Here is a 228,763-nt window from a genome sequence, read left to right as displayed (position 1 = left end):
CCGATGCAAGGTGTTCGCGCCCGCCGGCGTCCACCAGCACACGCACCGCGCGCGAAGCGACGGTGAGGCCGTCGACACTGATCGCGGTCTCGACCTCGGCGCCTTCCTTGATGAGTTCAATGACTTCGGCGGCTGCGGCCGTCGTGGGCTCCGAGATCCAGCCGGGAACGCCACGCACGGCCTGCCCCCAGCGCACGTAGGCGATATGGCCACTTCCGGCCTCTTTGCGCACGGCGACGATCACATACAAAGACATCCAGGCCTCCCTAATGTTTGGCCTGGATCGTATAACAGCTTGGCGGCCGTGTGATGACCGCAAGCGCGTCAGGGTTCGATGTCGATCGGCGCAAAGGACTTCACCAGGTCGTCGAGCTGCTTGAGTTGCGTCAGGAAGGGCTCGAGCTTGTCCAGCGGCAACGCGCTGGGGCCATCGCATTTAGCGTTCTTGGGATCGGGGTGGGCTTCCAGGAAAAGGCCCGCCAGCCCGACCGCCATGCCGGCGCGCGCCAGGTCTGCGACCTGTTCACGACGACCGCCGGATGCCGCGTCCAGCGACGAACGCTGCTGCAGCGCGTGGGTGACGTCGAAGATCAGCGGGCGGTTGCCGGACACCTTTTTCATGACGCCGAAACCCAGCATGTCGACGACCAGATTGTCGTAGCCAAAGCTGGTGCCGCGATCACACAGAATCAGCTTGTCGTTGCCGGCCTCGGTGAACTTCTCGACGATGTTCAGCATCTGCGCGGGGCTGAGGAACTGCGGCTTCTTGATGTTGACCACGCGCTGCGTCTTGGCAAGCGCGACGACCAGATCGGTCTGGCGCGCCAGAAAGGCCGGCAGTTGCAGGATATCGGCAACTTCGGCCACCGGCGCCGCCTGCCACGGTTCGTGGACGTCGGTGATGACCGGCACGCCGAATTCCTTTTTCACGGCTTCGAAGATCTTCATGCCTTCTTCGAGGCCAGGGCCGCGGTACGAATGGATGGACGAGCGATTGGCCTTGTCGAACGACGCCTTGAATACGTAGGGAATGCCCAGTTTGCGGGTGACGCGTTGGTATTCCTCGCACGCGCGCAGCGCCAGATCCTTGGATTCCAGCACATTGATGCCGCCGAACAGCACGAAGGGCCGGTCGTTCGCGCAGGCGATCGAAGGGGAGATAACGACTTCTGGGGCGGTCATGATGGGCGATCCTGTAAAGGTGAAGCAGGTGATAGTGCGTAATGTACAACCTGCTTCCTCGCGCCATCATCTGACCGGCCCCATTTTCAGCTCACAGGGGCTCTGAAGTGATCCCTCGCGCCGCGTTTCCGCCCTGTCAGGCGCGTTCGATCGCCGGGTCGCTGACCAGCCGGTAGGCCACCGCGCCGATGACCGCGCCGACGATAGGCGCCAGCCAGAACAGCCACAACTGTTCCAACGCCCAGCCACCCACGAACAGCGCCGGTCCGGTCGAGCGTGCCGGGTTCACCGATGTGTTGGTGACCGGGATGCTGATGAGGTGAATGAGGGTCAGCGCAAAGCCGATGGGAATGGCCGCAAAGCCGGCCGGCGCCCGCCTGCTGGTGGCGCCGAGAATCACGAAGATAAAGCCGGCCGTCAGCACCACTTCGGTCACCATCGCGGCCAGCAGCGTGTACTTGCCCGGTGAATAGGCGCCATAGCCATTGGCGGCGAAGTGGCTGGCCCTCAGGTCGAAACCCAGCTTGCCGTTGGCGATGCAGGCCAGGACCGCCGCAGCGGCGATGGCGCCCAGGACCTGAACGATGACGTACGGCAGGATTTCTCGGGCGGGGAAGCGTCCGCCGGCCACCAGGCCGACTGTGACAGCAGGATTGAAGTGCCCGCCAGATATGTGGCCCACAGCGAAGACCATCGTCAGGACGGTCAGGCCGAACGCCAGCGCAACGCCCGCGAATCCGATGCCCAGTTGGGGAAAACCGGCGGCAAGCACGGCCGCGCCGCAACCGCCCAGCACCAGCCAGAAGGTGCCGAAGAACTCTGCGCCGCAACGCTTGGGTAGTGAATACATGTCCATCCCTCAGTAACGAAAGCCCTAAGGTATCGGCAAGCGCGCGAGGCAATATTCAAGAATCGAAAATCTTGACGATTCTTGTACGCCGGCGCGTCAGGCGTGACGCTGCTCGACAACATAGCCGGGGCGCACGCCGCTTGGGATCGTTCGGATGGCGGATGGGACTGCATTCGCTGGCTGGGTTGGCGGGCGCGATTTCGTTGGCGGAAACAAACAGCGGATGCTAATTTCAGCGGGACGCCTTCGCCGGAGGATCACCGTGAAACTGCTGCTCGCCTTTGTTCCCTTCATCACCTTTGCGCTGTTGGAGCACCGGGTCGGCACCCACGCCGCGCTCGTGGCCGCCACGGCCGTTTCCGCCCTGCTGGTCATCCGGGACCGGTTCATTCTTCACGTTTCGCCCAAGACACTCGAGGTCGGATCGCTGATCCTGTTCGGGGCGCTTGCCTTCGCGACCCGCTTCCCGGCGTTCAGTCCGTCGCTGTTGAGCGTTCGGCTGCTGGTGGACGCGGGGCTGCTGGCCATCGTGCTGGGTTCGATCTTTGCCGGCCGTCCCTTCACGCTTCAGTACGCAATGGAACGGGTGTCGCCCGAGGTGGCCGCCCGCCCGGCGTTCCGGCGCACCGCGGAACGGATCGCGTGGGCTTGGGCAGGCGCGTTCCTCGTCATCGTGCTGACGGATCTGGCGATGATGTACGTGCCGGCTTTCACCACCACCGTGGGCACGGTGGTCATCCTGGCGGCGCTTGGCGCAGCGGCCTGGTTCACGGCGTGGTTGCCCAAAGCGGGCAGGCGGTAAAGTGCGCTGTCTGAGCCGAATCAGTCCAGCCGGACGCGTTCAGGCCACTGCACTTCAGGAACGGCATTGAGCGCTGGTTTGGCAAACAGATAGCCCTGGAACCGTTCGATTCCAGCAGCCTGCAACCAGCACCACTCCTCGATCCGCTCCACGCCTTCGGCGACGGGCGTGATGCCCATTGCGCTGCACGTGCGGGCAATGCCGCAGACGATTGCCTGGCGCGGTCCGTCCTGATGAATGTTCTGAATGAGCTGCCGGTCGATCTTGAGCTTGTCCGGCTGAAACTCGGCCAGCAGCGACAGGCCCGCATAGCCAGCCCCGAAATCATCGATCGCAACGCCGATGCCGGCGCGGCGCAGCCGTTCGATCGCATCCCTGAAGGCGCGCGGCCGCTCGATCGCTTCCTGTTCGGTGATTTCGACGATCACATGCTGTGGCAACAGCGCGCACGCCGCAATCTGATCCACCAGGCGGTCGACCGCGGCCGGATCTTCAATCAGTGACATGGGCAACAGATTGACCGACAGCTTTACATCGGTCAGGCCCAGCCGCCGCGCCAGCTCAAATGCCGAGGCCTTGGATTCCAGATCCACGCGATAACGGTCCGCAGGATTCAGGCTGGCGAACAACTGTTCCGGCGATCCGCCCGATTGACCGCGGATCAGGAATTCAAGGGAGGTTATCTCACGCCGCAGGGGATCGACGATGGGTTGCAGCGCAAAGGGATATGGCCGCGCAGGCGCTGCGGGATCTTCATGCGCCAACCGAACACCGCTGGCCGCAAACCGCCAGTTGGCCGCGTCGTCGCCTTCGACGATATGGTCCGTGCCATGCGCATCGGCATACCAGCCAAGAATCTTCACCACCCGGTCGTCACCGCCCGGCCAGCGCCCCGGCTTTTTCATCTTGGCCAGAATGCGCGCAGAAACCTGTTGGGGATCGAGCGCTCGCAGGTCAAGCAGCGCCATCGCATCCCCCCCAAACCGGCGGGTAGGCCCGTGATCCTGCATGAGCAGCACGACGTTCTTGTGGGCATCGTCGCGCCGGATGGCATCGAATATCAGGTTGACCGCCTCGTCGGGGCCTTCCAGCAACTGGACGAAATGAACGCCGTCAAAGAGCAATATGCCGGTCACCTACAGGGCGGCGTTGCGAGCTCGGGCGGGCGTCAGCAGGTCGGTCAGATCCTGCGCGTTCATCGAAGTGACAGCACGGCTGCGGTATATCAGTGTCGATAGCATGGCGTGCTCTATGCAAACGGGTCGGACGGGGAAGGCTCGCGGCAAGGCTAATGTTCAAGCGAGCAGGCGTGATCTGTGGGGAATCTGTTCGATCGGGCCGTCACTGCGGCACGTCGATGGATCGGCGGTCAACGCGGCGCATGAATCGCTGCCGACGGACTGCGTGGATGGGGCCACGGCTTAATGGCGCCACTGGGCGCCACCCTCGCCTAGGAATTCCAGAGTGGGTCTGGACGAACCGGCCTGAAAAGCTCAGGGAAACCGGCGGGTAACCGGACACTTTCCACGAACTGAAGCGGGTTTGGCCTGACCGGTCCAATCATTCAGGAAATGATAGGTGTAAAACCTAAATCATTGAAATCATGGGGGGATTTGGTGGTGCGAAGGAGGGGACTCGAACCCCTACACCTGTTACGGCGTCAGGACCTAAACCTGGTGCGTCTACCAATTTCGCCACCTTCGCAATAGGCCAAGCCCGCTATTGTAGCTTGCTTGTTAAAATCTTGCGTCATGAATCCGCGCCTCGATGCCCTACACCCCTACCCGTTCGAAAAATTGCGGGCTTTGCTGGCCTCCGCCAGCTCGCAACCGGACGGTATTGCGCCCATCAACCTGTCGATCGGCGAGCCCAAACACGCCGCGCCGGAGCGCGTCGCGCAAGCCATCCGCGACAGCATGGCCGGGCTGTCGGTCTACCCCTCCACGAAGGGCGATCCGGCATTGCGCCGGGCGATTTCCGAATGGCTGGCGCGCCGCTACAGCATCCCGGCGCCTGATGCCGACACGCAGGTGCTGCCGGCACTCGGATCGCGCGAGGCGCTGTTTGCATTCACCCAAACCGTGATCGATCCGTCGGCGGGTTCGGTGGTGATCTGCCCCAATCCGTTCTATCAGATCTACGAAGGCGCCACGCTGCTGGCGGGCGCAACGCCCTACTTCGTCAACGCCGATCCGGTGCGCAATTTCGGCAGCGACTGGAACCAGGTGCCGGACGACGTCTGGAAGAAGACGCGCCTGGTGTTCGTGTGTTCGCCGGGCAATCCCGCGGGCAACGTGATGTCGCTGGAAGAATGGAAAACCCTGTTCGAATTGTCCGACCGCTACGGCTTCGTGATTGCGTCGGACGAGTGTTATTCCGAGATCTACCTGGACGAAGGCGATCCCCCGCTGGGCGGTTTGCAGGCGGCCCGCCGTCTGGGCCGGGACGACTACCGCAATCTGGTGGCGTTTTCCAGCCTGTCCAAGCGCTCCAACGTGCCGGGCCTGCGCTCCGGGTTCGTGGCCGGCGATGCCGCGCTGATCGGCCGTTTTCTGCTGTATCGCACGTATCATGGCAGTGCGATGAGCCCGATCGTGTCCGCGGCCAGTATTGCCGCGTGGACGGACGAGACCCACGTGAAGGAAAACCGGCGCCAGTACCGCGAGAAATTCGATGCGGTCGTGCCCATCCTGCAGAAGGTGCTGGATGTGTCACGGCCGCAAGCTTCGTTTTATCTGTGGGCGGCAACGCCCGGTTCGGATACGGCGTTCGTGCGCGACCTCTATGGCCGCACCGGTGTTACCGTGCTGCCGGGCAGTTTCCTGGCACGCGAGGCCCATGGCTTCAATCCGGGCCAGGGACGCATCCGCATCGCCCTGGTGGCGCCTTTGGCCGACTGCGTGCAGGCGGCCGAGCGCATCGCCCATTTTGTACATACCTCTGTTTGACCAACCTTTAAAAGCTGAGCCGATATGACTCTCGACCTGCAGACCACCATTGAACAAGCCTGGGAAAACCGGACCAACCTGTCGCCCGTCGACGCCAGCGCCGAAGTGCGCGAAGCCGTCGAGCACACCATCGACGGTCTGGATCTGGGCCGCCTGCGCGTGGCCGAGAAGATCAATGACGACTGGGTCGTGCACCAGTGGATCAAAAAGGCCGTGCTGCTGTCGTTCCGTCTGAACGAGAACGCCATCATGGGCCAGGCGCCCCTGCAGTTCTACGACAAGGTGCCGCTCAAGTTTTCGGAATTCGGCGACAACGCGTTCAAGCAAGGCGGCTACCGCGTGGTGCCGCCGGCCGTCGCCCGCCGCGGCTCGTTCATTGGTCGCAACGTGGTGCTGATGCCCTCGTACGTGAACATCGGCGCCTACGTTGACGAAGGCACCATGGTCGACACGTGGGCCACCGTCGGTTCGTGCGCCCAGATCGGCAAGAACGTCCACCTGTCGGGCGGCGTCGGCATCGGCGGCGTGCTCGAGCCCCTGCAGGCCAACCCCACCATCATCGAAGACAACTGCTTCATCGGCGCGCGCTCCGAAGTCGTGGAAGGCGTCGTGGTCGAAGAGAACTCGGTGCTGGCCATGGGCGTGTTCCTGTCGCAAAGCACCAAGATCTACGACCGCGCCACCGGCAAGATCACGTACGGCCGCGTGCCGTCCGGCTCGGTCGTGGTGCCCGGTTCGCTGCCGTCGGCTGACGGTTCGCATAGCCTGGCCTGCGCCGTGATCGTCAAGCGTGTCGATGCGCAGACCCGCGCCAAGACCAGCATCAACGATCTGCTGAGGGCTTGATGAGCAATTCGGCCGTACTGGATCTGGTCAAGGACCTGATCGCCCGTCCCTCGGTGACGCCCGCGGACGAAGACTGCCAGGCGGCGCTTGCCGCCCGGCTCGAACGCATCGGCTTCACCTGCGAGACCATCGCGCAGGGCGGCGTGACCAATCTGTGGGCCCGGCGCGGCAGCACCGCCCCGCTGACGGTCTTTGCCGGCCACACCGACGTGGTGCCCCCGGGCCCGCGCGAAAAGTGGAACAGCGATCCCTTCGTTCCCACCGAACGCGACGGCTGGCTGTATGGCCGCGGCGCGGCCGACATGAAAAGCTCGATCGCCGCCTTTGTGGTGGCGGCCGAGGAGTTCGTGGCGGCCCATCCGGACCATGGCGGTTCGATCGCGCTGCTGATCACGTCCGACGAGGAAGGCCCGTCCATCGATGGCACCGCCATCGTCTGCGACGCTTTGAAAGCGCGCGGCGAGCAGCTGGATTACTGCATCGTCGGCGAGCCCACGTCGGGCGACGTGCTGGGCGACACCTGCAAGAACGGCCGCCGCGGCTCGTTGTCGGGCAAGCTCACGGTCAAGGGCATCCAGGGCCACGTGGCCTACCCGCATCTGGCGCGCAACCCCGTGCACCAGCTTGCGCCCGCGCTGGCCGACATCGTGAACATCGAATGGGACCAGGGCAATGAATACTTCCCGCCCACGACGTTCCAGGTGTCGAACCTGAACTCCGGTACGGGCGCCACGAACGTGGTGCCGGGCGAGGCTGTGGCGTTGTTCAACTTCCGCTTCTCGACCGCCAGCACGCCGGAAAGCCTGAAGCAGCGGGTTCATGCCGTGCTGGACAAGCATGGCCTGGAATACGACCTGGAGTGGGAACTGGGCGGCGAGCCGTTCCTGACCCCGCGCGGATCGTTGACGGATGCACTGGTCAAGGCGATCCATGCCGAAACCGGCGTGACCGCCGAGCTGTCGACCACGGGCGGCACGTCGGATGGCCGCTTCATCGCCAAGATCTGCCCGCAGGTCATCGAGTTCGGCCCCGGCAACGCCACGATCCACAAGGTGAATGAGCGCATCGAGGTCGCCTCGCTGGAACCGCTCAAGAACATCTATCGGCGCACGCTGGAAAACCTGCTGTTGCCCGCATGATGCACGCGCCGGCGGGATTCAAGTCCCGCCGCGCGATCTTTTTAGCCCCCCTCCCGGGGGCGTTTTTCCGTTTTCCCCCTGGGGCGGTGAATTGAATGCCTGATACGAACGCAACCTCCCGCGAAGAACTGCAGACCGTGCGCGACCTGATCCGCTACGGCGTGTCGCGCCTGAATGGCGCCCAGGTCTCGCTGGGACACGGCAGCGACAATGCCTGGGACGAGGCGGTCTACCTGACACTGCACGCGCTGCACCTGCCGCTGGACACGCTGGATCCGTTCCTGGATGCCCGGGTGGTGCGCGAAGAGCGCGAGCGCGTGCTAGACCTGCTGGACCGCCGCGTGACCGAGCGCGTGCCCGCCGCCTACCTGACCAACGAAGCGTGGCTTCGCGGTCATCGGTTCTACGTCGACAAGCGGGTCATCGTGCCGCGCTCGCCGATCGCCGAGCTGCTGGACCAGGGGCTGTCGCCGTGGGTGCAGGATGCGCTGGCGGTGGAGAACGTGCTGGACATGTGCACCGGCTCGGGCTGCCTGGCGATCCTGTCGGCGCTGGCCTTTCCCTACGCGCACGTGGACGCCGTGGATGTTTCCGCCGACGCGCTGGAAGTCGCCCGCCGCAACGTCGACGACTACGGGCTTTCCGATCGCCTGGACCTGCACGCCAGCAATCTCTTCGACAACCTGCCCGCGCGCGAATACGACGTGATCGTCTGCAATCCGCCCTACGTGAACAGCGGTTCGATGCGCGCCCTGCCCCAGGAGTATTTGCACGAACCGCAACTGGCGCTGGCCGGCGGCGACGACGGCATGGACCTCGTGCGCCGCATCCTGGACGCCGCGCCACGCTACCTGTCGGAAAACGGCGTGCTGGTGCTGGAAATCGGCCACGAGCGCGATTTCTTCGAGGCCGCCTTCCCGCAGCTTTCGCCCATCTGGCTGGACACCGAGGAAGCCTCGGACCAGCTCCTGCTGCTTACCCGCGAGCAACTGAGCCTGTGATACGCGCCTCTGGATTGACCCTGCGCCGCGGCACGAAAGTGCTGCTGGACGGCGCCGAATTCGTTGTAAACCCCGGTGAACGGGTCGGCATCGTAGGCAAGAACGGCGCGGGCAAGTCCTCGCTGTTCGCGCTGCTGACCGGCGCGCTGGACCTGGACGCCGGCACCTTGTCGCTGCCCGCCGGCTGGCGCATCGCCAGCGTCGAGCAGGAACTTCACGCCGACGACCGCCCTGCCCGCGAGTTCGTCATCGACGGCGACACGCACCTGCGCGCGTTGCAGGCGCAGCGCGCGACGCTGTCCGACGACCAGGGCACGCAGATCGCGGAAGTGGAAGCCGCGCTGGTGGAAGCCGGCGCCTGGAGCGCCGCCGCGCGCGCCGAGCAACTGCTGGCCGGCCTGGGCTTCAAGCCTGCCGAATGGACGCAGCCCGTCGAGAGCTTTTCCGGCGGCTGGCGCATGCGTCTAGCGCTGGCCCGCGCGCTGATGGCTCCGTCCGAATTGCTGCTGCTGGACGAGCCCACCAACCACTTGGACCTGGACGCCATGTTGTGGCTGGAGAAGTGGCTCGGCGCCTACGAAGGCACCGTCATGCTGATCTCCCATGACACCGAATTCCTGGATGCCGTCGCGCGGTCCATTCTGCATTTCGACCATGCCAAGCTGACGCGGTATCGCGGCGGTTATGGCGACTTCCTGACGCAACGCGCCGAGCGCCTGCGTCAATCCAACATTGCCTATGAGCGCCAGACGCGCGAGACGGCCCGGCTGCAAGGCTTCATCGACCGCTTCAAGGCCAAGGCCTCCAAGGCCAAGCAGGCGCAGAGCCGCGTGAAGGCGCTGGCGCGCATGCAGGTGCTGGCGCCGCTGCAGGCCGAAGCGGGCATCGACATCCGCATTCCGTCACCGGAACAGGTGCCCGATCCGCTGATGACGCTGGAACACCTGTCCGCAGGCTACACGGACGCCGAAGGCAACGCCGTGCCCATCCTGCGCGACGTGACGCTGATGGTGCGCGCCGGCAGCCGCGTGGGCGTGTTGGGCGCCAACGGGGCCGGCAAGAGCACGCTGATCAAGACCCTGGCCGAAGAGATCCCCGTGCAGGCGGGCGAGCGCCGCGCCTCGCGTGGCCTGGCTATCGGGTATTTCCACCAGCACCAGCTGGACATGCTGGACGTGGACAGCACGCCGATCGCGCACCTGGCCCGCCTGGCGCCCGAGGCGCGCGAGCAGGAGCTGCGCAATTACCTTGGGGGGTTCGGGTTTTCGGGCGACACGGTCACCAGCAAGGTCGGCCCGATGTCGGGCGGCGAAAAGGCGCGGCTGGCGCTGTCGCTGATCGTCTGGCAAAAGCCCAACCTGCTGCTGCTGGACGAACCCAGCAACCACTTGGACGTGGAGACGCGCGAGGCCCTGGCCACCGCGCTGGCGGACTTCGGCGGCAGCATGCTGCTGGTGTCGCACGACCGGCACCTCTTGCGGACTACGGTGGACAGCTTCTGGATCGTGGCGGACGGTGCGGTGCGCGAGTTCGACGGCGACCTTGAGGACTACCGCGACTGGCTGGCCGCGCGCAACGCGGACGAGCGGGCCGAGGCGCGTGAAAACGCTGAAAGCGGCGGCGAGCCTGTCGTGGATCGCAAGGCGCAACGCCGCGCCGAGGCCGAACAGCGGCAACGCCTGTCTGCACTGCGCAAGCCGCTGGAGTCCAAGCTGGCCAAGGTCGAAACCGAGATGGAAAAGCTGCGCGGCAAATTGGCCGCCCTGGATGCGGTGATCGCCGATCCGGACCTGTATTCCGACGCGCGTCGCGCTGAACGCCAGAAGGTCATGGCGGAACATGGCGAACACGGCAAGCGGATGGGGGAACTGGAAGAGCAGTGGCTTGAGCTGCAAGGCTCGCTGGAAGAGATAGACCAGAGCGAAGCCTGATCCAAATGAAATCGGCCCCAATCCGGGGCCGATTTCTTTGGGTTTGAGCGTGCTGCGCGCTTGCGTGGGAAGCGCTGGCGCGCGCCTGCGGTTACGAGTACGGACGCTCGCGCAAGCGGGTATGGTTGTCGATTACCGTGTCGATGACTTCGCGCAGGATGGTTTCAGCCAGATCGGGCGGAACGCCCGCTTCCAGCGCCAAACGGCGGATGCGTTCGACCTGCTGGGCTTCGCGCTTGGGATCGACGAGGTCCATGCCGTGGTTGGTCTTGAGTTCGCCGATCATGTCGGTGCAACGGAATCGCACGCCAAGCAGCAACATGATCTGCTGATCGATCTCGTCGACTTCGGCGCGCAGGGCCGCCAGCTCGGCTTTGGGGGAATCGTTGGTAGCCATATGTAGTCAACCCTGAACAATGTCGAGCTTGGCGATGCCCAGCGCCAACGTTTTGGCGCCTACGTCGCGGAAGTGGATTTCCGCCTGTGCGTCCTGACCCGCGCCGCTCAGACCGATGATGGTGCCGTCGCCGAAACGCGCGTGACGGACGCCCTGACCCACACGATACTGCTTGTCGCCCACCGTGACGCCGGTTGCGACGCCACGGGGTTGACGCGGCGCAATGGTGTTGGTTGGCTTGCGGCCGAAGGCATCGCCCCGGTTGCCGCCACCCCAGCCCGCGCCCGTGGCGCTGATGGGCGCCAGTCCGGCCTTGGGCGTCAGCCACTTCAGATGCTGCTCGGGAATTTCGTCCAGGAAGCGCGAGCGCATCGCATAGCGCGTCTGGCCATGCAGCATCCGGCTTTGCGCCAGGCTGATGTACAGGCGCTGGCGCGCGCGGGTGATCGCCACGTACATCAGGCGGCGTTCTTCTTCGAGGCCGGCGGGCTCGAGGATGCTGTTCTCGTGCGGGAACAGTCCTTCCTCCAGGCCGGTGATGAAGACGGCGTCGAACTCCAGGCCCTTCGCAGCATGCACCGTCATGAGCTGGACGGCGTCCTGGCCTTGCTGGGCCTGGTTGTCGCCGGCCTCGAGCGCCGCATGTGACAGGAACGCGGCCAGCGGCGTCAGGTTGTCTCCCGCAACCGCCGGCGCGTCCACCACGCCCGGCATGAGCGTCGACGACGTGTCGTGGTCGGGCACCACGCCGGCGGGCATGCCGTCGTAGTTTTCCTCGGACGCGAACACGGCCGCGGCCGTGATCAGTTCGTTCAGGTTCTCCAGCCGCTCGGCGCCTTCGCGCTCGGCCTTGTAGTGCGCATTCAGGCCACTGGCTTCGAGCATGTGCTCGACCATTTCGGGCAGCGGCAGCTCGCGCGTTTCTTCGATCAGGCGATGAATCAGTTGCGCAAACTGCGCCAGATTCGAACCGCCCTTGCCGCCGACCAGCGCCACCGCGCCATACAGGCTGGTGTCATGCTGCCGGGCGGCGTCGGCCAACTGCTCGAGCGTGCGCGCCCCGATGCCGCGCGTCGGGAAGTTGACCACCCGCATCCACGACGTGTCGTCGTGCGGATTGGCCATCAGGCGCAGGTAGGCGAGCGCGTGCTTGATTTCCTGGCGTTCAAAGAAGCGCAGGCCGCCGTAGACCTTGTACGGAATGCCGGCGGAAAAGATGGCGTGTTCGATGACGCGCGACTGCGCGTTGCTGCGATACAGCACCGCGATTTCGCGGCGGTCGCTGCCTTCGTGGATGAGCGAACGGATTTCGTCCACGATCCACTGCGCTTCCATGCCATCGGACGGCTGTTCGATGACGCGGACCGGCTCGCCTTCGCCCTGGTCGGTCCAGAGATTCTTGCCCAGGCGGCCCGAGTTGTGACCGATGAGCGCGTTGGCCGAATCCAGGATGTGACCGTAGGACCGGTAGTTCTGCTCCAGGCGGATGACGGTGCCATGCGCGTAGTCGCGCTCGAAGTCGGCCATGTTGCCGACGTTCGCGCCGCGGAACGCGTAGATGGACTGGTCGTCGTCGCCCACGGCAAAAATGGCCGCGCCGCCGCCGGCCAACAGGCGCAGCCACTTGTACTGCAGCGTGTTGGTGTCCTGGAACTCGTCGACCAGGATGTGCCGGAAACGGCGTTGATAATGTTCGCGTACGGGCGCGTTGCGCGACAGCAATTCGTAGGCGCGCAGCAGCAATTCGGCGAAGTCGACCACGCCTTCGCGCTGGCACTGGGCTTCGTAGAGCTGGTAGATCTCGATCAGGCGGCGGCGATGGGCGTCGTAGGCTTCGACGTCCGGCGGACGCAGGCCCTCTTCCTTGGCGCCGTTGATGAAGCGCTGCACATCGCGGGGCGGGTATTTTTCGTCGTCGACGCCGTTGGCCTTCATTAGGCGCTTGATGGCCGCAAGCTGGTCCGTGACGTCGAGGATCTGAAAGCTCTGGGGCAGACCGGCGTCGCGATGATGCGCGCGCAGCATGCGGTTGCACAGGCCGTGGAACGTGCCGATCCAGAGGCCGCGCGTATCGATCGGCAGGATCGCCGACATGCGCGCCAGCATCTCGCGGGCGGCCTTGTTGGTGAACGTAACCGCCAGCAGCCCAAAAGGCGAAGCCTGGCCGGTTTGAATCAGCCAGGCCATGCGGGTGGTGAGCACCCGGGTCTTCCCGCTGCCCGCCCCGGCCAAGACCAGGGCGTGCTGCGGTTCTAACGTTACTGCGGCGCGTTGTTCAGGATTTAGCTTCTCTAGCATCATGCCGCGTAGCGGCGCAGATGTTGAGCGAACTGCTCAAGCCCAGCGATGCCGCTTTGCTGGGCGCGCTGGCACCAGGCCTGCAGGTCGTGAAGAAGCTGTTCGCTGCTGGCGCTGGAGCTTTCCCAGATGCGGCCGAGTTCGCGGCGCATCTGCACCAGCGTCGACAGCGACTTGTTCTGGGCGATGGCCTTGTCCACGGCAGCCAGTTGCTCGGGCTGCAGGATATCTTCGTTGCGATGGATGGCGCGACGCACGCTGTGCAGCTTGGTGTAGCCGCATTCGGCGTTGCCTTCCTGGCGCGAAGCCTTCAGCTTGGCAAGTTCTTCGCGGGCGGCGCTCTTGATCACGTCCGCATAGCGGGCCATGACTTCGTAGCGGTGCGTGATCACGCCTTGCAGCGTGCGCAGGTCGATGCCCGTGCGGGAGTCGTCCAGCTTGAGCTTGGGCGCAACCTTCTTGATCTTGGCCAGGCCAAAGAACTTCAGGATGTTGATGTAGCACCAGCCGATGTCGAACTCGTACCACTTGGCCGAAAACTTGGCCGACGTGCCGTGGGCGTGGTGGTTGTTGTGCAGCTCTTCGCCGCCGATCACGATGCCCCACGGGAACACGTTGGTGCTGGTGTCCGGGCTGTTGTAGTTGCGGTAGCCCCAGAAATGGCCGATGCCGTTGACGACGCCGGCGGCCCAGAAGGGAATCCAGGCCATCTGGACAGCCCAGACCGTGACGCCGATCGCGCCGAACAGGGCGACGTCGATGGCGAGCATGGTCAGCACGCCCCACAGGCTGTGCTTGCTGTAGACGTTGCGCTCGAGCCAGTCGTCAGGCGTGCCGTGGCCGAACTTGGCCATGGTTTCCTTGTTGTTCGATTCTTCGCGGTACAGCTCGGCGCCGCGGAACAGAACCTTCCAGATGCCGAACAGCATGGGCGAGTGCGGGTCACCTTCCTTTTCGCATTTGGCGTGATGCTTGCGGTGAATAGCCACCCATTCCTTGGTGACCATACCGGTCGTCATCCAGAGCCAGAAGCGGAAGAAGTGCATGACAGCCGGATGGAGATCCAGACCGCGGTGCGCTTGGCTGCGATGGAGAAAAACCGTGACCGCAACAATCGTGATGTGCGTCACGACCAAAGTGAAAACGACGATCTGCCACCAAGTCGCTTGGGTCAGGCCGCCGGCAATGAAGGAGAGGATGTAATCCATAAAGCTGTTATGAGCCTCGCATGAGAAGGTGGCTGAAAGTTTAGCGTACCTTAGCCGTCTGATGACAATCTAGTTTCAAAATAGTTATTGAGAGAAATCAAGGACTAAGGCGCGGTTTTGAGCCAAAAAGCCGCCCTGCGAGCGCTTTGAGCGCGCGCAGAGGCTTTACTTGTGCAGTTGCGGCGGCTTTGCCCAGAGGGGGACGGCCTGAAAATCGCAGTCGCACCGGGTTTTGGCACCATTTGGCGTTTAAAGTTCCAGTCAGGCAACCCCGCAGTCTTGAAGGCGCCACGATACCGGGGCACACTGCACCCCGTTCCGCCCGCCCACTGTCTCTTTTCTCCCACGAATGTCGCCCACCACAATGCGTCACCGTTTTTTAACCGTTTTGGCCGCGCTCGGTGTGGCGATATCCGCCCCGGCTTCAGCGCAAACGCTGAAGTCTGGGGACGTCGCCGTCCTGGCTTCTTACTATGAGATCCGCGGGTCGGACTGCCTGGCGCTGCGGGCGCCGCGCGTGTCGATCACCCAGATGCCGACACTGGGCAAGGCCAGCATCCAGCAGACACGCGGGCAGTCCAGTAATTCCGGGCGCTGCGCGTACAAATCGGTGCCGGTGGCGCAGGTTGTCTACCAGGCCGACCAGCCGGGTTCCGACACCCTGTCCTGGGAAGTGAAGTACCAGAACAAGACCATCGGAACCCGCCGCTACAGTGCAACGGTGGGCGTTACGCCGGGTCCTTGACCGCAGTTTCCGTTTCTTTGACGTCGGAAGCTTTTACTTCGGCTTCCTCGACGGTGGTTTCCTCGGCAGTAACGGTCTGAGCGTCGGCGCCCGCTTGGGCTTCGGCCTCAGCGCCATCGGCCGCGTCGATCTGGTCGTCCTCGTCGGCGAGGTTGGCTTCAGCAGCCTCGGCGGCATCCGTCCCGGCGCCCTTCTTCTTGCGTTCGAACACAGCGGCAAAGAAGCCGTCGGTGCCGTGCAGATCCGGACGCAGTTGCACGTACGGGCCTTCCAGTTTCAGGGACTCGCAACGCGCGCCCAGGATTTCGGCGGCATCCACGCGTTCGAAGTCCGGATGGCTGGCCAGGAAGCGGTCAGCCTGGACTTCGTTTTCCTCGGCCAGCAGGCTGCACGTGGCGTAGACCAGGCGGCCGCCGGGCGCAACGCAGCGCGCGGCGCTGTTCAGGATGCGTTCCTGGAGCTGCCCCAGTTCCGCCAGCGCCTCGGGGTGCTGGCGCCACTTCAGGTCCGGATTGCGGCGCAGGGTGCCGATGCCGCTGCAAGGCGCGTCGACCAGCACGCGCTGGGCTTTGCCGGCCAGGCGCTTCACACGCGCGTCGTTCTCGTTGTCGATCACCACCGGGACCACATTCGAGAGGCCGCTACGGGCAAAGCGCGGCTTGGCGCGCGCCAGGCGGGCCGCCGAGACGTCGAAGGCGTACAGCCGGCCGGTCGAACGCATCAGTGCACCCAGCAGCAGCGTCTTGCCGCCGGCGCCTGCGCAGAAATCGATGATCATTTCGCCACGGCGCGGGGCGACCAGCAGGGCCAGCAGTTGGCTGCCTTCGTCCTGGACCTCAATGCTGCCGTTTTCGAACTGGGGCCACCGGTTGATGGCGGGGCGGCCTTCCATCCGGATGCCCCAGGGCGAAAAAGGCATGGCCGTGGGCTCATAACGGCCCGCCCCTTGTTGCAGTTCCGCCAGCATGGCGTCGCGCTCGGCCTTGAGCGGGTTCACGCGCAGGTCCAGGCTGGCCTGGCGGTTCAGGGCTTCCACCAGCGTTTCGGGGCTTTCCATGGCGCTCAGGCGCTCGTCCAGCCAGTCGGGGATGCTGCCGCGCACGGCACGGGGCAAGGTCGCGACGTCGATACGCGTGACCCGTTGCAGCCACTCTGCCTCGGCGGCATCCATGCCCTCCTGCAGGAACGCGGCGCCCAGGGTCGCGTTCAGGCCCAGGATGGCAAGACGGCGCGACGCGGGGCCGACACCGCTTTCGCCGTACTGGCGGTAGCGGCGCAGGTGGCGTAGCACGTCATAGACGGCCTCGGCGACTTCGGAACGGTCGCGCGCGCCCAGGTTCGGGTGATGGCGCAGCCAGTGCGAGAGCGCGGCGTCGGCCGGATAGGTCCATTGCAGGATTTCGCCCAGCACGCGCTGCACCTGATCGATGCGGATGGCCGCATGCGACAGGCGGGGTCGATTGGACTGGGGCTTTTGCGGGGCGTGATCGCGCTCGCCGCCGCGCGACTCGCCGCGCGGGCCGCCGAAAGAGGAGCGGGAGTCCGAACGTCCCTGCTCATCACGGCGGTCCTGGCCGTACGAATGGCGTTCACCGCCTCGGCTTTCGCTGCGATCCTGTCCATTCGAACCGCGTTCGCCGCCACGGGCACCGCCGCGATCTTGTCCATAGGAGCCGCGACCTTCGCCTCGCTGGCCGCCGAACGACGAGCGCGAGTCCGGGCGCCCCTGACCTTCACGACGATCCTGGCCGTACGAACCGCGATCACCGCCACGGCCTTCGCCACGATCCTGGCCGAAGGAGCCGCGACCTTCGCCGCGCTGGCCGCCGAACGACGAGCGCGAGTCCGCGCGTCCCTGACCTTCACGGCGGTCCTGGCTGTAAGAACCGCGTTCGCCGCCACGGCTTTCGCCGCGATCCTGGCCGAAGGAGCCGCGACCTTCGCCGCGCTGGCCGCCGAACGACGAGCGCGAGTCCGGGCGTCCCTGACCTTCACGGCGGTCCTGGCTGTACGAACCGCGCTCGCTGCCTCGGCCTTCGCCGCGATCCTGTCCATAGGAACCACGCCCTTCGCCCCGCTGACCGCCAAACGAGGAACGCGAATCCGGGCGTCCCTGCCCTTCGCGGCGGTCCTGCGTGTACGAACCGCGTTCGCTGCCGCGCCCTTCATTGCGCTGTCCGCCAAACGACGAGCGGGAATCGGGGCGGCCCCGGCCCTCGCCGCGGTCCTGGCCGTAGCCGCCGCGATCGCTCGTGCGCTCGTCGCGCGCGCGGTCGCCGGATTCGGCCCGGTCACGCGGCGCCGGTTTGCGGGCGTCGCCCTTGGGACGCGAGAAAAAAGACCGGCCGTCGCGGCCTTCCGAGGCGGCGCCGAAGGAGCCGGCCGGGCGGGAACGCGGGGATTGGGGTTTAGTCATGGTGTATTCCAATAGGGCGGAAGCGTTCCGCCCGAAAAATGCTTTTCAGGGCCGTTCAAGCGGCCGGCGACCAGGAAAAAAGGCGCACGGGGTCGCCCTGGACGGCCACGCGGTGATCGTTTGTCAGGGTAACCCGCCCTTCGGCAAGCCAGCGAACGGCAGCCGGAAAGGCCTGGTGCTCAACGGCCAGCACGCGCTCGGCCAGCAATTCAGGCGTGTCGCCCGCCAGGACCGGCACGCAGCCCTGGGCGATGATGGGCCCGTGGTCCAGCACCGGGGTGACGAAATGCACCGTGCAGCCATGCACGCGCACGCCGGTGGCCAGCGCCTGCGCATGGGTGTGCAGGCCGGGGAATGCGGGCAGCAGCGAGGGGTGGATGTTGACCAGGCGGCCGGCGTAATGATTGACGAAACCGGGCGTCAGCACGCGCATGAACCCGGCCAGGATGACGTAGTCGGGCGCATAGCGATCGATTTCGGCGGCCAGCGCGGTATCGAAGGCTTCGCGGCTGGCGTAGTCCTTGTGATACAGGGCCGCTGTGGGGATGCCCTGCGCGGCGGCCCATTCGAGGCCGCCGGCGTCGGGACGGCTGGCGATGACGGCGGCGATTTCCGCCGGCCAGTGTTCGTCGCGGCAGGCCTCGGCCAGCGCCTGCATGTTGCTGCCCCGCCCCGAGATCAGGATGACGAGGCGGCGCTTGATAGAAGAAGTTTCCGGCAAGATGAACAATTCCAAGGGAAAACGGGCGGTTCCGGTCCCGAAATCAGGCGCACGCCCTGCGCACGCCGTGCCCGCAAAGGCGGCTGAGCCCCCCCCTGCGGGCGGGATACGAACAAACCCGTAATCCAAAATTGTAAACTCTCGCTCGTGAAACCATCGCTGCGCATCTACCGATCCCTGCCCCCGCCCGAACGGCGCGCCCCTTGCGCGCTGACAATCGGCAATTTCGACGGCGTCCATCGCGGGCACCAGGCCATGCTTGCCCGCGTCTGCCAGGTGGCCCGCGAACGCGGGCTGACGCCGGCCGTGATGACGTTCGAGCCGCACCCGCGGGAGTATTTCGCCACCCTCAACCAACGTCCGGAACTGGCGCCGACCCGCATTTCGGGGTTGCGCGACAAGCTGGCCGCGCTGGCGCGCTACGGCATATCGCAGGTCGTGGTCGAGCGGTTCAATGCCCGGCTGGCTGAAATGTCGGCCAACGCCTTCATCGAGCACCTTCTGGTGCAGGGCCTGCAGACCAAATGGCTGCTCGTGGGCGAAGATTTTCGCTTCGGGCACAAGCGCAGCGGCGATATCGACCTGCTGCGCGAAGCCGGCATGGTGCATGGCTTCGAGGTCCAGACGCTGGCGGACGTGACCGACCGTCAAGGTCACCGCATTTCCAGTTCCGAGGTGCGCACCGCGCTGGCCGTGGGCGACCTGGAGCGCGCGCGCCATCTGCTGGGCCATCCGTTCCATATCAGCGGGCACGTGATCCACGGCCAGAAGCTCGGCCGTACGCTCGGCTATCCCACCATGAACCTGCGTGTGGCCGAACGATGCGCCGCGCGGTCGGGCATCTACGTGGTGCAGGTTCATGGGCTGGCCGACCGCGCACTGCCGGCGGTGGCGAGCCTGGGCGTGCGCCCGACGGTCGAGGACCGCGGCAGAGTGCTGCTTGAGTCACACCTGCTCGACGAGTCCGTCAACGCTTACGGTAAACTCGTACGCGTTGAATTCCTGCAAAAGCTGCGGGACGAAGAAAAATTTCCTGATCTCCCTTCCCTGACTGCCGCCATCGCCGAAGACGCGCGAAACGCGCGCGCCTATTTTGCCGTTCATGGACTATAAAAAGACCCTCAACCTGCCCGATACCCCCTTCCCCATGCGGGGCGACCTCGCCAAGCGCGAGCCCGCCTGGATTGCGCAATGGGAGGAAAACCACGTCTACCAGGCGATCCGTGCGGCCAGCCGCGGCCGGCCGCGCTTCGTGCTGCATGACGGCCCGCCCTATGCGAACGGCGACATCCACATCGGCCACGCGGTCAACAAGATCCTGAAGGACATCATCGTCAAGAGCCGCAACATGGCCGGCTATGACGCGCACTACGTGCCGGGCTGGGACTGCCACGGCATGCCCATCGAGATCCAGATCGAAAAGAAGTACGGAAAGCACCTGCCCGTGGCGGAAGTGCAATCCAAGGCCCGCGCCTACGCCCTCGAACAGATCGATCGCCAGCGCAAGGACTTCAAGCGCCTGGGCGTGCTGGGCGAGTGGGATCGTCCGTACATGACGATGAACTACAGCAACGAGGCCGACGAGATCCGTGCGCTGGGCCGCATCCTGGACAAGGGCTACGTGTTCCGTGGCCTGAAGCCGGTGAACTGGTGTTTTGACTGTGGCTCGGCGCTGGCCGAGGCTGAAGTCGAATACGCGGATCGCGTGGATCCCGCCGTCGACGTCGCGTTCCCGTTCGCCGACCACAAGCGGCTGGCCCAAGCCTTCGGCCTGGATTCGGTGGACGACGGCGCCATCGTGATCTGGACGACCACGCCCTGGACCATTCCGTCCAACCAGGCGCTGAACGTCCATCCCGAAATCGAATACGCGCTGGTGCGGGTCACTTCGGCTGCCACGCCCAAGTTCGGTCCCCTGCTGCTCATCGCCAAGGAACGCGTCGAAGCCTGCCTGAAATCGTGGGACCTCGAAGGCGAAGTCATCGCCACGGCGCCCGGCGAGGCCCTGTCAGGCATCGAGTTCCGCCATCCGCTGGCGCAGTTCAACGCTGCCTACGATCGCAAGGCGCCCGTGTACCTGGGCGACTACGTGACGGCAGACTCCGGCACCGGCGTGGTGCACTCGGCACCGGCTTACGGTATCGAAGACTTTGTGTCGTGCAAGGAGCACGGCATGAAGGACACCGACTTCATCAGCCCGGTGATGGGCGACGGCAAGTACGTGGACAGCCTGGCGCTTTTTGGCGGCCTGTCGATCTGGGACGCAAACCCCAAGATCGTCGAAGCGCTCAAGGAAGCCGGCGCGCTGATGCACGTCGAAAAGCACAAGCACAGCTATATGCACTGCTGGCGCCACAAGACGCCGATCATCTACCGCGCGACCAGCCAATGGTTCGCGGGCATGGATGTCGCGCCCAAGGACGGCAGCCCGACCCTGCGCGAATCGGCGCTGGCCGGCATCGACGCCACGGCGTTCTACCCCGCATGGGGCCGCGCCCGTCTGCATGCCATGATCGCCAACCGTCCGGACTGGACCCTGTCGCGCCAGCGCCAGTGGGGCGTCCCGATGGCGTTCTTCGTGCACAAGGAAACCGGCGAACTGCATCCGCGCACGTCCGAATTGCTGGAACAGGTGGCGCAGCGCGTCGAACAGGGCGGCATCGAGGCCTGGCAGGCGCTCGATCCCCGCGAGCTTCTCGGCGACGAAGCCGACCAGTACGAAAAGAACCGCGACACGCTGGACGTATGGTTCGACTCGGGCAGCACGCACGCCACGGTGCTGGGCGGCAAGGACGGCGAATTCGCCGGTTCGCATGGCGCTGAACTCGCCTGGCCCGCCGACCTCTACCTGGAAGGCTCGGACCAGCATCGCGGCTGGTTCCATTCGTCGCTCCTGACCGGCTGCATGCTGTACGGCCAGCCGCCCTACAAGGCCCTGCTGACGCACGGCTTCGTGGTGGACGGCCAGGGCCGCAAGATGAGCAAGTCGGTCGGCAACGTGATTGCCCCGCAGAAGGTCTCCGATTCCCTGGGCGCCGAAATCCTGCGCCTGTGGGTGGCCTCCACCGACTACTCGGGTGAGCTGTCGATCTCGGACGAGATCCTCAAGCGTGTGGTGGAAGGCTATCGCCGCATCCGCAACACCCTGCGCTTCCTGTTGGCCAACCTGGCTGACTTCGATGCGGTGTCGCAATCGGTGCCTTACGGCGAGCTCTTCGAGATCGACCGTTACGCGCTGGCCATGACGGCGCAGATGCAGTCGGAAGTGCAGGCCAACTACGAACGCTACGATTTCCATCCGGCCGTCTCGCGTTTGCAGACGTTCTGCTCGGAAGACCTGGGTGCGTTCTACCTGGACATCCTGAAAGATCGCCTTTACACGTCGGCCCCCGACAGCCGCGCCCGCCGCTCGGCGCAGACGGCCCTGCTGGATATCACGCAGACGCTGCTCAAGCTGATGGCGCCCATCCTGTCGTTCACGGCGGAAGAGGCCTGGAAGGAACTGGTTGCGTCCGCCCTGAAGAACCAGGCCGACGCCGCCCGCGCCACGATCTTCACCGAGGTCTATCACGTGCTGCCGCCGTTTGCGGACGCCGATGCTCTGACCGCCAAGTGGACGCGCCTGCGCGCCATCCGCGCCGAGGTCCAGCGCAAGCTGGAAGAAGTGCGTACGGCGGGCGATATCGGTTCGTCGCTGCAGGCCGAAGTCGACCTGTACGCCAACGGCGAAGACCAGCAACTGCTGGCCAGCCTGGGCGACGACCTGCGCTTCGTCCTGATCGTCTCGCGCGCCGCGGTGCACGCGGGCGAAGGTGACACCCGCATCGAGGTCACGCCGTCGGCCCACAAGAAGTGCGAACGTTGCTGGCACTGGCGTCTTGACGTCGGCCAGGACGCCGATCATCCCGAGATCTGCGGCCGCTGCGTGTCCAACCTGTTCGGCTCGGGCGAAGCCCGCGACAAGGCTTGAACATGGCCCGCCCCGCCGAACCCGGAGTGACGGGCACTGCCCCCGCCCGCGCCGCGCCCGCGCGCGTGGGTGGCTGGCTGGCGCTGGCGTTGCTGATCATCGTGCTGGACCAGTTGACGAAGGTCTACTTCAACACGTCATTCCAGTACGGCGAGCGCGTCAACATCCTGCCCTTCTTCGACTTCACGCTGGTGTTCAACCGCGGCGCCGCCTTCAGCTTCCTGGCGTCCGAAGAAGGCTGGCAGCGCTGGTTGTTCACCGGGCTCGGTGTCGTGGCGGCGGTGGTCATCGTATGGATGCTGCGCCGTACGCACGGCCAGCCGCGTTTCAGCCTGGCGCTCACGCTCATCCTGGGCGGCGCCATCGGCAACGTCATCGACCGCGTGGTGTATGGCCACGTGGTGGACTTTCTGCTCTTCTACTGGAACGACTGGCAGTTCCCCGCTTTCAACATTGCGGACGTCGGTATCACCTGCGGCGCCGTGCTGCTGGTGCTGGACGAACTGCTTCGTGCCCGCAAGCCACAAGCGTGACGCGACGGGGGGAGGGCAACGCCCCCCCTTTTTTCACCGCCTTTTTGCAGTGCCTCTTCGCAACGCCTTTTCGAAGCGCCTGTTTGCGCCCCCATTCAGCAGCCCTCTTTGCGCCCCTTTCTGCTTTCATCAGGCCTACCCATGCTGCGCCTTCCGCGGCTTTCGTCCGGTTTGATGCCCCCTCTAATGCATGACGAACGGCGCATTGCGGCAATGCAGAATAAAATCCCTCTCACTTCCACGATTATGCGGCGTTAACCCGCCGTCCCGTCCTCATGCTCGATCTCGCCCGCAAACGCATCGTCCTCGGTCTGACCGGGGGCATCGCCTGCTACAAAATCGCCGAGCTGGTGCGGCGCATGACCGAACAAGGCGCCACGGTGGATGTGGTGATGACCGAGGCGGCCACGCACTTCATCACGCCGGTCACCATGCAGGCACTGTCGGGCCGACCCGTGTTCGTGGACGCCTGGGATGCGCGCGTGCCCAACAACATGGCGCACATCGACCTGACGCGCGGGGCGGACGCCGTGTTGATCGCGCCCGCCAGCGCCGACTTCATGGCCAAGGTGGCACACGGCATGGCCGACGACCTGTTGTCCACGCTGTGCGTGGCCCGCGCCTGTCCGCTGCTGGTGGCGCCCGCCATGAACCGCGAAATGTGGGCCAACCCGGCCACGCAGCGCAACGTCGAAACCCTCCGCGGCGACGGCGTCACCGTGCTGGGCCCCTCGGCGGGCGAACAGGCCTGCGGCGAAACCGGCGACGGTCGGATGCTCGAAGCCCATGAGATCCTGACCGACCTGATCGCCTTCTTCCAGCCCAAGCTCTTGGCCGGCCGCCACGTGCTGCTGACCGCAGGCCCCACCTCTGAACCCGTGGACCCGGTGCGTGTGCTGAGCAACCGGTCTTCCGGCAAGACGGGCTATGCACTGGCGCGCGCCGCCCGCGAGGCCGGCGCCCGCGTCACCCTCATCACCGGTGCCACATTCCTGCCCATCCCGCGAGGCGTAACCGCCCTGCCCGTCACCACCGCGCGCCAAATGCACGACGCCGTGATGGCCAGTGCGGGCGATGCCGATATCTTCATCGCCGTGGCCGCTGTAGCCGACTGGCGGGTCAAGAACGTCAGCACGCAGAAGCTGAAGAAAACCAGCGAAGGCGGCGGCGCGCCGCTGATGGAATTCGAGCCCAATCCGGACATCCTTGCCGAAGTGGCCAAGCTCGAAAATGGCCCCTGGTGCGTGGGCTTTGCCGCCGAAACGGAAAAGCTGGCCGAGCACGCCGAAGCCAAGCGCACGCGCAAAGGCATCCCGCTGCTGGTCGGCAATCTGGCGCACAAGGTCATGGACGCCGACACCACCGAACTGGTGCTGTTCGACGCGCAAGGCACACACCCGCTGCCCGCCGGCAACAAGCTGGATGCCGCGCGCCGTCTCATCGCGGAGATCGCGGCGCGCATGCCGGCCTGACGCGGTGGCGCATTGCCGCGCGTCATGCTCCGACAAGCCGCCGCCTCTTCTCCGGCGCTCCAAAAAAAACGCCAGGCCCTCTCGGGTCTGGCGTTTTGCTTTGCAGCGGTTCAAGCCGCTTGCGGCGCCTTACTGCTCCAGGCTGATGTTCGCGGCTTTAACGATGTCCGCCCATTGCTTGCGGTCGTTTTCAAGAAACTCGCTGAACTTCTCGGGCGTCATGCCGGTGACGGGCTCCGAACCCAGGCCGGCCATCTTCTCGATCAGCGCCGGTTGCTTCAGCACGTCCTGCAGTGCGGCGTAATAGGCGGCCAGCACGTCGGCGGGCAGACCGGCGGGCGCGAACACGCCTTGCCACGTCGGCATGTCAAAGCCCTTCAGGCCTTGCTCGTCCAGCGTCGGCACGTTGGGCAATTGCGCGGCGCGCTTGATCGACGCTACCGCAATTGCCTTGACCTTGCCTTGCGACGCCAACGGTGCAGCGGTCGAAATGTTGTCCATCGTCATGGCGATGTGGCCGCCGAGCAGGTCGGTGATCACGGGCGCGGCGCCGCGATAGGCGGCGTGCGGCACCTTGACGCCCAGCTTGTACAGCATGGTCTCAGCGATCAGGTGGTTGGAGATGCCGACGCCCGCGGTGCCGTACGTAGCCGTCGGCGTCTTCTGGAAATATTCCTTCAGTTCGGCCAGGTTGTTGGCCGGCACGTCCTTGTTCACGATGACCACATTGGGCTGCACCGCGGCCAGCGTGATGGGCGTGAAGTCGGCGGGCTTGTAGTTCGTGCCCTTGGGATTCAGGACATGGGTGATGGCCATGGAACCGGCCGCGGCGATACCGATGGTGTAGCCGTCGGCGGGCGCCTGGCTCAGGCGGTACGCCATGATGTTGCCGCCGGCGCCGGCCAGGTTCTCGACGACGACAGGCTGGCCCAGGCGGGCTGACAGCGGCTCGGCCAGCAGGCGGGCCAGCGTATCGGCCGAACCGCCCGGCGCGAAGCCCACGAGCAGGCGCACGGGTTTGGCGGGCTTCCAGGCGTCGGCGGCATACGCCGAAGTGGCCGACAGCGCGGCGACGGCGAATAGAGCGCCAGCGGCGCGGTGCAAGGTACGGCTGATCATAAAAAACTCCCAACGATTGATTGACGAAGTCGGCTTCGTCTCCTCTCGCCGCTCGCCCGGACCGGCCGCGCGAACCTGTGCGGCCGGAACTTCGGGATTGCGTCCGGCGGCGTTATTCCAGTATTTGTGCCAAGGCCTGTGCGACCAGGCGGTTGGACAACAGCACGGGGCGGCCCGATGCCTGCGCCACGGCTTGGCGCATGGACTGCGCGTAGCCCATGCAGTGCATGACGATCAGATCGCACGACGCCAGTTCGCGTCCGGCGGCCTCGAAGTTGCGGGCGGCGTGCTGCGCGTCGGCCTCGTACGGCGACGCGTGCACGACCTGCGTTTCGCATTCCAGCGGCACGGCCATATGAAAAGCGTCGACCTGCGCTTCCAGCGGAACCACCAGCCCGACCTTGCGGCAATGCTGCGCCAGGCCCGCGACCAGGTGATCCACGACCTGCTGCGGCTCGACCACCAGGGTGCGCATCGGCGCGATGGCCGTGCCGGTGCACAGCGGGACCAGGATGTCGTAGCCCTGGCCGTCCGCCTGGCGCATCACGTCGGCCAAGCGCGCCTCGGCAGCGGCTGCGTCCAGTTCGATCTGGGAACCGTCGCGCATGCGCGTGGCGAAGCGGTATTCGCGCGGTCGCGGCGCCAGCGCGGCCAAAGCGGCGGCGTCCAGGCCATCGAGCGCGCCGAACTCATCGATGCGCACATGGGCGCCGAGCACGGGCGCCATCTCCGGCACCACGTCGCTACGCGGCGATTGACCGATGGTGAAGAACGCGACGCGGCGCGGTGTGAGGGCCCTCATTGCGCGGCTCCGTCTTCGCGGCCGACGGTCTGCAGGTGCGCCATCGAACCGTAGCGGGCCTGCAGCGCGCCCCACTCGGCGGCGTCGAAGAAGGTCATGGCGCGCTGCCCGTAGAGCTTGGCGACCTCGATGCAAAAGCGCATGGCGACGTCGGCATCCACGGCGTTGGTGACGCCCGTGGCGCAACCCGGCACGGTGGTCTGCGCCGTCAAGGCCACGCCGACGACCGGCGCGTCCGTGACGATGGCCGGCTGCATCAGGGAGTTCACGTGCCACAACCCGTTTTCGTAGGGCGTGATGTCCTGCGTGGTCAAGGGCAGCGTCACCGGCAGTTCGCCGCTGACCCAACCCATGACGTCGAGCATGGTCTCGGGAATGCGCAGCAGGTAGCCCTGCTTGGCGACCGGCGTGAGCGCCACGCCGCGCTTGTTGACCAGGCGGTTGCCGCGGGTCGTGTCCACCGACAGGATCGCGTCCATGCGCGGATCCACTTCGTGCGACATCATCTCGCGCATGGGGAACGGCGAGCGCATCATCGGCACCGGATGATGCGGGCGCGTGCCGGCGCGCGGGCAGATGTGGGTGCGGATGCGGACCGTGCCGGGCAGCACGTCGCCCTGCTTCGCCATCGCCATCAGCTTAAGCGCGGCGGCAATCGCCACGACCGCACCGTCGCTGTCGGACACCAGGCCCGTCACCGCGGGGCGCGCACCGATGCCGCCCAGCCGGCCGACGATGCCCAATTGCGGAGCCGAATCATCCAGGCCGGGAATCACGATGGACAGAAAATCCGTGGCCAAGCCGTCACGCGCAAGAGGCGTGACCTCGACTTCGCAATTGCCCGCGTCGCGTAGCACCCGTGCCACGGATTCGCCCGTGACGTGCGCGGACGACAGCAATTCGATGGCGTCGATCACCTGCTTCATGCCGGGATCTCCACCGGGCCAGGACGGAACATGCGCGGTTCTTCGCGGCCCAGGAAGAGCGGCGCGTCGTGCGGGCCAACCAGCGCGATCTTGGCGCCGCGCACGCGCAGGCCTGCGCCTTCGGGCAGGCCCAGCACCGGCATGGCCGGATTCAGCGTGCAGAACTCGGCAAGGCGCTGGGCGCGCGTTTCGCCGCGGTGGCCGGGAGGATGCGCGTTGGTGTAGTGCGGATTGATCTGGAAGGACACCAGCCCCAGCGCGTCGAAGCCTTTCGGGTCGGTGATGGGCATGTCGTTCGTCGTGCAGATGGTGGGGCAGGTCAGGTTGGAACCCGCGCTCCAGCCCAGGTAGGCCGCGCCCTCGCGCACGCGGCGCGCCACGACGTCGAGCAGGCCCTGGCGGCGCAATTCGCCCAGCAGGTTGAACGTGTTGCCGCCGCCCACGATGATGACCGATGCGCCTTCCAGTGCCGCGACCGGATCCTGCGCGGTGTGCAGGCCCTGGATGGCCAGGCCCGTGTCGACCAATGCCGACGTGACCAGCGCCGTGTAGTCGTCCCAGTTGCGCGTGACCCCCGCGAACGGCACGAACACGGCCGGCGCGCCTTGCGGCAGGGATTCGATCAGTTCGCGGATGTCGGCCATGGCGTGCACCAGATAGCCGGCGTCGCTGCTGGAATTGCTGAGGAGCAGAAGGTTCATGAATGAAGTCCGATAGGTGATGGTTCTGGATGCGGCGGCGAGGCCGCCGCAAGGCATTCGGTAGGTCAGTTCAGCCAGTAGGGATCGTTGAGCTCGCGCCCAAGCGCACCGACGTGCTGCAGCACGGATTCGCGCAGCACCGCAACGCGCGCCGCATCAGCCTGGAACGAGACAAACGACAGGCAGAGCCCGCGCAGTTCGCCGGTGGCGGGGTCGCGCACGGCCGCCGCGACGGCGCCGATGCCCGGCATAGCCTGGTCGATCGCCACGCCGCAGTGGTCCGCGCGCGTCTGCGCCACCAACGCGGCCAGGTCGCCGACGGTGGCCGGGCAGTCTCGTCCTTCCATCGGCAGCGACTGGGCGGGATCGGCGCCATACAGGGCCAGGAATTCGGTGTCGGTCAGGCGCGACAGCAGCGCCCGGCCCATCGCCGTGCCCGACGCGGCGCGGCGCGATCCGGGCGGCGACAGCACCTGCACGGGGTGCGAGCCATTCAGCCGTTGCAGCACGACGGTCTCGCGCTGATTCAGCGTGGACAGATACGCCGTGAGTCCGCTGTCGTCCGACAGCCGGGCCAGGACGGCGCGGCAGGCCTCGTCCAGCGGCGTGGCGGCCATACCGGCACGCACGGCCTGCGCGAGCAGCGCGCCAGGCCGATAGCGGCGCGTGGCGGCGTCCTGATCGAGCATGCCGTAGTTCTGCATCTGGTTCAGCAGACGCGAAGCCGTGCTTTTGGGCATGGCCAGCCGCGCGGCGACCTCGGTAAAGCTCAGTTCGGCCGCGCCCTCTGCGTACAGCGACAGCACGCGTTGAACGCCGTCAAGAATACTCATGCTTGTTCCATTTAACGGAACCGAAGTTCCTTATTAGCGAACAAGAATAATGCAAGCAGCGGAAACAGGTCAATACGGCCGCACAAGAAAAAAGGCTCCCGGGTCGCGGGAGCCTTGTTCGTGCGAGCCGTCAGCCCGACTTCAGCCTACTGCTTCGTCAGCTCGGACCACTCGGCCAGCGGCAGCGGCGGTTGCGCATGCAGGATGCGACCGAGCACCAGCTTCATCTCATTCCAGCCGCCGCGGCTGGTCGGCCAAACGGACGGCGTAACCGCGCGCCACGTGCCATCCGTCGCACGCTCGGCCATCTTGAACCGGAAGGTGTAGTGACCCGCCATGCCCATGCGCAGGTCCGACACGACCAGCGCATCGCCGATCACGTCATACCGCAGCCAGTCATCCGTGAACCAACGCAGCCGTTCGTGCAGCGGCTCGCCCGCCAGCACGCGTCCGGCGTCCAGATTGAGCGGCAAACGCACCCATTCCGGCGGATCGCGGTCGAACAGGCTGCTGACCGATTCGTAATAGTCGCCATCGCCGGTCTTGGCAAACACCCGCCACACCAAGGTGTTGAACGGCATGGGGACCGCGCGCAATTGCGTCACCGTAACGCCTTGTTCCTGCATGGCGTCCCGCACGCGATGCTCGGCCGCCATGCGGCCAGCCAGCCCGAAACCAAGGTATAGCGTGCTGAAGACCAGCGCCCCCACCATGAAGCGGCGCGCGTTGCGGGTCATTCCGACCGCGATGGCAAACAGGACGCCCAACAGCAGCGGCACGGTGTAGACCGGATCGATGATGAACACGGTCGACCAGCTTTCCGGCGTGAGGGCCAGCGGCCAGAACAACTGGGTGCCGTAGACGGTGAACGCATCCAGAATGGGATGCGTCACCAGCACCAGCCATATCGTCAGGAACAGCCTTCGCCCGCCATAGGGCGCATTGGGCCAATACTTGCGTATCAGCCAGGCCAGCAGCATCGCCAGGCCGGTCAGCACGAAAACGGAATGCGAGAAGCCGCGGTGATAGGTCATGAGCGACACCGGGTCCGGGTAGCTCATCAGGACATCCAGATCCGGCAAGGTGGCCAGCGCCGCGCCATAGATGAGGGCGCGTCTGCCCTGCACGCGCCCCAGCATGGCGCCTTGAATGCTGGCGCCCAGCACCGCTTGTGTAACTGAATCCATGTTTCTCCAACGTCGAGCGTTCCGCCAAATGGCCTAGCCGCCTCACGGCCGGCCGCGCAGGCGTTAACATACCCGATTGCGTTCAGCTAATTTTCAACTTTGCATCATGGATGAATACATCACCCAGATCGGCCAGTTCATCGAAGCCAACCAGGCTTGGGCCGGACCGATCACCTTCCTGCTCACGCTGGGCGAGTCCATGGTACTCCTGGGACTTTTCATTCCCGCGACCGCCCTGATGCTGCTGACGGGCGGCCTGATCGGCGCCGGCACGCTCGCGCCCTGGGGCGTGATCGCCTGGGGCATCGCCGGCGCGATCGTGGGCGACGCGCTCTCGTACTATCTGGGCCGCTGGGCGGGGCCCAGCGTGCTGCGGCGCTGGCCGCTCAAGCAGCAGCGCACCGGCGTGGCACGGGCTCGGCTGTTCTTCTACCGCTACGGCTTTGCGTCGGTGCTGATCGGCCGCTTTCTGGGCCCCATCCGCTCCACCATTCCCACGGTGGCGGGCGTGATGGGCATGGCGCATGGCCGCTTCCAGCTCGCCAACGTGCTGTCCGCAGTGCTGTGGATGCCGCTGATGCTGGCGCCCGGCTACATCACCGCGCGCAGCCTGGGCACGGCGCAGAACGCGCAGCAGATCGCCATGATGATCGGCGCGGGGCTCTCGGTTTTGCTAGGATGCGGGCTTCTCCTCGCCATGGTGCGCAAGCGCCGCCAACCGGTGCGCGCGCGGCGGGGCAATTGATCCGGAGAGCGTCATGGCCATTGATGCCGAGCCCAAGAACGGCGATTTCGCGCGCTATATAGAAGAGTTGACCAACGCGAAGGGCGCCTCGCCGGGCCGCATCGCCAGCCGGCGCGAAACGCGCAGGCAGACGGCGCCGGTTGCCGTGCCGATGCCCGTGGCCGTCCCGCCCTCCCCGACGTCCGGTTCGCTGTCCGACGCGCCTTGGGGCAATACCGCGTCGCCATCCCCGCGTGCGCGTTCGGCATCCGAAGCGCCCCTGGCGACGTTCCCGGGCCAGCCCGACGAGGCCAACATCACGCTCGCCCGCCAGGCGCGGTCACGCAAGATCGGCGCCGTGCTGACGGTGGCCGGCATCATGGCAGGCTGGGCCGCGGCCAACATCGCTTTCCGCGCGTTTCACAGCCCCCGGTTTGAACTGGACGAACTGATGCCCGCCGTGTTCCTGGCCTTCTTTGCCTTCATGCTGTTCAAGGCGGCCAGCAGCGCGCGCAACCCGCGCAAGTCGCCGCTGAACAAGCTGCCGCCCCTGACGCCGTCGTCATACCGCAAGGACGGCGCCTGACACGCTGCGGCTTGGCTGGTTGGCGTTGGTGCTAACATTTCCGGCCATTGAACCAGCCCCTCCCGGAGTGAAAGTGAACAACGTAGTCGGATTGAACCAGGCCCAGGCGGCCACGATGCTGAAGCTGCAAGGCCATCTGAACAGCATGATCAATCCGGACTGGATCAACGGCGGCGCCCGCTTCCTGCGCGCCGCGTTCGTCGAATCGGCCGAAGCCCTGGAGCACTACGGCTGGAAGTGGTGGAAGAAGCAGACCATCGACCTGCCGCAGGTCCAGATGGAACTGGTCGACATCCTGCATTTCTATCTGTCGCACACGATCGTCCAGTCGGCTGGCGACGTCGAAGCCGCCGCCCGCGCGCTTGTGGCCGATCTGGCCACGCCGGCCTCCGTCGTCCTGGACGGCAAGACCTACGCGCTGGACTCACTGAACGTGCCGGAACTGCTCGAATTGATCGGCGGACTGGCCGTGTGCGGACGCGCCAGCTTCAAGGTCCTGGAGCAGACGATGACTGCCTGCGAGATGACCTGGAACGACGCCTACACGCAATACGTGTCCAAGAACGTGTTGAACATTTTCCGCCAGCAGCACGGCTACAAGGAAGGCACCTACATCAAGATCTGGAACGGCGAGGAAGACAACGTCGTGCTGGCGCGGCTGCTGTCGCAGCAGGATCCCGCCAGCGCGGACTTTGCCGACGTGTTGCATCACGAGCTGGAAGCCGCATACGCCAAGCTGTAGACGGCGTGGCCGATGACGGCCGGCGCTGCTCGCAAACCGTTGGCGCGAAAAGCTGCCCGCAGAATTCTGACGAAAAAAACGCCGCGATCGCGGCGTTTTTTCATGGACCTTGCCTGGCAGCCTATCGCTGTCCGAAGCGCGTCTCGCCAAACAGCGCCTTCAGCTCACGCGGCTGCGACCGCCAGTATTGCTTCGGCGCGCTGACCTGGCCGTCCAGTTCGGCCGCCGCATGCCACGGCCAGCGCGGGTCGTACAGCATGCCGCGCGCCAGCGCGACCATGTCTGCCTTGCCCTGCGCCAGGATGTCCTCGGCCTGCTGGGCCTCGGTGATCAATCCCACCGTGATGGTCGGCATGCCGATCCGGCGCTTGATCTCTTGGGCGAACGGGACCTGGTAATTCGGCCCCACCGGAATCTTCTGCTGCGGCGACACGCCGCCGCTGGACACGTCGATGAATTCACAGCCGCGCGCTTTCAGCGCCTCGGCGAACACCAGGGTTTGCTCAAGGTCCCAGCCGCCCTCCACCCAGTCCGTCGCCGATACGCGCACGCCCAGCGCCACGGAAGGCGGCGTGATGTCGCGCAGGGCCTGGAAGATTTCCAGCGGAAAGCGCATGCGGTTTTCCAGCGATCCCCCGTACGCGTCGTCGCGCCGATTCGATAGCGGCGACAGGAACTGATGCAGCAGATAACCGTGCGCGGCGTGCACCTCGATGGCATCGAAACCCAGGCGCAGCGCGCGGTGGGCACTGTCGACAAACGCATTGCGGACGCGCTCAAGACCCGCTTCGTCCAGTGCATGCGGCGCGGGCTCGTGCGCGTTGTGCGGCACAGCCGACGGCGCCCAGCCCAGCCAGCCGCCGTCGCTTTCGGGCACCAGTTGCCCGCCGTTCCAGGGCGCATCGCTGGATGCCTTGCGCCCGGCGTGTCCCAATTGGATGCCCAGTTTGATCGGCGAGTAGCGGCGCACGGCGGCGACCACCTTGCCCAGTGCGGCTTCGGTCTCGTCGGACCACAGGCCCAGGTCTCCCGGCGAGATGCGGCCATCGGCCTCGACTGCGGTGGCTTCGGTAAACAGGAGCGCCGCGCCCGATAGCGCCAGATGTCCCAGGTGAATCATGTGCCAGTCGGTGGCACGGCCCTCTTCCGCCGAGTATTCGCACATGGGTGCGATGACGATGCGGTTGGGCAGTTCGACGTTGCCGATTGACGTGGGGCTGAACAGATGGCTCATGCTAGGGGGCTCCGGGAGCGTTGGACGACACAGCATAGCGCCCGGACACGCAAACGCCCCCAAATCCCAACGCCCCCGGCAGGGTTTAAGCGCGCGCCTACTGTCCTTCGATCACCGAATCCAGGAACTGGCGCGTGCGCGCCTCCTTGGGCTGGCTGAACAGCACCGACGATTCGGCGTCTTCGACGATGTTGCCCTGATCGAAGAACAGCGTGCGGTCCGAGCTGCGTTCGGCGAACTTCATCTGGTGCGTGACGATGATCATCGTCATGCTGCGGCGGGCGGACAGGTCGCGCAGGATCTGCAGGATGCCGCCGACCAGCTCCGGATCCAGCGCGGACGTGACCTCATCGAAGAGCATGACCTGCGGACACATCGCCAGCGCGCGCGCGATGCCGACGCGCTGCTTCTGCCCGCCCGACAGTTGCGCCGGATAGACGTCCAGCTTGTCGCCCAGCCCCACCATCTCCAGATACTCGACGGCGCGATCGCGGGCCTGGTCGCGCGGCATGCCCAGCACGTGCAGCGGCGCCTCCATGGCGTTGCCCAGCGCCGTCATGTGCGGGAACAGGTTGAAGTGCTGGAACACCATGCCGATCTTGCCGCGCACGTTGCGCAGGTGTTCGGAGTTGACGCCCGCGGGGCGGCCCTGCGCATCGGTCCACATGGGTTCGCCGTCGATCTCGATCTCGCCGCTCGTGGGCGGGTCCAGCGTCATCAGCACGCGCAGCAACGTGGATTTGCCCGAGCCCGACGGACCGATGACGGCCACCGTCTGCCCCGCCGGAATCTCGAGATTGATGCCGCGCAGGACTTCCACGTCTCCAAAACGCTTGTGCAGATTCTTGATGCTTACGCTGGCGCTCATCGCTTTCCTCCAAATCGTTGCAGGCGGGCCTCCAGGCCGCGCACGCCCCAGGCCGCGACCAGGCTCAGCGCCAGGAACAGCAGGCCCACCAGGGTCAGGGGTTCGGTGTACCGGAACGTCGCCGATCCGATCATCTTGCTTTGCTGCAGCAGTTCGACCACCGTGATGGCCGACAGCAGCGGGGTGTCCTTGAACATGGCCACCAGGTAGTTGCCCAACGCGGGCACCACGGGCGGAATCGCCTGCGGCAGCACCACGCCCACCGTCGTGCGCCAGCGCGACATGTTCAATGCCGTGGCGGCTTCCCATTGGCCGCGCGGCACGGCCTCGATGCCGGCGCGGTAGACCTCGGCGCAATAGGTGGCATAGTGCAACCCCAGCGCCACGATCCCCGTCATCAGCGGCGACATCTGCGCCCCCGTCAGCGGCAGGACGTAGAACAGGAAGTACATCTGCACCAGCAGCGGCGTGCTGCGCACGAACTCGATGAAGAACGCCGTGGGCAGCGACACGATGCGCAGCTTCGATCGACGAAGCATCGCAAGCACCAGGCCCAACGTGACCGCCACCAGCATGCCGAGCACGGTGGCCTGGATGGTGATGACGAGCGCCGAACCCAGCGTGGGCAGGATTTCCAGTGCGAAAGACCAGTCGAATATCGGTGTCATCGGACTCGGACCCTCCGCTCAAGCAGGCGCACGCCCGCGGTGATCAGCAGCGCCACGCCGAAGTACATCAGCAGCATCAGCGTGAAGATCTCGGTCGTGCGCAGCGTTTCGCTGCGCAGCAACTGGCCGCGGAAGGTCAGGTCGGTGATGGTGATCAGCGACACCAGCGCGGTGTTCTTCAACAGCTCGATGAGCAGGTTGCCCGCCGGCGGCAACATGGCGGGCACCGCTTGCGGCAGCACGATGCGCTGCATGATCTGGCGGCGCGTCAGGTTAAGCGCCACGCCCGCTTCACGCTGCCCGGGCGGAACGGCCCGGATGGCGCCGCGCACCACTTCCGCGCCGTACGCGCCCGCGTTCAGCGCCAGCACCACGATGCCGACCAGCATGGCCGGCAGTTGCACGCCAAACAGCGGCAGCACGAAGTAGAACCAGAAGAGCTGCACCAGGGCGGACGTGCCGCGAAAGACCTCGACGTACACCGACGCCGTCCACCGCACCGGCCGCAGGGAAGACAGCCGCCCGATCCCGGACAGCAGCGCAAGCGGCACCGCCAGGACCACCGCGCCCGCCATGATCTGGAGCGTGACGGCCAACCCCTCAAGCAGGGGCGGCACCAGCTCCGCGATATGTTCAGACATCAGCTGCATCGGCGCCCCTTACTGTCCGCTGCAGAGCTTGTCCGCGGTCACCCCTTGGGGCAGTTCGTCGGCGGTAAAGCCGAAAGGCGCCACAAGCTGCTTGTGCTCGTCGGTGCCAATGAATTTGGCCAGTTCGGCGTTGAAGGCATCCACGAAGGCCTTGTCGTCCGTGCGGAAGGCATAGGCGCCGTAGCCGCGAACGCCCTTGCCGTCGATGACCGGATCAGTGAACGGATCGGCCTTCTCCAGCCCGCTGCCCTCCTGCGTCTTGCCCATCAGGTCGTTGACGGTGAGCGCGGTGGCGGCATAGGCATCGGCGCGGCCCGCCTGCACGCCGGACAACGCGCTGACGGCATCCGGAAACACGACCACCTGGCCGGCCGGAATCTTGACCTTTTCGGCGTACTCGCCCTCGATCGCGCCAACCACGACGCCCAGCTTGGCGTCCGGATTCTTGAGCACGTCTTCGTAGCTGTGGAGATTCTTGGGATTGCCCTGCTTGACCAGGAACGCTTCGCCAACGCCATACGTCGGATTGGAAAACGCGACTTGCTGGCAGCGACTGGGCGTGACGTACATGCCGGCCGCGATGATATCGAAGCGCTTGGCGGCCAGGCCGGGGATCAGCGATCCGAACTCGGTCAGGACGCCTTCGACTTCGTTGATGCCCATGCGCTTGAGCACCACGCGGGCAATCTCCACGGATTCCCCGGTGACCTTGGCCTCTTTGCTATCCATGTACGCGAACGGCGCCTCATTGGCATAGCCGATGCGGATCTTGCCCGCTGCCTTCGCCGCTTCCAGGGTGCTGGCGTTACTGGCGGTCTCGCCGCCGCCGGCCGCGGACTTGTCGCCACCCGAGTCCGAACATGCGGCAAGCACGCCCAGGCTCAGGGCCAGCAACAGTCGTCTGGATTGGATGAGGGTCATGAATTATTTCTCCCGAATTTATTTCTAGGTGCATGGCTTCACTAAAAATAATACGCTAAGAAATGATTCGGACACGAATGATATAGGCATGAAAAAGCAGGCCTAAGCCTGCTTTTGCCGTCCGTTGCCCTATGGAGCGTTAGAACACGTTACGAACGGTACAGAGATATGGCACCAATTATTCTGCGTACGAAAAACGCCCGTTTTTGACCGTGCCCATCACGCGGGCGCGCTCGTCGAAGCCCTGGTGATTGTCCTTGGTGATGTTCAGGACGCCATTGGGCACGACCAGATCGCGGGTGTTTTCCAGCGCGTCGCGCAGCGCCAGGCGGAATTCCGGCGTGCCGGGCTTGGCGCCGGTTTTCAAGGCGCGCGACACGGCCGAGTCCAGCAGCATCCAGGCGCCGTAGGCATCACCGGCGAACTGCGTCAGCGTGTTCGGGCCGTATTGCTGTTCATACTTGTCGGCAAATTCCACGGCCACCTTCTTGACCGGATTGGAATCGGGCAGCTCGCGCGCCACGACGCCCGGGCCCGTGGGGAACAACGTCCCTTCCACGTCCTTGCCGCCCACCTGCAGGAACTCGAGCGTGCCGATGCCGTGCGTCTGGTAGACAGCGCCGGTGAAACCGCGCTCCAGCAGCGTCTTTTGCGGCAGCGCCGCCGGCGTGCCGGAGCCGGCAATCAGCACCGCGTCGGGCTTGGCGGCAATGACCTTGAGCACCTGCCCGACGACCGAGGCGTCGGTGCGCTGGAAACGTTCCTGCGCCACGATCTTCAGGTCCGAGCCGGCGGCGGCCGAAAACTCTTTCCACCAGCTATCGCCGTAGGAATCCGCAAAGCCGATGAAGGCCACGTTCTTCAGGCCCTTTTTCTTCATGTCCTCGACCAGCACGGTCGCCATGAGCGAGTCGTTCTGCGGCATCTTGAAGGCCCAGGTGCGCTTGGGATCCGACTGCGGCTCGACGATGACGCTGGACGCCGCCAACGCAATCATCGGCGTCTTGGTCTCGGCCAGCACGTCCAGTCCGGCCAATGCAGACGCCGTAATGTTGGGGCCGACGATGGCGTCTACCTTGTCTTCGGACGTCAGCTTGCGCATGTTCTTGACCGCGCGGCTCACGTCCGTGCCGTCGTCCAGCACCACGTAACGAGCAGGCTCGCCGCCCAGCGTGTTGGGCCACAGCCGGATCGCGTTGTTGGTCTGGATGCCGATGGCGGCGGCGGGGCCCGTGGTGGACACGTCCACGCCGATCACGATTTCGGCTTGAGCGGACAGGACGGGAACAGCCAGCGCGACAGCGCAGGCGTAGCGGGCAAGGATGCGAGGCATGACTACGGCTCTTGGGTAGGAGTGAAGGAGATGCCGCTATTTTGCCTGATGCGCTCACGCGGCCTCTTGATGTGGCCGGCCCATCTCAATCGGCCGGGGCGCGCGACCGGCACCCGTGGCCGAACTGCCGTTACATCGGCTTGCCGTTGCGTACCGGCGTTTTCCGCGCCGGGCGGGGTGACGGGCCGTATCATCGACGGTGCCGCCTGAGGCAAGGCGCGCCGTCCGCGAGACGGCGCCTCTCACCCACCCCGGACGCGCCGCGCACGGCCGCGTTCCCACACAGGAGTCCTGTATGAAGAAAACCGCATCCGCCGCCTGGTCGGGCGATCTGAAGACTGGCAAAGGCACGATTTCCACGCAGAGCGGCGCGCTCAAGAGCCAACCCTACGGTTTCAATACCCGCTTCGGCGACACGCCGGGCACCAACCCCGAAGAACTGCTGGGCGCGGCGCACGCCGGCTGCTTCACCATGGCGCTGTCCAACATTCTTTCCGAAGCCGGCCTGGTCGCGGACAGCCTGGACACCAAGGCCGAAGTCACGCTGGACAAGCTCGACGATGGGTTTGCCATCACCGCCGTCCATCTGACCGTCGAGGCGGTCATTCCGGGCGCCTCCGCCGAGGCCTTTGAGGACGCCGCGCGCAAGGCCGAAAAGGGCTGCCCGGTTTCCAAGGTGCTGAACGCCAAGATCTCGATGGACGCCAAGCTCAAGTCCTGATCAACGCGGGCGATCCGGCCTCTGAACCGGGGCCGGATCATTGGCGCGCCCTATTCCCGGCGTGGCCAAAATCAATTGGACGATGCAAAGTCGCTTCCGGACAATGAGAACCATTCTCAGGAGCGACGCATGACCGGATTCATCTACGCGATTTCAGGCGGCAATGCCGCCCTGGCGCAGGACGCGCGGACTTCCGCCAACCTGCGCCGCATGGTCGGGTCCGGCATCCTCGTGGCCGTCGGCTACATCGACCCGGGCAACTGGGCCACCGACATCGCTGGCGGCAGCGGCTTCGGCTACGGGCTGTTGATGGTCGTCATCACATCGGCCTTTCTGGCCCTGGGCTTTCAAGTGCTGGTGTCGCGTCTGGCGCTGGCAACCGGCCAGGATCTGGCCACCCTCACCGCCCGCCATCTGTCGCCCCGTCTGGCCAAAGCCGCCTGGCTGGCCGGCGAGGCCGCCATCCTGGCCACCGCGCTGGCCGAACTGATTGGCGGCGCGATTGCACTGCGGCTGCTGTTCAATCTGCCGCTCATCGCCGGGGTTGCCGTCACGGGCATCGGCACCTTCGCCGTGCTGGCCATGACGCGTGGCAATGCCGATCGGCACGAACGCGTGATCGCCCTGCTCTTGTCCGTTGTGGCGCTGTCGTTCATATTTTTGCTGTTCAAGGCCAACCCGGCCTGGACGGAAGTGGCGCATGGCGTGACCGAGACCGGCAAGGCACTGCGCGATCCGCAAGGTTTCCTGATTGCGCTGGGGATTCTTGGCGCGACCCTCATGCCCCACAACCTGTACCTGCATTCCGGCACGCTGGCGCAACGGGCGCAAGGCTTGCCCCAGCAGGCGCGCGGCATGGCGATGCGCGTGGCGCGCAACGACACCATCGTGTCCTTGGGTGTGGCGATGCTGATCAATGCGGCGATCATGATCGTCGCTGCGGCGTCGCTGTCCGGTTCCGGGATGGTGGTGTCCAGCCTGGACGACGCCCACGCGGTGATCGGCCATACGTTAGGGATCGGCGCAGCGGTGGTGTTCGCCGTGGCCTTGTATGCCGCCGGACAAAGCTCCACCATCACGGGCGTGCTGGCTGGCCGCATCCTGTCGCAGGGATTCCAGGTGGGCAGCAACTGGTCGGACCGGCGCCGTGCGTTGATGACGCGCGTGGTGGCAGGCGCCGCCGCCGTGGGTCTGCTTGCGTTCACGGGTGGCAAGGATCCCGACGGATTGCTGGTGCTCAGCCAGGTCGTCCTGAGCCTGGCGTTGCCCTTCGCCCTGGGACCGCTGGTGGTGCTGGCATGCCGCAAACGCCTGATGGGCACCTATGTGCTGCGGGGCGCCTGGGGCTGGGCCGCGATCGGGGCAACCGTGGGCATCATCGTGCTGGACGGCTACCTGCTGCTTGATCTCGTCGCCTGAAAGGGCCAAACCGTCCTCTGCGGCGGACACAAAAAAAACGCCAGCGATCAAAGCTGGCGTTTTTTTTGGCGGGGTACTTCAGTGGTAGGCGGAGACTACCGGGTGCTGACGACGGCCGGCGTCCATATTGTGCAGGACCTCGCCGACGGCACCGCCCAGTGCGGCCATGCGCAGCTTCAGGCGCAACCAGCGCGAGCCTGCGTGGGGACCGGACAGGGTTTCCGCCTTGATGGCCTCGCGGATCAGGGACCGCTCCAGCGCATCCGACATACGGGCATTTTTCAACGCGGTATCGCTCATGATTCTCTCCTTGAGAAAAGCGATGTGGAACAACGTGAAGCCATCTTAGATCCACGTATGCTGCGTTGCAATAAAAATCACAAACATTTTTTTCGGCGTTGCGCAATGGGGACAAACACCACCAAAACGGTGCGCGCCGCACAGGGTTACGCACCGCTTTTGTGCGATGACCTAGCCCGTCCGGCGGGGCAGATGCGCCTGGATCAGCTTGTCGGCCATCGCCGCCACCCTGCCCGCCGGTCCGCCTTCACCAAAAAGCTGGCTTGAGACGAACGCGCCCTCGATCAACAGCAGCAATCCGTCTGCCAACGCTTCCGGGTCCTCCGCCCCCATCCCGGCAGCCATGGCGTTCAGCCGGCGGCGCAGTTCGCGCTTGTGTTCCACGGCGACGGCGCGGGCGGGATGCTCCGATTCCGGGTACTCGACGGCCGCGTTCGTCAGCCCGCAACCCCGATAGCCGTTCTGCACCGCGCGGCCGGCCATGCCGGTCAGATAGTCGAGCAACTGGGCGCGCGGGTCGCCCGGATGCGCGGCGCAGGCGGCGTCGAAGCGTGCCCAGAATTCGGCGTCGTAGTCGCGCAGGTACGCAGCAGCCAGTTCGTCCTTCGAGGAAAAGCTGCGGTACAGACTGGGCTTGGTCACGCCCGCCTGGGTGACGATGGCGTCCACACCCACCGCGCGGATGCCGTCGCGGTAGAACATCTCGCGAGCGGTCTTGCGGATGCGGTCGGCCGCCAGAAGCGGCTTGGACGCGGATTTGCCGGCCTTGCCGGTGGCGGCGGCGGAAGGGGTCTTGCTGGCCATACAGGGGCTCCTTTTTTGCGGAACGACACGCACGGCCGCTCCGGAAACAGGGTCGCCAAAAAACGCTTGACGATGTTACTGACCGGTACGTACTATGCGCAAACCCTAATACGTACCGGTCAGTAACATGAGTATAGCCCAGCCTCCCTTTCCCTTCCGCCGCGCCGGCCAAAAGTATGCGTTCGTCGTCGTCGGCGTGATCTTTCTGTCGCTGCTGGTCGCGGCCGGCTTGCGGTCTTCGCCCAGTGTGCTGCTGGTGCCGCTGGAGGAGACGTTCGGATGGAGCCGAAGCTCCATTTCGTTTGCCGCGGCGCTGGGCATTTTTCTGTACGGATTGGTGGGCCCGTTCGCGGCCGCCGCGATGGAACGCTTTGGGCTGCGGCGCGTGCTGATCACCGCGCTGATCCTGATGTCGGCGTCCAGCGCCGTCAGTGCCTATATGACCGAGCCCTGGCATTTGATCATGACCTGGGGCGTGTTCTCGGGCCTGAGTTCGGGCGCCGTGGCGATCGTCATGGGCGCCACCGTGGTCAACCGCTGGTTCGTCAAGCACCGCGGGCTGATGATGGGCCTGCTGACCGCCAGCGCCGCCACCGGCACGCTTGTATTTCTGCCAGTCCTGGCCGCGCTGGCCTCGTCCGGCGATTGGACGCGCGTGGTCTGGACGGTGGCGGGCGCCGCAGCCGCGCTGGTGCCATTGGCCTGGTGGCTGGTGCCCGACCGTCCGTCCAGCGTGGGCCTTGTGCCGTTCGGCAGCGATCCGCACGCACCGCCCGCGCCCGCCGCGCCGCGCACGGGCATGGTGGCCGCCACGTTCGGCACGCTGGCCCGGGCGGCCAAGACCCGCACGTTCTGGTATCTGTTCGCCACGTTTTTCGTGTGCGGCTTCACGACGAACGGCTTGGTCGGCACGCACCTGATCGCGCTTTGCGGCGACCACGGCATGCCCGAGGTGCAGGCTGCCGGACTGCTGGCCATGATGGGCATCTTTGACCTGCTCGGCACCACGGCATCCGGGTGGCTGACCGACCGCTACGACCCGCGCAAGCTGCTGTTCGTTTACTACGCCTTGCGCGGCCTGTCGCTCATGTACCTGCCCTACTCCGATTTCTCGTTCTACAGCCTGTCGATCTTCGCGATCTTCTTCGGCCTTGACTGGATCGCCACGGTGCCGCCGACGCTGCGCCTGACGACGGAAGCGTTCGGCGAACGCGACGCGTCGATCGTCTTCGGGTGGATCGTGGCGGGTCACCAGATGGGCGCGGCCAGCGCCGCCTGGATGGCGGGCGCGCTGCGCGAGGCACAGGGCAACTACCTGATGGCTTTCGTGGTGTCAGGCGCGACGGGCATCATCGCCGCCGTGCTTGCCTTGATGATCGGCCGAAAGCGCGTGGTCGCGCAGCCCGCCTGATTCCCAATCGCATGGCGGCGCAGGCCGCCATGCCGTCATGCCACGCCGTTCCCGGACCGGCCGCGCAGGTTGTAGGCTTTCTTGCCGCCGACATGCTTGCGAATCAGCGCTTCGGCGCGTTCGCCATCACGTGCCAACAGCGCCTGCACGAAGGCCTCGTGGTCGGCCACCGCCGTCGTCCATTCATCCAGGTCGAAATTGGACTTGTAGCGCAGCGCCTGCACCTGAAGGTTCAACCGGTCGTAGGAATGCGACAACGCCGGATTGTGCGCGGCGCGGTTGATTGCGATGTGCGTGCCCATGCTGGCCGCGAAATACGCGCGGATATCGCGTTTCTCAAAGTTTTCAAGCATCTGCGCATGCAGACGCGCGATCTGGGCAAGCTCCGCCTCGGACGCGCGCTCCGCTGCGCTACGCACTGCCAGCCCCTCCAGCACCGACAACACGTCGAAGATGTTTTCGATGTCTTCGGCTGACAGCTCGATCACCATCGCCCCGCGCTTGGGCTGCAGGGTCACCAGGCCATCCGAGGCCAGCATCCGGTACGCCTCGCGCAGCGGCGTGCGGGAAATCTTCAGTTGATCGCACAGATCCCGTTCGTTCAGCCAGGTGCCCGGCTTCAGGGTGCCATCGATGATCAATTGGCGTAGCCGTTCCGCCACGACCGCCGGCAAGGTGGGATGGTGGATGGCCAAATCGGGGACGGACACGTCGGCAATCAGGGGTTCAGGGTTAGCCATGGGTTGTTCATGCTCGCGACTTCGACTATTTTTGTATCTGGTATACCAAACACCAACGGCATACCAACCTGACCCAAATCATAGAGCAAGCAGCCCCTGGGCAGGATTCATCCACCAAAGGAGACCCTATGAAAAAGCATGCTCGCGCCTGGATCGGCGTACTGACGCTGTCCGCCGGACTGTCGGCCGCCACCCCCGCCCTGGCGCAGGACTACTCGAAATGGCCGGAACGTCCCATTCGCCTGGTCGTGGGTTTCGTTCCGGGCGGCGGCACCGACGTGTCGGCCCGGATTCTGTCGGCACGGCTCTCCACCCTGCTCGGCCAGCAGGTCGTGGTCGAGAACAAGCCGGGCGCCTCCGGCCTGATCGCGGCCGATTACGTGGTCAAGGCCGACCCGGACGGCTACACGCTGCTCCTGGCCAACATGCAATCCACTGTCGCGGCCCCCTATGTCGTGCAGTCCAACATCGACCCCAACAAGGATTTCACGGCGGTGCGGTACATCGGATCCGTGCCCAACGTGCTGGTCGTAAACCCCACCAAGCATGCCTACACCACCGTGCAGAACCTGGTGGACGACGCCCGGGCCAAGCCCAAGCAACTGCTGTACGCCTCATCCGGCATGGGAAGTCCGCAGCACCTGAGCGCCGCACGGTTTTCGCAGATTGCCGGCGTGTCCATGGAGCACGTGCCCTACAAAGGCAGCGGTCAGGCCATGACCGACCTGCTCGGCGGCAACGTCGACCTGAACTTCGACACGCTGCCCGGGGCAATCAACCAGATCCAGGCGGGCAAGCTGCGTCCGCTGGCCGTGACCAGCCCCGAACGCAGCAAGCGGCTGCCCGACGTGCCGACGCTGGCCGAATCCGGCATCAAGGGTCTGGACGTCGTGCAGTGGTACGCCGTCCTCGCGCCTGCCCAACTGCCCCGTCCGATCATGGACAAGCTGGATCGGGCACTCGCCCAGACGCTCGCGGACCCCGAGATCGCCGCCAAGTTGGCCGACCAGGGCATGGACCTGGGCGGCGGCCCGCAAACCCCCGCGGCCTTCGCGTCCTACGTGCGGGATGAATGGAGCAAGTACGGCAAGCTCACCGCGAGCCTGGGCCTGAAGAAGCAATAAGCCTCGACGCTGAACCCGATCCATCCGGCGGGGACCGCCCCGCGCAAGCAAAAGGAACCTCATGACTGCTACCGCTACCCCCATCCTGCTCGAGCGCAACGGCGACATCGCGACCGTGGTGCTGAACCGGCCCGAAAAGCTCAACGCGTTCACCATCGACAGTTGGCGGCTGCTGGGCGACACGTTTCTCGAACTGGACCGCGACGACGGCGTGCGCTGCGTGCTGCTGCGCGGCGCGGGCGAGAAGGCGTTTTCGCCCGGCAACGACATCGGCGAATTCGAGACCGCGCGCAGCAACAAGCGCCAGGCGGTGGAATACGGCGCCGTCATGCGCCGCACGATCGAGGCGATCGGCGGCTGCCGTCACCCCGTGGTCGCGCAGATCCACGGCATCTGCGTGGGCGGCGGGCTGGAGATCGCCAGCCTGGCCGACCTGCGCATCTGCGGCGAAAGCTCGCGGTTCGGCGTGCCCATCAAGAATCTGGGTCTCGTGATGTCGTACTCGGAGCTGGCCCCGCTGGTTCGGCTGGTCGGTCCGACCGTCGCGCTGCAGGTCTTGCTGGAAGGCAACATCTTCGACGCCGCCGAAGCCTTGCGCCTGGGCGTCGTCTCGCGCGTGGTCGCGGACGACAAGGTGGCCGACGAGGCGCAGGCGGCCGCACGCCGGATCGCCGATGGCGCGCCGCTGGTGGCCCGCTGGCACAAGAAGTTCGTGCGCAATCTGGTGCAGGGCAAGACGCTGACGGACGCCGACCGCGACGAGGCTTTCGACTGCTTCGACACCGAAGACTTCCGCGCGGGCTATCGCGCCTTCCTGGCCAAGGCCAAGCCGCAATTCACCGGCCGCTGAACGAGAGATCGAGGAATACGCATGCACAACGACACCCGCGGCTCCGGCCGCCCGCCCTTCCCTGGTTCTGATGCCCCCGCCGGCGCGCTGGCCGGCATGCGCGTCATCGAGCTGTCCCAGATCATGGCTGGCCCCACCTGCGGCATGATGCTGGCCGACTTGGGAGCCGACGTCATCAAGGTCGAAAAGATCGACGGTGGCGACGATTCGCGCCAGTATCGCGACCCGCAGATCAACGGCATCTCGGCGCCATACCTGATGCTCAACCGCAACAAGCGCGCCATCGCGCTGGACCTCAAACATCCGGAAGGCAAGAAGGTCCTGTTGCGCATGATCCGCGACGCCGACGTGGTGACCGAGAACTTCCGCAAGGGCACGATGGAGAAGCTGGGCCTGGGCTACGAGACCCTGCGCAAGGAGAACCCGGGCCTGATCTATTGCGCCGTGTCCGGCTACGGCACGACCGGCCCCTTTGCGGATAAAGGCGGCTTCGATCTCGTGGCGCAAGGGTTTTCAGGCTTGATGGCCATCACCGGTGAGCCTGGCGGCCCGCCGCTGCGCACCGGCAATTCGGTGGCCGACATCAACGCGGGCCTGCTGGCGGCCTTCGGCGTGCTGGCCGCGTACCAGCACAAGCAACGCACCGGCGAAGGCCAGATCGTCGAAACCTCGCTGCTGGAAGCCAGCCTGCAGCAGCTCTACTGGCACGCCGCCATCTATTTCGGCAGCGGCGTCTCGCCCGGTCCCACGGGATCGGCGCATGTGCTGAGCGCGCCGTACCAGGCGTTTCCCACGCGCACGGACTGGATCATCATCGGCGGCGCCAATGAAAAGAACTGGCAGCGCATCGCGCAGGCGCTGGACCGGCCCGAGTGGGCGGAAGATCCGCGCTTTGCCCGCAATCGCGACCGCATGCAGAACCGCGATGAATTGGTGGAGGAAATCTCCGCCATCCTGAAGACCCGTGATGCGCAGGAATGGCTGAACATCTTCGACGACGCGGGTGTTCCGGCGGGCCCCGTGCACTCGATCGCGCAGGCGTTATCGCACCCGCAGACGCTGGCGCGTGAAATGGTGGTGGAACAGGATCATCCGGTGGCCGGCAAGGTCCGCACCGTGGGCATGCCCGTGAAACTGTCGGCCACGCCCGCCCGCTACCATCGCGCCGCGCCGCGGCTGGGCGAGGACTCCATCGCGATCCTGGGGGAATTCGGCTATGGCAAGGAAGAGATCGACGCGCTGATCGGCGCCGGGGTGGTCGCGGCCGTGGACCGCGAGCCGGTGCAGGCCTGAAGCAGCAAGAACGCAAGGCGGCAAGACCGCCTTGCGTCCGCCCGATTACTCCACTTCGCCCAGATACGCCGCGCGCACCTTGGGATCGTGCAGCATGTCGCGCGCGGGGCCGGACAAGGTGATCTCGCCCGACTCCATCACGTAGCCGCGATGGCTGTTTTCCAGGGCCAGGCGCGCGTTCTGCTCGATGAGCAGAATGGTGACGCCTTCGCTGGCGATGGTGCGAACCACTTCGAACACCTTTTCCACCATCAAGGGCGCCAAGCCCATCGACGGCTCGTCCAGCAGCAGCAGCTTGGGACGCGCGATCATCGCGCGTCCCATCGCCACCATCTGCTGCTCGCCGCCAGACAACGTGCCGGCGGCCTGCTTGCGGCGTTCGGCCAGACGCGGAAACAAGGTGAAGACGCGATCCGTGTCCTGGCGGATCTGGGCCGCGTCGCGGCGGATGTAGCCGCCCATCGCCAGGTTCTCTTCGATGGTCAGTTGCCCGAAGATGCCGCGGCCTTCGGGCACCATGACGAGGCCCTTGCGGACCAGTTCATGCGACTTCTGGCCGCCGATGGATTGCCCGGCGTAGACGACTTCGCCGCCGGCGAGCGGCACCAGTCCGCAGATGGCGCGCAGCGTCGTGCTCTTGCCCGCGCCGTTGGCGCCGATCAGGCAGACCAGTTCGCCTTCGTCCACGCGCAGGTCGATGCCGCGCACTGCACGGATGCCGCCGTAGGACACTTGCAGGCCCCGCAGCTCGAGCAGGGGTTGGGATGCCGTCATGTTGCCTGGCCCTCGTTGTGGATGAGCGGATCCTGCGCGGCGCCCGCGCCCAGATACGCTTCAATGACCTTGGGATCGCGCTGCACCTGGGCGGGTTTGCCCATCGCCAGCACTTTCCCGTACTCCAGCACCAGCACGCGATCGCACAGGCCCATGACGAGCTTCATGTCGTGTTCGATCAGCAGCACGGTGACACCGTCCGCGCGGATCTTTTCGACCAGCTTGCGCAGCACTACCGTTTCCGAGGCATTCATGCCCGCGGCCGGTTCGTCCAGCGCCAGCAACTTGGGATCCGTCGCCAGCGCACGCGCGATCTCCAGGCGCCGCTGGTCGCCATACGGCAGCGACCGCGCGACGTCGTTGGCGCGATGGCCGATGCCGACGTAGTCCAGCAGTTCCTGAGCGCGCGCTTCGATGGCGGCCTCTTCGGCACGCGTTGCGCGCGTGCGCAGCACCGCGCCCAGCACGCCGGCGCGGGTGCGCATGTGGCGGCCGATCATCACGTTCTCGATCGCGCTCAGGTTGGCGAACAGGCGGATGTTCTGGAAGGTGCGCGCCAGGCCCGCGTAGGCGACCTCGTGCGGCTTCTTGCCCGACATGGATTCGCCGTTGAACGTGCAGGTGCCTTCCTCGGGGATGTAGAGGCCGGTCAGCACGTTGAACAGCGTGGTTTTGCCCGCGCCGTTCGGGCCGATCAGGCCGTAGATCTCGCCCTGTTCGATATCGAAACTGACGCCCGACAAGGCCTGCAGGCCGCCAAAGCGCTTGCCCAGTCCCTGGGCTTGCAGCAGTTTGCTCATGCCGCGCCTCCTTGCGTCTTGGTCGCCAGTTCGCGCTTGCGCACCGCCGACGGCCAAAGGCCCGCCGGACGGAACAGCATCACGCACACCATGGCCAGGCCGAACAGCAGCATGCGGATGCCTTCCGGATCCAGCACCACGGCGCCGAACAGCATGTGCTGCACGGGCTCCACGACGGCGCGCAGAAACTCCGGCAACGCAGCCAGGATCAGCGCGCCCAGGATGACGCCCGGAATGTGGCCCATGCCGCCCAGCACCACCATGCACAGGATCGAAATGGACTCCATGAGCGAGAAGCTTTCGGGGCTGACGAATCCTTGCATCGATGCGAACAGCGCGCCGGCCACGCCACCGAACGATGCGCCCATCGCGAAGGCCAGCAGCTTGATGTTGCGGGTGTTGATGCCCATCGCCTTGGCGGCGATTTCATCTTCGCGAATGGCTTCCCACGCACGGCCGATGCGGGAATTCTGCAGGCGCACGCAGACCACGATGATGATGAGCGTCAGCGCGAGCAGCAGGTAGTAGTACTTTTCCGGCCCGGTGAAGCGGATGCCCAGCAGGTTCTGGGTACGCCCGAACGCAAACTCGCCAACCTTGAACGTGTCGATGCGGTTGATGCCCTGCGGCCCGTTGGTGATGTTGATGGGCGCGTTCAGGTTGTTCAGGAAGATGCGGATGATCTCGCCGAACCCTAACGTGACGATGGCCAGGTAGTCGCCTCGCAACTTCAATGTCGGCGCCCCCAACAGCACGCCGAACAGGCATGCCACCGCCAGCGCGATCGGCAGGATTGCCCAGAACGGCAGGTGCAGCCCGAAATGCGGCGACGCAAGCAATGCCCAGGTGTAGGCGCCCACCGCGTAGAACGCGATGTAGCCCAGGTCCAGCAGACCCGCAAAGCCGACCACGATGTTCAGGCCCAACGCCAGCATCACGTACAGCAGCGCAAAGTTCAGGATGCGAACCCAGCTTTGGCCGGCCATGCCGATCACGAACGGCAGCACCGCGAGCACGACGCCGATCAGCGCGATGCCGATCAGCGTGCGGGTGGAGAACCCGCTTTTCTTCAGATGCGTGCTCATGCGCGATCCCCCACCCGTTCACCCAGCAGACCCGAGGGACGGAAGATCAGGACCAGCACCAGCACGAAGAACGCGAACACGTCCTGGTAATGGCTGCCCAGGAAGCCGCCCGTCAGGTCGCCGATGTAGCCCGCGCCCAGCGACTCGATGATGCCCAGCAGCAGACCGCCAGCCATCGCGCCCACCAGATTGCCGATGCCGCCCAGCACCGCGGCGGTGAAGGCCTTCAGGCCCAGCATGAAGCCCATCGTGTATTGCGACACGCCGTAATACGTGGCGACCATCATGCCGGCCACGGCTGCGAGCGCCGAGCCGATCAGGAAGGCGGCCGAGATCACGGTATTGATGTTCACGCCCATCAGACCCGCAACCTCGCGGTTCTGCGCGGTGGCGCGCATCGCGGTGCCGAGGCGGGTCTTGTGCACGACCGCCAGCAGTCCGCCCATGATCAGCGCCGCAATCACCACGATGGCGATCTGCAGCGAACTCATGCGCGCGCCGCCAAACTCGAACACTTGCGGCGACAGCACCTGCGGGAAGTTCAGGTAGTTGCGGCCCCAGGCCATCATCGCGACGTTCTGCAGGATGATGGACACGCCGATCGCGGTGATCAGCGCTGCCAGACGCGGCGCGCGGCGCAGCGGCCGGTAGGCCACGCGTTCGGCCGTCCAGCCCACCGCCATGCACAGCGGGACGGAGACCAGCAGGCCGACGCCGAGCACCACGAAGGCCGAGGCGCCGGGATCGCCGCCCACCAGCGTGATGGCGACCGTGGTGGCCGCCATTGCGCCAATCATGACGACGTCGCCATGCGCGAAGTTGATCAGCCCGATGATGCCGTACACCATGGTGTAGCCAAGGGCGACCAGGGCGTACACGCTGCCGAGCGTGACGCCGTTAATCAGTTGTTGAATGAAGATATCCATAGGGGCCGCTGAATAAGCCTGGAAGAATCGCGCGGGGCGGCCAGGGCGCAAAGGCCTGGCCGCGCGTCGCGCGCCGCTGCGCCGGACGGCGCGTGCCGAAAAGAGCGGGCGGAACGTGGCGCGCGGCTAGCGGCGCGCGGCTAGCGGCGCGCGGCTAGCGGCGCGCGGCTAGCGGCGCGCGGCTAGCGGCGCGCGGCCAGCTCCGCCCTGGTTTCAAGCCGGCTTAGTTAGCCTGGCTGACCATCGTTTCAACCATCTCCCACTTGCCGTTCTTGACTTCGTAGATGGTGACCGAGATTTCCTTCAGATCGCCCTTGTCGTCGTAGGAAATGTGCTCGCTCGTCGCGCCCTTGCGGTTCAGCTTGGCCAGCTTGGGCAGGTACTTTTCGGGGTCGGCGGAACCGGCCTCTTCGATGGCCGTGATCATGTTCCAGGCGCCGTCGTAGGCGTAAGGCGCGTACACGCCGGGGGCCTTCTTGAAGCGGGCCTGGTATTTCTGATCGAAGTCCTTGCCCGCGGCCATCTTGTCCAGCGGCACGCCGGCCAGCGAGGCATAGGTGCCGTCGGCGGCGTCGCCCGCCAGCTTGATGAAGGTGTCGCTACGCGTCATTTCGCCGGACACCAGCGGGGCCTTCAGGCCCAGCGTGGCGAGCTGGCGCTTCATCGGGCCGGACTGGGCGTCCAGGCCGCCGTAGAAGATGGCGTCAGGCGCGGAACCCTTGATGTTGGTCAGGATGGCCGTGAAGTCGTTGGCCTTGTCGGTGGTGTATTCGCGGCGCACGACCTGGCCGCCGGCGGCCTTGACGGCCTTCTCGACTTCGTCCGCCAGACCCTGGCCGTAGGCGGTGCGGTCATCGATGATCGCGACCTTCTTGGCCTTCAGGTTCTGCACGATGAACTTGCCGACCGCGGCGCCCTGCTGGGTGTCGCTGGTCATCATGCGGAACGTGGTTTCGTAGCCCTGCTTGGTGTATTCGGGCGAGGTCGCCATGGCGATCTGCGGCAGGCCGGCTTCGTGGTAGACGCGCGACGCGGGAATCGTGGTGCCCGAGTTGAAGTGCCCCAGGATGCCCACAACGTCCTGGTCGACGAGTTGCTGGGCGACCTGCACGCCCACGCGCGGATCAGCCTGGTCGTCGCGCGAAACCAGCACGAACTTGGCCGTCTCGCCGTCGATCTTGATGCCCTTCTTGTTCGCTTCTTCGAGGGCCAGGTTCAGGCCATTCTGCATGTCCTCGCCGTAGTGCGATTGCGGACCGGTCAGCGGGGCTGCGAAGCCGAACTTGACGTCGGCGGCCTGCACGGCGGCCGTCATGCCGGCGGCGGCGATGCTTGCAGCGAGAAGCTTCAAAGTGGTGCGGAACTTCATGGGGAATCCTCCGAAATATCGGACTAAGGCCTTGTTATACCTGAGCTTTTAGCCAGGCTTTTGGTTTTTTACTACCGCGGGCCCAGTGATATCCGGGTCCCGCGCATGCATTTTCTGCAGAGCCTGAATGCCGGATTGCGGCAGCCAGACCAGAGGTGCGACCGGATTTTCGTTCCAGTGCAACCTAGCCCGATATTGGAGATAACCCTCAGTTTGCTGAGGGTTACCCCTGGTCACGCTTAACCGATGGTCATGAGGCTGGCGTTGCCGCCCGCGGCCGCCGTGTTGACGCTGACGGAACGCTCGGTCAGGAGGCGTTCAGGCACGTAGCTGGCGCCCGCCGCCAAGGCGTCGGAGGTCAGGCCGTGCACCGCCAGGATGGGACCCGGACGCCGCGCGATGCGCTGGTTCAGCGCCTTGAGCGCGTCGCCGTCGCCTTCGAACAGCACGGCCTGGTAGTCGGCCTCGTCCACGTCAGCATCCGACAGGATGCCGGCCTGGCCCTGCTGATCGGCATCCAGCGTCGCCAGCAGCGCCTGCGCGGCCGGCGTGTCCGCAAACCACGCGTGGTTGCCGGTCAGACGGGCCACGGACCATTGCGCCCGCGCGCCGGCCTCGGTGGCGGCCACGCAGTACACGGCGCCTCGCGGCTCGACCATATAGGTGTTGGTCTCGCCCGTCGGGCCGGGCAGCGCGATGCGCTGCGGCAGCGGCGCCGCGGCGTCCAGCGCCGGCGGCAGCCCTGCGGGGCGCGTACCCAGCAGGCGGTACATGTACAACGGACCGCCCGCCTTCGGACCCGTGCCCGACAGCGCTTCGCCGCCGAACGGCTGCACGCCCACCACGGCGCCCACGATGTTGCGGTTGACGTAGACGTTGCCGGCGTGGACCTGGCCCGTCACGTGCGCGATGGTCTCGTCGATACGCGTGTGCACGCCAAACGTCAGTCCGTAACCCGTGCCGTTGACGGCGTCGAGCAGCGCGTCGAGTTCGTCGCGTTTGTAGCGCACCACGTGCAGCACCGGCCCGAAGACTTCACGGGTCAGCTCGCTGACGTTGTCGATTTCGATGATGGTCGGCGGCACGAAGGTGCCGTGGCGGCATTCGCCGTTCAGTTCGACCTGGTCGACGCGATGACCGGCCGTGCGCATGGACTCGATGTGACGCTGGATGCCGTTGCGGGCCTCGGTGTCGATCACGGGACCCACGTCAACCGACAGGCGATCCGGATTGCCGACGGCCAGCTCGCGCATCGCGCCGCGCAGCATCGTCAGCACGTGATCCGCGTTGTCTTCCTGCACGCACAGCACGCGCAGCGCCGAGCAACGCTGGCCGGCCGAATCGAAGGCCGAACTGAGCACGTCGAACACAACCTGCTCGGACAAGGCCGACGAATCCACCACCATGGCGTTCTGGCCACCGGTCTCTGCGATCAGCGGGATGGTGTGGCCGTTATCGTCCAGGCGGTCGGCCAGGGTGCGCGCGATGATGCGGGCGACGTCGGTCGAACCCGTGAACATCACGCCGCGTACACCAGGATTGGCCACCAGTTGCGCACCGATGGTTTCGCCGCGGCCCGGCAGCAGCTGCACGGCGCCGGCGGGCACGCCGGCCGCGCGCAGGATGGCCACGGCTTGCGCCGCGATCAGCGGGGTCTGCTCGGCCGGCTTGGCCAGCACGGTGTTGCCCGCCGCCAGCGCAGCCGCCACTTGACCGGTGAAGATCGCCAGCGGGAAGTTCCACGGGCTGATGCACAGCACGGTGCCCAGCGGACGATGCGTGTCGTTGCTGAATTCCTGCTCGGCCTGGTCGGCGTAGTAGCGCAGGAAGTCCACGGCCTCGCGCACTTCCGCGATGGCGTTCGGCAGCGATTTGCCGGCTTCGCGCACGATGAGGCCCAGCAGGGTCTGCATCTGCTCTTCCAGCAATTGCGCCGCGCGGCGCAAGCACTGCGCGCGCTCGGCGACCGGCGTGGACTGCCAGATCGGCGCGGCATTGGCGGCGGCGCGCAGGGCGACTTCGGCGTCGGCCGAATCGGCTTCGATGACATGGCCGACCACGTCGCGCAGATTGGCGGGGTTGCGCACTTCGATTGCCTTGGCGGCATCCCAGTGTTCACCGCCTTCGCCCAACATGGGACCGGCGCGCCACGGCGTGCCGGCGCTGGCCAGGAGGGCCGCCGACAGCGAGCCCAGGCGATGTTCGTTGCTGAGGTCCAGGCCCGCCGAGTTGGCACGGGCGCCGTCCTGCGGATTGCCGTAAAGCTCGCGCGGCAGCGGAATCTTCTCGTGCGGGGCGCCCAGCGGCGTGATGCGCGAGGCGGCTTCCACCGGGTCGGCAACCAGCGTTTCGACCGGGATGGTCTCATCGCCGATCAGGTTCACGAACGAGGTGTTGGCGCCGTTTTCCAGCAGGCGGCGCACCAGGTACGCCAGCAGCGTTTCGTGCGTGCCGACCGGCGCGTAGATGCGGCACGGACGATTGAGCTTGCCCTGGGTCAGCGGGCCGACCACTTCTTCGTACAGCGGCTCGCCCATGCCGTGCAGGCACTGGAACTCGTATTGACCGGGGTAGTAGTTCTGGCCGGCAAGCTGGTAGATCGCTGCCAGCGTGTAGGCGTTGTGCGTGGCGAATTGCGGATACACGGCTTCGGGCGCGGCCAGCAGCTTGCGGGCGCAGGCAATGTACGCCACGTCCGTGTACAACTTGCGGGTGTAGACCGGATAGCCTTCCAGGCCGTCGACCTGGGCGCGCTTGATTTCGCTATCCCAGTACGCGCCCTTCACCAGTCGCACCATCACGCGATGGCGGCTGCGGCGGGCCAGGTCGATCACGTAATCGATGACGAACGGCGCGCGCTTCTGGTAAGCCTGGATGACGAAGCCGATGCCGCTCCAGCCTTCGAGTTCAGGCGTGAAGCACAGCGCTTCCAGCAGGTCCAGCGAGATCTCCAGGCGGTCGGCTTCTTCGGCGTCGATGTTCAGGCCGATGTCGTAGCTGCGCGCCAGGATGGTCAGCGCCTTCACGCGCGGCAGCAGTTCCGCCATGACGCGCTCGCGCTGGGCACGCGAATAACGCGGATGCAGGGCGGACAGCTTGATCGAGATCCCGGGGCCTTCGTAGATACCGCGGCCCGCAGCGGCCTTGCCGATCGCGTGGATGGCCTGCTCATACGAGGCGTAGTAGCGCTCGGCGTCTTCCGCCGTGGTCGCCGCTTCGCCGAGCATGTCGTACGAATAGCGGAAACCGCGCGATTCCATCTTGCGGTTGTTGGCCAGGGCTTCGGAAATCGTCTGACCGGACACGAACTGTTCGCCCATCATGCGCATGGCCATGTTCACGCCCTTGCGCACCAGCGGCTCACCGCCCTTGCCGATCAGGCGCGTCAGCGCCTTGGACAGCGACTGCTCGCTGCTCACGGCCACCAGCTTGCCCGTGATCATCAGACCCCAGGTGGCCGCGTTGACGAACAGCGACTGCGAACCGCCCATATGCGACTTCCAGTCGCCGCGGGCGACCTTGTCGCGGATCAGCGCGTCGCGCGTGGCGCGGTCGGGAATGCGCAGCAGCGCTTCGGCCAGGCACATCAGCGCCACGCCTTCCTGGCTGGACAGCGAGAATTCCTGGATCAGGCCTTCGACCCCGCCACCGGTGCGCTTGCCGCGCAGCTTCTTGACCAGGCCGGCCGCCATCGCGTGCACCTTTTCCAGGTTGGGCACACGGGCCTGGCCCAACAGCAGCGGCACGCACTCGGGTTCGGGGCGGCGATAGGCCGCCGTGATGGCGGCGCGCAGCACGGATTGCGGCTGCACGTCCTGGCCGAATTCGTAGAACGGCGGCGTGGGTGCGGCATGGGATTCGGCCGCATCCTCTTCGCCCGCGGCATCCGCGCTCAGGTGGGACATCTCGGCGGGCAGATGGCCGCGCTCGATCTTGTCCAGATAGGACAGGATCGCCTGCTTATGCAGCCAGTGCGGCGTGCAGTTGAGCTTGGTGGCGGCGGCTTTCAGGCGGTCGCGGAGTGCGTCGTCGACTTTGACGCCGAGGGTCGTGCTGGCCATAAGAGATTGCTTCCTGTCGCATGGCAAAGGTGTAACTGGGCCCGGACAGGACCCAGTATGGGTAGGACCGTATGCTAGACAGGTTGCAACCGCGTTTGTATTAAGGTTAACCCTAGGTTGAACCCAGTTAACCGCTTGAGATCGCGAGGTTTATCCGGGAAACCCGGGCGGATCATTCCTTCAGCGCGGAACATCCCATCATCTGGACCGAGCCGGAACCCGCCGGATTCTGGCCGCGAATGGCAGCCGCCATGACGCCCGCCAGGCTCACCACCGCGCGCTGCTGCGCCGCGATCAGGCTGCCGACGGCCTCGTCCGGCACGTTTTCGGTGACGACGCTGCGGCACAAGAGGCCCCTGCCCTTGGTATCGACGGGCCGTACCCGCCAGGTGGCGTCCAGTTGCGCCATGCTGCCCGACACCATCTCGAAGCGTTGCACGTCGGTCTGGACGCGCCAGATCGGCGCCCCCGGACCCGGCTTGACCATCTGCACGTCGAGTGCGCCAAGGTCACGCTTGAGCGCATCGGACAAGGCATTGCGCAACTCGTCGCCCAGCGGCGAACTCCAGCGTTCGGAATACAAGGCAGAAATGCTGCCGTCGCCGGTGCGGACCATCAACTGCGGTTGGTCGGCTTGCGTGGACAGCGTGACGGGCTGCACCTCGATCAGGAACGAGGCGGAACCCGGCGCCGCGGCGGGCGCACCCGACCGCTCGGGCGTCTGCAGCGTGTAGTAGTGGACGGGCGGCGACGACCCGCACGCGGCCAGCGCGCCGGACAGCGCCAGCACGGTCAGCGCGGCGCGGGCGCGTTTGCTGCGGGACGGGGTTGCGGAGCAAGAGAGTCGGCTTTTCATGAGCGTCTAATTCCTGACTGGGCCGGCGCCCGGGATGGGGTCTTCGCCTCTGCCGCGCAGCAGGGCTTCGGGATTCGATTGCAGGAAGTCGGCCAGCGCGCGCAGCGAACGCGCCGCGCGGCTCAGTTCCTGCATCGCCCGTTCGGTGTTGACCGGCAGCGAGGCGTCAGAGGCCAGCAGCGAATTGATGTTCGCCATCGAGTCCTTGGCTGCCTTGAGCGCCTTCTGGGCTTCGGGCGCCACCTGCTTGTCCAGACGATTCATCAGCTTGGACGTGCTGGCCAGCGTGGCGCGCAGGTCCTCGCCGATCTTGTCGAACGGAATCTTCTCGATCTTGGTGACGATGTTGGTGACCTGCTGCTGGAGCTGATCCAGGTTGCCCGGCACCGTCGGAATGATCGCCGGTTCCGACATCTCGAACTCAACCGGCTTGGCGTTCGGCACGTTGTCCAGCACCACGTAGAGCTGGCCGGTCAGCAGGTTGGCCGTGCGCAGTTGCGCGCGCAGGCCATGCTTGATCATCACGCCCAGCAAGCGGCCGCCTGCCACGTCGCCTTCCTTGATCGCTCGTTCGCGGACTTCTTCGTAGACGCGGCCCAGGCGTTCCGGATACAGGGTGGCGTCCACCAGCGAATAGAAGCGCTTGGTGGCGGGATCGAAGTCCAGCGTGATCTGCGTGACGTCGCCCAGCGTGATGCCGTTGAAGTCGATCGGTGCCCCCACGGTCAGCCCGCGGATCGACTGGTCAAAGCGCATGCGGATCGGGAAGGCCTCGCCGTCAGGGTTGGCCTTGGCTGCGGCCTCGGTGGCGTACAAGTCGAACTCGGTGTCGGCCTTGGCCGCCGCATCGCCATCGCGAGCGTTCTGCACGGTTGCGAACGCCACGCCGCCCACCGCCATGGAGACGAGCGACTGCGTGCGCACCTTCAGGCCATCGGCATTGACGCTGAAATCCACGCCGCTGGCGTTCCAGAAGCGGGTGCCGTTGGTGACGAATTTGTCGTTGGGCGCATCGACGAACACCTCGACGTTCACGGCGCTGCCGTTCTCGTCCAGGGCGTAACCGATCACGCGGCCCACGTTGATGCGGCGGTAATAGACGGGCGAGCCGATATCCAGAGAGCCCAGGTCCGAGGCCTTGAGCATGAAGCGCTTGCCCGCGCGGTCGTGGGTCACGGCGGGCGGGGTTTCCAGACCTTCAAAAGACAGCTTCGTGGCGCGGTTGCTGTTGTCCTTGCCCTCTTCCGCGTCCACGCCGATATAGGCGCCCGACAGCAGAGTGCCCAGGCCCGACACGCCGCTTACGTCCAGCCGCGGCCGCACCACCCAGAAGTTGGTGCCTTCGCGCGCCAGGTCGGAGACCTGCTTGGAGAGCTCGGCTTTCACGACCACCTTGCTGCGGTCGGCATTGAAGCCGATGGACTTGACCGTGCCGATGTTCACGTCCTTGTAGCGAAGCTGGGTCTTGCCCACTTCCAGGCCTTCGGCAGTGTTGAAAGAAATGGAAATGTCGGGTCCGGCCTGCATCCAGGTCCGCACGACCAGCGACAGGCCCATCAATGCGGCCACGACAGGGACCAGCCAGATCCAGGAGATCCGGCTCTTCTTCTTGCGCGAGATCGCGGGCGACGCGAATTTCTCTTCACCAGATCCGGGGGCTTGCTCGGACATCTACTTTTTCCTTTTCTGAGCGGAAAACAACGGCGGGAGGCCTTTCCTAGCCCACTTGCTTGCCGGAGACGGACGCCGGCGCATGCCGGCCCTCCACCGGCGCTGATTCGATTTCGGTCTGACCTTCAAGGTCCCAGCTACGACGCAGGTCGAAGCTCATGGCAGCCAGCATGGTCAGGATGACAACCACGCCGAATGCGGCGGCGCCGGCACCGGCGCTGATTTCCATCAAGCCCTGAAAGTCGGCCAGGGCCGCCAGCAATATAACGACAAATACATCCAGCATGGACCACTGGCCAATGAATTCAACCATCTGATACAACCGCGTACGCGCCCCCAGATTGGTTGTGCTACGCCATTGCTCAGTCAGCAGCAGCAAGATAAGTGCCAGCAGCTTGGTCAGCGGCACCGCCACACTGGCGATGAACACGATCAGCGCAATGTCCCACGAGCCCATCTGCCAGAGTTCCACCACGCCACCCAGAATGGTGTGCGCGCTGTCGCCCAGCAGCGAATTGACGTTCATGACCGGCAGCACATTAGCAGGGATGTAGAAGACGACGGCCGCAAGCAGCAGCGCCCAGGTGCGCGCCACATGGTCGGGCTTGCGGTAATGCACCACCGCGTCGCAGCGCACGCAGTGATGATGCGCCTCGGGGTCGGCGTCCTTCGGCAGCGCCTGCACCTGGCCGCAGACGTGGCACCCGGTCAACACGACGTCGGGCCCGGCTTCGGGCACATGCACGGGCACCACGCCGACGGATTCGGCATACCGCCACAGCACATGGGGCGACAGTTTGCCGAGCATCGTCAGCAGCACAGTCAGGATGCCAAACGCTGCCAGACCGATGCCGGGCGCCACCGCGGCCATCCCGGCCAGTTTCACGACCGCAACCAGCACGCCAAGCAGGAAAACCGGCACCATGCACCACGGCCGCAGCACACCCAAAAGACGCATGGCGGCGTGGAAATCCGCAGGCTCGCGGCCCCGCGACAGCGGACCCAGCACCCACAGCAGCACGATCAGTTGCAACAGAGGCAGCGCGAAGCCCGCCAGGCCGGTCATGATGGAGACGACCCAATGGCCCTGACGCCAGGTAATGGAGATGGAATCCAGCAGGGAAGCTTCTTGGACCATGCCCTGCACGGACATCGAAGCGACCGGGTAGGCGTTGGCCACCCCGAAGACGATCAGGGCAGTGATGGCGAGCGCCAGCCAATTGGACAAAGTAAGCCCGCTGTAGCGCCAGAGCACGGCGCCGCAGCGGGCACAATTGGCGGTCTCGCCAGGTTCAAGCTGATGTCGGCGATAGATGCTTGCGCAATGTTCGCATTCGATCAGCGGCTGGCGGTCCGCGGTCATCAGTCGACGAGTTCGACTTCCTGCTTATCCGGCGCGTCCGACGAAGGCGGCTTGCCGCTATCGTCAAAGTCCAGCGTAACCTTGCCCGACTCGTCCAGATCCACCGTGACCGAACCGCCGTCGACCAGCTTGCCGAACAGCAGCTCGTCGGCCAGCGCGCGCCGGATGGTGTCCTGAATAAGACGTTGCATGGGACGCGCGCCCATGAGCGGATCGAACCCCTCCTTGGCAAGGTGTTCACGCAGGCGCGTGGTGAATACGGCCTCCACGCGGCGCTCGTGCAACTGGTCTTCAAGCTGCATGAGGAACTTGTCCACCACGCGCATGATGACCTCGTGGTCCAGCGCGGCAAAGGGAATGATCGCGTCCAGGCGGTTGCGGAATTCGGGCGTGAACATGCGGCGGATTTCCGCCATTTCGTCGCCGACCATCCGCGAGTTCGCAAAACCGATCGACGGACGGTTCAAGGTCTCGGCGCCCGCGTTGGTCGTCATGATGAGGATGACGTTGCGGAAGTCTGCCTTGCGGCCGTTGTTGTCGGTCAGCGTGCCGTGGTCCATGACCTGCAGCAGGATGTTGAACACATCCGGGTGCGCCTTTTCGATTTCGTCGAGCAGCAGCACGCAATGCGGCTGCTTGGTGATTGCCTCGGTAAGCAGGCCGCCCTGGTCGAAACCCACGTATCCGGGCGGCGCGCCGATCAGGCGCGATACCGCGTGGCGCTCCATGTATTCGGACATGTCGAAGCGCAGCAGTTCGACACCCAGCGTGAACGCCAGCTGGCGTGCAACTTCGGTCTTGCCGACGCCCGTGGGGCCGGACAACAGGAAGGCGCCGATCGGCTTTTCCGGCTTGCCCAGGCCCGAGCGCGCCATCTTGATGGCGGCCGACAGCGCGTCGATGGCGCCGTCCTGGCCGAACACCACCGTCTTCAAGTCGCGGTCCAACGTGGCGAGCTTGCTGCGGTCGTCGTTGGAGACGGACTGCGGCGGAATGCGCGCGATCTTGGAAACGATGTTTTCGATATCGACCTTGCCGATCACCTTCTTCTGGCGCGAACGCGGCAACAGGCGTTGCGCGGCGCCGGCCTCGTCGATCACGTCGATGGCCTTATCGGGCAGGTGGCGATCATTGATGAAGCGCGCCGACAGCTCGGCGGCAGCCGACAGCGCCGCGGCCGAATAGCGCACGCTGTGGTGCTCTTCGAAGCGGCTTTTCAGGCCCCGCAGGATCTGCACGGTCTGTTCGATGCTGGGCTCGGGCACGTCGATCTTCTGGAACCGGCGCGACAGCGCGTGATCCTTTTCGAAGACGCCGCGGTATTCGGTGTAGGTGGTGGCGCCGATGCACTTGAGCTGCCCCGACGACAACGCCGGCTTGAGCAGGTTGGAGGCATCCAGCGTACCGCCCGACGCCGAACCGGCGCCGATCAGCGTGTGGATTTCGTCGATGAACAGGATCGCGTCGGGGTTGCCGCGGATCTGCTTGAGCACGCCTTTCAGACGCTGTTCGAAATCGCCGCGGTACTTGGTGCCGGCCAGCAGCGCGCCCATGTCCAGCGAATAGACCTGAGCGGCCTGCAGGACTTCGGGCACTTCGCCGCGCGTAATGCGCCAGGCCAGGCCTTCCGCGATGGCGGTCTTGCCAACGCCGGCCTCGCCCACCAGCAGCGGGTTGTTCTTGCGGCGGCGGCACAGCACCTGGATGACGCGCTCGACTTCGTGCTCGCGGCCGATCAGGGGATCGATGCGGCCGGCCAGCGCGGCGGCGTTCAGGTCGGTGGCGTACTGATCCAGCGGCGACTGACGCGAGTCGCCCTGCTCTTCACCATTGGGCTGTTGCTCTTTCTGCACGGCGGCGGACTCCACCTGCGGCTGTTTGGTAATGCCATGGGACAGGAAATTGACCACGTCCAGGCGTGTGACGCCCTGCTGTTGCAGGTAGTACACGGCGTGCGAGTCCTTTTCGCCAAAAATGGCCACCAGCACGTTCGCGCCCGTCACAGGCTTCTTGCCCGTGCCACCGGCGGAAACGTGCATGATCGCGCGCTGAATGACGCGCTGGAAACCCAACGTGGGTTGCGTGTCGACTTCGGCGCCGCTGGGGATCACCGGGGTGTTTTCCGATACGAACTGGCGCAGGTTGCGACGCAGGTCGTCCAGGTTGGCCGCGCAGGCGCGCAGGACCTCGACCGCCGAAGCGTTGTCGAGCAACGCCAACAGCAGGTGCTCGACGGTAATAAATTCGTGCCGGGCCGAACGGGCCTCGACGAAAGCCATATGCAGGCTGACTTCAAGCTCTTGAGAAATCACGCTTCCTCCGTAACGCATCGAAGCGGGCTAATACACGATTCATATTCTATGCCGATCATGGCGTAACGCCAGCGATTTCAAAAACCACGCTGTCGTGCCGGCCATGTGTATCCATGACGGTTAGCGTATACCGGCCGTCGTGCGCCAGCACCAAATTAAACGGATGACCCGCGGCGCCATGACTTGCGACACGACCATCGAGCATCCACCAGACTTCGCCTTCAGCGCCCTGGACGTCGACGTCCAGCGCAACTTGCCGCATGCCGGGCACGGGCCGCAGCACCGAGCCGTTGGCCACACCCCCGAGCCGAAGCGGTCCCTGGGTGGCATCGGCATAGCCGGCAAACGAGGGCGGCGCCGTTTCATTGAGCATCCAGGCCGCCCGCTGTTCGGGACACGCGCCCGAGGGCTCGCTGCCCAGCCTGTAACCCAAGGGCCAGCATGTCACCACCGCCTGCACCGTTTCGGGCCTGACGCGGACCTGCTGGGCGCCTTCCGGCAATGCCGCCACGATATCCTGCAGTAGCGGCGCCGCCACATTCGCCCCAAAAAATCCTGGATTCGGCGTACCGTCGGGCCTGCCGACCCATACGCCGATCGTCCATCTGTCGGTCACGCCGACCGCCCAGGCATCCCGGAATCCGAAACTGGTCCCGGTTTTCCAGGCCAGTTGCCGGCCGGGGTTGCCCGACTGGTAAAACGGCCGGTCCGGGTGTCCACCGCCTTCGAGGATGTCCCGGACGATCCAGGCCGCGCCAGGACTCATCATACGGGACTCGACAACCGGCTGCTCCGCCGTCAAGCGGGGCCGCCCCGAGATGCCGTCCCGGGCCAGCGCACGATACGCGCCGACCAGTTCTTCCAATGTGGTGCCACCCCCGCCCAAAATCAAGCTCAGATTTGGCTCGGCGCCCGCGGGCATTCGTAACTTCACGCCGCCCGTCAGCATAACCGAGGCAAAACTGGCCGGTCCGACCCGGTCCAGCAGGTCCACCGCAGGCACATTGAGCGACCGCTGCAACGCCTGCGCCACGCTGATCGGCCCGGCGAAGGCCGCCTGGAAATTCCCGGGTGCGTAGCCGCCGAACGACATGGGCGCGTCGATCAGCAGGCTTTCAGAATGGATCAGTCCCTCGTCCAGGGCCTGGGCATACAGAAACGGCTTGAGCGTCGACCCCGGCGATCGCACGCCGCGCACCATGTCCACATGCGAGTACCGGGAATCGTCGGAAAAATCTGCCGACCCGGCGTAAGCCTTGACCTCCAGGGAATCGTTGTCCATCACAAGCACGGCCATCGACACCTTGGGCGGAAGGTTATCGACCCGGTCCAGCAACATTTGTTCCACCGACGCCTGCATATCCGCATCCAGCGTGGAGGTGACCAGCGGTGGCCGGCCGCCCGCGCGGCGCGCGCCGCCCGCTTCCAGCAGCAGGCGCTGCGCCGCCAGGGGCGCCAGCCAGCGCGCCCGCAACGGCGGCGCGATGACGGTTTCTATCTTGGCGTCAGCCACCTCGGCCGGAGTCCAGCGGCCGAGTTCGGCCATGCGGTCCAGCACCTTGTCGCGGGCGGCCTGCGCGGCCTCGGGGTGACGGTCGGGACGCAGCCGTGACGGGGCCTGCGGCAAGGCGGTCAGCATCGCCGCTTCTGCCGGGCCCAGGTCGCGGGCCGGCTTGCCCAGCCACAGCCGTGAGCCCATCTCGACGCCCTCGACGATGCCGCCCATCGGCGCGTGGGTCAGGTACAGGGAAAGGATCTCGTCCTTGCTGTAGTGCATTTCCAGCTGCACGGCGCGCCACGCCTGCCGCAGCTTGGCCGACATCGTGCGCGACGGCTTGCCCGCCAGTTGCGGATCGATCAGCCGCGCCACCTGCATGGTCAGCGTGGAGCCGCCGGACACGATGCGGCGGTTGGTGGCCCACTGCCAGCCCGCACGCGCGAGCGCCACGGGGTTCACCCCGGGGTGCCAGTAGAACCAGCGGTCCTCGTAGGTGAGCAGCGTCTCCAGGTAGCGGGGCGAAACCTGATCGGGCTGGACCGGGTAGCGCCAGATGCCGTCGCGGCTGGGATAGTTGCGCAGCGGCGTGCCATCGGCGGCGACGACAACCGCCGCCCCGCCCGAATCGATGGGAGGCAGCGGATACAGACGGTCGAGCGCGAATAACAACGCGGCCAGCGCTGACAACGCGCTGGCCGCGAAGATGCCGCGCCGCCGCCAGCGGCGGGCGCGCGATGCGCCCGCCTGGCAAGCGGCGGCGGCGTTCAAGGACGCTTGGCGCCGCGATCGCGGATTTCGACCGTGCTCCATTGCTCACCCACGCCGCGGATTTCGGGGCGGTACATATCCTCGGCCACCGTCGACGGCACCGCGTAGCGGCCCGGCGTCACGACGCGCACCAGATAGAACACGTCCACCTTGCCACGGCCCAGCGACACTGCGGCGACGTAGCGGTCGTCGCGGAACTCGCGATGTTTGATGTTGGAATCCGACATGGCGTCGGCCACGCGGCGCCCGCCGATCTTCCAGTCCTGCATTTCCGGGCTCTGCGACAGGTTGAGGTTTTCGACCTCGAAGCCCGCCGGAACGCGGTCAACCAGCAGACCATCGGGGATGTTCTGGTTGGCGCTGGCCTGGACCCACACCACCAGCATGTCGCCGGTCTGCAGGGTGCCGCCGTCCCACGGGCGGCCGTCCGGACGGTACCAGCCACGCTTGAGCTGGATGATGTCGTTGCGCGGCGCGGGCGTCGCGGTCGGGCTGCCCTGGATGTCGTATTCGACGAACAGCGATTGGCTGCCCGTGTTCTGCAACTGCGTGCCCGCCAGATCCGCCGCCGACAGCGACACGGTCTGGTCGCTCTTGCCGCCCGTCAGCGGCTTGCGCTCGCCATTGACGGTCAGCACCGCTTCCCACGGCGTGTTCTTGTTGCCGCCCGCGGCGCGCGCGGCCAGCAGCAAAGCCATCTGCTCCTGCGTGGACAGGTACGAACGGTTGCCCAGGCGGCTGGAGAGCTGATTCAGCAGGTTCTCGCTGCGTTCGTGGCGCAGCTCGTATTGCGAGACCAGCGCGTAGGACAACGCGTAGTCGCGCACGCTGCTGCCGTAGTCGCCCATCCATTCGTCGTAGTAGGCGCTGCTGCGGTTGTTGATGTTGATGCCATAGGTGCGCGTCATGGCCAGGTCAAGCGCCTGCTTCATGCGCCCTTCGTCGCCCATCAGTTTGAACGCGGCGGCCAGTTGCACCAGCGGCAGCGGCGAGCGCGCGCGCTCCTGATAGTTGTCGAACAGCTGACGCACGGTCGACAACGGCGCCTTCTTGTCGCGCGCCAGCACCAGCGCGGCGGTGGCCAGGCCGGCAAAGCGGCGATGGTCTTCGCGCAGCACGTTGGCGTCGCTGCTGTCGATGCGGTTGGTCTCGACGTTGCGGCGCAGGTTGGCCGACCACGTACCGAATGCGCCGGCGCTCTGCTGCACCTGCTCCAGCAGCCACGTCCGCGAACGATCCAGCGACGCCTCGGGCACATCGAAGCCACGATCGCGTGCGTCCTGCATGAAGCCCACGGCGTAGGCCGTCAGCCACACGTCGCGCGAGGACGCGCCGCTCCAGAGGTTGTACGAACCGACCGAGTTGCGCATGCCCGACAGGCGGCTGATGGCGCCGGCGACCTTGGCGGCGCGTTCGGCCTCGGTGCGCGGCTTCAGGCCGAACTGCTTGGCGGCGTCTTCATCCAGCATCACCCACGGCATGGCCGCGCTGATGGTCTGCTCGGTGCATCCATACGGATAGTTGAGCAGGTCCTCGACCAGACGGTTGACGTTGAACGGCGGACGATTGGACACGGTCAGGCTGACGGTCGTCGAGTCCGGGTAATAGGAAGCGACCCACGACGCCTGCGCCGGTTGCGACTCGCCCGGATTCAGGCGCAGACGCCGCACCTGGCGCTCGGGCGCATGCGCGGGCTGCACCTGCAGCACGGACTCGCGCACGATGCGGATCGGCTTGGCGCCGCCCTGCCCGTCCACGGTCAGACGCATCAGGCCCAGGCCGTACGAACCGGTGGTGGTCGCCGTGAACCGCAGCGTCGTGCGCTGCTTGTCTTTCAACGTGACAGTGCGCACGCCGTCGACGATGGCCAGCGGATCCAGGGCCTCGAGCTTGACCGAGATCTTTTGTTCGGCGCCGCTCATGTTGGTAACGTCCAGCGCAATGGCGGCCTGGTCGCCCGGCGTGATGAAACGCGGGGTGTTCAGTTCCGCCACGATGGGCGCTGCCACGACCATTTCGGCGTCGGTGCTGCCGTAGTTGTCGGGCGTGAACGCGACGGCCATCAGGCGCAGCGTGCCATTGAAGTCCGGCAGGTCCAGCGGGATGTCCGCTTCGCCCTGCGCATTGAGCGCAACGGGACCCGAGAACAGATCCACCAGCTTGACCTTCTTGGGCAGGCTCTTGCTGTCGCCGCGCATCGCGGCGTCGCCGCCCCACTTCAGCTTGCCCTTCGTGCCGTCCATCTTCTCGATGAGCTTGCCGTACATGTCCAGCAGCTCGGGCGCGTAGCGGTGCTTGCCGAAGAAATAATCCAGCGGATCGGGCGTGGCGTACTGGTTGATGTTGAGAATGCCCACGTCGACCGCGGACAGCGTCACCATCGCCTGCTTGCCCTGCGCGCCATCGACCTTGACGCGCACGGTCGTCTTGGTCTCCGGCACGGCCTTGGGCGCGGCGGTGAGCTTGACGTCCAGCTTGCGGTCGGCGCTGGCGATCGGCAGGAACGCCAGGCCCAGCGCGCGGGCCGGCGTGACGCGGTCGCCTTCGCTGCCGGGGCGGAACACCGCCGCGGCCACGTACAGGTCGTGGCGCTTCCATTCCTTGTCGACCGGAATCTCGACCTCGGTGCCCGTGGCCTTCACGGCCACCCACTTGGACCACAGCATGCGGTCGCCTTCGACGGTGATGAGCGCCTGGCCATCATGCGGCGGCGTCAGCGTCAGCTTGACGGTGTCGCCCGGCTTGGCGGGCACGCCTTCCAGCTTCATCTGCACGCGGTCGGGACGGTTGCCCATGGCATCGGCGTCCTGCGCGTTCCAGCCGGCATAGAAGCGATAGCGCATCGTTTCGCCGGTTTCCGGATCCGTGATTTCCAGACGGTAGCGGCCCCACTTGACCGGCACGGTCAGCTGGGTGCGATCGTTCAGCGCAATTTCGCGTGAGTCGACCAGTTCTTCGGTTTCGGTATAGCCGCTGTTCCAGCCGCGCTGGTCGTCGAATCGCCAGTAGTACTGGCGCTCTTCGCGGAACAGACGCATCTGCGCCTGCGCGAGCGGTTCGATCTTGCCTTGCGCGTTGGCGCGAATGACTTCAAAACCGGCCGGCGCGTTCTCGCGGGCCACGTCGCTGTCGAACTGCGGACGGACGGCGATCAGCTTGTCGGCGGGCCAGACGGTGCGTTCGATGGAGCGGACCACCGGGCGGCCGCCGGATTCCAGCAGGCTGGCGGACACACGGACCTTCATCGGCGAATGCGTGCCGGCGGCGTTCGGGTTCACGTCGAGCTGCGCGCGGCCCTTGTCGTCCAGCGCGGATTCCGGCAGTTCACCGAAGCTGCGGCGCGTATCGTCGGCCACATCCCCAAAGATGAAGCCGGGCCATTGCTGGGCCAGCGCAAAACGATCACGTTTGACCTGGAAGGTGGCCAGCAGACGGTTGCCGGCAGCCGGCGCGCCATACAGGTAGTCGCCCTGCACATCGACGGTCAGCTCCTCGTCGGGGGACAAAACGTCCTGGCCCGAGGTCAGCGCCATCTTCATACGTTCGGGCAGGAACTCTTCGACCTGGAACTTCCACGAGGCATCCGGCGCGCGCGAGGACGGATCGACGCGCAGTTCCAGCAGCCACGTGCCGGTCTGGGCATCCAGCGGCAGATCAATCGCGCGTTCGACGTAACCGGGCAGATCCTTCTGCGGTTGCCACAGCGCGGTCTGCATCGTGCGGCCATCCGGACGCTTGATGGTGGCAGTCAGCGGCGACGGCGTCAGCACGCGGCCGTCGAGGTCGCGCGGCAGCACCGATACGTGGAAGGTTTCGCCGGGGCGATACAGGTTGCGGCCGGCGTAGACGAACAGATTGTTGGCGCGCGACGCATGGCCGCCCGTATCGAATTCGGACAGATCCAGGGCCGGTTCGCCCAGCGCCAGCACGGTCATTTCCTTGTCGCGCGAGGCGCGGATGACGCGGGCATTGGCAAAGCTGCCGTCAAAGCGGACATGGCCCTGCGCATCGGCGGCCGCCTTGGCCAGCGGCTTGCCGGCGCCGTCCACCAGTTCAAACACCGCGCCGGAAATGGCCTGGCCGGACTTCAGCGACACCGAATACGCTTCGATGCGGTCGCTGTAGCGGCGGGCGTGCAGCCCGATGTCGCTGACGTAGAAATAGGTGACCTGGTACTCATAGCGGAAACGGCCAGGTTGGCTCATGACCGCAACGTAGATGCCCGGCTCCTGCAGTTCCTTGATGCCCTCGACGGGCAGGAACGTGACGTGACGGCGGTTCGGCTTGTCGTCGGTGACGAAGCGGCCCTGATAGACGCTGGTCGTCAGCGAATTCAGCCGGTCCAGGTCCCAGTTGCTGACCGAGCCCTTCAGGCTGCGGTTACCGGCGTAGCGCCAGTCGTTCTCGTCATAGTTGCCGTCGTCCTCGTCTTCCGAGGCGGCCGGCGTGCGGCCCACGCCCAGCACGGTGTCGAAGAGTTCGGGCACGCGGTCGGGGGACACGCGCAGGAACTGCACGTCAACCTCGGGCACATTGACCGTGGCGACCGGCAGGCCGCCGTTCTGGCCGGCGGGCAGCACGACGCCGCGGCTGGCGAAGTAAAACGACGGCGGCATGGCCTGCGTGCTGACTTCGCAATGCGACGCCTCGGTCAGCGCGACCTTTTCGCCCGCGCCGGGCAGGCCCGAGCGGACCGTGATCGCGTAGGAGCGCTGCGGCTGCACATACGGGAAGTACACCACGCGCGGGTTGTCGCCGACGACCCAGTTGCCCTTGAGGATCTTGCCCTTGGGCGCGGAATCGCCAGGACGCACCGAGGCCGGCTGCTGGCCCGGCGCGGCGGCCGATTCGCTGTCCTCGTCGGCCTTGCCGGCCGTCGAACCCGTATCGGTCACCTGAAGGAAAGCGTCCAGATTGCTCTTGGCATCCACCGGCTGCGTGAAGGTCACGGCCAGCGACAAGGCATCGTTGTATTGGCGGGGTTGGCAATTCAAGGCCGCGAAGGGATCCGCGGCGCCCACGGTCGCGGTGGCAGGCAGTGCTGGCGCCGCGTTGTTCGCCGCCTGCGGAGCCGCGGCGGTCGCTGTCTGCGCCGCCGGAACCGCTGCCGGACTTGCCGGCTGCTGCCCCTTGCCCATCCACCAGCCCACGCCAATAGCGCCGGCCACCACCGCGATCCCGGCTACAGCCAGCCAGGTCTTGTTGAACTTTCCACTCACGGCGAAACCTCCCCGCCCACTAGAACGCAACGCTCCTTAGCGGCGGAGCTGCCGACCCGCATGTGCCGCGCGCTTCCCGTTACGCGGCAAAACCGTTCATCCCTGTGCCCGGGATGCAACCGGCAGCACAACGCCGCCATTGCTGGCGGCGCCATTGTGTTTTGTCGAGATCAAACCGGTTCCATCACGCACTGCAGCGGGTGTTGACGCGCCCGCGCATACTGACCGACCTGCGCGATCCGTGTGGCGGCGAGGTCACGGGGGTAAACCCCGCAGACGCCACGGCCTTCGTGATGCACTTGCAGCATGATGCGCGTCGCCTCTTCCTGGTTTTTATTGAAGAATTTCTGCAGCACTTTCACGACGAACTCCATCGGGGTGTAGTCGTCATTAAGCAGCAACACCTGGTACATCGGCGGCGGCGCAGTACGTGCCGGCGCCTTCTCGACGACCAAGTCATGCTGGGAATCCAAGGTAGAACTCATAGGGCGGGTATTCTATTTAAACTGGGGACGGCAACCACTCAACTTACTGAAAATTACACGCAGAAATACGTAGTATCCATACTTGACTAGGTCAAGAAAAGCGGCGCATTATCCACGCATTCTGGGGTTTTCAATTTACCGAAAATCTGCCAGGAAGCCGGAGGGGGGACAGGGGTCTAGACCACAATGCCCTTCTGTCAACATACGATTCAATGAGGCAGGCCGCATGTCTGATACGACCGCAACCGCCGTCCAAGGGGACAATCCCAAATCGACGGGCACCGTCAAATGGTTCAACGATGCAAAGGGGTTTGGCTTCATTACGCCCGACGATGGCGGTGAAGATCTGTTCGCCCACTTCTCGTCCATCCAGATGAATGGTTTTAAAACCCTGAAAGAAGGCCAGAAAGTGGCCTTCGAGATTATCCAGGGGCCTAAAGGAAAACAGGCGCTCAATATTACGGCTGCCTGAGTTACCCTTTAAAGCGCAACGGTAAGGTTGCGCCATTATCCAGGCGGGGCTTTCGGGCCCCGCCTTGTTATTTTTCTTAATACTCCGCCGGGCCATGCTGAAGATTGCCGTTTTGTTTCCCATTGTTCGTACGCTGTTCAAAACAACCTTCAACAAGGCAACGTCAGCGGCAAACGCGGGCGGCCGCAAGGCGCCGGTGATCGCCGCCGCCGCCATCGCGATCGCAGCCGCCCTGCCCCTGCCCGCCAGCGCCCAGCAGCAGACCGGCCCGCAGCCGCGTCTGCCCACGACGCAATTGTCGGCCGGAATCCATATTATCCGCGCAGAAGTTGCAAACACGGACGCCACGCGGCGCGACGGTCTGATGTTCCGCAGGGAGCTGCCGGGCAACGACGGCATGCTGTTCGTCTTCGACCAGCCGGACGTGCAGTGCTTCTGGATGCGCAACACGCTGCTGCCCCTGTCGATTGCCTTTATCGCCGACGACGGCACGATCGTCAACATTGAAGACATGGCGCCGCAGACCGAAGACCCGCATTGCGCAAAGAAGCCGGTGCGCTACGCGCTGGAAATGGCGCAAGGCTGGTTCGGCAAGCACGGCATCACTGCCGGGAAAAAGCTCGACGGCCTGCCCTGACGCCTTCCGGCAGACCGCCCCGGCAGGTAATGACAAAGGGAGCCCGAGGGCTCCCTTGTTGTTTGCCGGACAGCGCGACGCGCGCCGCCGGCCGTACCACGCGCCTTACACGCGTTCGATGATCAGCGCGATGCCTTGGCCGACGCCGATGCACATCGTGCACAGCGCGTAGCGGCCGCCGGTGCGATGCAACTGGTTGATGGCCGTGGTGGCCAGACGCGCGCCGCTGGCGCCCAGCGGGTGGCCCAGGGCGATCGCGCCGCCGTTGGGGTTCACGCGCGGATCGTTGTCGGCGATGCCAAGCTGGCGCAGCACGGCCAGACCTTGCGCGGCGAACGCTTCGTTCAGTTCGATCACGTCCATCTGATCCAGCGTCAGGCCGGTCTGGGCCAGCACCTTCTGCGTGGCGGGCGCCGGACCGATGCCCATGATGCGCGGCGCGACGCCAGCGGTTGCCATGCCGACGACGCGGGCACGCGGGGTCAGACCATGGCGGGCGGCGGCCTTTTCATCGGCCAGCAGCAGCGCGGCGGCGCCGTCGTTCACGCCCGACGCGTTGCCGGCCGTGACGCTGCCGCCTTCGCGGACCACGCCCTTGAGCTTGGCCAGCGATTCCAGCGACGTTTCACGCGGGTGCTCGTCCTTGGAGACGATGATCGGGTCCCCCTTTTTCTGGGCGATCGACACGGGCACGATCTCGGCGTCGAAGAATCCTTCCTTCTGAGCGCGCGCGGTCTTTTCCTGGCTGGCCAGCGCGAACAGATCCTGGTCGGCGCGGCTGATGTTGAAATCGTCGGCGACGTTTTCGGCGGTCTCGGGCATCGAGTCCACGCCGTATTGCGCCTTCATCAGCTTGTTGATGAAACGCCAGCCGATGGTGGTGTCATAAATGGCGGCGCTGCGCGAGAAGGCGCTGTCGGCCTTGCCCATGACGAACGGGGCGCGGCTCATGCTTTCCACGCCGCCGGCCAGCATCAGGCCGGCTTCTCCGGCGCGGATGGCGCGCGCGGCGGTGCCGATGGCGTCCAGACCCGAGCCGCACAAGCGGTTGACCGTGGCGCCGGGCACTTCGACCGGCAGGCCGGCCAACAGCGTGGCCATGCGGGCCACGTTGCGGTTGTCTTCGCCCGCCTGGTTGGCGCAACCCATGATGGCGTCGTCGAGTTCTTCCCAGCGCACGCCAGGATTGCGCGCCGCCAGCGCCTTGATGGCTACGGCAGCCAGATCGTCGGGCCGCACGGAAGCCAGCGCACCGCCGTAGCGGCCGAAGGGGGTACGAATCGCATCACAGATAAAGGCATTCACGGTCATGGGAAGCTCGAAGTGAAGTGAAAGAACTCGGGATCGGACGATGTTAACGCAGCGGTTTCGCGCCAAGTTGGTGCGTTACCCGGATGTCCGCAGAACGGACAGTGTCCAGTAGACGTTCACATTGGACCGGCGCGCGCGTGCACGGAACCGGGCCGCCATGCCCAGGATCAGTGCGCGCCGGCCTTGGCCGCGCGGCCCGCGTCGACGATGGCCTGACGGCGGAAACGGCCGGCCGCCAGATGGTAGAACGGCTGCGGGCAGAATTGGCGCGACACGCCCGACGCCAGCAATGACCCGACCAGCAGCCAGAACAGCATCGGCTGGCTGCCCGTCATTTCCATCACCACGACGCTCGCCGTCAAGGGCGCCTGGGTAGCGGCCGCCAGAAAGGCCGCCATGGACAGCAGCACCAGCACGCGCTGGTCGACGCCCTCGCCTGCCAACTCCCAGATGTGATGGCCGATGCCCGCGCCCGTGGTCAGCGCCGGCGTGAAGATGCCGCCGGGAATGCCCGCCCAATAGGACGCGACGGTGGCCGCCAGCTTGGCCAGGCCAAAGCCGTCCGGCACCGCGTCCTTGCCGTTGAGCAGGTCAGCCGCGACGGCGTAGCCGGTGCCGTACACGCTGCCCGCGGTGCACAGGCCGATCACCGCCAGCGCCAGGCCCATGATGAACGCCGTCCAGATCGGATGCATCCGGATCCACGCGCGCCACGACTGCGGCGCCGCGCCGATCGGGCCCTTGCCCAGCAGGCGGGCGAAGATGCCGCCCAGCGCGCCGTTGAGGGCGCCGCAGATGACGATCCACATCACCATGTTCTGCGACAGGGGTGCGCCGGCAAAGACGCCGAAATAAGGATTGTTGCCTTCCACCGCCACCACCAGGAAGCCGGCGGCCAGCACGCCGATCAGCACCAGCCGCTGCCAGCGCAGCACGGTGCCGCGCCCCAGTTCCTCGATGGCGAAGATGACGCCGGCCAGCGGCGCGTTGAAGGCCGCCGCCAGGCCGCCGGCGGCGCCCGCTGCGATCAGCTCGTTGGCGTGAAAGCCGCGCAGCTGCAAACCGCGGCGTTTCCAGAAATCGCCCCACGCCAGCATCAGCGCCGCGCCGACCTGCACGGAAGGACCCTCGCGGCCGATCGACGCGCCGCACAGCATGCCGAAGAACGCCAGCGGTATCTTCCAAAGGCTTTGGGCCAGCGACACCAGGCTGTTCTGGCTGGGGCCCGGCGGCAGCGACAAGGCGCCGATGACTTGCGGAATGCCGCTGCCGGAAGCGTTGGGCGCGAAACGCAGCGTGAGCCAGCGCAGCGCGGCCAGCCCAAACGGCATGACCAGCAACGCCAGCCAGCCGTTGTAGGCGACCCACTGGCGGTTCCAGGCCAGCGCCTTGTCGGCCAGATAGGTAAAGCCCAGCGACATGAGCGCCACCAACGCGGCGCCGCCGAGCAACAGCCCGAGCTGCACGCTCTTCCTGGACAGACGGTTGATCTGGCGCACCTTGCGGCGCGCCAGCCGGCGTGTTCGGGCGATGACGCGACGGACGGGGTCGGGCAGACTCATGGACGGGGACAGGGCGGCGTGGGGAGGTTGCCAACCTTACCATCCCATCCTGACCCGTAGCCGAAAGAATGCAGCGTTGCGCACGCGCAAGCGCGGACGGGAACGGCCGGTCAACGGCCGTCCATCACGACGCGGCAAGGCTTCAGAACGACGACCACTCGTCCTGAGAAGCGCCTGCCAGCGCGGGCCGGGCCTGCGCCACACGGGCTGCCGGCGCGGCGGGCTTGCGCACCGCCTCCCGTTCGGCCGGCAGCAGCCGGGCTTGCGCCTGAACCGCAGATCCACTGCCTGCATCCACCTTGAAGCGGCGCACTTCCTGCGCCAGACGCGTGGCCTGCTCCTGCATGCTGGCTGCGGCGGCCGCGGCTTCCTCGACCAGGGCGGCGTTCTGCTGAGTCACCGTGTCCATCTGCGAGACGGCCTGGTTCACCTGCCCGATGCCGGTCGATTGCTCTTCCGATGCGCCCGAGATCTCGCGCACCAGCGTCGCGACCTGGCGCACGCTGTCCACCACTTCGCGCATCGTGCGTCCGGCCTCGTCGACCTGACGCGAGCCGCCTTCGACGCGCGTCACGGATTCGTCGATCAGGGCCTTGATTTCCTTTGCAGCTACAGCGGAACGCTGGGCCAGCGTGCGCACCTCGCCCGCCACGACCGCGAAGCCGCGGCCTTGCTCGCCCGCGCGCGCCGCTTCCACGGCGGCATTGAGCGCGAGGATGTTGGTCTGGAACGCGATGCCGTCGATCACGCCCGTGATGTCGGCAATGCGGCGCGAACTGTCCGAGATCGCGCTCATGGTCTGCACCACGCCCTCGACCACCTCGCCGCCGCGCACGGCGACGTTCGACGCCTGGCTGACCAGGCGGTCGGCCTCGCTGGCGTTGTTGGCGTTCTGCTGCACCGTGCTGGTCAGCTCTTCCATCGAGGCCGCGGTTTCCTCGAGCGAGGAGGCCTGCTCTTCCGTGCGTTGCGACAGATCGGCGTTGCCCTGCGCAATCTGCGACGACGCCGACGCAATGTTTTCACAGCCGTCGCGCACGTCCTTGACGATACGGGCCAGGCTTTCGTTCATGGCCTTGAGCGCGCCCATCAGATCGCCGGTCTCGTCGCGCGTGACCACGCGGATATCGGTGGTCAGGTCGCCCGCGGCCACCTGGCGTGCGGCCGATACGGCCTCGGTCAGCGGGCGAACGATGCCGCGCGTTACCAGCAAACCGAGCAGCATGCCGATCGCCACACCCGCGACAGCCAGCGCAATCATGATCGCGCGGACGGTGCCATAAAGGTCCGTGCCTTCTTGCACCGAGCGCTCGGCAGACTTTTCCTTGCTGATGGCCAGACTGGTCATCAGGTCGTCCAGCTTTTGCGACGCGACGATGACGCGCTTCTCGATCTCGGCCACGCGCGGATCGCTCTGCGTCAGCGGCTGCGACTTGGCCGCGTCGAAGAATGCCGTCGCCTCGCGCTTCCAGACCTGCTCGGTTTCCCTGAACTGCGCCAGCAGTTCGCGGGTCTGTGCTTCCTGGAAGTTCGCGGCTGCCTTCTCGCGCAGCACGTCCATGTTCTTGACCGCGTCGTCGAACTGCTTGCGCAGCGCCTGCCGGTCTGCCTCGGTCGACGCCGCCAGATATGCGTTGCGCGCACGTCCTGCGTAGATCAGATTGATGTTGGCTTCCTTCAGATCCGAAATGCCGCGCAATTCGGTGTCGTAAAGCCTGTCATTCATTTCATTGATACGCGACAGCCCCCATACCCCGAAGGCCCCGATCGCACCGCCTATCACCGCCACCAGCAAAAACGCGCCTGTCAGGCGAGCGCCGATACGCATCCCCTTAAATAACCGCAACATGCTTCCCTTCCCTGTATGTGCCCCGGCTTGTGGCGGCGTTGCCGCAGCCAGGCGCTCCGGGGTGCAAGCGCTGACCGGGGAGGAACGATATCGACGTTTGGTCTAGGGCTTACCCGGAGAAAAAGCCAGTTCAGGCGTCAGTTCCGTGTAATGAACGCGACAGTCGACAGGGTTTTCGAAACTGACTTTTTGCTGAACAAAAGAAAACCCCTCGCCGGGGCGAGGGGTCGTGTTTCCGGGCATGCGGCGCTAAGACCGCATGCGCGCCGGAACCGCCGATCAGGCGAAGTTCTTGGCAGCGAAATCCCAGTTCGCCAGGGCCCAGAAGTTTTCCAGGTACTTGGGACGCGCGTTACGGTAGTCGATGTAGTACGCGTGTTCCCAGACATCACAGGTGAGCAGCGGCTTGTCGGCCGTCGTGAGCGGGGTGGCGGCGTTGCTGGTGTTGACGATGTCGACCGAACCGTCGGCCTTCTTGACCAGCCAGGTCCAGCCCGAACCGAAGTTGCCGGCAGCCGACTTGTTGAAGGCTTCCTTGAAGGCGTCGAAGCTGCCCCACTTGGCGTTGATGGCGTCAGCCAGCGCGCCCGTCGGTGCGCCGCCGGCCTTGGGAGCCAGGCTGTTCCAGTAGAACGTGTGGTTCCAGACCTGGGCAGCGTTGTTGAAGATGCCGCCCGAGGACTTCTTCACGATGTCTTCCAGCGACAGCGTTTCGAATTCCGTACCCGGGATCAGGTTGTTCAGATTCGTGACGTACGTCTGGTGATGCTTGCCGTAGTGGAACTCCAGCGTTTCCTTGGAGATGTGCGGCGCCAGAGCGTCGAGTTCGTAAGGCAGGGGGGGAAGAGTATGTGCCATGTGATGGTTCCTTCTGTTGAGAGCACGATCAAGCCGGTCAATTGTATCGGCAACTCCTGAGGATACCGTGTTAACCCCGCGCTGGCGCGGGGTTAACGGGCACATGCTTATGACCGCATGTTGTTGCGCCCGCGCGCGGCGGCGCGCACGGCCTCACTGCATGGCCTCACCGCATGGCCTCACCGCATGGCCTCACCACATGGCCTCACCACATGGCCTCACCGCATGGCGTCACCACATAGCGTCACTTCACGTAACGTAGCTCCTGCCCGCTGCCGGTTTCGACCAGCGCGCCGTCCTTATCCATGGCCAGGACCTTGTGCAGCGGCGCGCTGCCCGCGTCGTCGGGCACGTCGACGTCGATGCGCACGGCCCGCGTGGCGGCGTCGATGCGGGCCACGTCCACCTCGTGCCAACGTCCACCAGACGGCGCCGGCACGAAGACGGCCAGCGCCTTCAACGCGCCTGCCGCGATGGGCACGGAGACGCCGTCCGCCCCTTCCGATTGGCGCGGCCCGCCGCCGTAGTCCTGATCGGCCGATGACACCGCCACGTCGATATTGACCGGACGGCCACGGTGATACACGCGCACCGTCAGCATGCCGGGTTCGGCCGGCCTGGTGTCCGCGCGCACGTTCGCGATGGCGGAGTACGGCCGCAGCGGCGGCGTGTCCAGGAACACCTGTTTGCCGTCGCTGCGCCAGACGCCCCGCGCGTTGATGTCGACGGCGCCATAACTCAGGAAGTACTCGAAGCTGCCGTCTTCCAGAAGCAGCAATTCGCTGCCGACTTCCCGCACGCCGCGCAGGTAGTAATGACCCGGAACGCGCACGGCTTCCGAAGACTTGCTGGCGGCTTTGGATCCCACACGCCGGCCTTGCGCGGGCGGCGGCGCGCAGTCCGCCCGCAGCGTGATGCCCGCATCCTGCAGGACGCGCGCAAAGGCCGGATCGGATTGGCAGGCAAGCGCCGTGCGGAACGACTGGCCCGGCGGCGCCACCGCCGCGTCGAAGCGCGCGTGGTGCTGCGCCAATAAGGACAGCATGGCGGGCTGGCCGGTTTCAAGTGCGATCCACGCAGGACCGCGGCCCGAGCCGTCGCCGGCATCAGGGCTGGCGCCGGCGTCGAGCAACGCTTGGGCGAGGTCCCGGCGTCCCAGCCGGATGGCAGCGTTCAGGGGCGTATCGCCGTCGGGCAGCGGCGCATCCAGATCCGTGCCCGACGCCTTCAACAGACGCAATACCTGCACCACAGTGTCATGCCGCGCGGTGACCAGCTCCCGGCTATGCAGCAGCATCGACACGATGCGATCGGGCAAGGTACGTCCATCCCGCGCGCATGACGATGGCTGACCGGTGAAACCGGCCGCATGCAGTGCTGCAAAGTAGCCAGGCTTGTCGATCAGCACGAACTCCCCGTTGTCTGGCATGCACGCTTGCGCAACCGACTGGCGGTTCGCCGCGCTCACGCGGCGCACCGTTTCCATGTCGCCGGACGCCACGGCGGCATTGAGCAGTGCGTACGGGTTGGGCGCGACCGGCAGCCGCGGGTCGTCCAACCGCGCGCCGGCGCGCAGCAGCCGATCCAGCATGGCGGTGTCCTGACGACCGATCAGCCAATACAAAGCGCTCTCGCCGTCCGGCGCGATGGCGGCGGGGTCCGCGCCCCTGGCCAGCAATGCATCGACGACCGCCACCTGGCCCGAGGTCGCCGCCAGGAGTAGCGGCGGCGTGCCGCGCGGATCGTCCGGGCTTGGCGGCCAGGCATCGCGGTCGGCCCCGTCCCCGGACGCTTTATCGTCCGCCGTTACCGCGGGGTCCACGTACGGATTCACCGGCACGCCCGCCTCGATCAGCATCAAGGCCAGCGCCGTATCGCGGCTTTCGAGCGCCTGGCGAATGGCGCTTGCGTCCAGCGTCTTCATGTCGAATCCCGCGTCCGCGAACATGCGCAGCACTGCCGCGCCCTGCCCGCCCGGCTGCCGCAGCAGTTGCGCGACAGGCGAGTCGGCGGGGTTCTGCAGTGCCGCGCGCAGCGCGTCGGGTTTCATCGCCGCCAACAGGGTGCGCAGCAGCGCGGTGTCTCGGGCCCGCACCGCAACCTCCAGCGCCGACCGGCGGTCGTAGCCTTCGCGCCGCAAGCCCGGATCGGCGCCCCCGGCCAGCAGCGCCTTCACGACGCCGGAATTGCCGGCTTCGACGGCATCGGCCAGCGGCGTGTTGCCATGCGGTTCCGCGGGATCGCCGTCGACCGGCGCACCGAGGGCCAGGAGGCGCTGCACGGTCTGCGTGTCGCCGCGCTGGGCCGCCAGGTTCAGGATCGGCCGATTGCCCATCTGGGGCTTGGCGAATGTCAGGCCGCCCGAGCCCACTTGCGGGCCGCGTTGCGCGAAGGGCATGCCCGCGCGCAGCAATTGTTCGGCGATTGCGGGGTGGCCGCCTTCGACCGCTGCTTGCGCCGCATCCAGCCACACGTCACGGTCGCCGGTTTCTCCGTACGCCGTGGCCGGGATCGTGCGAGGGCCCACCTCCATCAGGTACGACACGGCCTGCGCATCGCCTTCATAGGCGGCGAACGCCAGGGCGGTCAGTTCCTCTTCATAGGCAGGCCGGCTGCCCGTGGCGGCCAGCGCTCGCAGCGCCTCTGCACCTTCCGTCAGTTCCACCAGGGGCAACCACGCAAGGAAGTCCGCCGCGGGCCGCGTCTTGCCCTGTCCGTCCTTCAAGACACTTGACGCGGCGGTATCGGCGTCGAGCGCCGCATACGGGCGGCTGGCGCCGGCGCCGAACAAGGCCACCACCATGCGCGTCAGGCTCTTGCGGTCGACGAGGCGCGGCAGGTAGGTCTGGCGCACCGCGAATTCGAAATCGCGGTGCAGCAGGAATTCCAGCGGGGTGTTGTTCTGATCACCCCGCTGGTCGGGGTTGGCGCCCGCGGCCAGCAACGCCTCCATGATGGCTGGAGTGCCATACAACAGCGCCAGGTGGAGCGGCGGCCGGCGCGATTCGTACGTGATGTCGTTCAGGTCCGGCTTGGTGGCCAGCAGCGCGGCCAGCATGCGCGCGCGGGCCGGCAGGCCGGTCTCGTGCGCCTGGCGCAACCGCGCCGCGTCTTCCGGCGTCATGTCCCAATACACGTACTGCGACCGCAGATCACGTGGCGGCATCAGCAAGGCGTGCAGCAAGGGGACGCCGTCACGGGCATAGTCGCCGGGCCGTTCGACTTGCGCCAGCGCGGCCAGGAATGCCGCCTCGTCGTTGCGCCCGGCTGCTGCGAACAGGGCCTCCGACTCCGGCGTGTCGGCGCTTTTGTATTCGCGGTACGGTGACGCGCAGTTGCAATCGGCGGCTGCGGCTGAGGGTGGCGTGATTGAGGGTGCGGTGGCTGCGGGCGCTGTCGGGGAAGCGGCTGCGTTTTCCGCGTAGGCCACGGAGCCAACCCCGGTCGCCCAGATCGCCGCGGCCAGTCCGGTGGCCGCCCAATTCAGATTTCTGTCGTGGAACATCCTGCCGCCATGATTCGGGTGGAGAGGATTTGCGTGCGATCGCGCCGCGCGCAGTCCCCTGTCGGGGCTCGCGGAAAAACTAGCTTGGGTCGCGCGTGGAACGCGTGGATTGCACCTGGACCTGAGCCCCGCCCTGCGCGAAGCTCAGGTCGAGCGGCTGGCCCGCCGACAGCGCGGCCGCGTCACGAACAATGCGGCCCTCCGCGTCGCGGGCGATCGCGTAACCGCGCGCCAGCGTATTGCCCGGATCCAGGGCGCGCAGTTGCGCCGAGGCGGCGGCAAGGCGATTGCGCCGCTGCACCAGCAGGCGGGCATGGGCCTGCCCCAGTTGACGCACGGCGCCCGCCAGACGTTCGGCGGCCCTGCCCGTGTCCGGCACGCGATGGCCAAGGCGCTGCGCCAGCAGATTGACGCGCGCGGCGCGCCGGCCTTGCGGCGCGGACCAGGCCGAGGCCAGTCGGTATTGCAGGCTGTTCAAGCGCTCGCGCTGGTGTTGCAGGCGTTGTGCCGGGGACACCAACTGCGCGGTGGCGCGGTCCAGGCGCTGCGCTGCCCGCTCCAGCCGGCGCTGCTGGCCGCGCACCAGGGTTTGCAGTGTCTGCATGACGCGGCCCAGCAATTCGGCGCGCGGCGCGCAGGCCAGTTCGGCCGCGGCGGTGGGCGTGGGCGCCCGCAGGTCGGACACGAAGTCCACGATGGTGAAGTCGGTTTCGTGACCCACGCCGCTGATGACGGGAATCTCACTGACCGCCACCTGGCGCGCCAGGTCTTCGTCGTTGAAGCTCCAGAGGTCTTCGATGCTGCCGCCGCCCCGCACCAGCAGGAGCGTATCGACCTCGGCCCGCTCGTTGGCCAGACGCAACTGCGCGGCCAGCTTGTTGGCGGCATCCGCCCCCTGAACCGGGGCCGGATAGATGATGACCGGCACCTGCGGCGCCCGCCGGGCCAGGGCCGACAGCACATCACGCAGCGCTGCCGCATGCAGCGAGGTGATCACCCCGATCGCACGGGGCAGACGGACGGGCTCGCGCTTGCGGGCCGGATCGAACAGCCCCTCGGAGGCCAGTTGCTCTTTGAGGCGCAAAAAAGCCTCGTACAGATTCCCTAATCCTGCCCGCCGCATGGCGTCAGCCTGGAGCTGATAGTCGCCCCGCGGTTCGTACAGGGAAACGCGCGCCCGGATCTCGACCTGGTCGCCCGCCCGGGGCACGAAGCCCACGGCGCTGGCGCGGCTGCGGAACATGACGGCCCGCACGGAGGCCCGGCTGTCCTTGAGCGTGAAGTACCAATGCCCGGACGCCGCCTGCGTGAAATTGGAAATCTCGCCGCGAACCCACAGCGCCGGGATGCTGCGTTCCAGCAACTGCCCCACTGCTTGGTTTAGCTGGGCAACTGTAAGGATTTCCCGCGCAAATGCGTTGTTTGTGACTGGGAGCTCAATTGTCATGGGGCTTTCCGATGCGAACCTGTCCACAGGGCAGGCGGAGCGGGGCGCAATGATACCGCGTTCGCAGAAATTTGCACGAACTGCCCAGAAAGCCAGCAAATTCGGTGCAAATCATTGATTTATAAGGACTTATATAGGACACGGCAGTGCGCGCATTTGAAGCAAACAAGCGCAAGCCCCGTGCCCATAAGCCTTCCGGCTGAGTTCTACACAGAATTATCCACAGATTCTGTGGATAATTCGGGTCTTCCCCTGCCTTGCCACATACGCGCCGCACCGTTACAGTTTCGGCTTGTTCAGATGCCACTGAGCGCCGCTTGCGGCGCCTTCGGCTCCTCAGGAGTTGACCGCTTTGCTTTCCATTCTGCGCGAGGCCGGCTGGCCCATCTGGCCCCTGCTGGCGACATCCGTGCTGGGCCTGGCGCTGATCTTCGAGCGCTTTTTGTCCCTGCGCCGAAACCTGGTGATGCCGCGCGGCCTGAACGAGCAGGTCGCCGAAATGCTGCGCAACCACCAGGACACGCCAGACTCGATCCACCGGCTGGAACGCAATTCGCCGCTGGGCCGCGTGCTGGCCGAAGTGATGCGCCACCGCCACTTGCCCCGCGAAGAACTGCGCAACGTGGTCGAAGACACTGGCCGCGCCGTCGCGCATGATCTCAGCCGCTACATTTCCGCCATCGGCACCATCGCCGTCGTCGCCCCGCTGATGGGCCTGTTCGGCACGGTCGTCGGCATGATCGAAATCTTCGGCTCCTACACGCCCGGCGGCGGCGACCCCGCCCAACTGGCGCGCGGCATTTCGATCGCGCTCTACAACACCGGTTTCGGCATTCTGATCGCCATTCCCGCCATGATCGCGCACCGCTATCTGCGCGGCCGCGTGGATGGCTACCTCAACGCCATGGAACAGGCTGCATCGCGCTTGATCCGCGCCCTTGCGCCGGCGCGCGCCTCCCGCGAGGCCCGCCCATGAATTTCCGCGGTTCCCGGGGCGACCGCGATGAGCTGGACATCAACCTGATTCCGCTCATCGACGTCCTGCTGGTCATCCTCATCTTCCTGGCGGCCACCACGTCGTTCACCCGGTTCACGCAGTTGAAGGTGACGTTGCCCCAGGCATCGTCCGAACAGGACACGCCGCCCGCGCTGGAAGTCGCGGTCAGCCAGGATGGCCGCTACGCCCTGAACGGCACCCTGATCGACGTCTCCACGCCGCCCGAAATCGCCGACGCCCTGCGCCAGGCCGCGGCCGGCAAGACCGAGCCGCTCGTCATCATCAATGCCGACGCCCAGGCCACCCACCAGTCCGTGATCAACATCATGGAAGCCGCGCGCCTTGCCGGCATCGGCCGCGTCAATTTCGCCGCCCAGACCAACCGTTGAAAACCCGACGCGCATCACTGCTGGCCCGCCAATGGCAGCGCGGCGGCTGGCTGTCCACCGCCCTGCGCCCGTTGTCCGCGCTGACCGCCTGGGCGGTCGAGCGCAAGCGCGCGCGCTACGCCAGCGGCGCCAAGGTGTCCTACCGGCCGCCCGTGCCCGTGGTCGTGATCGGCAATATCTTCGTGGGCGGCACGGGCAAGACGCCCATGGTGATCGCCACCGTCGAAAACCTGCGGGCCCGCGGCTACACGCCGGGCGTGGTCAGCCGGGGTTATGGCGTCAAGGTCGGTCCCCATCCGCGGGTCGGGCTGGGCGACCTGGAAGCCGCTCGATTCGGCGACGAACCCGCGCTGATCGCGCGCGCCACCGGCGCCCCCGTGTGCATCCACCCCAAGCGCGCCCTCGCCGCCCAGGTGTTGCTGCAGGCGCATCCGAAGGTCGATGTCATCGTCTCGGACGACGGCCTGCAACATCTGGCGTTAGCTCGGGACATCGAAATCGTCGTGCAGGACCAGCGCGGCGTGGGCAACCGGCGCCTGCTGCCCGCCGGCCCGCTGCGCGAACCCGCCAGCCGTCTGGCCGACGTGGACGCCGTGGTCACGAATATCGGTACGCCCGGCGCCTCGACTGCAGTGTCTGACACCGTTGAGGCGCCTTCGCAGCATGACGGCCGCCTCCCAACGGTGGCAGACACCCGGCCGCGCCATATCCAGATGTGGCTTGAACCCGGCCTGGCGCGCCATATCGGGGGACACGCCACGCAGCCGCTATCGGCCTTTGCCGGGCAGCCGCGCATCGCGGCCGCGGCCGGCATCGGCAATCCGGAGCGCTTTTTTGCCACGCTGCGGGCAGCCAGCATCACGCTATCCGCGACGCTTCCCCTGCCCGATCACCACGACTACGCTTCGTCCCCCTTCCAGGCGCTGGATGCCGACGTCATCCTGGTGACCGCCAAGGACGCCATCAAATGCGGCGCCTTGAACGATCCCCGCTTGTGGGAAGTGCCGGTGCAAGCCGCGTTCTCCGACCCGAGGCTCTTTGACTGGCTGGCCGACGCGCTGCGCGCTCGCAAAGAGCGCCCGGGTCGTGAGCAGAACGGTGCGAGCGAAAACCGGGGCCGCAACCCAACGGCGTAACAGGCCGCTTGCCGCAACCCCGACGCGCCGCGCGCTGTCCGGCGGCAAAACTGTTTTAGAATCGCGGTCATGGAATCCCGCCTTCTCGACATCCTCGTTTGCCCCTTGTGCAAGGGCCGCCTCGAACACGACCGGCAGCAGGCCGAACTGGTCTGCCGTGCGGACCGGCTGGCCTTCCCGCTGCGCGACGGCATTCCGGTCATGCTGGAATCCGAGGCCCGCGCGCTGGACGACACCGCCGCCCCTCGCTGAACGCCGCATCGTGAGCTTCATCGCCATCATCCCGGCACGCACCGCGTCGACCCGGTTGCCTGACAAGCCGCTGGCCGACATCGCCGGCAAGCCGATGGTCGTGCGCACCGCCGACCGTGCTGCCCTGTCCCGCGCCTCGCAGATCTTCATCGCCACCGATGACGGGCGCGTGCAGCAGGCGGCGCAGGCGCACGGCTTGCGCGCCCTGATGACCCGTGGCGATCACCCCACCGGCACCGACCGGTTGGCCGAAGCGGTCGAGCAGCTTGGCCTGCCCGACGACGCCATCGTGGTGAACGTGCAGGGCGACGAGCCCCTGATCGAACCCGAACTCATCGACGCGGTGGCGGCCAAGCTGCAAGCGTATCCGCAGGCTGACATCGCCACCTGTGCCTGCCCTCTGGCCGATGCCGAGGCGCTGTTCAATCCCAACGTCGTCAAGCTGGTCTGCGCCGCCGACGACCGCGCGCTGTATTTTTCGCGCGCCCCCATTCCCTGGGCGCGGGACGCGCTGGCCGGCGGCGAACGCGTGCTGGCGCAGGGACTGCCCGCCTGGCATCACATCGGCCTGTACGCCTACCGCGCGTCGTTCCTGCGCCGCTTCCCGACCCTGCCGCAAGGCGCGCTGGAACGCTTCGAATCGCTGGAGCAATTGCGGGCCATGGAACACGGCCACGTCATCGTCGTCCATCGGGCGTCGACGCCTCCTGCGGGTGGGGTAGATACCCCGGCCGATCTCGAGCGCGTCCGCTTGATCTACAGCAATCAGATATAAGGGTTATTTCCCATGGCGCAGCCCCGCATTGGCTGCTGCGTTGCGGCATAATCCCCCGGATCACAAAAAATAAACCCCTTCAGGAGCACTCATGCGTCTCATCTTGCTCGGACCCCCCGGCGCCGGCAAAGGCACCCAGGCCGCGTTTCTAACGCAGCACTTCGGCATTCCCCAGATCTCCACCGGCGACATGCTGCGCGCCGCGGTGAAAGCGGGCACCCCGCTGGGTATTGAAGCCAAGAAGGTCATGGACGCCGGCGGCCTGGTTTCCGACGAGATCATCATCGGCCTCGTGCAAGACCGCCTGACGCAGCCCGACTGCGCCAACGGTTACCTGTTCGACGGCTTTCCCCGCACCATCCCGCAGGCCGACGCGCTCAAGAGCGCCGGCGTCAAGCTGGACTACGTCGTGGAAATCGCCGTGCCCGAAGAAGACATCATCGAACGCATGAGCGGACGCCGCGTGCACCAGCCCAGCGGTCGCAGCTATCACGTGCGCTTCAACCCGCCCAAGATCGAAGGCAAGGACGACGTCACCGGCGAGGACCTGGTCCAGCGCGACGACGACCGCGAGGAAACCGTGCGCCATCGCCTGTCGGTGTACCGCGAGCAGACGCGTCCGCTGGTCGACTACTACTCGGCCTGGGCGCAGCAAGATTCCGCCGCTGCCCCGAAGTACCGCAAGATCTCGGGCGTGGGCGCCGTCGACGAAATCAAGTCGCGCCTGTTCGAAGCCGTTCAAAGCTGATCGGCGTCTCGATGGCCCGAAGGCCTTCGGCGCCGGCCGGACGCAGCGCGTCCCGGCCCAGGCCCGAAGGCCTTGTTGCATCCGGCGCCCGGCGCGCCGCCTTCCTTCCCTTGAACTGATCTGGTGGTACACACATGGAAATCGCGAACAAGGTATTCATCGTTACCGGCGGCGCATCCGGCCTGGGCGCCGGCACCGCCCGCATGCTGGTCGAACATGGCGCCAAGGTCGTCATTGCCGACCTGCAGGACGAGCCGGGCGAAGCCCTCGCCAAGGAACTCGGCCAGCGCTACGTGCACTGCGACGTGACGCAGGAAGCCGACGGCAAGAAGGTCGTGGCCGCCGCGCTGGAACTGGGCTCGCTGTTTGGTCTGGTCAACTGCGCGGGTGTGGCTCCCGCCGCCAAGATTGTCGGCAAGAATGGCGCGCACCCGCTGGAACTCTTTCAGAAAGTCGTGTCGATCAACCTGATCGGCAGCTTCAACATGATGCGTCTGGCCGCCGAGGCCATGAGCGCCAATACGCCCGAGCCCACCGGCGAACGCGGCGTGATGATCAACACGGCATCCGTCGCTGCCTTTGACGGCCAGATCGGCCAGGCGGCCTATGCCGCGTCCAAGGCAGGCGTTGCGGGCATGACGCTGCCGATCGCGCGCGACCTGTCCAAGACCGGCATCCGCTGCATGACCATCGCTCCGGGCATCTTCGGCACCCCGATGATCTTCGGCATGCCGCAGGAAGTGCAGGACTCGCTGGCCGCCAGCATCCCCTTCCCCGCGCGCCTGGGCCGCCCGGAAGACTACGCCAAGCTGGTCCACAGCATCATCACCAACGACATGCTGAACGGCGAAACCATCCGTCTTGACGGCGCGATCCGCATGCCGCCGAAGTAATTCAGCTTCATGGCCGGTCCGTACGGGCCGGTCCAAAGGGGCCGGCCTTGCAATGCCGGCCCAGCAGACGGCCGGCATTCCGTCCCCATCACGCGGCGATCCGGCCGGCATTTCACTTCAGTAGTCCACCCATGAGCCTGTTCCGTTCGGCGGCCACGGTCAGCAGTTTCACCTTGCTGTCCCGCATTTCCGGCCTGATCCGCGACATCCTGGTGGCCCGCGCGTTTGGCGCCGGCCCCATTACCGACGCCTTCTGGGTCGCTTTCCGCATTCCCAATCTGCTGCGCCGCCTGTTCGCCGAGGGCGCCTTCGCCCAGGCCTTCGTCCCCATCCTGGGCGCCGCGCGCAACAACCGCTCCGAAGAAGAAGTCCGCACACTGCTGGACCGCGTGGCCCTGCTGTTGACCGCCGCCTTGATGCTGGTCACGCTGATCGGCATCGTCGCGGCGCCTTGGGTGGTGTCCGCCATGGCCAGCGGCCTGCGGGGTGCGGCGCGCGATACCGAATTCGGCGCGGCGGTCTGGATGACGCGGATGATGTTCCCGTACATCCTCTGCATGTCGCTGATCGCCTTCGCGTCCGGCGTGCTCAATACGTGGCGGCGCTTTGCCGTGCCCGCCTTCACGCCCGTGCTGCTGAACCTGTCCATGATCGGCGCCTGCATCTGGCTTGCGCCGCGCATGGACGTCCCGGTCTACGCGCTGGCCGTCGGCGTCATGATCGGCGGCGTGCTGCAATTGGCGGTGCAATGGATGGCCCTGGCGCGCCTGGGCCTGACGCCACGCTTTTCGCTGCGCTTTGGGCAGGCCTGGGCCGATCCGACCGTGCAGCGCATCCTCAAGCAGATGGCGCCCGCCACGCTGGGCGTGTCGGTGGCGCAGATCTCGCTCTTGATCAACACCAATATCGCGACGTGGCTCACGCCCGGTAGCGTGACGTGGCTGTCGTTCGCCGACCGCCTCATGGAATTTCCCACGGCGCTGCTGGGCGTGGCGCTGGGCACCGTCCTGCTGCCCAGCCTGTCCGCGGCGCATGCCCGCGACGACCACGGCGGCTACAGCGCGCTGCTCGACTGGGGCCTGCGCCTGGTACTGCTGCTGGGGCTGCCCGCGGCGGTGGGCATGGCAATGCTGTCGGACGGCCTTGTCGCCACGCTGTTTCATTACGGCGCCTTCAGCGCGCAGGACGTGCTGCAGACGCGCCTGGCCGTCATCTCCTACTCTGCCGGGCTGATTGGCCTGCTGGCTGTCAAGATCCTGGCCCCCGGCTTCTATGCCAAGCAGGACATCCGCACGCCCGTGAAGATTGCCATCGCCGTGCTGGTGGTGACGCAGCTGCTGAACGTGATGCTCGTGCCGATGCTGGCCCACGCAGGGCTCGCCTTGGCCATTGGACTGGGCGCCTGCCTGAACGCGCTGGCGCTCCTGATCGGGCTGCGGCGGCGGGGCGTGTACATGCCGGGCGCCGGCTGGACTGCGTTTGCCCTGCGCCTGGTGCCCGCGCTGGCCGGGCTCGCGGCGCTGCTCTGGTATGCGGACACACGGATCGACTGGATCGCGCTGCAGACGCATTCCGGCCAGCGCGTCCTCTTGCTGGCCGGCGTGCTGGCGGCAAGCGGCGTGGTGTACTTCGGAATGTTGTTACTGTTTGGATTTCGTCCCAGGGACTTCGGACGACGCCCGAAGCAGTAATTCCGCCTGTTCGGGCTACATTGCCTTCAAAAAGCCGGCCAAACGCCGGCTTTTCGCATTAATTTCGTCAAGAATTGACAACCACCCCGTAATCTTTGGTAAAAAACCTTTATGATTTAAAAATTGCCACTGAGAGGACCCCCTGTAGGCCCCTGCCTGCGGGAAGCACGAATTGAAGTACGCCCAAGGACAACCCATGGCGGACCAGGTGATCAATTGGCTGCTGCTGCTGCGCTCCGGCAAGGCAACGGCCCAAGACTACAACGACTTCCTGGCTTGGCGAGCGGCTGACCCTGTCCATGAAAACGCCTGGCAGCAACTGACGGGCACCCTGGCAGGATCGTCGTTTGGCCGGCTTGGCGACGCCTATGCCACCGGCAGTGGCGACGCCGCTGCCGCTGCCCAGTCGCTGATCCCGCCCCCACCCGCCGCCATCGTGCCGCCCCGCCGCCGTTTTCTGACTGGCGCGCTTGCGCTCGTCAGCACCGGCGCGGCCGCTGCCTATGTCGGCAATGCGTTCTACCCGCTGAACAACGTTGCCGCCGACGCGGCCACTGCAACGGGCGAGCGCCGCCGCTACCTGCTGTCGGACGGCAGCCAGCTTTTGCTCGACGCGCGCAGCCGCGTCAACCTGGACTTCACGCCTGCGTATCGTCAGGTCCGTCTGCTGGATGGCGCCGTGACCGTGTCGGTCGCACCCGATTCCCGCCGTCCTTTCCTGGTGCAGACTGCCCAGGGCACGGTCCGCGCGCTCGGCACCCGCTACATGGTGCGCCAGCAGGCGCAGCGTACGGTCGTCGTGGTGCACGAACACGAAGTCGAGGTCGAGACCATGTCCGGGGCGCACGGCACCATTCGCGCCGGCACCGGCGCCCGCTTCGACAATGCCCGCATGGACACGCCGCGCGCCGAGCTCATGGCCGAAGCCGCTTGGGAATCGGGCTGGGTTGAGGCCCGTGGCCGTCCCCTGGGCGAAGTCATCGCGGCGCTGCGCCCCTATCGCAGCGGCACCTTGCGCGTGTCCATGGCCGCAGGCGGCTTGCCCGTGTCCGGCCATTTTCCGTTGGACGACACCGACGCCGCGCTGGACAGCCTGCAAGACCAGATGCCCATCCAGGTGCGCCGTTTCACGCCCTGGTTCGTCTCCATCAACGTCGCCGCCTGACAACGTCCGCCCCGAAGGTATGCCGGGCGGCGCGGTTTCCGTTGTATACTCGACACCTAGTTTTTATCCAGTGGTTTGTCCATTGGTTTTATCGATAGGCGCCGCGAATTTTCCTCATGTTTTCAAGAGGATCTGACGCAAGGGTTCTCCAACCCGGGAATTCTTCCCAGCAGCGCCCTCCCGCCCGGTTGACGGGCGCTCCATCGGTTAAAGCGACATTAAAAGCTTGCATTCCCCACGGGGCTTGCTACAATGTTCGACTTTGCCGAATTCAACTTACAAAGCAACATGGCCAATACCGCCCAAGCCCGCAAGCGCGCTCGCCAATCCGTTGAGCGCAACAAGCACAATTCCAGCCTGCGCTCGATGCTGCGCACCGCCATCAAGCGCGTTCGCCAATCCATCGCCGCTGGCGACAAGGCTGCGGCTGGCGAAGTGTTCCAGAAGGCCACCAGCGTGATCGATCGCGTGGCTGACAAGAACATCATCCACAAGAACAAGGCCGCTCGCCACAAGAGCCGCCTGGCTGCCGCCATCAAGGCGCTGGCCTAAGCCATTCTGCCGCCCCGGTCTTCCGGGGCGACACGAATACGGCAAATAAAGAAGGATGCCCACGGGCATCCTTTTTTGTTGTCTGCGCCGATTGACTGAGCGGTTCGCTGCGCGCCCCAAGGCCCAGCACCTGCGTCTCAGCCGGCCTACCGGGCCGCCCCCTCTCCGGCGTGCCCTGCCCCGCTTCATGCGGATTCTGCTGCCGCCAGCCTGCCCTTGATGGCTGCCGCGGCGTCGCGCAGCGATTCCATGAACGCGGCGACCAGCGGATTGCCCGGACGGTGTTCCGGAAACACCACATTCACGCGGAACGGAAACGACCGTGTCAGCGGCCGGATGTGCAGCCCTCGCCCCACGAAGTCCAGCGCGGTCAGCGGATTGACGATCGCCAGGCCCAGTCCTTGTCGCACGAATGTGCAAACCGACACCGCAGTAGGTGTTTCCACAATGGAGCGGGGCAAGACGCCCGCCTGGCCGAACGCTTCGTCGATCTGGACGCGGTAGGGATCGCTGGCGGACAGACTGACGAAGGAATGCCCTTCAAAATCCGCCAGCTCGACCGCCGCGCGCGCCAGCAGCGGATGGCCGTCAGGCAGCACGCAGACCTCGTCAACCTGCACCAGCAATTCCAGCCGGGTGCCGGCGGGCGCGGCATCGTGTTCGGTCAAGCCCAGGTCGTAGCGCTGCGCTGTCAGCCACTCTTCGAGCAGCGGAGACTCCTGGGTTTCGACGGACAGGCTCACACCGGGGTGTTGGCCATGAAAACGCTGAAACGCATCAGGCAGAATCGAATGCGAAAACGCCGGCAGGGTGATCACCGACAGCTGCCCCTCGCGAAACGCTCGCAGACGGGCCGCGGCGGACGCCACGCGCTCAAGGCCGGCGTAGGACTGCCGCACCTCTTCAAAGAGCGCCAACGCCGGCATCGTGGCCCGCAGACGCCCCGCAATCCGTTCGAAGAGAGCGAAACCGATCGTTTGCTCCATCCGGGCCAGTTCGCGGCTGACGGTGGGCTGCGACGTGTTGAGCAGATCGGCGGCCTTCGTCACGCTGCCCGCGATCATCACCGCGCGGAAGACTTCGATATGCCGATGCGTGAGCATCGCGCCTCCCATATCAGGAATGAATCGGTGTCGAAAATCAAAGCATTTTACTGGATGGACCAACGCAGGCATCATGCCGCCTTCGCTTCACTTCCCACAGGGTTCCTTTCATCATGACCTTCGATCCGCGCCAGCTCACCCAACTTGCCGCCGAACACGGCACGCCGCTTTGGGTGTACGACGCCGCCGTCATCCGCGAACGCATCGCCCAACTGCGCCGCTTCGACACGATCCGCTACGCGCAGAAGGCGTGCTCGAACCTGCACATCCTGCGCCTGATGCGCGCGCAAGGTGTGGTGGTGGATGCGGTATCCCTGGGCGAGATCGAACGCAGCCTGGCCGCCGGCTTCGACCCGCGCAGCGAACCGGAAGGCATCGTCTTCACGGCCGACCTGATCGACCACGCCACGCTGGCCACCGCGCTCAAGCACGGCATCTCGGTCAACGCCGGGTCGCTGGACATGCTGTCGCGTGTGGGCCAGGCGTCGCCGGGCCATCGCGTCTGGTTGCGCATCAACCCGGGCTTTGGCCACGGCCATAGCAACAAGACCAACACCGGCGGCCCGCAAAGCAAGCACGGCATCTGGATCGGCGATGTGGCCGAGGCGATCTCCATCGTGCGCCGCCACGGCTTGAAGCTGGTGGGCGTGCACATGCACATCGGTTCGGGCGTGGACTACGGCCATCTTTCCAGCGTGTGCGACGCCATGGTGGACGTGGTGAAGTCGCTGGATCACGACATCGAAGCCATTTCGGCGGGCGGCGGGCTGTCGATCCCCTACCGTGACGGCGAGCCGCGCATCGACTGCGATCACTACTTCGAGCAATGGGATGCCGCGCGTCAGCGCATCGCCCAGTATCTGGGTCATGAGATCCGCCTGGAGATCGAACCCGGCCGCTTCCTGATCGCCGAGTCCGGCGTGCTGGTCGCCGAAGTGCATTCGATCAACCGGCGTCCCGAGCGCGACTTCGCGCTGGTTGACGCGGGCTTCAACGATCTGATGCGCCCGGCCATGTATGGCAGCTATCACCGGATCTCGGTGCATGCGCCGGACGGCAGCGACCCGCAGGACGCGCCGCAGACGCGCATCGCGGTGGCCGGCCCGCTGTGCGAATCGGGCGACGTATTCACGCAGAACGAAGGCGGCGTCATGACCGACCAGTTGCTGCCTCGTCCGCGCATCGGCGACTTCATGGTCTTTCACAACGCCGGTGCTTACGGTTCGTCGATGTCCTCGAACTACAACAGCCGACCGCTCGCACCGGAGGTTTTGCTGGACCAGGGCGAGGCACGCCTGATCCGGCGCCGCCAGACCGTGGCCGAGCTGCTCGCGCTGGAAGAGTAAGCCGCCTGTAAATGCAAACGGCGCCGGACAGTTTGCCTGTCCGGCGCCGGCGTAGCGGTTTCGCTCGCAACGGCCAGCGCCCCCACGGGGGCCTGGCGCATCAAGACATCAGGTCGGGAACGCCTCGCGCAACGCGAAGGTTGCCTGCTTGAATACGCCCAGGTCGGTCCCCACGGCCACGAAGTGCATCCCCATGTCCAGATAACGGCGCGCGTCGGCATGCACGGGCGCCAGAATGCCCACCGCCTTGCCTTGCGCAGTCACGCGCTGATGCAGGTGGCGGATCGCCTCCTGCACCTCGGGGTGGCCGGGGTTGCCAATATGACCCAATGCCGCAGCAAGGTCCGACGGGCCAATGAACACGCCATCCACGCCTTCGACAGCGGCGATCTCGTCCACCGCCTCGATGCCCGGACGGCTTTCGATCTGCAGCAGCACGCAGATGTTGTCGTTGATGGTGTGCAGATAGTCCGGCACCGTGCCGTAGCGGTTGCTGCGCATCGCGCCCGCCACGCCGCGGATGCCTTGCGGCGGGTAGCGCGTGGCGGCCACCGCGCGGCGCGCGTCTTCTTCGGATTCGATGAAGGGAATCAAGAGGTTATAGAAGCCGATATCCAGCAGGCGCTTGATCTCGACCGGATCATTCCAGGACGGACGCCCCACGGCCGCGCTGGCGCTGCCCTGCAGGGCCTGGAGCTGCTGCAGGAACATCGGCACCTCGTTGGGCGAGTGTTCGCCATCCAGAAGCAGCCAGTCGAAATCCGCCAGGCCGACGAGTTCGGCGGTGATGTGGCTGGACATGCACATCCAGAATCCGATGAGCCGCTCGCGGGCCAGGATGCGTTGCCGGAAACGATTGGGAAGAGGTGAATTCATTGCTGACCTCATGTCTTGAAAAGTGAACTTGGAATCCGATGGCCACGGGACCGCAAAGCGGCTCGGGCTTCTTGCGCGCGCGCCTCGACCGGTCAGGCGGGATCCAGCAGATACGGCGTGCCAGCGCGCTCGCAGATGGCGCGCAGGCGTTCGGCCAGCGCTGCGGGAATCGGGATGCCCTCGCGCAGCCGGCGCATGCGCTCGGCCGCTTCGGGCTCGCCCGCCACCAGCACGGGTTCGGCGGGATCGGCGGGCGGCGTGTCGTGCATGGCGTCGATCATGTCGTCCATGTCGGTTTCGAACGACCCGGCCGCGCGGAAGGCGTCGGGGTTGAGCGCCAAAAAGAAATGTCCGACGTCGTCGGGCTCGCCGGGACGGCGCGTGCCCGCACGCCGCGCAGCGAACGCGCTGCCGCTGAGCGTGCCGCCCAGGATCTGCGCCATCATCGCCAGGCCATAGCCTTTGTGGCTGCTCATGGCGGTGGTGCCGCCCAACGGCGTGAGGCCGCCCTCGGGGCGCTTGAAGATGTACTGCATGGCCGCATCCGCGTCCGTGACCGGCGCGCCCTGCCCATCCACCGCCCAGCCCGGCGGCAGCGGCTTGTCCAGGAAGTCGTAGACCTTGACCTTGTTGGCCGCGACGGTCGTCGTCGCCATGTCGAGCACGAAGGGTTCGTTGTAGGCGGCGGGCGCACCGAACGCGATGGGATTGGTGCCCAGCATCGGCATCGCGCCGCGCGTGGGCACCATGATGACGCCGTTGGCGCTGCTGGTGACCAGTCCCACCACGCCGCGCTCGACGGCGATGCGCGCATAGACGCCTGCCGCGCCGAAGTGGTGCGAGTTGCAGACCGAGACAGCGCCCACGCCGTGTTCCAGCGCCTTGTCCACGGCCAGGTTCATGGCCTGCGCGGCGACCGGATAGCCCAGGCCGCCCATGCCGTCGATCAGCGCGCTGGCGCCGCCGTCGCGCACCACGCGGGCCCGGGCGTCCAGCCGCAGCGTGCCGGCGCGCCATTTGTCCTCATAGGCGGGCAGCATGGAGATGCCATGCGAATCGATGCCCAGCAGGTCCGTGCGCGCCATCAGGCCCGCGGTGATGTGGGCAAGGTCTTCGGCCATGCCCCATGCCATCAGCACCTGCAGGATCTGTTCTCGCACCTGCTCCACCGGCACGGCCGTGGCGTTTGCTCCGTTCCCTGACACTGTCTGTCTCCTGTCGTCTTGTAGGTGTGGCGGGCGTCGGCAGCGGGGTCAGTCCCGGTCGCGGTCGACCAGTCTGTGCCGCGCCTGACCCAGATGGAATTGCATGGCGACGCGCGCGCGTTCGCCGTCCTGTTCGCGGATGGCGTCCAGGATGGTGGCATGTTCGTCCACAACGCGCTGCGCGCGCTGGCGCGAGCCGGTGCGCGTCAGGTTGAGCGTCAGTCGCATGAAGCCGCTGATGGACTCATGGATGCTTTCCAGCACGCCCAGATAGAAGTCGTTGCCGCTGGCCTCGGCAATGCTGGCATGAAAGGCCAGATCCGCTTCGGCGGACACTTGTCCCTTTGCCAGCGTGTCGGCAAACGCGGCGTGAGCGTCGGCAATCTTTCCAAGCTGATCGTCGGTGCGCCGCAGCGCGGCCAGGCGCGCGGCATCGCCCTCCAGCGCCACACGCACCTCCTGGGCCCGCAGATAGGCGCTGACATTCTGCACATCGTTGAAGGCTTTCAGGCGCGGCGCAGGCTGGTGGCTGACAAACGTGCCCAGGCCCTGGTGCGCGGTGATGAGGCCGTCGGCGCGCAGGCGCAGCAAGGCTTCGCGCACGACGGGCCGCGACACGCCGAAGCGTTCGGAGATTTCGTTTTCGGACGGCAGCTTGTCGCCGACGTTCAGTCCGCCGGACACGATCTGTTCGAAGATCTGCCCGTAAAGCTGGTCCGCCAGCCGCACCCGGTGCCCGCGTTCCAGCACCGGCGCGGCGGGCGCTTGCGCCTCGTCGGGCGCGTGCGGCGTGGATGAGGGGGATGCTTTGGGTCGAGCCACGGAAACTCCTGGTAGTAGGGCCTGTCCTCGCGCGGAGAACAGGCCCTGAAAGACTGCTGCGATGCGCGGACGGCGCTCATCGTACCCGCATTGCGTCCGCTGCGCCGCACGCGGTCATGCCGTGGCGGTTTCGCGGTCCCAGGCGGCCAGCGCGCGCGCCACGGGCGCTACGCGTTCGCGTTCGGTGCTGGAGATGCCGGTCAGGAGCGGCAGCATCGGACCCATGTCCGCCACACCCGACAGCGTCACGGCGTCGTGCAGCACGCGAATGGGGCTGATGCCGTCGCGGCAGTCTTCCAGGCCCATGTACTGCTCACGCACGGCTTCGGCTTCGTCGAAGCGGCCTTCCTGCAAGAGATGAAGGAGGCGCATCGAACCGCGCGGCGCCACGCAGACGGATCCCGACGTGAAGCTCTTCAAGCCGAATTCGCGGTAGTGGACGATGGCCGGGCGCTCGCCGATGCCGCTGACGACCCAGCGCGAATCCACGGCTTGCAGCAACGCGGACAGGTAGGCGTCCTCGGACGGGTTGTCGCGCACGACGGCGTACTTGAAGGCGACGAGACGGCCTTCCTCGATCAGGCGCGCCGCGGTCTCCGGGGCTAGGTAGTCGGCCGACTTGATGTAGACCACCGCAGGCTTGCCCAGCGCATCCGTGAAACGGCGCACGCCGTCGGCCAGCCCGGCGTCGGTATAGGGGAAGGACATGGGCAGCAGCATCGCGGTCGGAAAGGCACGCGATCGCAGGATGGCGGCCTGGTCCATCATCTTGCCGTAGTCGGGCCCCACCGAGGGCAGGATCCAGGTGTCCGGACCCGCCAGGCTTGCCAGCATGTCCACGATGCGTGCATATTCGCTCACACCCACGTTGTAGAAGTTGGCGTTGCCGCCATACATGACGTTGCGCACGCCGCCCGCTTCCAGGTGGCCGAGCAGCGTCTTGTTGGCCGCTTCGTTCAGCGACAGATCGGCGTTGCGGGCCAGCGGCGGCACGGCGATGACCGAGCGCTGCAGATCCTGGGCGGTGACCGGGGTGGTTTTCATGGAAGGGGCTCCTGGCGGGGTGGGTTGTCAGTGCGGTTGTCAGATAAGTAAGGTGAAAAAAGTATACTTGGTTGACAAGCTATAGCTCAATACCTATATTTGTTTTACAAGTAGTTCGGCAGCACACAAGTCGCATGAGGCGCGGGCCGCATGCGGCTTTGAGCTCCCGGCTCGCCGGGAGCGGAATACCCCCAGAAACGATGCGCGGCCACGCGCACACCGAGGAGACGAATTCCATGCATGCAGCCCCTGTGCGAGGCCGGTTTATTGCGGCCGCCCTGCTGACGGCCACCGCCTTTGCCCTGCCGGCCTCGCCGGCCTTCGCGGACTACCCCGAACGCGAAGTCAAGATCATCGTGCCCTTCCCCGCCGGCGGCACTGCCGATATAGCCGCGCGCGTCGTGGCGGCCGAATTGGGCAAGAGCTGGAACAAGCCCGTGGTGGTCGACAACAAGGCGGGCGCCGGCGGCAATGTCGGCTCGGCCGAAGCCGCGCGCGCCACGCCCGACGGCTATACCTTTCTGATGGGCACGGTCAGCACCCACGCCATCAATCAGTCCGTGTACGCCAAGCTGCCCTATGACCCGGTCAAGGACTTCGTGCCGGTGACGCTGGTGATCCCGGTGCCCAACATCCTGGAGGTCAACCCCAAGTTCGCCGACAAGCACGGCATCCGCAACGTGGCGGACCTGATCAAATACCTGAAGGCCAATCCCGACAGCGTCAACATGGCGTCCACGGGCAACGGCACGTCCACGCATCTGTCGGGCGAACTCTTCCAGAGCATGACCGGCACGCGCATGACGCACGTGCCCTACAAGGGCAGCAGCCCCGCCCTCACCGACGTGATGGCCGGGCAGGCGGACCTGATCTTCGACAATCTCCCCTCGTCCATGGGCTTCATCAAGGCCGGCAAACTGCGCCCGCTGGCCGTGACGACCGCCAACCGCTCGCCCGCCCTGCCCGACGTGCCCACGATGGCTGAGGCCGGCGTCAAGGGCTACGAGGCCTCGAGCTGGTTCGGTCTGCTGGCGCCGGCCGGCACGCCGCCCGCCATCGTGGAAAAGGTCCAGCGCGACGTGGCGGCGGCCTTGCAGCAGGAGCCCGTGCGCGCACAGCTTCAGGCGCAAGGCGCGACCCCATCCGGCAACACGCCCGCCCAGTTCAAGCAGTTCATGGCCCAGGAAACCGTCAAGTGGGCCGACGTTGTGAAGAAATCCGGCGCCAAGGTCGACTGACCCTGCGCCGATCCGGGGCCCGTCCGCAACGCGTGAGCGGCGGGCTCTTCATCATCACGCGAACCAGGAGACACCATGAACAAACTGATCAGCGCCGTACTCGCGGCGGGCGCCGTTGTGCTTGGGTCGCCGGCGGCCCTTGCCGCCGGTTACCCGGAAAAGCCCGTCACCATGATCGTGCCCTTCGTGCCAGGCGGTTCTTCCGACATCACCGGGCGCTCGGTCACGCCGGCGCTGGCGAAGATCCTGGGGCAGACCTTCGTCGTCGAGAACAAGCCGGGCGCAAACAGTGCGATCGGCGCCCAGGCGCTGGCCCGCTCCACGCCCGACGGCTACACCATGATGGTCGGATCCATCGGCACCTTCGCCATCAACGAAGCCCTGTACAAGAACCTGTCGTACAACCCCAGCAAGGACTTCACCTACCTGACGCAGGCGGTGCGCAACCCCAACGTGCTGGTCGCGGCGACGTCGTTCCCGGCCAGCACCGTGGCCGAACTGGTCGACTACGCCAAGAAGAATCCGAACCGCGTGTCCTACGCCTCGTCCGGCACGGGATCGTCGGACCACCTGTCGGCCGTGCTGTTCCGGCAGCGCACGCAGAGCACCGGCGTCGACGTGCCGTACAAGGGCGGCGGCGCCGCCATCGCGGACCTGATCGGCGGCCAGGTCAACGTGTCCTTCCAGAATCTGGGCGCGGTGCAGAACCACATCAAGGCGGGCAAGCTGAAGGCGCTGGCCATCACGGGCGACACGCGCGCAACCGACCTGCCCGACGTGCCGACGCTGGCCGAGGCCGGCATCAAGGATATGGTCGTGTATTCCTGGCAGGGCTTTGCCGTGCCCAAGGGTACGCCGCAGCCGGTCGTCGACAAGCTGGCCGAAGCCCTGCGCACCGCGCTGCGCGAACCGCAGACGCAGAAGACGCTGCAAGGCCTGGGCTTTGAAGTGGTCGCCAACACGCCGCAGCAGTTCGCGGAATTCCAGCAGGCCGAGGTCAAGCGCTGGAAGGACGTGATCCAGAAAGCCAACATCCAGCTCGAGTAAAGCGACGGGATGCCCGAAGGCGGGCATCTTTTGTCCGCGGCCCGTCCCGATCCCGCGGATGCGGGGCTGGCCCGCGGTCTTCTGCATGAATCAAGTAGCATGAACCCTTCGCCACCCTACCGTACGACAACATGACCACCAATCAACGCATCATCCAGGTCGGCTCGCTGGCCGGCTCTCCCTCCGCCAACAAGCGCCTGGCCGACGGCTATGACGTCATCGAATTGTGGAAGTACCCGGACCGCAAGGCCGCGCTGGCCGAACATGGCAAGGGCGTCACCGCCGTCGTCACGTCCGCGAATTTCGGCGCCAACGCCGAACTCATCAACGCGCTGCCCGACCTGAAGGCCATCTGCAGTTGGGGCGTGGGTTACGAGACGATCGATGTCGACGCCGCGCGCAAGCGTGGCGTGCTGGTCAGCAATACGCCGGACGTGTTGACGGATTGCGTGGCCGATCTGGCCTGGGGCCTGTTGATCGCAGGCGCGCGCCGCATGGGCCAGGGCGAACGCTTCGTGCGTGCCGGCCAATGGGGTCAGGTGCACGGCAGCATTCCGCTGGGGCTGCGCGTCAGCGGCAAGAAACTGGGCATCGTGGGTCTGGGCCGCATCGGCGAAGCCATCGCCAAGCGCGGTACGGGCTTTGACATGGACGTGCGCTATCACAACCGCAGAAAGCGCGACGACGTCGACTATGGTTACGAGGCCTCGCTGACGGACCTGGCCAAGTGGGCCGATTTCCTGATCGTGGCAACCGTCGGCGGACCGAGCACGCGCCACCTGGTGAACCGCGAGGTGCTCGAGGCGTTGGGACCCAAGGGCATCATCGTCAACATTGCACGCGGGCCGGTCATCGACGAGACGGCGCTGGTCGCCGCGCTTGAAGGCGGCAAGCTGGGCTGCGCCGCGCTCGACGTCTTCGAGCACGAGCCCAAGGTGCCGGAAGCGCTGATCAAGAGCGACAAGGCCGTGCTGCTGCCGCACATCGGCAGCGCCACCGAGGAAACGCGTCTGGCGATGGAAGACATGATGCTGGAGAACCTGCAGTCGTTCTTCGAGAACGGCCGCGTGATCACGCCAGTGGAATAAGCGAATGCGGCCGCCGCCGTCACGGCGCGCGGCTTGAAGCAGAAATGAAAAAGCCTCTCGGCGCCCATACCGAGAGGCTTTCGACCTTCCGGCCCCCGCGTGTCCGGTCAGTCTTTGTCGCGCAAAGGAACGTGGGCGTCGCCGCCCGGCGCGGTTACTTGGTCGGCGTCGTGGCGCCGGACTTGTGGTTGGTCGCTGCGCCTGCTGAATGCTTGGCGGACGACTTGTCAGCCTTGTGATGCTTGTGATGCGCCTGGGTCTTGGTGTCGCCGGTCTTGCTGGCGCCAGCCGCGAACGCCGACGGCGCGGCAGCGAGGCCAAGGCACAGGGCCGAAGTGGAAAGAAACGCAGCAATGCGGGAGTGAGTCGTCATGTAAGTACTCCTGGTTGGTGAAGGGCAGATGCCCTTTTCCGTTACGGGGCGGCACGATGCCGCTAGGCCCGTATGCGGTTGGAAGCTTGCCCGCCAAGAAGGTTCAACACCGAACCACAATTTTTCGGTCTCTAAAAAATTGTTGCCCCCACGCCGCACTCGCTTCGCTCGCTTGCTGCCCCCCGAGGGGGCTGCCCCGCCTTCGGGCGGCCGGGCGGCGGGGCGGCTATTCTTGTCGCCCCCACGCCGCACTCGCTTCGCTCGCTTGCTGCTCCCCGAGGCGTTTGCCCCGGGCGGCGGGGCGGCTATTCTTTTGTCGGTTTAACCTTCAAACGCCAACAGCGCGACGGTGGCAAACAGCATCAGCGCAAAGCAAGCTCTCAGCTTGCGTTCAGGAAGCCGGTACGCAAGCCGCACGCCGATGGGCACGAAGATGAGGCTGCCGATCGCAAGCGGCGCGCCGACCATCCAGTTGGCCTGCCCTGCCCACGTGTAGGTGACGAGCGCGATCATCGAGCCCGGAATCACCATGCTGAGCGCGAGCGCTTGCGCGGCGGTCTGCGGCAGGCGGAAGACCGATGTGATGATGGGAACGGCCAGCACCGCGCCGCCCACGCCGAAGAACCCGCCAAGCGTGCCGCACAGCATGCCCAGCACGCTGGCGCGCCGCGGCGTGAAGACGGGCGTGGCGCGTGTCGGCCGCGGTGCGTGATGGGCCGCCGGGCGCGAGGCGCGCCACGTCTGCCAGACGTAGAACAGCGCGATGAAAAACAGGAACACCGCGAAGCTCTGGCGCAGCAAGGTCGAGTCGATGCCCAGCGCCATCTGCGCGCCCACCCACGTGAACACCACGGCGCCCGCCGCACCGGCCAACGCGACGCGCTTGTCGATGCGCGTCTGCTGGTTGTATTTGCGCACGGCCATCATGATGGTCGGCAAGACCATGATGAGCGCCGTGCCCTGCGCGAGCTGCTGCGACATGCCCATCAGCAGGACAAGGGCCGGAATGGCGATCAGCCCGCCCCCGATACCCAGCACGCCGCCCATGAAACCGATCATGCAGCCGGCGGCCAGGCATGCGGCGATGACGAACAGACTCACGTATTGCTCCAACCAACGACGCCACGCATCAGCGCAGCTTTTCCAGTGCCGCGTCCAGCCGGTCTACCGCCCAGATCTCCAGGCCCTCGATGGGCTGGCGCGGCGCGTTGGCCTTGGGGATGAGGGCCACCGAAAAGCCGAGCTTGGCGGCTTCGCGCAGGCGCTCCTGCCCGCGCGGGGCGGGACGGATCTCGCCGGCCAGACCGACTTCGCCGAACGCGATCAGACCGCGCGGCAGCGGCCGGTCGCGCAGCGAAGACATGATGGCCAGCAGCACCGGCAGGTCGGCCGCGGGTTCGGTGATGCGCACGCCGCCCACCGCGTTGACGAACACGTCCTGGTCGAAGGTGGACACGCCCGCATGCCGGTGCAGCACGGCCAGCAGCATGGCAAGCCGGTTGCCTTCCAGGCCGACCGTCAGGCGGCGCGGATTGGGCGCATGGGAACTGTCGACGAGCGCCTGGATTTCGACCAGCAACGGGCGTGTGCCTTCCTGCGTGGCCATGACGCACGAGCCCGCGACCTGCTGTTCGTGTTGAGACAGGAACAAGGCGGACGGATTGGCCACGCCGCGCAGGCCGCGGTCGGTCATGGCGAACACGCCCAGTTCGTTGACGGCGCCAAAGCGGTTCTTGAACGCGCGCACCAGGCGGAACGACGAATGCGTGTCGCCCTCGAAATACAGCACGGTATCCACGATGTGTTCCAGCACGCGCGGGCCGGCCAGCGCGCCGTCTTTGGTGACATGGCCGATCATGACGATCGCGATGCCCGTCTGCTTGGCCAGCCGCGTCAGTTGCGCGGCACATTCGCGCACCTGCGAGACCGAGCCCGGCGCCGCGGTGAGTTCGCCGCTGTACAGCGTCTGGATCGAGTCGATGACGGCAACCGACGGCTTCTGTTCCGACACCGCGGCCTGGATGGCTTCGAGGCGGATTTCGGCCAGCAAATTGACGTTGCCGGTTTGCAGGCCAAGCCGGCGCGCGCGCAGCGCGACCTGTTCGGCGGACTCTTCGCCCGTGACGTACAGCACGTTGGTGGACTCTGACAGCGAAGCCAGCGCCTGCAATAGCAGCGTCGACTTGCCAATGCCGGGGTCGCCGCCGATCAGCACCACCGCGCCGGCCACCAGGCCGCCACCAAGCACGCGGTCGAATTCGTCCAGGCCGGTGGGCGTGCGCGGGGTTTCGCGGGCCTCGATTTCGGACAGGCTGCGCACCGGGCTGGACGAGGCCAGCGGCGCATAACGATGGGCAGCGGCCGCGGGCGCGGACGATTCCACCGTTTCTTCAAGCGTGTTCCACGCGTTGCAATGCGGGCATTTTCCCTGCCACTTGGGGGTGGTGCCGCCGCAATCGGCGCACACATATACGGTTCGGGTTTTTGCCATGCGCGAAAGTGTACCCGGCAACCTGCGGGCGCTGCGCCAGTACCGAGATCGTTTTGGCACACCGATTGCGCACGGGCGAAAGGCATTTCTTTCAGACAGCTTTCACAAACCGCCCAGCGCAGTGGTTACATGATGCAAACAGAAGAAATTTCCTGCCCGATCCGTTTCAAATCGCGCATAATCGCCAGGTGCAGCGCATATTGTCGAACCGTCCCGACCGGACGGCATACTTCACGACGGACGTCCTTGCGACGCACTGCGTGGGGAATCGCGGCGCAATCACTCGCGGCCTTTCACGAGACCGCTCAAACCGGAACATGACCCCAGCACGACCAGACGCCGGACCACCGGCGCGGCGCTCGCAAAGGTCGAACGCGGATACGCTGTGCCACCCGGCGTATGTGCGAGGAGTACGCGCATGAGCATTACTTATCGCCCCCCTTTTGACGAAGACGATGAACGGGATCTGCGCGCCCTGTACCGCAAGCCGGGTCCCGGCGCCAATCCGGAACTGGATGCCGCGGTACGACGCAGATGGCACCCCGGCCATAGCTGGCATCCCGGTTGGGGCGCCGCCGCCTGCGCCGTGATGGTCGCAGGCCTTTTTGCATGGACCGACATGCGCGAGGCCATCGAGGACACCGAGCCTCAGATGCAACTGGTGGCTGTGCAGGAAAGCGACGCCGCGCAGGCTGCGCCTTCCGCGTCCGCCGCGCCGGCCAGCGATCCGTCGCCCCTGCGCCGCGTCGTCGCCCTGCAACAGGAACCAGCCGTCCCGGCACAGCCGGCGGTGTCGCAACCTGCATCGACCCAACCCGCATCGACCCATCCTGCAGCGGCGCAACCCGCCGCGGCCGCAGCTCCCGCCGAGCCCGCGGCCCCTGAAACGGCTGCGCAGGAATCCGCGCAAGCAGCCGCGCAGGAGGCCCCGGCAGAAGCACAGCAGGTTGCAGCCTTTACCGAACAGGACATCGAGGCGCGCGTGGCCCAGATCCGTGGCCTGATCGTGGACGACCGCGAAGAAGACGCCGTGCAGGCGTTGCGCGAGCTGCAGCGGGGCGCGCCCGATTTTGCGCTGCCTGACGACCTGCAGGAACTGTCCCGTCAGAACCCGGCGTGACGTCCGGGATTGGCCCTCGCCAGTCCCAATGCGGCTTTGGCTTTGCCTCCTGACTGCGGCCTGACTGCGCCGCTGGTCCGCCCCCCTGACCTGCCCCTGCCCCGGCCCGCCGCCGCGCCGGGGCAGGCCTCGTTCAGGCCTGAATAATTGAGCATTTTTTGGGCGGCTTCTTGCTAACATAGCCGCCATGAGTCCGAGCTTCCACCACCGCAATCTTCCCCATTTGCTGCTCTACGCGCGCGAAACGCTGATGGCGCATTTCCGCCCCATCCTGCACGCAGCCGGCGTCACCGAACAGCAATGGCGGGTCTTGCGCACGCTGAGCGAGGTGGGCTCACTGGAACCCAATCAGATCGCCCGGGCCTGTCAGATCCTGAGCCCCAGCCTCACGCGCATGCTGGCCGGCATGGAAGAGCAAGGGCTCATCAAGCGCACGCGGTCCAGCGCCGACCAGCGCCGCCAGGAAATCTCCCTGACCGCCAAAAGCAACAAGCTCATCGACCGCATGCGGCCCCAGGTCGACGCGAAGTACCAGGAAATCGAAGAAAGGATCGGCAAGGAATTGCTGGAGCGCCTGTACACCGATGTGGACGCCATGGTCGACCTCATCAAGCGCGACGGCCCCACCCGCGATGCCGGTACGCCCTGAACGTCAATCCCCTCTCCTCCCTCCACGCGATCCCCAGTCCATGGACCTCCTGACCAATACGTTCAAGCAAGCCCTGCGCGACGGCAAACCCCAGATCGGCCTGTGGGCCGGCCTGGCCAGCGCCTACACCTCGGAAATCCTTGCGGGCGCCGGGTTCGACTGGCTGCTGATCGACGGCGAGCACGCGCCCAATACGCTCGACTCCACCCTCGCCCAATTGCAGTCCGTGGCGGCGTATCCGGTTGCCCCCGTGGTGCGTCCGGCCTGGAATGACCCCGTCCAGATCAAGCAGATCCTGGACACCGGCGCGCAGACCGTGCTGGTGCCCATGATCCAATCGGCACAGGAAGCGGCCGCCGCGGTTGCTGCCGTGCGCTATCCGCCGCAGGGCATCCGCGGCGTGGGCAGTGCGCTGGCGCGCGCGTCGCGCTGGAATCGCATTCCCAACTACCTTGAACGCGCCAACGACCAGATGTGCGTGCTGGTGCAGATCGAAACCCCGGACGGCATCGCGGCGCTTGACGAGATCCTGGCCGTGGACGGCGTGGATGGTGTCTTTATCGGACCCGCCGACCTGTCGGCCAGCATGGGCTACCTGGGCCAGCCGGAGCATCCCGTGGTCGAGAAGACCATCGACGATGCCATCGCGCGCATCGTGCGGTCCGGCAAGGCGGCAGGCATCCTGCACAGCGGCGTGACGCAGGCCAAGCATTACCTGTCCTTGGGCGCGACCTTCGTGGCGGTGGGCGTGGACGCCGTACTGCTGGCGCGCGCGGCCGAGGCGCTGGCCGGCGAGTTCAAGGAACTGGCCGCCGTCGGCGCAAGCAAGGGTCCGTACTGACGTGCGCGGCGGCGCGTCCACCACAGCCAGACCCCGGTCACGCTTAGCGCCAGCGTAACCACGCCGACCAGCGCCACCGTCAGTTGCAACGGCCAGCCCCAGAACGCCGCCATGTGCAGGCTGGTCAGCCAATGCTTGACGGTATCGCCGGCGGCCCTGCCCGTTGGAAGATGGCTGCCCACGAGCTGCCCATTCACCGCATTGAACACGACCGACGTCGCGCCGCTACGCGTGCGCAGATCCCGGCTGCTGCGCACGCTGTAGCGATACAGCTTGCGGCGCGCATCCAGCGCCAGCCAGTGTTCGCCGAGCACGACGAAGCCTTCGCGGGCAGCCAGTTCCGCCATCAGCCGCCGCCCGGCGTCGCGGGCCTGAGCAGGCGGCATCGGGTCACCCGCCGCCACGGCCGCGCCGCGCCGGGGATCGGCCTGATAGGTCAGACCGGCACGCATCACCGGATCGTAAATGGAGGGCAGGTTCAGCGCGACGCTGCTCCATGCCATCAGCGTCAGCGCTGCCCATAGCCACAGCCCGCCGGCACGATGCAGATCGTAGTTGCGCTTATGCGGACCACCCTGCCAGCGGATGCGCCAGGCGGGCGCCCAGCGCTGCCACGCGGAGGACGCCGGCTTGCGCGCTCGGGGCCGGGCAGGCAGCGTAAGCCACGCGCCCACAAATCCATCCAGCGTCCACGCCAAGGCGACGATGCCGAGCAACAGCTCGCCGATACCCTCGAACAGCAGGGCCGTGTGGATCCGATGCAGGAACGGCATCAGGTTGCGCAGCCCTTCCCGCAGATCGCCCCAGCGGCGCTGGCCCAGAATGGCGCCGGAGTACGGGTGGACGAAGACCTCGTGCAGCACCGGCGCGCCCGCGCCTTCCTCGTGCAGCCAGACCGGGAACGGCACGCTGCGGCCGTCCTGTCCACCGAGCGGCGTGGCGGGCATCGCCGCGGCGGGCGCGAGCCGGGCGACGTGTTCCCGCAGGGTCAACGCGTCCAGCCGCGCGGCATCCGCCGAAGGCGGCGCCACGCGATGCAAGGCCGGCGCGGTGGCGGCGTCCAGCGTGTCGTACCACGCCAGCGGGATGCCGGTCAGCGCCACCAGGCAAAGAAAGCCGGCCAGCACCAGGCCGGTCCAGCGATGCAGCCGCAGCAGCGCGGCGCGCACGTTCACCAGCGGTAGCTCACCGTGCCGATGATGCGGCGCGGCTCGCCGTAGTCGCACACGCCGCCGTAGCAGATCGACGGAATGTAGGTCTTGTCCGTCAGGTTGGTGACGTTGAGCGCGTAGAGCCACGGGCCGCTTTCATAACTGACGCGCGCATCGATCAGCGTGTAGCCGGCGCCGCCGAGCGAACCGCTGGACGGCCGGTCGGGACGCGCCGAGACATAGCGCACGCCGGCGCCGGCCTTGAGTCCCATCAGCACCCACTCCGACAGGTTCACGTCGGTCCACAGGGAAGCAGCGTGCAGAGGCGTGTTGAAGCGCTCGCCCTCTTCGCCCGGCAGATTGCTCTTGACCACGCGGGCGTCGGTGTAGGTGTAGGCGGCAATCACATCGATTTGCGGCGTGACGCGTACGCGCGCCTCGAGCTCCAGGCCGCGCGAGCGCACCTTGCCGGTCTGCACCAGAAAGGTCGGATCCACCGGATCCGGCGTGAGCACGTTCTTGCGCTCCAGGTTGAACAGCGCCGCGCTCAGCATGATGTCTTGTCCGGCGGGCTGATATCGTATGCCGACTTCGTACTGCGTCCCGCGGCTGGGCTCGAAGGCGCCTTCGGTGCGGTCGCGTCCGCTGGTGGGTTCGAACGACTGGCTGAAGCTGACGTACGGCGCCAGGCCATTGTCCGCCAGATACACCACGCCGGCGCGGCCGGTGAAGGCGGTGTCCTTGTCGTTCGAATTGGTGGACGGCGCGTGCAAGGCGCGGTTCTCGGCGCGCACGTTGTCATACCGTCCACCCAGCAGCACCACCACCTTGTCCGCAATCTTCAACTGATCCTGAAGGTAGATGCCAAGGCGATGCTCGGTGTTGCGGCGCTGCTGCCAGGGCAGGACCACGACATCGCCGGGCATATAAACCGGATCGAAGACGTCGATGGGCCGCAGATTGCCGCGCAGGCGGTCGCTGTTGTAGGTGGAGCGCGTGTAATCGAAGCCCGCAAGAATCGTCTGCGTCACGGGCCCCGTTTCAAATCGCTTTTCGATGTTGGTATCGATCGTCTGCACCGTGGTGCGGTCATCGAAACCGCGTGCCGAACGCGCCACCCTGCGCTGCGTCGCGGCGTCCACGTCGCCTTGCAGCAGCACGTAGCGCATCGTCAGGTCCGCGTCGTAGTAGCGCATCGACTGGCGGAACTTCAGCGTGTCATTGAACGCATGTTCGATCAGCACGGCCAACGACGTCGATTCGACATCGAAGCGGTTGTTGTTGGGCTCACCCAGAAAGCGCGAACGCGGAACCTGTCCGTTCGGGTTGGTCCAGAGCGAGCCGGTGACCGGCACCTCCGTCGGATTGATCGTCTTGCTGCGCTGATAGTTGGCCAGCAGCGTGACCGAGGTGGCCGCTGACGGGCGCCACGTCAACGCGGGCGCGATGTAGGTGCGATCGTCGGCGCTGTAGTCGATGAACTGCTTGCTCTCGCGGAACAGGCCGGTCAGGCGATAGGACCACACCCCGGCCTCATCGATCGGACCGCCGATGTCCGCCGACACCTGACGGCGATCGAAACTGCCGCCGTCCAGATTGATCTCGCCCATCGTTTCGCCGGGCGGACGCTTCGTCACGGTGTTGACGATGCCACCCGGCGCGGCGGCGCCATACAGCACGGATGACGGCCCGCGCAGCACTTCCACCCGCTCCAGTCCGTACGGCTCCTGCTTGCCGTTGTACTGATTGATCATGTAGCGCATGCCGTCGCGGTAATAGCTGCCGGTCTGCGGGTTGGCTTCGAAGCCGCGGATGCTCATCGTGTCTTCGAACATCGAGCTCTTGGCGACGATGCCGGGCATGATGCCGGGCGTATAGCCCAGCGCCTGCTGCAGGTTTTGCGCCTTCTGATCGCTGATCTGCGCGGCGCTCACCACCGAGATCGACTGCGGCGTTTCGATGATCGGCGTATCGGTCTTGGTGGCCGTGGCGCTGTTCGTGGCGGCGATGCCCAGCACCGGGCCATCCGGGCGTTCGATCTGGGCGGTCACCGCAATCGGCTCCAGCAGCGTCACGTCCTGGCGGCCTTGCCGCAGGACGAAGCCGCCATCGGGCAGACGTTCCGCCACGAGACCAGTGCCGGTCAGCAACGCGGCCATCCCGGCCTCGGGCGTATACCGGCCGCGCACGCCGGGGCTCTGCCGGCCGCTGCTCAGATCGCCGTGGCCGCTGACGAAGAGGCCGGCTTCGGCGGAAAACAGATTGAGCACCTGGCTCAACGGTCCGGCCGGGATGTCGTAGTCGCGGACCTGCGTCTGGATGGACTGCGCGTGCACGACGCCCAGGGGCGCCCCGCCGCTCAGCATCACGCCGATGGCAAGCGCCAGCGGGGCGATGCGCGCGCGGCGGCTCGGAAGGTTGGGGAAAACAGTGAGGGGGTTGGTCATGCCACGAATCCGCGATATGGGTGTTGAATTGCCCATAGGCCGGATGAGCGCGGCAAAAGCGGCAAACTATTTTGTAACAGCGAGGGTTCAGCGGGCTTGGAGGGTCGTCCACCACGGCAGCGGCTGGCTGATGCGCACGGGCAGTGCCTGGCTCAGCAGGCGCAGCGCGCGATCGCTGTCATGCAGCGGAAACGTGCCCGTGACGGGCAGCGCCGCCACGTCATCGGCACAGCCGAGATGCCCGCGGCGGTAACGCGCCAGTTCCGCGACCACCCGCGCCAACGGCGCCTCCTCGAACTGCACGATGCCGCGTGTCCAGTTGTGGTCGTCGGCCCGCAGCGCTGCCGGCGCGTCCATGCCTTGCGATCCGCCACGCATCCGCATGCCGGCATCGACTCGAATCCCGGCGGGCGGCGCCCCCGCAAAATGCGCCTGCACCGCGCCCTCCAGCACGGCGAGCGTGGTTTCGCCGTCAAGGCTGCGCACGTTGAACCGCGTACCCAGCGCCTGCAACCGCCCTTCTGGCGTGTCCACCACGAAGGTGCGCCCGGGGTCGGGCGCGGTGGCGATCATGATCTCGCCGCGCAGCAGCACCAGGCGGCGCTGGTCGCGGGTGTAATCGACCTTCACTGCGGTATCGGTATTGAGTTGGATCAGCGTGCCGTCGGCAAGCCGGATTTCTTTCGATCCGCCCACCGGCGTGACCAGGTCCGCCTGCCAGGCCGCCCAGGTTCGACGGCCGGCTGGCGACTGCGCAATGCCCAGGCCCAGCAATCCCGTCGCGCCTGCAATCAGCGCAACCGTCAGCAGCCGGCGGCGCTCGCGCCGGCCCTGCGCGGCGGCATTAAGGCTGGCCAGGCTGGCCTCACGTCCCATCGGCTGGGCGACCAGCGCATCGAACTGCGCGCCCACATCCTCGACGCGTTGCCACGCCCGGCGATGCGCATTGTCGGCGTCCATCCATGCTTGCCAGCGTGCGCGCTCCTGCTCGCTGGCCGCCCCCGAGCTCAGCAGCGCATACCACTGCGCGGCAGCCTCAAGAATGCGCGGATCGACGGCGGCGGCGCCCATCAACGTCCTGCCTCTTCGCCATACACACCAGCGGGTTGCAGGTCGGTATCGAGCAAAAAGCACAGCATGGCCTGCGCGATGTCGTTGCGCACCGTCCGCTCGGACACGCGCAGCTCCGCTGCAATGGCGGGATGCGTCATGCCGTGGATGCGGTGCATCAGGAAAGCGGCGCGCGCGCGCACGCCCAGGCGATGCAGTTTGCGGTCGATCTCGACCAGCGCCTGGAGCGCCTGGACTTGCACTTCGGGGGATGGGTGGGTGATCTCGGGACGCGCGGCCAGTGTTTCGGCCCAGGCCAGTTCAATGTCCCGGCGCCGCCAGAAATCGATCAGCAGGCCGCGCGCGATGGTGGTCAGGAATGCCCGGGGCTCACGCACATCCGCGATGGCGTGCCGGCGCACCAGCAAGGTCAGAAAGGTGTCCTGGGTCAGGTCGGCGGCCTGGTGATTGTCCTGAAGACGGCGATTCAGCCAATTCTGCAACCAGCCGCAATGCGCGGTGTACAGGGCGGAAAGCGATGCGCCAACTGCGTGCTCTCGGTCCGACACGGCGAGCATCCAAAATGGAAATGATAGTTATTATTATACAAGCCCGGCTGAACGCCGCCATGCTTGCGCCAGCCAAAAAAAACGCACCCCGTGGGGTGCGTTGTTCACACTTGCAGCGGCAAAATTCAGGAGCGGCCCGCCAGGCTGCCGCCGCCGTCCACGCCCAGCACCTGTCCGGTGATGAAACCGGCGTCGTCCGACAGCAGGAAGGCGATGGCCGCGGCCACTTCGGCCGGGGTGCCCAGGCGCTTCATGGGCACGGAAGCCAGCGCGCGCTTTTCGTTGTCGCTGCCGGCAGGCCGGGTGGCGCGGAACATTTCGGTTTCGATGGGACCCGGCGCGACCGCGTTGGCGGTGACGCCGTATTCGGCCAATTCCAGCGCCCACGTGCGGGTGCAACCCACCAGCGCGCTCTTGGCGGCGGAATACGCCGTGCGGTCCAGCGCGCCGTGGATGGAGCGGCTGACCACATTGACGATGCGGCCGGCGCGGCGCACCTTCATGGATTCAATGAAGGCCTGCGTGACCTGCACCGCCACGCGCACGTTCAGGTCCAGCACGTTATACAGGGTGGCCAGATCGATCTCGCCCAGCGGCTGGGGCGACACGATGCCGACATTATTGACGACGGCGTCGACCGGGAATTTTTCGCGGATTTCGCGCAGGACCTCTTCGGTGCGGCCGGCGTCGGCCAGATCACAGGCGTACAGGTAGCCCGGGAAATCGACGTCGGTCGTGTTGCGCGCGATACCAACCACGTGACAGCCCATGTCGGACAACCGCTGAGTAAGCGCCCAGCCTATGCCTTTGGTGGCGCCCGTAATGAGCACGCATTTGTCCTTCATGGATTGAAACCTCGCAGTCTGTTTTCTTGGTCAAAAACGGGCGCCTGAGCGCCCGGTTTCCAAAGTAGACACCATCCGGCGCCGCGTGTCTTGTAATTTGCGTAGCAATTCTTGCCCCCTGGACGCCGTGGCGCGGGGGGATCAGACGTCCCGGGTGACCGGGACGCGCGGCGCCAGGGCGCACAGCAGTTCATAGCCGATGGTTCCGGCCGCGCTGGCGACTTCGTCCACCGAGGGGCCGTCTTCGCCCCATAGCGACACGGGCGAACCGACCCTGGCGGACGGCACGGGCCCCAGATCCACGACCAGCATGTCCATGGACACCCGTCCCAGCAGTTGGGTCCGGATACCCGCCACCACGACCGGGGTGCCGGTGGAGGCGTGACGCGGATAGCCGTCGGCGTAGCCGCAGGCCACGATGCCGATGCGCATGGCGCGTTCGGCGCGGAACAGTGCGCCGTAGCCGACGGAGTCGCCGGCCTTGATTTCCTGGACCCCAATGATTTCCGAGCGGAGCGACATGGCGGGCTTCAGGCCGAAAGAGGACGCTTCGGCATCCGCGAAAGGCGACGCGCCGTAGAGGCAGATGCCCGGCCGCACCCAGTGCGCCTGGCTTTCGGAGCCGACGGCGATGTCGGCAAAGCGCAGGGCGGCGGCCGAGTTGCACACGCTGATCGCGCCGGGCAGCTTATGCGTCACCGAATTGAAGACGCTGAGCTGTTCGTTCACGCCTTGCGGACCATCCGCGCAGGCGAAGTGGGTCATCTTGCCGACCGAGCCCAGCGTGCCCTGCTGTTGCAGCAGCGCGGCGCGCTCGTAGGCGGCGGGAAACGCCGCCGGGCTGAACCCCAGCCGGTTCATGCCGCTGTTGAGCTTGAGCATGATGTCCACGCGCCGGGACAGGCGGGCTCGGGCCAGCATGTCGAGCTGGTCGCGGTGGTGGACCGTGCTGCTGAGATGGTAGCGGTCGACGATGTCGAGGTCGGACGGGTTGAAGAAGCCTTCCAGCAGCAGGATCGGCCCGCCCCAGCCGGCCTCGCGGCAACGCACGGCTTCTTCGAGGTCCAGCATGGCCAGGCCCTGCGCCTTGGAAAAGCCCGCTACCGCCTGCTCGATACCGTGGCCGTAGGCGTTGGCCTTGATGACGGCCCAGATCGACGGCGGCAGCCCGGCGGCCGCGGCGGCGGTCTGGTCCAGGTGGCGGCGCACGGTGGCCAGATTGTGCGCAAGGGCGGAAACGGAAACGGTGGCGGATATTGGGCGCGGCATGGTGTGGGATCCTGTGGCGTCCAAGTCTAACTGATCGCCGCCCCCGGCGGCGGCGCGCCGGATCAAGCGCGGGCGACTACTCTAAAATGAGACCGTTTTCCGCTTTACGCCGTCTTTGCAGGTCCATTCCTGCCCACTGGCCTCTTTTTATGTCCATCGATCACTACGAGAACTTTCCCGTTGCCTCGCTGCTGTTGCCGCGCAGGCTGCGCGGCGCCGTGACCGATATCTACCGGTTCGCCCGCGCCGCGGACGACATTGCCGACGAAGGCAGCGCGACCGACGAGGAGCGCCTGGCCCAGCTCGCCACGTTCCGCACCGAGCTGCACCGCATCGGCGCCGAACCCGGCACGCCCCCGGCGCCGGGCCTGCCGCCCCTGTCCGACATCTTCGGGCCGCTGGCGCAGACGATCGCCCGGCACCAGTTGCCGATCACGCCGTTCTACGACCTCCTTTCCGCCTTCGAGCAGGATCTGACGGTCAAGCGCTACGAGGACTACACCACCCTCATGGATTACTGCAGCCGCTCGGCCAACCCGGTCGGGCGACTGATGCTGCACCTCTTCGATGCCAGCACGCCGCAGAACATCACCGAGTCCGACGCCATCAGCACCGGCCTGCAGCAGGTGAACTTCTGGCAGGACGTGCGGGTGGACTGGCACAAGCACCGCGTCTACCTCCCGCAGGAAGACCTGCGCCGCCACGGCGTGTCGGATGAAGACCTGGCCGCCTGCCGGCTTACGCCGGCGTGGCGCGAGCTGATGGCCTTCCAGGTTGACCGCACACGCGCGCTGCTACACTTCGGCGCTCCGCTGGCGCGCCGCCTTCCGGGCCGCATCGGCCTGGAGTTGCGCCTGGTGGTGCAAGGCGGGCTGCGCGTCCTGGAGCGGATCGAGGCGAGCGGCTACGATGTATTCATGAATCGCCCCGAATTGGGCGCCAAAGACTGGGCCATCATGTTGTGGCGCTCCATCAAGTAACAGGCCGTGCCTAATGACCCCTGACGAGTATTGCCAGGAAAAAGCCGCCAAAAGCGGCTCCAGCTTCTACTACTCCTTCCTGTTCCTGCCTCCCGAGCGCCGGCGCGCCATCACGGCCCTGTATGCGTACTGCCGCGAAGTCGACGACGTGGTCGACGAATGCACCGATCCGTCGCTGGCGCGCATCAAGCTCGCCTGGTGGCGCACGCAGATCGACCAGATGTTCGACGGCAAGCCCGACCATCCCGTCACGCGCGCGTTGCAGCCGCACCTGGAAAGCTGTTCGATCACCCGCGCCCGTCTGCTGGCCGTGATCGACGGCATGGAAATGGACCTGGACCAGACCCGTTATCTGGACTGGCCCGGCCTGCGCAAGTATTGCTGGCACGCGGCCGGCGTCGTGGGCGAGCTGTCCGCCGGCGTGTTCGGCTATTCCGATCCCAAGACGCTGGTCTACGCCGAAAAGCTGGGCCTGGCGTTCCAGATGACCAACATCATCCGCGACGTGGGCGACGACGCCCGTCGCGGCCGCATCTATATCCCGGTCAACGACATGCAGCAGTTCGAGGTCAAGGCCTCGGACATCCTGAATGGCGAGTATTCCGACCGCTTCAGCGCGCTGATGAAGTTCCAGGCCGACCGCGCCCGCGAACTCTACCGCGAGGCGATGAGCAACCTGCCCGAGGCCGACCGCCGCGCGCAGCGTCCGGGACTCATGATGGCCGCCATCTACCATGCGCTGCTCGACGAGATCGAGCGCGACAACTGGCAGGTGCTGCACCAGCGCATTTCGCTCACCCCCTTGCGCAAACTCTGGCTCGCCTGGAAAACCTGGGTGGGCGGCGGACGCGGCCTGGTCCGCCGGTTGGCCCGGTGAAGGCGGCAGTCATTGGCGCAGGCTGGGCCGGCTTGGCGGCCAGCGTCGCCCTGCGTGAAGCCGGCGCCAAGGTCACGGTGTTCGAGGCCGGGCACACCCCCGGCGGCCGCGCGCGGCGCGTGTTCCACGGCGATTTTGAAGCACCGCTCGACAACGGCCAGCATCTCTTGTGCGGCGCCTACAAGGAAACCCTGGCGCTGATGCGCCGCGTGGGCCGCAACCCCGACGCCCTGCTGATGCGGCGCCCCTTGCGGCTGGCAAGCCTGGACGGCCGCTTCAACCTGTCCGCCCCGCGCCTGCCGGCGCCGCTGCACATGGCCATGGCCGTCCTGCGCGCACGTGGCCTGTCTTGGTCCGACCGGCTTGCGATGCTGCGCCTGATGCGCGGCTTGAAGACCATGTCCTGGTCGCCGCCGCGCGACTGGACCGTGCTGCAGTTGCTGCACTATCACGCGCAATCCGACGTGCTGATCCGGCAGATGTGGGAACCGCTTTGCCTGGCCGCGTTGAACACGCCAATCGCCACCGCCAGCGCGGTGCTGTTCGCCCGCGTGCTGCGCGACAGCCTGGCCGGCGCGCGTGAAGACAGCGATCTGCTGCTGCCCTGCACGGACCTGTCGGCGCTATGGCCGGACGCCGCCGCGCGACAGGTCACCATGCGCTATGGCAGCACGGTGCGCCAGCTGCATCCGTCCGTCGACGGCATCGACATCAACCAGGAACGTTTTGACGCGGCCGTGCTGGCCGTGCCGCCCACCTTCGCCGCGCGTCTCCTGGACGGCCCGCTGCGCGAGGCCGGCGCCACGGGGCTGCTCGATGCACTCAAGGCCTTCGACTATCTGCCCATCGCCACGCTGAACATACGGCTGGCTGGGCCGTGGCGGCTGCCCGAGCCAATGATGATGCTGCGCGAGGATGCGGCCCGCGGCCATGCCGGCCAGTGGCTGTTCGACCGCGCCCAGCTCGCGGGCGACACCAAGGCCGGGGAACTGGCCGTGGTGGCCAGCGCTGCCATCGGCATGAGCGAACGCAACCGGCGGCAAACCATTGAAGCCCTGATCGATCAAGTGGCCGAACAGGCAGCCGCGCATCCGCTGCGGCTGCCGCCGATGCCCGAGGTGGCAGCGGCTGAACTGTTCATTGAAAAGCGCGCGACGTTTGCCGCGGTGCCGGGCCTGACCCGCCCGCTGAATACGACGCCGTGGCCCACGCTGGCATTGGCGGGCGACTGGACCGACACCGGCTATCCCGGCGTGCTGGAAGGCGCGGTGCGCAGCGGCCTGCAGGCGGCTCGCGTGCTGAATCCCCGCGCGGACTGAACAGCGTAAGGCGGGCAAGCCGCCCGCCTTACGCAGACCGGTCAGGCCGGCTTTGTCCCGAACAGGTCGGCCTGGCGCGGGTCTGCCGCGGCGAGCTCATAGCCGATCTGCCCCGCAACCTCGCGCAGGATGTTCTGCGCAAGATTGAAGGCCGTGTTGGCCGCCGGCACGCCCGCGTAGATCGCGTTCTGCAGCAGCACTTCCTTGAGTTCATCGGGCGTCAGGCGCGAGGCATCCTGTGCCGTCAACGCGGCGCGCACGTGCAGTTCAAATTCTTCCCAGCGGCCCAGCGACAACGTCACCGCCAGCACCATCATGCGGCGCGCCTTGTGCGGCAGTCCGGGGCGGCTCCAGATATCGTGCCAGGCATAACGCGTGATCATGTTCTGGTAGTCGGCGGTGAACGTGGTGGCGCGATCCAGCGAACGCTGCACCCATTCATCGCCCAGCACGGCGCGGCGGTTTTCCAGGCCGCGCTCGAAATCGTCTTCCCGGCTCATCTGGTCAATCTCCATTCGGATCGGGGGCTGGCGCGTGCAAACGTTGCCGCGCCCGCCCCCGGATGATCAATTCACCTGGATGTTATTGGTTTTCACGACCTCGGCCCAGCGGGTCTGTTCCGCGTCGACAAACTTGGCGAAGTCCTCGGCGCTGCTGCCGACCGGCGACAGGCCCAGCTTGGCGAGCTTCTCGCGGGTCTCAGGACGCGCCAGCGCCTTTTGCACCAGGTCCTGCAGCTTGGCCACCACCTCGGGGCTGGCGCCGGCCGGCAGGAAGAAGCCGTTCCACTCGACCACGTTGAAGTTCTTGATGCCGGCCTCGCCCACCGTCGCCACGTTGGGCAGTTCGGGCATGCGCTGCGACGACGAGACCGCCAGCGCCTTCAGCTTGCCGCCGGTGACGTAGTTCAGGCTGGACGCGGCGTTGGCAAAGTAGACGTCGACCTGACCACCCATGACGTCCACGATGGCCGGTGCGCCGCCCTTGTAGGGCACGTGCACCATATCCAGGTTCGCATCCTTCTTCAGCAGTTCGGCGGCCATCTGGGCCAGGCTGCCCGGTCCGTAGGACGCGAACGTCAGGCGGCCGGGCTTGGCGCGCGCGGCATCGATGAAGTCCTGCAGGTTGTTGAAGCTGGAACCGGGCGCGGCCACCAGGATGTTGGGCACGCTGACGGCCTGCGAGACCGGAACGAAGTCTTTCTTGGCGTCATAGGGCAGCTTGCGCAGCACCGGATTGATCGAGAAGGACGACGCGTCGTACAGCACCGTGTAGCCGTCGGGCTTGGCCCGCGCCACGAACGCCGCGCCGATGGAACCGCTGGCGCCGCCCTTGTTCTCGATCACGACGCTCTGGCCGGCGACTTCGCCCATGCCTTGCGCGATGATGCGCGCGGCGTTGTCCGCGCCGCCGCCGGCGGAATACGGCACCACCACGGTGATGGGCTGCTCGGGGTAGCCGGCTGCGTGCGCGGCGCCAAAGGCGGTGGCCAGACCGATGGCGGCGGCCAGCGGACGAATTGCGGCCAGGGCCGTGCGACGGGTTTTCTTCATGTGTGCTCCTCGGGTCTCCCCTGCGGGGATGTTCGATCGGTCAAGGGTCGTGGCGCGAGCCGTCGTCAGACGGTCGCGATGGGGTTGACCGGCGCGCCGACCAGGCCGGGCACGTACATGGGCGCCGCGGTCAGGAAAAAGGCATGCCGGCCGTGCTGGCGCAACCATTGCGCCAGCGGGGTCAGGTGCCAGAGCTCGCCCAAGGGCAGGCCCAGCTTGAACAGACATTGCTCGTGCAGGGGCAACAGCGCGCCCTTGCCCGTGTCCAGGTGATGGTTGCGCAGTTCGACCGCGTGGTTGTCGGCGGCGATGGCCGCGATCCGGCTGTCCTTGATCCACGCCAGGAGATCCGCGTCGGCGCCGTTCAGCACGCAGCAACTCGTCCTGAGCCGCTCCTGCTCGTCGTCGCCGAGCGTCAGCGCCAGGTCGGCCAGCCCGGTGTGCAGGCACAGCACGTCGCCCGGCCGGACTTCCACGCCATCGGCGCGCATCACGTCCATCAGCTCGCGGTGGGACACCTTGCGCTGCGCGTCACCGAAATGGGCGCGCAGATCCACCAAGACGCCGCGCCCCTGGATGCCGTGGCGCGCCATCGGCGCGATGGACAGGTCGCGGGTGCCGGTAAAGCCCTCAGTGGCGGGCTCGCTGACGGCGAAGCCGTTGTAGCCGGTGGGCTGCGGCTGGCCGGTGCCGTGGGCGTCGTACATCGACCCCACGTGCCCCAGCGCGTCCCATTGCGTGGAATATTGCGGCGACAGCGTGACGCGGTCGTCGCTGATGACATCGGTGGCGCCCGGCACGTCGCGGTCCAGCGGATAGCGGTAGACCGGCACCCCGTTCTTTTCGGCGGGCTGGATCACCGGGCCCTTGCGGCGCGGATTCAGCACCGGCGCGCGCGGCACGGTCAGCGGCAGGCTCAGCGAAAACGAGATCCCGGTGCGGATTTCGGCCACTGCGGCCAGCCGCGCCTGGGCGTCCAGGTGGTTGAGGGTGCCCAGCTGGTCATCGTGTCCGAAATCGCCCCAGTTCGATCCGTCCGGGCGGCGCACATAGCGTTGCGCTTGATTCATGATTCCTGTCTCCTCGCCCTTTTGCCGGACGATTCTTATCTTGGTTGTTACTGCTTATTGCACCACGGAGGTGTGCAGCAATTGGTCGATTTCGCTCGTTGTGTATCCCAGGGCGGACAGAATGGAGCGACTGTGTTCACCCAGACCCGGCGCGGCGCGCACGGCGCCGGCACTGGCTTCGTCTTGCGCGGCGGCTCCGCCAAACTGCGCCCATTGCGCCAGACCGAGGTAATTGCCCGCCTTCTCGCTGTGATACGGGCGCATGAATCCCATCGCCTCCACCTGCGGGTGGTCGAACATGTCCTCGACCGGCCGCACCTCCGCGCAAGGCACGCTCTGGCCGAAGCGCTCGGCCCATTCACGGGCCGACGCCCGCGCCAGCGCCTCGCGCACCAGCGGGATCAGCACCGCTGCCTGCGCCGCGCGCTTTTTCACGGTGTCGTAGTCGGGATGGTCCGCCAGATTCTGCAGGTCCAGGTGATCGCACAGCGCACGCCAGAAATGCGGCGTGTTGGCCGAGATGTAGAGATGGCCTTCGCGCGTGGGATGGATGCCCGTGATGCCGCCCGAGCGCATGTCGCGTTCGATGCGGCGCGGCTCGCCTTCGGCCCAGACCAGGCGAGCGGACTGCATGGCCAGCGCGCTGCCCAGCAGCGACACTTCGATGGCCTGCCCGCGCCCGGTCTTTTCGCGCTGATAGAGCGCGGCGGACACGCTGTTGGAGATCAACGCGGCGCCGTAGTAGTCGACCACCGATCCGTACAGCACCTCGGGCGGGCCGTCGGGCTTGGCCTGCGCCGCGCACATGCCGGTCATGGACTGCAGCACCTGGTCGTAGCCCGCGTGGCGCGCCATCGGACCGGCCGCGCCGTAACCCGTCATCGCGCAATAGATCAGGCGCGGGTTGATGGCGGCCAGCGTGGCGAAGTCGATGCGCAGGCGCTCCGGCACGCCGGGGCGGAAATTGTGAACCAGCACATCGGCCTCGCGCACCAGCCTGACCAGCACCTCGTAACCCGCTTCGTCTTTCAAATTGAGGCACAGTCCGCGCTTGTTGCGGTTGATGCCCAGAAAGGCGCGGCTCTCGGCCGGCAGCGTCGACGGATACTTGCGCAGGTTGTCGCCTTCGGGCGGCTCGACCTTGATCACGTCGGCGCCCATGTCGCCCAGCAAGGCGCAGCCGTACGGACCCGCGATGTAGGCGCTGAGGTCCAGCACCTTGACGCCGGCCAGCGGCAACTGAGCGGAGGTTTCAATTTCCATCATGCAATTCATCCGATAAAAAGCTCGGCCGCGATTCGCGCAGGCCGTTTCAGGCGGCGCGTCCTGCGGCCAGCAGGACGTCGCGGGCGCGCCGCACGAAGGGCGCGTCGATCATCTTGCCGTCCAGCAGAAAAGCGCCCACCCCTTCCTGCGCCTGGCTTGCCGCGACGATCCGTTCGGCCGCATCAATCTCTTCGGCACTGAATCCGAAGACCTCGTTGGCGATGGCGATCTGGCTGGGATGCACGCAGGATTTGCCCAGGAAACCCAGTGAGCGCGCCAGTTGCGCCTCGGCCTGGAAGCCCTCGCCGTCGCGCACGCTGGCATAGGCGGCGTCCATGGCGTACTTGCCCGCGGAACCGGCGCCCAGCCGCAACGCCAGCATCACCGCGCGCAGGGTCTCGGGCTGGTAACGGTCGATGCCCAGGGGTTCGAACAGGTCGGCCAGCCCCAATTGCAGGCCTGCCACGCGGGGGTGCGCGGCCGCCAGCTCGGCCGCGCGGGCCAGCGCCAGCGGCGTTTCAACGGTGACCAGCAGCTCGCCCTCGAAACCGGCCTGGCCGGCGCGGTCCGCGGCCTCGCGCAGCGCGTCGGCGGACTCGACCTTGGGCAGATTCAGCATGTCGATCGGCGATCGTCCCAGCGCGTCCAGGTCGTCCGCGAAATAAGGGGTGTCCGACGCATTGACGCGAACGATAATTTTCTTGGGATGTTGAGCCTGCGCAGTTTGAAAGGCGGGCGACCCGAGCCAGCTGGCCAACTCGGCACGCGCGGCCGCCTTGCGAGGCGGCGCGACCGCGTCCTCCAGATCGAAGGACAGCGCATCGGCAGCGCTGGCCATGGCTTTGTCGAATAGTTCCGGCCGTGACGCCGGCACGAAAAGCTTGCTTCTCATTGTGGTCTCCTGGCCGCATTGTGACCGCGCTGCACGCCGCCAGGGGAAAGCCGCCATACGATAAGAAGATAGAATCCCTATCATCATGAACACCGACTTTCTCCACACGCTGTCCGCCGTGGCGCAGCACGGCTCCATGGCCGAGGCCGCCCGCCGCCTGGGACTGACACACGGCGCCGTCGCCCAGCAGATCCGCAAGCTGGAACAGGAGCTGGGCGTGCCGCTGGTCGCGCGCGCCGGCCGCACCGTGCACCTGACGGCCAAGGCAATCGAACTGATCGGACCGATGCGCGAGGTCCTGGAGCGGATCGAAAAGATCCGCTACCTGGCGCGGTCGGGCGAGATGATGGGCGAGCTCCGGCTGGGCGCCGGCAACACCGCGCTGAACTCCATGGTGCCGGCCATTCTTGAACATCTGGTCGGACGCCATCCGCTGATCAGCGTGGAGATCCAGCCCGGCCACAGCGCCCGCTTCTATCCGGCCATTGAAAGCGGCGAACTCGATGCGGCCATCGCGCTGGAAGCGCCCTATCCGCTGTCCAAAAGCCTGGGCTGGCAGTTGCTGCGCGAAGAACCTTATGTGCTGGCGGCGGCCCCGCGCCACGCCGGCCGTCATCCGCACAGCCTGCTCACCGCGGAGCCGTTCATCCGTTACCAGCGCAACGACTGGAGCGGGCGGCATGTCGACGAGTATCTGCGCCGCGTCGGCATCACGCCGCGGGACCGGTTCGAGCTGAACGCAATCGAATCGATTGCGGTCATGGTGAGCCGGGATCTGGGCGTGGCGATCCTGCCCCGGTCCACCAACGGCACGATCGAACGGCTGGGTCTGCTCGCCCTGCCGCTGCCCGCGCACTGCGAACCGCGCCGCTTCGGACTGATCTGGTCGCGCGTGTCGCCGCGCCTGGCGTTGATCCAGGCGTTCCGGGACATCGCCATCGTGGAGTACGCGAAGGCGGCAGGCGCGCCGGACAATTGACGCCTTTCTACGGGGAAACGATCTGGCGTGCCCGGGAACGTCTTCCTATACTTGTATTGTCCTCAATACAACATATCAGGAGACAACTCATGCCGGGACTTCATCGGATCGCCGCGGGCTGCGCGCTGCTGGCGGCGTTCGCCATGCCAACTGCCCCCGCCCTCGCGCAGGCGGACGCCATCAGGTTGGTCGTCGGCGCACCGCCGGGCGGCACCACCGACACCGTGGCGCGCAGCATCGCGCAGCACATGACGGTGGACTTGAAGCGCCCCGTGGTCGTCGAGAACAAGCCCGGCGCGGGCGGCAACATCGCCGCCGACTATGTCGCCAAGAGCAATCCCGACGGCAATACCTTGCTGGTCACCTTCACCAGCTTTTCCATCAACGCCACGCTGTACCGGAACCTGCCCTTCGACCCCGTGGCCGATTTCACGCCGATCAGCATGCTGGCCAACGTGCCCAGCGTGCTGGTCGTGCGCAAGGATTTCCCGGCGCGCACCATGCCGGAGTTCGTCTCGCTGGTCAAAGCCAGCCCCGGCAAGCACACGATGGCGCTGGGCGCGATCGGGTCGTCGCTGCACATGGCCGGCGAACGTATGAAGATGATGGCGGGCCTGGACATCCTGAACGTGCCGTACAAGGGCACGGCGCCGGCCATCACCGACCTGCTGGGCGGTCAGGTGGACATGATGTTCGCCAGTTCGCTGAACGCGCTGCCGCACATCAAGAGCGGCGCGTTGCGGGCGCTGGGGGTCACCAGTCCGCAGGCGCTGCCGCAGTTTCCCGGCGTGCCGCCCATCGGCGATACCATCAAGGGTTTCGAATCGAACGCGTGGTTCGCGCTGTTTGGTCCGGCCAAGATGCCGGCCGACAAGCTGGCGGCCCTGAACGCCGCGGCGCGCAAGGCGGTCGACACGCCATCGTTCCGCAAGCTGCTCGAAGGCGAGGCCGCCAGCGCGGTCAGCAGCAGCCCCGAGGAACTGGGCGTCTTCGTGCGCGAGGACATCGCGCGCTATGCCGAGATCGTCAAGTTCACCGGCGCGACCGTCGACTGAACGTCAACCAGGAGCCCCACCGTGCCCGACAGCCCGCTGCCGCTTTATCACAAGGTCTATCTGCTGCTGAAGCAACGGCTCGAAGCCGGCGGATTCGCCACGGACAGGGCGATGCCCGGCGAAAACGCGCTGGCCGCCGAATACGGCGTGTCCCGGCTGACGATACGGCGCTCGCTCGATGCGCTGGCGGCCGATGGCCTCATCGAGCGGCGGCAGGGGCGCGGCACGTTCGCGGCCCCGCCGGCGCAGTTTCCGGGCCCGCAGCACGGTGCGGGTATCGACGCGCTGATGGCGCATCTGGCCCGCATGGGCATGCACACGCAGGTGCGCCTGCTGGAACTGGAAACCGCGCCCGCCCCGCCGCCGGTGGCGGCGCGCCTGGAACTGCCGCCCGGCGCACCCGTGCAGCGCGCCGTGCGCGTGCGCAGCCACGAAGGCCAGCCGTTTTCCTACTTGACCACGTTTGTGCCGGATGACATCGGCCAGCGCATCCGCCGCCAGGATCTGGACGCCAAACCGCTCTTGGCCATCTTCCGCGATCTGGGCGTGCGCGTGGCGCGGGCCGAACAGTCGATTTCAGCCGTGCTGGCCGAGCCCGGCATCGCCGAATTGCTGGAGGTGCCGGTGGGTTCGGCCCTGCTCAGCTTGCACCGTGTGGTGCGCGACGAGTCCGGGCGGCCGGTAGAGTGGCTGCATGCCCGCTACCGGCCAGACCGCTACGAATACCGCATGAACATGCAGGCGCACGACATGCCCGGCCAGCCGACGTGGCTGCCCGCGGCGGTCGCCACGCGTGCTGACGGGGCCTGATCGGCGCCGCACGCGCAAGACATCAATGGCGGCGGCACGCCCGCAGCTTCAATCGCCACTTAGGCACATGCGACAACGTGCCTAGCGCAGCAGACTGACCGTGGCCAGCCCCGCCGCCGTCAACGCCAGCGACCCGGCCAGACTGAAACCGGCATAGCCCAGCGCGCTGACATACGCGCCACGCTCCAGCATCGCGACGGTCTCGGCCGAGAAGGTCGAGAACGTGGTCAGCCCGCCCATGAAACCGGTGATGGCCCCAAGCCGCACCCAGGCGGGCCACTCGGGATGCCCGGCCACCAGCGCCAGCACCACGCCTACCAGATACCCGCCCGCCAGATTGACCGCCAGCGTGCCCCACGGCCACGAGCCCGCATTCAGCCACAGACCGACCAGCCAGCGGGACCACGCGCCAAGGATCGCGCCCAGGCCCACGGCCAGGAAATTCAGGGGAACCAGCGTTTGATAGGCGGACATGGAGGTCAGACGGTGCCGTGTTGTTTGAGACGCAGGGAAAAGACCAGCAGCAGTATGCCGAAGAACACGGCATAGATCCCGATCACCCACACCAGCGCCAGCGCGCCGGCGCCCGGCTGCATGACCAGCATGGCGCCGAAGGCCACCGACACCAGCCCGGAAAGGCCCAGCAGCCATTCGTTGCGGATGGCCTTGCGAAAGCGCACGGCGGCGATGATCTGGAACACGCCCGCCACGATCGCCCAGATCGCGATGATGTAGAGCAGGATCAGCGCGGTCAGCCCCGGCCAGAGAAAGGTGACGATACCCGCCGCCACGCCCAGCAGGCCCACGATGATCAGCGCCCATAGCGGTTTGCCGTTGTCGCGGATGCGGAATCCGGCGATCAGCGCCAGCACCCCGTCCACCAGCGCGAAAGCGCCCCACACCAGCACCAGCGCCGACAAGGTGATGGCCGGCATGAACATGGCCATGAACCCGAACAGGATGGCAACGACGCCGCGAAGCGCCACCCATCCCCAATGACGACCGATTTGATCCACGACTTGCTGTTGCAGCATGACGACCTCCGGTGTTTGCAAAGGGTGGCCTATCTTAGTCCCGCTGGTCGGTAGGCGCACCCGTTCAGCCTGCATTCAGCTTCGGCAAACAAGGCGCTTTCCGCCGAAATCGATTGAAATTTCCGTGCGCGAAAAGGCCTCGCTTTTTTAAGAGTAATTCTCATTAAATGCTAGAATCCGGCCGCTTCCTGCCCGACATTCCATGGACACCCAACCCGCTCCCCGCCGCCGCGCCTACTGGCTCAAGACACTGCATCAGTGGCACTGGATCAGTTCTGCGCTTTGCCTGCTGGGCATGCTGTTGTTCGCGGTGACGGGGCTGACGCTGAACAACGCGTCACACATCGAATCGAAGGCCGTGGTGACCAGCCGCGAGGCCCATCTGCCCGAAGCCCAACTCCAGCAGCTTGCCGCCGCGCCCGCGGCAAAAAAGGCGCCCCTGCCCGCCTCGGTCGCCGCCTGGCTGGACGAGACGCTGGACGCCTCGACGGCCGGCAAGACGGCCGAGTGGTCCCCCGACGAGGTCTACCTGTCGCTGCCCCGCGCGGGCGGCGATGCCTGGCTGTCCATCGACCGCGCCAGCGGCGATATCGAATACGAACGTACCGACCGCGGCTGGATCTCGTACCTGAACGACCTGCACAAGGGCCGCAACACGGGTCTGGCCTGGAGCTGGTTCCTGGACATCTTCGCCGTCGCCTGTCTGGTGTTCTCGCTGACCGGACTGGTGCTGCTCAAGATGCACGCCGGCAACCGCAGCGCAACCTGGCCCATGGTGGGGCTGGGCGTTGTGATTCCGCTGGTGCTGGCGCTGCTTTTCATCCACTGATTCCATCGATACGCCCTGGAGATTTCCATGCGCAAGTTGCTGTTGCCGGCGCTGCTCGCCGGCCTGATCGCCCGAACGGCCCACGCCGCAGACATCGGCCTGTCCATCGAGGTGCCGCGCCTGGACGTGGCCGAATACCACCGCCCGTACGTGGCGATCTGGATCGAGAACCCCGACCAGAGCGTGGCCACCGACCTGGCCGTCTGGTACGACGTGGCCAAGAAGAACAACGAAGGCACCGAATGGCTCAAGGACATGCGCCAGTGGTGGCGCCGCAGCGGCCGCAACCAGCAGTTCCCGGTGGACGGCGTCAGCGGCGCGACCAAGCCCGTGGGCAAGCACGCGCTGTCGTTTGACGCGGCCAGCAAGCCGCTCGCGCAGCTCAAGCCCGGCCAGTACGCGGTGGTGGTCGAAGCCGCGCGCGAAGTGGGCGGCCGCGAACTGGTGCGCATCCCCTTCCAATGGCCGCCGCAAAAGGCCGAGCAACTGAGCGCGCGCGGCGAACACGAACTGGGCGCCATCGCGCTCGACCTCAAACCCTGACCGGCCTCGTGACCAGCCCCTTTAGCAACGCAAGAAACGCAAGGAACGCAACGATGAAATCCGCCGCCAAACTGGCCGCCGCCCTGGCGCTGTGCCTGCCCTTTGCCGCTCACGCCCATGACGTCTGGATCGTGCCGTCCTCGACGGTGCTGTCGGGCACCGACAGCTGGATCACCGTGGACGCCGCGGTCGGCAACGACAAGTTCTACTTCAACCACGCGCCGCTGCGCCTGGACGGCCTGACCGTCACCGCGCCGGACGGCAATGCCGCCGAAGCCGAGAACATCAACCGCGGCAAGCTGCGCAGCACGTTCGACCTGCAGTTGAAACAAGCCGGCACCTACCGCGTTGCCGTGGTCAACGACGGCGTGTTCGCGCGCTGGAAGGAAGACGGCAAGAACAAGCGCTACTTCGGCAAGGTGGAAGGCATGGCGCAGGCCGTGCCGGCCAAGGCCGACGAGCTTGAAGTCTCGCAAAGCCTGGGCCGCGTCGAGACCTTCGTCACCGCCGGCAAGCCCTCGGCCGTCAAGCCCGTGGGCCGCGGCCTGGAGCTGGCGCCCGTGACGCACCCGAACGACCTCTTCACGGACGAAGCGGCCACGTTCCAGATGCTGCTGGACGGCAAGCCCGCCGCCGACCTGGACGTGAACGTCGTGCCGGGCGGCAGCCGCTATCGCGACAAGGTCGGCGAAATCCAGATCAAGACCGACAAGGACGGCAAGTTCTCGGTGAAGTGGCCGCAGCCCGGTCTGTACTGGATCGAAGCCGGCATGGAAGACGCCAAGGTCACCGTGCCGCAGGCCAAGAAGCGCCGCCTGTCGTACGCCGGCACTGTCGAAGTGCTGCAACCGTAAGGCAAAGGCGCGCGCGTGGCGACCTCTCCTTCCTTCGCACCGCGCAACGCGGCGGCCCCGGCCGTTCGCGTCGCCTATGGCGCAATGCCAGCGCGCCCGGCCGCGTTGGCCGGCGCCACCATGGGCACCACCTGGTCCGCGCGCCTGGCGCTGCCGGCGGGCGTGACCGAAGCGTCAGCGCGGCAAGGCATCCAGGCCGCGCTGGACCAGGTCGTCGCGCAAATGAGCACCTGGGAAGCAGACTCGGACATCACCCGCTACAACCGCGCCGAGTCCGGCTGGCAGACGCTGCCGCCCGATTTTTTCCATGTGCTGCATCATGCGCTGATGCTGGCCGAGGACAGCGGCGGCGCCTACGACCCCACCGTCGGGCCGCTGGTCAATGCCTGGGGTTTTGGGCCGCACCAGCGCGCCTTTGAACCGCCCTCTCCGGCCGCCATCCAGACCGCGCTTGATCGTTGCGGCTGGCGGCGCGTGCCGCTGGACCAAGACCGCCGCGCGGCCTGGCAGCCCGGCGGCGTCTATCTGGACCTGTCGTCCATCGCCAAGGGGTACGGCGTGGACCGCGCGGCGATGGCGCTCGATGGCCTGGGCATCACCGATTACCTGGTCGAAGTCGGCGGCGAGTTGCGCGCCCGCGGCAAGCGTCCCGACGGACAATCCTGGCGCGTGGCCATCGAAGTCCCCGACGCCAGCGATGACCATGCGCTGGCCTTGCCGCTGCACAACTGCAGCATCGCCACGTCGGGCGACTACCGGCGCCACGCCGGCGACGGCGATGCGCGCTACGCCCACACGATCGACCCGCGCACCGGCCACCCGGTACGCAACGCGGTCGCCTCGGTAACCGTGCTGCACCCCGTCTGCATGCAGGCCGACGCGCTGGCCACCGTGCTGACGGTGCTGGGCGAAGCCGAGGGGCTGGCCTATGCGCGCCGCCATGCCCTCGCCGCGCTGTTCATCGTGCGCGGCGAAGACGCCTGGCGCGTCGTCGCCACCCCGCAGTTTGAAGCCCTGGCCCTGGCCACCTGAATACCCATGTTGCACACCCGATTGATCGCGGCAACGTGCGTGGTGCTGACCTGGCTGCTGCTGTGCCTGTGGGCCTGGCAACGCGCCCGCCGCCAGCATGCGCAACACGCGCTGGCGCTGCAGGCGCTGAGCGCACCCGCGCCCGAAGACGCCGTGCTGGTGGCCTACGCCAGCCAGACCGGCTACGCCGAGTCGCTGGCCATGCAGACTGCGGAATCTCTGCGCGCCGGCGGTCTGACCGTGCGCGTCGCCTCGCTGGACCAACTGGACCTTCAACGCCTGGCCGCCTGCCGGCGCATGCTGTTTGTCGTCAGCACCTACGGCGAAGGCGATCCGCCCGATGCGGCCGCGGCGTTTGCCGGCCAGATGCAACAGACGCCACAGGGCGCCGCGCTGGCCGGTGCGCAATATGCCGTCCTGGCGCTCGGCGACAGCGAGTACGCGCAGTTCTGCGGCTTTGGCCACCGGTTGAACGACTGGCTGCACGCGCAAGGCGCGACGCCGTTGTTCGATCTGGTCGAGGTCGACAACGACGACGCGGCCGCGCTGCGCCACTGGCAGCATCATCTGGGCCTGCTGGCCGGCCGCAGCGATTTGCCCGATTGGGAAGCGCCCGTGTACGACACTTGGCGCCTGGCGGGCCGGACACTGCTGAATCCCGGCAGCCAGGGCGGCCCTTGCTATCTGCTGACGTTGTCGCCGCCGCCCGAGAGCACGGCAGCATGGCAGGCGGGCGACATCGCCGAAATCGGCCCCCGGCGCGAACGCGGCGGCGCGCTGGAGGCGCATCGTGAATACTCCATCGCTTCGCTGCCCGCTGACGGCGCCATCCAGCTGCTGGTGCGCCAGATGCAAGGCGCCGACGGCGCGCTGGGTCTGGGCAGCGGCTGGCTCACGCACATTGCGCAGACCGGCGACGAGATCGCCTTGCGTGTACGCACGAACCGAAATTTCCACCCGCCGGCTGACGACCGCCCGCTGATTCTGATCGGCAACGGCACCGGCCTTGCGGGCCTGCGCGCGCTGATCAAAGCGCGCCGCGCTGCCGGCCACCGCCGCAACTGGCTGGTCTTCGGCGAGCGCAACGCCGCTTGCGACGCGTTCTGCCGCGATGAGATCGACGCCTGGCGGCAAGACGGCACATTGGAACGCGTGGATGCGGTGTTTTCCCGCGACCAGCCCGAGCGCCGCTATGTGCAGCACTGCTTGCGCGAAGAGGCGGACGCCGTGCGCGCCTGGGTGGATGCCGGCGCCGCCGTGTATGTCTGCGGCAGCCTGCAAGGCATGGCGGGCGGCGTGGATGCCGCGCTGCAGGACATCCTGGGCGCGGACCGCCTGCAAGCCCTGCAGCATACGGGCCGCTACCGGCGCGACGTGTATTGACGACGCACGCGGCCCGCGTTTCCCGAGTCCCTACTGCAGCTTGATCTGCGCCCGCTCGATCACCGTCTTCCAGCGATCGCGTTCGGTGCTGATCTGCTCACCAAACTGCGCCGGCGTGTTGCCCAGCGGGAACGCGCCGGTCTCTTCCATCTTTGCCGCGGTCGCCGGATCGCGCACCGCACGCGCAAAGGCATCCGCCAGCTTGTCGCGCACATCGGCCGGCATGTTGGCCGGCCCCACCACGCCGTACCAGGCCGTCACGTCGTAATCCTTGTAGCCCTGCTCGGCAAAGGTCGGCACGTCGGGCAGTCGCGGATTGCGCGCCGTTCCGGTAATCGCCAGGGGTTTCAGGTGATTGCTCTTGACGTACGGCAGCGACGACGGAAAGTTGTCGAAGATCACCGGCACCACGCCGCCCACCGTGTCGGTCAGCGCCGGCGCCGAACCACGATAGGAAATGCTGTTCATCTTGCCGCCGATGATCTGCAGGAACCAGATCATGCCCAGGTCGTTCACGCCGCCTGCACCCGCGTTCGCGTAGCCGTCCTTGCCCGGATTGGCGCGCACGTGGGTCACGAACTCGGCCAGCGTCTTGGCCGGAAAGTTCGGATTCACGCTGAGGATGTTGGGGCTGGTCACCAGATTGCTGATGGGCGTGAAGTCCTTGACCGGGTCATAGGCCAGGTTGGGAAACAGGTGCGGCGCCGTGCCGTGCGTGCTGACGGTGGCCAGGCCCACGGTGTAGCCGTCCGGCTTGGCGCGCGCGGTGGCCGTCATGCCGATGGTGCCCGACGCGCCCGTGCGGTTCTCTACGACAATCTGCTGGCCCAGAATTTCGCCTGCCTTGGCCGCGGCCACGCGGCCGACGATGTCCGTGGGACCGCCCGCCGGGAACGGCACGATCAGCGTGATGGGGCGGTCGGGAAAGGCGGCGTGAGCGGCCGGCAGCGCGGCGGCCAGCGCCAGGGCGGCGCAAGTCTTGCGGATCATGATGTTGGGTCTCCTGGTACGGCTGTTGTTATGGAAGGGGTTGGGCCGCGGCCTGATCGCGGCGAAGAATGCGGCCGGGCCGCGGGGTGTCTGCCGTGGCCGGAAAAACCGGCGTGCCATTGACCAGCACGTGCTCCACACCGGCAGACGCGAGCGTCGGCGCCTCCCAGGTGGCGCGATCGATCACCGTATCGGCATCGAACACCACAATGTCCGCCCACGCGCCCACGGCAATCCGGCCACGGTCCGCCAGCCGGAAGACGCGGGCCGGCAGCGCGGTCATCTTGGCCACCGCCGCCTCCAGCGTGACAAGCTGCGCCTCGCGCACGTAGCGCCCCAGCACGCGCGTGAAACTGCCCCACAGCCGGGGATGCGGATGCGCGTCATTGGGCAGGCCATCGGACCCGACCATGCAGCATTCGTGCTGAAAGATGCGGCGGACCTCGTTCTCGTCCATCGCAAAATAGATCGCCCCGGCCGGGCACAGGCGTTCGGCCGCCGTGGTCTTGTCGCAACCCCAGCGCGCCGCGATGTCGCTCAGGTATTCGCCGTTGCATTCGGGATGCGGCGTTGACCACGTAATGCGGATGTCGTCGATGGTGTCGGCGCGCTCCGGGATCAGAATGGTGGAACTGCCGGGATACGGGTAGATGTCCAAAGCCACGTCCACGCCCTCGGCACGGGCGCGGTCGATGTTGGCCAGCGTGGCGGCGCTTTTGCCCCAATTGCGCGGCATCATGCACTTGTGATGCGACAGCACGGTCGCGCAGCCGGTGTTGCGGCCGATGGCCAGCACCTCGTCGACGGCCGCCTCGACCGCGTCGCCCTCGTTGCGGATGTGGCTGGTATGCATCGCGCCGCGCGCCGCCGCCACGCGGGCCAACCCTTCCAGTTCAGGCGGCTGCGCCACCCCGCCCGGTTGATACGCCAGTCCGGTGCTGAAGCCCACGGCGCCCGCCGCCAGCGCGTCGGCCAGCATCTGCTGCATGGCCGCCTGTTCATCGGGCGTGGGCTGCGCGGTGGGATCGCGCATCGCGGCAAGGCGCAGATTCGCGTGCCCCACCAGCGCGGCCACATTGATGACCGGTTGGCGCTCGCGCAGCTCGTCGAAATAGTGCGTCATGCTGGCAAAAAGCGGCGTCTCGCCCAACAGCGCCAGCGCCGCCGCGGTGTTGCCCGGCAGCGGTGCGGGCGCACCGCTGACGCCGCAATTGCCCACGACAACCGAGGTGATGCCCTGGCTCGTCTTCCACGCCAGATCGGGCTTTTCCACAAACATCAGGTCGTCGTGACCGTGCACATCGATGAAGCCGGGCGCCACGATCTTGCCCGCGACGTTCACGCGCGTGGCCGCGGGCACCTTCGACAGGTCCCCGATCGCCGCAATGCGTTCGCCCGCCACGCCCACATCGGCGCGCCTGCGCGGACCGCCCAGCCCGTCGATGAGCCAGCCGCCTTCGATGATCAGATCCAAAGTCTCCTGCATGGTGTTCCTGCCTTGGTGAAGGACCTAGTATCGTCCGCGCGATCAATCTGGAAAAATTGTTTTTATTGATCTATCTATCGCGTTTTGAAATGCATCGCCTGCCCAAGCACGTCACCTTGAAGCACCTGACCGCCTTTGTGGCGGTAGCCCAGGAGTCCAGCTTCACGCATGCCGCCAAACGCCTGTTCCAGACGCAATCGTCCGTCACCAGCCTGGTTCGCCAGCTTGAAGACGCGCTGGGCACCCAGCTCTTTGCGCGCACCAGCCGGCGCGTGCTGCTGACGCCGGCCGGCGAGGAATTCCTGCCGCGCGTCATGCGCCTGCTTGCGGACTTTGACGGCGTGATCGAGGACGTGGTGCGCTTTGGCGCGCTGGAACGCGGCCGGGTGGGCGTGGCGGCGGCGCCGTCGGCCATCACGCAGCTCATCGCGCCCGCTGCCGCCGTGTTCGCGGCGCAGTATCCGGCGGTGCGGCTTTATCTCAGCGACGACAACTCCGGCCGCATCCAACGCAAAGTGGCCGCGCGCGAGGTCGATTTCGGGCTGACCAGCCGCTGGGCCGACGCCCCCGGCCTGCAATTCGACGCCTTGCTCGAAGACCGCTTCGGTGTGCTCTACCGCCAGGACGACGTCACGCTGCGCCCGGCGCGCGACGGCGCCATGCGCTGGTCCGACCTGACCGGCCGCAAGCTGGTTGGAGTCGTAGATGAAACGGGCATCATGGCCCTGCTGCGCGCCCGCGCCGACCTGCCCATCGAGGCGGCGGCGCCGTTCTATGAAGCATCGAGCACCACGTCGCAGGCCGCGCTGGTCAAGGCAGGCATGGGCGTCGCGCTGCTGCCGGCGCTGGCCGCGCAACGCGTGATGGAGCCGGGGCTGGCCTACGCGCTGCTGGCCCGGCCCACGGTGGTGCGCACGCTATGCATCATCCGCAACAAGGAATATCCGCTGAGCCCGGCCGCGCAGGCGTTGATCGCATCGATCCACGAGTACCTGCGCACGGCCCCGCTTCCCGCAGGCTGCCGCCGCCTGTCCGCCACACGGCGGAAGCACTAGGTGCGCGGGTGTCACCCGCGTGCTGACCGGCGCCGCCCCTGCGCGGGTGTCAGACACCCGATCGCAGCTTCTCGTCCAACGCGGCCAATCCCGCCGCGAACACGTTCTGCCCGACCGCCGCAGCCACATCGTTCAGCGCGGCCCCCTCGACGCGGAAATCGGCCCACCATTGCACCAGCGTGCCGCCGCCTTCGGTGACCGGATGCAGCGACACGCCCGCGACATAATCGCGCATCGGAAGATCCGTCTCGATGATCGAATACCGCAGCTCGGTATTGGGATCGTCCAGCATCAAAAGCTGCTCCCGCACGAAGCCGGAAGGCTTGAGCGTCAGATGCCGCACCGAGCCCACGGCGTCATGGCGGCCGCCCGCTTCCAGCCGGCTCTCCGCGACGCCGGGATGCCAGCCTGCCAGGCCGTTGAAATCCCGGAACAGCGGCCAGACCTTGTTCAATGGCGCGTGGACGACAGCGGTGATGTGTACGGTATGCGGCATACGGGCTCCGTTAAACGCAATGCGTGTCGAATAAGCCGAAAACTGCGGCGATGGGGATCAGAAGGTCAGGTTCTTGAATTCGCGCGTGGCGGCCGTCAGGGCCTGTTCGGTCGGCAGGCGTTCCATCGAGCTGGCGCCATAGAAGCCGTGGCAATGCTTGCACGCGCGCAGCACGTGGGCCGCATCGTCGGGCGTCGCGATCGGGCCGCCGTGGCACAGCACGATGATATCCGGGCGCACCGCCAGCGCGGCCTCGGCAATACGGTCGATGGCGGCGACGCAATCATCCAGCGTCAGCGCCGTTTCCGCGCCAATGGACCCGCCGGTGGTCAGCCCCATGTGCGCCACGATGATGTCAGCCCCCGCGCGGGCCATAGCCACAGCGTCGTCCTCGTTGAAGACGTACGGCGTCGTCAGCATGCCCTTTTGATGCGCCAGACGGATCATGTCGACTTCCAGCGCATAGCCCATGCCGGTCTCTTCAAGATTGGCGCGGAAGTTGCCGTCGATGAGGCCGACAGTGGGAAAGTTCTGCACGCCGGCAAAGCCCTGCCGTTTCAGGTCGTCCAGGAACACGTCGAAGTCGCAGAACGGGTCGGTGCCGTTTACGCCGGCCAGCACCGGCGTCTTCTTGACCACCGGCAGCACTTCGCGGCCCATGTCCACGACGATCTCGTTCGCGTTGCCGTAGGCCAGCAGGCCCGCGAGCGAGCCGCGGCCCGCCATGCGGTAGCGGCCCGAGTTGTAGATCACGATGAGGTCGATGCCGCCCGCTTCCTCGCACTTGGCCGACAGCCCGGTGCCCGCGCCCCCGCCCACGATGGGCGTGCGCGCGCGCACCATGGCGCGAAACTTGTCCAGCAGTTCGTTACGGTCAAAACGCGGCATGGCGGCAGTCCTTCAATGTGCGGCAATTTCAAGAAAGTGGTCGACCGCCGTCCTGGCGAACAGCGGATCGTTGATGTGGCAAGGCACGCGGATCAGGCGGCGGTCCGCCGTCTGCCGCAGGTTGGCCTCCAGCGCGGCAAACAGCGCCGCGTCGGCCTCGGGATCCCAGAACGCCTGGCCCGGCGCATCCAGCGCGGACACGCCGCCCTCGGGAATCAGGAAGCGCACCGGGCCGTCGCAACGGTTCAGCCGGTCGGCGATCCATTCGCCCTGCCGCGTGTTTTCCTCTGCGGTCGTGCGCATCAGCGTGACCTGCGGGTTGTGGGGATAGAAGCGTCGGGCGCGGTAGCGTTCGGGCACGGTGTCCATCGCGCCGAAGTTCACCATGTCCAGCGCGCCGCACGACCCGACATAGGGCGCGCCCGTGCGCGCCACCGCGCCAAAGCGGTCATCGGTGCAGGCCAGCACGCCGCCGAACAGCAGGTCGCAGACTTCAGTCGTGGTCAGGTCCAGCACACCGGCAAGCAGGCGGCTGTCCAGCAGCTTTTCCATCGACTGCCCGCCCGTGCCAGTGGCATGGAACACCAGGCAGTCGAATTGCGATTCCAGAAGCGGCGTGACTTGCTGCACGCAGGCTGTGGTGACGCCGAACATGGTGATGCCCACCGCCGGCCGGCCATCGTCAGCCGCCGCGGCCGACGACTGGCGGAACGCGCCGCCGATCGCGCCGGCCGCATTGGCCAGCACGCGGCGCGAGATGCGGTTCAGGCCCGCCACGTCGGTCACGGAATACATCATCGCGATGTCCGACGGCCCCACATAAGGCGCGACATTGCCGGACGCCATCGTGGACACCATCACCTTGGGCGTGCCGATGGGCAACGCGCGCATGGCCGGCGTGATGAGCGCCGTGCCACCCGAGCCGCCCAGGCCCAGCAGCGCGCCGATTTCCGCGTTACCGGCGGCGTAGCGCTCGAACGCAAGAGCCATGGCCGCAATCGCCGTGCCCCGGTCGCCCGTGAAGACCGCCGCGGCGCCGTCCGGGTGGCTGCGCGCGACCTCTTGCGCCGAGACCTGCGCGGCGCTGGGCGCACCGGAGGTCGAGACATCCACCGATACCACGTCCAGCCCCTCGCGCCGGAGCAGATCCGCCACGTAGTCGGCCTCGTGGCCCTTGGTGTCGTAGGTCGCGGCGACAAAGACCCGCTGCTTGGTATGCGTCATGACTCCTCCGCGGGCGGCTACACTGCGTGCGCGCCTCGATATGTGAGGCCAAAGGCCCGTAGAATCCAGAAATGAGACGAAAGAATCATACTGAGACACCTGTCTCACGTCAATCCGAATCCCCCGCCCGCAAGGCGTCCTCGGCAGCGGCCGGCACGAAGCTGATCGCCCCCGCCAGCCCGCAGGCAGCCGCCAGCGGCGAACCCCCGCACGGGCCGCGCGCACGGATGCGCAAGACCCTGCTCGACGCCGCCCAGCAATTGATGGCGCAAGGCGTCACGCCCTCGGTCGCCGAGCTGGCCGAACACGCGCAAGTCTCGCGCGCCACCGCCTACCGCTACTTTCCCAGCCAGAGCGCGCTGATCGCCGCCGTGGTGGACGAAAGCCTGGGCCCCATCCTCGCGTGGAATTCCGATGCGCCTGACGCGGCGGCGCGCGTCGACGAGCTGCTGCGCTTCGCGTATCCGCGGTTGGCGGCGCACGAGGCGCCGCTGCGCGCTGCCATTCAGGTGTCGCTGCAACAGCATGCGCAGGCCAGCGCCGGCAAAGCCGGCGCCGAGCCCCAACTGGTGCGCGGCCACCGCGTCGACATCCTCAGGCGCGCCATCGCACCCCTGGCCGCCGACCTGACACCGGCGCAGCAGGACCGCGTCGCGCAGGCGCTGTCGCTGGTATACGGCACCGAGGTGTTCCTGGTGCTCAAGGACATCTGGAAGCTCGACCTGCCCGAGGTGACCGATGTGGTGCGCTGGACCGCGAACGCCATCATCACGCAGGCGCTGGCCGAAGCCCGAGCCGCAAAAAAATAGCTGCTGAAGACAACGCCAGGCGCACGGAAATCGACATCCGGCGCGCCACTGTCATTCCCACGTCATTCCCCGCCCGCATAGTTGCGCGCTTTGCGGCTTGCGCGTTGCATGCCGACATGACGTTGGAGTGTTGTAGATGCAGTTCGAAGTATCCCGCCTGCGGCGAGCCATCATGCCCTTGTCGCTGGCTTGCGTGACCCTGCTGAGCGCTTGCGGTGGCAGCGATGACGATGACGAGGTGGTCACCCCTGAGCCGACCCCGCCCGTCGTGACCGACCCGACGCCGCCCGCAGAGCAACCCAAGCCCATCGAAACGGGCGCGTGGTCCACGGGCGATCTGCACGTGCACACGTTCCAGTCGGACGACGCGCAGGTCAGCCTGGAAAGCGCGCTGGATCAGGCGTTCGACCGCTACAAGCTGGACTGGGCCGCCATCTCGAACCATCTGCGCCTGTCCGCCCGCGACCATACCGGCGTCAACCTGCCCGGCGGATCGATCCCGTTCTCGCAAGGCATGGCGCAGTACGAAGTGCCCTACATCAAGCAGGCGCAGGCCGCGGGCCGCTACGCCGGCAAGATCATCTTCTCGTCGTTCGAATGGGACATGCCGACGCATGACCACGTGAACATCGGCATCGGCTACAACGATCCGCAGTCGCCCAAGTCGCTGGAGGCCGTGGCCGAGTTCGAGTACCTGTTCACCAACCGTGATCCCAACCTGTTCGACCCGCTGCTGGTCTCGCGCCTGTCCGGCGAAACGCGCGCGTTCACCACGCACGCCGACTCGCTGGCCGCGCTGAAGTGGCTGCGCGACAAGTACCCCGACAGCTACATGCTGCTGAACCACCCGTCGCGCTACGCGGGCAAGTACACGATCGCCCAGCTGCGCGAGATGAATGACCTGGCCCCGAGCGTCTTCTTCGCGATCGAGGGCATGGTCGGCAACCAGATGGAACCGGACCGTGGCGGCTACGCCACCGCCTACACCAACGCCTTCCTGCCCAACCGCACCTATGGCGGCGCCGATTACCTGGTCGCGCACCTGGGCGGCACGTGGGACGCGCTGCTGGGCGAAGGCCGACGCATCTGGAACGTGGCCGATTCGGACTACCACTTCCGCACGAGCCAGGGTTTGTACAGCAGCGGCTACGCGCCCGGCGAATATTCGAAGACGTACGTCTGGAAGGACGGCGACGACATGGCGGCCGTGGTCACGGGCCTGAAAAGCGGCCGCATGTTCGGTGTCTTCGGCGACCTGATCGACGCGCTGGACTTCCAGGCCAAGGGCGCGGCCGGCGCGGTGCACATGGGCGGCGAACTGCAGGCGGCCAAGGGTGAAACCGTCGAGGTCACGATCCGCTTCCGCAGCCCCGAGCGCAACAACTACGAGTACCCGATCGAAAGCGGCAACCCCACCTACGTCAAGCCCACCGTCAACCACGTGGACCTGATCGTCGGCGACGTGACCGAACGCGCCGCACCCGGCACCCCGGAATACGACGCCGACACCAACCCCACGACGCGCGTGCTGGCCCGCTTCACCAAGGCCGACTGGAAGGTCGACGAAGATGGCTACAACGTCATCACGACCACGATCAAAGCCGACAAGAGCCAATACCTGCGCCTGCGCGGCACCAATCTTGGCGTGGACGTGGCAGGCGAAACCGCAGCGGGCGAACCGCTGCCGGATGCGAAGGTCGATTTTGCCGACAACGCGGCGCGCTTCAACGCCATCAACGCCCGCAACTACAACGATCTGTGGTTCTATTCGAACCCGGTGTTCGTGACGGTCGCGAAGTGATGTGATTGCCCAGCGCCGCGCCGATCTGTTCGGAGCGGCGGCGCTGCGGCGCTACGGCGCAGACAAAAAAATGCCCGGCTACGCGCCGGGCATTTTGCTTATTGCAGCGCGATCACTGCAACGTGCGGGTGAAGACGAACTGGCCATCCTGCCAATCCACCGGGACCACGTCGCGCGGACCGAACCTGCCTTCCAGGATCAGACGCGCCACCGGGTTCTCGATCTGCTGCTGGATCGCACGCTTCAAGGGGCGCGCGCCAAACACCGGATCGAAGCCGGAGCGGGCCAGTTCGGCCAGGGCCGGTTCCGTCACTTCCAGCCGCATCTCCTGCTTTTCCAGGCGCTCGCCCAGACGGCGAAGCTGGATGCGGGCGATGGACTCGATGTGCTGCGCTTCCAGGCCGTGGAACACCACCACTTCGTCGATACGGTTCAGGAATTCGGGCCGCAGCGTCTGCTTCAGTTCATCCCACACCACTTCCTTGACCACGTCGTACGGCTGGCCAGCCAGCGTCTGGATATGGTGCGAACCCAGGTTCGACGTCATGACGATCACCGTGTTGCGGAAATCGACGGTGCGGCCCTGGCCATCGGTCAGGCGGCCGTCGTCCAGCACTTGCAGCAGCACGTTGAACACGTCCGGATGCGCCTTTTCGACTTCATCGAGCAGCACCACGCTGTAGGGCTTGCGCCGCACGGCCTCGGTCAGATAGCCGCCCTCTTCGTAGCCCACGTATCCGGGCGGCGCGCCGATCAGCCGCGCCACCGAATGCTTCTCCATGAACTCGCTCATGTCGATGCGGATCATGTGCTCTTCAGAGTCGAACAGGAACTCGGCGAGCGCACGCGTCAGCTCGGTCTTGCCGACGCCGGTTGGGCCCAGGAACAGGAACGAGCCATACGGCCGCGCCGGATCCGCCAGCCCCGCACGCGAACGGCGGATGGCGTCGGACACGAGACGCACGGCCTCGTCCTGACCCACCACGCGCTTGTGCAGGAACTCTTCCATGTGCAGCAGCTTTTCGCGTTCGCCCTGCATCATCTTCGACACCGGAATGCCGGTGGCGCGCGACACGACTTCGGCGATTTCCTCGGCGCCGACACGCGTGCGCAAGAGGCGCGGACGCGATTCGTCGCCTTCGGCGTTTTCGGCGGCCTCGGCAGCGCCCACCTCGGCGGCCTTCAGACGTGCCTCAAGATCCGGCAGCTTGCCGTATTGCAGTTCGGCCAGCTTGTCGAATTGGCCCTTGCGCTGCAGTTCCGCCATTTCGGCGCGGACGCTGTCGATCTCTTCCTTGATGGCTTGCGTGCCTTGCACCGCGGCCTTCTCGGCCTTCCAGATTTCCTCGAAGTCGTTGTACTCGCGCTGCAGCTTTTGCAGCTCGTCCTCGATGACGCCCAGGCGGCGCTTGGAGGCGTCGTCCGTTTCCTTCTTGACGGCCTCGCGCTCGATCTTGAGCTGGATGATGCGGCGGTCCAGCTTGTCCATCACTTCCGGCTTGGAGTCGATTTCCATGCGGATGCGCGCGCCAGCTTCGTCGATCAGGTCGATAGCCTTGTCGGGCAGGAAGCGGTCGGTGATGTAGCGATGCGACAGCTCGGCGGCCGCGACGATGGCCGGGTCGGTGATCTCGACGCCGTGGTGGATTTCGTAGCGCTCCTGCAAGCCGCGCAGGATGGCGATGGTGGATTCCACGTCGGGCTCGTCGACCAGCACTTTCTGGAAGCGCCGCTCAAGCGCCGCGTCCTTCTCGATGTACTTGCGGTATTCGTCCAGCGTGGTGGCGCCGATGCAGTGCAGCTCGCCGCGCGCGAGCGCCGGCTTGAGCATGTTGCCCGCATCCATCGCGCCTTCGGCCTTGCCCGCACCCACCATGGTGTGCAGCTCGTCGATGAACACGATGTTGCGGCCGTCGTCCTGGCCCAGCTCTTTCAGCACGGCCTTCAGGCGCTCTTCGAACTCGCCGCGGAACTTGGCGCCCGCCAGCAGCGCCGCCAGGTCCAGCGACAGCACGCGCTTGCCGCGCAGGGTCTCGGGCACTTCGTCGTTGACGATGCGCTGCGCCAGGCCTTCGACGATGGCGGTCTTGCCGACGCCGGGTTCGCCGATCAGCACGGGATTGTTCTTGGTCCGGCGCTGCAGGATCTGGATGGTGCGGCGGATTTCGTCGTCGCGGCCGATGACCGGATCCAGCTTGCCCTGGCGGGCGCGCTCGGTCAGATCCAGCGTGTACTTGGAAAGGGCCTCGCGGTTGGCTTCGCCTTCCGCGCCCGACACGTTCTCGCCGCCGCGCACGGCGTCGATCGCCGCTTCCAGGGCCTTTTTCTGCAGGCCCGCGTCGCGCAGGATGCGGCCGGCTTCACCCTTATCGTCGGCCAGCGCAAGCAGGAAGAGTTCGCTGGCGATATAGGTGTCACCGCGGCGCGAGGCTTCCTTGTCGGTACGGGTCAGCACGCCCTGCAGGTCGCGGCCCACCTGCACATTGTCTTCGCCCTGCACCTGCGGCAAGCCCTTCAGGGCGGACTCCAGGGCCGGGCCCAGTCGGTTGACCGCCACACCGGCACGCGCCAGCAAACTGCCCGCGCCGCTGTCGGAATCCGACAACAGGGCGGACAGCACGTGGACAGGTTCGATGTAGGGGTGGTCGTTGCGGGCGGCCAGACTTTGGGCGTCTGCCAACGCTTGTTGAAACTTGGTCGTCAGTTTGTCGAATCGCATAATGGTCGTATTGGCTTGTGGGGAGCCTGACCGATCCGTGCCGGCTGGCTCGATAACCTGAATATGTGGCCGGGTGAGACAATTTCAACACCCGGCGCCTCTCATGGTCTTCTTCGACGTGCACCAGCAAACAGAGCAATGAGCATATACGTTTTTGTGTACGGCACCCTACGGGCCGGCGAAATCAACGACCTCGCCCGGGCGGCCGCAGCGCGCGGTTTGCCGGCCGCCAGCCACGTCGGCGCGGCCAGCGTGCCCGGCATGCTGGTCGATTTTGGCGACTGGCCCGGGCTCATCCCCGTGCAGGACGGCCGGCGCGTGCGCGGCGACGTTTTCCAGGTGGAACCGGCGTTGATCGCCCTGATGGACGAGATCGAAGAATATCAGCCCGGCAAGCCCTGCTGCTTCGTGCGCCGCACGGTTACCGCCAGTCTGGAAGGCGCCGGCCCGACCAGTCTGCTGCCCTGCGAGTACTATCCGATCGACCCCGCGTTTCGGGCCGCGGCGGTCGATATCACCGGGGAAGACTGGATTGCTCATCGCCTTTCCAGAACAAAGCAGGACGCCCGGTAAGACACCCGTAGTAACAACGGACTACAATAGACGCCTGTCTCGTGCTTCACACCCGTTCCGGCGCCCGCCGTGCAATGGGCACTCTAAAGGTCATCGTATGCAAAAACGGGTCCCCATTGCCCCTGATGCCGCCCACTGTTCCACGTGCATGCTGGGTCACGTCTGCGTTCCCGTGGGCATGGCAGCCGCCGAAGTCGAAAAGCTGGACGAACTGGTCAAAGAGCGCGTCCGCGTGGAAAAAGGCAAGACGCTCTTTTCGCTGGATCATCCGCTCGACGCCGTCTACGGCGTGCGCTTCGGCAGCTTGAAAACGCAACTTGAAGACGCCACCGGCCAGATCCAGATCACCGGCTTCCATCTGCCCGGCGAGATCGTCGGCATGGACGGCATGCTGGATGGCAAGCACGTGTCGGCCGCCGTGGCCCTCGAAGATTCCGAGGTCTGCGTCATCCGCCTGAACGAAGTCGATCGCGTCGCGTCGCACCTGCCGTCGCTGCAACAGCAATTCCGCCGCCTCATGAGCCGCGAGATCACCCGCTCGCACCAGATGCTGGCGTCGCTGGGCTCCATGCGGTCGGAACAGCGCCTGGCCGCATTTCTGTTGAACCTCTCGCAGCGCTATGCGTCGCTGGGCTACTCGTCCACCGAGTTCGTGCTGCGCATGAGCCGCGAAGAAATCGGCAACTATCTGGGCCTGACGCTGGAAACGGTCAGCCGTCTGTTCTCGCGCTTTGCCCGCGACGGCCTCATCAAGATCAACCAGCGCGAAGTCCGCATCCTGGACCTGCCCGCGCTCAAGCAACTGCTGGGACTCGAAAGCTGCTGAGCGGTCGCCGCGCCATGCGCCGCGCGCCTGCCACATCCCTGACCCGCACGGCGCTGGCGGCCTCGCTCGCCCTGGCCACCCTGCTGGCTTGCGGCGCTGCGCATGCGCAGACGCCGCTGCCCGACCCCTACGACTACGACGAAGCCACGCCCGTGCCCAAGCGCGCGGCGCCGCTGCGCTGGCAGGCGGTTGAACTGGGCCGCCCCGGAAACCGGTACAAGATGCCGGTCTACGCCAACCGGGATCTGGCCAAGGACGACCTGCGCGGCATCAAGCAGGTGCTCATCGTCATCCACGGCGTCAAGCGCGACGCCGACAACTACTACGAAACCGCCGCCGCGCTGGTCGCCGCCGACCCGGCGCGCGCGGGCGACACGCTGGTGCTTGCCCCGCGGTTTTCCGGCTCGATCGACTCGGGCTTCGCGGGCATGGCCGCCTGGCGCAAGGCCAGCTGGGAAGACGGCCAGGAAAGCGTCCAGGCCACGGGCCGGCCCGCCCCCGTCACCTCGTTCCAGGTTCTGGACGACCTGCTGCGCAGCCTGGACGACCGCAAGCGCCTGCCGTCGCTCGCCGGCCTGGTGCTTGCCGGCCATTCGGCCGGCGCGCAGTTGGTGCACCGGTATGCGGTGCTGAACAACGTGGACGGGGTGTTGCGACGCGACGGCCTGACCCTGCGGTACGTGGTCGCCAACCCCTCTTCCTACCTGTACCTGACCAACGAACGGCCACGCGCCGACGGCAAGGGCTACGCGCCCTACGAGCGCGGCATCTGCCCCACCTACAACCAGTACAAGTACGGCACGGACAAGCTGCCCGCCTACGCCGGCGAATCCGACGATTCCCGCCTCTTCGTGCGCTACGCGGCGCGCGATGTGGTCTACCTGCTGGGCGGCGCGGACAACAACCCCGAGCACCGGCTGCTGGACAAAGCCTGCGGCGCCGAAGCCCAGGGCGCCACCCGGCTGGCGCGCGGCACGGGCTACGTCCAGTACGAGCACGTGCTGGCCGCCCGAGGCTCCAAGCCCGTCCCCCTGCGTCACAGCGCCTTCGAAGTCGGCGGCGTGGGCCACGACGGCAAGCGCATGTTCGGCTCGGTGTGCGGCGTGCGAGCGCTGCTGGGCGCCGAAGCCCCGGCCAGCAACACCGCCGCGGCCTGCGACATCATCAAGCCGCGCGGCAAGTAGCGCGCTTCACCCCTAGGGAAAGTCCGAAGCCATCGCGCTTGACACGCGCTTGTGGCAGACCTAAAACTTAACCTTATGGTTAAGTTAAATGATGATGCTCTCGATGCCATCTTCTCCGCGCTGGCGGATGGCACGCGCCGCCGGGTGCTGGCGGACCTGGAACAGGGCTCGGCCTCGGTCAGCACGCTGGCCCGACCCCACGCCATGTCCCTGCCCGCCTTTATGAAACACCTGCGGGTGCTGGAAGAGGCCGGCCTCATCGCGCGCGCCAAGGACGGGCGGGTCGTGCGCTGCACGCTGTCTCCCGAACCCATGCGCGCCGCCGCCGGCTGGCTGGCACGGTACGAAAGGTTCTGGACCGGCCAACTGGATTCGCTGGCGCGATATCTCTATCACGAAGAGGAAATCCACCCATGGAAAACCGAATCTCCCCCCTCGAGCTGCGGCTCCAGCGCCGCTTCGACGCCCCCGTCGAACGCGTCTGGCGAGCCTGGACCGACCCGCAAGCGCTGATGCGCTGGTTCGGCCCGGCAGGCACGCAACGCGTGTTGCTGGCCGAAACCGATGTGCGGGTGGGCGGCGCTTATGAAGTCGGCTTCATCACCGCAGACGGCGGGGAACACTACGCCAGCGGCCGCTACCAGGAAGTCGCGCTGCATCGCCGTCTGGTGTTCACCTGGGCATGGCGCGACACGCCGCAGGAAACCTCACTGATCACGCTGGACTTCACCTCGGCAGACGGGGGCACCGAGCTTGCCTTCCTGCAGGCACCGTTCGTCGACGAGCCCACCCGCGACGGCCACGAGAATGGCTGGTCCGGCGCCATGGACCGGCTGGCGGACCACCTGGCCGGCAAGGCCTGAACCTGGTGCCCCGGATCTGTACGCCGGATCCGAACTTGACCCCGGGCCCAAGCGCCCGGCACGCAAAGGAGACGCACGATGCAAACCGATCATCCCGTCGTATCCCGCCCCCAATGGACCGTTGCCCGCGAGGCGCTGTTGCGGCGCGAAAAGGAACTGACCCACGCCTCAGACGCCCTGGCCCGCGACCGCATGGCGCTGCCGTGGGTGCGAGTGGACAAGCCCTACCCCTTTGAAGGCGCGCACGGCATGCAAGGCCTGGATGCCCTGTTCCAAGGCAGGCGCCAGCTCATCGTCTATCACTTCATGTTCAGTCCGGACTGGGAGGACGGGTGCGTGGGCTGCTCGCTCCTGGCCGATCATCTGGACAGCGCGCTCATGCACCTGCGGCACCACGACGTGACGGTGGTGGCCGTCTCGCGCGCGCCGTATGCCCGCCTGGCCGCCTTCCAGGCCCGCATGGGCTGGCAGTTTGACTGGTACTCGTCAGCGGGCAGCGATTTCAATTTCGACTTCGAAGCCTCCGTGCCGCAGGCGGATGGCGCCGTCGAGGAACGTCCAGGGGCCAGCGCATTCTTCCGAGATCCCGACGGCGAAATCTTTCACACCTACTCGGCCTTCGAACGCGGCGTGGAGCGCCTGGCGGGGGCCTACAACTACCTCGACATCGCGCCGCTGGGCCGCAACGAAAACGGCCCGTATTTCGATGTTCGCGACTGGGTGCGCCACCATGACCGATACGGCGACACCCCGCGCCAAGCCTGCCACGGCCACCGCTAGGCCGCAGGCCACGGCCGGCATGGCTGGCCTGTGGCTGGTGTGCCTGGCGGCCATGGGCGCCGGACTGATTGTGGACACGTGGCGCACGCCCGCCGCGCTGTTGGCCAGCGAGTGCGGTGCGCCGGGAACGCTGGCGCAACTGGCATGGCGGCACGTCGTGCTGATGCCGGCCAGCTCGGCCGCGATGGCGCTGGCGGCGCTGCTGCCCTGGTCTCAGCTGTCCGGGACTCGATGGCCCTGGGTTCAATTGCTTTGGTCCCGAATGCCTCGGATCCGATGGCCCTGGCTGCGGCTGCAAGCCGGCGAACCGCCGCTGGCAAGCCGGGTGCTCTGCCTGGTCCTCATGGCGATCGGTATGGTGCTGGGCGCGCGCCTGGGCGTTCAGACAGCGCAGGCGCTGGGCGCTGCGCCGTTTTGGGGAATGGTGCTGGGCATGGCGGCAGGAATGGCCGCAGGCATGGCTGCGACCCTGTTGCCGGTCGCCGCGGTCAGCGTCTGGCGCCGGTAAGCGGGCGAACCGCGGGCGGCGCGGTCTCGATCAACGCGGCGCCGGGGGCCTGGATTTCCAGCGCCGACGTCGCCTGGGCCACGCACGGCAGGATCCAGCCCTCTTCCTTTTCGTCGCGCGACAGGCCGGGCCATTCGATGCCGTACACGATCGATCCGTCCAGCATCAGGCACATGCAGGCGCGGCAGGTGCCATTGCGGCACGAACTGGGCAGCTTGATCCCCGCGGCCTGCGCCGCCAGCAGTACGGACGTGCCGGCCGGCGCGTCAAAGCGCAGGCCCGAGGGCTGGACGAGAACCGGGTGCGAGCACATCGTCGTCAGGCTGCCCGCCGCCGCTCAGGCGACGTTGTCCTGCCAGTCCAGCTTCCAGGCGCCGGACAGCACGTTCTGCATCCACAGTACGCAGGTCAGCGTCTTGGCGTCGGTGACCTCACCCTGGCTGCACGCCGCCAGCAGCTCCTCGGGGTGCTTGCTGATGACATCCAGAAATTCATCCTGGTCGAGCTGGCGCTCGCCTGCCCGCAGGCCGCGCGCAAAGAAGATGTGAATGATTTCAGTGGAATAGGCGATGGCCAGATGCAAGGCGCCCGCATGGGCCCATTGGCCGGCGGTATAGCCCGTTTCCTCCAGCAGTTCCCGCTTGGCGCATACCAGCGGATCCTCACCCGGATCCAGCTTGCCCGCGGGAAATTCCGTCATCACGCGGCCGATGGGATATCGGAACTGCCGCTCGAGCAGCACCCGGCCATCGTCGAGCAGCGGAATCACCACCACCGCCCCCGGGTGCACCACGTACTCGCGGATACCGGTATGGCCGTTGGGCAGGCTGACGGTATCGCGGCGGATCTTCAGGAAGCTGCCGTTATACGGAGCCTCGCTTTCGAGGAGCGTTTCGACGAGATGGGTATCGGCGGGTCGGGTCATGAGGACGTCTGAATCGGAAACTGAGAGGGGCGGCGAGCCGTTGCCGGCTCGCCTGGCAGCTTACCACCGCCCCGCCGGCGGCCGGTCAGCCGAACTTGCGCGCGGCATCCAGCGCAAGACCCGCGCCGATGCTGCCGAAGAGATCGCCTTCCACGCTGCGCGCCTCGGGCACCAGCCGGGACACGCTTTCGCGCAGGCGCGGCACACGGCTTGAGCCGCCCGTGAAGAACACGGTATCCACGTCCGCCGTCGACACGCCCGCATCGCGCAGCAACTGGCCCACGGTGGTCTCGACCTTGTCGATCAAGCGTCCCACGCTCGCGTCGAACGACGGGCGCGTCACCTCGACACCCAGATCCGGCGCGACGCGCGACAGGTCGATGCGCGCGGCGGGCGCCTCGGACAGCGCGATCTTGGCTTCTTCCACCTGCACCGCCACCCAGTGGCCCGCACGCTCCTTCACCAGGTTCAGCAGCAGATCGATCTTCTGGCGGTCGCCGGCCTCGGCGCGGATATAGGCAAAATGCTCGGCCGCCTTGCGCGTGTAGGCCTGGTTGATGGTGTGCCAGCAGGCCAGGTTGCCGTATTGCGTCGACGGCACGTCCTTGCCGCTGCGCAACTGGCTGCCCAGGCCCAGCAGCGGCATCACGTGCGCCAGGCTCAATTGCTTGTCAAAATCCACCCCGCCGATATGCACGCCGCCGTAGGCCAGGATGTCGTCGCGGCGGTCCGGCTTGGCCGCGCGGTCCGGCCCCAGCCGGATCAGCGAAAAGTCCGACGTCCCCCCGCCGATGTCGATCACCAGCACCAGTTCCTCGCGGCTGATCTGCGACTCATAGTGGAAAGCGGCGGCCATCGGCTCGAACTGGAACTCGATGTCGGTAAACCCGACGTTGCGCGCGATCTCTTCCAGCGTGTCCTGCGCCATCTTGTCGGACGCGGGATGATCGTCCACGAAAAACACCGGACGGCCCAGCACGGCACGGGTAAAGCCGCGCCCGGCGGCGGTCTCGGCGCGCGCCTTCAATTCAGCGATGAAGCGCGTCAGCAGGACACGGAAAGGGATGGAACGGCCCTGCACTTCCGTAGAGCCGTCGATGAGCGAGCTGCCCAAGAGGCTCTTCATCGAGCGCATCAGGCGCCCGTCGTAACCCGCCAGGTAGTCGGAGATGGCCGCGCGGCCATAGCTGACCTCGGCGTCCTCGTCGTGAAAGAAGATGGCCGACGGCAAGGTGGTCTTGCCGTCCTCCAGCGCGAGGAGCGCGTGTTGGTCGGGACGGCTCCAGCCGACGGTGGAATTGGAGGTGCCGAAGTCGACGCCGCAGGCGGTGGAAATCATGGGAATTCAGGCGCTTAGAGCAAAACGGCGCACAAGTGTACCCGCTCTGGCTCCGGCCCTGGATTCCCCTGGGCGCTTATTGCTGCTGGCGGCGCTGTTCCAGTTCGCGCAGACATTGCTCGACGCCGGCCTGCATCTGCGCATTCGACGTGGCTGCGCGGTCCGACACCGTACGGCAGCGCTGGAACTCGGCCTGGCTTTGGGGCGTGTCGCGGATCGGTGCGGGCGGCGGGGCTTCGGGCGTTACGGTCATGCGCAGCGTCGAGGGTGGCGACAGGCTGCCCTGGGCCGAGGGAAACTGCATCTCCTGCGTGGCGCCGGGCGCGACGTTCTGGGCGTGGGCAGCGCCCGCCGCGCACAGGGCGGCAAACAGGAAAGCGGATACGTGTTTTTTGTTCATGGCGACCTCGGTTAGATGAGTCAGCGCCCGGGCCGAGGGCCGGGCGCACCGCCTAATCGTATCCCCGGTGGATGGCAGGCGTCGTGCCAAGACGCAACATCATCCCCGCCAGTTGTTTCCTGCGGTTTCCGCGGCGGGTCTCAGGACGCGCGCCGGGTCTTGCGCAGCGGATCCAGCAGCGATGACAAGCCGTTGTGATCCAGTTCGTGCATCAAGGCCAGCAAGCGGCCCAGCTCTCCCGACGGAAAGCCCTTGCGCGCGAACCACGCCAGATACGGTCCGGGCAGGTCGGCGATCAACCTGCCCTTGTACTTGCCAAACGGCATGTCGCGCGTCACCAGCAGCGCCAGCAGTTCGGGATCCATCACATTCATCGCGACGCACCGCCCGTAAAGAGATCAGCGGCCGCCACAGCGGCGATCTTCACACCAAAGCTGGAAATTGCCGGCAACGTGGCGTTGTGATGCGCCCGGATCTGGCCGCCGTCCGCATGAGGCTTGTCGTGCGTGGTATGCGCGTCGGCCGCCAGCGTGACCGCCAGCCCCAACCCCGCCGCCCGCCGCACGGTCGTGTCCACGCAGAACTCTGTCGCGTACCCGCACACCACCAGATGCGTAACGCCCCGCTTCGCCAACACCTGCCCCAATTCCGTTCGAAGAAACGAATCAGGCGTCGTCTTGCGGACACGGAAGTCGTCGGCGGCCGGCGCGAGGCGCGTATCCAGGTCCCACCCCGGCTCACCATGCGCCAGATCGGACCCGGGACTTTCATGCTGGACGTAAACAACCGGCGCACCGGCCGCACGGGCACGTTCGGCCAACGCATTGATGCGGGCCAGCACCTGCGCGGCCTCGAAGGGCGGCGGCGAGGTTTCGAACAACGCGCGTTGCACGTCGATCACGATCAGGGCGGATGTCATGGGAATGGCGTCAGGGGGAGGACTGGATCGCAATGCGCGGCTCGCACCGTACCGGAAAATTCACCGAATTGGCAATGAAGCAGCAGTGGTGCGCGCGTTCGTGCAGCTGTTCCGCCAGCGCGGCGTCGTCGCCCGCGCCGATGGTGACCTGGGGCCGCAACGTGACCGATGCAAACGCGCCGCCGCGTTCCGGATCTTCCTGCATGACGCCTTCGGCCTCGTCCCGATAGGCCTGCACGGTCACTCCTTCCACCGCGCACAGGTGCAGATACCAGAGCTTGTGGCACGCCGATAGCGAGGCCACCAGCATGTCTTCGGGATTCCAGCGCGAGGCATCGCCGCGGAAGGCGGGGTCCGACGATCCCGGCACCTCGGGCTTGCCGGCGGCCTGGATGACGTGGTCGCGGGAATAGGCCGCGTAGCCGGCCGTACCGGCGCCGGTGTTGCCGGTCCATTCGACGGTAACGCTGTAGTGATGCTCGCCTTTCATGCTGTAGTCCTGTTGCCTTGTGGTTCCGTTGCCTTGTGGTTCTGTTGCCTTGCGCCTCGCGGCCCTGTCGCCTTGTGCCGCTATCGCTGCGCCGGCAGCCTAATGCCGCCTCACGCGCAAGGAAGGCCGAGCTTAGCGCACGCCTGGCCGCGCCGGTTGGATGTTTATGACACGCATCGGCCTTACATCCCGTTTCAGCATGGGCCCGTTACTGTCCGTATCGTGAGGACGCGTCTGGCCATCTGAGATCAGCCAATAAGCCAGTCCGTCACACAGGAGCTCGCCATGATGAAAACCACCCTGACCTGCACCCTGAGTCTTGCGCTGCTCGCCGGCTGCGCCCCGTCAAAGCCCATCACCGCCCGATCGGTGCCGGTAGACCACCATACCTCCCGCGACTCCCTGGACTGGCCCGGCAGCTACGAAGGCACCCTGCCCTGCGCCGACTGCCCCGGCATCCGCGCCCGCCTGACGCTGATGAAGGATGGCCGCTACGAAAAGCTGACCCAGTACCTGGACCGCCAGCCACAGCCCGAGATCGTGACGGGCACCTTCAGTTGGGAGTCTGACGGCAGCACGATCCGGCTGGACGCCGCAGGCGATAGCCAGCGTTACTTCGTCGGCGAGAACCAGGTAACGATGCTCTACCGCGACGGCACGCGCCCCACCGGCCCGCTCGCGGCGCATTACGTGCTGCGCCGCGTGCAATAAGCCATCGCGCCGCCGCCGCCTTTGAGGCTATCCTCTGGCATCGACCGCGCCCGGCGGCGCGTTTCATCCAGCAAGGAAGCCATGAAGACCGATCACGAAATGCTGTCTGCCTTCGCCCCGACGGGCGCGCTGCGCGCGTCCATCAACCTGGGCAATCCCATCCTCGCCAACACCGATCCCGCCACCGGCCAGCCTGGTGGCGTGTCGGTGGACCTGGCCACTGAACTCGCGCGCCGGCTCAACGTGAAGCTGGAACTGGTGGTCTTCAAGTCCGCCGGCGAATCCGTCAATGCCGTCGCCGCCGAACAGGCCGACGTAGGCTTTTTCGCTATAGACCCGCTGCGCGGCGAACAGATCGCCTTCACCGCGCCGTATGTCGTTATCGAAGGCGCTTATCTGGTGCGCCAGGACTCGCCCATCGTCAACAAAGACGAGGTCGACCGCGCCGGCCACCGCGTCGTGGTCGGCAAGGGCAGCGCCTATGACCTGTACCTGACGCGCGAACTCAAGCAGGCCGAGATCTTTCGCGCCCCTACTTCGCCCGCCGTCGTCGACACCTTCGTGCAGGAAAACATGGAGGTCGCCGCGGGCGTCAAGCAACAACTCGAAGCCGACGCGCAGCGTCTGGGCGGGCTGCGCCTTCTGGACGGTCACTTCATGCTGATCCGCCAGGCCATGGGCGTGCCCAAGAGCCGCGGCGCCAAGGCCAGCGCCTACCTGGCCGCCTACGTGGAAGCCATGAAGAAATCCGGCTTTGTCGCCGAAGCGCTGGCGCGCCACAAGATCCAGGGCGCCGCCGTGGCGCCGCTGGAACCGGCGGCGCAGGCCCAGGCCTAGGCTGCCTCGCGACAACCTGCCGCACCGCAGGCCGGGCGCCATGCAGAGGCGCCCGGGCCGCAGCGTGCGTTAGTGACTGATCATCCAGGGCCGCGCGCCCGCGAATGACTTTGCGCCGTCTCGCGATGTGCGCGTTCTTCCCCGCGAACGCCCGCTGCCGCAGCACCCGCAGTTCATGCCGTGCCCCGCGCGCGTGCTGCGCGGCTCATTGGCGCTGCGCTCGTTCGCCGCGTGCGCCCGGTTCATGGCCGAGGACAGCGCCGACACCGCTGGGGCACCGCCCACAATGCGGTCCGACAACGCCCCGCACTGCGGGCAGGCCGCCGGATCCCGCCACTGCGCCAACCGCCGAAGCGCGGCAAAAGCGCCGCAATCCGCGCACGCATAGTCATACATCGGCATCGTCGTCTCCTACAGATCGCGCGACAGCGGCATGTCCACATCGCCCTTGATGTGCTTGACGGGACCGCTCGCGGACGGCTGGATGTCGAAGTCGAAGATCTCGGTGGGCAGCCAGAGCGTGGCGCACGAATTGGGAATGTCCACCACGCCGCTGATGTGCCCCTGCACCGGCGCGCACCCCAGCAGCGAATAAGCCTGCGCGCCCGAATAGCCGAACTTCTTCAGGTATTCGATGGCGTTCAGACACGCCTGCCGGTAGGCCACATTCACGTCCAGATAATGCTGCTTGCCCGCTTCATCGACGGAAATTCCCTCGAAGATCAGAAAGTCCTTATAGGCCGGCGTGATCGGACTGGGCTTGAAGATGGGGTTGCGGATCGCATACTTGTCCATGCCGCCCTTGATCAGCGATACGCGCATGTGCACCCAGCCGGCCATTTCGATGGCGCCGCAAAACGTGATCTCGCCATCGCCCTGCGAAAAATGCAGATCCCCCACCGACAGGCCGCCGCCCTTCACATACACCGGAAAGAACACCCGCGCCCCGCGCGACAAATCCTTGATGTCGCAATTGCCGCCATGCTCGCGCGGCGGAACCGTGCGCGCCCCCTCGCCCGCTGCGCGGTCGCGGTCGGCGCCCTGCAAGGCCCCCATGTGCGCGGTCTTGGGTGCTGGCGGATTGGCCAGCGGCGGCACGCGATCTGGATTGGTATCGATCAGGGCCTGCTCGCGCCGGTTCCATTCGTCCAGCAGCTTTCTGTCAGGCAGGCAGCCGATCAGCCCAGGATGGATAAGGCCCGCGAAATTGACGCCAGGGATGTGCCGGGACGACGTGAACATGCCGTGAAAGTCCCAGATCGATTTCTGTGCGTGCGGAAAATGGTCCGTCAGGAAGCCGCCGCCATTGTTGCGGCTGAAAAATCCGTTGAATCCCCACAGACTGTCCGGCTTGGCGCCGATATCCAGCAGATCAACCACCAGCAGATCGCCCGGCTCTGCACCCTCCACCCCCACGGGCCCGGACAGAAAATGCACGGTCGACAAATCCACGTCCCTCACGTCATCGGCACTGTCGTCATTCTTGATCGCGCCGCCCGTCCAGTCATAGGTTTCCAAAATGAAATCGTCCCCGGGCTTCACCCACACCGCCATCGGAATATCCGGATGCCAGCGGTTGTGGATCTGCTTGTTTTCGTAGGGGGATTGTTCCAGATCGACACTGATAAGCGTGTTTGTCATTCTCTTTCATCTCCGTCGTCAAGCGTTGATAAAACAGAAGGGGTGACCGCTGGCAGTTTGAAAGGAAGCAGCAACTCGGGCTTCGATAGCCATTGATCTGTTAAGGACGGTAGGACAGATTTTCAGAGCGGTAAACTGGCTTTTTGCACAGTGACTGATGCCTGTGCCACGGCTGCGTTGCGCAGCGCGCCGAGTATTACGCCGTGGGTAGGGTCCCTTATCCCGGACGCGTGCGGGACGCGTGCGGATGAGGCTTGCCGATAGCGCCACGCACCAATCGGCAAATGCGGTGCAGCGATCCGGCATTCTTCGGCCTCCGCACTGCCGCTTCAATGCAATGTCGCTTCAGCCCTGCAGAAGGATTCCCAGCCGGCTATTCCACGTGTCGCCATAGCCCTTTCCAGCGACAGGAATGCGGATCAATGGCCGTTTCAGGTCGTTGGTGGAAAAGTCGAAGTGAACGTTCAGGAACGACAGGTTTCCGCTGCCTGACGTCTCGGTCCATTTGAGCTGCCACTTGCGGATATAGGCAAAGTCCAGGACCTCGCCCGGGTCCTTTGCGCCATCCACCATGCACAGTTTCTGGCTTTGCGGATCGAACGCGATGACGACCTTCTTGTCCTTGTCGCTCAGAATCAACTCGCTGTCGACGCTGTCTTCCGGAAAGGCCGTGCCCAACCGCCGATTGTGTTCGCGAAACTTTGTCAACAACGCCTTGTGCCGCTTCTGCTGACGATGCACGGCCCAGGCGATCAACGCGACGATCGTCAGGACGATGGAAATGATATTGAACATGGAGTTGGCCTCCTGATGGCCGATAAACGCTGTATCGGCGTTAACGGCCGCACCGGCGAGAAACTTTAGCCAGCAGTTATGATGCAAGCCATTCATCACGCACCACGAAGGTTCTTCCGCATGGCCGTCTTGCACCGCCCGTCCCTCGCCATTCTTCTCATCATCGCCGCGTGCGTTAGCACGTCCGCATTTGCCGACGACGGCTGCATCGCGCGCGTCGATACCGAGCTGGCCCGCATCAAACAGGCTCAGGACGTCCAACGCACGCGCGAGGCCTCAAATAATCTGGAACTGAATCGGGAGCTGTGCCAGGGCCGGCTGGACCTGCTGGACGCGCGCTTTGCCTTAAGCGACGACTTCGAGGCGTGCCGCCGCGACGGCGTGCAGTTTTCGGATCAGGTCACGCGCACGTTGACGGGCGCGTCTGATGATCTTAGCGGCATGAAAGCCTCGTGGATCCGGACCTGCGGGCTGCACATGAAGGACTGATGACGGTATTGAAATACCGGCCGGGCATTGCGCCCGCGTTCTCATTCCCGTCGGCGGATACCGGTGCGATTCGCGCCATCGCTGCCGCCGTGTCCTGAAAAGACATCGCGATCGTGGCCGATCCAGCGGCCTCAATCGCGATCATCAACTACCTGGTTCCTATGCCGCCTGCTGGGCGGCATCGCGCGGAAAGAAAATCGCGCGGCTGGGATCAAAGCCATACAGGGATTCGTACTCCGGCGCGTCGGCCGCCAACGCAAGCACCGATTCCAGAATGAAGTCCGCCTTAGCGTCAGACAGCAGCGCGCTGAAATTCAACCGCACAAAGCCGGGCTTCTCGATCTCGCGGCCGTCCATGATCGCCTGCCGCATCTGCAGCGACTGTGCGTCGTCGATATCCAGCAAACGATGCACGTAAGGTCCCGCGCAAGCGCATCCGCCGCGCGCCTGAATGCCGAAGCGATCGCTCAACATGCGCGTCACCAGTTGCTGATGCACAAACCCGCCCTTGCCGTCGCGCACCCGGAAAGAGAAGATCGGCAAACGGTTCGCCGTCAAGGACCCTAGCAGCTCCAGACGCTCCGCGCCCTTCCAGGCGGCAAGCGCGCGCTGCACGAAGTGCGCATGGCGCTCCTGCATGAATTCCGCGCCCAGCGCTTCCTTCACCAGCACCACCAGTGCAGCGCGGATGTCCCCCACCACATTCGGCGTACCCGCTTCTTCCCGAGATTCCAGACTGCCGCTGTAATCATGTCCCACAGGCGAAACAAACTTCACCGTGCCGCCTCCCGGCCAGGTCGGCGTCGTGTCGAGCACCGCGTCGCGGCGCACGATCAATACGCCCGAGGCCCCGGGCCCGCCGATGAACTTGTGGGGTGAAAACACGATAGCGTCGATCTGCGCATCCGGCGCCGGCGACATCATGATGGGCAGGTACGGCGCGCCGCCCGCGTAGTCCCACAACATCTTCGCGCCGGCAGCCTTCACACGTCGCGTGATGCCCGCGACATCCGCCACGATGCCCGTCACGTTCGACGCGGCCGACAGCGCGCAAACCACCAGCGCATCTTTCGGCGCATCCAGCGCCCGCGCCAACTGCGCCAGATCCGGGCCGCCTTCGGGGCTTTCTGCCAGTTCAACGATCTCGGCGCCGCATTCGCGCCACGGCAGGATATTCGAATGATGCTCGTACGGTCCGATGATGACCCGAACCTTCCGGCCGGCAGCCACCGCCGCGTTCACGCCGAACAGATTCACCAGCCGGTTGATACCCGCCGTTGCGCCCGACCCCGAGAAAATCACCGCATGCTCATCGCCGGCGCCGCAGCATCGCGCAATGGCTGCGCGCGCCTCGCGCCGCAGCCGCGTAATGAAGCCCCCGCAGAACGAAGCCTCGGTGTGCGAATTGGCGTAATACGGCAGCACCTGTTCAAGCACAAAGCGTTCGACCTGCATCAGCGCCCGGCCCGACGCGACGTAGTCCGCGTAAACCAGAGGCTTCGAACCAAAAGGCCCGTCAATGCAGGCATCCTTGCCGATAAGCCCGTCGGCAAGCGCCGCCGGGATATCAGAAGTCTTCAGGCTGTCTTGGAACTGCTGCAACGGCGAAGCCGAGACGCGTACGGGCGCCTCGGCAAAAGGCATATTCATGGCGAGAGGGATCCGAAAAGTACGCAAATATCATACGATGGATGCCTTGATGAAACATCACCGTTTTTTTGCCATAAGCACGTGAAAACGGGTCATATGATCGAATCCATGGAAAAAATCGACAAGCTTGATCTAAGCATCATCTCTTGCCTGCAAAAAGACGGCGCGCTCTCGCAACGCGAGCTTGCCGACAGGGTCGGCTTGTCGCAGAACGCCTGCTGGCGCCGGCTTCAACGATTGAACGCCTGCGGCATCATCCGCGGCACCCGGGCCGAAGTCAGCCTGGTTGCGCTGGGTCTGGACCTCACTGTCTTCGTCATGATCCGCACCAGCCACCACGCCAAGGCCTGGGCCGATGGATTCCGAAAGCACGTCGAGCGTCTGCCCGAGGTCACGGAGTTCTATCGCATCGGCGGCGACTGGGACTATCTGATCAAAGTCGTGTGCCGCGGCATGGTCGGGTACGACCGGTTCTATCAGAAGCTGATCACGGACTTTGAGCTGTCCACGGTGACGGGGTTCTTCAGCATGGAAGCGATCATCGAAAACCGGCCGCCGGATCTGCGAATGCTGGAGGATTGAGGCGCGCGCGCGGGGTATCGATGGCGTTGCGTTCTGGTCGCTGGATTTCCTCGGCCTCGCTTTGAAATACACTGCTCGCGATGCGCCTAGGAACTTTCCTTTGGCACATTGCTCGAACCAACCTCATTCCCTCATCGCGGAGACCCGTCCGGCCATGACCCTCTAAGCCCTCCCCCAGATCACCGCTTGAGCTGCGCGCAACGCGTCTTATCGAATCCGGAGAGCTTCATATGGCCCAGTCTTCCCGCGCGCTCGCACCAGCGCATTCCCAGCCGCAATCCTCGGCGCCTTTCCTCAGCCTGCGTCACGTCAGCCACGCGCTGCCGGATGGACGCATCCTGCTCAACGACGTCAGCCACGACTTTGACGGCAGCAACCGCTATGGCCTTATCGGCCGCAACGGTGCGGGCAAATCCGTGCTGCTGCGTTTGGCGAACGGCGCTATGGAAACGCAATCCGGCCGAATTGTCCGCAGCGGCCGCATCGCCTACGTGCCTCAAGAACAACCGCGAACCGACGGCACCACATTGGCGGACATCGCCGGCATTGTGCTGATTCTGCGGGCCTTGTCCAGCATCGAAGCCGGCAGCACTTGCCAGTCAGACTTCGATCTGACCGACGGCCATTGGCGCATCCGCGATGAATGGACCCGCATGCTCGCCGACGCCGGCTTGCCCGCGTGGCAGCCCGATCACCCCGCCTCGATTGCCAGTGGCGGCGAGCTCACTCGCGTCGCGCTCGCTGGCGCCCTGATGCAGACCCCCGATGCCTTGCTGCTGGACGAACCCAGCAATCACCTGGACGCAGGCGCCCGCCGCTGGCTCATGGACCAGATCGACGCCTGGCGCGGCGGCTTGATCGTCGTCAGCCATGACAGAACGCTGCTGGACGCCATGTCCTGCATCGTCGAACTGGATCGCGGCACCCTCTCCGTGCATTCCGGCAACTACACAGCCTACCGTGACCATCGGGACCGTCTGAACGCCGCGCACGAAGCGTCTCTCGCTCACGCACGCAACGAACGCACTGCGACCCTGCGCACGCTGCGCCAACAGCACGACGCCCAACAACAACGTAACGCCCGCGACGCCCGCAAGGCCCGGGATGCGAACCAGGCGCCGATTCTGCTGGGGATGAAGAAGGCGAATGCCGAAGCTCATGCGGGCCGCGAGAACGTGCGGCGGCAGGACACCGTTGCCGCGTTGGACGATGCGGTAAGGCAGGCTGCTGCACAGATCGATCAATCGGCAGGCATTGCGCTCGCGCTGCCCGAAACTGCCGTGCCGCCGGGTCGCCGCGTTCTGCATCTGGAGCATGCGAAACCGCCCTATCCGGCGGACGTATGTGCGCTGACGATGACGCTGTCTGGCCCGTTCCGGTTGGCCATTCGCGGGCCGAACGGGTGCGGCAAGAGTACGTTGCTGTCTATGCTGGCTGGGGAGTTGGCTCCGCACGCGGGTGTATGCGACGTCCGTGTGCCGACGGCCATGCTGGATCAGCGGGCGTCCGTTATTCCGGAAGACAAATCGCTGCTGGAGACGCTGCAGGTGCTGGGCGCCACGTTAGCGGAAGGCGAGCTTCGCAGTCGATTGGCGTTGCTGGGCCTAGGGCCTGAGCTGGTCAATGCGCCCGCAGCGACATTGAGCGGCGGGGAGCGCCTCAAGGCGGCGCTGGCGTGCGCGTTGTGGCGGAAGACGCCTGCGCAGTTGCTATTGCTGGATGAGCCGACAAATCATCTGGATATTGAGTCGGCGGAGGCGATGGAGAAGGCGCTGCGAGCGTATCCCGGGGCGATGGTCGTGGTGTCGCATGATGAGGCGTTTTTGGAAGGGATTGCGCCTACGCATGAAATGGTTTGGGGGATCCAAGGCTGGCGGGTGACTGCGGAATGACGCATCGGCCGATGACGGATCCGTTAGAACCGATGGCCCCGATATGAGCGGGGTGAGGTTGCACTTACTCGCCACGCCTGACATCCCGAGAACAGACGCCAAACCCTCAATTGGAAGAGGAACGATTCAGACGCCACGAGTGGTACGAAAAGAATTGCTCAGGCGAGCGCGTATCAAACGAGTTCGCCTTGTGCGACTTCCTTTGCAGCACGTTTGACTACAGATCTGGTTTTGCCATGGCCCGGTAGCATCGAACACCTCAACGACGGTGAAGAACTCTTCTTAGTCGCAGCGGAAGGTGTCGATGCGTTCGTCCTTGTCCTCGCGGAGTTATCGAATGGACGCAGCAGCCAGAATAAAATCGACCGTCGGGACGTTCTTAACCTTCGAAAAAAGGCCGAGAGCATCTCATTCGCAGAAAACGGCTCGGAACAAGTCGCTCGACGACATCGATTAATCCTGCTTTACCTGAGACGGGGAAGCTTCAGGATACTTCGTCGATAATTCGGTGAACGGCGGCTCCTGAAAAACCTTTTGGTCACGCTCGCGCGCATCTGGTTTGGACTCCCTGATCAACGAGCGAACTTTGTCGACATCCGCCCGCGCCATTTCCGTCTGCTTCATCCGGTCGTAAGCGAGACCACGATAGGCATATGCCCATACATAGTCCGGTTGGTATCTCATGCCCTCAGAAAGCGCTTCTGCGGCACTCGACCAGTGCTGCAGCGCAATGAGCGAGCGTCCGAGATGGTAATAACTCGGCATGCCGGGGGTAGTGCCCTTTCCTCTAAGACCCATGTTGTTTTGGAGCATTGTCCGAAGCAACTCGACCGCCCGTTCCGGTTGTCCATCCTCCCGATAATCGCTGGCAAGTGAGATGATGTCCCAGCCTGTGCGGGGAGGCATCAAGCGCATTGATTCCTCACGGTCTGCGATGGCACGGGTGTAGTCCTTCTTTTGCGCGTGGGCAGCGGCACGCATTTGCAGCGACATCGCCCGAAATTTTGTCGGCGCGTCGGGCCAGCCCGAAAGACAATCGGACAGCAGCCGTATGACCTGGTCCGGATCCTCGAATCCTTCGCCGTCCTTGGTCAATTTCATGTTGCTTGTTTGCATGCAGGTGCGAGCGTGGCTAGTCGGTGAGCCTTCCGCTAAAGCCACCCTCGGCGTGACGGCGCATACCGAAAATAGAGCCAGGGGGACAACCAAGGTTGCTAAGTTGAGGAGTTTCATTGCGGATACTCGGCGTTGGTCAGGTCGGGACGCAAGACTTGGAGCAAAGCTGGCGTCACCGAACCCTGAAGCGTGCAAAAGACGTTCGTTTGGTTGGCGGTGCCACTCTCAAGGAAAAGTACGCGCTCGACGCTTCCATTTGCAGTCACCGTACCAGTCCCAGTGTTATTCGGCCGCCATGAATCTACCGGATCGCCAATCCTACGAATTTCAGCACGAGCCCAGGTATTTCCCGCATCGACGAGTTTCTCCGACGTAGGCAGAACGCTATTTATTTTCTTGGCTACCGCGTTGAGGCTACCCTCCGCGCGGAACCCCCAGAATACGAAACCGCCAAAGTCGATATCATAGGACACTTCGTCGTGCCATGCGATAAGACGTAGCCCGTCAATAATGATTGGCTCGCTAAAGACCTGATCCCGCCCCTTTTCAGCAAGCGGATTTTCCACCGCGATGGTCGCAGCCTTTCCGCGAGTTTTTACCTTTACGCCTGTTCCTAACAAATTAGGATTTTCCTTTAGCGCATTAAAAAGCGAAGCATCGCACCTCGCGAACAGACGGAGCGCCTCAGTTGGCGACACGTGGGAATTAGTTGCCGCAGAAGCTAAGTCGGTAGTAAACAGAAGAGTCGAGGCAAGCAGTGTCGATACAAGTCTGAACATTGAAAATTCTCTTAAATTAATTATTTAATTGGTCCTGCATTAAGAGGTCACTAGCTTCCCATCTTGGCCATCCCACATCAACCCAGCAGTTCGTAAAAACCTCCAGCTCTTCCCGCAAAGACGAAAGTGTTATCTTGGCAAGAGCCAAGCCTTACGCCCTTTGTGATCGCTTGACGACTGTCGGGTACGACGACCTACAGACTTCAGGCATTCAACCAGACAGTTGCGGTTTCTACTGAGGAAATTGAAAAGTGGGAGTTTTGTAAACGTGATCTGCAGAATTACCAGGCCTAAAAAATATATTGTCATCCAAATGATTCTTTACACGGTCTCGCACAGCATCCACCTCGGCATAGCGATCGTGCAAATCAAATAGGGATTCGGTAAGTTGAATATATACCGTTTCCGGCCCCAATTGCTCCACTCGGTATGCTGGTGCCGATAACAGTTTTTCCAGGCCGAAAAGGTTGACGTATGCCGGACCAAATATCTGAGCCCAAAGAATGTCCGGAAGTTTCTTAGACAAGGTGTGGGTAAAGACATGAATATTCCCCGCTGTTGGCGCGAACCCATTTTCGAATCCGACCATTTTGTACTCGGCCGCAACGCTATCGCAAAATGCATACTGCACACCGAACCGAACCGCTAGATGTTGAAGATAGCGAATTAACGCATCCACAGATTTTTGCGTTTCAGCTTTCACGTACATACCATGATTGGCAGACTGAGGTCCGCGCAACGGGTATGTTCTTTTTTTAAAACCACCCCACCCTTTTGGAGTGGACTTGCGTTTCCACATTATTGAATTTTCGGTATCGCCCAAGAGGTTGCGCACCTCCGCCATTGTTAGCTGCAGATTAATTGGCTCCACGAACCCCCAGCGTTCAGGACGAAATTCGGGCAAGTTTTCTAAAAAATCCTCAATAAGTCCGGAGAAAGCATCTGCATCCGCGAAGGAAGGCGTCAACAAAGCCGAACAATCAACATCTATAAAACGACTTTTCATTTTAGATTCCTCGATTAGCGAACCCATGGTGAGAGAAGATTTTGGGTCGTATCAAACACCTGAATAGAGCCACCGCTATTAATAACAAGCCTTTCGAGAGGCCGAGAAATTTTCATACCAGGAGCCACTATTAGATCAATACCTTTGAATTGTGTAAACTTTCCATTATCGACACCTAGCCCCTTACTGATAATTCCTCCCTCTTCCACCAGTTTTGCATAGGCGCGAAATTGGGCGCTGCTGGATAGACTTGCCACATTCTTTATTTCCAGAATTTTACCGGCCTCAACCGCAGCATCGGGAATCACAGTAACCAACTTGCCGTTTACATTGGTGGTAAACGACTTCGTATTTTTTGCGGCCGCCAAGTATGCCAACACAGCCTCTTCAAAGTTCTTGCCTTGCGCTTGATTAGCCGCGATCCTCTTCGCGGCTTCCACCGCGGGTCCATTCCTTAGAACCAGCGCCAGGTCACCCAGCTTATCCACGGCCTTGCCAAGCTGCGCGCCCGGAACCACCCCTAGGGCCGCAAAGAAGTAATTCGCCTCCTCCTTGCTTGCAGCAGTTTCGCCGGTCGCCAGCTCATAGGCGGACATTGACATACCAGGGAATGTCAACAATCCGCCAACCGCCTCGGCGAACATTGACACATGAACGTCGGACATCTGAGCCAACTGCTCGGAGATCCCCGCCCCGCTCTGTATGTTGTATATCGTTAGAAGCGCATCGATCTTGTTCGATGAAACATCTAGCGTCCTAAGTGCTTGCTCGTAGGCTGCGGGGGTGAGATTTCCTTCGTCCCACGCCTGTTCCAATGCCGCGCGTTGTTCGGCGGTCGCTTTTGCGACAGAGGCCGAGTTTCTATAAAGACTATTGTTTTCCGACTCAATGCGTGCGGCTGCGCTCGCGGCGGCTGCTTGCCCCCCCAATCCGCCCACGATGCTAGCGACAAGTCCGTTCAGAAGATTGTTCTTGGCTTCAATGTCCTCAGCACTGCCATCCGTCGAAGTAGCGAGCAAATAGCCCAGGACGCTGCTCAAGCCTGCGCCTGCGGCGGCGCTGGAGCACGCAGATCCTTGAGCAGCGGCTGAACCACACGCCAGCACGCCGTGGAGCGCGGCCCGCACACTTTCCGACTGCACGCCAGGAGGCAAAGAATCTGCCCAATCCTTAACAACTTTCGCACCTTGCGTTTGCAGGTATCCAACCGCCGCATTTACCGCAAAGTCGCCTGCGCTGCCCGTCACGTTGCCTGCAGCAGCTGCCACGATCACCGTGACTGCATTTCGGGCATCGCCGCCCAGTGCCCACTTCTTAGTCTTGGCGAATTCGGCATTGAGATACTTCAGACGATCAGGGTCGGCAGCTTCGCCTTTATCCAACTCGGCTCCCAATTGCGCCCTAATTGCATCAGCCTCTCTTGCACGATTTGAGAGGAACTGCCCGGCCTGCCGACTTGCCTCCGCTACGATCTCAAACCCTGCCTCGATCTTCTCCTTGTCAAAGATGGGCTTTAGCGCGTTTAACGTATCTGAGGTATCCCGGTTTAGCGACGCGATCGTCTCTGCGGCCGACTTCCCGGTCAAGGCGATCTGGCCCGCGTCGTCACGGATGATCACGCTGCCCCCGCTTATAGCGCTATGCGTGGTCGAATTTGCATTACCGGACGCCGCCGCGACCACAGGCATACCGGCAGACATGCCGCTCTCATTCGTCGGCAAATTCGATCCCGGCACCTTTTCGGAACCGCCGGCAGCTTGGCCCTTTGAATTTGTACCTACGTCACCCTTCTTCGCTTCACCGCCGCTGTTGCCGCCCCAACTGTATCCTCCACTCAGCGCGATCTGATCGGCTTTGTAGCGCGCGGTGTTCTTAACATCCTCGACGACAAGCGTGCCAGTATTCAACCGATTCAGACCGTCGGCCACTGCGCGCTCGCTGCTGGAAATGACTGCACCGATCAACGTGGTGTTCGCGCCAACATCAACCAGGAAGCCGCCGTCACCCGACTTCAACCCTGCCTGCTGTGTGGCCGACTTGAAGTTGCTGTCCATTCGGCCTTGCGACACGTTGCCAGACACTGAACTCTTGCAGTAACCGTAAATGCAGATACTGGCCTGAATCCCTGCGCTTTGCTGCTTGGCATCGTAGGTACTGGTGTCCTGCAGAGTTTCGACCCGAAGGTTTTTTCCAACGGAGGCAATGATTTGATCGGCGCTGCCTGACGCGCCGATCAGAGAAGTGTCACCACCCGACTGCAGAGCAAGCACATTGCCGGCCGTCACATCGGTGTAAGTCCAGCTTGTGTCTTTGCCGTCCGCGCGCCCACGACCACCGCCCGCACCAATGTTCAGCATCACGCCAATACCGTCGTCGCTATTCGCTGCGACACCAATACCGATGCTGCCGCTGTAGTTCTTATTCTTCGTATGCTGCTCGGAAAAGTTTTGCGCCGCTTGCAGGAGAATGTCTCCCTCCGCTTTGATGACGGCATTGTTCCCCGCCGACAGGCGTGAACCCGTCACAGTGACGTCGGAGTCTGCACCAGCGCCCACAGCGAGGATGGTCAAATCCCTGCCCGCCGCGACGGTCGAACCCAGAACCGAGGAAGATGCTCGATCCGTCGTACTTTGGCTCTTGCTTACGCCGAAATTGATGCTGATGCTTACCCCTCCCGCGCGCTTCGGGTCGGCTGCAACTGCGTCGTAGGCGTTGACGGCGGCAAGACCGGTTGTGGCAAGCGCCAGTCCCTGCATTACTTTGTTGTCGGTCTTACCCGCCGCATCTCCCATCCGACCCGCAGTCTGCATCGCATCGACCAAGGGGGTACTTGCATTGATGCTCAGTCCAGTCTGCTTGATCTCATGGAATTCGCGCTCCTGGGTGGTATCCAGCGCCGCGCCGATGTTGACTTCCTTGCCGATCAGCGTGATGTCGCCCTGCGGCGCGATGACGTTGCTGCCGGTGATATTCAGCGCGTTGCCGGCGTTGATCAGGACATCGCCTTCTACGCTACCGACGGTGCTGGCGTTGTGGAACACCTTCTTGCTGTCGAGCGAGTCAGTCTGCTTGCTGGAACCGTAGCTAAGGCCGCCCATGGCGCCAAAGCCGGACTTCTTGACCATCTTGTAGTCGTAGCTGTCCTGGGCATTCTGACCGGGCAGGATGTTGACGTCGCGCTCGGCCGACATCACCAGGTCCTTCTGCGCGCCGACATTCGAGCCCGACACGTTCAAGTCGCGGCCTGCCATCAGCACGGCGGTGTCGCCGGTGAAGGTGGTGGCCAGGGATTGCTCCCAGTCGCGGGCCTTCTTGGTGTGCGTCGTCTTCGACGACAGGAACCCCTTGGTCTTGTAATGGACCTCGTCGTACGCCGATCCGGTCTGCACGCCCGCCATCAAGTTGATATCCCGACCCGCCCCGACGGCGAGCTGCTCGCCCGCTGTCACATCCGCGGCGCGGGCATTGACGTCCTGTCCTGCGATCAGCGTGAGGTTGCCGTCTGCGCCGATGGACGACCCAACTTCCGAGTTAGTGCTCAGGTCGTGCCGGTTCTTCTTGTTTCGGACCAGCGATTCGCCATGGCTTTCCTGCAGCGTGGCCAGGTTGATGTCGCGGCCTGCCTGCAGGCGCGCGTCTTCCGTAGCCGTGATTTGTGCCGCCGTCAGGTTGATGTCGCGGCCGGCTTGCAGGCTGAGGTTGCCCGCGTCCACACGGGATACGCCCGAGACGTAGGAACCCCAGGTTGCGCCGTTGTTTTCGGACGCGGACGTGGAGGTCAGCGCGATGTCGCGGCCGGCCGACAACGCAACGTTGTCGCCCTTGATGAGCGAGACCAGATTGGTCAGGTCTTCGCGCGCCGCGAGGTCGACGATGGCGCCCTGTATCAGGCCGCCGGCCTGGTTGACGATGTTGGCGGCGGTCATGACGGTGGCATCGCGGGCGCCGATGGTGCCGCTGTTGGTGATGTCGCCGTCGGCGGCGAGTTTGACGTCGCGGCCGGCCATGAGGGTGCCGTCGCCCTTCAGGTCGCCTTCACGCACCAGCAGGTAAACCTGCGGTACCAGCACGGTCTCGGTGGTGCCGTCGGGCAGCGTGACAGTCTGTTCGACGAGCCAGACGAGATCAATGGTGAGTTGGCGTTGCTGCGCTTCGGTCAGTGTGGCGCCGAGTTTGATGCCGTTATCCAGCGCGAACTGCGCGCCGTTGGCGAGCAGTTGCTTGTACTGGCTGTCGTTGTCGCCGAAGCCTTCCAGGAAGCGCTGACCGGTGGTGGCCAGGATCTGGTCGGCGACGAGCTTTTGTTCGTAGAAGCCGTCGCCCAGGCGGCGGGGTTGACCCGACGGGGTCAGGAATTTGGCGCCGGCGGGAATCAGAGCGTTCAAGCCTCCTGGAGTGTTCCCCAATCCGGTATTGATGGCGCCGGACGCGCCGGCGTTGCCGACGGGTGCGCCGGGTTGTTGCAGAAGCCCGAACAGGTAATCGCTGGAGACGGACTCGCGGTTGCCGATGAAGCGCGGGTCGGTGGCGACGACGTAGGGTGCATCGGGCGTGCCGTTGACGGCGAACAGTTGGCTGTCGGGGATCGTGGCCGGGTTGGAGACGGTGCGCACGACGTTGCCGCTGGGCAGACCGAGGCTGGCGATCAGAACCGGGCCGGTTGCGGTGGCGCCGTTGGCGCCGGGCGCCGCGCCACTAAGGGATACCGACAGATTGCCACCGGAGGTGCCGACTGGCAGCTCGATGGATTCGGCGGTCAGGGTGCGGTTGTAGGGCTCGGAATATTCCTTGCGGTCGCTATCTCGGGCCTGGGTGACCGTGGCGGTGCCGATGCGTGTGATGACCCGCTGACCGCCGGCGCCAATGTTGTTGATGGCGGGGCCGCTGACCGACAACGTGCCACCGGCCGCAATCTGGCTCTTATCGTTTGTAACGGTGCCGACGAGCGTCATTGCGCCGCCAGACAGGATCTTGCCGGGATCGGAAGAGACGGTGCGGGTCTCGGTGATGGTCTCTTCGACTTCGTAGTACGTGAAGGTGCCCACCAGCCGCGTGCGGAAGTCGGCATTGAACTCACGGACACGCTTATCCAGTTCCAGGAACGCCGCTTTATAGGCCTCATAGGCATTCTGATAGGCGAGGCGCTGAGCAGCCTCCTCCACACACCTGGGATGATTGCTGAGGCAGGGCGCGCTGGGTTCCTGCCAGTCGGGAAGCGGAGCCGGAGGCGTCACGCCGAAAACCGCCCATATCGGCGCGTCGAGGCCGAACACGAATTTTTCCGGTATGTCATAGCACTCACCGGCGTCTCCGCCGCCGCAGACGTAGCGGGGGGGCACATACGGCAGGGTGACGGGAGTGCTGACTCCTGCCTGGCCTCTGCCGCCGAGCGAATAGTCGAACGGCGGGCCATAGCGTTCATAGGGGTACTTGGTGGACGGCAGCAGGAACCTGCGCTCGGGGTCGTCGTCCAGCCAATCCGGCGTCTTGCCGCACAGCGCCGTGACTTCGTCGCACAACCAGTGCGTCTCCATGTCGTACATGTCGGTCGTACCCGCCGGCGTCACGTACAGTTTGGGAACCTTCTGAACCGGCACAACCTCGCTGGTGTAGTTCGTATTGATGTTCTGCAGCGATGCCGCGGAAATTACCGCATTCCCCGCCGCCTCAATCGTGGCTCCCGCATTGACGAGCGACGCAGCCTGCCCAACCGCCTTGCCCGTCGCATCCAGCGCGCTACCGATGCGCAGATCCGCGCCGGCATAGATCAGGCCATGCTCTTTGTTCACGAGCGACCCGACGCCGATATCCAGATCACCACGCGACGCAATCACCGCGCCGCCGCCCGGCCCCGAACCGTTGACCAGTTCTCCAGCGCGGATGGCGATGGCGTTGCCATAAATGCGGCCGAAATTGTCGACCCGGCCTGCGTTGATGGTGGTCGTGCCGCCGTCGATGAGGCCGGAGTTGGTCAGCCCGTTGGTGACGTTGATGGTGTTGTTGCGTCCGGCCAGCAGTTCACCGCTGGCCTGGTTGTTGAGCGAGTTGGCCGTGATGGATAGGTCGCGGCCGGCGCTGACGGTGGCGCTGTTGTCCATGTTGCCGCCCACCGACATCGTCAGGTCGCGGCCCGCGGCGATGTCGCCGGTCTGGTTGAGCGAACCGGTGTAGGTGAACGAGAGATCCTGCGCGGATTGCAGCAGGCCCAGGCCTTGCAGCGCCTGGATCGTGACGGCAAGGCGTTCGCCCGCCAACACCTTGCCCTGAGCGTTCTTCAGCACCGCCGCCTTGACCGTCGCGTAGCGCCCGGCCGCGATTTCGCCGCCGGTGTTGTCGAGTTCGGCGGTGTCGAGGGTCAGGTCCTGGCTGGCGCTGATGGAGCCGGCCTGGTTGTTGATGCCGCCCGCCACGATGGTGGCGGTTTTGGCGAGCACGCCCTTGGGCGGCGATCCGGCTGCGGTCAGCGTGGCGTGGTTGTCCAGGCTGGCGGCGTTCAGGGTCAGGGTGTCGTCGGCCTGGATCAGGCCGCCTTGATTGTTGACGGCGCCGGTCGCGGTCAGCGTTACGTTCGAACCCGCCAGCGTACCGCCGGCATTGCCGACGCGCGCGGCGTCAATGCGGGTGTCGCCCGCGGCGGCGATCAGGCCGTTGGTGTTGTCGAGTTCACCGCCGAGATTCAGCGTGGCGTCTCCGGCGGAGGTCAGCTTGCCGCCTTGGTTGCGCAGGTTGACGGCGTCGATGTCGAGGCTGCCGCCGTGCAGCACCGCGTTGCGCGTGGTGATGTCTCCGGGCGAGGTGAGCGCGAGCTTGCCGATGGACGACAGGTTGCCGTTGGACAGGTCCATGCCGCCTGCCGTCAGCGTCATGTCCTTGCCGGCCGCGCTAATGCCTGGGTGCGTGATGAAGGCTGCGGTGAGGTTGACGCTGCCGGGCAGACTGAGCGTGCCGTCTTCGCCGACGCCGGCGATGAAGCGGCCGCTGTTGGTCAGCGCGTTAGACGCCGTGGCGGTGAGGTCGCCGCCGGCGAGCACGGAGCCGGTGTTGTTCAGACCTTTGCCTGACACCAGACTGGCGGCGCCGGCTGCGGATACGACGCCTGCGTTCTGCAGCAGGCCTCCAGATTGCAGGTCGATATTTGCAGCGGATTGGATGCGGCCGTCGGCCGTGGTGGTCAGCGCACCCTTTGCGTCGACGGTGACGTTGCCGGCCTGCGTCGCGGCGATGCCGCCGATCGTGGCGTCGGTGCCAGCGCGCAGCGTCATGCCTTGGCCGGCGGCAGCGGAACCCATCGCTTTCAGCGCGCCGCCTGCGGTGGCGGTCATTGCCGCGCCGGCCTGTTGGGTCGACGCGGATCCCATCACGAGGTCGCCGCGCAACGTGTTGAGCGTCAGGTCGCCCTGCAATGCGGCGACGGTGCCGTCGATGGTCATGCCGTCACCGGCGGTGAGCGTCTGCGCGACGCCGGCCAGCATGCTGCCAGCGGCAAGCAATGTGCCTTGCGCGGTGGACGTGAGTGTGCCGGCAGCCTGCGCCAGCCCTGCTGCGCCGACGGCGACGTTGCGGCCGGTAAGCGTGAGGTTCGCGTCGCTGGCGGCCGTGCCCTCCACGCGAGCATCGCGCGCGGCGGCCAGCATCATGTCGCCGACCGACGCCAGTGCGCCGGCAGCGGCGAGGTCGCGTTGGGCTTGCGCCGTAAACGTGCCGGCGGCCTGCACCTGTCCGCCTTGCTTGACGGTCACATCGCGGCCGGTGAGCAGCAGGTTGCCCGTGCCAGCCTCGCCGAGTGCGGCGGCGGTGCCGCCCAGACGGGCATCGCCGGTCGCCGCGAGCGTCAGGCCGCCGCCGGCAACAATCGCGCCGTCGGACGCCAGGTCGCCGCCGGTTGTCGCAGTCAGGTTCTGTGCGGCTTGCATGCGGCCGTTGGCGCCGACTTGCAAGTGTCCGCCCGCGCCGGCCGTCAGGTCACCCATAAGGGCCGCGACCGTGCCGTCAATGCCGATACTCCGCGTGGCTGAGAGGTTGACGGGCGTGCCCGCCGTGACGAGGCCGGTCACAAAGAGATCGCGGCCCGCCTCGGCCCGCAGCACGCGGCCTGGGCCCGCCGCCGATTGGGCGGTGCCGACGCTTGTCGCCGATTGCGCGGTGCCTGCACCTGTCGCCGATTGCGCAGTGCCTACACCTGCCGCCGACTGCGCAGTGCCTACACCTGCCGCCGATTGCGCGGTGCCGGCCGTGCCGGCGATGCGCAGGTCCTGGCCCGCGCCCAGATGCAGATTTGCACTGCCCTGCGCGAGCCCGTCCTGGCCTACCGTCAAGTCACCGCCCGCGTCGGCGCGAAGCGTGCCGTTGGCGACCGTCTTGCCGTTCAGTTGGGCGTCGGTTGCAGCGGAGAGCTGAATGTCGGTTTCACCGGACACGGTGCCGTTTGCGATCAGCTTGCCGCCAGCCTGACCAGTGAGTTGCTGCGCGGACTGCAGGACGCTGTCCTTGCCGAGCGTCATGTCGCCGCCGCTGACGGCTTTCAACGTGCCGGCGTCGGCCAGCACCGTGCCGTCCACGCGCAGGTTGCCTTGTGTATTGATCTGCGCGGACTGGCCCGCGATCAAGGCGCCCGCGACCGACGCATCGCCGGCAGCCATTGTGGCCGAGCCGTCCGCTTGAATGCGCGATGCGGAAGTCGCCGTCAGGGTCTCGCCCGCCTGCAGCCGCAGATTGCCGGTGGCGAGCGTTGCGCCGTCGAGCTGGACGTTGCGCGGCGCCTGTAGCGACAGGTCTTTCAGGGAGGTGATCTTGCCTGTGCTTTGCAAGTCGCCGCCGGCGGTCAGGCCGACGTTCCCGGCCGCGGCCACCTGGGCCTTCGCACCGATGGAGACGTCGCCGCCCGCCGAGATATTCATGCCGCCGGACGCGGCCGACACCGTGCCGTCGACCGCCAATATTTCGCCTGCCATGAGCGTGGTGTCGCCGTTGGCGCGGAGCGTGCCGGCCAGCGCCAGGGCGCCGCCTGCCTTCGCGGCAACCGCGCCTTCCGCGTCCCACTGCGCGGGCGCGTCGATGCGCAGGTCGCGCGAAGCGTCGAGGGCGACGCGGCCGGTGGACGACCCCTTGCCCGTCACGCGTGCGTCGCGCCCTGCCATCAGCGAGACGTCGCCGCGCGCGCCGACGAGGCCGCCGAGGCTGAGGTCCGCGCCGGCACGGATCTGGGCGGATCCGCCCGATTGCAATTGCGCGGTCGCGCCTGCGGTCAGATCGCCGGCTGCCTGTGCATGAAGTGCGCCTGCTGCGGTGACCTGGCCGGGCAGCACGACGTCACGTCCCGCCGTCAATGCAATGGCGCCCTTGGCCGTGACCAGACCGCTGGCGTTCGTGCCGGCCTGCGCCGCGCCGCCGTCCGCACCCGCGCCGCCGCCAGCGCCCGCGCCGCCGCCAGCGCCCGCGTTGGAACCGCCTGAATTCGATCCGCCTGAATTCGATCCGCCCCCATTCGAACCGCCCGAGCCAGCGCCACCCGCATTGCCCGCCCCTTCCGTACCCGATCCACCCGCCGGCGGCGTACCACCCACCGGCATATCCCCCCCAATCCGCAGATCGCGCCCGGACTCAACCCGCACATCCTGCCCGCCCATCAACAGCGAGCCACCCAGCGCCAAATCCTGCCCCGCCGCGACACGCAGCGCACCTTGCGTCTGCAACGCCCCTTGTGCGGCCACCTTCACGTCGCCCGCCGCATTCACATCAACCGAGCCGCCCGCGCCCACCACGCCGGTGATCCCAACATCACGGCCAGCGACAAGCGCCACATTGCCCGCGGCCTGCACCGCGCCGTCCACCGCCACATCACGCCCCGACGCCAGCCGCAGATCGCGGCCCGCCTGCATGGCGGCGCTGGGTGCGATGCGCACGTCACCGGATGCGCTGACCTCCAGATCGCCGGTCAGCGCGACCAGGTTGCCGCCCACGTTCACGCCGACGCCGGCCTCGGTGCCGATCAGGCGGATGCTGTTGGCGTACATGCCGCCCAGCGCCGCGGTGTCCAGCGCCACGACGGGCGCCGGACCTTCGCCCGCGCGGGCCGTCGCGTTGCCCGTCGCGTAGTCCACGCGCGCGGCGCCCGCCGTGACGTTGAGCCGGTCGGCCCAGACGCCGGCGTTGATTTCGAGCGTGCGGGCGATGAGGTCGACCTGGCTGGCCGCGGTGCCGTTCAGCCCCTCGCCTTCAATGCGCAGCTTGCCGCCGGCGACGTCCAACGCGATGTTGCCGTCAGGACCGACGTGCGGGCGGCCCGTGGTCAGCGTGGCGCGGTCCGCGTTCAGGAAGCCGCAGCCGTTGCAGGTGATGCCTGCCGGGTTTGCGACGATGACGTTGGCGCGGTTGCCGGCGACTTCCAGCGTGCCCATCAGCTGCGACGGGTTCGGCGCGGTGACCTGATTCAGGATGGTGGTGGCGCGCTGGTTGCCCAGCATGACGTTGCCGGCCACCTGGCCGGCCAATTGTGTCTGGCTGGCGCCGCCGCTGTTGTTCAGCACCACGCCCGACGGTCCGACGTTGAATTGCGTGTAGCGGTTGTTGGAGACCCCGCCCGCCGACGGCGGCGCAATGTTCACGACGGGCACGCCGTTGCTGACCCCCACGATCGGCTTCTGGCCGGGCACGCTCTTGTCCGCGGAAATCGGCAGCGTCTGCGCCAGCACGGGCGTCCAGACTTGCGTGAAGACGATGGACCAGACGATCAACGAACGAAGCTTGGACATCATGCGCACCTGACGGGAAACAGCGGATTTAGAACTCGAACATCAAGGCCATCGCGAAGACGGTAGATGCGGTTTTGAGCGATTCGGGTTTCTTCAACGGCCAGCCGGCGGACAGGTCGTAGCTGGCGTTGACGTATGGGATGGAGAGGCGTCCGCGCAGGCCGGCGACGGCGCCGACCAGCGTGCGGCCGGAAAGATACGCGGCGGACGGGCCGCCCACGCGGCCCACGTCGACGCCGGTGTAGATCTGCTGTCCGGGAAGCCCGGTCAACGCGTCGAGGTTGAACGACAGGTCATTGCGCAGCGTCCAGCCGTCTTCGGAGGCGAGCGTCATCTGGCCGTCGAAGCCGCGTACGGCGTAGCGGTTGCCGATCGTGAAATAGTCGGCGGGCAGGATGGCCGTCTTAGCGTGCTGGATCTGCCAGTTGGCCTGATAGGCAAGGGATTGCTCGGCGATCTGAAACGGTAGATACAGCCCCGCATTGCCGGTGAGGATGGTGCTGCGCCCATTCCAGTCAGGATCGCCGTAGACGTAGCCGGGTGCGTCGGAGAACTGCGGCAACGTGCCGCGCACGCCGCCGCCGATGTCGAGCACCGCGCGGCCGACGTAATGGCGATGCCCGTAGGCGATCTCGTAGCCGGTGACGTCGCGGCGCTGGACGTCGATGGCTACGTCATTCAGGGTGCTATCCGTGCGCTTGCGCAGCATGGTGAGCGACAGATTGCCCTTGTAGGCGGTGCCGCGGTACGGCACGACCGACACGCCCGCCTGGATCTGCTTGGTGGTGCCGCCATAGACGATGGGTTCTTCAAAGCCGGCCACCGTCTGGCGATAGGTGGATTTGCTCGCGCCCGCAAAGACGGTCCAGTAGCCGAACGGCAGACTGTAGTTGATGGAGGCGGCGCGCGTGTTGGAGTCGGTGTCGCGCCAGTGGGCGTTGCTGTTCCAGGAGACCGATAGCTGGTCGTACAGGAAGAGCGGCGAATCCAGCGTCAGGCCGGCATTGATCTGGTACTTGCCGACGGTGTCCATACCGCCGTTGTCGCCGCCCAGATAGCCGTGCCAGCGCTTGCCGGTGCCGGGCTTGATGAGGATGTCGGAGTCGCCCAGTTCAGGCCCCGGCGCGATGTCGATGGCGGCGTCGGCCTGGCTGCCGAGGCGGCGGATGTTCTCGAGCGCCTGGTCCAGGTCGCGCTGGTTCAGTTCGCCGCCCGGGCCGGTGGGCAGCGCCGTGCGCCACCAGCCAATGGCGTCCTGGCTCTGGACGGCTGAGATGCGGCCCGGCAGATACTTCAATGTCAACGTCCCGGCCGCCAGCGACTGCTCAGGCACGACGACGCGCGCGGTGACCAGGCCGTCGTCGATCAGCAAGCCGATCAGGTGTTCCTGCAGTGCACGCAGCCCGCGGCCGCCGACGCATTCGCCCAGGACGGCCGCCGTGGCGCTGGCCAGGCGCTCTGAAGGTTCTGCGCCCTCCCAGATCACTTCCCGAATGGCAAAGCAGGGCGTTTCAGCGGGCAGGACCAGGCCGCGCGCGGGATCGGCAGACGGCGCCGACAGCACGTCGGGCCGCTCGGCTGCGCGGGCGCGTTGCGCGTCGATTTCCTGCTCTTGCCGGCGCTGGATTTCGGCGGCGCGCTGGGCCGCTTCGGGCGCCGATTGGGCCGATGCTGACCCTGCGGACGCCAGCGCGATGATCGCCGCCAATATCAACCCTGCCTGCTGAAAGTGCTGCGATCCGCTCATACGACTGGACGCCAACGGCCATCCGCCGCGCGTCATCTCCTGATATCCGAATTGGGTGGTAATTTTGCCGATCAATACGTTTTATGACAATGTATATCTATTGTTTCAGTATTGATTTTGGCGACCAAGCCACTTGGTTGTTGTACTTAAGGCTCACGTTGCCAGCTTTTATTGATATTTCTCAGAAGCGGAACTCGCTTCCGTAACAAAACGAGATCGAAATCGAACCCACGCGTTTACATCAAGCGCCTTTGTAATTCGCGGCAGGGACCGCACAAATCAGAGAAATCCGAAAACTCGGGCCGGGTTATCCCGGATGCCCGCATAATCACAAATCGTCAATAATTCACCAACGTTTTGTCGCCGATCCGTCCCCTTGCCTGACTCACCCATGCCTGTATCCGTCCGGGACGCCATCGTTTCGTCTTCCCACCTCGCCTCGTCCGCTCCTGAGCTGTCCGAGGTCGAATTCGGCCTGATCATCGCGTCGCATGCGTTCAATCGCTGGATGGTGCGTTGCATGGCCTGCGCGGGACTGCCCGAACTCACGTCGCTGGACATCCTGGTGCTCAACCACGTGTTCCATCGGGGCCGGGGCAAGAAACTGGCGGACATCTGCTTCACCCTGAATGTCGAAGACACCCATCTGGTGAACTATTCGCTCAAGAAGCTGGAGCGTCTGGGCGTCGTTCAAAGCGCCAAGACCGGCAAGGAAGTGATCTACACCACGACCGACGCCGGCGCGGCCGCGATCCAGCGCTACGCCGAGGTGCGCGAGCAGTGCCTCGTCAAGCCGTTCATCGACTCCCCCGCCGCAGACGACGCCAGCCATCAGTTGGCCAACACCCTGCGCGCCCTCTCGGGCCTGTACGACCAGGCTGCCCGCGCCGCCACCTCGCTGTGAGAATCCACGTTGTCTAGCACCACCGCTTCTTCTTCCGCTCCGCTGCTGTCCGTGCGCGGCGTCTCGGTCGACTTCAATACCGACACCGGCGGCTTTCGCGCCGTCGACAACCTGGATTTCGACGTGCGGCCCGGCCGCACGCTGGCGATCGTGGGCGAATCCGGTTCCGGCAAGTCCGTCACGTCGATGGCGATCATGCGCCTGACCGATTACAACGGCGGGCGCATTTCGACCGGTCAGATCCTGTTCCGTGACGGCGACGATCGCGAGGTCGATCTGACCCAGGCCAACGACGAACAGATGCGAGCGATTCGCGGCAACGACATCGCGATGATCTTCCAGGAGCCGATGACGTCGCTGAACCCGGTGTTCACGATCGGCGACCAGATCGTCGAAGCCATCATGCTGCACCAGCAGCTGTCACGCTCCGCGGCGCGCCAGTCTGCACGCAAGCTGCTGGAAAAGGTGCGCCTGCCCGACGCCGAACAGCTGCTGGACCGTTATCCGCACCAGTTGTCCGGCGGCATGCGCCAGCGCGTGATGATCGCGATGGCGCTGTCGTGCCAGCCGCGTCTGTTGATCGCCGACGAGCCGACGACGGCGCTGGACGTCACCATCCAGGCGCAGATCCTGAACACCATCCGCGAGTTGCAACGCGACCTGGGCACGGCCGTTATCTTCATCACCCACGACATGGGCGTGGTGGCCGAGATGGCCGACGATGTGGTCGTGATGCTGCGCGGCAAGAAAGTCGAGCAAGGCACCGTTCAAGACATCTTCAACGCGCCCAAGCATCCGTACACGCGCGCGCTGCTGGCCGCCGTGCCGCGTCTGGGCAGCCTGACTGGCCGCGACCTGCCGCTGCGCACGCCGCAGACCGTGCTGGAAGGCGACACGCTGCGCGAGGTGGGCGAGACCCGCGAGCAGGACACGGCCTCCTACGATGAACCCGTGCTGCGCGTGGACAAGCTGACCACGCGTTTTGACGTGGGCCACAACCTGTTCGGCCGCGTGACGCACCGCGTGCATGCGGTGGAGCAGGTCAGCTTTGACGTCTATCCCGGCGAGACGCTGGCGCTGGTGGGCGAATCCGGCAGCGGCAAGTCCACCATCGGCAAGACCTTGCAGCAGCTGGTGGCGCCGACTTCCGGTGCGGTTCGCTACAACGGGCAGGATATTTTTTCGATGGACAGCGCGGGCCGGCAGCGCCTGCGCCAGGAGATCCAGTACATCTTCCAGGATCCGTATGCGTCGCTGGATCCGCGCAAGACCGTGGCCTTCAGCATCGCCGAACCGATTCGCACGCATGGCCTGCTGACCGGTGAAGACGCCATCGCGCGCCGCGTGGGCGAGCTGCTGGAACAGGTGGGACTGAAGCCCGAACACGCCACGCGCTATCCCCATGAGTTCTCGGGCGGCCAGCGCCAGCGGGTGTGCATCGCGCGCGCGCTGGCCAGCAATCCCAAATTGATCATTGCGGACGAATCGGTGTCGGCGCTGGACGTGTCGATCCAGGCGCAGATCCTGAACCTGCTGATGGATCTGCAAAAGGATCGCGGGCTGTCGTATCTGTTCATCACGCACGACATGGCGGTGGTGGAAAAGGTCAGCCACCGGGTCGCGGTGCTGTACCTGGGCCAGATCGTCGAGCTGGGCACGCGCCGCCAGATCTTTGAATCGCCGCAGCATGCCTACACGCGCAAGCTGCTGGCTGCGGTGCCGGTGGCCGAGCCCGGCCGCCACATCGACACGTCCCTGATCGAAGGCGAGATCCCCAGCCCGGTGCGCCGGGTTGGCGATGAGCCTGCCATCGTTCCCCTCTTCGAGTTCGCGCCCGGCCATCAGGTCGCCCGCGCCGCCTGAACCTCTTTCATCCGTCGGTCCGACCCGATTTCCCGTCCCTGGAGGCGACCATGCAATTCCTTCGCACCACCCTCTCCGCCACCGCGCTGACCCTGGCCCTCGCCGCCGCGCTGCCCGTTTCGACGGCGCAGGCCGCCGGCACGCTGAACGTGGCCATCAACCAGGATCCGGGCAGCTGGGATCCGATCGACACCTTCGTGACGTTCTGGGGATCGGTCGGCAGCAATCTGTACGACGGCCTGACCATGCGCGGCGCAGACCTCAAGCTGCAGCCGGGTCTTGCCACCAGCTGGGAATACCTGGACGACAACAAGCGTCTGCGCTTCAAGCTGCGTGAAGGCGTCAAGTTCCACAACGGCGAGCCCTTCAACGCCGAAGCCGTCAAGTTCACCTTCGAGCGCCTGCTGGGCGCGGAAGGCGCCAAGGGCCCGCAGAAGTCGAACTACGACTCGATCGGCGAGGTCAAGGTGGTGGACGAGTACACGGTCGACTTCATCCTGAAGCAGCCGGATCCGGTGCTGCTGACCAAGCTGGCAGGCTACGGCGCGATGATCGTGCCGCCCAAGTACATCACCGAGAAAGGCGAAGACAACTTCAACACGCACCCGGTCGGCACCGGTCCGTTCAAGTTCGACAGCTACCAGCCCAAGGTCAACGTGACGCTGGCGCGTAACGATGACTACTGGGGCGGCAAGCCGAAGCTGGACAAGGTCGTGTACCGCTTCATCGGCGAACCCGGCACGCAGGTCGCCGAGCTGCAGGCCGGCCGCATCGACATCGCCACGCTGATCCCGCTGGGCCTGATCGAAACGGTGAAGAAGTCGGGCAATGCGGACGTGATTTCCACGGGCGGTCCGGTGGCCTTCGCGCTGCGCTACAACACCAAGAACGGCATCACGCAGCACCGCGACGTGCGCCGCGCGCTGATCATGGCGGTCGATCGCGACGCCATCGTCAAGCAGTTGCTGCTGGGCCAGGCCAAGACGATCGCCAGCTTCCAGGGCCCGCAGTCGTTTGGCTTCAACCCCGAGCAAAAGCCCCTGCCCTTCAATCCCGCCGAAGCCAAGAAGCTGCTGGCCGCCGCCGGCGTGAAGCCGGGCGCCACGGTGCAGATCGACGTGCGCGGCAGCGATTCGAACTTCCGCGAAGTCGCGCAGGCCGTGTCGGGCTACCTGCAGGGCGTGGGCGTGCGCGCCACCATCAAGCCGTACGAAACCGGCGTGCTGCTCAACGACATCATCCCCGGCGGCAAGACCGGCGAAATGTGGCAGAACCAATGGGGCGGCTGGACGTACGACTACGACAACACCGCGTACCTGATGTACCACTCGGGCCAGAAGTGGAATCCGTACGACAACGACCCCAAGCTGAACGCCATGCTGGAAGCGCAGCGCACGGTCTATGACGTGAAGAAGCGCGAAGGTATGCTGCAGGAGATCGCCGCCTACGTGGCCGATCAGGCGCTGGAATTGCCGCTGTACAGCCTGAACACGATCGTGGGCGTGAACAAGCGCGTGAAGAAACTTGAAGTCCCCGGCGACATCCGCTTCCGTTTCGTCGAAACCGCCATTGAGTAAGTCCCCGAATAGTAAGTCCCCCCCGAGCGCTTCGCGCTTCCCCCAGGGGCATGCCTGCGGACCGGCGGAGCCCGGATCCGCGGCATCCCGCTGGGATGTGCTCCGTTGAGGCATCGGTGCGAATCGATGCCGCGTTAACACCCTTTTCCCGCACCGGTGCAAGCCGGGGCGGCGCCTTATGACCGGATTTCTCATCAAACGCGTGTTGCAGGCCGTCTTCGTGATCGTGGCCGTGACGCTGCTTGTTTCTTATGCCGTGCGCCTGACCGGCGACCCTGCTCTGATGCTGAGCCAGGGGTCGGGCAGCGTGACCGAACAGGACCTGGCCAACATCCGGCAGGCGCTCGGGTTGAACCGGCCGTTCCACGAACAATATCTGTCGTATATGCAGGGGCTGCTGCATGGCGATTTCGGGCGCAGCTTCATGGGCGGCACGCCGGTCGCCAAGCTGATCGGCGATGCGCTGCCCGCGACGCTGATGCTGGCGTTCACGTCGCTCCTCGTGTCCATCCTGATTTCGCTGCCGCTGGGCATCCAGGCGGCGATCAAGCGCGGCAAGGCGACCGACCAGGCCATCCGCATCTTGTCGCTGGTGGGCCTGTCCTTCCCCAATTTCTGGCTGGCGCTGATGCTGGTGCTGCTGCTGTCGATTACTTTCCCGCTGCTGCCGCCGTCCGGCTGGAGCGGGCCGGCCAGCCTGGTGCTGCCGTCGCTGACCATGGCGATCATTCTCAGCGCCACCAATATCCGGCTGGTGCGCACGACGATGCTGGAAACGCTGTCGGCGCAATACATCATGGTGGCGCGCAGCAAGGGCCTGAAAGAGCGCATCGTGCTGTACAAGCATGCGCTGCGCAATTGCGCCATTCCGCTGATCACGTATCTGGGCCTGCAATTCGGTGGCCTGATCGGCGGCATCGTGGTGATCGAGATGGTCTTCAACTGGCCCGGGCTGGGCACGCTGGCCTTCGACGCCATTTCCGGCCGCGACTATCCCGTTCTGCAAGGCACGGTCACCGTGCTGGCCACCGTTATCGTCCTGGTCAACCTGATCGTCGACATCGCCTACGGCATTGTCGATCCCCGTATTCGCACGCGCTGAGCATCATGCAGACAACCACTTCCCCCGCCGCCCCCAAGGCCATGAAGCCGCGCAGCCGCTACCGCTCGCTCGAATTCGTGCTGGGCGCGCTTCTGACCGGCGTCATGGTCCTGCTGGTGCTGGCATCCGGCTGGCTGTTTCCGGACGGCGGCGAATCGATGGACCTGGCCGCCCGCCTGATGGCCCCGTTCTCGTCGGCCGCCCATCCCTTCGGCACCGATCCGCTGGGCCGCGATGTACTGGCCCGCGTGATCGTCGGCGGCAAGATTTCGCTGCTGGTGGGCTTTGCCTCGGTGCTGGGCGGCGCGCTGCTGGGCATCGTGATGGGTCTCATCGCCGGGTACTACCGCGGCTTCTGGGACATGATCGTGATGCGCTTTGCCGACGTGCAGCTGGCGCTGCCCTTCATCCTGGTGGCAATCACGTTCATCGCCATCCTGGGCGGCGGGCTGTTCAACGTCATCTTCTTCATGATCGTGTCGCAATGGGTGCAGTACGCTCGCCTGGTGCGGGCGCAGGTGCTGGCGTTGCGCGAGCGCGAGTTCGTGCTGGCCGCGCGCGCCTTCGGGGTGCGCGACCTGGCGATGATCCGCCACCACATCGTGCCCAACCTGCTGGGTCCGCTGGTGATCCTGATGACGCTGAACGTGGCCAACAACATCCTGCTGGAAAGCAGCCTGACCTTCCTGGGCCTGGGCGTGGATCCCATGATCCCGAGCTGGGGCGGTATGCTTGCCGACGGCCGCACGTACATGCAGACGGCCTGGTGGGTCAGCGTGTTTCCCGGCCTGGCCATCATGCTGACGGTGCTGGGCCTGAACCTGCTGGGCGACTGGCTGCGCGACCGCCTGGACCCGACCGGCAAGGTCTGAAGAATCGATCCGCGCCACGGGCCGGAAGGAATGTTGAGTATGTCGTTGCTGGACAAGAGTTTCGATCGCACGCTGGACGCCTGGACACACGCCTACATGGCGCCGGCATGGCGTGGCGCTGTCGTGGAAGGCTGGGTGTTCGAAGGCGTGGACGCCCGGCGCGCCGCGCAGGCCAAGCTTGAGCAGGCGGGCGTGACGGCGCGCTTTCGCAGCGCGTACAAACCGCTCGTGCACTATTTCCTTGAAGAGGTGGATCGCGAGGGCCTGGTCTCGGCCGAGATCCGCTATCCGCTGCACGAACACGCGCAGGCCAAGCGCTTCACGCTGGAGGCCTACCCGCTCGTGGCGTTGCTGAAAGACGTGCGCGTGACGATGCTGCCCGGCGCCGACGACCTGCACTACGACGTGCGCCTGGCGTATGCCGACGGGCGCACGCTCGCCACCCGCGTGTTCGCGCCGAACCAGCTTGGGCATGCGCCGGACGGCACGCCGGAGCTGTCGCCTACCGGCTGGCTGCGCGTGCAGGACGCCAGCGGCGCCGTGCAGACCGATGCCGCGCAGGCCACCGAGTACCAGTTGCTCTTTCGCAGCATCCTGGACACGGTTCGCAACCACACGTGGGGTGCGCACGAGCCGTATTTCGACCGGCTGGAAATCCGCGTGGATCTGCCCGGCATCGACTTCGCCCTGCCGGTGGACGAGGAAATCGTCAGCACGTTCGAAGCGCTGCACGAGGACATCTACTTCTCGCTGCTGGAGCACTTCCAGCAGCATTCCGGCCGCCCCTCCGGCGACCGCGGCCTGCAACCCGGCCAGATCATTCCCGACATCCGCCGTCACGACGGCGCGCCGCGCGTGCAGATCTCGGTGGAGCCCTTCGCCCCGGTCGCTCCCGTGACGCCGGCCGCGCTTCCCGGTCCGCTGGCGCAAGCCCGCGAGCCGTTGTCGGCCGCGCAGATCGCCGGCTGCATGGCGGCCTTTGGCGGCGACACCTTCCAAGCCGTGTCACGTCAAGGCCGACCCGTGTTGGGCACCTATGTGCGCGGGTCGGGCCCGGCCGTCTTCATTTCCGGCGCGCAGCATGCCAACGAAACCTCTGGTGTCGTGGGCGCCTTGCGTGCGGCCGAGGCGTTGGCCGCACGCGGCGACGCGCATTTCGCATTGATCGCCTCCGAGAACCCGGACGGCTATGCGCTCTTCAACCGGCTGCGCGAGCACCACCCGCGCCACATGCTGCACGCGTCGCGCTACAGCGCGCTGGGCGACGACATCGCCTACCGCGAACGCGCGCCGTTTTTCGAACGTGACGGCCGTCACCAGGCGCATGCGATCAGCGGCGCGCAGCTGCATATCAACCTGCATGGCTATCCCGCGCACGAATGGACGCGTCCGCTGTCGGGTTACCTGCCGCGCCACTTCGAGCTGTGGACCATTCCCAAGGGGTTCTTCCTGGTCCTGCGCCATCATCCGGGATGGGCCGACCGCGCTCAGCGGTTGATCGAAGGCGTTACCGCGCGGCTGGCGTGCAACGTGCCGGGGCTGGTGGAGTTCAACGCGCGGCAGTTGGAACTCTTTCATGCCCATGCGCTCGAAAAGGGTTTTGACGTGCTTAACGGCATCCCCGTGCAGGTCACGGAGACCGATCGCGAGGAACTACCCATGGCGCTGATTTCGGAGTTTCCGGATGAAACGGTCTACGGAGACCGATTCGTTTTCGCGCATACTGTGCAGATGGAAACCGTCCTGGCAGCCACGGACCTGTATCGCGCCGGGCTTTAGCGGCTTACCGGTGTCTGACACCCAAGCAACAAGAAAATGAAAATCCGAGAACGCAACCACGGCGACGATCTGGCCCTGGTGGACATCTGGCTCCGTTCGGTGCGCGCCACCCACACTTTTCTGACTGAAAAGGAAATCCAGGCCATGTACCCGCAGGTGCTGAACACGTACCTGCCGTCCGTCAGGGTCTGGGTCTGTGAGGACGATGCCGGCGAAGTGGCCGGCTTCATGGGTCTGACCGGCAACAAGGTCGAGATGCTGTTCGTGGATGCCAACAAGCGAGGCAAAGGCGCTGGCCGCCGCCTGCTGAATTTTGCGCGATCGCTGCACGGCACGCTGCTGGTGGACGTGAACGAGCAGAATCCGCAGGCGCATGGCTTCTACAAGCACTACGGATTTCAGGACGTGGGCCGCTCGGCCTACGACGACTCGGGCCGTCCCTTTCCCATCATCCACATGAAGCTTGCCGGCTGAAGCATCCGCTTCAGTTGCCGTGCGCCTCGTGCCGCGCGCGCCATGCCTTCAGCGCTTCGCGGTAGCGGTCCATCGCTTCGTCGTAAAGGTCATAGACGCAGGGAATGCACCCGCTGTTGCAGCATTCGTCAGGCGCGGGACGCTCGGGCGGAACAGGCGGCGGGTCGCCGCCCGAAATTGCGGCGGGGCTCGACTTCCCGCCAGTCGGTTTCTTCGTGCTCATCGCGTCATGTTAGCGCCGCGCACCCAGCTCGGGCACGTCGCGCGCGCTCACACGCCTTCCCGCTTGCGCCAGTCCGCGCGGCGGATTTCGTAGCAGACCTTGGGCTCCGGCGCGTCGCCGGTCATGCCGACATAACGCAACCCGGTCTTTTCCATGACGCGTTGCGACGCCAGGTTTGAACGCAGCGCCACGGCGCCCAGCACGTCGACGGGCAACAGCCGAAACCCCAGCCCGATCAGCGCACGCGAAATCTCCGGCGCGAAACCCTTGCCCCAGCAGTCGGGATGCAAGGCATAGGCCAGTTCAACGCTGGCCCGCCCCGGCGCAGTGGACACCTTCAACCCCGCGCGGCCCGCGGGCCGGCCCGTGTCGCGGTCTTGCAGCACATACATGCCATAGCCATGCTCGGTCCAGTGGACGATGTTCTGTGCCACGTAGCGCCGGCTGGCCGCCGCATCGCGCGTGCCTCCCATGGACTGCATCAGGTCGGCATTGGCGTGCATTTCGATCATGAACGGCAAATGCGCCTGGGACATCCGGCTGGCGGACAGGCGCAGGGTCTGGAAATCGTCGGGAAACTCGGCGGACGGCATGGGAGTCGGAGGCGATGGCGGACGAAGTTCGGGGACGGGCTGGCCGTCCGGATGACGGACCCGCCGATCATACCGGCCGGCACGGTCTTGCACACTTGCGCCTAACCCTCACCCGCGCTGCAGCCCCACGAGACTCCAAAGGAAAACCGCAGCGTGCTCGCAGAGGCCGGCCAAGGCCGCAGCGGATTCGCCGCGGTCCGCCGCTGCGCCATCGGCGCCTCGCTTATTGCTCGGGATACGCACGCATGGCGGCGGGCTGCTCCGCCACCAGCGCGTCCAGGATACGCTTGCCCACCCGGCCGTCCTGCGGCAGGTTCAGGCGCGCCTGCTCCGCCCGCACGGCATCGCGCGTCTTGCCGCCCGGGATGCCGTCGGCCACCCCGATGTCATGGCCGCGGCCATAAAGCTGCTTCTGCAGTTGCTTGATCTGCGCGCGCGACAGGCCGGGATCGTCCGTCGGCCACGCGGTCACCAGCGCCGGGCCGCCTTGCAGGCGGTTCAGCAGCAGCGACACGGCCAGGCCATAGCGGCGCGACTGGTTGTAGTGCAGGATGGCGTCGAAATTGACCGTGGCCAGGAACACCGGTCCGCGCGCTCCGGTCGGCGCAAACAGGTACGCCTGCTGGTCATTGCCCGAAGGCAGCTTCAACACCGAGCCGTCTCCTTGCTTGACGCCGGCCTGCGCCCATTGGGCGATAGTGCGGCGGTCCTTGGATCCCACGTACTCGGCGTCGGGCTCGGGCGGGATCGCGGCGGCCAGCTCGGCCGGCACGCGCACTTCCACGACGGCGGGCAACCCATGCGTCCACTGGGCGCGGCGCTTGCGCAGATGGTTTGCCGTGGAGGCCAGCGCGTCGGGCAGCGAGTTATAGAGGTCGATGCGGCCGTCGCCATCGCCGTCGGCAGCCAGTTCGTAGAACGAAGTCGGAATGAATTGGGTCATGCCGAACGCGCCGCTCCAGGATCCGACGAACTTGTCGGCGGGCACGGTGCCGTCGCGCAAGAGGCGCACGGACGCGTACGCGTTCTTTTCCCAAAGCGGCTTGTTCTCGGTGCAGGCGCGCGTCAGCCAGGCATTGAGGACATCGGTCTTGCCGACCTGGCGGCCGTAGTTGGTTTCGATGCCGAAGATGGCGACCAGCGTGGCGGGATCAACCTGGTACTGCTGGCTGATGGCGCCAAGCTCCTTGCCGTATTTGGAGAGCACGGCCTTGCCGTCCTGCACGCGCTCGTCGTCGACCGTCTTGGCGATGTAGTCCCACCAGCTTTCGCGGCCCTCGGGCTGGCCCTTGGCCGACGCGACGGTCGTGGGCAGCAGCGTGGCGTTGGCCGTGTACTTGTCCCAGTCGGCGACGGTCAGGCCGTTGGCCGTGGCGCCCTTGCGCAGCTTGTCGATGCAGGCCTTGGTGTCGAGCTCGGTCGGGACGATGACGGTCGGCGCGGCGGCGGCGGCGGGCGCGGCAGACGCAGCAGGTGCAGCCGGAGCAGCGGCAGCAGCAGGCGCGGCAGACGCAGCCGGCGCGGCTGACGCAGCCGGCGCGGCGGCGGGGGCCACAGAAGCGGCGGGTGCCGCAGCGGGCGCGGCATGCGCGGCCGGCGCCGGCGTGTCGTCAAAGCTGCGTTTGGGTTTGAGCACGGGCTGTTGCTGTTCCGGCGCGGGCGTCTGGACACGCGATCCTGTGGCCGATCCGGGCGACTGCGCCTGCGCGGCGTTGGCGGCAGCGGCGGTCAGTGCCGCGGCCAGCAGCACGCGGGAAAGGCTGTCGATTCGAGGACGGGAGAAACTCTGGCGCATGGCTTTCCTGAAAAATCGAAGTCAGCCGGGATCGTACCGCGACCAGCCGCCGAAATCGAACGCGCCCCCCCTGCTAGGCCGCCGCGCCGTGCTGGAATCCCGCCGGTGGCGCGCGCAGCACGCGCCGGCACAGCCACATCGCAATCAGGCTGAAAATCGCAAAGCCGCCCATCTGCCCCAGCATCACGCCCTCGGGCCCGCCCAGGTGCGCGCCCAGCCACACGAAGGGTATGGTGCCCACCGTGGCGCGCAGCCAGCCGATAGCGGTGGAATACGTGGCGTATCCCAGGTTGTTGAACACCGAGATCGCGACGAAGAACAGGCTGTTCAGCGCCCACGCAAAGCTGCCGACGCGGCAGAAGAAGACGATCAGGTCGCGCCCGGGCCCCGTGACCCGGAAGACATCCGGCATCCACGGCGCCAGCACCGCCAGCGCGACAGCCGCCGAGAACCCATACAGCAACGCCCAGCGCGTCGTAAGCGCCACGGTGGCCTTCACGCGGTCCCAGTGGCCGGCCCCCAGGTTCTGCCCGAGGATCGGGCCGATGGCGCCGGGCAGCACGAAGAACAGCGAATAGGCCAGTTGCAGCAGCCGGTCGACCACCGTGGCGCCCGCCAGCACGCTCGGACCGAAGCTGGAATAGGTAGAGACGGTAAAGATGACCGCCGCCGGCGTGGCCAGGGTGGTCAGCGCCGCAGGCAAGGCGATATTGCCGATGGCGCCCAGGTGCTCTCGTAGTTCCCGCGCGGGCGGCCAGGTCACCAGCCGGTGCTTGCCGAACACCAGCCAGGCGCCCAGCACCACGGTGGCGACGCGCCCCACCCCGCCGGCCCAGGCAATGCCCTCCATGCCGCCGTCCAGCACGAAGATGACGATGGGGTCGAGCACGGCGACCGTGCCGGTGCCGGACAGCAGCACCCACATCGACTGCCGCCCCTGGCCGGCCGCGCGCAGCAGATTCGACAGCATCATTCCGATACCCATGACCACCGCGAACGGCGTGGTGATGAGGACATACGACAGCAAATGGTCGCGCACGTCTTCGGCCAGGCCAATGGCGGCGGTGAACGGGCCGATCGCCGCCAGAAACACCGCGCCCGCCGCCACCGCGGCGGCGGCCATCAGGATCAGCGACGCGCCCGCAAGCGTGCGCGCCCGGCCGGCGTCCTGGGCGCCAAGCGCACGCGAGACCAGCGCCGCGCCGCCCACCGTGACGCCGATGCAGACGGACGTGATGGTGAATTGCGTCATGGACCCGAAGCCCACCGCGCCCAATACGGCTTCGTCCTCGAGCGTGCCCAGGTAAAGCAGCGACAGGAACTCCACGGCGAAGACGGCCAGCATGCTGGCCCAGCCGGTCAGGATCATCTCGAGCACGTGCCCGCCGAGCGGGCCGGTCACGAAGCGGGCGTGGGATGCGGGTGCGTTCAAGGCAGGTCTGCCATTGCGCGACGAGGCGTGAGCGGCATTACTGGCGCGGGGCCATTGCGCGGCGTTGTTTGCGTGCCGTTATTGCGCAGCCTGCGGCGCGTCGCGCAATTGCGCCAGGCGCTGCACCGCCAGTTCATAACCCTGGGCCGCGGCGGCCTCGTACCAGCGCAGCGCTTCCTTCATGTCGAAGTGCTCCATGACGAGGCCCTGCATGTATTGGGCGCCCGGCTCGCCGCGTTGCGCGGCGGCCAGCATCGCCCGTTCGGCCATGCCGTCCTGGCGCGGCGATTCGCCATAGATGTGGGCGTTGCCGCCCTCGATGGTGCCGCCCAGCTCGCGCAGCGACGGCGGGGTTTGTATGAACAGCTGGCGCCAGAACATCGCGACCAGCACCACGAATAGCGCAAAAAAGAAGGTCCAGGTGAAAAGCCGTTTGGCGGTCATGTTTTTCTCGGTCTCGGTGAAGGCAGGCTCGCGCCCGCGGAATTCAGGGATTGTTGGTGGCGGGCGCAAACCAGTATTGGAACAAATCGCCGCGATTGGTGTACCAAGGCAGCAGCATTCCAATGCTGTCGGACTCGCGTTGCACCGTCAGCAGCAGCCCGCCCGCGTCCTTGCGCAGAACGGCAACATGACGCCGCACCCCCATGGATTCATGCTGGCGCCAGTCATGCCGCACGCTGATCCATAGCCGGCCCTGCGTGCAACCGGCAGCGCGCCAGATCGTGTTGCCGGGGCGCATGGGCTCGCCGCCCGAGGCCATGGAGCTGGCGCCGTCGTCGTGGACGGCAAGTAGCGCGGCCTCGTGCGCACCTTGCCCATCACGCGTCTCGATCTGCCAACCGCGCGCCTCAGCCACGAACGAAACGGTCGAGCGGGATGACGGCTTCCACGCCGGAAGCGGCGCATCGCGCATGCCCGGCAGGTCCAAGGGGTAAAGCAAAAATCCACGCAGGTCTTCGAGCAGGACAGCGTCGGCATCGCCCGCGCGGCGTTCGCCCTGGGCGCGATAAGTGCCGGTCAGGTCGGGACATTGCGCCGGATCCGACGGCAACAGAACTTGCGTGTTGTCTTTGAAGGACGACCACCTCACGGCGACCTCGTCCACGCGCGACGCGGTGCAGCCGGCCAGCGCCGCGGCCAGCAAGGTGATCGTTGCGAGGACGCCGGCGCGTTTAGCGTTGGGCCAGCCTTCACGCTGGGTGACGCATTGCGCGGCACACCAGCCGCCCCGCTCCTTCAAAGTCAATGCCGCTCTCCCGTTGCAAGCCGAAGCCCATGCAGGCGTCGAACTATATCCCGAATCCCGCACTGCGTTGCCAAGCGCCCGGCACGGGAGAATAATCGGCAAATCGCTTCCGCTCCCCTGCGCCATGACACCGTTCCGAGGCAAACTTCGCATCCGGCACCTGGAGATCGTGCTGACCGTCTCCGAATTGGGCAACCTGTCCAAGGCGGCGGCGCAGTTGCACAGCACGCAATCGGGCCTGTCCCGCGCGATCGCCGAGATCGAGGAGCTGGTGGGTGCGCGGCTGTTCGAGCGCACGGCAAAGGGCACGACCTGCACGCCGCTGGGCGACGCCATGTGCCGCCACGCGCGGCAGTTGCTGACCGGTTTTCGCAAGGCCGAGGTCGACCTGGCCGCCGTCTCGCGCGGTGAAGAAGGCAGCCTGACCGTGGGCTGCTTTTCCATGTTTGCGGGCTGGCCGGTGGCGCAGGCCGCGCGCGACTACCGCGAGGCGCATCCGCGCATCACGCTCACCATTGAGATCGGCACGCACGAACGGCTGATCGAGGACCTGGACGCCGGCGCGCTGGACGTGTTGATCAGCCGCTTCTCGTCCACCGTGAATCCGGAGATCTACCGGTCGACCACCCTGCTGGAGGATCCGGTGGTGCTGGCCTGCGCCACGCACCATCCGCTGACGCGCCTGCCGCAGGCCACGCTGGCCGATTACGTGGCCTATCCGTGGATCACCGCCCTGCCCGGCAGCCGCATCCGCGGCGAGCTGGAATTGTCCCTGCGCCAGGCCGGTCTGGCGATTCCGGATATGATCGGCGTCCTGTCGCTGGAATTCGGCCGCGAATTACTCGTGGACGGACACTACCTGTGGATGCTGCCCGGCAGCGTCGCAGCCGTCCGGCAGGCGCGCAGCGAACTCGCCGTGCTGCCGGCCCGTCCCGCCCTGCGCAGGTCGCCCCTTGCCGCCATCTGGCGCCGCGACCGCCCCAGCACCCGTCAGGCGCGCGCCTTCGCCGCCCAGCTCGAACGCACCATCCAGGCCGATGGCATCGCGCTGGCCGCATGAACCGCGCGCCGCATCCCGAACACGCACCTCATTCATACCGGAGCACCCATGTACGACTGGCTCAACGCATTGCCCAAGGCGGAATTGCACCTGCATCTGGAGGGCACGCTCGAACCCGAGCTGCTCTTCAAGCTGGCGCAGCGCAACGGCGTGGCGCTGCCCTGGCCCGATATCGACGCCCTGCGCGGCGCCTACAACTACAACAACCTGCAGGAATTCCTGGACCTGTACTACATGGGCGCGGACGTCCTGCGCACCGAGCAGGACTTCTACGACCTGACGTGGGCCTACCTGCTCAAATGCCACGAGCAGAACGTGGTGCATACCGAACCCTTCTTCGATCCGCAGACCCACACCGACCGCGGCGTGCCGTTCGAAACCGTGCTGAACGGCATCAGCCAGGCGCTGGCTGACGGCCGCAAGCAACTGGGCGTGACCAGCGGGCTGATCCTCAGCTTTCTGCGCCACCTGCCCGAAGAACAGGCCATGCGTACGCTGGAGCAGGCATTGCCGTATCGCGACGCCTTCATCGCCGTGGGCCTGGACAGCAGCGAACAAGGCTTTCCGCCGCGCCTCTTCCAGCGGGTGTTCGACCGTGCGCGCGCCGAAGGCCTGCCGGCCGTGGCGCATGCGGGCGAGGAAGGCCCGCCCGAATACATCTGGGAGGCGCTGGACCTGCTGAAGGTGCTGCGTATCGACCACGGCGTGCGCGCCGCCGAAGATCCCAAATTGATCGCGCGCCTGATCGACGAGCAGATTCCGCTGACCGTCTGTCCGCTGTCCAACACCCGGCTGCGCGTGTTTGATCACATGCGCGAGCACAACATCCTGTCGCTGCTGGATGCCGGGGTGAAGGTCACGGTCAACTCCGACGATCCCGCCTACTTCGGCGGCTATGTCACCGAAAATTTCCACGCGCTCCACGAACACCTGAGCATGACGCGCGAGCAGGCGCAGGCGCTGGCGGACAACAGCCTGGACGCACGCATCGCCAAATAGCGGGAGTTCCGGTAGCGGGATCCGGGTCGCCACGGTCCGGACAGCTCCCATCCAGCCATGCGTGTTTCGCATGGCTATGTTCAAAACCGGAATGCCCGGCGCGGCACTTTCCTCCCTACCATTAGTCCGGCGGCAGCACAGATTGCCGCCGCTGGACGATGAACAACGATACAAGGGGCAGGAATATGAGTGAACGCGTGAAGGCGGCGCTGCGCACTGGCACGCTGGTAGGCGTGCGCGACGGCGGCGTGTGCCGCTATGGCGCCATTCCGTATGCGCAGGCGCCCGTGGGCGAACTGCGCTTTGCATCGCCGCAACCGGCGGACATTCGCGGCGAATTCGACGCTACGGGTACCGGCCCCGTCCCGCCGCAGTTGCCCTCGCGCCTGCGCGGCGCCATGGGCGATTTCGACGCCGAACAATCCGAAGACTGCCTGCACCTGACGGTCTGGACGCCGGCCGCGGACGGCAAGCGCCGCCCCGTCGTCGTGTGGCTGCACGGCGGCGCCTGGCAAAGCGGCGGCGGCGCGCTGGACTGGTACGACGGCGCCCGCCTGGCCGAACGCGGCGACATAGTGGTCGTGGCCGTCAACTACCGGCTGGCCGCGCTGGGCTGGCTGTACGTGCCCGGGCAAACGGCCAACGTCGGCTTGCTGGATCAGGAACTGGCGATCGACTGGGTGCTGGACCACATCCAGGATCTGGGCGGCGATCCGGCGCGCATCACAGTCATGGGCCAATCGGCAGGCGCCTCGTCGATCTGCGCCATGCTGGCGCGCCAGCCGTGCTTCTCCCGCGCCATCCTGCAGAGCGCTGCGCTGGGCCGCGGCTTTCGCAGCGCGCAGCAGGCCGACGCGCTGGGTCAGGTCTTTCTGCGCGCGGCCGGCGCCGACTCGCTTTCGGCGGCGCGCGAGCTGCCGGTGTCCGCGTTGCTGGCGGCGCAGCAGGCGCCCGAGGTCGTGCAGGCCCTGCGGGCCGAAGGCAGCAGTCGCAGCCTGTTCTCACCGGTGCTGGACGGCCAGGTGCTACCGCAAGAAATCACACCCGCGCTCCTTACCGCCGCGGGCCGCGCGGACGTACTGGTCTGCTACACGCGCGACGAAATGGCCGCGTTCCCGGACCACGGCACCGACGCAGCCAGCCAGGAGATGGGCGACGCCGTGTTCGGCGCGCCCTCCCGGCTTTGGGCCCGGCAGGCCGTGGCCCAAGGCCGCAGCGCCTGGCTGGCGCGCTTTGACCTCGCGCCGACGGACCGCTTCGGCGCCTGCCACTGCATTGAATTGCCGTTCGTGTTCGACACGCTGCAGGCATTTGCCGATGCTCCGATGCTGGCGGGACTACCTGCCGCGCAGGGCGAGCAACTGGCGCGCCAGACGCAGACCGCATGGCTGGCGTTCATCCGCGGCGATGCGCCGGATTGGCCGCAAGCGCCACACATGCAGATCCTGGCCTGAGCCCGCTACGCCACACGACAGGCGCCGGCCTTGCCGCCGCGTCCCGCATACCAACAACACAAGGGGAATTCCATGTTCAAGCAAACCTTCCTGGCGCTGGCACTTGCCCTGCCGCTTGCCGCCACCGCCGCCTATCCCGACAAGCCGGTCAAGATCATCGTGTCCAATCCGCCCGGCGGTCCGGTCGACGTCATGCTGCGCGTCCTCGCCAGCAAACTCGGCGCGGCCTGGGGCCAGCCCGTGGTCGTGGAAAACAAGCCGGGCGCCTCGGGCATCATCAGCACCGGCGCACTGGTCAAGTCCGCGCCAGACGGCTACACGCTCGGCATGGTCGTCGCGTCGTCGGTGACCATCGTGCCGTTTGCGGTGGACAGCCTGCCGTTCGACACGCAAAAGGACTTGCAGCCCATCTCGCTGGTAGCGCGCACGCCGTTCATCTTCATCGTGCCCAAGGACAGTCCCCTCAAGACCTGGGAAGACTTCGTGCGCGAAAGCAAGACGCGAAACTTGAGCGTGGGCTCGTTCTCGATCGGCACCGCGTTTCACCTGGTCTGGGAACAGACGGCGCGGCGCGCCGGCATCAAGGCGCTGTACGTGCCGTCATCCTCGTCGGGAAAAACGCAGAATGACCTGATCGGCGGGCAGCTCGACGTGGGCCTGGACGCCCCGTCCAGCTCGAAAGGCCTGATCGACAGCGGACGGCTGCGGGCGTTGGCAATCACCAGTCCGCAACGCTTTGGCGGCCTGCCCGACACGCCCACGTTGAAGGAGTCGGGACTGGACTACGCGCCGCAGCCGTGGATCGGCCTGATGGGACCGGCGGGCATCCCGAAGGACCGCGTCGCGCAGATCCAGAAGGCGGTGACCGACATCCTGAAAGACCCTGCGATGAAAGCGCAGATGGAAACGCTGGGCATGATTCCGATCGGCAGTTCGCCCGAGGAACTGGCGGCCACCATCGAGGCCGATCGCGCCGAGATGGGACCGCTGATCAAGGAGCTGGGCATCAAGCTGCAGTAGCGCCGGCGCGAGGTAAATTCCGCGCAACGTAAGTACTGGAAACAGGACCCCTTGCGCTGGGGCCCTCGGGTAAGATCCTTGTCAATAACAAGTTAACTACCATGAGGAGGAGAGCATGCCGCAACGCAATTCCCTGTTCCGTCTGGCGCCCTTGGCGCTGGCCGCCCACCTGATCTTTTCCGGCCCGGCGGCCGCGCAAGGCGCGCCCGGCACGCAAGGCACGGTGCAACCCGCCGCCAACCCCGCGCTGGCCGCGCAGATTGACGAACGCGCCAAGGCCATCGAAGACAAGCTTATCGCGTGGCGCCGCGACATCCATCAGCATCCGGAGCTCGGCAACCAGGAACACCGCACGTCCAAACTGGTCGCCGATCATCTGCGCGCGCTGGGCATGGACGTGAAGACCGGCGTTGCGGGCACCGGCGTGGTCGCGGTCCTCAAGGGCGGCAAGCCGGGGCCCGTGGTGGCGCTGCGCGCGGACATGGACGCCCTGCCCGTCAAAGAACAGGTAGACGTGCCGTTCGCGTCCAAGGCCAAGGGCACGTACCTCGGCAAGGAAGTCGACGTCATGCACGCGTGCGGCCACGATGCGCACACGGCGATCCTGATGGCGGCCGCCGAAGTGCTGGCCGGCATGAAGGACGAGCTGCGCGGCACGGTCAAGTTCATCTTCCAGCCCGCCGAGGAAAGCCCCGCGGACTTCGAGCCCGACGGCACGAAGGTCTGGGGCGCGAAGATGATGGTGCAGGAAGGCGTGCTGGACAATCCCAAGGTCGACGCGATCTTCGGTCTGCACGTGTCCAGCGCTTACCCGGCCGGCTGGCTGGCATGGCGCGCAGGTCCCGCAATGGCCGCCGCCGACCAGTTCTGGATCGACGTGACCGGCAAGCAGACGCACGGCGCGCGCCCGTGGTCCGGCATCGACCCGATCGTGGTCAGCTCGCAGATCATCCTGGGTTTGCAGACCATTCCCAGCCGACAGATCAACAGCATGCTGGAACCGGCGGTGATCACGGTGGGCGCCATCCACGGCGGCAACCGCATGAACATCGTGCCCGACAGCGTTGCGATGATCGGCACCATCCGGACATACGACGAAGGCATGAAGAAGGACATCCATCAACGCATCGCACGCACCGCGGACATGATCGCGCAAAGCGCGGGCGCCAAGGCGGACGTGCGAGTCGTCGAGCTTTACAACGCCACCGTCAATCCGCCGGCGCTGGCCGAGCAGATGGGTCCCACGCTGCGGCGCGTGGCGGGCGAAGGCAACTATGGCTTGCAACCCAAGTCGACGGCGTCCGAGGACTTTTCGTTCTATCAGGAGAAGGTGCCCGGCATGTTCTTCTACCTGGGCGTAACGCCCAAGGGAACGGATGTCGACAAGGCCGCACCGAACCATTCGCCGCGCTTTCACGTTGACGAGTCGGGGCTCATCAACGGCGTGCGCGCGCTGTCGAACCTGACGATCGACTACATGGCGAGCACGCACAAGGGCAGTTGATCGTTCTTACCCGGATCGCCGATGCACGCGCCGCGTCCATCGCGGAACGTGCATCGGCAACGGTGGCGACAGGCTTCACGCCTGCTATCGCTTCGGCTACCAGGACGGCATAAGCAAACGGCTACAAGTTCTTTGTCAGCCGCCGCCCCGCTTCTTACAGTGTGCGCCTTTGCCGCCATGCGGCCGCACGACAGAAGCTTTCGCCATGCCGATCTCCCGACGCAAATTCCTGCTTGCCAGCACGCTGGCGCTGCCGCTGGCTCGGCCTCGCCTGGCGCGCGCGTCAGACTGGCCCGCGCGTCCCATCCGTCTTGTCGTCACGTTTCCGCCCGGTGGCGCGAGCGACATCGCCGCGCGCATCATTGCGCCCGTGCTGGCCGAACGGCTGGGTCAGTCCATCGTCATCGAAAACAAGCCGGGCGCGGGCTCGACCATCGGCGCAAACCTTGTCGCACAGTCGCCCGCCGACGGCTACACGTTGCTGATGTCGAACTCGGCGCCCCTGTCGATCTCGCCGGCGCTGATGCCGCAGGGCGGTTACGACGCGCTGGCGAGCTTCCGCCATATTGCCTACCTGGGCGCGGTGCCCACGGTGTTTGTCGTGCACCCGTCCGTGCCGGTGTCCAGCCTTGCCGAGCTGACCGCCTGGATCAAGGCGCAGGACCAGCCGGTGCAATACGGAAGCGGCGGGCTGGCGTCCGTGGGGCAGATCGTGGGCGAGCTGTATTCGCGGCAGACGGGCGCGCCGCTGCAGCACATCCCGTACAAGGGCTCCGGCGCCATGCGCAACGATCTGCTGGGCGGACAGATCCGCGTGGCGGTGGATGCCCTGCCGCAGAACCTGCCCTTCCTGCGTTCAGGGCAACTGCGTCTGTTGGCCGTCACCACGCAGGAGCGCGTGCCGCAGGCGCCCAGCATCGCTTCGGTGGGCGAACTGGGCTATCCGGGCCTGGTCGCGGAGAACTTCATCGGGCTCTCCGCCCCCGCGGGCCTGCCAGACGCGGTGGCCGTGCGGCTGCACGCGGAGGTCGGATCCGTGCTGGACAATCCGGACATTCGGGCCAAGCTCGAGGGCCAGGGCTTCGTGCTGGCGCAGAAGACGCCGGCGGAGTTCACCGATTTCGTGCGCCGGCAGGCCGATAGCTGGGGGCCGGTCGTGCGCGCGACGGGAGCCAGCCTGTGAGCGCCCGCCGTCTGCTCGTGCTGTTCGGCTTTCCCGGCCGGGGCGGCTTCAACGAGGCGGCATTGCAGGGCGCCGAGCGCGCGGCGCGTGCGGGCCATGCGCTGCACGAGGAATGGATCGCGGCCACTGATCCGGCCGCGCGTGCCGAGCGCCTTGCGCAGTTGTGCAACGGCAACCCGGATCTGGTGATCGTGCACGGCGGCCAGGGCGACGTGCCCGTGGCCGAGGTGGCGCCGCATTTTCCGCGCACGCAGTTCGCGATCACACAAGGCAGTCATACGGCGGCCAACGTCGCGAGCTATGAGATTCTGCAGGAGCATTCCGCGTTTCTTGCCGGGATTCTGGCCGGCTTGCGGGCGGAGGGAGATGGCGCGGGCGGCCTGGTCGCGGGGGGACGCCCTGCGGATGGCCGCCCCGCGGATGGCCGCCCCGCACACCTCTCCGGCGAGCGCGTCCGGCCCGGTCTGAAGGGCCGCGCCGCCTTTGCCGACGGCGTGCGCCGCGTGACGGGCCGGGATCCGCTTACGGGTTTTTGCGGCAATCAGCACGACCCCGACCTGGGTGAGGCCTGGACACGTGCGCTCGCCGCACAACGCGCCCGCGTGCTGTTCGCGATGATGGATGGCGGCCGCGACGGCGTCACGCGCGCCTGCCGCGAGGCCGGCATCTGGCAGATCGGCAACGTGCTGGATTGGGTGGCCCGCGATCCGGAGGTCTATCTGGCATCGGCGCTGGCGGACTCCGGCCTGTGCGTGGAGCGCGCGGCCGCGGACCACGCCGCGGGCGCGCTGGCCGTGGGACGCATCACGCGTTTTGGCCTGGAGGCTGCGGCCTCGTTGCGGCTCGTGCTTGGCGCAGACGTCACCGCCTACGAGCGGCGCGAGCTGGACGCCTGGTCTGGGCGCCTGGCGTCCGGCGAGATCGAGATTGCCAGCCACTACGACGGCGAGGAATTCGCGCTGTCGTAGATGCCCTCGCAGCGTCACCGCGCCGGCAACATGTGGCGCGTTGCGGGCGACGTGACCCACGGCCCTGCGCACACGTCTCGCGAGCCTTGCGGGCATCCCGCATTGACGCGTCGCGATGCCCTGGCTACAGTGGCCGGCAGTCTTGCGGCAAGGCTTTTGCGCCGCATTTTCGAACCGCCCGCGGTCCCGCCGTTGGCCCAACACTCCGGATACCCATGAACAGCTTCCGCGTCGGCATCGCCGGCTTCGGCGCCATCGGCCAGGCCGTGGCGCAATCCCTGGATGCGGGCCTGCCCGGCCTGACCCTCGCCGCCGTCGCGGTGCGCGATCCCAACGCCCCGCCCGCCCTCGACTGGAAGAACGGCGCGCCCACGTTCACCACCATCGGCGGGCTTGCCGAGCACTGCGATGTGGTGGTGGAATGCGCGCCCGCTGCCGTGTTCCGCGACATCGCCGAACCCGTGCTGCGTGCCGGCAAGAAGATGGTGGTGCTCAGTTCGGGCGCTTTGCTGCGTCACGAAGACCTGATCGGCATCGCGGGCCAGCATGGTGGCCAGGTCATCGTGCCGTCGGGCGCCATTCTTGGGCTGGACGCCATCACCGCCGCCGCGGAAGGCGTCATCCACTCGGTCACGATGATCACCCGCAAACCGGTGCGCGGCCTGCTCGGCGCGCCCTACCTTACCGAAAACAACATCGACATCGAAGGCATCACCGAACCGCGCCTGATCTTCCGCGGCTCGCCGCGCGAGGCCGCCGTGGGCTTTCCGGCCAACCTCAACGTGGCCGTCAGCGTGTCGCTGGCGGGCATCGGCCCGGACCGCACCACGCTGGAAATCTGGGCAGATCCCTCACTCGAACGCAACGTGCATCGCGTCGAGGTCGTGTCGGATTCCGCCTCGTTCTCGGTGGAAATCCAGAACATTCCCTCCGCCAATCCCAAGACCGGCCGCATTACCGCGCAAAGCGTGATTGCCGCGTTGCGCAAGCTGACCGGACCGCTGCGCGTGGGCACCTGATTTTCGGCAAGACGTGCAAAAGGCCGCTGCGTGCGGTCTTTTGCATGTGCAGCGCAGTCCGTCAGGCCGCCGCTCTGCGCAGCGCCTCGCCGTGGCGCGACGCCGGCATCGGGCCGACCTTCCAACGGCCCGTTCCATCCAGATCCAGCCGCTGCGTATGGAAAGCATCCAGCGTGCTGCGATGGCCCACGCTGACCAGCATGCTGTCCGGCAACGCGTCGCGCAGCAGGCTGTACAGCATGTGTTCCAGTCCTTCGTCCGTGGCCGAGGTGGCCTCGTCCAGAAACACCAGCGCCGGCCGGTTGTACAGCACGCGTGCAAACGCGATGCGCTGCTGCTCGCCCAGCGACAACACGCGCGACCAGTCGTGCACCTCGTCGAGCCGGCTGGCCAGATGCCCCAGGTTGACCTGCCTGAGCGCGTCGGCCAGACGCGCGTCGTCGGCCGGCTGCGCCAGTCCCGGATACGCCACCGCGCCGCGCAGGTCGCCCAGCGGCAGATAAGGCCGCTGCGACAGGAACAACGCGGACTCGCCTTGCGGCCGCCGCACCTCGCCGCTGGCATACGGCCACAGGCCCGCCAGCGCGCGCAGCAAGGTCGTCTTGCCGCTACCCGACGGCCCCTTGATCAGCAGGGCCTGACCGGGATGCAAGCGCAGGTTCAGGTTTTCCAGAAGACGCGCGCCATCCGGGCGCGACACGTTCAGGCCTTCGATCTGCAGCCCATCCGGCAGGGCTTGCGTCTGCACCTGCGGCAGCGCGCGCGCGGCCTCGTTGGCGTCCAGGAATCCGTTCAGACGATCCAGCGTGGCGCGGTACTGCGCGAACGTGTCGTACGAACTGCGAAAGAACGACAGCGATTCCTGGACCTGCCCGAACGCCTGCGACGTCTGCATGACATCGCCCAGTTTGATTGCCCCGCTGAAGAAACGCGGCGCCTGCAGGATGAACGGAAACACCACCGCGATCTGGCTGACCGACAGGTTGAAGCCGTCGAACTTCAAGCCCCGGTACACGCGCTGCCAGAGATTGGCGATGTAGGACGTGAAGCGGGTCCACAGGGTCGCGCGCTCGACTTCCTCGCCCTGGTAGAACGCGACGTTCTCGGCGTTCTCGCGCAGGCGCACCAGCGCATAACGGAAGTTGGCGGTCAGACGCTCGGACAGGAAGTTCAGCTTGATGAGCGGACGCCCGATCTTGAAGGCCAGCCACGTGGCGACGATGACGTACAGGTACACCACGAACACCATGGCGCGCGGGATTTCAACGCCGCCGAGCGTCAACGGACCCGACAACCCCCACAGGATCGACGTGAAGGCCACCAGCGACACGATCGCGCTCAGCGCGCCGATGGCCAGCGTGCGCGAGCCCGTCACGAACTGCGCGATGTCCTGCTCGATCCGCTGGTCGGGGTTATCGACGGGTTCGGCCAGGAAGTGTCCGCGGTAGTAGGCGCCCGCGCCCAGCCAGTCGCGCGTCAGCCGATCATTCAGCCAGACGCGCCAATGGATGTCGAAGGCCTGCCCCACATAGCTGTCGGCCAGGCTGCGCACCACATGCACCGTGGCGAGCACGGCGAAAATGCCCAGAAAGTGCCAGAAGACGGCCTGATCCAGCGCCTGCAGGGCGCTGTAGAACCCGTTGTACCAAAACGAAAACAGCACCGTCATGCGCACTGCGAACATCGCCAGGAACAGCAGCAGCGCCAGCGTCAGCATCGGACGCCAACTGCGGCGCGGCGTGAGATACGGCCAGGCCAGCCGCCAGAATTTGCGGCCCCAGACGGTGGTGCGCGTCAGGACGAGCGTGACGAGCGCCAGCGCGACGGCGGAGATGCCGAATGCGCGCACGAGCCACAGGGCGCTTTCCGCGAGTTGCTGCTGCCAATTCAGATCCATGAGCCCGGAACCTCGCAAAGAAGTTCCTGGTTAGACGGCGGGATCGACGGCAGTTCCGGCAAAAACGCGGTTTTAAGCCTCGCTTAAGCCTGATTGAAGGACGTTGAAGGGCCGTTGAAAGACGTGACGCTCTTATTCGGATCTGAGATCCAGATTGGCGAACAGATCCGCCAGCGTCGGCACGCTGCGCGCCGGCCAGATCGCGCTCAAGTCGAAGCTGGGGAGACGCTCGCCATCGCGCACCTCGCAAAAGCGGACGCCTCGAAATCCCATGGACCGGATCCAGCTGGGCAGCAAGGCCACGCCGCAACCGCCCGCCACGCACGACAGCACCGTCAGCGTGAGGCTGGCCTCCTGGTTCACGTGCGCATCGTGGCCGCCCTTGCGCATGGCATCCAGGATGGCCGCATAAAATGCCGGCAGTTGCGTCTGCGGGTACATCACCAGGCCGGCCTGCGCGATCTGGGCCATCGACACCTGGCCGTCGGCATCGACCTCGAATTCGTCGGGCACGGCGGCCACCAGCCGGTCGCGCAACAACTGGCGCTCTCGCATGCGGCCGCCGACGGCGACGGGCGTGTGCATCAGGCCGATGTCGATGTCGCCGGTCTGCAAAGCCTCGGCCTGTTGGGCATTGCTCATTTCACGCAGGATGATGCGCACGCCGGGCGCCTGCATGCGCATCTGTCGCAGCGCGCGGGGCAAGGTGTCAAAGAGCGCCGAGGACACCAGCCCGACCGTCAACTGGCCCGCGCTGCCCCGCCCGATCTCCCTGGCGCGCCGGGCCGCCGCGTCAATGCGGGCGACGCTGGCGCGCACGTCCTCCAGGATGGCCTGCGCGGCGGGCGTGGGCGTCGTGCCCTGTCGCGACCGCTCGAACAGGCGCACGCCCAGGTCTTTCTCCATGCGCGTCAACGCCTGGCTCAGCGCCGGCTGCGCGATGCCCAGCCAGTCCGAGGCGCGGCTCACGCTGCCGTGGTCAACCACTGCCAGGAAGTACCGCAGATGCCGGGTTTCCATATCGTTCCAATATATTTAATGCGCCTTTCCAGAATGGAAAACTATACCCCGACTTCCTAGAATCCCGACTTACAGAACACTACATAGCGCGTCGCCGTTCCGAGAGAGCGGCGGGCCGCATGAGGAGACCGCTTTGCCCTCGCCGATTCCAGGCGCCGCCGTCGACACCCACGCCCACGTGTTTCACCAAGGCCTCGCCTTGGCCAACACGCGCCGTCACACGCCCGACTACGACGCCACGCTGGCCGAGTACCTGGGGCTGCTGGACGCGCACGGCTTGACCCACGGCGTCCTGGTGCAGCCCAGTTTCCTGGGCACGGACAACAGCCATCTGGTCGAGGCGCTGCGTGCCGCCCCCGCCCGCCTGCGCGGCGTGGCCGTCGTGGCGCAGGATGCCAGCGAATCCGAACTGCAGGCCCTGGCCGACGCCGGCGTGGTCGGCATCCGTCTGAACCTTTTCGGCCTGGACACGCCCGCGCTGCAGACGCTGGCGTGGCAGGTGCTGCTGGCCCGCGTCAATGCCCTGAACTGGCACGTTGAAGTGCACTTGCAAGCCGCGCGCCTGGACGGCGTGTTGCCGGCCTTGCTGGCGGCCGGCTGCCGCATCGTGGTCGACCATTTCGGCCGCCCGGATCCCGCGCTCGGCGTCCTGGACGCAGGCTTCCAATACCTGCTGCGCCAGGCGGACAGCGGCCGGATCTGGGTCAAGCTGGCCGCGCCGTACCGAAACTGGGCGGCGCCGGCCTGCGCCGCGGCCGGCCGTCTGGCCACGCAGCAATTGCTGGACGCCTACACCCCTGAACGCCTGATGTGGGGCAGCGACTGGCCCCATACCGAACATCGCCACCTGGCGTCCTATCCCGCCGCGACGCAGTGGCTGGACGCCTGGATCGACGACCCCGCGCAACGGCGCACCGTACTCGCCGACACGCCGTTGCGGCTATTCCAATTCCAAGGAGACACTCCATGACCCCTCTGTTCAAACGCCTGGCGCACCGTAGCGCGCTGTTCGCCGCCGCCGGCCTGCTGGCTGGCGCCGCTGGCGCCGCGCACGCCGCCTACCCCGAACGCGCCGTCACGCTGGTCGTGACCTACCCGCCCGGCGGCACCGTGGACGTGGTCGCCCGCCTGATCGGCCCGAAGCTCGCGGCTGAACTCGGCCAGCCCGTCGTCATTGAAAACCGCGGCGGCGCCGGCGGCATGATCGGCGGCGCGGTCGTCGCCAAGGCCCAGCCCGACGGCTACACGCTGATGCTGGACGCTTCCAACCACGCGCAGAACCCCGCGCTGCACAGCAAGATGCAGTTCGACACGCTGTCGGCCTTCGCGCCCGTGTCGCTGCTGCTGCGCGTGCCGAACGTGCTGGTCGTGACGCCGTCGTATGAAGTGAAGTCGGTCGGCGACCTGATCAGGCTCGGTCAGCCCGATGCCAAGGAGCCGGTGTACTTCGCGTCGGCCGGCCCCGGCTCCGCCCAGCACCTGGCGGGTGAACTGTTCAACCTGCTTGCCAAGACGCAGTTGCAGCACGTCGCGTACAAGGGCGGCGGCCCGGCCATGATCGACGTGATGTCGGGCCAGGTCCCCGTCATGTTCGCAAGCATGGGCTCGGCCTGGCAGCACGTGAAGAACGGCAAGCTGCGCGCCGTGGCCGTTGGCGGGCTGGAACGCTCCAAGACCGCGCCCGAATTGCCCACCATCGCCGAGTCGGGCGTGCCGGGCTACGAGACCTACGAATGGAACGCCGTGTTCGCCCCGGCCGGCACGCCGCCCGCCATCGTCGAGCAGGTCTCGCAGGCGCTGGCCAAGGTGCTGAAGGATCCTACGATTGCCGAGCAGCTTGCCGGCATCGGCGCCGAGCCCATCGGCTCCACGCCCGCCGAACTGGACACGTTCCGCCGCGCCGAAATCGAGAAGTGGCAGCGCGTCGTGAAGGAAGCTGGATTGAAGCTGGATTGAGTACTGCCGGGCCCCACGGCCCGGACACCGCGTAGCCGGTTTGCGGCGCTCTTCGGGGCGCCGCTTTTTTTTGCCCTGCGCGGTCGCCATTGCGGCAACGGTTGGCGACGCGCGCGCGGGTGCATGCCATGCCCGCCGGCGCTTCCGGTCTCCGGGCGGCGCTATCATGACGCCTTGACCAGCTTTACCGCAGGAACCCGCAGGATGGACAAGATCCGGCTCGACAAATGGCTTTGGGCGGCGCGCTTCTACAAGACGCGCAGCCTGGCTTCGGATGAAATCGGCAAGGGCCGCGTGTTCGTGAACGGACAGCCCGCCAAGCCCGCGCGCGAGGTCGGCGCGGGCGACGTGATCACGGTACGCAAGGAAGACCCCGCCGTGCAGGTGCGCGTCGTGGCCGTCAGCGGCGTGCGCGGGCCTGCCCCGGTTGCGCGCCAACTGTACGAAGAGACGCCCGAAAGCGTGGCCGCCCGCGAACGCGCCGCCGAAATGCGCCGACTCGCGCCGGAGCCGGCACTGGGCATCGAAGCGGGGCGCCCCACCAAGCGTGACCGCCGTCTCATCGACCAGATACGGGGCAAATCCTGATGAAGCGCGCCGCAACCGGCGGGCTGGTCTATTCCACCGAAACCGGGCGCATGTGCCCGCAATGCCGTGAGCCCGTCGCGCAATGTCAATGCAAGGCGGCGGCCGCGAAAGTCCCGGCAGGTGACGGCGTGGCGCGCGTCTCGCGTGAAACCAAGGGGCGCGGCGGCAAGAGCGTGACGCTGGTGCGCGGACTGGCGCTGGCGCCCGACGCCTTGAACGCGCTGGGCAAGCAGCTGCGGACCGCGTGCGGTTCGGGCGGCACCGTCAAGGACGGCGTGATCGAGGTGCAGGGCGACCACTGCGACCGCATCCTCGAGGCGCTGACGAAGCAGGGCCACCGCGCCAAGCGCGCGGGCGGCTGAACCGTATCAGGTATCAGGACAGAACAATGGAAATTTCCGTGACGGACGTCGCGAGCTGGCATGCCCATGTGTACTTCGACGCGGCAAGCCGCGACACCGCGTTCGCCCTGCGCGAACGGATTGTCGCGACGTTTGACGGCAAGATGGACATGGGGCGCTTCCATGAGCGCCCCGTGGGCCCGCATCCGCAATGGAGCTACCAGATTGCCTTTGACCCGCAGCACCTGGCCGAGATCGCAACGTGGCTTACGCTGAACCACGGCGCGCTGGATGTTTTCATGCACCCGAACACCGGCCATTCGCTGCGCGACCACCGCGACTGCGCGGTGTGGATCGGACGCAGCCACGTATTGAACCTGGCTGCGCTGGGCGGCTGAAGCCTTACAGCGCCCGGCCCACGATCAGCGAGTCGATCGCCATATGCGGGTCGTCGCTCTTGCCCTCGTAAGGCAGGCGGCTCAGCACATAACGCATGGCGTTCAGACGGGCGCGCTTCTTGCAGTCGGACTTGACCACGATCCACGGCGCGTCGGCGGTGTCGGTGTGGGCAAACATGGCTTCCTTGGCGCGCGTGTAGTCGTCCCACTTGTCCAGCGACGCCAGATCGACCGGGCTCAGCTTCCATTGCTTGAGCGGATGCACCTTGCGTTGCTGGAAGCGGCTGCGCTGTTCTTCCTGGCTGACCGAAAACCACAGCTTGATCAGCGTGATGCCGCTGCTGACCAGATGGCGCTCGAAATCTGGCGTCTGGCGCAGGAACGCCAGGTATTCGTCCTGCGAGCAAAAGCCCATCACGCGTTCGACGCCGGCGCGGTTGTACCAGGAGCGATCGAACATGACGATCTCGCCGGCGGTCGGCAGGTGTTGCACGTAACGCTGGAAGTACCACTGGCCCTTTTCGGTATCGGACGGCTTTTCCAGTGCGACCACGCGCGCGCCGCGCGGATTCAGGTGTTCCATCATGCGCTTGATCGTGCCGCCCTTGCCCGCGGCGTCGCGCCCCTCGAACAGGATCACGACGCGCTGGCCGGTGGCCTTGACCCACGCCTGCAGCTTCAGCAGTTCGACCTGCAGCTTGTACTTCTGCTTTTCGTAATTGCGCCGCAGCATGCGGTGACGATACGGGTAGACGCCCTCGCGCCAATCTCCCGCCAGCTCGTCGTCGGGATTGCGGCGCGCGCCCGGGGTCTGACGGTTGGCCTCCAGCAGCGCACGATGCACCGCCTGCGCGTCGTCGGGCGACAGCGCGTCGATGACGGTGCGCAGCGCCGCGTGCGCCTCGCCCGGATTGCCGATGGTGTAGCGGCTGGCGATATCGGCCAGCACCGCCGCGGTCTCCTGCCGCGCCGCGTCCTGCCGCGCGGCCACGCGCTTGCGCAATTCAAGGGCCGGTTCAACGGCGGGGTCGATGGCTGCCCCTGCAACGCCGGCCGGCTTCGCTACACCCTTGGCGGCGCGCGTGACGGGCGCGCGGCGCGTGCTTGCCGTACGCTTGGCGGCGCCTTGGCCGCTGCTGGACCGCTTGGCGGGCGCCGGCGGGGCGTCTTGATCGGGGGCTGGCGATGTCTTGTCGGTCATTGGTCCTGTCCTTGCTGCGCAAACGTCAAACCCTAACGTGCGCCACGGCACGAGGGATTGATGGGGATCAACGGTTGTAACATTTTTTCACGAACCCGGCCCCATTACACTGCACGTCCCTCATCCCCTCATTCGCGACGCCATGTGGTCACGCATCAAGCGATGGTTTGCCGGTCCGCCAGCGGCCGAAGATCCCTTGCAGGAAATCGTGCGCTTTGACGACGCCGGCCTCACGCGGTCGGGCGAACTGGCGCGCGCCATGGGGCTGCAGCAGTTCTGGCCCTGGCGCGACGTGCATGAGTTCGGCTTCGCGTTCACCCAGGCGATCTATCCGGATCCCTGGTTTGGCGACTACATGGAAAGCCTGTGGTTCGTTCGCGTGGCCAACGAAGACGGCGGGCTGATGCGGATGGAGTTCGACGAGCGCGTGCTCGATATCAACGACCTGCCGCCCGCCCTGCTTCACAACATGCCGGGACTCGACATGGACGTGCTGCGGGCGGGACTGGCGACCGCCGCGCGCGGGCTGCGCCATTACGAAGGCGAAGGCGAATGGGTGGCATGGCGGCGCGACGTTTCCGAGGAACCGCCGTCATCGCCGCCCTGATCGCCGCCCCCTCGACGTCGTGTTTGCCGCCCTTTTGCGTCTCGCTGATTGCTCCCCTCGACGGCAGAGCCGATGCCCGGCCCGGCTACACGCGATCCAGCCCCTGCTTGAGATCCGCCAGAATGTCCGCCGGCGTTTCCAGCCCGACCGACAGCCGCAGCAGGCCTTCCGACAGCCCGTAGCGCTCGCGGTCCTCGGCCGAGTAGCTGGCATGCGTCATCGACGCCGGGTGCTGGATCAGCGTCTCGGGATCGCCCAGGCTGACCGCGATGCGCGCCAGCTTCAGGCTGTTCAGCAGCGTCTTTCCCGCCGCAAGGCCACCCTTCAGCTCAAAAGCCACCAACCCGCCGCCCGCCGCCTGCTGGCGCTGCGCAATGTCGGCGCCCGCCGTGCCGGACAGGCCCGGATAGAACACGTCGGCCACCGCCGGATGCTCGCGCAGCAGCTTGGCCACCCTCAGCGCGGATTCGCTGTGGCGCTGCACACGCAGCTCCAGCGTCTTGATCCCGCGCAGCACCAGAAACGCCGTGAACGGCGACAGCGTCGCGCCCGTGAAATACCGCAGGCCTTGCAGCCGGATGGCGTCGATGTGCTGCTTGCGGCCCACCACCGCGCCCGCCAGCAGGTCGCCGTGCCCGCCCAGGTACTTGGTGGCCGAATGCAGCACGATGTCCGCACCGTGTTCAAGCGGCCGCTGGAGCACCGGCGTGGCAAAGGTGTTGTCGACGATGGTCAGCAACCCCTTGCCACGCGCGATGGCCGAGATGGCCGCAATGTCCACCAGGCGCAGGTTCGGATTGGCGGGGGTCTCGAAGTACACCGCCCGGGTATTGGGGCCGATGGCCGCGGCCACGGACTGCGGCTGGGTGAAATCCGCGGATACGGCGCGCACGCCGAATCGGGACAGCCCCTGCGTGAACAGCGTGAAGGCCGTGCCGTAGACGATCTGGTCCACCACGATCTCGTCCCCGCTTTGCAGCAGCGAGAACAGGGTGGCCGAAATGGCCGCCATGCCCGACGCCGTGACCACGCCAGCCTCGGCGCCTTCCAGCGATGCCAGCCGCTCTTCCAGCAGCGCCTGCGTCGGATTCCGCGTCCGGCCGTAGACATAGCCTTGGGCCTCGCCGAGCCGGATCCGGTCGAAGGCCTCGATGCTGTCCTGCGTGTAGGTGGACGTCAGATACAGCGGCGGCGACAGCGCGCCCTGTTCGTCCAGCGGATCGTAGCCCAGGTGGATGGCGCGAGTCGCAAAACCCTGCTGCGCGTGGTCGGTCATGGTGTTCACTCCTGTCATGGGTGGGTGCAGGGGCGCATCGCGCCTGCCTGGAAATCGGAAATTGCCGCCAGCCCGCGGCATTGACGGGGCCGAAGCGAGTCTTTACAGTCAAACGCCGTATCCCCGTTTTCGTGCGCGACATGAACGACCCGCAAGCGCCCGCCACGGCCGCCGGCCCGGCGGTTCCCCCCGCGACACCGCCCCAACCCGGCTGGCTGCTCAAGGCAGCCACCTGTCTGGTCTATTCCGGGGTGCTGGCGTGGGCGGTCTACAGCAGCCGGCCCGCCACCATGCTGGACGTGGCCAAGCTGGCGTTCGGCGGGGCTATCCTGCTGGGCCTCCTGCCGTTTCTCGTCCTGGGGGTCTTTTCGATCTGGAAGCGCTTTCGCACGCCGCGCAACCGCTTGCGCATCATGCTGGGCACGGGGGTATTTCTGCTGGCCGCCGTGGCCGGGCCGCTTGCCGAACGCAACCACGACAACCGCCAGCGCGACATTGCCAACACCGAAATCCGCAAAGCCATCGACGCGCTGCGCCTGCAGGCCGGCGGCGGCAGTGGCGCGCCCGAAGACGTGCCCGCCATCGACCCCTCGCCCAAAGCCACCGGCCCGTACGGCGAAATGGAACGGGCCATGAAGACCATCGCGGGCAAACGGCTGGCGCAGCATCGCGCCTACCTGCAGGAACTCAAGGAAATCGGCCTGCCCAAGCTGTTCGACGCCCGGCGGCTGGCGCGCGACTCGGGCCTGATCGAAAGCCGCCTGATCCTGGAACAGGCCGAAAAGCTTGTGCCGGGGTACCGCGAACAAAGCATGGAAGTGCTGAACGGCATGCCGGCGCTGGTGCGTTCGCTGACCATTGCCGAGCCGGAAAAGGACAAGATCCTGAAAGCGCTGCAGGACTCGCGGGCGGCCAGCACCGAAAAGCTGGCGCGCGTCTGGGACCTGGAAACGCAGATCCTGCACGAGTTCGGGATGATGATCACGCTGCTCGATGACAACCGGCAGTTCTGGTACGCAGACCGCGACGAGCTGATGTTCGGCCGCGACGCCGATCTGGCGCGCTTTCATCAGCATCAAGACGCCGTCAACCGGCTGGCCGGCGAGCAGGAGAAGCTGGCGACGCAGTCCCTGGCCGCGATGCCGCAAGCGCCCTTGCGCTGAACCGGACGATGTCACGCGCGCGGCTCGCATTGTTCACCGCTTGTGATCGGCGCGGCGCGACAGCCACTCGCCGGTGAACTGCACGATCGACACCAGCGCAATCAGGATGACGATCACCTCGAACATCACCCGGGTCTCGTAGCGCTCGTAGCCATAGCGGATCGCCAGGTCGCCCAGGCCGCCCGCCCCCACCGCGCCCGCCATCGCTGACGCGTTGATCATGGCGATGACGCTGACCGTCATGCCGCCGATGATGCCCGGCAGCGCCTCAGGCAGCAGCACGTGCCGCACGATGTGCCAGCGCCGGCAGCCCATGGCGCGCGCCGCCTCGACCAGACCGGGGTCCACGTCGTTCAGGCTGACCTGCGCAATGCGCGCAAAGAATGGAATCAGGTTGGCCGACAGCGGCACGATCGCGGCCCATGTGCCCAGCGTCGTGCCGACCAGAAAGCGCGTGAACGGCAGCATCGCCACCAGCAGGATGATGAACGGGATGGCGCGGAACGTGTTGACCGTGATCGACAGCGCCTTGTTGAACCGCGGACGCGGGTAGAGATTGCCGGGCGCCGTGATGGTCAGAACCACGGCCAGCGCCAGTCCGGTCGCGATGGCGATGGCGGCGGAAATGCTCACCATCGTCAGGGTCTGCAGAAACGCCTGCAGGTACTTGTCAAGCATCGGTAGCGACATAGCCCAGCACCTTGATCTGATCGGCCACCAGCGCGGCGCGCGCGGCCTCTTCCTGTAGCGCGTGCGCGGGCACGGACACCAGCAGACTGCCCTGCGCATGGCCGCGCAGCCGGTCCAGTCCGCCGTGCAGCAGCGTGGCGCCCGGCCCCATTGCCGCCAGCGCCTGAAGCGACACGCCCTCCGGCCGGTCCTGTCCGGTGAAGCGCAGGCGCAGCACCGCGACGCCGGCGCGTCCTTGCAGGTCGGGCACCAGCTTGGCCGCCAGGTCCGCGGGCAGGTCGTGTTGCAACGGCCGCAGCAGTGCGCGCGTGGCGTCGGCCTGAGGGTTGCCGAACACGCGCCACACTTCGCCCAGTTCGACGTTGCGGCCGCCGTCCAGCACCAGCACGTTGTGGCAGACCTCGCGGATGACGGCCATGTCGTGCGTGATCAGCACGACAGTCAGGCCCAGCTTGCGGTTGATGTCCAGCAGCAGGCCCAGGATCGACTGCGTGGTTTCGGGATCGAGCGCGGAGGTCGCCTCGTCGCACAGCAGGATCTCGGGCTCATGCACCAGCGCGCGCGCGATGCCCACGCGCTGCTTCTGGCCGCCGGACAGCTTTGACGGATACACGTCGGCCTTGTCCCGCAGGCCCACCATCTCAAGCAGCGCTTCGACCCGCGCCCGCGCCGCGGCCGGCTTCACGCCGGCCACGCGTAGCGGCAGCGCGACGTTCTCGGCCACCGTCTTGGCGGACAACAGATTGAAGTGCTGGAAGATCATGCCGATCCGGCGGCGCAGGCCGACGAGCGCATCCTCGTCCAGGCTGCCCACGTCCACGCCGTCCACCCGCACACGGCCGGCGCTGGGACGTTCCAGCATGTTGATCGAGCGCAGCAGCGTCGACTTGCCCGCGCCGCTGCGGCCGATGATGCCGAACACCTCGCCGCGCGCGATCGAGAACGACACGTCCGACAGCGCCGTGACGGGGCCCGCGGGCCCTTGATATTGCTTTTGCAGGCCCTCGAACACGATGTGCGCGTCGCGCCCCGGCGATGGCGCTGCGCCGGCCGCGTCCGCGGCCAGGGAAAGTTCGCGTTGCATCTTGGCTTAGAAGACCGGAATCACCGAACCTTCGAACTTGGTCAGGATGAACTGGCGAACCTCTTCCGAGTGATACGCCTTGACCAGCGCGGGCACCCACGGCGCGTCCTTGTCCTTCTCGCGCACGACGATGATGTTCACGTACGGATTGTTTTCTTTCTTCTCGACCGCGATGCCGTCGCGCGTGGCGATCAGCCCGGCCTGGTACGCAAAGCTGTTGACGATGGCCGCGGTGTCCACGTCGGGCAGCGAACGCGCCAGCACGACCGATGCGCTTTCCACGAAGTTGAGCTTCTTGGGATTGGACGTCACATCGGCCAGCGTGGCGGTGCCGGTGGCCGGGTCGAAACCGTCTTTCAGCGTGATCAGGCCCTGGTCGCGCAGGATGACCAGCGCGCGCGTCTGGTTGCTGGGGTCATTGGGAATGCCGACCTTCGCGCCCTCCGGCAAGTCCTTGAGCGACTTGTATTTCTTCGAATAGAACGCGATGGGCGAGATCAGCGTGTTCGCGACCGGCACCAGCTTGTAGCCGCGCTGTTTGATCTGGTCGTTCAGGAAGGGAATGTGCTGGAAGGCGTTGGCTTCCAGGTCGCCGTTGTTCAGCGCTTCGTTCGGGCTGGCGGTGCCGGTGATGACGACGGGCTCGACGGCCAGGCCGTTTTTCTTGGCCACCTGCGTCACCACTTCCCAGATCTGCTCGTCCACGCCGCCGCGCACACCCACCTTGAGCGGCTTCGGGTCTGCCGAGAACGCCGGGCCGTGGAACATGGCGGCCGAGGCCAGCACGGCGCCCAAGAGGCGCTTGAACAGCGGCGTCCATGCCATGCGCGATTGCTGCGCGCCTTGGGAAACGCCTGCATCCGCGGAAGCCCCGGCGGCAAGAATACGGATAGTCATGATGGAATCGCCTCTAAGTCAACGCAGTTATGAGAGAGACGATTCTAGGGACGGGGCTTATGCGCGCGAACGAATAGTTGGTTGAGTCGTTATTACGGGGTTTTTTGGATATGGCGCGTTGGCATATGGCGCGCCGGCGCGGTGCCGAACGCGCAGTCAGGCCGGGTCGATCAGAACGGGTCGATCAGAACGGCTTGACCACGGCCAGCGTCACGATGGCCGTCGCCGCTAGCACGACATAAGGCGCCTGCAGATCGATCAGGGGCGGCCGCTTGCCGCTGCCGCCGGCCATGCGCCGCAGCGATGCGCTTTGCATGCCGAGCAACCCCGACAGGCTCAGCGCGAAGGCCACCTTGATCCAGATCCAGTTCATCGCGAACCACCCGAACGTCATGGCCAGGTGCAGGCCGATGAGCCAGGTGATGACCATGGCCGGCGTGGTGACGTAGAGCGTCCAGCGGCGCAGCGCGTGAAGCATCTTGCGTTCCTTCGGCGCGTCTTCGCCTTCCTGCGGCTGCGAGGTCAGAAGAAACAGGGCAACGAAGAGCGAGCCGCAAAGCCAAGCGACCGCGGCCGCGACGTGGGCCATTTTGAGGAGTTGATATGTCATGCGCGGCATTATCGCCGCTCGCTGGAAGACCCGTGCGGCGCGTGCGCGCAGGCAGTTTGCGATACGGCAAACTGGGCGGCGGTCGATGCGCTGGGATGTTGGGCGTTAGTTGACGGACTGCGGCGCGGGCGGCGTGGCGGGTGCGGCGGGCGAACCCGTATCGGGCGTCGCTGCCGCGGGCGCTTTTTCCGTGGCCGATCCGGCAGCCGGCGCCCCTTGGACGGGCGAACCTGCGGCAGGCGAACCTGCGGCAGGCGATCCCCCCGTAGGCGTCTTCGCAGGTGCTGCAGCGCCAGCCGGGGCCGGCTTGTCACCGCCAGCCTCCGTCGGATTCAACGTATCCGCCGGCGCATTCGGAGCCACCACCGGGTCTGCGGGCGCGGGCGCCGGGGCGGACTTGGGCGCGGCGCCCTTCGTCCGCACGGGCGGCTCATGCGGCGCGGCAGCCGCCTGCGCATCCGGCAGGAACCGCTGCAGCAACTGGAAGAACCCGTCATAGAACTTGGGCCGCGTCACCGTCTGGCTGGCGGTCTTGACCAGCGAATCGTCGCTGCCCCCAAACGGCATGGACACCTGCCCCAACACGCTGACGCCCACGCTGGCCGAGTTGCCGGTGCGTTTGATCGAATAGCGGTCCTGCACGGCGTTCGCAAATACGGTGGTGCGGTCGCTCGCACCGCCGTCCGATGCGCATTCGACGTTGAAGCTGATCTGCGTATGCTGCCCGTCCTCGCCCTCGAAGTTCTTGTGGCCCGTGACGCGAGACGGCTCGTACTTGTCGATGAGATAGCCCTGGCTAAGCAAGGCGCGCCGGCCCGCGTCGCACGCGGCGCTGCTGGCCGCCGGAACGCTACGCGAATACGTATCCGTTTGCGCGAAGTCCTCGCGTTCGTAGACGGGCTTGGGGGAAGAACATCCGGCCAGGACGGCCGTCAGCGTGGCAAACAACGGAAAAGCGATACGGCGGGTGACGCGAGGCATGAGAGGTCCGGCGTGGGGCGACGACCTGCATTATCGGACAAGAAATCCGTTTATTTATTGGGGACGGGATACGCCGGAGATATGTTGAAACAGGTTCGAGCGATCCGTCATGACCGCCAAAGCGGTTCCCCCTGCGTGCCGGCGGGCGCATCCCGTACCGGCACACGTCGTAATTCGTATCGAAATCGGCGCGCCATTCCATGGCCCGCGCGCAACACCCTTCGCAACGCGTCAGTGCACACGTTCCTGAACCATGCCGATGCGCCGCGGGCCTGCTGCCGGCGTGCGGCGCAAACCCGCAATCAACGCGCGGCGCGGGCCGAGGACGGCTGCTCGTCCAGCTCGCCCAGGATTTCCGCCGCCAAGCGCACACGCGCTTCGTTCGGATAGTTGCGGTTGGCCAGGATGACGATGCCCAACTTGCGCGCGGGCACGAACGCCACATAGGCGCCAAAGCCGTTGGTCGAGCCTGTCTTGTTGAGCCAGCTCTCGCCCAGCGGCGCCAACGGCGGTTGCAGCGCCTGGGCCGGATGGCTCTGGCTGTTCAGCGTGCCGGCGTTGGCCGTCAGCAGCGTGTCCAGCGCCACCGGATACGGAAACTGTTCCCACGCCATGTCCTGCGTCATGCCGCCCACCTGGTAATAGCCGACGTGGGTGTCGGCGAGCGCGCGGCGGATGTCCTTGTCCAGCACATCCATGTCCATGCTGGCTTCAACGTAGCGCAGCATGTCGCGCGCGCTGGACTTGACGCCGTAGGCCTCGGCCGCGAGCACGCCGGGATTCACGCGCACCGGCGCGCCCTGCTTGTTGTAGCCCTGCGCATAGCGCGACATCTTGGCGGCGGGCACATTGATATACGTGCTGGACAGGCCCAGCTTCGGAAACAGGTCCTTTTCCATCGCCTGCGCGAACGGCTGCTTCATGCTGGCGGCGGCCACGACGCCCAGCATGCCGATGCTGGGATTGGCATACGAGCGATACGTGCCCGGCGCGTGCTCGGGCTTCCATGCCTTCAGGTATTGCATCAACTGCGCGTTGTCGCGCACGTCGTCGGGCACCTGCAACGGGAAGCCGCCCGTGGTGTGCGTGGCCAGGTTCACCAGCGTCAGCTTGGCGAACTCGGTGCCGGCAAGCTCAGGCACGAACCGCGCCGGACTGTCGGTCAGCGTCAGCAGCCCCTTGGCCTGCGCGTAGGTGGCGAGCGTCGCGGTGAAGGTCTTGCTGATCGACCCCAGCTCGAAGAGCGTGTCCCGAGTGACCGCGCGCCGCGTTTCCAGCGATTCGACGCCGTAGGTGTAGAAGCGCTGGCGGCCCTGATGCGTGACGGCGATCACCATGCCCGCGATGTCGTGCTGCCGCATGACCGCGCGGGCCGCTTCGTTCACGACGCTGTCGATGTAGGGCAATTCAGAGCGGCCAAGGGCGGGACCGGACACGGCGGTAAGAAGGCCGGCGCAAATCAGGCCGGCGCAGAGGTGTCTACGGGTATTCATGCAGCGTTCTCAGGGAGGGGGGACAAACGAGCCGGCAGGACGGGCCGCGCGGCGATGCCGAATCGTACCGCGACGCGCGTCCGACGAGGCGCATTTTTCCCTCCCTGCCGTGGCCTCAGGGCCTGGCGCAGGCGCGCCTTCGCCCTGCGCCCTGCGTCAGGCTAAGGCCGGCTCCGCGCGCAGCGGCTGAGCCGCATTCCCGATCCCCGTGCCGTCCTGCACCGTGCCGACTATGTCTTTGCAGACTTTCCCCTCCTTCATCACCAGAACGATCCGCGCGGGATCTACCAGCAGCGACAGATCGTGCAGCGGGTTGCCGTCCACCATGACGACGTCGGCCAGATACCCCGCCCGCAGCATCCCCAGCTCGTCAGGCCGCTGCATGATTTGCCCGCCCAGCCGCGTGGCCGCGACCAGCGCCTCGACCGGCGTCATGCCGATGTAGTCAACGAAGTATTGGAGGTCGTTGGCATTCGTGCCGTGCGGCATCCAGGCGAATCCGTAGTCGCCGCCCGGCAGGATGCGTATGCCGCGCTTGTGCATCTTGCGCAGGCTCTCCGCGGCGATTTCCAGCTCGCGCTTGTAGCCCATGCTTTCGGCTATGGCGGGCGTGATGCCGTAGTCGGACGCATGATAAGCGGTACGGACCAGCCAGCCGATGCCCGGCGCGACGAAATGCTTGTCCTTGTTGGCCTCCAGCATGTCCAGCGCTTCGTCGTCCGCGAAGCTGGCGTGATAGACCATTTCGATGCCGTGGCGCACGCATTGCTTGACCGATTCGCTGGACCGCGCGTGGGCCGCGATCCGCTTGCCGTACCGCTTGGCCTCCGACGCCAGCATGGCGATCTCGTCTTCCGCGAAGGGCGACATTTCGGCCGGCAGGCCGGCGATGTATTCGCCCGACAGATTGATCTTCAGATGGTCGACGCCGTACTTGATGAACGTCCGGACCGAGCGGCGAATCTCTTCGGGACCGCTGCAGACGCTGCCAAAGCTCAGCTCCTCGAAGTGCATGTGCGGCAAGGTGTTGTCGCCCAGCGCGCCGATGGTCGTGATCTCCTGGCTGCCAGCCAGGTAGCGCGGCCCCGGGCACTCGCCGGCCTCGATCGCGTTGCGCAGCACCACGTCCAGCCGCGGCTTGGCCGCCGCCGCGCCAATGGCGGACGTCCACCCCATTTCCAGATAGCGCTTGGCCACGCGGACACACCAGAGGATGTGCTCCTCGGGCGGCATGAACTGAATGGCCGCCAGCGTGGGCTGGTCATTCCACGAGAAATGCGTGTGCGCCTCAGTCATGCCCGGCATCAGGAACCGGCCTTTGCCATCGATGACGCGGGCGCCGTCCCGATTGACGCGTTCGGGCAGGCGCGCCACCTCGGCGATGCGGCCGCCGTCGATGAGTATCTCTCCGTCAAAGACGTCGTCGCCGCTTCCGTCAAAGATGACGGCATTGGTAATTGCGATTTTGGACATGCGTAGTCTCCTCCTGGCCCGCGCAGGGCCGGAATTTTTTTATGAAAAGTGTTGATGCGAAATCGGTGCTGCGGATCGATGCTGCGAAGCCGGTGCTGCGGACCAGGTACGGCGAGCCTGGCAGTCAGCCGCGCCTCACCGGACCAGGCCCGAATGAAACGCCTGGAACGCTTCGATGCAGGCACCCGGCTGCTCAAACGTGGTCCAGTGCCCGCAGTCCGGCACGATGGTGCAGCGGCTGCCCGGGATACGCCCTGCCATCACCTGCACGTTCGCTGGCGGCGCCACGCCGTCCTCGTCCCCCGTCACCAGCAGCACCGGCACGTCCAGGTGTTCAAGATCGGCAGACTTCGCGTCGGCCAGCGCTTCGCAGCTTTGCGCATACCCGTCCGGCGGCTGCCGCATCACGCTTTCGCGGACCAGGGCCAGCACCGCCGGCAGATCCACCTTGGTGCGGCGGCTGGTGGCGCCTTTGACGATGGCATCGGCGATCTCCTGCATGGCAGGCGCGCCCTGCCGGGCCAGCGCCGCGCGTGCCCGGATGCCCGGCCTCCCCGCCTCCGGCGGTTCGGCCAGCGGCCCGAACAGCACCAGCGACCGGACCCGGGCCGGTTCCTTCAACGCCAGATGCTGCGCGACGATGGTCCCCAACGAATGCGCCGCAACGTGCACTGCGCCGCAGTCCAGCGCTTTCAGCACCGCGACCAGCGCATCGACATAGCCCGCGATGGACAGTTCGCCATCCGGCAAAGGCGACCTGGCGCTGCCGGGCAGATCCGGGCGGATGACGCGATACCCCGTCAACGCGCCCATCAGCGGCGTCCAGGTGTTGGACGAGCCGCCCAGCCCGTGGATGCACAGCAATGCGGGCCCGTCGCCGTCGACTTCCACCGTCAGGCCATTGATCGTCGTTGTCGTCATGACGCCTTCTCCACGAATTCGTTCTCGATGCTGCCCAGCCCTTCCACCTCCACGCGCACCACGTCGCCGGTTGCCAGATACCGGGGCGGCGTCAGGCCCATGCCGACACCCGCCGGCGTCCCGGTGGCAATCACGTCGCCCGGGTACAGCGTGATGCCGCGCGAGATCGTTTCGATCAAAGCCGGGATGTCGAAGATCATGTTTTCCGTGGGACCGTCCTGCCGGAGTTCGCCGTTGACCCAGCAGCGCACGCGCGTTCTCGTCCCATCGAACGCATCCGCGGTGACGATCCACGGCCCCATCGGACAGAAGGTATCGAACGACTTGCCCATGTCCCATTGCTGGTGCCGCATCTGCACGTCGCGGGCGGTGACGTCGTTGATGACGGTGTAGCCGAAGACGTGATCCATGGCGGCGCCGCGCGCGATGTTCTTGCCCGTCTTGCCGATGACCACGCCCAGCTCGGCCTCGTAGTCGATCTGCGCGGACACGCCGACCGGCAGCAGGACCTGCGCACGCGGCCCCACCACGCATTCCGGCACCTTGGTGAAGACGATGGGCCACGATTCCGGATTGGCGTCGTTGTCCTTGAAGACGGACGCAGACAACTCCTTTGCATGCGCGTGGTAGTTGCGCCCCACGCACCAGACGTTGCGCCGAGGCCGGGGCAGCGGCGCCCGCAGGTCGACGTCGGACAGGCGCAGCGGCGCCAACGTGCCGGGCAGCGGGCGGCCCGCCGTCAACAGGTCAATCACGGCCTGCGCGCCGAGCTGCCTGCCCGCGTCGTCAAGCGCCAACGGCGCGACCGTCAGGCCGTCGTCCGAGACCAGGCCGACGCCGGGCTCTCCATTCATCAAGTAACTTGCAATGCGCACCGCGGTCTCCTTCGTGCTTCGGAAAATCGGCGAGCGGTTCATGCCTCGCCGTCAGCACGACTTTAGGAGCGCCGGCGTGGCCGCGCTTATCGTTCGGTGCGGGAACTTATCGCAGAGTCAGATGGCGTGATAGGTGTATACACCTAGAGCCCGGCAATGCCCGAAACCACGCCCATAAAATTCCCGCAGAAGGCCCCGGCGGACAGGTGGCCCCGGCGCGGCGAGCGCGCGCTCATCGCCCGATCAGAAACTGGGAGACAGATCATGCAAGAGACTTACGCCTTGCACGAAGGCGCGTTCGGCCGCGCGGTCGTGCTGGAGCTGCGCGGGGATTTGATTGCGCATGCGCATGCGGAAGTGCAGCTTGCCCTGTGGCTGGGCGGCGCAAGAGCCGAGGCGCACGTCGGCTCGAAACTGGTGCCTTACAGCGAACACCTGGCGTTGGGCACCAACACCTACGAATCCCATGACGCCCGCCTGCTCGACCGCTCGGGTCCGGCCGTCTTTCTTGTCCTGTACATCGCCAAGCCCTGGCTGGACGAGCGCCGCGCCGCCACCGGCCGCCCGTTTCATTTCACCGCGCCCGGCGTGCCAATCGATCCGGCCGTGCGCCAGGGCTGTTGGAGCCTGCTGGACAAGATCGTCGCGCCGCAGGACCATCCGCGCGCCGACATCGACGCCGAGGTCGAAGCGCTGCTGCAGGCGGCGATCGAATCGTCCTCCCAGGCCAGGCGCCCGCCCGGCGCGGCCTCCCGCCCGCAGACGCTGGACCGGCGGCTTCGCACTGCCATCCTGTACATGCGCGAAAACGTCCACGAACCGGTTGCCGTGGAAGATATCGCCAGCAAGGTGGGGCTGTCGCGAGGCCACTTCTTTGCGCTCTTCCGGGACCAGCTCAACACCACGCCGCAGGTGTTCTGGAGCGCGGTGCGCGTGGAGGAAGCCGTGCGCAGGCTGGTCCAGCAGGAACAGCCGCTGACCTCGGTGGCGATGGACCTGGGGTTTTCGACGCCCGGCAACTTCTCGCGGTTCTTTCGCGATCACATGGGCGTGTCGCCGTCGCGCTTCCGGCGCGCGGCCTCCGGGTCTGCGCCGCATCTGCTGACGGGGATTCCCTGACTACGCTTCTCCGCACTCCCAACGCGGAACCACCTCAAAAGGCGCATCTTCTGCCACCGGCAACAGCGCCAACGCCGCGCTAGCGGACGCTTCATTGATCCAAACCGTCGCCCCGTCCACCGGCGCTGGCGGGGCATCCGCCATCAACCGGTCCAGTTCCGCCTGCATCACCGGCGGCAGGTATTCCTTTAATGCGTTGATGTTCGCCGCGACACAAGCCACCGCCTCGGCCGCCGTGAGGCCATCCTCGACAAGATGCCCCACGTCCGCCGCGCTACGCACCAGCGCGTCGAACACGAACGCCTCGAATGACGCCCACTCCACGCGCGCATCGCCGCTGTCATGCCAGACGAGCGCAACGCCCACGCCGCCGCCCGCCGTGGGCGTCAGGCAATAGGCATCGCCCGCGCCGGACTCTGCAAAGGGCAGAAAGCGCCTGCCATGCTGATAGCCGGGATTGAGCCATTCCTCGGCCGTTTGGCGCGCCTGCTGCGCGTCGATCCATTCCAAGTCATCCATGCAGGACAGCACGGGCCGCGCGGCCAGCGTATTGCCCTTCCAGTCGGCGCGCCACGCCGCGCTGTCCTCGCCATAGCCGGTGCGGCCGGCATCGATCAACCGGGCCAGCATGCCGGGCAAGGCTACGCCGCAGTCCGCGGCCAATTCGGCAAACGTTGCCATTCGTCTTTTTCCTTCGTCAGAACTCAAGCACATCCAGAAAGCACTCGGCCTCGACGGGGTCGCCCAGCACAATGGTCAGCGACTGCAACGCACGCGTCCGATGCTCGGGCCTGATTTCCCAGTCATCGTTGCGCAGGTCTTCGTCGGCCTCCAGGCAGACGACGCCGACCGCGGCCACCGCGGCCGCGAACGTCGGCAGATCGGGCGCCACCACGGCGGCGTCCCATGCGCCCGTGCCGTGCATGGCGTAAAGAATCTTGCCGGTTTCCGTGTCCAGGATGAAGGGGTCCGCGTTCTGGTCGGCAATCACCAGCCAGTTGTCCTGCCATTCGGCAACGCGTTCGCCGTTCGACGCGTCCCAGCGATAGCCGGCCTGCCGGTCCCACAGCTTGTAGAGCGGCGGAAAGCTGATGTTGGTTTCGGAAAGCGTGATGCCGACCGGCCCCACGTTCTGGTGATAGGTGGCGCCCCACGGGCCCACCAGTTCGTAGAAGTCGGCGAGCACCTGTGGCAGCGCAATGTCGCCCTGCCACGCGTCGCGCGGCTGCGGGCGCAGTTCGCCAAACCGGGCGAACTGCGCCCGGAGGGATTCAAAGGAATTCATGTTGATGCGTATCTGGACAACGTATTAGCGATAACTCTTGCCGCGCCGTCAGCGCGGACGGTAGCGCGGGTGGTAGCAACTGAACTTCGCACGCGGCGCCAGACCGCATTTTGCTACATTTGAACGCCCTGCTCTGAGGCGACGCACGATTGAAGCGCCACAGGGCGGTGGCAGAAGAAAACCGCTTTCGACCACGGACAATCCATGCGCCTACCGTTTGCAGTTTCCGCCTTAACCTTGGCCGCGCTCCTCGCCGGCTCCGGCGCTCACGCGCAGCAATGGTTCGACGTGCCGCCGCGTCCCGATCACCCCAACGTCTCGATCCGGATCGGGGGCCTGCCCAACACACAGCAAGCGTCGGGCCACGCCCGGGGCAGGATGGAACTACGCTACACCGCTGCGCAGACCATTCCGGGCGCGGACAAACAGCCCGTGCGCTATGACCGTTCGGTGACCGAGGTGCTGTTCGATTGCCGCCGGTCGCAGGTCGGCTTCTTGCCGGCCACCAGCTACTTCCTGAACGACACCCTCGTCACCACCATCAAGGACGAGACACTGGACGAAAGCCAGGTTCAGTTCGTGCGCTTTGCGCAAGGCAGCCCGCAAATTAAGGCGTTGCAGGCCGCTTGCGGAAAATAGCGGCGCTAAGCAAGCATCAACGTGCGCGGGGCGCGAGTGGGATCTTGCTCCGGTCCGCGCCGCGTGGCGTCTTCGGACAAGCGGAACACGCCCACCGCCCGCACCAGCTCGCGTGCCTGGTCCTGCATCGAGCCGGCGGCCGCGGCGGCTTCCTCGACCAGCGCCGCGTTCTGCTGCGTCACCTCGTCCATCTGCGCCACGGCAAGGTTCACCTGATCGATACCGCTGGCCTGCTCGTGCGACGCGGCGGCGATCTCGCCCATGATGTCCGTCACTTGCTGCACGGCGGTGACGATCTCTTGCATGGTGGCGCCCGCGCCCTCGGCCTGACGCGCGCCCGCGCCCACCTTGCCGGCGGAATCCTCGATCAAGGCCTTGATCTCGCGCGCGGCCTGCGCGCTGCGCTGCGCCAGCGAGCGGACTTCGCCCGCCACCACGGCAAAGCCCTTGCCCTCCTCGCCCGCACGGGCCGCTTCAACGGCCGCGTTGAGCGCGAGGATGTTGGTCTGGAACGCGATGCCGTCGATCACCGACACGATGTCGGAAATCTTGTGCGAGCTGGCCGAGATCTCCTGCATGGTGCCGACCACCGCGGACACCGCCGCCCCGCCGCGCAGCGCGATTTCCGATGCGCTGGCTGCAAGCTGGTTGGCCTGGCGCGCGTTGTCCGCGTTCTGCTTCACGGTCGAGGCAAGCTCCTCCATCGACGCCGCGGTTTCCTCAAGCGATGCCGCCTGTTCTTCGGTGCGGCTGGAGAGATCGGCGTTGCCCGCTGCAATCTGGCCCGAGGCGCTGGAAATCGTTTCCGACCCGTGCCGGATCGCACGGACGGCGCCCGCCAGCCGCTCCTGCATGTCCTGCAAAGCGTGAAGCAGGCGCCCGGTCTCATCGCGGGAGTCCGCTTCGATCCGCTGGCCCAGGTCGCCGCCCGCCACGGTTTCGGCGGCCTTGACCGCACGCGCCAGCGGACGGGTGATCGACCGGCTGACCTGCCAAGCGAGCAACGCGCCCAAGGCGAGCGCCAGGCCGGCCAGGCCCACGTTCAGGCGCTCGGCTTCCTGGATGACGGCCTGGCTTGCAATGCCTGCCTCGTCCATGTCGGCCGACTGTTCCCGGGACAACGCGATGATGTGATCCTGCAGGCTGTCCAGAATGGGCAACGTCTCTTGCAGCATGCGCTGGCGGGCGCCGTCGCGATCAGCGCTTCTGAGCAGGGCGCCCACCGACTGGAAGGACTTCACGTAACGGCCCCGAGCCTCTTCCAGCGTGCGCAGCCGGGCGCTGGCATCGGCCGTCGCCATCAATGGCCGCAGGGTGGCCAAGGCGTCGTCGATGCGTTTACGGTTGGCCTCGATCTGCTGGAACAGCTTGTCCATCGCGGCCGGGTCGGCGTTGACGATCAGTTCCAGATTGACGCGGGCGTTGGCGCGCGTCGTGACGTCGACCACCGAGATCGCGTTGGCCTTCACCCAGGTTTCCTGCGTGATGGCGCGGTTGATGCTGCCGATGCGTGTCAGTTCGAAATGCGACACGCCGGCCAGGGCCAGCAGCAGGGCCAGCACGACGCCGAAGCCCAGGCCCAGTTTGGTGCCGATGGAGAGATTGCCGAAATGGGTGCGGAGCTTCATAGAGGGGCCTCAGGGAAAACCCCAGTCTATGTTTCCCGACACATTTCGCAAACATTTGCGCACGGCGTTGTTTGCGATTCCACAAAGACAACGAAGATAAGCCGTGGCGCAGCAACACTGCTGAAACAAGCTTGACGTCGGCCCGCGTGCGGCAGCGTTCAAGCGGTGTTTGCCGCGCAATCGCCGTGCTATTGATACCGCTCGCGATATCCCACGGGCGACATGCCGCAGTATTTGTTGAAGATGTCGCGGAAGGCCTTGGTGTCGTTGTAGCCGACTTCGTACATGACTTCGGCGACGCTCTTGCGCGAGCTTTCCAGCCGCTGTTTGGCGGCTTCGACGCGAACACGCTGCACGTATTCGACGATGCTGTTGCCGGTGGCCTGGCGGAAGCGCCGCTCCAGCGTGCGGCGGCCCAGTGCGTGGCGGCCGGCCAGTTCCTCGACGGTGATCTTTTCCTGGTAGCGGCCTTCAATGTATTCCTGCACCGCCCGCACGATCTCGTCCGCGTGCGACTTCTGCCCCATGAAGACCGAAAAAGGCAACTGGCTCTGGCGGCTCCAGTCCAGCTGGAAATACTTGGCGCACCAGATCGCGGTGTCGCGGTCGGTGTACTTTTCGATCAGGTGCAGCACGAGATGCGCGGCCGAAAATGCGCCGCCGCTCGTATAAACGCCGTTTTCTGCCATGACGACGCGATCGCTGGTCCATCGCACCGTCGGAAAAAGGCTGGCGTACAGGTTTTGCGCAACCCAGTGCACCACCGCCTGCTGCCCGTCGAGCACGCCGCCCGCGGCGAGCAGCGCGGCGCCCATGCACAGACTGGCGACCTCGCCGCCTTCGCGGTGATGGCGCGACAGCCATTCGATGAGTTCGCGGTTGGACAGGACCGCGTCCGATACCGAACCCAGAAGCGGCGGCGCAATGCAGATATGGATGTCGGTGGCGTCGGCCAGCACCATGTCGGCCTGCACCTTGATGCGTCCGTCGTCCAAGCTGACCTCGCGCGTCAGCGCAAGCGTGCGCACATGGAACCGCGGCTCGCGGCCGTGCGCGCGCAGGTATTCGTTGGCCACCATGAAGCCGTGGCGCGCGGTTTCCAGGGACGCAATATTGGTCCCCTTGGGCAGCAGGAACGCGACGTTTTTCATGTTGCCAAGCATACGCCTGCAGGCTGACGCAATCCACCCGCAAGATTGTCGCAATTGCCTATCTGAAAGCCGCGCGGATCCCGATAAAGTGGTTCCTGCCGATCCAGGAATCCGGACGGCGGCCGGAACGGATTGCGGACGTGCCGGCCCAAACCAGAACAACACGGACGTGAGGAGTGATCGATGGACAAGTACATAGACGGTTTCCTGCTGTGCGTACCCAAGGCCAACCTGGAGACATACAAGAAAATGGCCACGCACGCCGAAGGCATCTGGCGCGAGCACGGCGCGCTGGACTACCGCGAAGGCGTGGCCGACGACATCGATGGAGAAGGCTTCGCGTCATTCAGCGCGGCGGCCGGGGCGCGCGAAGGCGAAGTCGTGGTCTTTGCGTGGATCCTGTACCCCAGCAAGGAAGCGCGCAACAGCATCAACGCCAAGGTGATGTCCGATCCGCGCCTGGCGGAGATGTGCTGCGAGGGCGTGTTCGACGTCAAGCGCATGTGCTGGGGCGGCTTTGCCACGCTGGTCGGCAACTAGCGCGCGCGGCCACGCCCCGAGCGCAACCATTCAACCCGCAGCCGTTCAATAAACCTGGAGACACATCATGGCCACCAAAGCAGCCAAGCCCATTCCCGACGGCATGCACACGCTGACGCCGCATATCATTTGCGAGGGCGCCTCCGACGCGCTCGCCTTCTACAAGAAAGCCTTCAATGCCGAGGAGCTGATGCGGCTGCCCGGACCCAACGGCAAGATCATGCACGCGGCCATCCAAATCGGCGATTCGGTCCTGATGCTGATGGATGATTTTCCGGAATGGGGCAGTCTGGGACCGAAGGCGCTCAAGGGCACGCCCGCGGTGCTGCACTTGTACGTGACCGACGCAGACGCCGCGATCCAGCAGGCGGTCGCGGCGGGCGCGCAAGTCACGATGCCCGCTGCCGACATGTTCTGGGGCGACCGCTACGGGCAGGTGGTGGACCCATTCGGCCACCGCTGGTCCATCGCCACGCACATGCAGGACCTCACGCCCGAGGAGATCCAGCAGAACATGGCGAAGATGGGGCCGATGGATGGCTGCGGGGACCCGTCAAAAAAATGAGCGTGCGGCGCGGCGCGGGGGACGCCGCGTCCGCCTTGATTCATCAGGGGGCCAGTTGCGGGTACGGTCCCAGGAAATCCAGCTTCCCGATCGGCACGCCGGCCTGGCGCAGGATGCCGTAGGCGGTGGTCACGTGGAAGTAGAAGTTGGGCAGCGCGAACGTCAGCAGATACTCGTCGCCCTGGAATTCAGGCTTGAAGTTGCCAAAGCTCAGCGTGATGCGGCGGCCTTCGGCGCCGTCGACCTGCTCGGGTTTGACGCTTTCCAGATATGCGATCGTGTCCGCGACGCGCTGCTGCAATTGCGCAAGCGTGGTCTCGGTGTCGGCGAATTTCGGGGCGTCGCCTTGCGACAGCCGCTGTGCCGCGAACTTGGACGCATCGCTGGCACGTTGCACTTGGCCCGACAGCGGATACATGTCAGGCGCGAGGCGCGCGTTAACGAGTTCCGAGGGGTCGATGCCGGTGGCTTGCGCGTGCGCAGCGGCCTTTTCCAGCAGCGCGGCCAGCACGTTCAGGCCGCGGATGAAGACAGGCACGGACGCCTGGTACATGGACAGGGGCATATCGACGATTTCCGTAAAAATGGGGTTGGCGAAGGGTGTCAACGGGCGCCAGGCGCTTTGAGATTGCAGCGATGTTACGCCGCCACGGAGTCGCCCGGACGCCGGTGGCGGCGACAACATCATTCTGGATGCCCGGACAATGGCGCACCGCAGCCGCCCAGCTGCCTGCCGCTCACCGCCAGCCACCGGCCAAAGTCTGTGATGCCGGTGGCCGTCATTGCGCAGCGGCAATCGCGCCCGCACGCCGCTGACTCTGAAAGAACCGCCACACCAGCGCGGAGGCATCGGGACCGCTGCGCGCGTGATACCGGATGGCAGGATCCCCGCCACTCCAGGCGTGTTCAAGCCGCGTGATCTCGCACAGCCGCAGCACCGTCTTGCGGCCGCGCAACACATCCACCCGGCGGTACGCTTTTTCGGTGCCCAACCCCAGCACGCGCTCGATCGGCAACGCGTGCGGATCGGCGGCATTCAGGTTGCGGAACTGTTCAAACAACTGCCTGGCATTGCGCGGCGCCACGGCCGGATCAAGCTGGCCGTGCAGGATCAGTGCCGGCATGCCCAGGTCGAAAACGGCGGGGTCCGCCACGGCTTGCACCAGCGGCGCCAACGGCTTGATACTGCCGCGCCGCATCGTGCTCAGGCCATTGCCGGCGTTATGCGCGTCGCCCACGACCGGCCCCGAGTGCATGGCCACCGCGGCGATCAGACTTGGATGACGCAGGGCGACCAAGGCCGCCATCCCCGCCCCTGCCGACAGGCCCGCCACGTAGACGCGTTCGGGGTCCAGACCGTGGCGCACGACTTCCGACCGGATCAGGGCCGCGATCAGATCAGCCTCGGCCCCGCCATGATCGTCATCCGGCTGAAACCAGCGCCAGCAGCGCTGCACCTGACGCGCCAGGGATTGCTGCGGATACAGCACCATGAAATCCCCGGCGTCCGCCCACTGGTTCATGCGCGATCCACGCGCGAAAGCCTCGGCTGTCTGCCGGCATCCGTGCAGCATTACGACCAGTGGCATGCCGGCGGCTGTGGCAGTGGCGGAGGCGGGGGTGTAACGCGCAAAGGCCAGCCGGCGGCCGGTCTTGTCCGTGAACTGGCGGGAGGCCTCCCAGCGGCCGGCGCCAAGCGACGCCGCCTCGGGCGCCGCTGCCCTGCCCGCGCCCGCCGTCCCGCCCGGCCGCGCCGTCTTGACCGCCCGCCCCGCCGTGGTGCCGGCGGCCGTCTTGCGCGACGGCGTGGCGCGCTTGCGGGCTGGTTTGGGGGCCGCCATGCGCATTGCCGTGCGCTGGAGGCGGGTGATCTTTTTTGCCGCTTTGAAAAACAGACTGCTGAAACTGCGCGCCATTGTTAGGGCCTGTTCGGAGGTTCCTGTTTGCCGCGCCGCCCGGGGTGCCGGGGTTGGCAGCGCCGGACGGCGGTCGCCGCGGCTACGCCGCTCCGCAAGGCGGATGCCTGTCGTCTGGTGCGCATGTGTGGACGGGCGGAGAGGACGCCCCAACCGAAAGACCTGATGCCGGATTCATGAGTGCTTCCCCTAAGAGTGTCGATCACGGCAGCGCCTGGCGCGGCCGACGTGCAAGCCCGGAGTGAAGAACATGCGACGCCTCTATTGGGCGGTTTGTTCGCGGGACGAATGTATCACAGCGTAACGACGTTGCGATCGGTCAAGCCTACCCGACGCGCGCCTTGAGCGCGCATGCCAAAAAGCCTAAGGTGGAAAACTTGTCATCAACAGGCTCCCCATGTTTCCCAACGACCGACCCCAGACCCTGGGCGAAGAAATCGCCAACAGCATCAGCCACGGGCTGGGCGCCGTGGGCGCGCTGGCCGGCACGCCGCTCCTGATTGCCGCCGCCGTGCGCCAGGGCGATGCCGCCTTCATCGCCGGCGCCGCCGTGTTTGCCGCGTCAATGTGCCTGCTGTACCTCGCGTCCGCCATCTATCACGCCCTGCCCCGCTGCCGCGCCAAGCAGATCTTCAATGTGCTGGACCACTCGGCCATCTACCTGCTCATCGCGGGCACCTACACCCCGTTCGCGCTGGGCGCGCTGCGTGGCCCTTGGGGGTGGACCCTCTTCGGACTGGTGTGGGGCCTGGCGCTGCTGGGCGTGGGCCTGAAGGCCAGCAAGCGGCTCAACCGGCCCGCGCTATCCACGGGCCTGTATCTGGCAATGGGCTGGATCGTCGTTATCGCGGTCAAACCCTTGCTTGAACTGGTGCCGACCGGCGGCCTGTGGTGGCTGGTGGCTGGCGGCCTCGCCTACACCGGCGGTGTGGTCTTCTTTGTGTTCGACAACCGCTGGCGCTACAGCCATTTCATCTGGCATCTGTTCGTGCTGGCCGGCACCGTCTGCCATTTCTTCGCGGTGTTCTGGTACGCGGCGTAAGCCCGCAAAGGCGCCCGATCCGCTTCCGAAGGACAAACCTAAGGACACATCGCGGCCAGCAGCGACTACGAAACCGCGCAAAACGTTTCGAACGCGAGGGACCGGCGTCCCCCGGGGCTGCCCCCGCACCGCGCGTCAGAGATCTCGTGGTCTGCCGACACAGGAAAACACATCGCGAAACTTGTCCCACGGCGGTCCGGCTGGTCATCATGGTCGGACTTTCAACCGGAACAAGGAGTTTTGATGCAGCGTTCCAAATATGCATTCCTATCCGCCGCCATTCTGATGACGGCGCTGTCCGGTGCCCCTGCCCTGGCTCAACAGGCCGCCCAGGCTCCGGCGCAGACGCAAGCTCAGCCGGGCATGGCGCCCGCCGTGCAGAAGCCGACGGATCAGCAATTGCAGAAGTTCGCTTCAGCGTCGCAGAAGATCTCTGGCGTCGTTGACGAGTACCGTCCGAAGGTCGAAGCCGCCAAGACCGACGACGCCAAGCAGAAGGTCGTCAAGGAAGCGGACGAAAAAATGGTCAAGCTGGTCCGCGCGGACGGGCTGTCGGTTGAGGAATTCAACGGCATCGGCCAGGCCGTGCAGCAGGATCCCCAGCTTCGTGATCGCCTGATGAAGATGCAGCCGGCGCGGTAAGCCCGGGCGCTGACGGACACGCAGTCACGCCGCCCACGACGGCCGCCTCGGAAAAACAAGGCGCCGCATTCCCTGAACGGGACATGCGGCGCCTTTTGCATTGTGCGAGGCCTGACGTTGCAGTTGTGTCAGGTCTTCAGGCGGTAGCCCGTCTTGAAAATCCACCGCACGCCAATCAGGCATGCAACCAGGAAGGCCAGCGTCATGCCCACGCTGACGCCGATGCTGACGTCCGCCACGCCAAAGAACGCCCAGCGGAAACCGCTGACCAGGTAGACCACCGGATTGAACAGCGTGACGGTCTGCCAGAACGGCGGCAGCATGTTGATCGAATAAAACGTGCCGCCCAGAAAGGTCAGCGGCGTGATGATCATCAACGGAATGATCTGCAGCTTTTCAAACCCGTCGGCCCAGATCCCGATGATGAAACCGAACAGGCTGAACGTGACGGCGGTCAGCACCAGGAACGACAGCATCCAGAACGGATGCGCCACGTCGAACGTCACGAACAGGCGCGCGGTGGCCAGCATGATGAGACCCAGGATGATGGACTTGCTGGCGGCCGCGCCGACGTAGCCCATCAGGATTTCCACATACGAAATGGGCGCCGAATGGATTTCGTAGATCGTGCCTGAAAAGCGCGGCATGTAGATGCCGAACGAGGCGTTGGCCACGCTCTGCGTCAGCAGCGACAGCATGATCATGCCGGGCACGATGAACGCGCCGTAGCTCACGCCGTCAATCTCGACCATGTGCGAACCGATGGCGGAGCCGAACACGACGAAGTAGAGAGACGTTGAAATCACCGGCGACAGCACGCTTTGCATCAGCGTGCGCCAGGCGCGGGCCATTTCGAAAAGGTAGATGGCGCGGATGGCGTAGAAGTTCATGATTGACCGTGCACCAGGCTGACAAAGATGTCCTCGAGCGAGCTTTCCGAGGTGTTCAGGTCTGCGAATTCGATCTGCAGGCGGCTCAGGTCCTGCAGCAGACGCGAAATATCGCCGCCGCGCTCGTTGTCGTAGGTATAGACAAGCTTGTAGCCGTCGGGCGAAAGCTCAAGCTGGTAGGCGTCCAACGCCGTCGGAATGCCGGGCAGCGGCGCCTTCAGTGTCAGCGCAAGCTGGCGTTTGCCCAGCTTGGCCATCAGCGCATTCTTTTCCTCGACCAGGATGATTTCGCCCTTGCGGATCACGCCGATGCGGTCCGCCATTTCCTGGGCTTCTTCGATGTAGTGCGTGGTGAGGATGATGGTGACGCCGCTTTCGCGCAGCCGTCGCACCATTTCCCACATGCCGCGCCGCAATTCGACGTCGACACCCGCGGTGGGTTCGTCCAGGAACAGGATGGCCGGTTCGTGCGACAGCGCCTTGGCGATCATGACGCGCCGCTTCATGCCGCCGGACAGCGCCATGATGCGGCTGTCCTTCTTGTCCCACAGCGACAATTCGCGCAAGACCTTTTCGATATAGGCGGGGTCCGCCGGCTTGCCGAACAGGCCGCGGCTGAAGGTGACCGTGTTCCAGACGCTTTCGAAGGCGTCCGTGGAGATTTCCTGTGGCACCAAACCGATCTTGGACCGGGCGGCGCGGAAATCGGACACGATGTCGTGGCCGTCAGCCAGCACCGTGCCATGGGTGGGATTGACGATGCCGCAGATGATGCTGATCAGCGTCGTCTTGCCCGCGCCGTTCGGCCCGAGCAACGCGAAGATTTCGCCGCGCTGGATGTCCAGGCTGACATTCTTGAGCGCCTGGAATCCCGACGCATATTGCTTGGATAAGCCTTGTACTGAAATGACTGGCTGCACGCGAGCCCCCAACTTGACCATAGCCGGAGGATTTTACCCGTCGCGCGGCCCGCGCTTGTTCAACCTGGCGGAACGGTGTGTTTTCTTTTTGGGAACACTGGAACTAGTTTTTGGAACACTGGAACTAGAAGTCGTCGTCCTCTTCAACCTTGGGCATCAGGTACGCCGTCAGCGCGCTGGACAGGCCGGCCATCACCCACAAGACAAAGAACGACACCGTGTAGAAGCCCATTCTGCCGGTTGGGACGTAGCCGAAAATGGCCACGTCCAGCGGATCGATCAGGGCGAAGATCAGTGCGCTACCCGCAGCCGCCGCCATGAACGACGGCCACAGGATCCACATCAAAGATCGCAATCCCATGCCTGAACTCCCCCGATCAAGGTTTGGCGGCTGCAGAGCCGGCGGGCGTCGGCGCCGGGCTCGCGGTCGCGCCGGACGCGGTCTGTTCGATGACCAGACCGCGTTTGACCACACCCTCCTGGATGGGCTGGCTGGCGAATTGGGTCATCGCGAAGTAGATCGTGATGAAGCAGCCGATCATGGCGGCGAACGGACCCGCCATCAGGATCCACGGCCAGGGCTCGCGGTACCAGGGCTTGGCGGGATGCGCCGCGTCGGCGGCGTCAACGGTGATTTGTGCAGCGTTCATGAAAATTCCTTTTGGTGACCAGGGCGGTGTCTGCCCTACTCGGGCACGTAGAAACTGGCAGCCTCGTCGGTTT

General features: G+C 66.0%; 209 protein-coding genes, 1 tRNA gene and 1 pseudogene (2 of these 211 only partly in view). 94 read left to right on the top strand and 117 right to left on the bottom strand.

The window, feature by feature from the left end; genetic code table 11:
• From KW836_RS22090 to aqpZ, 3 genes are all read right to left on the bottom strand, one after another.
• A protein-coding gene (locus KW836_RS22090) for a DUF3892 domain-containing protein (RefSeq protein WP_175123425.1) crosses the window boundary here: on the bottom strand, positions 1–256 show its 5' portion. It extends 53 nt beyond the left edge of the window; 256 of the gene's 309 nt are visible here — the first part of the coding sequence; the start codon lies at positions 254–256; its stop codon lies beyond the left edge, outside the window.
• 68 nt (positions 257–324) lie between these two features.
• Positions 325–1,182, bottom strand: coding sequence for a 3-deoxy-8-phosphooctulonate synthase (gene kdsA / locus KW836_RS22085; protein ID WP_175123426.1), 858 nt, complete (start codon positions 1,180–1,182; stop codon positions 325–327).
• A 136-nt stretch (positions 1,183–1,318) separates the two neighbouring features.
• Positions 1,319–2,032, bottom strand: coding sequence for an aquaporin Z (gene aqpZ / locus KW836_RS22080; RefSeq protein ID WP_175123427.1), 714 nt, complete (start codon positions 2,030–2,032; stop codon positions 1,319–1,321).
• A gap of 262 nt (positions 2,033–2,294) precedes the next feature.
• On the opposite strand from aqpZ, the gene KW836_RS22075 reads away from it, so the two are divergent.
• Positions 2,295–2,834, top strand: coding sequence for a hypothetical protein (locus tag KW836_RS22075; RefSeq protein WP_218344756.1), 540 nt, complete (start codon positions 2,295–2,297; stop codon positions 2,832–2,834).
• A gap of 20 nt (positions 2,835–2,854) precedes the next feature.
• Here KW836_RS22075 and KW836_RS22070 read toward each other — a convergent pair whose 3' ends face one another.
• Both KW836_RS22070 and KW836_RS22065 read right to left on the bottom strand, forming a co-directional pair.
• The gene (locus KW836_RS22070; RefSeq protein ID WP_255596059.1) at positions 2,855–3,958 is read right to left on the bottom strand and encodes a diguanylate phosphodiesterase; all 1,104 of its coding nucleotides are present in this window, start codon (positions 3,956–3,958) and stop codon (positions 2,855–2,857) included.
• A gap of 493 nt (positions 3,959–4,451) precedes the next feature.
• Positions 4,452–4,538 (bottom strand) — tRNA-Leu (locus KW836_RS22065).
• Positions 4,539–4,585: 47 nt separating this feature from the next.
• On the opposite strand from KW836_RS22065, the gene dapC reads away from it, so the two are divergent.
• The 5 genes from dapC (at position 4,586) to KW836_RS22040 (ending at position 10,699) form a co-directional block, all read left to right on the top strand.
• Positions 4,586–5,782 carry a succinyldiaminopimelate transaminase gene (gene dapC, locus KW836_RS22060; RefSeq protein WP_218344755.1) on the top strand — a complete coding sequence of 399 codons (1,197 nt, stop codon included), beginning with the start codon at positions 4,586–4,588 and terminating at the stop codon, positions 5,780–5,782.
• A gap of 24 nt (positions 5,783–5,806) precedes the next feature.
• The gene (dapD, locus tag KW836_RS22055; RefSeq protein WP_175123430.1) at positions 5,807–6,628 is read left to right on the top strand and encodes a 2,3,4,5-tetrahydropyridine-2,6-dicarboxylate N-succinyltransferase; all 822 of its coding nucleotides are present in this window, start codon (positions 5,807–5,809) and stop codon (positions 6,626–6,628) included.
• On the top strand, positions 6,628–7,767 hold the full coding sequence (gene dapE, locus KW836_RS22050; protein WP_218344754.1) for a succinyl-diaminopimelate desuccinylase: 1,140 nt from the start codon (positions 6,628–6,630) through the stop codon (positions 7,765–7,767). The genes dapD and dapE overlap by 1 nt, the downstream gene beginning before the upstream one ends.
• A gap of 95 nt (positions 7,768–7,862) precedes the next feature.
• Entirely contained in the window at positions 7,863–8,768 is a 906-nt protein-coding gene (prmB, locus tag KW836_RS22045; protein WP_218344753.1) for a 50S ribosomal protein L3 N(5)-glutamine methyltransferase, read from the top strand.
• Positions 8,765–10,699: an ATP-binding cassette domain-containing protein gene (locus KW836_RS22040; RefSeq protein WP_218344752.1), complete on the top strand. Its 1,935-nt coding sequence runs from the start codon at positions 8,765–8,767 to the stop codon at positions 10,697–10,699. Before prmB ends, KW836_RS22040 begins: the two co-directional genes overlap by 4 nt.
• Positions 10,700–10,790: 91 nt before the next feature.
• Here KW836_RS22040 and KW836_RS22035 read toward each other — a convergent pair whose 3' ends face one another.
• From KW836_RS22035 to KW836_RS22025, 3 genes are read right to left on the bottom strand one after another with little or no spacing between them, the layout of a single operon-like run.
• Positions 10,791–11,096, bottom strand: coding sequence for a chorismate mutase (locus KW836_RS22035; RefSeq protein WP_175123434.1), 306 nt, complete (start codon positions 11,094–11,096; stop codon positions 10,791–10,793).
• A gap of 6 nt (positions 11,097–11,102) precedes the next feature.
• Positions 11,103–13,397 carry a UvrD-helicase domain-containing protein gene (locus tag KW836_RS22030; RefSeq protein ID WP_175123435.1) on the bottom strand — a complete coding sequence of 765 codons (2,295 nt, stop codon included), beginning with the start codon at positions 13,395–13,397 and terminating at the stop codon, positions 11,103–11,105.
• Positions 13,394–14,530, bottom strand: coding sequence for a fatty acid desaturase (locus KW836_RS22025; RefSeq protein WP_370633069.1), 1,137 nt, complete (start codon positions 14,528–14,530; stop codon positions 13,394–13,396). The genes KW836_RS22030 and KW836_RS22025 overlap by 4 nt, the downstream gene beginning before the upstream one ends.
• Between KW836_RS22025 and KW836_RS28185 the strand changes: the two genes are divergently transcribed.
• Both KW836_RS28185 and KW836_RS27985 read left to right on the top strand, forming a co-directional pair.
• A complete protein-coding gene (locus KW836_RS28185; RefSeq protein WP_370633070.1) occupies positions 14,450–14,626 on the top strand; it encodes a hypothetical protein in 177 nt (58 codons plus the stop codon). The two genes, KW836_RS22025 and KW836_RS28185, sit on opposite strands and share 81 nt — an antisense overlap.
• A 493-nt stretch (positions 14,627–15,119) precedes the next feature.
• Positions 15,120–15,347, top strand: coding sequence for a hypothetical protein (locus KW836_RS27985; RefSeq protein ID WP_370633058.1), 228 nt, complete (start codon positions 15,120–15,122; stop codon positions 15,345–15,347).
• On the opposite strand, the gene KW836_RS28180 is transcribed toward KW836_RS27985, so the two are convergent.
• Both KW836_RS28180 and purN read right to left on the bottom strand, forming a co-directional pair.
• Positions 15,331–16,758 carry an RsmB/NOP family class I SAM-dependent RNA methyltransferase gene (locus tag KW836_RS28180; protein WP_370633067.1) on the bottom strand — a complete coding sequence of 476 codons (1,428 nt, stop codon included), beginning with the start codon at positions 16,756–16,758 and terminating at the stop codon, positions 15,331–15,333. The genes KW836_RS27985 and KW836_RS28180 overlap by 17 nt on opposite strands.
• Positions 16,759–17,818: 1,060 nt before the next feature.
• On the bottom strand, positions 17,819–18,484 hold the full coding sequence (gene purN / locus KW836_RS22010) for a phosphoribosylglycinamide formyltransferase (protein ID WP_175123438.1): 666 nt from the start codon (positions 18,482–18,484) through the stop codon (positions 17,819–17,821).
• 147 nt (positions 18,485–18,631) lie between these two features.
• Here purN and KW836_RS22005 point away from each other — a divergent pair, with 147 nt between their 5' ends.
• The 4 genes from KW836_RS22005 to coaBC all read left to right on the top strand — a co-directional run bounded on the left by KW836_RS22005 (position 18,632) and on the right by coaBC (position 24,459).
• Positions 18,632–19,597 (top strand): bifunctional riboflavin kinase/FAD synthetase, encoded by a 966-nt coding sequence (locus tag KW836_RS22005; protein ID WP_175123439.1) that lies wholly within the window; start codon positions 18,632–18,634, stop codon positions 19,595–19,597.
• A complete protein-coding gene (ileS, locus tag KW836_RS22000; protein WP_175123440.1) occupies positions 19,587–22,454 on the top strand; it encodes an isoleucine--tRNA ligase in 2,868 nt (955 codons plus the stop codon). Before KW836_RS22005 ends, ileS begins: the two co-directional genes overlap by 11 nt.
• Before the next feature lie 2 nt (positions 22,455–22,456).
• Complete coding sequence (gene lspA, locus KW836_RS21995) at positions 22,457–22,987, top strand: signal peptidase II (RefSeq protein WP_218344749.1); 531 nt, start codon at positions 22,457–22,459, stop codon at positions 22,985–22,987.
• Between the two features lie 275 nt (positions 22,988–23,262).
• Positions 23,263–24,459 carry a bifunctional phosphopantothenoylcysteine decarboxylase/phosphopantothenate--cysteine ligase CoaBC gene (gene coaBC / locus KW836_RS21990; protein ID WP_218344748.1) on the top strand — a complete coding sequence of 399 codons (1,197 nt, stop codon included), beginning with the start codon at positions 23,263–23,265 and terminating at the stop codon, positions 24,457–24,459.
• A gap of 129 nt (positions 24,460–24,588) precedes the next feature.
• On the opposite strand, the gene KW836_RS21985 is transcribed toward coaBC, so the two are convergent.
• The 6 genes from KW836_RS21985 to KW836_RS21960 all read right to left on the bottom strand — a co-directional run bounded on the left by KW836_RS21985 (position 24,589) and on the right by KW836_RS21960 (position 30,027).
• Positions 24,589–25,578, bottom strand: coding sequence for a tripartite tricarboxylate transporter substrate binding protein (locus tag KW836_RS21985; protein WP_175183823.1), 990 nt, complete (start codon positions 25,576–25,578; stop codon positions 24,589–24,591).
• A gap of 112 nt (positions 25,579–25,690) precedes the next feature.
• Complete coding sequence (locus KW836_RS21980) at positions 25,691–26,380, bottom strand: AroM family protein (protein ID WP_218344747.1); 690 nt, start codon at positions 26,378–26,380, stop codon at positions 25,691–25,693.
• Positions 26,377–27,306, bottom strand: coding sequence for a DUF1177 domain-containing protein (locus KW836_RS21975; RefSeq protein WP_218344746.1), 930 nt, complete (start codon positions 27,304–27,306; stop codon positions 26,377–26,379). The genes KW836_RS21980 and KW836_RS21975 overlap by 4 nt, the downstream gene beginning before the upstream one ends.
• Complete coding sequence (gene pepE, locus KW836_RS21970; protein WP_218344745.1) at positions 27,303–28,007, bottom strand: dipeptidase PepE; 705 nt, start codon at positions 28,005–28,007, stop codon at positions 27,303–27,305. The genes KW836_RS21975 and pepE overlap by 4 nt, the downstream gene beginning before the upstream one ends.
• 65 nt (positions 28,008–28,072) lie before the next feature.
• Complete coding sequence (locus tag KW836_RS21965) at positions 28,073–28,840, bottom strand: IclR family transcriptional regulator (RefSeq protein WP_218344744.1); 768 nt, start codon at positions 28,838–28,840, stop codon at positions 28,073–28,075.
• 146 nt (positions 28,841–28,986) lie between these two features.
• Positions 28,987–30,027, bottom strand: coding sequence for a metal-dependent hydrolase (locus KW836_RS21960; protein ID WP_218344743.1), 1,041 nt, complete (start codon positions 30,025–30,027; stop codon positions 28,987–28,989).
• A 106-nt stretch (positions 30,028–30,133) separates the two neighbouring features.
• Between KW836_RS21960 and KW836_RS21955 the strand changes: the two genes are divergently transcribed.
• The 3 genes from KW836_RS21955 (at position 30,134) to KW836_RS21945 (ending at position 32,079) form a co-directional block, all read left to right on the top strand.
• A complete protein-coding gene (locus tag KW836_RS21955) occupies positions 30,134–30,772 on the top strand; it encodes a DedA family protein (RefSeq protein WP_175123449.1) in 639 nt (212 codons plus the stop codon).
• A gap of 13 nt (positions 30,773–30,785) precedes the next feature.
• On the top strand, positions 30,786–31,337 hold the full coding sequence (locus KW836_RS21950; RefSeq protein ID WP_218344742.1) for a hypothetical protein: 552 nt from the start codon (positions 30,786–30,788) through the stop codon (positions 31,335–31,337).
• 91 nt (positions 31,338–31,428) lie between these two features.
• The gene (locus KW836_RS21945; RefSeq protein ID WP_218344800.1) at positions 31,429–32,079 is read left to right on the top strand and encodes a dUTPase; all 651 of its coding nucleotides are present in this window, start codon (positions 31,429–31,431) and stop codon (positions 32,077–32,079) included.
• Between the two features lie 121 nt (positions 32,080–32,200).
• Here the strand turns inward: KW836_RS21945 and KW836_RS21940 are convergent, their stop codons facing one another.
• From KW836_RS21940 to KW836_RS21915, 6 genes are all read right to left on the bottom strand, one after another.
• Positions 32,201–33,313 carry an NADH:flavin oxidoreductase/NADH oxidase gene (locus tag KW836_RS21940; RefSeq protein WP_218344741.1) on the bottom strand — a complete coding sequence of 371 codons (1,113 nt, stop codon included), beginning with the start codon at positions 33,311–33,313 and terminating at the stop codon, positions 32,201–32,203.
• 97 nt (positions 33,314–33,410) lie between these two features.
• A complete protein-coding gene (gene ehuA / locus KW836_RS21935; RefSeq protein WP_105239461.1) occupies positions 33,411–34,181 on the bottom strand; it encodes an ectoine/hydroxyectoine ABC transporter ATP-binding protein EhuA in 771 nt (256 codons plus the stop codon).
• On the bottom strand, positions 34,178–34,849 hold the full coding sequence (ehuD, locus tag KW836_RS21930; protein ID WP_175123452.1) for an ectoine/hydroxyectoine ABC transporter permease subunit EhuD: 672 nt from the start codon (positions 34,847–34,849) through the stop codon (positions 34,178–34,180). Before ehuD ends, ehuA begins: the two co-directional genes overlap by 4 nt.
• The gene (gene ehuC / locus KW836_RS21925; protein ID WP_105239463.1) at positions 34,846–35,499 is read right to left on the bottom strand and encodes an ectoine/hydroxyectoine ABC transporter permease subunit EhuC; all 654 of its coding nucleotides are present in this window, start codon (positions 35,497–35,499) and stop codon (positions 34,846–34,848) included. Before ehuC ends, ehuD begins: the two co-directional genes overlap by 4 nt.
• Positions 35,500–35,508: 9 nt before the next feature.
• Positions 35,509–36,420 carry an ectoine/hydroxyectoine ABC transporter substrate-binding protein EhuB gene (gene ehuB, locus KW836_RS21920; RefSeq protein WP_218344740.1) on the bottom strand — a complete coding sequence of 304 codons (912 nt, stop codon included), beginning with the start codon at positions 36,418–36,420 and terminating at the stop codon, positions 35,509–35,511.
• Positions 36,421–36,598: 178 nt separating this feature from the next.
• The gene (locus tag KW836_RS21915; protein ID WP_175123455.1) at positions 36,599–37,753 is read right to left on the bottom strand and encodes an ABC transporter substrate-binding protein; all 1,155 of its coding nucleotides are present in this window, start codon (positions 37,751–37,753) and stop codon (positions 36,599–36,601) included.
• Positions 37,754–38,048: 295 nt separating this feature from the next.
• On the opposite strand from KW836_RS21915, the gene KW836_RS21910 reads away from it, so the two are divergent.
• On the top strand, positions 38,049–38,474 hold the full coding sequence (locus tag KW836_RS21910) for an OsmC family protein (protein ID WP_056562575.1): 426 nt from the start codon (positions 38,049–38,051) through the stop codon (positions 38,472–38,474).
• A gap of 129 nt (positions 38,475–38,603) precedes the next feature.
• Positions 38,604–39,893: an Nramp family divalent metal transporter gene (locus KW836_RS21905; RefSeq protein ID WP_218344739.1), complete on the top strand. Its 1,290-nt coding sequence runs from the start codon at positions 38,604–38,606 to the stop codon at positions 39,891–39,893.
• A gap of 78 nt (positions 39,894–39,971) precedes the next feature.
• On the opposite strand, the gene KW836_RS21900 is transcribed toward KW836_RS21905, so the two are convergent.
• Together KW836_RS21900 and KW836_RS21895 are read right to left on the bottom strand one after the other, a co-directional pair.
• The gene (locus KW836_RS21900) at positions 39,972–40,193 is read right to left on the bottom strand and encodes an XRE family transcriptional regulator (protein WP_105239468.1); all 222 of its coding nucleotides are present in this window, start codon (positions 40,191–40,193) and stop codon (positions 39,972–39,974) included.
• Positions 40,194–40,364: 171 nt separating this feature from the next.
• Positions 40,365–40,997, bottom strand: coding sequence for a TetR/AcrR family transcriptional regulator (locus KW836_RS21895; protein ID WP_254594134.1), 633 nt, complete (start codon positions 40,995–40,997; stop codon positions 40,365–40,367).
• Positions 40,998–41,124: 127 nt separating this feature from the next.
• Here KW836_RS21895 and KW836_RS21890 point away from each other — a divergent pair, with 127 nt between their 5' ends.
• A complete protein-coding gene (locus KW836_RS21890) occupies positions 41,125–42,408 on the top strand; it encodes an MFS transporter (RefSeq protein WP_218344738.1) in 1,284 nt (427 codons plus the stop codon).
• Between the two features lie 35 nt (positions 42,409–42,443).
• On the opposite strand, the gene KW836_RS21885 is transcribed toward KW836_RS21890, so the two are convergent.
• Positions 42,444–43,148, bottom strand: coding sequence for a GntR family transcriptional regulator (locus KW836_RS21885; RefSeq protein WP_218344737.1), 705 nt, complete (start codon positions 43,146–43,148; stop codon positions 42,444–42,446).
• Between the two features lie 128 nt (positions 43,149–43,276).
• Here KW836_RS21885 and KW836_RS21880 point away from each other — a divergent pair, with 128 nt between their 5' ends.
• The 3 genes from KW836_RS21880 (at position 43,277) to KW836_RS21870 (ending at position 46,415) form a co-directional block, all read left to right on the top strand.
• Complete coding sequence (locus tag KW836_RS21880) at positions 43,277–44,272, top strand: tripartite tricarboxylate transporter substrate binding protein (RefSeq protein WP_218344736.1); 996 nt, start codon at positions 43,277–43,279, stop codon at positions 44,270–44,272.
• 61 nt (positions 44,273–44,333) lie between these two features.
• A complete protein-coding gene (locus KW836_RS21875) occupies positions 44,334–45,122 on the top strand; it encodes an enoyl-CoA hydratase/isomerase family protein (RefSeq protein WP_218344735.1) in 789 nt (262 codons plus the stop codon).
• Positions 45,123–45,143: 21 nt separating this feature from the next.
• On the top strand, positions 45,144–46,415 hold the full coding sequence (locus tag KW836_RS21870; protein WP_218344734.1) for a CaiB/BaiF CoA-transferase family protein: 1,272 nt from the start codon (positions 45,144–45,146) through the stop codon (positions 46,413–46,415).
• A 45-nt stretch (positions 46,416–46,460) separates the two neighbouring features.
• Here the strand turns inward: KW836_RS21870 and KW836_RS21865 are convergent, their stop codons facing one another.
• The 13 genes from KW836_RS21865 to clpS all read right to left on the bottom strand — a co-directional run bounded on the left by KW836_RS21865 (position 46,461) and on the right by clpS (position 69,602).
• Positions 46,461–47,189 (bottom strand): ABC transporter ATP-binding protein, encoded by a 729-nt coding sequence (locus KW836_RS21865; RefSeq protein ID WP_218344733.1) that lies wholly within the window; start codon positions 47,187–47,189, stop codon positions 46,461–46,463.
• A complete protein-coding gene (locus KW836_RS21860; RefSeq protein ID WP_056324304.1) occupies positions 47,186–47,989 on the bottom strand; it encodes an ABC transporter ATP-binding protein in 804 nt (267 codons plus the stop codon). The genes KW836_RS21865 and KW836_RS21860 overlap by 4 nt, the downstream gene beginning before the upstream one ends.
• A complete protein-coding gene (locus KW836_RS21855; protein WP_175123463.1) occupies positions 47,986–49,074 on the bottom strand; it encodes an ABC transporter ATP-binding protein in 1,089 nt (362 codons plus the stop codon). Before KW836_RS21855 ends, KW836_RS21860 begins: the two co-directional genes overlap by 4 nt.
• Entirely contained in the window at positions 49,071–49,922 is an 852-nt protein-coding gene (locus KW836_RS21850; RefSeq protein WP_370633066.1) for a branched-chain amino acid ABC transporter permease, read from the bottom strand. The genes KW836_RS21855 and KW836_RS21850 overlap by 4 nt, the downstream gene beginning before the upstream one ends.
• A gap of 301 nt (positions 49,923–50,223) precedes the next feature.
• Positions 50,224–51,369, bottom strand: a complete 1,146-nt coding sequence (locus KW836_RS21845) for a branched-chain amino acid ABC transporter substrate-binding protein (protein WP_056562612.1) — start codon at positions 51,367–51,369, stop codon at positions 50,224–50,226.
• 239 nt (positions 51,370–51,608) lie between these two features.
• The gene (putA, locus tag KW836_RS21840) at positions 51,609–55,430 is read right to left on the bottom strand and encodes a trifunctional transcriptional regulator/proline dehydrogenase/L-glutamate gamma-semialdehyde dehydrogenase (protein ID WP_218344732.1); all 3,822 of its coding nucleotides are present in this window, start codon (positions 55,428–55,430) and stop codon (positions 51,609–51,611) included.
• A gap of 172 nt (positions 55,431–55,602) precedes the next feature.
• Positions 55,603–56,286 (bottom strand): membrane integrity-associated transporter subunit PqiC, encoded by a 684-nt coding sequence (locus KW836_RS21835; protein WP_218344731.1) that lies wholly within the window; start codon positions 56,284–56,286, stop codon positions 55,603–55,605.
• Between the two features lie 6 nt (positions 56,287–56,292).
• On the bottom strand, positions 56,293–57,957 hold the full coding sequence (locus KW836_RS21830; protein ID WP_191575612.1) for an intermembrane transport protein PqiB: 1,665 nt from the start codon (positions 57,955–57,957) through the stop codon (positions 56,293–56,295).
• A 46-nt stretch (positions 57,958–58,003) separates the two neighbouring features.
• Positions 58,004–59,320, bottom strand: a complete 1,317-nt coding sequence (locus tag KW836_RS21825) for a paraquat-inducible protein A (RefSeq protein ID WP_191575613.1) — start codon at positions 59,318–59,320, stop codon at positions 58,004–58,006.
• Complete coding sequence (gene clpA, locus KW836_RS21820) at positions 59,320–61,632, bottom strand: ATP-dependent Clp protease ATP-binding subunit ClpA (RefSeq protein ID WP_175138389.1); 2,313 nt, start codon at positions 61,630–61,632, stop codon at positions 59,320–59,322. The genes KW836_RS21825 and clpA overlap by 1 nt, the downstream gene beginning before the upstream one ends.
• A 55-nt stretch (positions 61,633–61,687) precedes the next feature.
• Positions 61,688–63,898, bottom strand: a complete 2,211-nt coding sequence (gene pbpC, locus KW836_RS21815) for a penicillin-binding protein 1C (protein ID WP_175123471.1) — start codon at positions 63,896–63,898, stop codon at positions 61,688–61,690.
• Positions 63,895–69,117, bottom strand: a complete 5,223-nt coding sequence (locus KW836_RS21810) for an MG2 domain-containing protein (protein ID WP_218344730.1) — start codon at positions 69,115–69,117, stop codon at positions 63,895–63,897. The genes pbpC and KW836_RS21810 overlap by 4 nt, the downstream gene beginning before the upstream one ends.
• A 170-nt stretch (positions 69,118–69,287) precedes the next feature.
• Positions 69,288–69,602, bottom strand: a complete 315-nt coding sequence (gene clpS / locus KW836_RS21805; protein WP_056562630.1) for an ATP-dependent Clp protease adapter ClpS — start codon at positions 69,600–69,602, stop codon at positions 69,288–69,290.
• A gap of 226 nt (positions 69,603–69,828) precedes the next feature.
• Here clpS and KW836_RS21800 point away from each other — a divergent pair, with 226 nt between their 5' ends.
• Together KW836_RS21800 and KW836_RS21795 are read left to right on the top strand one after the other, a co-directional pair.
• Positions 69,829–70,074: a cold-shock protein gene (locus KW836_RS21800; protein ID WP_006220277.1), complete on the top strand. Its 246-nt coding sequence runs from the start codon at positions 69,829–69,831 to the stop codon at positions 70,072–70,074.
• A gap of 94 nt (positions 70,075–70,168) precedes the next feature.
• Positions 70,169–70,711 carry a DUF192 domain-containing protein gene (locus KW836_RS21795; protein WP_175138392.1) on the top strand — a complete coding sequence of 181 codons (543 nt, stop codon included), beginning with the start codon at positions 70,169–70,171 and terminating at the stop codon, positions 70,709–70,711.
• A gap of 105 nt (positions 70,712–70,816) precedes the next feature.
• Here KW836_RS21795 and pcaF read toward each other — a convergent pair whose 3' ends face one another.
• From pcaF to xseA, 6 genes are all read right to left on the bottom strand, one after another.
• Positions 70,817–72,022, bottom strand: a complete 1,206-nt coding sequence (gene pcaF / locus KW836_RS21790) for a 3-oxoadipyl-CoA thiolase (protein ID WP_175123475.1) — start codon at positions 72,020–72,022, stop codon at positions 70,817–70,819.
• Positions 72,023–72,189: 167 nt separating this feature from the next.
• Positions 72,190–73,584, bottom strand: coding sequence for a chloride channel protein (locus KW836_RS21785; RefSeq protein WP_218344729.1), 1,395 nt, complete (start codon positions 73,582–73,584; stop codon positions 72,190–72,192).
• A gap of 142 nt (positions 73,585–73,726) precedes the next feature.
• The gene (locus KW836_RS21780) at positions 73,727–75,433 is read right to left on the bottom strand and encodes a methyl-accepting chemotaxis protein (protein ID WP_218344728.1); all 1,707 of its coding nucleotides are present in this window, start codon (positions 75,431–75,433) and stop codon (positions 73,727–73,729) included.
• Between the two features lie 279 nt (positions 75,434–75,712).
• Positions 75,713–76,291, bottom strand: a complete 579-nt coding sequence (gene sodB, locus KW836_RS21775; protein WP_056324270.1) for a superoxide dismutase [Fe] — start codon at positions 76,289–76,291, stop codon at positions 75,713–75,715.
• 244 nt (positions 76,292–76,535) lie between these two features.
• Positions 76,536–79,796: an ankyrin repeat domain-containing protein gene (locus KW836_RS21770; RefSeq protein ID WP_218344727.1), complete on the bottom strand. Its 3,261-nt coding sequence runs from the start codon at positions 79,794–79,796 to the stop codon at positions 76,536–76,538.
• A 79-nt stretch (positions 79,797–79,875) separates the two neighbouring features.
• On the bottom strand, positions 79,876–81,243 hold the full coding sequence (gene xseA / locus KW836_RS21765) for an exodeoxyribonuclease VII large subunit (protein ID WP_218344726.1): 1,368 nt from the start codon (positions 81,241–81,243) through the stop codon (positions 79,876–79,878).
• A gap of 352 nt (positions 81,244–81,595) precedes the next feature.
• Between xseA and KW836_RS21760 the strand changes: the two genes are divergently transcribed.
• The 10 genes from KW836_RS21760 (at position 81,596) to rpsT (ending at position 89,841) form a co-directional block, all read left to right on the top strand.
• The gene (locus KW836_RS21760; RefSeq protein WP_175138397.1) at positions 81,596–82,219 is read left to right on the top strand and encodes a MotA/TolQ/ExbB proton channel family protein; all 624 of its coding nucleotides are present in this window, start codon (positions 81,596–81,598) and stop codon (positions 82,217–82,219) included.
• Positions 82,216–82,629 carry a biopolymer transporter ExbD gene (locus KW836_RS21755; protein WP_175123481.1) on the top strand — a complete coding sequence of 138 codons (414 nt, stop codon included), beginning with the start codon at positions 82,216–82,218 and terminating at the stop codon, positions 82,627–82,629. The genes KW836_RS21760 and KW836_RS21755 overlap by 4 nt, the downstream gene beginning before the upstream one ends.
• On the top strand, positions 82,626–83,765 hold the full coding sequence (gene lpxK / locus KW836_RS21750; protein ID WP_218344725.1) for a tetraacyldisaccharide 4'-kinase: 1,140 nt from the start codon (positions 82,626–82,628) through the stop codon (positions 83,763–83,765). The genes KW836_RS21755 and lpxK overlap by 4 nt, the downstream gene beginning before the upstream one ends.
• 69 nt (positions 83,766–83,834) lie before the next feature.
• Complete coding sequence (locus KW836_RS21745) at positions 83,835–84,017, top strand: Trm112 family protein (RefSeq protein ID WP_175123483.1); 183 nt, start codon at positions 83,835–83,837, stop codon at positions 84,015–84,017.
• Between the two features lie 10 nt (positions 84,018–84,027).
• On the top strand, positions 84,028–84,792 hold the full coding sequence (kdsB, locus tag KW836_RS21740; protein ID WP_175123484.1) for a 3-deoxy-manno-octulosonate cytidylyltransferase: 765 nt from the start codon (positions 84,028–84,030) through the stop codon (positions 84,790–84,792).
• Positions 84,793–84,883: 91 nt separating this feature from the next.
• The gene (gene adk / locus KW836_RS21735; protein WP_175123485.1) at positions 84,884–85,540 is read left to right on the top strand and encodes an adenylate kinase; all 657 of its coding nucleotides are present in this window, start codon (positions 84,884–84,886) and stop codon (positions 85,538–85,540) included.
• 134 nt (positions 85,541–85,674) lie between these two features.
• Positions 85,675–86,433 (top strand): 3-hydroxyacyl-CoA dehydrogenase, encoded by a 759-nt coding sequence (locus KW836_RS21730; protein WP_175123486.1) that lies wholly within the window; start codon positions 85,675–85,677, stop codon positions 86,431–86,433.
• Between the two features lie 131 nt (positions 86,434–86,564).
• The gene (gene murJ, locus KW836_RS21725) at positions 86,565–88,124 is read left to right on the top strand and encodes a murein biosynthesis integral membrane protein MurJ (RefSeq protein WP_218344724.1); all 1,560 of its coding nucleotides are present in this window, start codon (positions 86,565–86,567) and stop codon (positions 88,122–88,124) included.
• Positions 88,125–88,320: 196 nt separating this feature from the next.
• Positions 88,321–89,289 (top strand): FecR domain-containing protein, encoded by a 969-nt coding sequence (locus KW836_RS21720; RefSeq protein ID WP_175183854.1) that lies wholly within the window; start codon positions 88,321–88,323, stop codon positions 89,287–89,289.
• A gap of 288 nt (positions 89,290–89,577) precedes the next feature.
• Complete coding sequence (gene rpsT / locus KW836_RS21715; RefSeq protein ID WP_043542310.1) at positions 89,578–89,841, top strand: 30S ribosomal protein S20; 264 nt, start codon at positions 89,578–89,580, stop codon at positions 89,839–89,841.
• A 185-nt stretch (positions 89,842–90,026) separates the two neighbouring features.
• On the opposite strand, the gene KW836_RS21710 is transcribed toward rpsT, so the two are convergent.
• On the bottom strand, positions 90,027–90,944 hold the full coding sequence (locus tag KW836_RS21710; protein WP_218344723.1) for a LysR family transcriptional regulator: 918 nt from the start codon (positions 90,942–90,944) through the stop codon (positions 90,027–90,029).
• A 113-nt stretch (positions 90,945–91,057) separates the two neighbouring features.
• On the opposite strand from KW836_RS21710, the gene lysA reads away from it, so the two are divergent.
• Entirely contained in the window at positions 91,058–92,290 is a 1,233-nt protein-coding gene (lysA, locus tag KW836_RS21705) for a diaminopimelate decarboxylase (RefSeq protein ID WP_218344722.1), read from the top strand.
• A gap of 108 nt (positions 92,291–92,398) precedes the next feature.
• On the opposite strand, the gene garL is transcribed toward lysA, so the two are convergent.
• The 4 genes from garL to KW836_RS21685 form a co-directional block, all read right to left on the bottom strand.
• On the bottom strand, positions 92,399–93,166 hold the full coding sequence (garL, locus tag KW836_RS21700) for a 2-dehydro-3-deoxyglucarate aldolase (RefSeq protein ID WP_056562673.1): 768 nt from the start codon (positions 93,164–93,166) through the stop codon (positions 92,399–92,401).
• Between the two features lie 92 nt (positions 93,167–93,258).
• The gene (locus KW836_RS21695; RefSeq protein ID WP_218344721.1) at positions 93,259–94,371 is read right to left on the bottom strand and encodes an Ldh family oxidoreductase; all 1,113 of its coding nucleotides are present in this window, start codon (positions 94,369–94,371) and stop codon (positions 93,259–93,261) included.
• Positions 94,372–94,419: 48 nt separating this feature from the next.
• Positions 94,420–95,193: a FadR/GntR family transcriptional regulator gene (locus tag KW836_RS21690; RefSeq protein WP_370633056.1), complete on the bottom strand. Its 774-nt coding sequence runs from the start codon at positions 95,191–95,193 to the stop codon at positions 94,420–94,422.
• Positions 95,194–95,307: 114 nt separating this feature from the next.
• Positions 95,308–96,237 (bottom strand): dihydrodipicolinate synthase family protein, encoded by a 930-nt coding sequence (locus KW836_RS21685; RefSeq protein ID WP_175123492.1) that lies wholly within the window; start codon positions 96,235–96,237, stop codon positions 95,308–95,310.
• A 236-nt stretch (positions 96,238–96,473) separates the two neighbouring features.
• Between KW836_RS21685 and KW836_RS21680 the strand changes: the two genes are divergently transcribed.
• From KW836_RS21680 to KW836_RS21670, 3 genes are all read left to right on the top strand, one after another.
• Positions 96,474–97,475, top strand: a complete 1,002-nt coding sequence (locus tag KW836_RS21680; protein WP_175123493.1) for a tripartite tricarboxylate transporter substrate binding protein — start codon at positions 96,474–96,476, stop codon at positions 97,473–97,475.
• Between the two features lie 75 nt (positions 97,476–97,550).
• Entirely contained in the window at positions 97,551–98,522 is a 972-nt protein-coding gene (locus tag KW836_RS21675) for a tripartite tricarboxylate transporter substrate binding protein (RefSeq protein WP_175123494.1), read from the top strand.
• A gap of 131 nt (positions 98,523–98,653) precedes the next feature.
• Positions 98,654–99,610, top strand: coding sequence for a 2-hydroxyacid dehydrogenase (locus KW836_RS21670; protein ID WP_218344720.1), 957 nt, complete (start codon positions 98,654–98,656; stop codon positions 99,608–99,610).
• Between the two features lie 154 nt (positions 99,611–99,764).
• Here the strand turns inward: KW836_RS21670 and KW836_RS21665 are convergent, their stop codons facing one another.
• From KW836_RS21665 to radA, 3 genes are all read right to left on the bottom strand, one after another.
• Positions 99,765–99,983 carry a hypothetical protein gene (locus tag KW836_RS21665; protein WP_175123496.1) on the bottom strand — a complete coding sequence of 73 codons (219 nt, stop codon included), beginning with the start codon at positions 99,981–99,983 and terminating at the stop codon, positions 99,765–99,767.
• Between the two features lie 321 nt (positions 99,984–100,304).
• Positions 100,305–101,084 carry a sulfite exporter TauE/SafE family protein gene (locus tag KW836_RS21660; protein WP_175123497.1) on the bottom strand — a complete coding sequence of 260 codons (780 nt, stop codon included), beginning with the start codon at positions 101,082–101,084 and terminating at the stop codon, positions 100,305–100,307.
• Positions 101,085–101,112: 28 nt separating this feature from the next.
• Positions 101,113–102,474 (bottom strand): DNA repair protein RadA, encoded by a 1,362-nt coding sequence (radA, locus tag KW836_RS21655; RefSeq protein WP_175123498.1) that lies wholly within the window; start codon positions 102,472–102,474, stop codon positions 101,113–101,115.
• 418 nt (positions 102,475–102,892) lie between these two features.
• Between radA and KW836_RS21650 the strand changes: the two genes are divergently transcribed.
• From KW836_RS21650 to hpaI, 3 genes are all read left to right on the top strand, one after another.
• Positions 102,893–103,594, top strand: a complete 702-nt coding sequence (locus KW836_RS21650) for a hypothetical protein (RefSeq protein ID WP_218344719.1) — start codon at positions 102,893–102,895, stop codon at positions 103,592–103,594.
• A 187-nt stretch (positions 103,595–103,781) separates the two neighbouring features.
• Positions 103,782–104,243, top strand: coding sequence for a homoprotocatechuate degradation operon regulator HpaR (gene hpaR / locus KW836_RS21645; protein ID WP_105239511.1), 462 nt, complete (start codon positions 103,782–103,784; stop codon positions 104,241–104,243).
• Positions 104,244–104,283: 40 nt separating this feature from the next.
• Complete coding sequence (hpaI, locus tag KW836_RS21640) at positions 104,284–105,084, top strand: 4-hydroxy-2-oxoheptanedioate aldolase (protein WP_175123500.1); 801 nt, start codon at positions 104,284–104,286, stop codon at positions 105,082–105,084.
• 23 nt (positions 105,085–105,107) lie between these two features.
• Here hpaI and KW836_RS27980 read toward each other — a convergent pair.
• From KW836_RS27980 to alr, 6 genes and pseudogenes are all read right to left on the bottom strand, one after another.
• A pseudogene (locus tag KW836_RS27980) lies at positions 105,108–106,253 on the bottom strand (PepSY-associated TM helix domain-containing protein); the annotation flags it as partial.
• Positions 106,254–106,255: 2 nt separating this feature from the next.
• Positions 106,256–108,682 carry a TonB-dependent siderophore receptor gene (locus KW836_RS21635; protein ID WP_255596047.1) on the bottom strand — a complete coding sequence of 809 codons (2,427 nt, stop codon included), beginning with the start codon at positions 108,680–108,682 and terminating at the stop codon, positions 106,256–106,258.
• Between the two features lie 87 nt (positions 108,683–108,769).
• Positions 108,770–109,753: a FecR domain-containing protein gene (locus KW836_RS21630; RefSeq protein WP_218344718.1), complete on the bottom strand. Its 984-nt coding sequence runs from the start codon at positions 109,751–109,753 to the stop codon at positions 108,770–108,772.
• Positions 109,753–110,301 (bottom strand): sigma-70 family RNA polymerase sigma factor, encoded by a 549-nt coding sequence (locus tag KW836_RS21625; protein WP_239215806.1) that lies wholly within the window; start codon positions 110,299–110,301, stop codon positions 109,753–109,755. The genes KW836_RS21630 and KW836_RS21625 overlap by 1 nt, the downstream gene beginning before the upstream one ends.
• A gap of 125 nt (positions 110,302–110,426) precedes the next feature.
• Positions 110,427–111,146 (bottom strand): SDR family oxidoreductase, encoded by a 720-nt coding sequence (locus KW836_RS21620; RefSeq protein WP_175123506.1) that lies wholly within the window; start codon positions 111,144–111,146, stop codon positions 110,427–110,429.
• A gap of 141 nt (positions 111,147–111,287) precedes the next feature.
• On the bottom strand, positions 111,288–112,415 hold the full coding sequence (gene alr / locus KW836_RS21615) for an alanine racemase (RefSeq protein ID WP_218344717.1): 1,128 nt from the start codon (positions 112,413–112,415) through the stop codon (positions 111,288–111,290).
• Positions 112,416–112,564: 149 nt separating this feature from the next.
• Here alr and hpnC point away from each other — a divergent pair, with 149 nt between their 5' ends.
• From hpnC to hpnE, 3 genes are read left to right on the top strand one after another with little or no spacing between them, the layout of a single operon-like run.
• Entirely contained in the window at positions 112,565–113,395 is an 831-nt protein-coding gene (gene hpnC, locus KW836_RS21610) for a squalene synthase HpnC (RefSeq protein ID WP_218344716.1), read from the top strand.
• A gap of 13 nt (positions 113,396–113,408) precedes the next feature.
• Positions 113,409–114,272, top strand: a complete 864-nt coding sequence (gene hpnD / locus KW836_RS21605) for a presqualene diphosphate synthase HpnD (protein WP_175123509.1) — start codon at positions 113,409–113,411, stop codon at positions 114,270–114,272.
• Positions 114,269–115,591 (top strand): hydroxysqualene dehydroxylase HpnE, encoded by a 1,323-nt coding sequence (gene hpnE / locus KW836_RS21600; protein ID WP_218344715.1) that lies wholly within the window; start codon positions 114,269–114,271, stop codon positions 115,589–115,591. The genes hpnD and hpnE overlap by 4 nt, the downstream gene beginning before the upstream one ends.
• A gap of 41 nt (positions 115,592–115,632) precedes the next feature.
• On the opposite strand, the gene KW836_RS21595 is transcribed toward hpnE, so the two are convergent.
• The 5 genes from KW836_RS21595 to KW836_RS21575 form a co-directional block, all read right to left on the bottom strand.
• Positions 115,633–116,091 (bottom strand): carboxymuconolactone decarboxylase family protein, encoded by a 459-nt coding sequence (locus KW836_RS21595; protein WP_175183867.1) that lies wholly within the window; start codon positions 116,089–116,091, stop codon positions 115,633–115,635.
• A gap of 66 nt (positions 116,092–116,157) precedes the next feature.
• Positions 116,158–117,144 carry a tripartite tricarboxylate transporter substrate binding protein gene (locus KW836_RS21590; protein ID WP_218344714.1) on the bottom strand — a complete coding sequence of 329 codons (987 nt, stop codon included), beginning with the start codon at positions 117,142–117,144 and terminating at the stop codon, positions 116,158–116,160.
• 65 nt (positions 117,145–117,209) lie between these two features.
• On the bottom strand, positions 117,210–118,214 hold the full coding sequence (locus KW836_RS21585; RefSeq protein WP_218344713.1) for a cyclase family protein: 1,005 nt from the start codon (positions 118,212–118,214) through the stop codon (positions 117,210–117,212).
• A gap of 54 nt (positions 118,215–118,268) precedes the next feature.
• Entirely contained in the window at positions 118,269–119,477 is a 1,209-nt protein-coding gene (locus KW836_RS21580; RefSeq protein WP_218344798.1) for a CaiB/BaiF CoA-transferase family protein, read from the bottom strand.
• Positions 119,478–119,526: 49 nt separating this feature from the next.
• Complete coding sequence (locus KW836_RS21575) at positions 119,527–120,372, bottom strand: CoA ester lyase (RefSeq protein ID WP_218344712.1); 846 nt, start codon at positions 120,370–120,372, stop codon at positions 119,527–119,529.
• Positions 120,373–120,457: 85 nt separating this feature from the next.
• Between KW836_RS21575 and KW836_RS21570 the strand changes: the two genes are divergently transcribed.
• The 3 genes from KW836_RS21570 (at position 120,458) to KW836_RS21560 (ending at position 123,216) form a co-directional block, all read left to right on the top strand.
• Positions 120,458–121,351, top strand: a complete 894-nt coding sequence (locus KW836_RS21570; RefSeq protein WP_218344711.1) for a LysR family transcriptional regulator — start codon at positions 120,458–120,460, stop codon at positions 121,349–121,351.
• An 89-nt stretch (positions 121,352–121,440) separates the two neighbouring features.
• Complete coding sequence (locus tag KW836_RS21565) at positions 121,441–122,406, top strand: tripartite tricarboxylate transporter substrate binding protein (RefSeq protein ID WP_175138417.1); 966 nt, start codon at positions 121,441–121,443, stop codon at positions 122,404–122,406.
• A gap of 21 nt (positions 122,407–122,427) precedes the next feature.
• On the top strand, positions 122,428–123,216 hold the full coding sequence (locus tag KW836_RS21560) for a GntR family transcriptional regulator (protein WP_218344710.1): 789 nt from the start codon (positions 122,428–122,430) through the stop codon (positions 123,214–123,216).
• Positions 123,217–123,297: 81 nt separating this feature from the next.
• Here KW836_RS21560 and KW836_RS21555 read toward each other — a convergent pair whose 3' ends face one another.
• Both KW836_RS21555 and KW836_RS21550 read right to left on the bottom strand, forming a co-directional pair.
• Complete coding sequence (locus tag KW836_RS21555) at positions 123,298–123,690, bottom strand: fluoride efflux transporter CrcB (protein WP_175123518.1); 393 nt, start codon at positions 123,688–123,690, stop codon at positions 123,298–123,300.
• 5 nt (positions 123,691–123,695) lie between these two features.
• Entirely contained in the window at positions 123,696–124,250 is a 555-nt protein-coding gene (locus tag KW836_RS21550) for an HdeD family acid-resistance protein (RefSeq protein ID WP_056562763.1), read from the bottom strand.
• A 202-nt stretch (positions 124,251–124,452) separates the two neighbouring features.
• On the opposite strand from KW836_RS21550, the gene KW836_RS21545 reads away from it, so the two are divergent.
• From KW836_RS21545 to KW836_RS21525, 5 genes are read left to right on the top strand one after another with little or no spacing between them, the layout of a single operon-like run.
• Positions 124,453–125,079: a PepSY-associated TM helix domain-containing protein gene (locus KW836_RS21545; protein WP_175123520.1), complete on the top strand. Its 627-nt coding sequence runs from the start codon at positions 124,453–124,455 to the stop codon at positions 125,077–125,079.
• 27 nt (positions 125,080–125,106) lie between these two features.
• The gene (locus KW836_RS21540; protein WP_056562769.1) at positions 125,107–125,622 is read left to right on the top strand and encodes a DUF2271 domain-containing protein; all 516 of its coding nucleotides are present in this window, start codon (positions 125,107–125,109) and stop codon (positions 125,620–125,622) included.
• A gap of 53 nt (positions 125,623–125,675) precedes the next feature.
• A complete protein-coding gene (locus KW836_RS21535) occupies positions 125,676–126,476 on the top strand; it encodes a DUF4198 domain-containing protein (protein WP_175123521.1) in 801 nt (266 codons plus the stop codon).
• A gap of 15 nt (positions 126,477–126,491) precedes the next feature.
• Positions 126,492–127,508 carry an FAD:protein FMN transferase gene (locus KW836_RS21530; protein ID WP_370633055.1) on the top strand — a complete coding sequence of 339 codons (1,017 nt, stop codon included), beginning with the start codon at positions 126,492–126,494 and terminating at the stop codon, positions 127,506–127,508.
• 6 nt (positions 127,509–127,514) lie between these two features.
• Entirely contained in the window at positions 127,515–128,891 is a 1,377-nt protein-coding gene (locus KW836_RS21525) for a sulfite reductase subunit alpha (RefSeq protein ID WP_255596045.1), read from the top strand.
• Positions 128,892–128,921: 30 nt separating this feature from the next.
• On the opposite strand, the gene KW836_RS21520 is transcribed toward KW836_RS21525, so the two are convergent.
• Together KW836_RS21520 and KW836_RS21515 are read right to left on the bottom strand one after the other, a co-directional pair.
• Positions 128,922–129,881: a tripartite tricarboxylate transporter substrate binding protein BugE gene (locus tag KW836_RS21520; protein ID WP_175123523.1), complete on the bottom strand. Its 960-nt coding sequence runs from the start codon at positions 129,879–129,881 to the stop codon at positions 128,922–128,924.
• A gap of 28 nt (positions 129,882–129,909) precedes the next feature.
• Positions 129,910–131,367: an amidohydrolase family protein gene (locus KW836_RS21515; RefSeq protein WP_218344709.1), complete on the bottom strand. Its 1,458-nt coding sequence runs from the start codon at positions 131,365–131,367 to the stop codon at positions 129,910–129,912.
• 89 nt (positions 131,368–131,456) lie between these two features.
• Between KW836_RS21515 and KW836_RS21510 the strand changes: the two genes are divergently transcribed.
• Positions 131,457–132,422, top strand: a complete 966-nt coding sequence (locus KW836_RS21510; RefSeq protein ID WP_218344708.1) for a LysR family transcriptional regulator — start codon at positions 131,457–131,459, stop codon at positions 132,420–132,422.
• Between the two features lie 49 nt (positions 132,423–132,471).
• Here KW836_RS21510 and KW836_RS21505 read toward each other — a convergent pair whose 3' ends face one another.
• From KW836_RS21505 to KW836_RS21495, 3 genes are read right to left on the bottom strand one after another with little or no spacing between them, the layout of a single operon-like run.
• Complete coding sequence (locus tag KW836_RS21505; RefSeq protein WP_218344707.1) at positions 132,472–132,918, bottom strand: SRPBCC family protein; 447 nt, start codon at positions 132,916–132,918, stop codon at positions 132,472–132,474.
• 57 nt (positions 132,919–132,975) lie between these two features.
• Positions 132,976–133,806, bottom strand: a complete 831-nt coding sequence (locus KW836_RS21500; RefSeq protein WP_218344706.1) for a phosphoenolpyruvate hydrolase family protein — start codon at positions 133,804–133,806, stop codon at positions 132,976–132,978.
• A 12-nt stretch (positions 133,807–133,818) separates the two neighbouring features.
• Positions 133,819–135,030: a Tm-1-like ATP-binding domain-containing protein gene (locus KW836_RS21495; protein ID WP_218344705.1), complete on the bottom strand. Its 1,212-nt coding sequence runs from the start codon at positions 135,028–135,030 to the stop codon at positions 133,819–133,821.
• A gap of 161 nt (positions 135,031–135,191) precedes the next feature.
• On the opposite strand from KW836_RS21495, the gene KW836_RS21490 reads away from it, so the two are divergent.
• Together KW836_RS21490 and KW836_RS21485 are read left to right on the top strand one after the other, a co-directional pair.
• Positions 135,192–135,839 (top strand): TetR/AcrR family transcriptional regulator, encoded by a 648-nt coding sequence (locus tag KW836_RS21490; RefSeq protein WP_175123695.1) that lies wholly within the window; start codon positions 135,192–135,194, stop codon positions 135,837–135,839.
• Between the two features lie 136 nt (positions 135,840–135,975).
• Positions 135,976–137,640, top strand: a complete 1,665-nt coding sequence (locus KW836_RS21485; RefSeq protein ID WP_218344704.1) for an S-layer protein — start codon at positions 135,976–135,978, stop codon at positions 137,638–137,640.
• Positions 137,641–137,752: 112 nt separating this feature from the next.
• Here the strand turns inward: KW836_RS21485 and clpB are convergent, their stop codons facing one another.
• Positions 137,753–140,359 (bottom strand): ATP-dependent chaperone ClpB, encoded by a 2,607-nt coding sequence (gene clpB, locus KW836_RS21480; protein WP_175123530.1) that lies wholly within the window; start codon positions 140,357–140,359, stop codon positions 137,753–137,755.
• Positions 140,360–140,497: 138 nt separating this feature from the next.
• On the opposite strand from clpB, the gene KW836_RS21475 reads away from it, so the two are divergent.
• The 7 genes from KW836_RS21475 to KW836_RS21445 all read left to right on the top strand — a co-directional run bounded on the left by KW836_RS21475 (position 140,498) and on the right by KW836_RS21445 (position 145,093).
• Positions 140,498–140,932, top strand: coding sequence for a gamma-glutamylcyclotransferase family protein (locus tag KW836_RS21475; RefSeq protein ID WP_218344703.1), 435 nt, complete (start codon positions 140,498–140,500; stop codon positions 140,930–140,932).
• A gap of 97 nt (positions 140,933–141,029) precedes the next feature.
• On the top strand, positions 141,030–141,758 hold the full coding sequence (fnr, locus tag KW836_RS21470; RefSeq protein WP_175123532.1) for a fumarate/nitrate reduction transcriptional regulator Fnr: 729 nt from the start codon (positions 141,030–141,032) through the stop codon (positions 141,756–141,758).
• Positions 141,759–141,772: 14 nt separating this feature from the next.
• Positions 141,773–142,942, top strand: coding sequence for a hypothetical protein (locus KW836_RS21465; protein WP_218344702.1), 1,170 nt, complete (start codon positions 141,773–141,775; stop codon positions 142,940–142,942).
• A gap of 75 nt (positions 142,943–143,017) precedes the next feature.
• On the top strand, positions 143,018–143,455 hold the full coding sequence (locus tag KW836_RS21460) for a helix-turn-helix transcriptional regulator (RefSeq protein WP_175123534.1): 438 nt from the start codon (positions 143,018–143,020) through the stop codon (positions 143,453–143,455).
• On the top strand, positions 143,356–143,805 hold the full coding sequence (locus KW836_RS21455; RefSeq protein WP_175183880.1) for an SRPBCC domain-containing protein: 450 nt from the start codon (positions 143,356–143,358) through the stop codon (positions 143,803–143,805). The genes KW836_RS21460 and KW836_RS21455 overlap by 100 nt, the downstream gene beginning before the upstream one ends.
• A 78-nt stretch (positions 143,806–143,883) precedes the next feature.
• The gene (locus KW836_RS21450) at positions 143,884–144,585 is read left to right on the top strand and encodes a thioredoxin family protein (RefSeq protein ID WP_218344701.1); all 702 of its coding nucleotides are present in this window, start codon (positions 143,884–143,886) and stop codon (positions 144,583–144,585) included.
• The gene (locus KW836_RS21445; protein ID WP_255596041.1) at positions 144,536–145,093 is read left to right on the top strand and encodes a hypothetical protein; all 558 of its coding nucleotides are present in this window, start codon (positions 144,536–144,538) and stop codon (positions 145,091–145,093) included. The genes KW836_RS21450 and KW836_RS21445 overlap by 50 nt, the downstream gene beginning before the upstream one ends.
• Here the strand turns inward: KW836_RS21445 and KW836_RS21440 are convergent.
• The 7 genes from KW836_RS21440 to KW836_RS21410 all read right to left on the bottom strand — a co-directional run bounded on the left by KW836_RS21440 (position 145,074) and on the right by KW836_RS21410 (position 149,166).
• Positions 145,074–145,406: a 2Fe-2S iron-sulfur cluster-binding protein gene (locus KW836_RS21440; RefSeq protein WP_175123538.1), complete on the bottom strand. Its 333-nt coding sequence runs from the start codon at positions 145,404–145,406 to the stop codon at positions 145,074–145,076. The genes KW836_RS21445 and KW836_RS21440 overlap by 20 nt on opposite strands.
• 24 nt (positions 145,407–145,430) lie before the next feature.
• A complete protein-coding gene (locus tag KW836_RS21435) occupies positions 145,431–146,018 on the bottom strand; it encodes an NUDIX domain-containing protein (RefSeq protein ID WP_218344700.1) in 588 nt (195 codons plus the stop codon).
• 85 nt (positions 146,019–146,103) lie between these two features.
• On the bottom strand, positions 146,104–147,357 hold the full coding sequence (locus KW836_RS21430) for an Hsp70 family protein (RefSeq protein WP_218344699.1): 1,254 nt from the start codon (positions 147,355–147,357) through the stop codon (positions 146,104–146,106).
• 76 nt (positions 147,358–147,433) lie between these two features.
• Positions 147,434–147,757 carry a hypothetical protein gene (locus KW836_RS21425; protein ID WP_218344698.1) on the bottom strand — a complete coding sequence of 108 codons (324 nt, stop codon included), beginning with the start codon at positions 147,755–147,757 and terminating at the stop codon, positions 147,434–147,436.
• 140 nt (positions 147,758–147,897) lie between these two features.
• Positions 147,898–148,122, bottom strand: a complete 225-nt coding sequence (locus tag KW836_RS21420; protein WP_218344794.1) for a DUF3820 family protein — start codon at positions 148,120–148,122, stop codon at positions 147,898–147,900.
• Positions 148,123–148,127: 5 nt separating this feature from the next.
• Positions 148,128–148,676: a cysteine hydrolase family protein gene (locus KW836_RS21415; RefSeq protein WP_218344697.1), complete on the bottom strand. Its 549-nt coding sequence runs from the start codon at positions 148,674–148,676 to the stop codon at positions 148,128–148,130.
• Between the two features lie 10 nt (positions 148,677–148,686).
• Entirely contained in the window at positions 148,687–149,166 is a 480-nt protein-coding gene (locus KW836_RS21410) for an OsmC family protein (RefSeq protein ID WP_218344696.1), read from the bottom strand.
• 285 nt (positions 149,167–149,451) lie between these two features.
• Between KW836_RS21410 and KW836_RS21405 the strand changes: the two genes are divergently transcribed.
• Together KW836_RS21405 and KW836_RS21400 are read left to right on the top strand one after the other, a co-directional pair.
• On the top strand, positions 149,452–149,877 hold the full coding sequence (locus KW836_RS21405) for a copper resistance protein NlpE (RefSeq protein WP_175123544.1): 426 nt from the start codon (positions 149,452–149,454) through the stop codon (positions 149,875–149,877).
• An 81-nt stretch (positions 149,878–149,958) separates the two neighbouring features.
• Entirely contained in the window at positions 149,959–150,714 is a 756-nt protein-coding gene (locus tag KW836_RS21400; protein ID WP_218344695.1) for an ABC transporter substrate-binding protein, read from the top strand.
• A gap of 69 nt (positions 150,715–150,783) precedes the next feature.
• Here KW836_RS21400 and KW836_RS21395 read toward each other — a convergent pair whose 3' ends face one another.
• From KW836_RS21395 to KW836_RS21385, 3 genes are all read right to left on the bottom strand, one after another.
• Positions 150,784–151,116, bottom strand: a complete 333-nt coding sequence (locus KW836_RS21395) for a zinc ribbon domain-containing protein (RefSeq protein ID WP_175138432.1) — start codon at positions 151,114–151,116, stop codon at positions 150,784–150,786.
• A gap of 9 nt (positions 151,117–151,125) precedes the next feature.
• A complete protein-coding gene (fmdA, locus tag KW836_RS21390) occupies positions 151,126–152,355 on the bottom strand; it encodes a formamidase (protein WP_175138433.1) in 1,230 nt (409 codons plus the stop codon).
• Positions 152,356–152,700: 345 nt separating this feature from the next.
• Positions 152,701–153,285, bottom strand: coding sequence for a hypothetical protein (locus KW836_RS21385; RefSeq protein WP_246283032.1), 585 nt, complete (start codon positions 153,283–153,285; stop codon positions 152,701–152,703).
• On the opposite strand from KW836_RS21385, the gene KW836_RS21380 reads away from it, so the two are divergent.
• Positions 153,271–153,639, top strand: coding sequence for a hypothetical protein (locus KW836_RS21380; RefSeq protein ID WP_218344694.1), 369 nt, complete (start codon positions 153,271–153,273; stop codon positions 153,637–153,639). The two genes, KW836_RS21385 and KW836_RS21380, sit on opposite strands and share 15 nt — an antisense overlap.
• Before the next feature lie 159 nt (positions 153,640–153,798).
• Here the strand turns inward: KW836_RS21380 and KW836_RS21375 are convergent, their stop codons facing one another.
• On the bottom strand, positions 153,799–155,289 hold the full coding sequence (locus KW836_RS21375; protein WP_255596038.1) for an aminotransferase class V-fold PLP-dependent enzyme: 1,491 nt from the start codon (positions 155,287–155,289) through the stop codon (positions 153,799–153,801).
• A gap of 108 nt (positions 155,290–155,397) precedes the next feature.
• On the opposite strand from KW836_RS21375, the gene KW836_RS21370 reads away from it, so the two are divergent.
• Positions 155,398–155,871: an Lrp/AsnC family transcriptional regulator gene (locus KW836_RS21370; RefSeq protein ID WP_255596037.1), complete on the top strand. Its 474-nt coding sequence runs from the start codon at positions 155,398–155,400 to the stop codon at positions 155,869–155,871.
• A 230-nt stretch (positions 155,872–156,101) separates the two neighbouring features.
• Positions 156,102–157,763 carry an ABC-F family ATP-binding cassette domain-containing protein gene (locus KW836_RS21365; protein WP_218344693.1) on the top strand — a complete coding sequence of 554 codons (1,662 nt, stop codon included), beginning with the start codon at positions 156,102–156,104 and terminating at the stop codon, positions 157,761–157,763.
• Between the two features lie 453 nt (positions 157,764–158,216).
• Here KW836_RS21365 and KW836_RS21360 read toward each other — a convergent pair whose 3' ends face one another.
• From KW836_RS21360 to KW836_RS21340, 5 genes are all read right to left on the bottom strand, one after another.
• A complete protein-coding gene (locus tag KW836_RS21360; protein WP_218344692.1) occupies positions 158,217–158,864 on the bottom strand; it encodes a tetratricopeptide repeat protein in 648 nt (215 codons plus the stop codon).
• A 128-nt stretch (positions 158,865–158,992) separates the two neighbouring features.
• A complete protein-coding gene (locus KW836_RS21355; RefSeq protein WP_218344691.1) occupies positions 158,993–159,658 on the bottom strand; it encodes a hypothetical protein in 666 nt (221 codons plus the stop codon).
• A gap of 232 nt (positions 159,659–159,890) precedes the next feature.
• Positions 159,891–160,664, bottom strand: coding sequence for a hypothetical protein (locus KW836_RS21350; protein WP_218344690.1), 774 nt, complete (start codon positions 160,662–160,664; stop codon positions 159,891–159,893).
• 14 nt (positions 160,665–160,678) lie between these two features.
• Positions 160,679–171,418: a hemagglutinin repeat-containing protein gene (locus KW836_RS21345; protein WP_218344689.1), complete on the bottom strand. Its 10,740-nt coding sequence runs from the start codon at positions 171,416–171,418 to the stop codon at positions 160,679–160,681.
• A 25-nt stretch (positions 171,419–171,443) separates the two neighbouring features.
• Positions 171,444–173,162: a ShlB/FhaC/HecB family hemolysin secretion/activation protein gene (locus tag KW836_RS21340; protein ID WP_218344688.1), complete on the bottom strand. Its 1,719-nt coding sequence runs from the start codon at positions 173,160–173,162 to the stop codon at positions 171,444–171,446.
• A 391-nt stretch (positions 173,163–173,553) separates the two neighbouring features.
• Here KW836_RS21340 and KW836_RS21335 point away from each other — a divergent pair, with 391 nt between their 5' ends.
• From KW836_RS21335 to KW836_RS21305, 7 genes are all read left to right on the top strand, one after another.
• Positions 173,554–174,066: a winged helix DNA-binding protein gene (locus tag KW836_RS21335; protein WP_054415947.1), complete on the top strand. Its 513-nt coding sequence runs from the start codon at positions 173,554–173,556 to the stop codon at positions 174,064–174,066.
• A gap of 9 nt (positions 174,067–174,075) precedes the next feature.
• Positions 174,076–175,929, top strand: coding sequence for a dipeptide ABC transporter ATP-binding protein (locus tag KW836_RS21330; RefSeq protein WP_255596035.1), 1,854 nt, complete (start codon positions 174,076–174,078; stop codon positions 175,927–175,929).
• A 50-nt stretch (positions 175,930–175,979) separates the two neighbouring features.
• The gene (locus KW836_RS21325; RefSeq protein WP_218344687.1) at positions 175,980–177,506 is read left to right on the top strand and encodes an ABC transporter substrate-binding protein; all 1,527 of its coding nucleotides are present in this window, start codon (positions 175,980–175,982) and stop codon (positions 177,504–177,506) included.
• 178 nt (positions 177,507–177,684) lie between these two features.
• On the top strand, positions 177,685–178,608 hold the full coding sequence (locus KW836_RS21320) for an ABC transporter permease (RefSeq protein WP_175183897.1): 924 nt from the start codon (positions 177,685–177,687) through the stop codon (positions 178,606–178,608).
• A 5-nt stretch (positions 178,609–178,613) separates the two neighbouring features.
• The gene (locus tag KW836_RS21315; protein ID WP_175123556.1) at positions 178,614–179,480 is read left to right on the top strand and encodes an ABC transporter permease; all 867 of its coding nucleotides are present in this window, start codon (positions 178,614–178,616) and stop codon (positions 179,478–179,480) included.
• 39 nt (positions 179,481–179,519) lie between these two features.
• Entirely contained in the window at positions 179,520–181,259 is a 1,740-nt protein-coding gene (locus tag KW836_RS21310; RefSeq protein WP_218344686.1) for a peptidase M14, read from the top strand.
• Between the two features lie 36 nt (positions 181,260–181,295).
• Entirely contained in the window at positions 181,296–181,733 is a 438-nt protein-coding gene (locus KW836_RS21305; protein WP_175123558.1) for an acetyltransferase, read from the top strand.
• 10 nt (positions 181,734–181,743) lie between these two features.
• Here the strand turns inward: KW836_RS21305 and KW836_RS21300 are convergent, their stop codons facing one another.
• The 6 genes from KW836_RS21300 to KW836_RS21275 all read right to left on the bottom strand — a co-directional run bounded on the left by KW836_RS21300 (position 181,744) and on the right by KW836_RS21275 (position 187,025).
• Positions 181,744–181,956, bottom strand: coding sequence for an oxidoreductase-like domain-containing protein (locus tag KW836_RS21300; protein ID WP_218344685.1), 213 nt, complete (start codon positions 181,954–181,956; stop codon positions 181,744–181,746).
• Between the two features lie 47 nt (positions 181,957–182,003).
• Positions 182,004–182,549 carry a GNAT family N-acetyltransferase gene (locus KW836_RS21295; RefSeq protein WP_175123560.1) on the bottom strand — a complete coding sequence of 182 codons (546 nt, stop codon included), beginning with the start codon at positions 182,547–182,549 and terminating at the stop codon, positions 182,004–182,006.
• Positions 182,550–182,772: 223 nt separating this feature from the next.
• Positions 182,773–184,344: a lytic murein transglycosylase gene (locus tag KW836_RS21290; protein ID WP_218344684.1), complete on the bottom strand. Its 1,572-nt coding sequence runs from the start codon at positions 184,342–184,344 to the stop codon at positions 182,773–182,775.
• Between the two features lie 73 nt (positions 184,345–184,417).
• Complete coding sequence (locus KW836_RS21285; RefSeq protein ID WP_218344683.1) at positions 184,418–185,776, bottom strand: MATE family efflux transporter; 1,359 nt, start codon at positions 185,774–185,776, stop codon at positions 184,418–184,420.
• Between the two features lie 78 nt (positions 185,777–185,854).
• Positions 185,855–186,220 carry a sel1 repeat family protein gene (locus KW836_RS21280; RefSeq protein WP_175138143.1) on the bottom strand — a complete coding sequence of 122 codons (366 nt, stop codon included), beginning with the start codon at positions 186,218–186,220 and terminating at the stop codon, positions 185,855–185,857.
• A gap of 43 nt (positions 186,221–186,263) precedes the next feature.
• Positions 186,264–187,025, bottom strand: a complete 762-nt coding sequence (locus tag KW836_RS21275; RefSeq protein ID WP_255596034.1) for a hypothetical protein — start codon at positions 187,023–187,025, stop codon at positions 186,264–186,266.
• A 124-nt stretch (positions 187,026–187,149) separates the two neighbouring features.
• Between KW836_RS21275 and KW836_RS21270 the strand changes: the two genes are divergently transcribed.
• The 8 genes from KW836_RS21270 to KW836_RS21235 all read left to right on the top strand — a co-directional run bounded on the left by KW836_RS21270 (position 187,150) and on the right by KW836_RS21235 (position 196,232).
• Complete coding sequence (locus tag KW836_RS21270) at positions 187,150–188,085, top strand: LysR family transcriptional regulator (protein WP_218344682.1); 936 nt, start codon at positions 187,150–187,152, stop codon at positions 188,083–188,085.
• Between the two features lie 48 nt (positions 188,086–188,133).
• Positions 188,134–189,084 (top strand): adenosine deaminase, encoded by a 951-nt coding sequence (locus KW836_RS21265; RefSeq protein WP_218344681.1) that lies wholly within the window; start codon positions 188,134–188,136, stop codon positions 189,082–189,084.
• A gap of 185 nt (positions 189,085–189,269) precedes the next feature.
• On the top strand, positions 189,270–190,538 hold the full coding sequence (locus KW836_RS21260) for a carboxylesterase/lipase family protein (RefSeq protein WP_218344680.1): 1,269 nt from the start codon (positions 189,270–189,272) through the stop codon (positions 190,536–190,538).
• 72 nt (positions 190,539–190,610) lie between these two features.
• A complete protein-coding gene (locus tag KW836_RS21255) occupies positions 190,611–191,558 on the top strand; it encodes a tripartite tricarboxylate transporter substrate binding protein (protein ID WP_175123567.1) in 948 nt (315 codons plus the stop codon).
• A 115-nt stretch (positions 191,559–191,673) separates the two neighbouring features.
• Entirely contained in the window at positions 191,674–193,062 is a 1,389-nt protein-coding gene (locus KW836_RS21250) for an amidohydrolase (protein ID WP_218344679.1), read from the top strand.
• 205 nt (positions 193,063–193,267) lie between these two features.
• Entirely contained in the window at positions 193,268–194,245 is a 978-nt protein-coding gene (locus KW836_RS21245; RefSeq protein ID WP_218344678.1) for a tripartite tricarboxylate transporter substrate binding protein, read from the top strand.
• On the top strand, positions 194,242–195,213 hold the full coding sequence (locus KW836_RS21240; protein ID WP_218344677.1) for a BMP family ABC transporter substrate-binding protein: 972 nt from the start codon (positions 194,242–194,244) through the stop codon (positions 195,211–195,213). Before KW836_RS21245 ends, KW836_RS21240 begins: the two co-directional genes overlap by 4 nt.
• Before the next feature lie 215 nt (positions 195,214–195,428).
• Positions 195,429–196,232 (top strand): aspartate dehydrogenase, encoded by an 804-nt coding sequence (locus KW836_RS21235; RefSeq protein ID WP_218344676.1) that lies wholly within the window; start codon positions 195,429–195,431, stop codon positions 196,230–196,232.
• 61 nt (positions 196,233–196,293) lie between these two features.
• On the opposite strand, the gene KW836_RS21230 is transcribed toward KW836_RS21235, so the two are convergent.
• Together KW836_RS21230 and KW836_RS21225 are read right to left on the bottom strand one after the other, a co-directional pair.
• Complete coding sequence (locus KW836_RS21230; protein ID WP_218344675.1) at positions 196,294–198,129, bottom strand: ABC transporter ATP-binding protein/permease; 1,836 nt, start codon at positions 198,127–198,129, stop codon at positions 196,294–196,296.
• Between the two features lie 132 nt (positions 198,130–198,261).
• A complete protein-coding gene (locus KW836_RS21225; protein WP_218344674.1) occupies positions 198,262–199,149 on the bottom strand; it encodes a LysR family transcriptional regulator in 888 nt (295 codons plus the stop codon).
• Between the two features lie 133 nt (positions 199,150–199,282).
• Here KW836_RS21225 and KW836_RS21220 point away from each other — a divergent pair, with 133 nt between their 5' ends.
• The 5 genes from KW836_RS21220 to KW836_RS21200 all read left to right on the top strand — a co-directional run bounded on the left by KW836_RS21220 (position 199,283) and on the right by KW836_RS21200 (position 202,432).
• The gene (locus KW836_RS21220) at positions 199,283–200,119 is read left to right on the top strand and encodes an amidohydrolase (RefSeq protein ID WP_218344673.1); all 837 of its coding nucleotides are present in this window, start codon (positions 199,283–199,285) and stop codon (positions 200,117–200,119) included.
• On the top strand, positions 200,116–201,105 hold the full coding sequence (locus KW836_RS21215; RefSeq protein ID WP_218344672.1) for a tripartite tricarboxylate transporter substrate binding protein: 990 nt from the start codon (positions 200,116–200,118) through the stop codon (positions 201,103–201,105). Before KW836_RS21220 ends, KW836_RS21215 begins: the two co-directional genes overlap by 4 nt.
• A gap of 204 nt (positions 201,106–201,309) precedes the next feature.
• The gene (locus KW836_RS21210) at positions 201,310–201,693 is read left to right on the top strand and encodes an RNA-binding S4 domain-containing protein (RefSeq protein ID WP_175123576.1); all 384 of its coding nucleotides are present in this window, start codon (positions 201,310–201,312) and stop codon (positions 201,691–201,693) included.
• Complete coding sequence (locus KW836_RS21205) at positions 201,693–202,055, top strand: translation initiation factor Sui1 (RefSeq protein ID WP_218344671.1); 363 nt, start codon at positions 201,693–201,695, stop codon at positions 202,053–202,055. The genes KW836_RS21210 and KW836_RS21205 overlap by 1 nt, the downstream gene beginning before the upstream one ends.
• Positions 202,056–202,081: 26 nt before the next feature.
• A complete protein-coding gene (locus KW836_RS21200; protein WP_175123578.1) occupies positions 202,082–202,432 on the top strand; it encodes a DOPA 4,5-dioxygenase family protein in 351 nt (116 codons plus the stop codon).
• 4 nt (positions 202,433–202,436) lie between these two features.
• Here the strand turns inward: KW836_RS21200 and ppk2 are convergent, their stop codons facing one another.
• Positions 202,437–203,633 carry a polyphosphate kinase 2 gene (gene ppk2, locus KW836_RS21195; RefSeq protein ID WP_218344670.1) on the bottom strand — a complete coding sequence of 399 codons (1,197 nt, stop codon included), beginning with the start codon at positions 203,631–203,633 and terminating at the stop codon, positions 202,437–202,439.
• Positions 203,634–203,775: 142 nt separating this feature from the next.
• Here ppk2 and KW836_RS21190 point away from each other — a divergent pair, with 142 nt between their 5' ends.
• On the top strand, positions 203,776–204,240 hold the full coding sequence (locus KW836_RS21190; RefSeq protein WP_218344669.1) for a hypothetical protein: 465 nt from the start codon (positions 203,776–203,778) through the stop codon (positions 204,238–204,240).
• A gap of 85 nt (positions 204,241–204,325) precedes the next feature.
• On the opposite strand, the gene KW836_RS21185 is transcribed toward KW836_RS21190, so the two are convergent.
• The gene (locus tag KW836_RS21185; RefSeq protein WP_218344668.1) at positions 204,326–205,516 is read right to left on the bottom strand and encodes a PLP-dependent aspartate aminotransferase family protein; all 1,191 of its coding nucleotides are present in this window, start codon (positions 205,514–205,516) and stop codon (positions 204,326–204,328) included.
• Between the two features lie 140 nt (positions 205,517–205,656).
• Between KW836_RS21185 and KW836_RS21180 the strand changes: the two genes are divergently transcribed.
• Entirely contained in the window at positions 205,657–206,679 is a 1,023-nt protein-coding gene (locus KW836_RS21180; RefSeq protein ID WP_218344667.1) for a hypothetical protein, read from the top strand.
• A gap of 33 nt (positions 206,680–206,712) precedes the next feature.
• Here KW836_RS21180 and KW836_RS21175 read toward each other — a convergent pair whose 3' ends face one another.
• The 9 genes from KW836_RS21175 to KW836_RS21135 all read right to left on the bottom strand — a co-directional run bounded on the left by KW836_RS21175 (position 206,713) and on the right by KW836_RS21135 (position 215,703).
• Entirely contained in the window at positions 206,713–207,369 is a 657-nt protein-coding gene (locus KW836_RS21175; protein WP_175123583.1) for a methionine ABC transporter permease, read from the bottom strand.
• Positions 207,350–208,453, bottom strand: a complete 1,104-nt coding sequence (locus KW836_RS21170) for a methionine ABC transporter ATP-binding protein (RefSeq protein WP_218344666.1) — start codon at positions 208,451–208,453, stop codon at positions 207,350–207,352. The genes KW836_RS21175 and KW836_RS21170 overlap by 20 nt, the downstream gene beginning before the upstream one ends.
• A gap of 6 nt (positions 208,454–208,459) precedes the next feature.
• Complete coding sequence (locus KW836_RS21165; RefSeq protein ID WP_239213300.1) at positions 208,460–209,221, bottom strand: MetQ/NlpA family ABC transporter substrate-binding protein; 762 nt, start codon at positions 209,219–209,221, stop codon at positions 208,460–208,462.
• A 313-nt stretch (positions 209,222–209,534) separates the two neighbouring features.
• The gene (locus KW836_RS21160) at positions 209,535–209,960 is read right to left on the bottom strand and encodes a CopD family protein (RefSeq protein ID WP_239213286.1); all 426 of its coding nucleotides are present in this window, start codon (positions 209,958–209,960) and stop codon (positions 209,535–209,537) included.
• 105 nt (positions 209,961–210,065) lie between these two features.
• Entirely contained in the window at positions 210,066–210,941 is an 876-nt protein-coding gene (locus KW836_RS21155; RefSeq protein WP_218344665.1) for a DUF2242 domain-containing protein, read from the bottom strand.
• A 302-nt stretch (positions 210,942–211,243) separates the two neighbouring features.
• Positions 211,244–212,434, bottom strand: a complete 1,191-nt coding sequence (blaAMZ, locus tag KW836_RS21150; protein ID WP_218344664.1) for an AMZ family class C beta-lactamase — start codon at positions 212,432–212,434, stop codon at positions 211,244–211,246.
• A 156-nt stretch (positions 212,435–212,590) separates the two neighbouring features.
• Positions 212,591–213,907 (bottom strand): amidohydrolase family protein, encoded by a 1,317-nt coding sequence (locus KW836_RS21145; protein WP_175123588.1) that lies wholly within the window; start codon positions 213,905–213,907, stop codon positions 212,591–212,593.
• Between the two features lie 135 nt (positions 213,908–214,042).
• Positions 214,043–214,828, bottom strand: coding sequence for an alpha/beta fold hydrolase (locus tag KW836_RS21140; protein WP_218344663.1), 786 nt, complete (start codon positions 214,826–214,828; stop codon positions 214,043–214,045).
• Positions 214,825–215,703, bottom strand: a complete 879-nt coding sequence (locus KW836_RS21135) for a fumarylacetoacetate hydrolase family protein (RefSeq protein ID WP_218344662.1) — start codon at positions 215,701–215,703, stop codon at positions 214,825–214,827. Before KW836_RS21135 ends, KW836_RS21140 begins: the two co-directional genes overlap by 4 nt.
• A gap of 264 nt (positions 215,704–215,967) precedes the next feature.
• On the opposite strand from KW836_RS21135, the gene KW836_RS21130 reads away from it, so the two are divergent.
• Positions 215,968–216,822, top strand: coding sequence for a helix-turn-helix domain-containing protein (locus KW836_RS21130; RefSeq protein ID WP_175123591.1), 855 nt, complete (start codon positions 215,968–215,970; stop codon positions 216,820–216,822).
• Here the strand turns inward: KW836_RS21130 and KW836_RS21125 are convergent, their stop codons facing one another.
• Both KW836_RS21125 and KW836_RS21120 read right to left on the bottom strand, forming a co-directional pair.
• The gene (locus tag KW836_RS21125) at positions 216,823–217,452 is read right to left on the bottom strand and encodes an SMI1/KNR4 family protein (RefSeq protein ID WP_370633065.1); all 630 of its coding nucleotides are present in this window, start codon (positions 217,450–217,452) and stop codon (positions 216,823–216,825) included.
• Between the two features lie 67 nt (positions 217,453–217,519).
• Positions 217,520–218,107, bottom strand: coding sequence for an SUKH-4 family immunity protein (locus tag KW836_RS21120; RefSeq protein WP_218344660.1), 588 nt, complete (start codon positions 218,105–218,107; stop codon positions 217,520–217,522).
• A 237-nt stretch (positions 218,108–218,344) separates the two neighbouring features.
• Between KW836_RS21120 and KW836_RS21115 the strand changes: the two genes are divergently transcribed.
• Positions 218,345–218,746 carry a hypothetical protein gene (locus KW836_RS21115; RefSeq protein WP_218344659.1) on the top strand — a complete coding sequence of 134 codons (402 nt, stop codon included), beginning with the start codon at positions 218,345–218,347 and terminating at the stop codon, positions 218,744–218,746.
• 5 nt (positions 218,747–218,751) lie between these two features.
• Here KW836_RS21115 and KW836_RS21110 read toward each other — a convergent pair whose 3' ends face one another.
• Together KW836_RS21110 and KW836_RS21105 are read right to left on the bottom strand one after the other, a co-directional pair.
• Positions 218,752–220,374 carry a methyl-accepting chemotaxis protein gene (locus KW836_RS21110; protein WP_218344658.1) on the bottom strand — a complete coding sequence of 541 codons (1,623 nt, stop codon included), beginning with the start codon at positions 220,372–220,374 and terminating at the stop codon, positions 218,752–218,754.
• A 188-nt stretch (positions 220,375–220,562) separates the two neighbouring features.
• Complete coding sequence (locus KW836_RS21105) at positions 220,563–221,537, bottom strand: GlxA family transcriptional regulator (RefSeq protein ID WP_218344657.1); 975 nt, start codon at positions 221,535–221,537, stop codon at positions 220,563–220,565.
• A gap of 171 nt (positions 221,538–221,708) precedes the next feature.
• Here KW836_RS21105 and KW836_RS21100 point away from each other — a divergent pair, with 171 nt between their 5' ends.
• A complete protein-coding gene (locus KW836_RS21100) occupies positions 221,709–222,065 on the top strand; it encodes a DUF1428 domain-containing protein (RefSeq protein ID WP_175123597.1) in 357 nt (118 codons plus the stop codon).
• 67 nt (positions 222,066–222,132) lie between these two features.
• On the top strand, positions 222,133–222,630 hold the full coding sequence (locus KW836_RS21095; RefSeq protein ID WP_218344656.1) for a VOC family protein: 498 nt from the start codon (positions 222,133–222,135) through the stop codon (positions 222,628–222,630).
• A 43-nt stretch (positions 222,631–222,673) separates the two neighbouring features.
• Here the strand turns inward: KW836_RS21095 and KW836_RS21090 are convergent, their stop codons facing one another.
• Together KW836_RS21090 and KW836_RS21085 are read right to left on the bottom strand one after the other, a co-directional pair.
• A complete protein-coding gene (locus tag KW836_RS21090; protein WP_175183932.1) occupies positions 222,674–223,195 on the bottom strand; it encodes a DUF1993 family protein in 522 nt (173 codons plus the stop codon).
• Positions 223,196–223,409: 214 nt separating this feature from the next.
• Entirely contained in the window at positions 223,410–224,471 is a 1,062-nt protein-coding gene (locus tag KW836_RS21085; RefSeq protein WP_255596028.1) for a PHB depolymerase family esterase, read from the bottom strand.
• A gap of 472 nt (positions 224,472–224,943) precedes the next feature.
• Here KW836_RS21085 and KW836_RS21080 point away from each other — a divergent pair, with 472 nt between their 5' ends.
• Together KW836_RS21080 and KW836_RS21075 are read left to right on the top strand one after the other, a co-directional pair.
• Complete coding sequence (locus tag KW836_RS21080; protein WP_175138118.1) at positions 224,944–225,588, top strand: hemolysin III family protein; 645 nt, start codon at positions 224,944–224,946, stop codon at positions 225,586–225,588.
• A gap of 243 nt (positions 225,589–225,831) precedes the next feature.
• Positions 225,832–226,230, top strand: a complete 399-nt coding sequence (locus tag KW836_RS21075; RefSeq protein WP_218344654.1) for a DUF4168 domain-containing protein — start codon at positions 225,832–225,834, stop codon at positions 226,228–226,230.
• A 128-nt stretch (positions 226,231–226,358) separates the two neighbouring features.
• Here the strand turns inward: KW836_RS21075 and KW836_RS21070 are convergent, their stop codons facing one another.
• The 5 genes from KW836_RS21070 to ccoG form a co-directional block, all read right to left on the bottom strand.
• Positions 226,359–227,120 (bottom strand): ABC transporter permease, encoded by a 762-nt coding sequence (locus KW836_RS21070; protein WP_175138116.1) that lies wholly within the window; start codon positions 227,118–227,120, stop codon positions 226,359–226,361.
• A complete protein-coding gene (locus KW836_RS21065; protein ID WP_175123604.1) occupies positions 227,117–228,040 on the bottom strand; it encodes an ABC transporter ATP-binding protein in 924 nt (307 codons plus the stop codon). Before KW836_RS21065 ends, KW836_RS21070 begins: the two co-directional genes overlap by 4 nt.
• A gap of 124 nt (positions 228,041–228,164) precedes the next feature.
• Positions 228,165–228,401 (bottom strand): hypothetical protein, encoded by a 237-nt coding sequence (locus tag KW836_RS21060; RefSeq protein WP_175138114.1) that lies wholly within the window; start codon positions 228,399–228,401, stop codon positions 228,165–228,167.
• Between the two features lie 16 nt (positions 228,402–228,417).
• Entirely contained in the window at positions 228,418–228,690 is a 273-nt protein-coding gene (locus KW836_RS21055) for a FixH family protein (protein WP_175138113.1), read from the bottom strand.
• 35 nt (positions 228,691–228,725) lie between these two features.
• On the bottom strand, positions 228,726–228,763 hold the 3' end of the coding sequence (ccoG, locus tag KW836_RS21050) for a cytochrome c oxidase accessory protein CcoG (protein WP_175123607.1). It continues 1,453 nt past the right edge of the window; only the last 38 of its 1,491 coding nucleotides appear in the window; the start codon falls outside the window, past its right edge — the gene reads right to left on this strand; its stop codon occupies positions 228,726–228,728.

This window comes from Achromobacter sp. ACM05 (assembly GCF_019218915.1).
Classification (GTDB): Bacteria; Pseudomonadota; Gammaproteobacteria; order Burkholderiales; family Burkholderiaceae_B; genus Achromobacter; species Achromobacter animicus.
The sequence above is the reverse complement of the archived record's forward strand: the minus strand, read 5'-3'. Positions and strand labels throughout refer to the sequence as shown.

Excerpts from the sequence above, each read along its gene's own strand:
- kdsA (WP_175123426.1), bottom strand. The coding sequence starts at position 1,182 with ATGACCGCCCCAGAAGTCGTTATCTCCCCTTCGATCGCCTGCGCGAAC.
- aqpZ (WP_175123427.1), bottom strand. The coding sequence starts at position 2,032 with ATGTATTCACTACCCAAGCGTTGCGGCGCAGAGTTCTTCGGCACCTTC.
- dapC (WP_218344755.1), top strand. The coding sequence starts at position 4,586 with ATGAATCCGCGCCTCGATGCCCTACACCCCTACCCGTTCGAAAAATTG.
- dapD (WP_175123430.1), top strand. The coding sequence starts at position 5,807 with ATGACTCTCGACCTGCAGACCACCATTGAACAAGCCTGGGAAAACCGG.
- dapE (WP_218344754.1), top strand. The coding sequence starts at position 6,628 with ATGAGCAATTCGGCCGTACTGGATCTGGTCAAGGACCTGATCGCCCGT.
- prmB (WP_218344753.1), top strand. The coding sequence starts at position 7,863 with ATGCCTGATACGAACGCAACCTCCCGCGAAGAACTGCAGACCGTGCGC.
- KW836_RS22035 (WP_175123434.1), bottom strand. The coding sequence starts at position 11,096 with ATGGCTACCAACGATTCCCCCAAAGCCGAGCTGGCGGCCCTGCGCGCC.
- KW836_RS22030 (WP_175123435.1), bottom strand. The coding sequence starts at position 13,397 with ATGATGCTAGAGAAGCTAAATCCTGAACAACGCGCCGCAGTAACGTTA.
- KW836_RS28185 (WP_370633070.1), top strand. The coding sequence starts at position 14,450 with ATGGAGATCCAGACCGCGGTGCGCTTGGCTGCGATGGAGAAAAACCGT.
- ileS (WP_175123440.1), top strand. The coding sequence starts at position 19,587 with ATGGACTATAAAAAGACCCTCAACCTGCCCGATACCCCCTTCCCCATG.
- lspA (WP_218344749.1), top strand. The coding sequence starts at position 22,457 with ATGGCCCGCCCCGCCGAACCCGGAGTGACGGGCACTGCCCCCGCCCGC.
- coaBC (WP_218344748.1), top strand. The coding sequence starts at position 23,263 with ATGCTCGATCTCGCCCGCAAACGCATCGTCCTCGGTCTGACCGGGGGC.
- KW836_RS21985 (WP_175183823.1), bottom strand. The coding sequence starts at position 25,578 with ATGATCAGCCGTACCTTGCACCGCGCCGCTGGCGCTCTATTCGCCGTC.
- KW836_RS21980 (WP_218344747.1), bottom strand. The coding sequence starts at position 26,380 with ATGAGGGCCCTCACACCGCGCCGCGTCGCGTTCTTCACCATCGGTCAA.
- KW836_RS21975 (WP_218344746.1), bottom strand. The coding sequence starts at position 27,306 with ATGAAGCAGGTGATCGACGCCATCGAATTGCTGTCGTCCGCGCACGTC.
- pepE (WP_218344745.1), bottom strand. The coding sequence starts at position 28,007 with ATGAACCTTCTGCTCCTCAGCAATTCCAGCAGCGACGCCGGCTATCTG.
- KW836_RS21965 (WP_218344744.1), bottom strand. The coding sequence starts at position 28,840 with ATGAGTATTCTTGACGGCGTTCAACGCGTGCTGTCGCTGTACGCAGAG.
- KW836_RS21960 (WP_218344743.1), bottom strand. The coding sequence starts at position 30,027 with ATGGATTCAGTTACACAAGCGGTGCTGGGCGCCAGCATTCAAGGCGCC.
- KW836_RS21955 (WP_175123449.1), top strand. The coding sequence starts at position 30,134 with ATGGATGAATACATCACCCAGATCGGCCAGTTCATCGAAGCCAACCAG.
- KW836_RS21950 (WP_218344742.1), top strand. The coding sequence starts at position 30,786 with ATGGCCATTGATGCCGAGCCCAAGAACGGCGATTTCGCGCGCTATATA.
- KW836_RS21940 (WP_218344741.1), bottom strand. The coding sequence starts at position 33,313 with ATGAGCCATCTGTTCAGCCCCACGTCAATCGGCAACGTCGAACTGCCC.
- ehuA (WP_105239461.1), bottom strand. The coding sequence starts at position 34,181 with ATGAGCGCCAGCGTAAGCATCAAGAATCTGCACAAGCGTTTTGGAGAC.
- ehuD (WP_175123452.1), bottom strand. The coding sequence starts at position 34,849 with ATGACACCGATATTCGACTGGTCTTTCGCACTGGAAATCCTGCCCACG.
- ehuC (WP_105239463.1), bottom strand. The coding sequence starts at position 35,499 with ATGCAGCTGATGTCTGAACATATCGCGGAGCTGGTGCCGCCCCTGCTT.
- ehuB (WP_218344740.1), bottom strand. The coding sequence starts at position 36,420 with ATGACCCTCATCCAATCCAGACGACTGTTGCTGGCCCTGAGCCTGGGC.
- KW836_RS21915 (WP_175123455.1), bottom strand. The coding sequence starts at position 37,753 with ATGCCTCGCATCCTTGCCCGCTACGCCTGCGCTGTCGCGCTGGCTGTT.
- KW836_RS21910 (WP_056562575.1), top strand. The coding sequence starts at position 38,049 with ATGAAGAAAACCGCATCCGCCGCCTGGTCGGGCGATCTGAAGACTGGC.
- KW836_RS21905 (WP_218344739.1), top strand. The coding sequence starts at position 38,604 with ATGACCGGATTCATCTACGCGATTTCAGGCGGCAATGCCGCCCTGGCG.
- KW836_RS21900 (WP_105239468.1), bottom strand. The coding sequence starts at position 40,193 with ATGAGCGATACCGCGTTGAAAAATGCCCGTATGTCGGATGCGCTGGAG.
- KW836_RS21895 (WP_254594134.1), bottom strand. The coding sequence starts at position 40,997 with ATGGCCAGCAAGACCCCTTCCGCCGCCGCCACCGGCAAGGCCGGCAAA.
- KW836_RS21890 (WP_218344738.1), top strand. The coding sequence starts at position 41,125 with ATGAGTATAGCCCAGCCTCCCTTTCCCTTCCGCCGCGCCGGCCAAAAG.
- KW836_RS21885 (WP_218344737.1), bottom strand. The coding sequence starts at position 43,148 with ATGGCTAACCCTGAACCCCTGATTGCCGACGTGTCCGTCCCCGATTTG.
- KW836_RS21880 (WP_218344736.1), top strand. The coding sequence starts at position 43,277 with ATGAAAAAGCATGCTCGCGCCTGGATCGGCGTACTGACGCTGTCCGCC.
- KW836_RS21875 (WP_218344735.1), top strand. The coding sequence starts at position 44,334 with ATGACTGCTACCGCTACCCCCATCCTGCTCGAGCGCAACGGCGACATC.
- KW836_RS21870 (WP_218344734.1), top strand. The coding sequence starts at position 45,144 with ATGCACAACGACACCCGCGGCTCCGGCCGCCCGCCCTTCCCTGGTTCT.
- KW836_RS21865 (WP_218344733.1), bottom strand. The coding sequence starts at position 47,189 with ATGACGGCATCCCAACCCCTGCTCGAGCTGCGGGGCCTGCAAGTGTCC.
- KW836_RS21860 (WP_056324304.1), bottom strand. The coding sequence starts at position 47,989 with ATGAGCAAACTGCTGCAAGCCCAGGGACTGGGCAAGCGCTTTGGCGGC.
- KW836_RS21855 (WP_175123463.1), bottom strand. The coding sequence starts at position 49,074 with ATGAGCACGCATCTGAAGAAAAGCGGGTTCTCCACCCGCACGCTGATC.
- KW836_RS21850 (WP_370633066.1), bottom strand. The coding sequence starts at position 49,922 with ATGGTGTACGGCATCATCGGGCTGATCAACTTCGCGCATGGCGACGTC.
- KW836_RS21845 (WP_056562612.1), bottom strand. The coding sequence starts at position 51,369 with ATGAAGTTCCGCACCACTTTGAAGCTTCTCGCTGCAAGCATCGCCGCC.
- putA (WP_218344732.1), bottom strand. The coding sequence starts at position 55,430 with ATGGCCAGCACGACCCTCGGCGTCAAAGTCGACGACGCACTCCGCGAC.
- KW836_RS21835 (WP_218344731.1), bottom strand. The coding sequence starts at position 56,286 with ATGAAAAGCCGACTCTCTTGCTCCGCAACCCCGTCCCGCAGCAAACGC.
- KW836_RS21830 (WP_191575612.1), bottom strand. The coding sequence starts at position 57,957 with ATGTCCGAGCAAGCCCCCGGATCTGGTGAAGAGAAATTCGCGTCGCCC.
- KW836_RS21825 (WP_191575613.1), bottom strand. The coding sequence starts at position 59,320 with ATGACCGCGGACCGCCAGCCGCTGATCGAATGCGAACATTGCGCAAGC.
- clpS (WP_056562630.1), bottom strand. The coding sequence starts at position 69,602 with ATGAGTTCTACCTTGGATTCCCAGCATGACTTGGTCGTCGAGAAGGCG.
- KW836_RS21800 (WP_006220277.1), top strand. The coding sequence starts at position 69,829 with ATGTCTGATACGACCGCAACCGCCGTCCAAGGGGACAATCCCAAATCG.
- KW836_RS21795 (WP_175138392.1), top strand. The coding sequence starts at position 70,169 with ATGCTGAAGATTGCCGTTTTGTTTCCCATTGTTCGTACGCTGTTCAAA.
- pcaF (WP_175123475.1), bottom strand. The coding sequence starts at position 72,022 with ATGACCGTGAATGCCTTTATCTGTGATGCGATTCGTACCCCCTTCGGC.
- KW836_RS21785 (WP_218344729.1), bottom strand. The coding sequence starts at position 73,584 with ATGAGTCTGCCCGACCCCGTCCGTCGCGTCATCGCCCGAACACGCCGG.
- KW836_RS21780 (WP_218344728.1), bottom strand. The coding sequence starts at position 75,433 with ATGTTGCGGTTATTTAAGGGGATGCGTATCGGCGCTCGCCTGACAGGC.
- sodB (WP_056324270.1), bottom strand. The coding sequence starts at position 76,291 with ATGGCACATACTCTTCCCCCCCTGCCTTACGAACTCGACGCTCTGGCG.
- KW836_RS21770 (WP_218344727.1), bottom strand. The coding sequence starts at position 79,796 with ATGTTCCACGACAGAAATCTGAATTGGGCGGCCACCGGACTGGCCGCG.
- xseA (WP_218344726.1), bottom strand. The coding sequence starts at position 81,243 with ATGACAATTGAGCTCCCAGTCACAAACAACGCATTTGCGCGGGAAATC.
- KW836_RS21755 (WP_175123481.1), top strand. The coding sequence starts at position 82,216 with ATGAATTTCCGCGGTTCCCGGGGCGACCGCGATGAGCTGGACATCAAC.
- KW836_RS21745 (WP_175123483.1), top strand. The coding sequence starts at position 83,835 with ATGGAATCCCGCCTTCTCGACATCCTCGTTTGCCCCTTGTGCAAGGGC.
- adk (WP_175123485.1), top strand. The coding sequence starts at position 84,884 with ATGCGTCTCATCTTGCTCGGACCCCCCGGCGCCGGCAAAGGCACCCAG.
- KW836_RS21730 (WP_175123486.1), top strand. The coding sequence starts at position 85,675 with ATGGAAATCGCGAACAAGGTATTCATCGTTACCGGCGGCGCATCCGGC.
- murJ (WP_218344724.1), top strand. The coding sequence starts at position 86,565 with ATGAGCCTGTTCCGTTCGGCGGCCACGGTCAGCAGTTTCACCTTGCTG.
- KW836_RS21720 (WP_175183854.1), top strand. The coding sequence starts at position 88,321 with ATGGCGGACCAGGTGATCAATTGGCTGCTGCTGCTGCGCTCCGGCAAG.
- rpsT (WP_043542310.1), top strand. The coding sequence starts at position 89,578 with ATGGCCAATACCGCCCAAGCCCGCAAGCGCGCTCGCCAATCCGTTGAG.
- KW836_RS21710 (WP_218344723.1), bottom strand. The coding sequence starts at position 90,944 with ATGCTCACGCATCGGCATATCGAAGTCTTCCGCGCGGTGATGATCGCG.
- lysA (WP_218344722.1), top strand. The coding sequence starts at position 91,058 with ATGACCTTCGATCCGCGCCAGCTCACCCAACTTGCCGCCGAACACGGC.
- garL (WP_056562673.1), bottom strand. The coding sequence starts at position 93,166 with ATGAATTCACCTCTTCCCAATCGTTTCCGGCAACGCATCCTGGCCCGC.
- KW836_RS21685 (WP_175123492.1), bottom strand. The coding sequence starts at position 96,237 with ATGAAAACCACCCCGGTCACCGCCCAGGATCTGCAGCGCTCGGTCATC.
- KW836_RS21680 (WP_175123493.1), top strand. The coding sequence starts at position 96,474 with ATGCATGCAGCCCCTGTGCGAGGCCGGTTTATTGCGGCCGCCCTGCTG.
- KW836_RS21675 (WP_175123494.1), top strand. The coding sequence starts at position 97,551 with ATGAACAAACTGATCAGCGCCGTACTCGCGGCGGGCGCCGTTGTGCTT.
- KW836_RS21670 (WP_218344720.1), top strand. The coding sequence starts at position 98,654 with ATGACCACCAATCAACGCATCATCCAGGTCGGCTCGCTGGCCGGCTCT.
- KW836_RS21665 (WP_175123496.1), bottom strand. The coding sequence starts at position 99,983 with ATGACGACTCACTCCCGCATTGCTGCGTTTCTTTCCACTTCGGCCCTG.
- radA (WP_175123498.1), bottom strand. The coding sequence starts at position 102,474 with ATGGCAAAAACCCGAACCGTATATGTGTGCGCCGATTGCGGCGGCACC.
- KW836_RS21650 (WP_218344719.1), top strand. The coding sequence starts at position 102,893 with ATGAGCATTACTTATCGCCCCCCTTTTGACGAAGACGATGAACGGGAT.
- hpaR (WP_105239511.1), top strand. The coding sequence starts at position 103,782 with ATGAGTCCGAGCTTCCACCACCGCAATCTTCCCCATTTGCTGCTCTAC.
- hpaI (WP_175123500.1), top strand. The coding sequence starts at position 104,284 with ATGGACCTCCTGACCAATACGTTCAAGCAAGCCCTGCGCGACGGCAAA.
- KW836_RS21635 (WP_255596047.1), bottom strand. The coding sequence starts at position 108,682 with ATGACCAACCCCCTCACTGTTTTCCCCAACCTTCCGAGCCGCCGCGCG.
- KW836_RS21630 (WP_218344718.1), bottom strand. The coding sequence starts at position 109,753 with ATGGGCGCCGCCGCCGTCGATCCGCGCATTCTTGAGGCTGCCGCGCAG.
- KW836_RS21620 (WP_175123506.1), bottom strand. The coding sequence starts at position 111,146 with ATGAAGGACAAATGCGTGCTCATTACGGGCGCCACCAAAGGCATAGGC.
- alr (WP_218344717.1), bottom strand. The coding sequence starts at position 112,415 with ATGCCGCGCCCAATATCCGCCACCGTTTCCGTTTCCGCCCTTGCGCAC.
- hpnC (WP_218344716.1), top strand. The coding sequence starts at position 112,565 with ATGTCCATCGATCACTACGAGAACTTTCCCGTTGCCTCGCTGCTGTTG.
- hpnD (WP_175123509.1), top strand. The coding sequence starts at position 113,409 with ATGACCCCTGACGAGTATTGCCAGGAAAAAGCCGCCAAAAGCGGCTCC.
- KW836_RS21595 (WP_175183867.1), bottom strand. The coding sequence starts at position 116,091 with ATGAGCCGGGAAGACGATTTCGAGCGCGGCCTGGAAAACCGCCGCGCC.
- KW836_RS21590 (WP_218344714.1), bottom strand. The coding sequence starts at position 117,144 with ATGAAGAAAACCCGTCGCACGGCCCTGGCCGCAATTCGTCCGCTGGCC.
- KW836_RS21585 (WP_218344713.1), bottom strand. The coding sequence starts at position 118,214 with ATGAATCAAGCGCAACGCTATGTGCGCCGCCCGGACGGATCGAACTGG.
- KW836_RS21580 (WP_218344798.1), bottom strand. The coding sequence starts at position 119,477 with ATGGAAATTGAAACCTCCGCTCAGTTGCCGCTGGCCGGCGTCAAGGTG.
- KW836_RS21575 (WP_218344712.1), bottom strand. The coding sequence starts at position 120,372 with ATGAGAAGCAAGCTTTTCGTGCCGGCGTCACGGCCGGAACTATTCGAC.
- KW836_RS21570 (WP_218344711.1), top strand. The coding sequence starts at position 120,458 with ATGAACACCGACTTTCTCCACACGCTGTCCGCCGTGGCGCAGCACGGC.
- KW836_RS21565 (WP_175138417.1), top strand. The coding sequence starts at position 121,441 with ATGCCGGGACTTCATCGGATCGCCGCGGGCTGCGCGCTGCTGGCGGCG.
- KW836_RS21555 (WP_175123518.1), bottom strand. The coding sequence starts at position 123,690 with ATGTCCGCCTATCAAACGCTGGTTCCCCTGAATTTCCTGGCCGTGGGC.
- KW836_RS21550 (WP_056562763.1), bottom strand. The coding sequence starts at position 124,250 with ATGCTGCAACAGCAAGTCGTGGATCAAATCGGTCGTCATTGGGGATGG.
- KW836_RS21545 (WP_175123520.1), top strand. The coding sequence starts at position 124,453 with ATGGACACCCAACCCGCTCCCCGCCGCCGCGCCTACTGGCTCAAGACA.
- KW836_RS21540 (WP_056562769.1), top strand. The coding sequence starts at position 125,107 with ATGCGCAAGTTGCTGTTGCCGGCGCTGCTCGCCGGCCTGATCGCCCGA.
- KW836_RS21535 (WP_175123521.1), top strand. The coding sequence starts at position 125,676 with ATGAAATCCGCCGCCAAACTGGCCGCCGCCCTGGCGCTGTGCCTGCCC.
- KW836_RS21525 (WP_255596045.1), top strand. The coding sequence starts at position 127,515 with ATGTTGCACACCCGATTGATCGCGGCAACGTGCGTGGTGCTGACCTGG.
- KW836_RS21520 (WP_175123523.1), bottom strand. The coding sequence starts at position 129,881 with ATGATCCGCAAGACTTGCGCCGCCCTGGCGCTGGCCGCCGCGCTGCCG.
- KW836_RS21515 (WP_218344709.1), bottom strand. The coding sequence starts at position 131,367 with ATGCAGGAGACTTTGGATCTGATCATCGAAGGCGGCTGGCTCATCGAC.
- KW836_RS21510 (WP_218344708.1), top strand. The coding sequence starts at position 131,457 with ATGCATCGCCTGCCCAAGCACGTCACCTTGAAGCACCTGACCGCCTTT.
- KW836_RS21505 (WP_218344707.1), bottom strand. The coding sequence starts at position 132,918 with ATGCCGCATACCGTACACATCACCGCTGTCGTCCACGCGCCATTGAAC.
- KW836_RS21500 (WP_218344706.1), bottom strand. The coding sequence starts at position 133,806 with ATGCCGCGTTTTGACCGTAACGAACTGCTGGACAAGTTTCGCGCCATG.
- KW836_RS21495 (WP_218344705.1), bottom strand. The coding sequence starts at position 135,030 with ATGACGCATACCAAGCAGCGGGTCTTTGTCGCCGCGACCTACGACACC.
- KW836_RS21485 (WP_218344704.1), top strand. The coding sequence starts at position 135,976 with ATGCAGTTCGAAGTATCCCGCCTGCGGCGAGCCATCATGCCCTTGTCG.
- clpB (WP_175123530.1), bottom strand. The coding sequence starts at position 140,359 with ATGCGATTCGACAAACTGACGACCAAGTTTCAACAAGCGTTGGCAGAC.
- KW836_RS21475 (WP_218344703.1), top strand. The coding sequence starts at position 140,498 with ATGAGCATATACGTTTTTGTGTACGGCACCCTACGGGCCGGCGAAATC.
- fnr (WP_175123532.1), top strand. The coding sequence starts at position 141,030 with ATGCAAAAACGGGTCCCCATTGCCCCTGATGCCGCCCACTGTTCCACG.
- KW836_RS21465 (WP_218344702.1), top strand. The coding sequence starts at position 141,773 with ATGCGCCGCGCGCCTGCCACATCCCTGACCCGCACGGCGCTGGCGGCC.
- KW836_RS21460 (WP_175123534.1), top strand. The coding sequence starts at position 143,018 with ATGGTTAAGTTAAATGATGATGCTCTCGATGCCATCTTCTCCGCGCTG.
- KW836_RS21455 (WP_175183880.1), top strand. The coding sequence starts at position 143,356 with ATGGAAAACCGAATCTCCCCCCTCGAGCTGCGGCTCCAGCGCCGCTTC.
- KW836_RS21450 (WP_218344701.1), top strand. The coding sequence starts at position 143,884 with ATGCAAACCGATCATCCCGTCGTATCCCGCCCCCAATGGACCGTTGCC.
- KW836_RS21445 (WP_255596041.1), top strand. The coding sequence starts at position 144,536 with ATGACCGATACGGCGACACCCCGCGCCAAGCCTGCCACGGCCACCGCT.
- KW836_RS21440 (WP_175123538.1), bottom strand. The coding sequence starts at position 145,406 with ATGTGCTCGCACCCGGTTCTCGTCCAGCCCTCGGGCCTGCGCTTTGAC.
- KW836_RS21435 (WP_218344700.1), bottom strand. The coding sequence starts at position 146,018 with ATGACCCGACCCGCCGATACCCATCTCGTCGAAACGCTCCTCGAAAGC.
- KW836_RS21430 (WP_218344699.1), bottom strand. The coding sequence starts at position 147,357 with ATGATTTCCACCGCCTGCGGCGTCGACTTCGGCACCTCCAATTCCACC.
- KW836_RS21425 (WP_218344698.1), bottom strand. The coding sequence starts at position 147,757 with ATGAACAAAAAACACGTATCCGCTTTCCTGTTTGCCGCCCTGTGCGCG.
- KW836_RS21420 (WP_218344794.1), bottom strand. The coding sequence starts at position 148,122 with ATGGATCCCGAACTGCTGGCGCTGCTGGTGACGCGCGACATGCCGTTT.
- KW836_RS21415 (WP_218344697.1), bottom strand. The coding sequence starts at position 148,676 with ATGACATCCGCCCTGATCGTGATCGACGTGCAACGCGCGTTGTTCGAA.
- KW836_RS21410 (WP_218344696.1), bottom strand. The coding sequence starts at position 149,166 with ATGAAAGGCGAGCATCACTACAGCGTTACCGTCGAATGGACCGGCAAC.
- KW836_RS21405 (WP_175123544.1), top strand. The coding sequence starts at position 149,452 with ATGATGAAAACCACCCTGACCTGCACCCTGAGTCTTGCGCTGCTCGCC.
- KW836_RS21400 (WP_218344695.1), top strand. The coding sequence starts at position 149,959 with ATGAAGACCGATCACGAAATGCTGTCTGCCTTCGCCCCGACGGGCGCG.
- KW836_RS21395 (WP_175138432.1), bottom strand. The coding sequence starts at position 151,116 with ATGCCGATGTATGACTATGCGTGCGCGGATTGCGGCGCTTTTGCCGCG.
- fmdA (WP_175138433.1), bottom strand. The coding sequence starts at position 152,355 with ATGACAAACACGCTTATCAGTGTCGATCTGGAACAATCCCCCTACGAA.
- KW836_RS21380 (WP_218344694.1), top strand. The coding sequence starts at position 153,271 with ATGGCCGTCTTGCACCGCCCGTCCCTCGCCATTCTTCTCATCATCGCC.
- KW836_RS21375 (WP_255596038.1), bottom strand. The coding sequence starts at position 155,289 with ATGAATATGCCTTTTGCCGAGGCGCCCGTACGCGTCTCGGCTTCGCCG.
- KW836_RS21370 (WP_255596037.1), top strand. The coding sequence starts at position 155,398 with ATGGAAAAAATCGACAAGCTTGATCTAAGCATCATCTCTTGCCTGCAA.
- KW836_RS21365 (WP_218344693.1), top strand. The coding sequence starts at position 156,102 with ATGGCCCAGTCTTCCCGCGCGCTCGCACCAGCGCATTCCCAGCCGCAA.
- KW836_RS21360 (WP_218344692.1), bottom strand. The coding sequence starts at position 158,864 with ATGAAATTGACCAAGGACGGCGAAGGATTCGAGGATCCGGACCAGGTC.
- KW836_RS21355 (WP_218344691.1), bottom strand. The coding sequence starts at position 159,658 with ATGTTCAGACTTGTATCGACACTGCTTGCCTCGACTCTTCTGTTTACT.
- KW836_RS21350 (WP_218344690.1), bottom strand. The coding sequence starts at position 160,664 with ATGAAAAGTCGTTTTATAGATGTTGATTGTTCGGCTTTGTTGACGCCT.
- KW836_RS21345 (WP_218344689.1), bottom strand. The coding sequence starts at position 171,418 with ATGATGTCCAAGCTTCGTTCGTTGATCGTCTGGTCCATCGTCTTCACG.
- KW836_RS21340 (WP_218344688.1), bottom strand. The coding sequence starts at position 173,162 with ATGAGCGGATCGCAGCACTTTCAGCAGGCAGGGTTGATATTGGCGGCG.
- KW836_RS21335 (WP_054415947.1), top strand. The coding sequence starts at position 173,554 with ATGCCTGTATCCGTCCGGGACGCCATCGTTTCGTCTTCCCACCTCGCC.
- KW836_RS21325 (WP_218344687.1), top strand. The coding sequence starts at position 175,980 with ATGCAATTCCTTCGCACCACCCTCTCCGCCACCGCGCTGACCCTGGCC.
- KW836_RS21320 (WP_175183897.1), top strand. The coding sequence starts at position 177,685 with ATGACCGGATTTCTCATCAAACGCGTGTTGCAGGCCGTCTTCGTGATC.
- KW836_RS21315 (WP_175123556.1), top strand. The coding sequence starts at position 178,614 with ATGCAGACAACCACTTCCCCCGCCGCCCCCAAGGCCATGAAGCCGCGC.
- KW836_RS21310 (WP_218344686.1), top strand. The coding sequence starts at position 179,520 with ATGTCGTTGCTGGACAAGAGTTTCGATCGCACGCTGGACGCCTGGACA.
- KW836_RS21305 (WP_175123558.1), top strand. The coding sequence starts at position 181,296 with ATGAAAATCCGAGAACGCAACCACGGCGACGATCTGGCCCTGGTGGAC.
- KW836_RS21300 (WP_218344685.1), bottom strand. The coding sequence starts at position 181,956 with ATGAGCACGAAGAAACCGACTGGCGGGAAGTCGAGCCCCGCCGCAATT.
- KW836_RS21295 (WP_175123560.1), bottom strand. The coding sequence starts at position 182,549 with ATGCCGTCCGCCGAGTTTCCCGACGATTTCCAGACCCTGCGCCTGTCC.
- KW836_RS21290 (WP_218344684.1), bottom strand. The coding sequence starts at position 184,344 with ATGCGCCAGAGTTTCTCCCGTCCTCGAATCGACAGCCTTTCCCGCGTG.
- KW836_RS21280 (WP_175138143.1), bottom strand. The coding sequence starts at position 186,220 with ATGACCGCCAAACGGCTTTTCACCTGGACCTTCTTTTTTGCGCTATTC.
- KW836_RS21270 (WP_218344682.1), top strand. The coding sequence starts at position 187,150 with ATGACACCGTTCCGAGGCAAACTTCGCATCCGGCACCTGGAGATCGTG.
- KW836_RS21265 (WP_218344681.1), top strand. The coding sequence starts at position 188,134 with ATGTACGACTGGCTCAACGCATTGCCCAAGGCGGAATTGCACCTGCAT.
- KW836_RS21260 (WP_218344680.1), top strand. The coding sequence starts at position 189,270 with ATGAGTGAACGCGTGAAGGCGGCGCTGCGCACTGGCACGCTGGTAGGC.
- KW836_RS21255 (WP_175123567.1), top strand. The coding sequence starts at position 190,611 with ATGTTCAAGCAAACCTTCCTGGCGCTGGCACTTGCCCTGCCGCTTGCC.
- KW836_RS21250 (WP_218344679.1), top strand. The coding sequence starts at position 191,674 with ATGCCGCAACGCAATTCCCTGTTCCGTCTGGCGCCCTTGGCGCTGGCC.
- KW836_RS21245 (WP_218344678.1), top strand. The coding sequence starts at position 193,268 with ATGCCGATCTCCCGACGCAAATTCCTGCTTGCCAGCACGCTGGCGCTG.
- KW836_RS21235 (WP_218344676.1), top strand. The coding sequence starts at position 195,429 with ATGAACAGCTTCCGCGTCGGCATCGCCGGCTTCGGCGCCATCGGCCAG.
- KW836_RS21230 (WP_218344675.1), bottom strand. The coding sequence starts at position 198,129 with ATGGATCTGAATTGGCAGCAGCAACTCGCGGAAAGCGCCCTGTGGCTC.
- KW836_RS21225 (WP_218344674.1), bottom strand. The coding sequence starts at position 199,149 with ATGGAAACCCGGCATCTGCGGTACTTCCTGGCAGTGGTTGACCACGGC.
- KW836_RS21215 (WP_218344672.1), top strand. The coding sequence starts at position 200,116 with ATGACCCCTCTGTTCAAACGCCTGGCGCACCGTAGCGCGCTGTTCGCC.
- KW836_RS21210 (WP_175123576.1), top strand. The coding sequence starts at position 201,310 with ATGGACAAGATCCGGCTCGACAAATGGCTTTGGGCGGCGCGCTTCTAC.
- KW836_RS21205 (WP_218344671.1), top strand. The coding sequence starts at position 201,693 with ATGAAGCGCGCCGCAACCGGCGGGCTGGTCTATTCCACCGAAACCGGG.
- KW836_RS21200 (WP_175123578.1), top strand. The coding sequence starts at position 202,082 with ATGGAAATTTCCGTGACGGACGTCGCGAGCTGGCATGCCCATGTGTAC.
- ppk2 (WP_218344670.1), bottom strand. The coding sequence starts at position 203,633 with ATGACCGACAAGACATCGCCAGCCCCCGATCAAGACGCCCCGCCGGCG.
- KW836_RS21190 (WP_218344669.1), top strand. The coding sequence starts at position 203,776 with ATGTGGTCACGCATCAAGCGATGGTTTGCCGGTCCGCCAGCGGCCGAA.
- KW836_RS21185 (WP_218344668.1), bottom strand. The coding sequence starts at position 205,516 with ATGACCGACCACGCGCAGCAGGGTTTTGCGACTCGCGCCATCCACCTG.
- KW836_RS21180 (WP_218344667.1), top strand. The coding sequence starts at position 205,657 with ATGAACGACCCGCAAGCGCCCGCCACGGCCGCCGGCCCGGCGGTTCCC.
- KW836_RS21175 (WP_175123583.1), bottom strand. The coding sequence starts at position 207,369 with ATGTCGCTACCGATGCTTGACAAGTACCTGCAGGCGTTTCTGCAGACC.
- KW836_RS21170 (WP_218344666.1), bottom strand. The coding sequence starts at position 208,453 with ATGCAACGCGAACTTTCCCTGGCCGCGGACGCGGCCGGCGCAGCGCCA.
- KW836_RS21165 (WP_239213300.1), bottom strand. The coding sequence starts at position 209,221 with ATGTTCCACGGCCCGGCGTTCTCGGCAGACCCGAAGCCGCTCAAGGTG.
- KW836_RS21160 (WP_239213286.1), bottom strand. The coding sequence starts at position 209,960 with ATGACATATCAACTCCTCAAAATGGCCCACGTCGCGGCCGCGGTCGCT.
- KW836_RS21155 (WP_218344665.1), bottom strand. The coding sequence starts at position 210,941 with ATGCCTCGCGTCACCCGCCGTATCGCTTTTCCGTTGTTTGCCACGCTG.
- blaAMZ (WP_218344664.1), bottom strand. The coding sequence starts at position 212,434 with ATGAATACCCGTAGACACCTCTGCGCCGGCCTGATTTGCGCCGGCCTT.
- KW836_RS21145 (WP_175123588.1), bottom strand. The coding sequence starts at position 213,907 with ATGTCCAAAATCGCAATTACCAATGCCGTCATCTTTGACGGAAGCGGC.
- KW836_RS21140 (WP_218344663.1), bottom strand. The coding sequence starts at position 214,828 with ATGACGACAACGACGATCAATGGCCTGACGGTGGAAGTCGACGGCGAC.
- KW836_RS21130 (WP_175123591.1), top strand. The coding sequence starts at position 215,968 with ATGCAAGAGACTTACGCCTTGCACGAAGGCGCGTTCGGCCGCGCGGTC.
- KW836_RS21125 (WP_370633065.1), bottom strand. The coding sequence starts at position 217,452 with ATGCTGGCCCGGTTGATCGATGCCGGCCGCACCGGCTATGGCGAGGAC.
- KW836_RS21120 (WP_218344660.1), bottom strand. The coding sequence starts at position 218,107 with ATGAATTCCTTTGAATCCCTCCGGGCGCAGTTCGCCCGGTTTGGCGAA.
- KW836_RS21110 (WP_218344658.1), bottom strand. The coding sequence starts at position 220,374 with ATGAAGCTCCGCACCCATTTCGGCAATCTCTCCATCGGCACCAAACTG.
- KW836_RS21105 (WP_218344657.1), bottom strand. The coding sequence starts at position 221,537 with ATGCTTGGCAACATGAAAAACGTCGCGTTCCTGCTGCCCAAGGGGACC.
- KW836_RS21100 (WP_175123597.1), top strand. The coding sequence starts at position 221,709 with ATGGACAAGTACATAGACGGTTTCCTGCTGTGCGTACCCAAGGCCAAC.
- KW836_RS21095 (WP_218344656.1), top strand. The coding sequence starts at position 222,133 with ATGGCCACCAAAGCAGCCAAGCCCATTCCCGACGGCATGCACACGCTG.
- KW836_RS21090 (WP_175183932.1), bottom strand. The coding sequence starts at position 223,195 with ATGCCCCTGTCCATGTACCAGGCGTCCGTGCCTGTCTTCATCCGCGGC.
- KW836_RS21085 (WP_255596028.1), bottom strand. The coding sequence starts at position 224,471 with ATGGCGGCCCCCAAACCAGCCCGCAAGCGCGCCACGCCGTCGCGCAAG.
- KW836_RS21080 (WP_175138118.1), top strand. The coding sequence starts at position 224,944 with ATGTTTCCCAACGACCGACCCCAGACCCTGGGCGAAGAAATCGCCAAC.
- KW836_RS21075 (WP_218344654.1), top strand. The coding sequence starts at position 225,832 with ATGCAGCGTTCCAAATATGCATTCCTATCCGCCGCCATTCTGATGACG.
- KW836_RS21070 (WP_175138116.1), bottom strand. The coding sequence starts at position 227,120 with ATGAACTTCTACGCCATCCGCGCCATCTACCTTTTCGAAATGGCCCGC.
- KW836_RS21060 (WP_175138114.1), bottom strand. The coding sequence starts at position 228,401 with ATGGGATTGCGATCTTTGATGTGGATCCTGTGGCCGTCGTTCATGGCG.
- KW836_RS21055 (WP_175138113.1), bottom strand. The coding sequence starts at position 228,690 with ATGAACGCTGCACAAATCACCGTTGACGCCGCCGACGCGGCGCATCCC.